Below are 230686 nucleotides of genomic sequence, written 5' to 3' on the forward strand. Positions count from 1 at the left end.
CCCCCCCTGCGCCATGGCGCAGGGGATTGGCGTGCCACTGTCTCTCCCGGGCCCTCACGCCGTATTTCGACGGTCTGCTTGTCATACCAGTTCGCAACAAGTCCGGACGGCAGGGAGGCCCCACCTGTCCCGCGCCCCATTAGACGAGCAGGTCCTCCGCCGTCAGCTCCAGCACCTGGGTGCCCGTGAGCGCCTCGGTGCGCCGCAGCCGCTGCTCGGAGAGCTCCGAGACGAGCACCAGGATCTGCGGGTGCGTGAGGATGAGCGCGTCGAAGTCCTCTCGTGGCAGGCGCAGCAGCGACGTGCGCCGGATGGCCATCACCGTCGCCGTGGCCGGCGTCTTCGACAGCAGGGAGATCTCCCCGAACAGCTCGCCCTCCCTCATCCGGGAGAGCACCTGGTCACCCTTGCGGGCCTCCACCTCGCCGGAGAGGACCACGTAGAGCCCGTCCGTCCGGTCGCCCTCGCGAACGATGATCTCGTTGCGCTTCACCTCGCGGGCGCGGAACTTCTCCACCAGCACGCGCCGATCCTTGCGCCCGAACGGCTCGAACAGCGCCGAGGTGCTCATGACGTTGGACAGCATGCGCTCGCGGCAGAACTTCTTGAGCGCCCGGGCCACCTGCGGATGCTGCCGCGACAGCTCCGCCAGCACCGGGGCTGAGATCTCCAGCAACTGCGTGTCCTCCGTCGTGCTCTCCACCGAGGCCATGCGCGGCGCTCCGGACAAGAGCGCCATCTCCCCGAAGAAGGCCCCGCTGCCCAGCGTCGCCAGCTCCTTGCGCTGCGAGCCCTCGTGCCGGAAGACGTGAACGCTGCCCTCGCAGATGACGTAGAAGGCGTTGCCGTGGCTGCCCTGCTCGAAGACGCGCTGGCCCTGCGAGAAGCGGCGCAGCGGGCAGCGCTCGAACAGCTCGATGAAGGCGTCCTGGGGCAGATCCGAGAAGAGCGGGATGTTCGGCAGCGCTCCCGCCGCGGGCGCCTCGGCGCTCACCTCTTCCGTCAGGCTGAGGATGTCCTCGTCCTCCACGTGGGTGCCGTCGGCCGAGTGCGCCGCGCGCTGTTTCACTCCGGAGATCGCCGCCGCCTCCACGGCGTGCAGCAGCGTGTCTCCTTCCGGATCCGGCTCCGTGAAGGCAGTCGACACGGGCGGTTGACTGGATGCCACTACCGCCGATCGCCCCGGTGAAGGCGTCACGGCCATGTCCGGCATTCCAGGCTCTGACGGCCGGCGCGGCCTAAGCCCGGGCGGCGCCGAGCCAGCGGGCGTTGCTGCGGCGGGAGCGGGAGCAACAGGAGTGGGCGCCGCGGGCGATGACGCAGCGGGAGGGGGCGCGCTGGAGACTGGCGCCGCAGCCACGGGAGCCGATTCCTTCGCGGCGGTAGCGACCGGGAACAGGGGCTCGCTCAGGGCAGCCCAGGCGAGCTTCTTCACCCCCCGACCCAGATCCACCTCGAGCGACGTCTCATCCGCCGACGCCACCATGTTTGCCTGAACGGGCGCTGCCTCCACGGGCGCGGGGGCGGGAGCCGCGCGCGGCGGCTCCGTCGGGACAGCGGGGACAGAGACGGAGGGACGCTGCGGGGTGCTTCGAGGAGAGAGCCCCGGGGGCCTGGCACTGACCGAGGGTGCCGGAGGTTCGGGCGCTCGAGGCGGTGGCGGGCCCTGCGTCGCGGCGGGCGTAGGATCCGGAGCCGGCGGGAAAGCTTGAACCGGCTCGCTCGCCGCTGGCTCGGACGTGACCGGCGCAGGCGGCACCTCCGGGGCCGGAGACGGTGCCGGCCGAGGGCGGACCAGAAGCTCGGTGATCGGGATGGGCACCGGATCGAGCGGAGGCGACGACACCTCGGGTGCCTGCGGCGGCGGCTGAGCCTGCACGGGCGCCGGAGCCGGGGCAGCGGGCGCCTCGGGTGGGTGCGCCATGGGCACGCCCTGAACGACGGCGAGCTCCTCGTCGGGCGGTTCCTCGACCGCCGCGGCCCGCGCTACCGGGGGAGACTCCGGAATCTCCAGCGGCGCATGGAGCGGAATCTCCATATCCTCCTCGGGCAGCTCCAGCGGCGCCACGGATGGGCCCATCGAGACGCCCATGTTCTCGGTGAAAGCAGGAAGCTCCACCCGACGCGCGGGCTTGGAAGGACGTTGAGATGCGCCGTCGTCTCCAGCGCTCTTGCGCGCGTAGAGGTCCGCCAGCATCCGCTGCACGCCCTTGTGGGCGGGATCCAGCTCGAGGATCAGCTTGCTGGCGGCGATCGCTCGCGGGAGGAAGCCCTCGCGCGCAAAGCCCGTGGCGGCGAGCTGGTAGGCCGAGACGGCGCGGTCCTTCTGGCCGGCCTTGGCCCAGGCATCCCCCATGCGCAGGCGGGCCTGGTAGTCCTTCGGCTCCGCCTTGCAGTACTCCTCGTAGATTTCCGCGGCTTTGGAGAAGCGGCCCTTGGCAAAGGCCTCGGTGGCCTTGTCCCTGAGCTTGCGCATCTCCATATCAGTGAGCCCCCTCCGCGACGGTGCCCGTCTTCGCCAGCGCGGCGCTGGCAGCCTCGCGCACCCGCCGATAATAGTCGCTCTTGAGCGCGTCGAGCGCCTCGGACTGGGCGTTGGTGCCGATCTTCTGCAGCGCCGTCACCGCGGCGGCGCGGACCTCCGGAAGGTCGTGGTACAGGTCCTTCGCCACCACCTCCGCGGCCTTGGTGTCGCCAATCTCCCCGAGCGCCAGGAGCACCTCCCGCCGAGCCACGCTCGCGGGATCATCCAGCACCTTGGAGAGCGTCTCCACCGCGTCCTTGGCCTTGATCCGGCCGAGGATGTTGGCCGCCAGCACCGCCTCCGCCCCACCCTGGCGCACCACCTCCTGCAGCGCCGACGAGGCCGAGGCAGGCGCCCCGGACTGCGCCAGCGCCTCCAGCAGCACCAGCTTCTCGCTGGAGAACTGCGGCAGCAACGACACCAGCGCGTTCTGGCCGTTCTCGCCCTGCTCCGCCAGCGCCTGGGCCAGGGCCGTCTGGAGATCCCGCTCGGCCTCGAACATGCCGCCCTTGGCGGCCTCGACACCCTCGGGCCCCATCCGCGCCAGCCCCACCAGGGCCGCGGTGCGCAGCGTCACGCTGGCGTCCCCCGCGTAGCCCTTGAGCAGCGCGAGCGCCCCCTCGGCCTTCACCGCCCCCAGCGCCCGCAGCACGGCTGCGAGCGGCTCGAGGCTCAGCGGCTCCACGTCATCGGAGAGCTCCGAGGGCACGCGCGGCTGGACCACCACCCGGCCGGCCTCGCGGGCACGCTGGGCGTTGAGCGCCCGGACGCGATCCATCAGATGGTTCTGCTTGGCGGCCCGCGCCTCCTCCTGGGCGGAGTGCGGGTGGCTCGGAGTCTCGGAAGGCGCAGAGGGATCGAACCCCGCGCCATAGGTCTGCGGCAGGGCCGTGGGAATCCAGTCCTGGCGCGGCGCCTCGATGGCCTTGAGCTCCTGCTCATACAGCTTCTGCAGCGCCGGCGCGGCCGACACATCGCCGATGGCCCCCACCGCCTCCACCGCGAGCATGCGCTGCGCGGCATCCGCCGACGCGAGCAGCGGCAGCACCCTGGGCAGCGTGGCCTTGGCCGTGGGGCCCAGGCCGATGATGGCCTGCAGGGCACCCTCGATGCCCGCCGGGCGGGAGAGCCGCTCGTTGATGGGATCCAGCGGGCACCCACCTCGCGAGCGCATGTCGCGGGCCGCAGAGATGGCCTCCCGGCGTGCGCCCTCCAAGGCGATGGCGCACAGGGCCGCGTCGGTCTCCGGCGAGCGAGGCAGCGAGGCGATGGCGTCCTTGGCCAGCCCGCTCACGACGCTCTTCTCCACCGCCACGGCCTGCAGGCGCGGGACCGCGGTCGGATCCTGAAGCTTGCGCAGCGCGTTGATGGAGGCCTCGCGCAGCTCGGGGAAGCTCTCATCGAGCAGCAGCGCGATGGCGGGCACCGCGCGCCGGTCTCCCGCATCCCCCAGGCCACGGACGGCGGCGGCGGCCATGACGACCTGGCTGTCCCGCACGAGCGGCATCAGCCGGTTGATGGCCTCCGGGCGCCCGCTCTTGCCGAGCTCCTCGGCGGCGCCGACGCGCTCCGGCAGCGTGCCCTCGTTGAGCGCGAGCAGGTTGCGCTCCCAGATGGCCTTGGACTCGGCGGCCACCACCTGGGCCATGGCGCCGGGCACGTTGGCGGACTTGAGCGCCTGGACGATGACCTGGCGCGTCTTCCGGCCTCGGCGGCCGTACTGCAGGGTGAGGTATGCCTTGGCCTTGTCGTTCTTGACCTTGGCGAGCGCCATCGCGGCGCGGCCCTGGACATCCTCCACGGGGTCCTCGAGCAGCTCGCCCAGCAGGTCCACCACCCGCGCGTCCTGGCTCTCGCCGAGCGCCGCGGCAGCCTCGCCCCGGACGATGGCGGCGACATCCTTGGCGGCGCGAGAGAAGAGGACCAGATCCTCCGCATTGCCCTGCTTCGCCAGCGCCTTCACCGCCTGGGCGCGGACCTCCGGGCGGGGGCTCTGGAGGTCAGCGAGGAGCTGATCGCGATTGCCCTGACACCCCGCCAGCAGCAGCAGGGTCAGGACGACGACAAGGGGGCGCACGCCGGTTCTCATCGCACTCCGAGAAAAGGAAGACGGTGGATGGCGAACGCTTATATCAGCCCCTCTGGAAAGAACTCAGCCGCGACGGAAGGCGGCCACCCCGCGGCGCGTCACCGGGGGCGACGCGGACCGCCAGGCTTGCGAGGGCCCCGACCTCCGCCCGGCCCTGGGCGGCGGGAGTCCCAGTCGGCGCCCGGCTCACGCCGCTTCTGCTTGCGCCAGTCGACGAAGCCTCCGCCGCCCTCTCCTTCACCCTCCGGGCGAGCGCTCCGGCGCTCCGGCCGCGCGTCTCCACCCGCTCGGGGCGTCCGGCCAAAGGCTCCGGTTCCCCGGCTGCGGGGCCCCGGCGCGGCTCCTTCTCCGCGAGGGCTCCAGGACTTCCGGGCGGGACGATCTCCGCCCTCCCCTCGGGGCTTCCACTCCTTGCGAGCCGGACGATCACCCTCGTCCCGAGGCTTCCACTCGCGACGCTCGGGACGGCCCGCCCCCTCGCCACGAGGCTTCCACTCGCGGCGCTCGGGGCGGCCTGCCCCTTCGCCACGCGGTTTCCACTCGCGGCGCTCAGGACGGGCGCCCGCCTCTCCTCGGGGCTTCCACTCCTTGCGAGCCGGACGATCACCCTCGCCACGCGGTTTCCACTCGCGGCGCTCGGGACGGTCGCCCGCCTCTCCTCGGGGCTTCCACTCCTTGCGAGCCGGACGCTCACCCTCGCCACGCGGCTTCCACTCGCGGCGCTCGGGACGCCCCGCCCCCTCGCCACGCGGCTTCCACTCACGGCGCTCGGAGCGCTCACCCTCGGCGCGAGGCTTCCACTCCTTGCGAGCAGGACGGTCGCCCCCGTCCCGGGACTTCCACTCCTTGCGGGCAGGACGCTCACCCTCGGCGCGGGGCTTCCACTCCTTGCGAGCAGGACGCTCACCCTCGGCGCGGGGCTTCCACTCCTTGCGGGCAGGACGCTCACCCTCGGCGCGGGGCTTCCACTCCCGGCGCTGGGGCCGCTCCCCGTCCTCGCCGCGCGGCTTCCACTCCTTGCGCTGCGGACGATCGCCTCCCTCCGTGCGCCCACGGCCAAAGCGCGCCAGCCCGGTGCCACCCTCGCTCCGGCCCTTGCCCGCCGCACGCGCGGGACGCCCCGCCGCGGCCGGCCGCATCCCCTCGGGAACCTCCTGCGCCCGAGGCAGCTTCACCACCACGGGCTCGGGCCGCTCGACCTCCGGCTCGAAGTCCTCGCCACCGTCATCCGCCTCCATGAAGCCGGGCGCGGACCGCCCATGGCGCCGCGGCGGCAGGCCAATCGCGCCCTCGGGCGGAGCCATCCGCGCCTCGGCCACGTCCTGCAGCAGGCGCACCTCGGAGTTCGTCAGCGGACGCAGCTCTCCGGGCCGCAGCCCGCCCACGCCCACGCCCGCATAGGCCGGGCGGTACAGGCGCACCACCGGGTGCCCCACCGCCGCGCACAGGCGCTTGATGAGGTGAGGCCGGCCCTCGGCGACGACGATCTTCAGCCACGTGTTGCGCTCGGCCTGCTCGAACACCTCCACCGAGAGCGGCGTGGCCATGCCGTCCTCGAGCCGCACGCCCCCGCGCAGCTTCTCCAGCGTGGCCGTGTCCGGCGAGCCCTTCACCTTGGCCAGGTACGTGCGCGGCACCTGGAAGCTGGGGTGCGTGAGCTTGTGGGCCAGCGCCCCATCGTCCGTGAAGAGCAGCGCGCCCTCGGCGTCGTAGTCCAGCCGGCCCACGGGGAACAGGCGCTTGCCCGCCTCCTCCACGTAGCTGGCGACCGTGGGGCGCCCCTGCGGATCCGACAGCGTCGTCACCACTCCCGCCGGCTTGTAGAGCAGGTAGTAGGACGTGTTCTCCGGCGGCGTGACGAGCTTGCCGTCCACCATCACCAGGTCCGTACCGGGCTCCACCCGGCTGCCCAGCTCCGTCACCGTCTCGTTGTTCACCTTCACCCGACCCGCGGTGATGAGCTCCTCTGCATGCCGGCGCGAAGCCACTCCCGCGCGAGCCAGGTACTTCTGAAGTCGTTCAGCAGCCATGTGATGCCTTCGTGCCCGTCACTCGGGCTTGGGTCCCGCGGCGCCCCCTTCGGGCGTCTGCGGGGGCGTGTTCGTCAACAGGCCGGCGGCGGCCTTCTGACTCTTGTCGGCGGCCGTGATGGCCTCCTCCAACTCCTCCAGCGCGGCCTCCGAGGCCGCGGCGCTCTTGTCCAGGCGCTTCTGGAAGCCTGGATCCGCCAGGGCCTCCACCGTCCCGGACACCTTGGGCGCCGCCGAGGATTCCTTCTCGACAATCTCCTGGTGCTCCTGCGTCAGCTCGTGGAACTCGCGCAGCGTGGGCAGGGAGGACAGATCCTTGAGCGCGAAGAACTCCAGGAACTCGCGCGTGGTGCCATAGAGGATGGGGCGCCCCACCTCCTCCTTCTTGCCCAGGATCTTCACCAGCTTGCGATCCATCAGCGCCTTGATGACGGCGCCGCAGTCCACGCCGCGGATCTCCTCCACCTCCGGGCGCGTCACCGGCTGGCGGTAGGCGATGATGGCCAGCGTCTCCACCGCCGCCCGGGTGAGCCGCTGCGGCTTCACGCGCAGGTAGCGCCGCACGTACTCCGCCGAGTGCGGATCCGTGCGGAACTGCCACCCGCCCGCCACCTCGTGCAGGACGATGCCGTTCACCCCGTCCCGGTGGATGCCGGAGATCTGATCGAGCGCCTTGGCGATCAGCTCGCGCTCGATGCCCGTGGACTCGAAGAGCTGATCCACCGTGAGCGGCTTGTCCGCCACGAAGAGCACGCTCTGCAGCACCGTGCGGATGCGGTCCTCGGAGAGCTTCTTGCTCTTGGCGACCAGCTTCTCGAAGGAGGTCTCCAGGTCCGGCCCGGTGTCCTCCTCGATGGCGGCGGCCTCCAGCTCGTCCAGATCGCTGTCGCCGCCCGGCCCCGTCACGGCGGCGATCTCCTCCTCGGAGAAGGGCCCCGGGCCACCGGGGGTGCCGGGAGCGGGGGCCTCGGTCGTCTCGTCGGTGGGGTTCCTACCGGTAGTCACTGTCGTCCACCTCCGTGGGGACCAGCCGCTCGAGCGCGTCCCCATTGGGCATCAGGAAGATGTCCTTGAGAGGCTCCTCCTGGAAGACGCGAATCAGGCGGCGCTTTACCATCTCCAGGATTGCCAGGAACGTAATGACGATCTCCTGGCGCGTGCTGCCCTCCGGGAACAGGCTGGCGAACGTCACCCGCTCCTGCCCTCGCACGCGCTCGACCACGCGCAGGGTGGCCTCCGAGAGCGTCAGCCGCTCGCGCACCACCTCGTGCTGCGGCTTGGGGGCCAGGCGCTCGAGCACCCGGTCCAGCGCCTCGATGAGCTTGAGGACGGAGAACTCCTGCAGCCCCACCTCCTCCTCGGGGATGGGCACCGCCTCCGCCGGCACGTTGCGGGTGAACACGTCCCGCCCGAGCAGATCCTGCTTGGCCAGCTGCTCCGCGGAGTCCTTGTACTTCTGGTACTCGAGCAGCCGCCGCACCAGCTCCGCGCGCGGATCGCCCGTCTCCTCCAGCGTCGCCTCGGTGGCCTCGACGGGGGCCGCGGCGTCCTGGCGCGGCAGCAGCATGCGGCTCTTGAGGTGCGCCAGCGTGGAGGCCATCACCAGGAACTCGCCGGCGATGTCCAGGTTCAGCTCCCGCATCTTCTGCAGGTACTCCAGGTACTTCTCGACGATGAGCGCCAGCGGGATGTCGAAGATGTCGACGCGGTGCTCGCGGATCAGGTGCAGCAGCAGATCCAGCGGGCCCTCGAAATTGGGCAGAGCAATACGGAAGGCGTCCCCTGGCGAGCGGGGCACCTCGGCATCGCTGGAGCCCTCCTCGGGCGGCGTGCGGCGGGCCTCGGTCACCGGACGTCCTTCAGGCACTTCACAGGCCTTCCCCCTTAGCAGCGCCCTCCTGGAGGGTCAAACATTCGCCGGGTCCGCCAAACCCCACTCCCGAGCGCGCGATGAGCACTTCGCGTGCGGTCAACACATGCACGCGAAGCACTTGTGCCAGACACACGTGAGAACCATTCATGAGGCCGCTGACAAGCCGTCTCGGGGACGGCGCCCGTGCCCACGAAGGTGGGCATTTCCAGCAAGCCGCTCATACCCCGGTGGCCGTCTTGTCTCAAATTCTGGAACTTTGCGACAGTCTGGCAAAAAACCAGTGAATTCAAAGGCTTGAGCATTATCAAACCTGTGATTAGCCTCCCCGGGGAGCGAGCAGGCGCCCTCAGCGGCCGGAGACATCATGGAGCACTTCAAAGGGAGCCTCACCCACTACTCGATGGACGTGGTGATCCCCGCGCTGTTGTCGCGCAAGGCGGTGGGGACGCTGCGGCTCGAGCGTGGCTCGGCCATTCGTTACTTCTTCTTCCAGGGCGGCTTCCTGGTGGGCGAGGGCTCCAACACGCCCAGCGAGCACCTGTCGCAGATGCTGGTGGATCTGGGCATCCTGGACGCGCCGCGGGCGGCGCTGGCGTACGAGGCGGCGGAGCTGGCGAACATGCCCTATGGGGCGTACCTGGTGCGCCAGCAGTTCGTGGAGATGCAGCGGATGCTGGAGGTGCTCGAGCACAAGGCGCGCGAGGCCTTCTTCGACTGCTACAACTGGGACTCGGGCGAGGTGGAGTTCAACCTGCAGCTGCCGTCGCTGGTGCACGCGGTGGAGCTGAAGCTGCCGCTGACGAGCCTGCACCGGGACGCGCTGGCGCGGCGGCGTGAGTGGAAGATGTTCCGGGACATCTTCCCGGGCATGGACACCACCTTCCGCGTCTTCCGCGAGCACGCCGTGGGGCACTTCTCCGAGGAGGAGTCCATCCTCATGAAGCGGGCGGAGGAAGGGGCCATGCTGGCCGAGCTGCTCGCCAGCGGGAAGGAGTCGCGCATCTTCGTGGCGCGGCGGCTCCTGCACCTGTACCGGCGCGGGGTGCTGGCGCCGCAGCGGGCGCGCGGCCCGTCCATGGGCGAGTCGCTGCAGGAGGCGGAGCTGCTGGAGGCCGCCCGGAACTTCCTGGACGAGGGCAAGTACGAGCACGCGATCGCGGTGGTGGAGCAGGTGCTCGAGAAGGGCCCCGTGCCGGAGGCGCACGCGCTGTACCGCGAGGCGGAGGTGAAGCTGACGCTGGCGCTGTGCGACGAGCTGTTCGCGATGGACGGGCGGCTCGTCTTCGAGCCCCTGCCCCGGCCGCTGCCCACCTCGCTGACGGCGGATGATCTCTACCTGTACTCGAAGCTGCGCGGGTCCACGACGATCCGCAAGGCGCTGAGCACGGCGGCCATGGGTGAGGCAGCCGCGGCGCGCTCGGTGCATCGGCTGCTGGCCACGGGGCTCATCCGCATTGGCCCGGTGCTGGGCGAGCTGGAGCCGGTGCGCAAGACGGATCCGTACGGCTTCCTGCCGCGCGTGCAGGCCTGAGCCGCTGCCTGCACGGCGCCGTCAGCCGTGGAGCTTCTTCAGCTCGATGCCGTCCCGCAGGGCGTGGACGTGGGGGTACGTCCGGGCGAGATCCAGCTCCACGTACACCTTGTCCTTGTCGTAGAGGGCGAAGCTGGTGGAGACGCAGAGCTGCTCGTCCCCTACCCGCTCGTAGCCCTCGCGCACCACGTCGTGGCCGTAGATGGCGATGCGGCCGCCCAGCGCGCCCAGGAAGGCGCGGGCCTGCTCGGGCCGGGCCATGCGGCTCCACAGCGTGGCGCCGATGACGGGCACGTAGAAGAACTCCTCGATGCCCATGTGGGCATAGCCCTCGAGCTGTACCTGCTCCAGATCCCCGGGCCCGTTCAGGTGCGCGGAGGGCGCGGCGTGCAGCAGCACCACGCCGTTGGGGGCCACCGCCACCAGGGGGAACTGGTTGAACAGCGTCCTCAGGGCGCCGGTGGGCCCGGGCCCCAGGCGCTCCTCGAGCACCTGGGCCTCGTCCGCATGGAACTTGGCGGTGCGCGGCCCACCCACGTGCGCGTGCTCATGGTTGCCGAGCAGGCAGTGCACCCGCCCGGGGTAGCGCTCGCGCGCCTCGAGGAACTGCCGCACCACCTCCGGGGACTCGTCGCGGTAGGGCGTGCCCAGGTAGTCCGGCCAGTTCTGCTCCGTCTCCTCGTCGGGCCCGTGGATGATGTCGCCGGTGAAGACCAGGACGGTGTCGGCGGGAGCCTCCTCGAAGAGGGCCAGCATGCGCCGGAAGTCCCCGAGGTTGCCCTGGATGTCGGTGGCGACCAGGAGCCGGCCGGAGGCCGGGAGGCGCAGGAGGCGGGAAGTCACCCCCCCAGCGTAGTGGCAGTGGCGCCTTCCTCAAGTCTCCGACCTGGGAGATTGCGGCCGCCGCTTCGGCCGAGGAGGCGGCCGGGCGACGGTGTCACTTCGCGGGTGGTGCTCGTCATACACGGCGCGCAGGCGCGCGCTGTTCACGTGCGTGTAGATCTGCGTGGTGGCCAGGTCCGCGTGGCCCAGCATGGCCTGGACGGCGCGCAGGTCCGCCCCGCGCTCCACCAGGTGGGTGGCGAAGGAGTGCCGCAGCTTGTGGGGAGAGATCGGCTTGCGGATGCCGGCCTTCAGGGCGTAGCGCTTGAGCAGCTTCCAGAAGCCCATGCGGGTGAACGGTCCGCCGCGAGGCGTCACGAAGAGGGCGCGGGACTCCTTCTTGCCCAGCAGGAACTGCCTGGGCCCGGCCAGGTACTCCTGCACCTTCTCCACCGCCATGCGCCCCACCGGGACGACGCGCTCCTTGGAGCCCTTGCCCTTGGCCACCAGGTAGCCGGCGCCCAGCTGCACGTCGTTGATGCCCAGCGAGCACAGCTCGCTCACGCGCAGGCCCGTGGCGTACAGCAGCTCCAGCATGGCCTTGTCCCGCTGGCCCGCCGGGTGGCGCTCGTCCGGCGCGGCCAGCAGCTGCTCCACCTCCTCCAGCGTGAGGAAGCTCGGCAGCTTGCGGGCGGAGCGCGGGGTGTCCAGGTCCTCGGTGGGATCCTTCTCCGCCAGCTTCTCGGCGATGAGGAACCGGTGGAAGCCGCGAATGGCCGCCAGGTGCCGCGCCTGGCTGCGCCGGGACAGGCCCCGCTGGCCCAGGCGTTTCAGGTGCTCGGACACGTCCTCCTGCTTCACCCGCTCCGCCGCCAGGACGCCGCGCGCGCGCAGATCCTCGAAGTACACCGTGAGATCGGCGGCGTAGGCGTCCACCGTCTTGCCGGACAGGCCGCGCTCGGCGCGGATGAAGGCGATGAATGCGTCGAGCAGCCCTTCCATGCCCCCAGGGTAGCGGAGCGGCGCGGCCTGGCAACCTCGCGGCCCTCACCCCTCCTTGTGGGTGTCCTCCTGCTCCCCCGCCGCGGCGGCCTCCGCCTGCGCCAGCGCCGCCAGCACCCAGGGCCAGCCCAGCAGGGCGTTGCCGGGAGACTTCAGGCACGCGTTGGCCACCTCCAGCACCTCCAGGGGCCGGGAGCGCGCCGCCAGCGCCATGTGGGCCCGCAGGAACGGGTACGGCAGATAGCTCAGGTTGTGGTGGACGACGGGGGACCACCGCAGCGTGGGCAGCCCCACCCACCGCTCCATCGCGAAGGCCCCCGCCTGGACGAGGGACTCCACCAGGAAGATGGGCAGCCGGAAGGCGGCCACCAGGTACGCCACGAGCGCGCTGGCCGCGACGGCGCCTCCGAACCGCCACTCCTTCCCGAGGCCCCAGATGACCATGGGCACCAGGCTCAGCACGATGGCGCCGATCTGCACCCGGTTGATGGACAGGCCCTTGCCCCGGGCCAGCGCGCCGATGCTCCCCGCGCACAGGCCGCCCACCAGCCCCAGACACCCGCCCGTGACGATGCCGGCCACGCCTCCCATCCGGGGCCCGAAGGCCCCGCCCACCGCCGCGTGCAGCCCCACCAGCATGGCCTGGCTCGCCAGGAAGCCCATCAGCGTCCCGGCCGCCAGCCCCGAGGACAGCGCCAGGAACAGCCCCATCAGCGAGCACAGCACCGCGCTCACCCACCACCCGGGCTCCAGCTTCAGCCCCAGGCTCGCCAGGGCCGTGCCCGCCGACACGGTCAGCAGCGGGGAGACGAGCAGGAGCAGCACCAGCATCCGCCGTGCGTAGAGCCCCGCCGCGCGGCTGCCGTCGGACTGCTCGTGCCACAGCTGCCCTACCCGCCCTCCGGGAGACTGGATGCCGGCTCCATGCAGCCGGTAGTGCAGATCCACCGGCTGCCACAGCAGCATCCACAGCAGCCGGGGAAGCCCTGGGACCTTCTCCGGAGCGTCGGGGGCGACATCATGCGAGCTCGGGAGGTCCACTGCGCTGCTCCTCTGCCTCTAGGCGTCCAGCCGGCCCTTGCCCTGCCGGAGGATCTCCAACGAGTCGCCGATCAGCGACACCACCGTGGACGGCTCCATCAGCGTCACCCCGCCGTCCAGGATCAGCTCCAACCCGTGCCCCAGCTTCTCCTTGATGTCCCGAGCGTCGATGAGCGGCTCTCCGCTCTCGTCGCTCGCCGAGGTGGTGATGATGGGCCGGCCCAACCCCGCCGCCAGCGCTCGGGCCAGCGGCGCGTCCGGCACGCGGATGCCCACCTGCTTCTGCTTGGACATCATGATCTCCGGGACGATCCGCGTCGCCTCGAGGATGAAGGTGAACGCGCCCGGCGTCAGCCCCTTCATGGTGCGGTAGGCGAAGTTGCTCACGTGCGCGTACTTCGCCACGTCCGAGAGATCCGGGCACAGGAACGACAGCGGCTTCTTCTTGTCCCGCCCCTTGAGCTTGTACAGCCGCTCGATGGCCTTCTTCGACGTCAGATCGCATCCCAGACCGTAGTAGGTGTCAGTGGGATACGCGATGAGGCCGCCACGCTCGAGCACCTCCACGGCGCGTGCGACATGCCGAGGCTGAGGGTGTTGGATGTCCACCTCGAGGATGGGGGCTGCCATTGCGGGTCTCCTGAGCGACGTAGATTACGCGGTCTGCGGGCGCTCGTCGCCTCGTGCCTCGCCGCTGCGCTCCAGGGCCTTCCGGGTGAGCACGGGCCCTACCAGCTCGTGCGTGGTGATCATCGCCACGATGAGAACCTCCACCTGGGGGCCGAAGTCCGGGAAGGTCCGGGACACCAGCGCCGCGAGCCCGAAGGTAACTCCCGCCTGTGACACCAGGCCCATCCACAGGTAGCGCCGCAGCCGGGGATCCTCCTTGGGGGCGAAGCGGCGGCAGGACTGGTGGATGGCCAGGGCGCGCACCACCACGAGCAGCAGCGCCGCCGGCCCCACCGTCACCAGCGTGGACAGCTTCAGCCCCGCCCCCGCCGCCGCGAAGAAGAGCGCGAACACGGGCAGGCCCGCCAGCTGGATGGCGTGGTGGATGCGCTGGCTCTCGCGCTCGTCCAGGTTGGCGATGAGCGCCCCGGCCGACAGGGCCACCAGCAGCGGCGACAGGTGCAGCCGCGCTCCGCCCTCGGCCGCCGCGAAGCACAGCCCCACCAGGAACAGCGGCAGCTCGCGGTTCACCCGGCGCATGTAGATGAGCATCGCCACGGCCAGCAGCGCCCCCACCGCCACCGAGCCGAACAGCTCCCAGCCCACCCCGCCCACCAGCCCCCGGAAGTCGAAGCCTCCACCGAAGCTGGCGCGCGTCACGCCCGCGGCCACCGCGAAGGCCACCATGACGAACAGATCCCCGATGATCACCAGGGCCATGAGGAACTCGGTGAACGAGCCGCGCGCGGACGTCTCCTGCACGATGGCGATCGTCACCGTGGGCGAGAAGGACACCACCACCGTGGAGACCAGCGCGCTGACGGCCATCGCCTGCGGCAGCGACATGGACACCATGAAGGGCAGGAACGGCTTGAGGGCGAAGAGCGCCGCGAAGCACACCACGAACGTCACCCCGCACACCGCGGCGCACAGCAGGGCCACCTTGGCGCCCACCCGGCGGATGAGCCCCAGGTGCAGCTCCGTGCCCGCCACCAGGGCGATGAGGCTCACCGCCAGCCCCTTCACCAGCTCCAGCCCCTTCACGCCCTCGCCCGGGAGGAAGCCCAGCGCGTAGGGCCCCACCGCCACGCCCACCAGCAGGTAGCCCGTGAGGCGCGGCAGCCCGACGCCCTTGGCCACCTTGCCGGCGAACATCCCGCACAGCAGCAGCGCGCCGGCCGCCAGCATCACCGAGTTGCCCGTGTCCGCGCGCCACAGCTGCACCCGGGAGATGCCCGCCAGCAGCGCCACCAGCAGCCCCAGGCGGATGATGGCCCCGCTCATGCCGTGCCTCCCGTGGCCGCGCGGGGCGTCTCCAGCACCTGCCGGAAGGCCCGGTTCGCCAGCACCTCGTTGACCACCGCCCCCAGGGCCACCACGTCGAAGACGTGCTGCGACAGCTCGCCGGGCACCAGCATCAGGTACTGCACCACCAGGCACACCGCGAGCCCACCCTGGGCGATGAGCGCGTAGCCCAGCTTCGGCGGCAGCTTCAGCGCGCTCGCCGCGAAGCGCTGGGCCAGCGAGCCTCCCAGCACCTTGCCCAGGAAGCGCAGCGCCACGTACCCCGGCAGCAGCATCCACGCCTCCACGTCCCGCGCCTGCAGGTGGCAGCCCGCCAGGAACACCAGCATCAGATAGGTGGGCCGCTCGAAGCGCCCGAGCGCCCGCGCCACCTGCTCCACCGCGCGGCCGCCCACCAGCGCCAGCGTCGCCCCGCAGGCCACGCCCGCCAGCAGCGAGGAGACGCGCAGGTACGCCGCCGCCCCGCTCACCAGCGCCACGCCCCCCAGCATCACCGCCGTCAGCTCCGCCGGATCCTTCAGCGCGTACGTGAGGAAGGCGATCAGCCCTCCGCAGAGGATGCCCAGCAGCAGCGCCAGGCACACCAGGCCCACGCCCTCGGCGGGGCTGGCCGCCGCGCCCAGCACCAGCGCCAGCGCCAGCACGCCCAGCCCCACGCCATCATCCAGCATGGTGAGCAGCGCCACGGCCAGCCCGCGCGAGCGCTCCATCCGCCCGCTGCGGTAGCCCAGCACCGCGAAGTGCCCCGAGGACAGGCTGGCCGCCGCGCCCAGCAGGGCCGCGCCGCCCATCGCCAGCCGCAGCGACACTCCCGTCGTGAACAGCAGCGCCCCCGTCAGGGGCACCGCCACGAAGAGGAAGGCCACCCCGGCGTGCGCCAGGGCCGCGGAGAACACCGGCCGGGGCAGCAGCCGCAGCAGCCGGGGCTCCAGGTTCAGCCCCAGGATGACACCCGCGGTGCCCAGCCCCAGGGACACCACGGGCCGCAGCCCTTGCAGGTCCGCCTCCGTCAGCACCCCGGCCAGTCCGGGCCCCAGCAGGGCGCCGAAGACGAGGAAGATGAGCCCGCTGGCCGCCAGCTGTGCCACGCCGGGCAGCCTGCTGGGATCCAGCAGTGTCCGGCTCGAGGCCAGCAGCGAGAGCGCCGCGATGGCGAGGAAGACGAGCAGCGCTTGCACGACTTGCGTGCTTACACCGGTCCGGCCGCTCCGTCACTCTCGACGGAAGATCGGCGCCGCGATCACCGGCAGGGCGATCAGCCTGCCCATGGGCGGCTCATCCGCGTCCATCTCCAGCTGGACGCGCTGCACCAGGCGCTCGACTTCCTCACTGCTGGGCTGTGGCAGCAGGCTCACCAGCAGGAGCCGATCCTCGTCCGCGCCCAGCGCCAGACTGCGCAGGCCCGCGAAGACAGGCACCTCGGCCGACAGCGCGGCCGCCGCGCTCCTTGCGCGCAGCACCAGCGGCTCCGGGATTCCAAAGTCCCGGAGCCTGCGGATGGCCCGCTCGAGCTGCTCCACCTGGTCCAGCAGTGTGATGAGGAGGAACACGGCCCCCTCTTACCGGGTCCGTGTCCCCTCGTCACTTACTCCCGCTGGGGCTCCTGGCCCTCAGGGGTCGCCGGAGGCGTCGCGCTCTGCTCCTCCTGCGTCGTCGGCTCCTGCGGCGCCATGGCCGCGCGAGCCGCGCGCTTGCCCTCCTCGATGAGCTTCTTCACCTTCTGCCCACCCTTGCGGCCGATCTCCTCGTAGAAGTTCGGCCCGCGGGTGGCCTTGACGCGGTCGCCACCCTTCTTGCCGATCTCCTCGTAGAACTTCGCGCCGCGCTCGGCCTTCACCGTCTCGCCGCCCTTGCGGCCGATCTCCTCGTAGAAGGAGCGGCCCCGCTCGGCTTTGACCGTGGCACCTCCCTTGCGGCCAATCGTCTCGTAGAACTCACGGCCTCGCTCGTTGCGGACGGTCTCTCCGCCCTTCCGCCCCGCCTCAGCCACCGTCATGCTGCCCTTGTTGTCCTTGTCCGACATGTCGCCATCTCCTCTCGTTACGTCCCGACGCCTCGCACGGTGCCCCTTGCCTGAAACCTTGGGACGGAAGCGCCCCGATGCAAGCAAGCTCCGTACACCGCCAGCCGTTCCCACCCGACAAACCACATCAGAACCCCAATGATTACGAAGGGTTGTCAGGCCTGCTCAGCGTCCTAGCCGAGCTGATGCCTGTCCGGCAGGACGCTTCTGTGTTGAGAACACGCCGCCCCACGTTGCCGATTCCCCGTCGCCCGCCCACCTTCTCGCGGAACCGTGTCAGGCAATGTCGGGGAGGTGATGGGTGGCGATGTCTCCGGGGCTGAAGAAGTGGCTGCGCGTGCTGGCACCCGTGTGTTCGTCCATTGGTGGACTGGCGCTGCTGCGGCTGCTGGGGCCGGACGTGATCGACCAGAAGCAGCTGCACGAGTTCCTCGCGCCCCTGGGGAAGACGGCCCCCTTCGCGTACATCCTGGCGCTGCTGATCCGTCCGCTCACGCTGCTGCCCGGAACGCTATTCGCCGCCGTGGGCGGCATGGTGTTCGGCACGCTGATGGGGACGATCTACGCGCTCATCGGCAGCTTCCTGGCCGCCCTGCTCATCTTCGGGATTGCTCGCAAGCTGGGCGTGCGGCCGATGAAGCGCCTGGCCGGTGAGCACTACCCGGCGCTGGCCCGCGCCGCGCGCAAGCATGACTTCCAGTTCACCTTCCTGGTCACCATCAACCCGCTGCTGCCCACGGACATGATGCTGGCGGCGGCGGCGGCCTCGGGGGCGCGCTTCTGGCCGTCGGTGGCGGGGATGCTCCTGGGCACCCTGCCGGGCACCTTCCTCATGGTGCAGTTCGGCAGCGGGCTGGCCCAGGGGCGCACGCTGATGACGGTGGTGTCCGCCGTGGGCCTGGTGCTGTCCTTCGTGCTGGGGGGCTTCCTGGGCCGCCGCGTGTACAAGGAGATGAACACCGGAGGGCCGCCGGAGTTGGAGGAGTTCCCGGCCGTACCTCTCTCCCGGCGTGAGCACCGCAAGGCTGGCAAGGACGGGCTGCCCTCTCCGTCTTGAGGGGCTGAGCCGCCTCGCGCCGGCCCGCTCAGTCCACCTTGGCCACCCGCTTGCGGTCGCCGAGGAAGTCCTCGACGCCCTGGGCGATCGCCTCGGCCACGGAGGCCTGGTACTCCTCGGAGTCCAGGCGCTGCTCCTCCTCGGGGTTGGACAGGAAGGACGTCTCCACGAGGATGGCCGGCATCTTCACGCCCAGCAGCACGTAGAAGAGCGCCTCCTTGGTGCCCCGGTCCCGGACGTTGGAGTAGTCGTGGGACAGCTGGCCGACGAGGCTCTTCTGCACCTGGGTGGCCAGCCGCGTGGACTCCCCCGTGTTCGCCTTGGTGGCCAGGTCCGCGAGGATGAACTGCAGATCGCTGATGCCCTTCTCCGTGGAGGCGTTCTCGCGCGCGGCCAGCCGGATGGAGTAGCGGTCCGCGGAGAGGTTGAGCGTGTACGTCTCTACCCCGTGCAGCTTCGGGCTGGAGGCCGAGTTGCAGTGGATGGAGATGAACAGATCCCCGCGGGACTCGTTGGCGAACTGCGCCCGGTCCTCGAGCCGGACGTAGCGATCGTCGTCCCGGGTGAGGATGACCTCCAGGCCGCGCTCGCGGAGCTCCTCGGCCAGCTTCTCGGAGATGGCCAGCGTGACGTCCTTCTCGCGGACCCCGTTCTTGCCGATGGCCCCCGTGTCATGGCCGCCGTGGCCGGGATCGATGATGACCCGGCGCACCTTGAGGCCCAGCTGCTCCACGAGCGTCAGCTCCGCGCGGCGCGACACCTTCGCGGCGGCCTTCAGGCGGGCCTCGGCGACGTGCTTGTCCAGGGCCGGGATGGTGGGCAGCGGCTCCTCGGAAGACTTCGACGGCGCCGAGGCCACGGCCAGGGCCTCCGTCCGGGCAGGCGGAGCCGCGACGGGCGCAGGCTTCGGCGGCACCGGAGTCGCGGCGGGCGCGTCGGACCGGGCGGGCGTGGAGGCAACGAGCTCCGCGGCGGGCTTCGAGGGCACGGCGGCGGGAGGCTCGGTCCGCGGCTTCGCGGGAGGCGCCTCGGCCACGGTGCTGGGAGCTGCCGCCGAGGTGGCGACCACCACCTCCGGCGAGGACTTCGCGGGGGCCGCTGGAGTCCCCTCGGACTTCAGCGGCGTGATGACGACGACGCGCGGAGCCTCGGAGGACTTGGTCGCCGAGGCGTCGGTAGCGGCCGGGGTGGCCGGCGCCGCATCGCGAGCGAGCTTGGAGATGGCATTCACCACCGAGGCACCCGGACGCTCCGGCTCGGAGGACTCGGCGACAACAGGCGCGGCCTTGCGCGGCGCCGGCGCCTTGGAGGCGGGCAGCGAGGCGAGCAGCTCCTTCAGCTCCCGGGCCCGGTCGCCCCGGCCGTTGACGGCGAGGATCTCGCTGATGACCTGGCGGGCGGACTCGGGCTGATCCAGGCGCTCCAGGTGGATGCGCGCGAGGGAGAGCGCCGCGTCGTCCGCGAGCCGGTGGCGCGGGTGGGTGTCCACCAGCTTGGAGTAGTCGGTGACGGCCGCCTGCAGATCCTCCGAGAGGAAGGAGATGCGACTGAGCTCGCTCAGCAGCTCGCCGGCGGTGAAGAGGGCATCCGGGGCGCGATTGCTCTTGGGATGATCGGTGGCCACGGCCTCGAAGCGGTGGGCCACGCTGAGCCAGTGGTGGCGCAGCTTGCGCCGCGCCGCGTCGCCCTTCAGGGCGTAGTAGGCCGTGCGCGCCTGCTGGTATGCCTCCTCGGCCGGGTCGCGCTTCGCCGCGGCGGCGACGCTCGACAGCAGCAGCAGGCAGAGGGCGAGGCGCGTGCGCATGAAGCCTCCGGACACGTGGAGCAACAGCTACAGAGGTGTGTCATGGGCTCCTTGCACTCGCAAATTTTCAGCCCTCCCCTTGCCCCCGCGGCTCACCGAATCCAGCCGAGGGTGCGGGCCAGATCCTCGTCGATGACGCGCACCCAGTCCGGCTCCCGAGGCACCACGGCGGCGAGCACCTTCTGGCCATTGCGCACCGGCGCACGGCCCGGGCGGGCACGCGCGCGGACCGAGAGCTTCACGTCCTGCCGGTAATAGGAGGCGGGGAAGACGATCTCGCGGCGCGTCTCCGGCAGCGGCCCATCCGGAGTGAGCCACACGAGCGCCCCCACGCGCAGCGGCTCCAGCTCCGCGCGGATGGTGCGGCGCAGCTCGCGCAGGAAGAAGAGGATGGCCCCCAGCGCCCCCACGCCCAGGGCCCAGGGCACCAGATCCACGGCGCCGGAGTTCGCGCGGGCGTAGCGCGCCTCCCGAGGCCTGTCCGGCTGGGTGGGATCCACCAGCAGCGTCACCTGCGCGCCGTGCCCGAGCCCCTCGGCATACTCGGCGGAGGTGCGCACGCCGCTGACGGTGTGCTGCACCCCGTCCACGTTGTAGAGCACCTCCAGCAGGGCCTCCGCGTCCACGCGCTTGTCCTTGGGCGGCAGCTTGCGGTCCGCCACCAGCCCGACGACTTCCTGGGCGCGGATGAAGAAGGAGCGCTCCTTGACGAAGAAGCGCCCGGCCAGCGCGGCCCCGGCGCCCAGACCGGCCATGAAGAGCAGCCCGAGAGCGAACGTCCGCACCAGCCGCCCCACCGCGCCCGGCACCTGGGTGAAGCGGACGCGCCGCGGCGCATGGGGAATGGCGAACTGCACGGGGGCGACCTCCTGGGCTCGCCTCCCTTTTACTTCAACTCCTTCTGGAGCCGGGCCAGGAGGTTGAGGGCCTCCAGCGGCGTGGTGGTGTCCAGGGAGGTGTTGCGCAGCGCCTCCAGCACCTTCGCGTGCGCGGGAGGCACCGCGGGCGTGGCCTGCGCCGCTCCCCCCGCCGCCTCTCCGCCGCCAAAGAGCCCGAGCTGCCCGGGAGACACTCGCGCCCCCCGGCGGACGGCGACGCGAGGCCGCCCGGACTCATCCAGCTCGCCGGACTCCAGGTTCTGGAGGATGTCCCGCGCCCGGGCCACCACCTCCTGGGGGAGCCCGGCCAGCTTCGCCACCTCGATGCCGTAGGAGCGGTTGGCCCCGCCCGCCACCAGCTTGCGCAGGAAGAGCACCTTGCCGCCCTGCTCCTTCACGGCGATGCACAGGTTGCGCACCCGGGGCTTCTCGCGCGCCAGGTCCACCAGCTCGTGGTAGTGCGTGGCGAACAGCGTCCGCGCGCCCACCTTGTCGTGGATGTGCTCGGCCACCGCCCAGGCGATGGAGAGCCCGTCGAAGGTGGAGGTGCCACGGCCGATCTCGTCGAGGATGACGAGGCTGCGGCGGGTGGCGTGGTGGAGGATGTGGCTCGTCTCGGTCATCTCCACCATGAAGGTGGACTGGCCGCGCGCCAGGTTGTCCGCGGCGCCCACGCGCGTGAAGATCCGATCGCACAGGCCGACGTGCGCCGCCTTGGCCGGGACGAAGCAGCCCGCCTGCGCCATGAGCACCGTGAGGGCCACCTGCCGCATGACGGTGCTCTTGCCGGCCATGTTGGGGCCGGTGATGACGAGGATCTGCGCGTCCGACGAGTCCATCCGCACGTCATTGGGGACGAAGGACTCGCTGGCATTCAGCACGCGCTCCACCACGGGGTGCCGGCCGGAGGTGATGGACACGAGCTCCGAGTCATCCACCACGGGCCGCGTGTAGCCGTACTCCGCGGAGCACCGGGCGAAGGACAGCAGCGCGTCCCCGGTGGCCACGGCCTCGGCGGCCGAGCGGATGCGCGGGGCGGCGGCCACCACCTGGGCGCGCAGCTCCTCGAAGAGGCGCAGCTCCAGGGCGCACCGGCGCTCCTCGGCGGTGAGGACCTTCTCCTCGTACTCCTTGAGCTCGGGGGTGATGTAGCGCTCGGCGCCCACCGTGGTCTGCTTGCGGATGTAGTCCTTGGGCACCAGGTGCTTGTTGCTGTTCGTCACCTCGATGAAGTAGCCGAAGACCTTGTTGTAGCGGACCTTCAGCGAGGAGATCTTCGTGCGCTCCCGCTCGCGCGTCTCGAGCTTCAGCAGGTAGTCCTTGCCGGAGGTGGACAGCGCCACCAGCTCGTCCAGCTCGGCGTTGAAGCCCTGGCGGATGAGGCCGCCCTCCTTGATCGTCACCGGGGGCTCGTCCACCACCGCTCGGAGGAGCAGCTCGGCCAGCTCCGGCAGGGCGCTAAGCGGACCGGCCAGGGCCTTGAGCAGCGGCGCCGAGCAGCGCGCCAGCGCGGCGGCCAGCCGGGGCAGCTGCCCGAGCGACACGCCCAGGGCGCGCAGGTCCCGCCCGTTGCCCGCGCCCAGCGAGAGCCGGCCGCACAGCCGCTCCAGATCCGCCACGTCCTTGAGGAGGGTGGTCAGCTCCTCGCGCCACACGCTGCGCTGGGACAGCTCCTCCACCGCATCCAGGCGGGCGTGGATCTCCGGCAGGGCGCACAGGGGGCGGCGAGCCACCGGGCCAGCTTCCGGCCTCCCATGCTGGTGACGGTGCGATCCAGCACGCCCAGCAGGCTGCCCTTGCGAGCCCCATCCCGGAGCGTCTTGAGGACCTCCAGGTTGGAGCGCGAGGACTCGTCCATGAGCAGGTGCCCGGCGCGCTCCAGGCGGCTGAGCCGGTCCACGTGGGCGGCGTTCGTCTTCTGGGTGTCCTTCAGGTAGCGCAGGGCCGCGCCCGCCGCGCCGGTGGCCAGGGGAGCGTCAGCCAGGCCGAAGGCCTCCAGCGAGGCCACCGCGAAGTGCCCGCGCAGATAGACGGTGGCCCGAGCCGGCTCGAAGGCTGCCTTCTCCAGCTCCGTCACCGAGGGCTCGCGAGGCAGCCGCGCACTGAGGAACGCCACCTCCGGCGCTCCGCGCTGGCCCTCGGGCACGAGCAGCTCGCGGGGCTCCACGCGGGCCAGGGCCTCCACCAGCTCCTGGGCGCTGGGCACCTCGACGGTGAAGAACTCGCCCGTGGAGGCCTCGAGCAGCGCCGCGCCGAAGCCCTTCTCGCCCCAGTGCACGGCGGCCAGGAAGTTGCTGGCCCGAGGCTCGAGCACCTCCTCATCCAGCACCATGCCGGGGGTGATGATGCGCGTCACCTCGCGCTTGACGATGCCGGGCCCGTTGCCGGGCGCCTCCATCTGGTCGCAGATGGCGACCTTCATCCCCTGCTCGATGAGCCGGGCGATGTAGCGGCGCGCCGAGTGGTAGGGCACCCCGCACATGGGCACCTTCTCGCTGCCCTTGGCACGCGCGGTGAGGGTGATCTGGAGCAGCTCCGAGGCGCGCTCGGCGTCCTCGAAGAACATCTCGTAGAAGTCGCCCAGCCGGAAGAAGAGGATCGCGTCCGGATGGAGCGCCTTGGTCTCCAGGTACTGGCGCATCATCGGCGTCAGGGAGGCGATCTCACGTGCCCCAGCGGGCTCGGCGGCGCTCTCCATACCTTCCAGGTTGGCTCCCGGAGCGGCCTCGGCGGCGGCTCCCTTGGCTGTCTTCACCTGCGTCACACCCATGACTTCCCTTCTCTCACGCCCACCGTCCCGGATCAACGCGCTCGCGTCCTACCCGCTACGTCACCTGAATCACACCTCTAACACTGCCCGCCGACATCCTGCCTCCTTTTCCCGCCGAAAACGGTTCACGCCCGGCGCCCAGGAAGGCAACCTGCCGGCCACGTATGGAGCCCCGCCCGCCCCCGCCCGTCCCCGCCCTCTTCAAGGTTGCGCTCGCGCCGCTCCAGGCCTTCTTCCGACTGGAGGCCAGCAGCGGCATCCTCCTGGCCCTGTGCGCCGTGGTGGCCATGGTGTGGGCCAACTCCCCGTGGGCCTCCAGCTACACGGGGCTGTTCGACGCGCCGCTGGCGTTGGAGGTATCCGGCTTCCGAGGCGCCTTCACCTTCCGGGAGCTCATCAACGACGGGCTGATGACGCTCTTCTTCTTCCTGGTGGGCATGGAGATCAAGCGCGAGCTGTCCGCGGGAGAGCTGCGCACGCCGGCCCGCGCGGTGCTGCCGCTCATCGCCGCGCTGGGCGGCATGGTGGTGCCTGCGGGCCTCTACCTGATCTTCAACGCGGGCACGCCGGCGGCGAGTGGCTGGGCCATCCCCATGGCCACGGACATCGCCTTCTCCATCGGGTGCCTGACGCTGGTGCGCAGCCGGGTGTCCAACGGGCTGGTGGTGTTCCTCACGGCGCTGGCCATCTTCGACGACATCGGCGGCATCATCGTCATCGCCCTGTTCTACGGCACGGGGCTGCACGTGGAGTGGCTGCTGGTGGCGGGCGGCATGGTGGTGGCGATGGCGGTGTGCAACCGCTTCTACGTGCGCAACGGCATGATCTACGTCGTACTGGGGGCGGCGCTCTGGTACGCGATGCACCACGGCGGCATCCACGCCACGCTGGCGGGTGTGGTGCTGGGTATGTTCATCCCGGCCCGGTCCGTGCGCCGGGGCCGTGAGGTGCTCACCGAGCTGTCGGCCTACATCCACCGGCTCGTGGAGGAGCCCGAGGACGAGGCGGTACGCGGCGCGCAGATCCTCCACATCGAGGAGCAGCTCGAGGACATCGAGCCGCCGCTCAACCGCTTCGTGCACCTGTGGCACGGCTGGGTGGCGTACGGCATCGTCCCGGCGTTCGCGCTGGCCAACTCGGGCATCTCGCTGGAGGGCATGTCGCTGGCGGACCTCACGAAGCCCCTGCCGCTGGGCATCATCGTGGGGCTCTTCGTGGGCAAGCAGGTAGGCATCTTCCTGTTCACCTGGGTGGCGGTGAAGCTGAAGGTGTCTCCCATGCCCGGGCAGGCGCGGACCGCCCAGCTCCACGGCGTGGCGGTGGTGGGCGGCATCGGCTTCACGGTGGCGCTCTTCGTGGCGACGCTGGCCTTCCCGGGACAGGCGGAGCTGCTGGCCGAGGCCAAGCTGGGAATCCTCCTGGGCTCGCTGCTGTCGGCGGTGGTGGGCTACCTGCTGTTGCGCTTCGGTCCGGCGCCGAAGGCGGTCCCGGCGGTCTGAACCATCGGGGGTTTTGAGCTCCAAAGGTCCCGACGTTTCCGAACAGTGAGCCGCCCGATGCGCTCCCGGTCGGGCTCGGCTGGAAGCTGACCGATTGCGGGAGTGCCGGGCCCGTGGGAAGGTGCGCGGCGCGTGATCCTCCAGGACCTCAACCGCGTCCGTCAGATCGCCGTCATCGCGGCCCGGCACGGCTTTGCCGATCTCACCGAGCGGGCCGGGCTGTGGCGGATGCTGGGCCGCAAGGAGAAGGTGGAGGTCTCTCCGGAGATGCAGCGGGCCTCGACGGCTCGACGCTTCCGGATGCTGCTCAACGATCTGGGCCCCTCCTTCGTGAAGCTGGGGCAGATCCTGTCCACCCGTGGCGACCTGCTGCCGGCCGAGTTCGTCGACGAGCTGGCGATGCTCCAGGACCAGGTGGAGCCCATCCCGCTGGAGCAGGTGCACGCGCAGATCCGCGAGTCGCTGGGCAAGGACGTGCAGGATCTGTTCGCCACCATCGATCCGACGCCCCTGGCGGCGGCGTCGATCGCGCAGGTGCACCGGGCGGTGACGAAGGCGGGAGACGAGGTGGTGGTGAAGGTGCAGCGGCCGGGGATCTCCGAGCGGATCGACTCGGATCTGACGGTGCTGCGCTCGCTGGCGCGGCTGCTGGAGGCGGTGATCGAGGAGACGGGCGTGTACACGCCCTCGGGGATCGTCGACGAGTTCGACAAGGCCATCCACGAGGAGCTGGACTTCGTGAACGAGGCCTCGAACATCCGGGCGTTCCTGGCCAACCACGTGGATCGGCCGTACCTCAAGATTCCGCGGGTGTACGACGAGCTGTCGAGCCGCAAGGTGCTGACGCTGGAGTTCATCCGCGGGGTGAAGATCAGCCAGGCGAAGCTGACCGAGGACGAGCGCAAGCAGCTGGCGAAGAACATCGTGGAGGGGAGCTTCCGGCAACTCTTCGACGACGGCCTGTTCCACGGCGATCCGCACCCGGGGAACATCCTGGTGCTGGAGGACAAGCGGCTGGCGCTGCTGGACTTCGGGGTGGTGGGTCGGCTGACGAAGCCGATGCAGGAGACGCTGGTGATGCTGTGCCTGGCGGTGGCGCTGAAGGACAGCGACTCGGTGGCGCGCATCCTCTACCGGGTGGGAGTGCCGGACGCGCGAGCGAACCTGGCGGGGTTCCGCAACGACATCGAGGGCATCCTGGGCCAGCACCTGCCGACGACGCTGGGCGAGGTGGACGCGCGGACGCTGCTGCGGGACTTGCTGGATCTGGCGGTGAAGTACCGCATCCGGATTCCGAAGGAGTACGCGCTGCTGAGCCGGGCGTCGGTGTCCACGGAGGGCATGCTGCGCAGCCTGTACCCGGAGATGAACATCCTGGAGATGGTGCTGCCGTACGCCAAGGAGCTGCTGGCGGGCCGCTACGATCCGAGCCAGCTCCAGGGCGGGCTGATGCGCACGCTGCTGCGCTTCCAGTCACTGGCGACGGATCTGCCCACGCAGCTGTCGCAGATCCTGCTGGATCTGGAGTCCGGGAAGTTCACGGTGACGGTGCGAGCCGATCAGTTCGACAAGCTGAACGAGAACCTGCGCACGGTGGCGATCATCGCATTCCTGGGGCTGTGCGCGTGCGGGTTCATCGTGGGAGCGTTCCTGTCGTTCGCGCAGAAGCCATGGATGTACCGCGAGGTGCCGGTGCTGGGCATCCTGGGGATCGCGCTGGCGGCGGCGTTCGCGGGCGGGGTGTTCACCTGGTACCTGTTCGGCAGCCGGTTCCGGAAGGTGAGCGTGAGCCGCTGGCTCAAGAAGCGCCGGTAGAGGGAGGGATGACATGCTGCGAAAGCTGGACGAGAACCTGTGGGTGGCGGAGCAGCCGCTGAAGTTCCTGGGGCTGGAGGTGGGGGCCCGTATGACGATCGTCCGGCTCGCGGATGGCGCGCTCTGGGTGCACTCGCCGCTGCGCCTCACTCCGGAGCGGCGCCAGGCCGTGGAGGCGCTCGGACCGGTTCGCTTCCTCGTGGCCCCCAACACGTTCCACCACCTGTTCATCGGCGAGTGGATGGCGGCCTGGCCCGAGGCCCGCGCGTACGCCTCCCCCAGCCTGATCGAGAAGCGCAAGGATCTGAGCTTCCATGGCGTGCTCTCCGAGAAGGCTCCCTCGGAGTGGGCGGGACAGGTGGAGGTGCTGCCCTGGAGCGGGGCTCCCTCGCTCGGCGAGATCGTCTTCTTCCACCACGCCAGCCGCACGCTCGTGCTCACCGACAGCCTCCACAACCTGGCCTCCGACGCCCCGGCCTTCACCCGCTTCTCCTTCAGGCTCTTGGGTGGCCGCACGGGCCGGCCCAGCACCTGGCTGATCGATCGCCTGATCAACCGCGATCGCAAGGCGGCCCGCCGCACCGTGGACACCATCCTCCAGTGGGACATCCAGCGCGTCATCGTCGCCCACGGCAACGTCGTGGAGCACGACGCCGCCCGGGCCTTCCGGGAGGCCTACGCCTGGCTGTAGGCCCTTCGCGTCCGAGGGCGTCACATCCACGAGCAACGCCGCTCCATCGGGGACGACGGATTCCATGAGTCCCTGCTGGAGGGAGCAGCCATGTCGAAGGCGCTGAAGTCGTTGCTGATCATGATGGTCTCGCTCGCGGTGCCGACCCTGGTGCTGGGGGTGATCAGCCTGGTGAGCGGTGGAGCGCTCGCCGCGGATGTGGCGGTGGTCATCAGCGTCGTATTTGGCCTGGGCTACGGCCTCGAGGCTGGCCTGCTGCGCAGCTACGATCTGTCCCGGGGCGTGGGCTGGCTGGAGCTCCTCGTGGACCTCACCTGGAGCCTGCCCAACACCGTGTTCGGCTTCCTCATCGGCAACGCCACCTACATCTGGTTCGGCACCCTCTCGCGCGCCCGCTCCGAGGACAAGGGCTGGATCGTCTACATGCCGCGCCCGGGCAGCTCGTTCGGTCGGGACGTCCTCCAGACGCTCGGCACGGTGAACATCGGCGGCGAGGGCCAGCACGAGAAGATGCACCTGCTCCAGGCCCGCATCTTCGGCCCGCTCTACCTGCCCTTCGTCGGCGCCTCCTACGTCATCACCTTCATCCTGCAGGTGCTGTGGACGATCACCCTCGGCGGGCTCCTGAAGCTCCTCGGCGTTCGGCAGAAGGCGTACTTCCAGCCCCCCGCCCACTCCGCCGTCGGCGGCTTCTTCGGCTGGATCTACTACGCCACGCCGATCGAGCTCTGGGCCTACGCCTCGGGCAACCCCTGAGCCGCGCCTGCTCCCCTGCCCCCGCGTGCCCGCCTGGTTCACAGCCAGCCGGGCGCGCGCTGGCGCGAGGGCTCACCGTGAGCACCGTTAGCGCTGCGACACCATCCACGGGGGGAGGAGCGGAAGATGTCGACGCTGAACGTGACGCGCGGGCCTGACTTGAGGCGGATGTCCGAAGACGTCCGAGCCTCGGCTCATGGAGGCTGGGTCGAGCGCTGTGCTCGACTCGGTTTCACGGCCCAGGGGGTCGTCTACACCCTCATCGGGACCCTGGCGCTGCAGCTCGCCCTTGGCGAGAGTGGAGGCCGCACCACCGACGCCCGTGGCGCGCTCGAGCGCATCGCGGAGCAGCCCTTCGGCGTGTTCCTGCTCGCGCTGCTCACCGTGGGCCTGGTCTCCTTCGTCGCGTGGCGCTGGGTGCAGGCGATCCTGGATCCCGAGCATGAGGGCACGGACGGCAAGGCCCTCGTGAAGCGCGCGGGCTGGTTCATCAGCGGCGCCATCTACGCCGGCCTCGCGGTCAGCGCCGTGCACCGCATCCTTGGCCGCGAGGACTCCGGCGGGCACAGCGCGCGGAGCTGGACGGCGAAGCTCCTCAGCCAGCCGCTGGGCCAGGTGCTCGTGGCCATCGTCGGGGGGATCGTCATCGGCTACGCCGTGAAGGAGCTCCACAGCGCGTACACCAAGCGCTTCAGCCGCAAGCTCGACCTCCAGCGCCTCACCACGCGGCACTCGGACACCGTCATCCAGCTCTGTCGCTTCGGGCTGGCGGCCCGCGGCGGCGTCTTCCTCCTCATGGGCGGCTTCCTCCTGAGCGCCGCGCTCCACTCCGACGCCCGCGAGGCCAAGGGGCTGGGCGAGGCGCTGGCCACCCTGGCCCGCCAGCCCCACGGCGCCGTGCTGCTGGGCATCGCCGCCGCCGGGCTACTCGCCTACGCCCTCTACCTCTTCATCGTGGCGCGCTACCTCCGCATCGGCCGCGCCACCTGACGTCAGCGCCAGCCCTCGAGCACGAGCTTGCCCACCATCTTCCCGGACTCCAGCTTCGCGTGCGCCGCGCGGAGCTGCGCCGCCGAGATGGGCGTCAGCTTCTCCGTCAGCGTCGTCTTCACGCGCCCGGCGTCGATCCACTGGGCCACCTGCGTGAGGATCCGGTGCTGCTCGTCCATGTCCGGCGTCTGGAACATGGGCCGGGTGAACATCAGCTCCCACGCGAAGCTCACGCTCTTGCGCATCAGCGCCCCCAGCTTCAGCGGCTCGTCCGTCTCGACGATGGACACGATGCGCCCGAAGGGCTTGATGACCTCCACCATCGTGTTCCAGTAGGCCGCCGTGTTCACCGTGTTGAAAATGTAGTCCACCTCCGCGCTCCCCAGCTCCTTGAGCTGCTTCGGGATGTCCTCGCGGTGGTTGATGACGTGGTCCGCCCCCATGTCGCGGCACCATTGCTGGGACTCGGGGCGCGAGGACGTGGCGATCACGCGCAGCCCCGCCAGCTTCGCCAGCTGGATCGCGATGGAGCCCACCCCACCCGCTCCGTTGATGACCAGCAGCGTGCGCCCCGCCTGCTTCCCGCCCACGTCGATGGAGAGCCTGTCGAACAGGGCCTCGTGCGCGGTGAGCGCCGTGAGCGGCAGCGCGGCCGCCTGCGCGAAGTCCAGCGAGCGCGGCTTGAGCGCGACGATCCGCTCGTCCACCAGGTGCAGCTCGCTGTCACAGCCCGGGCGGGTGAGGCTGCCCGCGTAGAAGACGGCGTCCCCTACCTTGAAGTGCTGGACCTCCGGCCCCACCGCCTCCACCACGCCCGCCGCGTCCCAGCCGAGCACTCGCGGCGAGGCCTCCGTCTTGTCCTTGGGCGAGCGCACCTTGGTGTCCGCCGGGTTCACCGACACCGCGTGGACCCGCACCAGCAGATCCTTCCCCTGGGGCTTGGGATCCGGCAGCTCCACGTCCAGCAGGGACTCCGGATCGGAGATGGGCAGGTAGCGCTTCAGGGCAACGGCCTTCATGACTCTCGCTCCTTCGGGAAAGACGGGCGCCAATACGCGCGAGGCCGCGGAACCTAGGACTCCCGATGAATCGCCACAACGCCCATCTGGGCCGGGGTGTGTTCGCCATCAGGTGAGCGGCCCCCCGTCAATATGCCGTTGGTACACCATTTGACACACCGCGTTGCCAACTTGGGTTCCCCCGTTTTCCCCAGTTGTCATAATGGGGCGGCAGAAGCACACCCGTCGGGAGTCTTCATGCTTCAGCCGTGGGTTCATGAGCCGAGGCTCGATGAAGAAGGGCGCGTCAGGGCGCTCCACCGCCACCTCCTCAATGAGGAGCCGGATCCCGAGTACGACGCCATCGTCCAGCTCGCCTCGGCGATCTGCGAGACACCCATCTCGCTGCTGACCCTGGTGGACAGGGATCGCCTGCGCTTCAAGGCCAAGGTGGGGCTGCCGAGGATCCTCCAGGACGAGCGCACCGACTCGTTCTGCAGCCACGTCATCGAGCAGGAGGAGCTCTTCCTCATCGAGGATGCGCTGGCCGATCCGCGCTTCCGGGACAACACGCGCGTGCGTGGCGAGCCCCACATCCGCTTCTACGCGGGCACGCCGCTGCGGACCGAGGAGGGGTACCGGATCGGCGTGCTGTGCGTCATCGATCATGTCCCCCGCCGGCTGAGCCCCCTGCAGCTGCGCACGCTGGAGCACCTGGGGCGGCAGATCGAGACCCACTTCCGTCTGCGCCTCCAGCTGCTCCAGGCCCAGGAGCGCAACGTGGAGCTGGAGCAGGCCCGCTCGCGGCTGCACGCGATCAACGAGAGCCTCCAGGCCGAGATCGTCGAGCGCCACCGCGTCGAGCGCGAGCTGCGCTCCCAGGGCGCGGTGCTGAGCACGGTGCTGGCCCACATGCCCCACTCGGTGTTCTGGAAGGACCGCGAGGGCACCTTCCTGGGCTGCAACAATGCGTTCGCGCAGCAGGTCGGCCGTGCCTCGCCCGCGGGCATCATCGGGCGCAAGGACCAGGACCTGGGCTTTCCGCCCGAGCAGGTGGAGGCCTACCGCCGGGATGATCGGGCGGTGATGGACAGTGGCCGCCCGATCCTCGACATCGAGGAGCCCTTCCGCGTCGGGGGCGGACCGGAGCGCTGGCTGCTGACGAGCAAGGTGCCGCTGAAGGATCTGGATGGGAAGGTGTGGTCCGTGCTGGGCATCTTCGCGGACATCACCGAGCGTCGAGAGCAGGAGGCCACGCTCCAGCAGGCCCTGAGCAAGGCCGAGCTCTACGCCGCGCGCATGGAGTCCGTGGTGTACGAGGCCCGGGCGCGCACCCGGCGGCTCATGGAGGCCTCGCTGGATGCCGTCTTCGTGCTCGACAGCGAGGGCCGCGTGCTCGAGGCCAACCCGGTGGCCCGGCGGCTGCTGGGGATGGAGGCCGAGCAGCTGCTGGGCCGCCCCTTCGACTCGTTGGCACCCGAGTCGGATCGGGCGTCGCTGAGGCGAGCGCTGGGGGAGCTGCGTCCCCAGGGGTCGGTGCGCCTGGACGATCAGTCCCTGCTCACCGCCACGGGTGGTCGCCTGGCGGTGCAGCTGCTCGGCTCGGTGCAGGATGAGGGCGAGGCGCTGCGGCTGCTCATCGTCGTGCACGATCTCACCGAGCGACGGCGCCTGGAGCAGCAGGGCATCCAGAACGATCGGCTGGCGGCCATGGGCGTGCTGGCGGCGGGCATCGCCCACGAGATCAACAACCCCACGGCCTATGTGCTCTCCAACCTCGACTACCTGCGGCAGTGGCGGGAGGAGCTGGAGCAGCACCTGGCGTCGCTGCCGGAGCTTCCGGCCTCGCTGAAGGAGGGGCTGGCCGAGACGCGCCAGCTCCTGGCCGACTGCATCGACGGGTGCGCGCGCATCCAGGACATCGTCCGCGGCATGCGGCACCTGTCGCACCAGGGCCACGCGGAGGAGCAGACGCTGGTGGACGTCCACACCACGCTGGACTCGGTGCTGAACATCTCCCAGGGAGAGCTGAAGCACACGGCGCGGCTGGAGAAGGACTACGCGCCGGATCTGCCGCTGATCCTCGGCAGCGAGGGGCGGCTCGGGCAGGTGTTCCTCAACCTGATCGTCAACGCCATCCAGGCGATGCGGCCGGGCAATGCCCGCGACAACCGGCTGCGCGTGCGCACGCGAGCGGACGAGCACCACATTCGCATCGACATCTCCGACACGGGCCACGGCATCCCCAAGGAGGCCCTGCCCCACATCTTCGATCCCTTCTTCACCACCAAGCCCGCCGGGGTTGGCACCGGCCTGGGCCTGTCCATCAGCTACGCCATCATCCAGAAGATGGGCGGAGAGATGAGGGTGGAGACCCAGGTGGGCCAGGGCACCACCTTCTCCCTGTTGCTGCCCATCCACCACGAGGCCAGCCCGGTCTGAGTCCGTGAGAGGGAGTCACAGCGAGGATCGCGAAGGCTGAACCGCTGTAGAATCCTGGGTTTCCGCCCCACCAGGAGGTCCGGCCATGCCGCTGAAGTACCTGCTGCCCGAGGAGCAGATCCCCCGCCACTGGTACAACATCATCCCGGATCTCCCCTCGCCTCCCGCTCCCGTGCTGCACCCGGGCACGCTCCAGCCCGTGAAACCGGATGACCTGGCGCCGCTGTTCCCGATGCCCCTCATCGAGCAGGAGATGAGCGGCCAGCGGGAGATCCCCATCCCGGAGGAGGTCCGCGCCGCGCTGGCTCGCTGGAGGCCCTCGCCGCTGTTCCGCGCCCAGGCGCTGGAGCAGAAGCTCGGGACGCGCTCGCACATCTATTACAAGTACGAGGGCGTCTCTCCCGCTGGCAGCCACAAGCCCAACACGGCGGTGGCCCAGGCCTTCTACAACGCGAAGGCGGGGGTGCGGCGGCTGGCCACCGAGACGGGGGCGGGCCAGTGGGGCAGCTCGCTGGCCTTCGCGGGCCAGCTCTTCGGGCTCGCCGTCACCGTGTACATGGTGAAGGTGAGCTACGAGCAGAAGCCTTATCGCCGCTCGCTCATGCGCACCTGGGGCGCCGAGGTCTTCGCCTCGCCCACGGACAAGACGAACGCTGGGCGCGGCATCCTGGGGCAGGCTCCGGAGAGCCCGGGCTCGCTGGGCATCGCCATCTCCGAGGCCGTGGAGGACGCCGCCACCCACGATGACACGAAGTACGCGCTGGGCTCGGTGCTCAACCACGTGTGCCTGCACCAGACGGTGGTCGGCCAGGAAGCCCAGGAGCAGATGAAGCTGGCCGGCGAGTACCCGGACGTCGTCATCGGCTGCCACGGGGGAGGCAGCAACTTCGCAGGCATCGCCTTCCCCTTCGCGCGGGACAAGATGCACGGCAAGCAGGTGCGGCTGGTGGCCGCGGAGCCCACGAGCTGCCCCACCCTCACCAAGGGCGTGTACACCTACGACTTCGGCGATACCGGGAAGATGACCCCGCTGATGAAGATGCACACGCTGGGGCACGACTTCATGCCACCGGGCATCCACGCGGGAGGCCTGCGCTACCACGGCGCCAGTCCGCTGGTGTCCCAGCTCGTAGACGCCGGACTGGCGGAGGCTGTCGCCTACCCGCAGCGGGCCTGCTTCGAGGCCGCCGTCCTCTTCGCGCGAGCCGAGGGCATCCTGCCGGCGCCGGAGAGCTCACACGCCATCAAGGCAGCCATCGAGGAGGCGCGGCGAGCCGACGCGGAGGGCCAGCAACGCGTCATCCTCTTCAACCTCTCCGGCCACGGGCATTTCGATCTGGGAGCCTACGATCAGTACCTCGCCGGCCAGCTCGAGGACTTCGAGTACCCACGCGAGGCCGTTGAGGCCTCAATGGCGAAGCTGCCCAAGGTGGGCTGAGCCCCCCTCGTCTCATAACCGATCGGGGCCGACTCAAAGTCACGTCGGGACAGTCTTGCGGAGGCCCCACCGTCGGCATGACAAGTAGGTTGCAGCCAAGCCTGAAGGCTGAACTACTGCGGTACATGGCAGGCGAAAATTCGGATGGACTCGACAACCAAGCCGCTCCTGAGCAAGAAGAACACTCTGAGGCTCAAGAGCCATCTCCTCAGATACTCGATACGCAAGACCTTCTGCAAAGGATCGCAGATTCATTGCGAAGTGAGTTCACGGCATTTCAAGCCATTCCTCATCGTGGAGAAGCAGGCCGCGCATTAGAAGACGCTTTGCGGCACACACTTGAAAGGCACCTCCCTGGGCGGGTTGGGTTACGGAGCGGCTTCGCTCTTGGAGTAGACCGGAGCGTGAGCCGACAGGCTGATCTTCTGTTGGTGGATGCTCTCGCGTGCCCGGCGCTTCTACAGGCCAAGTCGATGGGCATCTATCCCATTGACGGGGTGATTGGCGCCATTGAGGTCACGAGCAAAATCACCAAACGGAAGTGGCTCACGGACTGTGCCAAGCTCATGGAGTTCAGGCAATTGTTACCGTCCTCCTTTCTGCAGTCGAGCGCCCTTCCACCGGCAGGAATGATGTTCGCAGCAGACGCAGATTCCTCGCTACGGACTGTTGGCGACTGGGTTGCCACACGCTTCACCGAAGTTCGTGAGGACGAACGGCAGTATCTGCCGAATTGTGTCGTCGTTCTTGAGAAAGGGCTAGTGTGCTACCTTGAGATTGAGAATGGCGTCGTGAAGCTATCGTTCAATCCTATCAATGCCGGAATGGTGGCTGTTATCGAATCGCCACAACTCCATCTCGGTGTTTTCCTGCATCTCCTCCTGCATGAACTCCGTCGCGTATTGGCTTCGCGCATGAGGGGATATCTCCTGCACCTCCTCAAAGAAGCTCATCATCTGCCGCACCAAAAAGGTGGTCTCATTGGACTGGAGAGCGAGACTATCCAAACTACGTTTGCAATCACCCAACAGTTAGCTGACGCCGCGGCATTTTTTCCCGACTACGCCACATACTTGGGTGACGATCTGTCGGGTAAGCTTGCGGATTCGCTGCACCGCATCCCCGTCGGACCGTGAGCGGCGGAAGCACGCCAGGAAGGCAGCGAGCATCGAGGAGCGCCAACTCTGGCCGAGTAAGCACCCACGCGGGACAACGGCGGCTCGCGCCCACTGAAGAACGCCAGGAGCGAAGCCCGCAGCCTTCCGGGCTTCACCGTCGCGGCAGCAGACTGGTGGCCACCTTCACGAGACGTTGGATCCACGAGCGGTTGAGACGCCCCACTAGGCGCAACAGGCGCCGCGTGTCCGGCGTGTCCTCCAGTCCGGGGGCACCGGGCTTGCCTCGTGGGCGTGCTGCGGTGGTGGTAGCGTATCCGTCCGGCGGACGCCGCGGCGGAGTGCTTGAAGACGGAGGGGCACCGTGCTCGGTGCTACTCTCGTGGAGACGAGCCCCAAGAAGCGCGGCGAAACGATCGCGGCGACCGCGATCGAAACTTACATGGAGCGCGGGCTCAGTTGATCGGAAAACCAGGAAAGTGCCCGCGCTCGCGAGTTCTGGGGGCCTACAGCCCCCAAGCCCCCCTGTGGCGTCGACAAGCCCCTGTTTTGCGAAGGAGTGAAGACAAAACAGGGGCTTGTCGACGCGATCGTTCAGAACGCTCCTGCCAAGCATGGGTCACCCAGGGATTCGGGCGCCCGCAGTCCGAAGATCGCCAACCGACCGATGGGGCTGGATTCTGATCGAAACCAGAGGGGGCGATCCTGCGGTTGCTCGCAGTCGCCGCGATCGGAATCCCACGTTCCTCAACGATCGTTTCCAATGTCCCGAGCCGCTCAGCTCGGCAATGCCCCGCAGCACGTCGTCTGCCGGACGGATACCCCCAAACGGCGGAACAGGCTTCCAGGCGCGCGACTAACTACGCTTGGTCCATCACGCGTTTCTTGGAGCGGGCGTTCCCTGTCCTTGGAGGTAGATGCCAAGGGGTGAGTATCGGTAGCTAATCCCGATGTGCACGCCACAATAGCCGGGGGTTTGAAACGACAGGAGACCTGGGCGAAGCCGGCCATTCCGCACCCAGCGCCTGTGCTCATGGCTCATCAGAAATACGAATTCCATACCGCAGAAGTGCAGGCGGAGCCCGGCAGGATCCCCACCGCGCGGATCATCAATGGGCGTCGCCGACATGCTCGGGGCTCCGTCGGGAAACATCCAGAACCCGCCAAGGTTGAGCCACAGCCCGGCGCCACTTGGCATGGCCTCATTCAGCTTGAGGAGTGCCTCAAGCCACGGTTTCGGAGCGCACCACTGAGCACCTTTCACCTCTGCTTCCATCGCCGTGACGCCACACAGTGTTTTAAGAAACCATCGCTCAAGATCCTCACCATTGAACAATCCAGTGGCCGTACGCGCATCGTTTGCTGGCTCTCCCGTCTTCAGGAGCAATTCATAAAACCGGTCACCAATTCCGTCGTATGGCGATAGTGCTGCGTTATGAGCTGTGCACAGGACCTTCGCCTTGAGCTGAGATGGCGGAATTCTCAGCGACTTTCCAGGGGGGAGCCACGCCATCTTACTGACTTGAAGTTGACCACCGCCATAGTTGGTCATCCTCCGGAGGATAGCGTGACTCAAATAGTGCTCACCGGAAAGCTGAGGGGAGCATCCTCCTATCGGTGCCGCATAGCACCTCAAGGTTGTAGACTCAGCAGGACCGAGGCGCGGCGCCGGAATTGCTGCCGGAACCCCGCGAATACGGCCACGCTCATCAAGGCAACATTCCCGCCCCGGCTTGCTTGAACCGCACGGGCAGGCGGCATAAGGATCTGCAATCTCGACTTGGGCGGCGCTAATCATGGGATGCACCTAGCAGTTGCGTCTCATTCTAGCCTAGGGCGAGACCCAGGAGGAACCCGGGCCGCCTGCTCCCGAGTGCACCGAGCTGGAGCATCAGAACGGCCGACGCGGGGACCAATGGGCGTAGGTGCTTCACAGGGCTCTGCGTCGGGGGTCTGGTCGACTCCGAGAGGAGGGGCAGTCCATCTCCTTTGGATGATGGCACCTGCTCCTTGGTGTCGCCCTTGCAAATTGCAAACCCGGGTGAGGCACTTCCAACTGGTTTAGAGCCGTTCCACGTTCCCGCCCTGTACGGACAGTGCGCTGCACCTACTTCCATCATCGAGTTTGGAGGCCTTCTTGGCCTGTTTTTGCAGGTGGTCAGCCCGCTGCAACTCAGCCTCGGCCTGTGCCTGAGGGGAGTTCACCGAAAGCAGCCCACAGGCCGATGATAGTTTCCGGGGCTCGCCATTCACGCTGACCACCTCCGTGTCGAGCGCTTTCAGGGCTCCGCGCAGGCGCTGCCGAGCCGTCTCAAGCGGGGTTTCGGGCATGATGACCACCACCTCGTCACCGCCCTTGCGGTAGGCGTCGCCCAATCCTGCGACTGCCTTATCCACTGCATTGAAGAAGGCTTTGATGGCGATGTCGCCTGTTGCGTGATCGCCATCCTCGTTGAAGGCCTTGAGACCGTTCATGTCGAGATAAGCGAGCGAAACAGGAGCCTCGGGCCGACTGTTGAGGATGGCCACTGCTAGATCGCGTTCGACGTAACGGCCGTCAAAGAGAATGTTGAACGGTTCGCGGATTCGCGTTGCCTTCAACTGGTCTTGCAACTCGGCGAGGCGCACACGACCCGGATGACCTATCTCCAAGGACACCTCTTGACCTTTCAGGAGCGCCTCGATGAGGCTCACCGTTTCAATGCGGTCCTGGTGCTCCATGCTATCGGCAAGTTCGGCCATCTGCCAGGTAACCGAGTCTGAGTAGGAATGCGTGCGGACATCCGGTCCATTGAGCATCCCGTGACGAATGAGCCACAGGACCATCTGGCGGTCCTTAGCGCTCTCGAAAGTGTCGCTACCAGCGGGATATCTCACCTTCACCCAGCGCATCTGCTCGAACTGGGCGAGGAACTGCATTTCCCGAAATCGAGCGTCGTTCTTGTAGTTAGCCAAGCGAGTAGTCCCTTCTTTCCTGGCATCGCAGGCTGTAGTCCGCCCGTGGAAGCCAGAGCATCAGCCTAAAGGGTTTGAGGGGCATTTCGGAGGAGAATCTCCGCTAGGTCAATCGGCCAGCCATCCCTCGCTTCGGACGCAGGCCCTTCATTGCTCGTCACGTGCGAGACATAGGGTTGTCTGCCGGGGGGCCAAGGCGAAGCGGATCCGAGACGTACTCCTCCGTAGGGATCCATTTCATGTTCGTAAACCCGTGCCTCTGGACGAACTGGACGAAGCGCTCGGAGACGACGATGTCCCCCTGGAGGCCACGAGGGCGAAATACGTCCTCGCCCTGCCAGGTGCCCGGCTCCAGAGCAAAGCCGTGAATGGAGTCCACTCCTGTATTGCGGCACTCAGGGCATGTCACGGGCTTGATACGGCGCAAGCGACTGCGCGCCTCATCGACTGCCCCAGGTCCGAAACGGGCGGTGACGGCGAAGTAACGAGGCACTGTATCGGGCTTGGGACTCTTGCGCTTTCTCCGTACGCGTACCACCTCCACAGGATGGAAGCCGAGCAGCCCGGTGAGCCCCTCCGCCTGAAAAGCCTCCCTCATCCGCTCTGAGATGAGGACCTCATTGCCGGGGCCTCCCACGAAGTCGCCGAGACCCTGACCATGTGGTTCCAACTCGGCGCGGTACGGTGGCAGCCATGTCAGCATGCCGATGGTCTTTCCACACTTCGGGCATGGGGGCGGGTTGCCCCGATTGACGGGTTCGGCCTTGCTGAACCTGGTGTCGTAGGGGCCCCACACATCATCTTCGAGCACGAAGAAATGAGGATCAGGTGGCAGGTCCGAAGCCATGGGGAAACCTCTTGAGCATGTCCTCGCGTTTGTAGATCGCGTGCAGGAACGCCTCGAACTCCTTCTGCGTTGCCTCGTCGAAGCGCCTGAGCCACCGGATGACCTCCAGATCCAGGTCACGGTGCCATTTCTGGTAGCCGCAGTGGGACTCCTTGTCCTTCGCCTTGGCTACGAAGCGTTCATCCCTAGGCTCGTACAGCCCATTGAGGTTCTTGTGATCCTCCAGCGCCTTGGCAATAGGCCGAGAGATGACGTGGTGGTTCTGTCCCTGGCAGTCGGGCGGCTCGGGCGCGGCCTGTCCTTCGGCTTCGGCGGCTTCGGCGAACTCGGCGTCCTCTTTCGCTTGAGCCTCTTCCTTGAGCCTCGCCGCTCCGGGCTGCGTCGTCCCGTAGACCGTCTTCACCCGGCTGAGGACTTCGGCAATCCTCGCTGGGCTGACCATGCAGCGATTGGCAGCAGTCAGAGGATCCCTCACGATGCAGCAGCTCTCCGTATCCCAACAGGAGATTTGAGCCAGGTAGACTGGCTCGCTGGTATCGGTTGGACTGCTCGCGTCGATCGGACGGCTCGCGTTGAAGTGGGCCCCCGAGGAGCAACCCACCACGAGGCCCATCAGCGTGATGGGCACCCAGGCTTTCAGCATGCTGTTCGGGGCTTGCATAGGCTCTGTGCTCTGCGAGGAAACATCTGTCCGTCGTGAGACGAGCCTGGGGTAGTCCACCCCGGCTCAATCCCCGTCGGGAAGCGTGAACTCCTCGTCGGAGGGCTCGATGACCACAGCCTCGAGTACTCCAAGGTCGCGCTGCAAGGGGGCCAGGCTCTCCTTGCAGACGGACAGGAGCAGCCCTCCGACGCGCCAGTTGGCGAATCCCTCGGCCTTGTCTCCCTGAACGCTCCAGCGGAGCTTCTGGAAGTACTCCGAATTCCCCGCCATGCGGCTGACGACATGGTTGGCGCGGTCGACGGCCAGCTTCAGCGCCGTGGCCTTCGCAGTCTTCAGCGTGGAGGCCGCCTGGGGCGAAGGAGCCGTCTCCTTCAGCCGGAGGCGCAGCGTGCAACGGATGAACTTGCGCGCGTCTCCGTCCCCTCGATGCACCAACTGGCCCAGGCCCTCTAGTGAGAATGGAAGCCGCCGGAAAGAACTCAGCCACAGCAACGCCCGGATCAGCGAGGGTCCCCCGAGCGCCGCATAGGACGCCGCGAGCACTCCCGCCCCGAACTGGATCCCGGCCACCGTATCGAGCGCGGGAATCGGCATCAGGTCGAACGCCGGGAAGCTGGCGTACACGCCCGTGCCCAGCAGCAACCCCACCCAGGGCAGCACGGCCGGTGACAGGAACACCGGGCTGGCCATCTTGTAGAAGTCCAGCAGGGAGAGCCGGTCATCCTCGTGGCGAGCCTTCTGCTTGTCGCGATCCCTCGCCTCGCCCCGGGCCGCCTCGATCGCCTCTCGCTTCTGGCGCCCCACGGACTTCGCCGTGGTCGCCCGGGCCGCCTGGGCCTCCTGCTGGAGTCGCGCCAGGGCAGCAGGCGCATCCGGCGAGAGCGCCACGGGCGCCGCCTTCACCGGACGCGCGGGAACTCTCCCCCCGGGCTTGAGCGCGGCCAGCGCCTGCCGAGCCGCCGCCGCGCTGGAGTACCGATCCTCGGGCTTGAGCGCCGTCATCTTCCGGAGCCACGTGCTCAGGACCGGCGCTTCCAGGTGCCCCAGGTCCAGCCCGCGATCCGGATGAAAGTGGTCCGACGGAGGAGTGCCCCCCAGCAGGTGCACCAGCGAAGCCCCCAGCGCATACAGATCGCTGGTGACGTCCACCGTGCCGCCCAGCTGCTCCAGAGGCATGTAGCCAAACGTTCCCACGAGCGTGGAGCCCACCGTGGCCCCCCGCGCGGACTCCCTCGCGGAGCCGAAGTCCACCAGGACGATCGATCCGTCCGGCTGGCGGATGAGGTTGGCCGGCTTGATGTCCCGGTGGAGGATCCGCGGCTTGCGCCCGTGCAGGTAGTCCAGCAGCTCCAGCACCTGGAGGCCGATCACCTGGGCCTCTTCCTCGCTGAACGCATGGTGGGACAGCCGGTCCAGCAGGGTCTCACCCGCGACGTACTCGGCGGCCAGGTAGAGCCGTAGACCCGCCCCCTGCCCCTCCTGGAAGTGCCCCAGCAGCTTGGGGATGCGCGGATGCGAGAGCGTCTCCAGCAGCCGAGCCTCCCGCTCGAAGGCATCCAGCTGCTGGGTCCCCGGGATCTGCGCCAGCAGCAGCTCCTTGAGCGCCACCTCCTGGCCCTGGGTCCCCCGAGCCAGGTACACGCGGCTGTGCTGCGTCTGCGCGATCAGCCGCTGCACCGCGTAGCCCCCCGGATGGGCCGCCGCTCCGCACGCCGCGCAGCGAGCCTCCGTGAGCCGGGCTCCACAGATGGGACACGTGGAGGCCCCCTTGGACGGGCCATCCGACTCGACGGCGGGCGATTCTGTCAGGCTCATGTGGACACGGAGGGCTCGGGACGCGGGCCAGCCCCGCGACCCTACCCCAGCTTGATGAGGTTACCCTTCACCATCACGTTGCCGCTGTCCACGATGTTCACGTAGGTGCTCCGGTTGCCCAGCTGCACGCTCGAGTCCTGCACCTTGGCGTGCATCCCGGAGGACTTCAGGATGATGTTGCGGCCCTTCACTGTGATGATCGGATCGGACGGCGTGCCGTTGTCGCCCTTGCCGATCTTGATGCCGTCCGTCTTCACCTCGATGCAGTAGGAGCCCACCTGGATGCGGACGGCCTTGTCCGCCTTCACCTCGAAGTTCTCCTTGGCTTCCACCTTGGTGGACTTGCCGGTGTTGACCTTGAAGGTCTGCTTCGAGTCGAAGGCGATCTCCTGCAGCGCCTTCACCTTGATCTTCGTGGTGGCCAGCTGCGTCCACTTGGGATCGTGCGAGCCGATCTCGATCTCCAAGGCCTTGAGCTTGAGCTTGCCGCGCAGGCACGAGACGCCCAGCGCCACGCCCGCCTTCACGTCCGCGTAGGTGCCGCCCTCCAGCGAGGCCTTCAGGCCGCCGAAGCACTTCACGCCCTGCACCGCCATCATCGTGCTGCTCGCGGCGCTGGAGATCGTCACGCCCCAGCTGGCGAACACCTTCACGCTGTCCTCGGCCGTGAGCGACACCTTCTTGGGCGTCATGATGTTCACCCCCTCCTTCCCGTAGATGTTCACGTCCTTCTTGGGGGTGGGCGGGTCGAACTTCTTCTTCAAGTCATAGAGCTTCTTGCCCGTGGACCAGGCCGTCTCGGCCGTCTTGATCCAGCTGTTGGTGTCCTTGACGTCCAGCGGCGAGAAGAAGACGGCCGTCGCCACCAGGCTCAGCACCGACAGGCCGATGTCCCAGCCGCTGCCCACCGCCGCCAGGTGCGCCATGGCGGGCGTCAGATCATTGCCGGTGTTGGGCGACAGATCCGCGCCGTTGTTGACCCGGAGCGACGGCGCCTGCACGGAGTCCGTGGCCCCCAGGAACACCTGGCCGCCCACCACCTTCACCGCCGCGGGCGAGCTGAGCTCCATCAGGCTCGTGGAGTACTGCTGCCACAGATCCTGGGTCTGCATCAGGGTGAAGCCCTGATTCTGGATGACGATGTCCTCCTTCACGTCGATGAAGAGGTTGCCCACCGTCTGGAGCGACGCGCCGGTGTAGCCGAACGTCGGGACCCCCGCTGGGGTGCCCTTGGCGCGCTCGCCGAGCAGCAACTGCGTGTCCGGCTTGGGCACGTGCACCCGGAACCGCTGCAGCGACGACACAGGCTCCGGGGCCGCGACGACGTCGTCCGTGACGATGACGAGCTTGTTCGGCAGGTTCTTGCCGCTCTCTGGCTGGGAGTCCCCACCGTTGCGGTCGGAGCCCTGGCGATTCTGAGGCGAAGGGGAAGGCATGATCGGATTCCTCTAGAAGGCAGGGACGCTCAGGCGTCGTCCTCGAACTCGACGTGGATGCCGGCGCGGGTGCGGATGACGCTCTGGGTGGCGTTGTCCTCCACCACGGGCGTCATCGTCTCGGGGTTGGGCACCGAGCCGATGATGACGGGGCGATCCGGATCTCCATTGACGTGGCCGATGGCCACCTCGGTGCCCACGTGCAGCGGCAGGTGCATGCCGTAGTTGGCGCCGCTGCTGGCCTGCAGCATGCGGACGGCCCGCGAGGCCCGGCCCCCGGCGCGACCCACGGTGTCGATGGGCATCAGCACGTGGTAGCGCCCCTGCTCGTCCAGCGGCGCCGCGGCGCCGTTGACGGGCCCGTCCACCACTCCGTTCAGCACGCCGCTCACCAGCGGCCTGGGCGTGCGGCGCTCGGGACGGAAGGGCACGTCGGCGGGGATTCCGACCCAGGAGTTCGTGTACCCCTGCGTGCCCCGCGCGCCCTCGGTGAACTCCGAGACGGGCGTCTGATCCACCTGGTGCAGCACCTCGGTGACGAGGTAGCGCTGGTCGAACTGGCCCAGCGGGTGGCCCGTGAGGGTGAACAGGTGCCCGCTGCGCAGGGCGCGCACGCGGCTCTTGCCCACGTACACGTTGCGGCGCGCGTTGAACTCCTCGGAGCGCACCTTCGCCAGGCGCTTGCCCTCTCCCGCGTCCTTGAAGTGCTCGCCGTAGAGCACCTGGTGCCCGCGCCCCTTCTCCTGCACCGGCTGGTGCGCCAGCAGCGGCACCGTGGGCGTGCGGTAGTTGTAGTCGCGCAGCGTCACCTGCCGGGGCACCATCCGGTGGTTGCACGACATGCTCCAGATGGACTCGCCGGGATCCGTGGCGCCGTCCCGCTGCAGGTAGGCGATGCTCTCGTGCCCCTCCAGCTTGCCGAACTTGCCGTTGGCGTCCACGAAGAGGATCTTCTCGCCCTTCACCGTCTGCTCGAAGAAGAAGCTGATGCCCTCGTGCTCCAGCAGGCGGCAGCAGAAGTCGAAGTCCGTCTCCTGGTACTGCAGCACGTACTCGCGCTTGGGGTAGGTGCCCTCGAGCTTGAAGTCGAAGTGCTCCCCTTCCTTCATGCCCGCGTCCTTCAGCACCGCGGTGACGATCTCCCGCACGGTGGAGCCCTGGTACACGCGAGAGCGGCGCGTCTGCGTGGTGTACCAGAGCCTCGGCACCATCACCGCGCGGTAGAGCGGCGCCCGGCTGTCGTCGCGCGCGACGAGCTCGATCTCCTTGAGCACGCCCCAGATGGGGAACTCGAAGCCGAGCCCGAAGGCCACGCCCACGGTGCCCGCCATCACGTCCTCGATGGTGTCGGAGGCCAGGGCCACCTCGCCCTCGCCGGCCAGCCACAGCTCGAAGGAGTACAGCTCGCTGATGGCCTCGCGGCCCTTCAGGCTCAGCAGCACCAGCTCCTCCGGCCCGAGGGCCGAGGAGAGGAACGTCACGTTGTTCTCGATGAGCAGCTCAGGCATGGCGGTTCCCGATCACGGAGCGACGATGACCTTCACCTGGCTGGGGGCCACCTGGGTCCCCGGCGGTGAGTTGGCGTTCGAGCCGTTCTGCCCCACCATCTTCAGGTGGGTGACGATCTCGTTGCCCTCCACCAGCACCTTGCTCGCGGACGTCTTGTAGGCGGCCTTGTCCCCCGTCGTCTGGGACACCATGCCCTTGAGCGTGCCGGCCTGATCTCCCTGCGTGGAGGAGATCTCCGAGGCCTTGGTGAGCACCGCCTTGTTGAGGATCTTCACCTTCTTGCTGCAGGTGTCTCCGCTGGCGTTCGAGCACTGCCCGATGCTCGGGTACGGGATGGGGATGGGCGAGGGCGCCGCGGGAGTCTTGCAGACGTTGGGGAAGGCGAAGCACATCCCTCCCCCCTTGGTTGAAGCCGGAAACATGTCGCCACTCCTTGAAGATCGAACGCGTGGAGCCCAGGGGGCTCACGCCAGGTGGATCTTGTCCGCCTTGAGCTTGAGGTCTTCCTTGGCCTTGAAGAGCGTCCGCCGTCCGAAGAGGTGGAAGGTCGTCTCGGCGAACAGGCGCACGCGGCCCGCGCGCGTCTGGGCCAGCTCCTTCACGTCGCGGTAGACGTTCTCCGCGCGCTCGAGGATGCGGCCGGCCTGCACCTCCAGCACGTCCACCGCGTGGTGAGCCTTCTGGACGGTGGTGCTGAGCGCGCGAGCCGTGAGCGAGACTTCGTCCAGCTCCGCCCGGGCCGTGTCCGCGCGAGCGTCCAGCCGCGGCGTGTCCAGCCGGGTGCCGCGCGCGTCCATCGCCAGCGTGGAGGCGGGGCGATCACCGCCGGGCGTGGTGCCCAGCCGCACCGCGTGATCGGACTCCAGCCGCACCTCGCGAGCGCTGTGCACGCGCACCGCGTCCCGCGCGGAGAGCAGGATGCCGCCCTCATCCGCGCGCAGCTCGAGGTTGCCCGCGGCGTGGACGACGCTGCGGTGGGCGGCGGCGTGGTGCTCGAAGACGAGGCGACCGGTGGCGTCCCGCACGGAGAGCACCTCACCCTCGGGCCCTTCGGAGACCTCGGCGCTGGTCCCATCCCGGAGCACCAGCGGCGGCGTGGCCTCGCGCAGGGCCACCAGCACGCCCACCACGTAGCGCTCCCCGCCGGGGCCGGGCGCCACGAGGACGGAGTCCCCCACGCGCGGCGTGTACGGAGCGGGCACCGCCATCAGCGCGGACACGGGCGCCTGCCCCTCCACCTCCAGCGTGACGCGCCCGTGAGACACGGCCTTCACCGTGGCGGGGCGCAGCGTGGGCGTCGTGACTTCGAGTGAATCTTCCTGGGACGGACTGTGCTGAGGCTTCTGCATGGTCTTTTCTGGAGCTTCCTGGATTCCTCCCACGCGAAGCAACCCCGCGCGGACGAATGACCTGACGCGTCACCCCGCCGGAGCGCCGCCACCGGACCGGCCAGGTTTGAAGTCCTCGGCGGCGGCCAGAGCGGGATCCGTGCGCTCGACGTCGGTGAGCACCGCCTGGTTCCAGCGCGTGCCGGCATCGGAGATCCGGTGCAGCTTGCCACCCTTCAGGTGGGCCGAGGTGAAGTCGGCCAGCTCCAGGTGGGCGTGGGAGAAGTCGGCGCCGGGGGCGTGGATGTGAGACAGGTTCGCGCTGCGCAGGTCCGCGTGAACGAACAAGGCGTTGTCCAGCCGGCAGCGGGTGAACGAGGCCTTGAGCGCGCTGGCGTGCCGGAAGTGGGCCTGCCAGAGGTCGGCCTGGGAGAGGTCCGCTCGCTCCAGCCGCGCCCGGGAGAAGTCGGCCGAGCGCAGCTTCGCGTCGCGCAGCTTCGCCTCGGTGAGGTTGGCACCGGAGAAGTTGGCCTGCTTCGCGGAGACGGCGGACAGGTTCGCGCCGGTGAGGTCGGCCTGGGAGAGGTCCACGTCGGTGAGCTCGCAGCGGGAGAAGTCCTGCCGGGCGGCCTTGGCTCCGATCAGGCTGCAGCGGGTGAGATCCGCGCCCTGGAGCAGGACCCCCTCCAGGTTGGCGCCATCCAGATCCGCGCCCACGAGCCGCGCACCCACCAGCCGGGCCTTGGCGAGCGCCGCGCCAGCGACTTGCGCGCCCTCCAGGTTGGCCTGCTCCAGGTTTGCCTCCTGGAGATCGGCCTCCTCCAGCAGCGCGCCCATGAGCTTCGCGCCCGCGAGGTTCACCTGGGTCAGCGCTGCGCCATTGAGGACGGTCTCCTCGAGCCGCGCCCCTTCCAGCTGCGCGCCCACGAGCCGCGCGCCCGTGAGATCGGTTCCCGAGAGATCCAGGCCCCGCAGGTCCATGCCCTCCAGGTTCGCCCCCGGCAGGGCCAGCTTCGTCAGCCGGACGCCCTCCAGCTTCGCCTGGCGCAGGTCCGCTTCCTCCAGCTTGGAGCCCTCCAGCTTCGCGCCGACGAGCGTGGCGCCCTGGAACCGAGCGCCCGTCACATGAGCCCCCTCGAGCCGCGCCTGACGCAGGGAGGCCTGCTCGAAGCGCGCGCCCATGGCGCTGGCCTCGCGGAGATCCGCCCCGTCCAGGCGGGCGCCAGTCAGGTCGGTCTCGTCGAGCGTGCACCCGGAGAGATCCGCCCGCTCCAGCACGGCCTCCCGCAGATCCGAGCCGCTCAGGTCCGCGCCCGCGAGCTGAGCGTCGGCCCAGGAGACCTTGGTGAGCTTCATCTTCGCGAGCCGCGCCCGCACCAGCCGCGTGGGCAGCACGGCGGCCGTGGCGAGGGCGGTCTTCTGGAGATCGGCGCCCTCCAGATCCGCGCCGTCCATGACGGCGCCCTTCACGTTGCAGGCGGTGAGGCGGGTCTCGGCGAAGCAGGCCTTGGAGAACCGGCCCCGCTCCAGCAGGGTGCCGTGGAGCGTCGCGCCTCGGAAGTCCGCGCCCTCCGCTCGGGCCTCCACCAGCTGCGCCCCCGAGAGCTCCGCGTTCGCCAGGAAGGCCCCGGTCAGCTCGGTGCGGGTGAGATCCGCGTCCGTCAGCAGCGCCTCTTCCAGGTGCGCGCCCGCCAGGCATGCGCCGCCCAGCCGGGCCTTGCTGAGGTCCGCCTGCTCGAAGCGGGCCCCCGTCGCGTCCACCCGCAGCTCTCCGTCTCCGGAGAGATCCACGGCCTGGAGCAGCGCGCGGGTGAAGTCCGCCTCGCGCAGGTTCACGCCGCGAAACACCACCTCGATGCACTGGGCCTCGGTGAACTTCGCGCCGCTCAGGTCCACCTTCTCGAAGCGCACGCGCACGAGCGGGCGCGAGGCGAAGTCGTAGCCGCTCAGGCTCAGGCCCTGGATGAGCACCTCGCGCAGGCCCCCGAGTTCCAGCTCCCGGGAGATCTCCTCGATGGTTCGCAGCACCCTCATGAGCGATCCGCCAGCTTGGTTCGGGTGAGGATGGCCAGCTCCAGCCGCGTGGTGGCCGTCTGGGCCTTCCAGAACTCGGCGCCGAAGAGGTTGGCGCCTCGCAGATCCGCGTGGGACAGATCCGCGGCCTCGAAGAGGCCCTCGAAGACGTTGGCCTTGAGCATCGACGCGCCCACCATCCGAGCGCTCGCGAAGCGGCTGTGCGGCAGGTTGCAGCCTCCGAAGCGCGCCTTCACCAGCGAGGCGCCGCTGAAGTCCGCCCGCTCCAGCTCGGAGAAGCTGAAGTCCGCCTCGTCCAGGAACGCCCCACCCCACCGGGAGTTCGCCGCCTGCACGCGCTTAAAGGAGGCCTGGGCCATGCGCACCTTCCGCGACGCCCGGAGCTGCGTGAGGTTGGCGCCATCGAAGTTGGCGCGGCTGGCATCCACTCCCGCCAGCTCCGTGTCCTTCAGGCTCGCTCCCTCGAGGCGCGCGTCCGCCAGCAGTGCACCGGTGAGATCCGCCTCGTCCAGGCAGGCCTCGCGGAGATCGGCCTTGGGCAGACGCGCCTCCACGAGCTGCACGTGAGCGCACCTTGCCTTCTGGAAGGAGGCCTGGGAGAAGTCCCCTCCGTTGAGCGTGGCGTCCTCGAGGTTCGCCTCGTCGAAGCGAGCGGAGGCGGCCTTCACGCCGGTGAGCTCCGCGGCGGTGAGGCTGGCCTTGCTCAGGTTCGCGCCGGAGAGGTCTGCTCCCGAGAGGATCGCGCCGTCCAGCTTCGCCTCGTCCAGCCTTGCGCCTCGCAGCGATGCGTTCTGGAGGATCGCCCCGGACAGATCGACGCCGCGCAGGTCCAGCCCGGAGAGGTCCGCATCGGTCCAGTCCTCGCCGGCCACGGGCTGCTTGGCCTTCACCCGGCGCAGCAGCTGCTGGCGGAGCCCCTGCGGCCCCGTGTCCACTTCGATCTGGGTGGCCAGCTCGGTGGCTTCCTCGGGCTCATCGATCTCCGCGAGGAGCTCCTTGACCCCCTCCGCCTCCTTCAGTCCAGCGGCGGCGAAGGCCTTCTTCAGTACCTCCGCCTTCTCGTCCGGAGGCACGGCAGCCTTGGGATCCACGGTGTCCGGCGGGGGCGGGCCCAGCAGCTCCCGGATCTTCGCCTCGGTGTCGGGAGGCTCGGGGGCCTGGGGCTCGGCGCTCTCGGGCGCGGCCTCGATGAGCGGCTCGGGCGAGGGCGGCGGAGCCTCCGGCTCGAAGTCCTCGTCCTCCTTCTCCCGCTCGGCGAGCTTCTGCTGGAAGCGGGCCTGGTGCGCCTCCGGGGAGAGGGGCGCGCTCAGGGGCTCGTGGGCGAGGTAGAGGAAGTCCACCTCGTCCAGGGCCTCGGTCTTCACCTCGACCATGCCGCGCCAGAGCACGAGCGCCACGCCCGCATCCGCGTCCACGGTGATCGTGTCCAGGCGCAGGGGCACCTCGCGGAAGCCCGTGTCCTTCTCCATCAGGAAGGCGCGAGCGCGCAGGCCGGGCAGCCGCGTCCGCAGCACCGCGTGGCGAGGGTGCAGGTTCTGCAGGACGATGTCCTCGTCTCCCTTCCAGTAGCCCTCGATCCACTGATCCTGGGGCGCGGCGTTGAAGAAGCTGCCGTCGAAGTCCTCGGGGAAGAACGGCCAGCGGGTGGTCAGCCACTTCTTGTCGTAGCGCCCCGCCCGCTGCTGCCGGCTCTTCCAGTCGGGAAGGAGGGGGAAGGCGCCCGCGGGCCTGGGCTTGGACCGGGGCGAGGTGATGAGCTCGCGCGGATCCTCGATGTTGGGGACGGGGCTGCCCAGCGGGTTGGCGTCGTTGCCCGGCCCGCCGAAGCTGCGCTCGTAGCTCAGGGGCATGGAGGTGAAGGGCTTGGGCGCGCTCAGGACGCCCAGGCTCGACCAGGTGCGATCCCCGATCACCGCCAGCGTCTTGGACACCTTGCCCACCTGGAAGGCCACCGCAGAGGTCTGCGCGGGCTTGCCGCCGGGCGGATGGCAGGTGCCCGCGAGGAAGCACTCGCCCCGGATCTTCCAGACGGCGAAGTCCGTGTCCAGGCGCATGCTCTTGAGCGGATCCTCGTCATGGAAGACGGGGCCTGTGACTGGCTGCTGCTCCTCGGCGAGCGTGCACGTGCCGTCTGGCACCAGCGCGAACGTGGCCTTGGCGATGACCGTCAACGAAGGGCGCGGAGGCCGCACCTGCCAGAGCAGGTACCCCACTTCCATCACGGTGTCCTTGACGATGTCCATGGCGTTTCCGGCGGCGGAGCTTAGATGAGCCTCCCCCGAAGCAATAGCTCCGGGCCTCCCCCGTAGAGAGCGTACCGCACCTCTCCACGGAGTCCGATCATGCGCTCGATGTGCCTGCCCACCCTGGCCCTCTGCAGCCTCCTGTCCCTGCCCGCACTCGCGGAGGACTCTGGTAAACCCCAGGCATCAGCGCCCAAGCCAGCCCCGGCCCGGAACTCCGCGTCCCCTCGCGTGCAGTGCTCCGTCCACTCCAAGGATGGCAGCCGCGCCGTTCAAGGCACCAACCTGGTCATCAACGCCGGCGAGAAGACCAGGGATGCCGTGGCGGTGGATGGGGACGTCCTGATCCGGAAGGGCGCGGTGGTGGAGGACGTGGTCTCCATCCACGGCAGGATCACCATCGAGGAAGGGGCGCGGGTGAAGGGGGATGTCGTCGCGCTCGGCGGCGAGCTGCGCCTCCAGAAGAACGCCCGGGTGGAGGGGGATGCGGTGGCGCTCGGCGGCACCCTCCAGCTCGGCGAGGGGGCCACCGTGGGTGGTGACCAGGTCAGCTTCTCCCTCAACATCAATGGGGACGATCTGGCGAAGAGCTTCCTCAAGAAAGCCCTCGAGAACTCCGATTGCCAGATCACCCTCAGTGACGATGACGACGAGGATGACCACGACGACTAGGCCGCCCCTGCCTCGGCTCATGGGTCCGGAGTGAGGCTTCGGCCCCTGCCCCTCTCTCTCTTCGAGCAGCCAGGAGAGAGGGCGCAAGGGCCCTGGTCCTCCCCGCTCGGATGGCCTGGGAACTCCCAAATCCTGCTCACTTCTGGGATTGGCCTCTCGCTCCCCTGCCCTCTCGCCATGGAAGAGGCCTGACAGCCTTCGCTCGGTGGAACCTGCCGGGTTGTTCTGCCGTAGGGGTTTGCCGCCTTTTGCGGCTATCTTCCGCGCACCCCTCGGCTAGGAGGCTGTCATTCGCATCGGAGTCCCTCGAGAGATCCTCCCCGGTGAGCGGCGTGTCGCCGCGACCCCCGAGTCCATTCGCAAACTCCGTGAGCTCGGCTTCGAAGTCTCGGTCGAGCGAGGCGCGGGCACCGACTCCGGCATCGCCGACGAGGCATATGTCGCCGCGGGCGCCACGCTGGCGGAGACGGCGGATGCGCTCTGGAAGGCCGCGGACGTCATCGTGAAGGTCCGGCCTCCGACGCCGGAGGAGGCTTCACGGGCGCGCCCGGGCGCCACGCTCATCTCGCTGCTGCAGCCGGAGCGCAACCCGGAATTGCCCCCGGTCCTCCAGTCGCTGAAGCTGTCGGCCATCGCGCTGGAGCGCATCCCTCGGGTGACGCGCGCCCAGAAGATGGACGTGCTCAGCTCCATGGCGAACCTGGCGGGCTATCGCGCGGTGATCGAGGCCGCGCAGCACTACCAGGGCTTCTTCGGTCCGCAGATCACCGCCGCGGGCGCCAGTCCGCCAGCGAAGGTGCTCATCATCGGCGCCGGAGTGGCGGGCCTGGCCGCGATCGCCGCGGCGAAGTCCCTGGGCGCGGAGGTGCGCGCGTTCGACGTGCGTGCCGCGGCGCGTGAGCAGGTCGAGAGCCTGGGAGCCTCCTTCCTCCAGGTGGACATCCAGGAGAGCGGCGATGGCGGGGGCGGCTACGCCAAGACGATGAGCAAGGAGTTCATCGAGGCGGAGATGGCCCTGTTCCGCAAGCAGGCGGCGGAGGTGGACATCATCATCACCACCGCGCTCGTGCCCGGGACCCGGGCGCCGATCCTGCTGCCTCGGGACGTGGTGGAAAAGCTCAAGCCCGGCTCCGTCGTCGTGGACATGGCCGCCGAGCAGGGCGGCAACTGCGAGCTGTGCAAGCCGGGGGAGATCGTCGAGTTCAACGGCGTGAAGATCATCGGCTTCACGGATCTGGCCAGCCGCATGGCCGGCACCGCCAGCCGCTTCTTCGCCAACAACCTGGTGCACCTGATCACCGAGATGGGCCCTGGCGAGAAGTTCCGCGTCGATCTGGAGAACGACGTGGTGCGCCCGGCGCTCCTCACCCACGGGGGCGAATTGCTGCCGCCGCCTCCGCGCAAGGAGCCCTCCCCCGCCGCGGCGCCCAAGCCGGCACCGAAGCCTCCTCCGGCGGACGCGAAGCCTCAGCAGCAGGCCATCATGGCTCCCACGCGTCGGGCCTGGGGGACGACGATCGGCGGGCTGCTGATGATTGGCATCCTGTTCCTGCTGGGCCGCTTCGCTCCCGAGGACTTCCTCAAGCACTTCACGGTCTTCATCCTGGCCTGCTTCGTGGGCTGGCAGGTCATCTGGAGCGTCTCTCCGGCCCTGCACACGCCCCTGATGAGCGTCACCAACGCCATCAGCGGCATCATCATCATCGGCGGCATGCTCCAGATAGGAGGAGGCGAGGTCGATCTGGCCTCCATCCTGGGCGCGATCGCCGTCCTCGTCGCGGCGATCAACATCGCGGGTGGCTTCCTGGTGACGCAACGCATGCTGAAGATGTTCCGGAAGAATCCCGGAGGTGGCGCATGAACGGCGTGACGACTGTCGCCTACCTCCTGTCGGGGGTGCTCTTCATCCGCAGCCTGGGAGGCCTCTCCAAGCAGGAGACCGCGGCGCGCGGCAACCTGTACGGCATGCTCGGCATGGCGCTCGCCGTGGGCGTGGCCGGCTTCACGTGGCTGGTCACCCGCGAGGGCTCGTTCGGCGCGGGGCTGCCGCTGCTGGTGGGCTCGGTGCTGGTCGGCTCGGTGATCGGCTCGGTGCTCGCGAAGCGGGTGGAGATGACGGGGATGCCGGAGCTGGTCGCCATCCTCCACAGCTTCGTGGGGCTTGCGGCCGTGCTGGTGGGCATCTCGTCCTATCTGGCGCCTCGGGCGGGCTCGCACGCGACGGCGGGCGCGGCCCATGTCGTCGCCATGGTGGAAATCTGGGTGGGCGTGGCCGTGGGCGCGATCACCTTCACGGGCTCCATCATCGCGTGGGCCAAGCTGCGCGGGAGCATCTCCGGCAAGCCGTTGCTGCTGCCGGGCCGGCACCTGATCAACGCCGCGATCGCCGTGGGCATCGTGGCGCTGGCGGTGCCCTTCGTGGCGGCCAGCGGGCCGGGCATGGGGTTGATGTGGCTGCTGGTGATGACGGTGCTGGCGGGCCTGCTGGGCATCCACCTGGTGATGGCGATTGGCGGCGCGGACATGCCGGTGGTGGTGTCGCTGCTCAACAGCTACTCGGGGTGGGCGGCGGCGGCGGCGGGCTTCGTGCTGGCCAACGATCTGCTCATCGTCACCGGGGCGCTGGTGGGCGCCAGCGGCGCGATCCTGTCCATCATCATGTGCCGCGCGATGAACCGGTCGATCCTGAACGTCGTGTTCGGTGGCTTCGGCACGGGGGACGTGAAGGCGTCCGAGGGGCCTCGCTCCGGCGAGGTGCGCGAGCTGTCCGCGGACGAGACGGCGGCTCGGCTGCGCTCGGCGCGGAGCGTCATCATCGTGCCGGGCTACGGCATGGCGGTGGCGCGCGCGCAGAACGCGGTGGAGGAGCTGACGCGGGAGCTGCGCGAGCAGGGCGTGAACGTGCGCTTCGCCATCCACCCGGTGGCGGGCCGGCTGCCCGGGCACATGAACGTGCTGCTGGCCGAGGCGGGCGTGCCGTACGACATCGTCCAGGAGATGGAGCACATCAACCACGACTTCGCGAGCACGGACGTGGTGCTCGTGATTGGCGCCAACGACATCGTCAACCCGGGGGCGCTGGATGATGCGTCCAGCCCGATCTACGGGATGCCGGTGCTGGAGGTGTGGAAGTCCAAGCTGGTGGTGGTGCTCAAGCGCGGCATGGCGGCGGGCTACGCGGGAGTGGAGAACCCGCTCTTCCTGCTGGACAACACGCGCATGCTGTTCGGCGATGCGCGCAAGTCGATCGAGTCACTGCTGGCGTCTGTCAGCCGGTCCAAGGCGGCGTGAGCCTGGGGGCAGCATGGCGTGAACGGCGGATGCTGCCCTCTTCCCCGGATACGCCTCGCCCGCCACGGTCAGACGAGATGCCATGAGGCGCCCTACAGAGCGAGGAGGGCATCAGTATAGACGGCACTGTCATCCAGAAGCCTCGGCGGGTGGAGAGAGACTGAGCAGGGCCCTCAGCGAGCGCCAACCCACTCCGGGCCCTACCCCTCCGAGTCCTCCGGATCGGGGTACGACTCCAGGTCCTCCTCGTCCTCCACCTCCTCGCGCGCCGCGCCTCGCTTGGAGTGCCCACCGCGCGCCGGAGGCGCCGCTTCCGGCGTCACCACGTACCACTGCCGCCCCTGCTGCTGACGCTTGAGCAGCCCCTCCTGCTCCATCGCCTCGAGCAGCTTGGCGAAGGTCGCGAAGCCATGATCGCGCTCGTCGAAGTCCGGCTCCTTTCGGACGATCGTCTCCTTGATCAACGACGGGTTGATGGGCCCCGCCGCGCTCCCCAGCAGCCGCTTCACCACCGACCGGGCGATGTCCGGCACCTTCGGGCGCCCCTTCTGCGTGCCCCCGCCACTCTCCGCCTCCGCCGCCTTGCTCCCGTGCCCCTTGGCTCGGTGTCCGGAGCGCGAGCCGCGTGCCGGCTCCTCGGCGCTGACGTCGCTCTTGTCCTTGTCCCCGCGGGCCTGCCGGGGCCGCAGGTAGAGGAACTCGTCACACGCCTTCACGAAGAGCGGTGACGTGGAGCCCTTCACCGCCAGCCCGATGACCGTGCGGCCGTTCTCCCTCAGCTTGTACGCCAGCGGGCAGAAGTCGCTGTCCCCCGACGCAATCACGAACGTGTCGATGTGCTCGCGCGCGTAGCACAGCTCCAGCGCGTCGATGACCAGGCGCATGTCCGCGCCGTTCTTCCCCGAGCGCGTCGAGGGCGGCACGTCGAGCAGCTCCACCCCGTACTCGTGCAGCCGCGTCTTGGCGTCCGGGAAGCGGGACCAGTCGCAGTAGGCGCGGCGGAACACCACCTTGCCCTTCTCCAGCAGCCGATCGAGCGATGGCTGCAGATCGAAGTTGCCGGCGCTGATGCCGGTGTTGGTGACCAGGTTCTCGAAGTCGAGGAAGAGGGCGATGCGGTGCTCGTTCTGTCCGTTCAAGGGCCGTCTCGAAGAGGGCTGGGCGCCGTGGAGGCGCGAGCTCGGTAGGAGCTGGATGAAGCTACGGGCCCACCCTACACCCTTCCCGCCAATCGGTGTGGGTTCTCTCTCTCCTATCCGCGCCGAGCCTTCCGGTACCGCCACCCCATCCACCCGACGACCAGGAGGACGAGCGCCGCCGGCACCAGCACCTTCGCGAAGTCCATCCCCAGGGCCATGGACATGTCCCCGCCGAACGCCTCCACGTCGATCGTCAGCGGAACCTGCATCGTGGAGATGATCCGCGCCCCCACGCTCCGGGCCGCCTCCAGATCCCGCTGGTGGGCATTGAGCGAGAGGATGTCGAGCGTGTCGCGCGAAGGAATCAGGTAGACCACCGCGCTGGCGGTGTTCGCCCGGGAGTCCGCCTCCGGCAGATCCGTCGTGTACTCCCAACGCGCCACCGGAACGCCTCCCACCTTCTCGAGGGTGTACGCCGGAGCCTTGCCATCCACGAGGTGTGTCGAGGCCCCGAACTCCTGGGACAGGTTCTTCAGCGTCCCATCGACGAAGCCCTGGAGCTGCCGATCGTACATCTGGCCGATCCCCGGCCGAGGGATGCTCGCCACCGTGAGGACGAACACCCGCTCGGGCTGCCTCAGGATGACCAGCGCCCGCACGTTCTGGCCCCTCCCCTGCGGAGCCGCCACCTCCTCCCGGGGAATCCCCGCGCACGCCTGCTCATCGTAGGCCTGCTGGGGAATCAGGATGCAGGCCGTCGTCCCCTCCACCTTGAAGTCCAGGGAGAGCCGCGTCTCGGGATTGATCGTGAGGCGCTCCGCGAACACCACCGAGCCTGCGAGGAGGCTCCAGAGCCACGCGATCCCACAGGCATGGCTCCAGACGGTGCTCCTCGACACCCTGGCTGGCTGTCTCATCTGGCCAGGATAGCGCGACGGAGTGCCCCCCGTGCTCACCCTGTAGATTCTATTCGCGTCTGGTGCGTTGATGAGTCCGCGCACTCTGCAAGCCTGGAGTCTCCCAGTGTCCTACCCTGTCCGCCGCGCGGTCCTGCTCCTGCTGGCCATGGGCCTCGTCGCCTCCGGTCTGGCGATCGCCGCCACCGCCTCTCCCACCCCGAGCGCCCCAGACGCCGAACAGTCCGACTTCGACGCCGCCAACCGCTACCTCGCGGAGCAGTCGAATGCCCGTGCGTGCGAGGCGTTCCGCGGCTTCCTCCGCGAGCACCCCTCCTCCACGCTGGCCCCCGAGGCGAAGGTGAAGGCGGCTCGGACCTGCCTCTCCGTGGGGAAGGACAGCTCCAACGCCCTGCAGGAGCTCCGCGCCGCGGGAGGAGAAGGCTCGGTGGATCTGCCCCGCGCCCTGGCCAACCTCACCCTGGCCCAGCAGGGGGAGAACTGGATGAGCAAGGGCAGCCGGGATCGGCTCACCCTGGCCCTGGAGCAGCTCGAGGCCGTGGCGCGCGGCTCCGGGGGCCGCTGGGCGAAGGAGGCTCGCGGGCTGTTCTTCCACTCCGCGCTCGAGCAGATGGCGCAGCAGTCCTACAACGAGAAGCTCGTGGAGAACCTCTGCGGACGCGTGCTGGCCCTGGAGCCATCGGCCCGTGACCGCGCTCAGGCCATCCTCCTGCGGGCGCGCATGTGGTTTCAGACGGGCGCGAAGGATCGCATCGCACGCGCCGAGAAGGAGCTGCTCGAGCTGGGGCGCGGAAAGACCGAGTTCGCCGACGACGCCCTCTTCGCGCTGGCCGAGCACAAGGAGAACACCGGCCAGTACGCGTCAGCGCTCGAGCTCCATGGCCAGATCCTGTCGCGCTTCGACGGCACCACGAGCAACGTGCGTGACCAGGCGCGCTCGCGCAGCGAGGAGATCCAGCGTCCGCAGCTGACCATCACCACGTATTACATCGAGCAGCCCGGAGTGAAGCCGACGCTGCGGATCTCCTTCCGCAACCTGCCCGACGTCACCCTGGTGCTGCGCCGCGCCAGCCCGCTCCAGCAGCCCCCGGAGAAGGTGCTGGGCTCCACGCCCGTGGGCCCCGCTGGCGACGAGGTGAAGCGGTGGAGCCGGAAGCTCACCGCCCCCGCCCCCTATGCGCCCGGCTCGGCCGAGGAGGTGTTCGAGGTGCCTGGCGCCGGTGCCTGGGTCGTCGAGGCCTTCAGCGGCAAGGTGAGCGCCTCCGACTGGCTGCTCCTCACCCCGCTGGCCATGGTCGTCAAGGTGGCTCCCAAGGAGGTCGCCGTGTTCGTGGCCGACGCGACGACGGGCGCGGCCGCGAGGAACGCGGAAGTCGCCGTCTCCGTCAGGAGCTACGAGAACCAGACGCACTACACCCGGTTCCAGGGCCGCACGGACGAGACGGGCCTGGCCCGCATCCCGATGAAGTTCCCGGGTCGTCTACAGGAGCTCACCGCCTGGGCGAGCGCGGGCACCCACGTCACCTTCTCGCGCGGCTGGTCCAACGGCTACGGCTCGGAGGAGCAGCGTGACTGGCTCGCGTACGTGCTGACGGATCGGCCGCTCTACAAGCCGGGAGAGACGGTGGGGGCGAAGCTGTTCGTGCGAAGCCGCGCCAACGGCCCCTCGACGCCGGTCGCGGACCGCGCCATCCGGGTCCGGGTGTATGACGCCCAGTCCCGCGAGGTGCTCAAGAAGGAGCTCACGACGAGCGCCTTCGGCACCGCGGCGTTCGAGCTTCCGCTCGGCAAGGACGCGGCACTCGGGCAGTGGCGCTTCCACGTGGAGTCCGCCTCGGGAGAGCACCTGTCCTTCCAGCAGGCGAACCACGTCTTCCGGGTGGAGGAGTTCAAGCCCCCGGAGTTCATCGTGTCCGTGGAGCCCTCCGAGAGTCCCGCCCCGGGCAAGCCAGTCAAGGTGCGCATCTCCGCCTCGCGCTACTCCGGTGGGCCCGTGGCCAATGCGAGCGGACGGGCCGTCGTGACGGAGATGGGCTACACCCACCGATGGAGCCGCTGGGAGGACGACATCGAAGTCGGCTGGGGCGGCTACGGCTACGGCCATGGCGACGAGGAGCCCTACTACCATCCGGGCTGGCGCCCCACGTACCGGGAGACGACGCTGACCTTCAAGACGGGCGCGGATGGCCGCGCGGAGCTGGAGCTGCCCAGGCCCGAGGACGCCGGGGACCGCAGCTACCTGATCCACGTCTTCGTCACCGATGCGACCCGCCGCGAGGTGACGGGCAGCGGCACCGTCAACGTGTCCTCCACGCCCGTCTTCGTCGACGTGCGGAGCAACCGCTACCTCTACAAGCCGGGCGAGCCCATCCAGCTCAAGCTCCGCGCCGAGGACGCCAACGGGCGCAGCCAGTCTCCCGAGGTGGAGCTGCGACTCTTGCGGCTCGACCAGAATGGAGGCCAGAGCCTCATCCTGAAGCGCTCCGCGAAGCTGGTGAGCGGCCGCGGCGAGGCGGTGCTGGATGGCGACGCGGTGGGCGCTACCCGCATCGAGGTCCGCCGACCCGGCGCTCCCGACACCGAGCCCCCCTACGCCACCACCGACGTGTGGCTCACGAGCGACGTGAAGCCGTTCACGCCGCCGAACATGGGCTTCGCGCTCCTCACGGATCGCGCGCCGCTCGCCGTGGGCGGGACGGTCCGCGCGCTGGCGATCACTCCCTCCAGCGGCGGACACGTGCTCTTCACCGTCGAAGGCCACGGGCTGCATGCCGCGAAGTCGTTCCCGCTGAACGGGCGCGCGCGCTTCGTGGAGCTGCCGCTCACCGCCGCCATGACGCCCAACGCCTGGCTCCAGCTCGGCCGCTTCGAGCAGGGCAACTTCCTCCAGCACCAGGCGGTGGTGAAGGTGTCTGGCACCGACAACGCCCTCCAGGTGAACGTCTCCCATGGCGCCGAGGTGGTGGAGCCCGGCTCGCCGCAGAAGGCCCGCATCGATGTGAAGGGTGCCCAGGGAGAGGTGGAGCTCATGGTGTCTTCCGTCGACGAGGCCATCTTCGCCATCGCCCCCGATCAGAGCGATGTGCTCTCGTTCTTCGGCCGCCGTCCCCAGCAGCAGTGGGTCACCACCGGCTACACCCAGAACATGCGCTCCTTCCGGCCGATCCCTCGCAAGGAGCAGGCCCCCGAGCGACGGGACGCGAATGACAGGCCCGCCAAGGCGCCCGTTCCTCCCTCGGCCATGGCGTCCGAGGATGACGCGGCGGGGTTCGCCCAGAAGGCCTCCTCCATGGACATGGAGCGAGCGAAGAAGAGCGAGGCGCCTGCCGCGGAGCTGGCCGCGGCGGCTCCCTCCCCTGTCGAGTCCGCTCCAGCGGGCCCCAGGGGTGGCCTCGCCGAGCCTCCCGTGAAGGTCCGCACGAACTTCAGCTCGTCCGCGGGCTGGTTCCCCCAGGTGCGCGCGAGCCGGAGCACGGAGCTGGCGCTCCGCGTGCCGGACTCACTCACCCGCTTCCGCACGCTCGCCGTGGCGATGACAAACGGCGCGCAGATGGGCGTGGGCAAGGCCAGCTTCCGCACCGAGAAGCCGCTCATGGTCCGCCTCCAGTCGCCCCGCTTCTTCACCGAGCGCGACGAGGTGACGCTCTCCGCGCTCGTGTCCAGCAAGCTGGACCGGTCCGCCTCGGTGCAGGTGTCCTTCAGCGCTCCTGGCTTCGAGCCGATCGGCGCCACCCAGCGCACCGTCGAGGTGCCCGCGGGCGCGGACCGGCGCGTGGATGCGCGCTTCCGCGTCGTGAAGCCGGGCGAGGTGAAGCTCCAGGTCGTCGCCCGAGGCGGTGGCTCGCAGGACGCCATGGAGCTCACTCTGCCCGTCGTCGTCCATGGCTCGGCCCAGCGCGCCGCGTTCGCCGGACGTCTCTCGGACGCCGTGGAGCTCGAGCTGAAGCTCCCCGAGCAGCGCAACGCCAGCGCCACCCGCTTCGAGCTCACCGTCTCCCCCACCCTCGCCTCGGTGATGATGGACGCGCTGCCCTACCTGGCGCAGTACCCGTATGGCTGTGTCGAGCAGACCCTCTCCCGCTTCGTCCCGGCCTCCATCGCCGCCCGGACGGTCCGCGATCTGGGGCTCCCCAAGTCCCGCGTGCCGGCGGAACTGGACGCCATGGTCGACGCCGGCCTCAAGCGCCTCTACGGCTTCCAGCACGCGGACGGCGGCTGGGGCTGGTGGCAGTCCGACGCGACGAACCGGTGGATGAGCGCCTACGTCGTCTATGGCCTGTCGCTCGGCCGCGACGCGGGGCTGCAGGTGGACCCCAGCGTCCTGGAGCGGGGCCGCGCCTACCTCTCCAGCAACCTCGGCGCCGCGCTCGACAACTCCGAGGAGCACACGTGGATGGTCTTCGCCCTCGCGTCCACGGGCGGCGCCCCGAGGACCGCGCTCACCAAGGCCTTCGAGCGCAGGAGCCAGCTCTCCAACCGGGGCAGAGCCCTCCTCGCGCTGGCGCTGATCTCCGCGAAGGATCCGCGCGCACGCATCGCCGTGGAGAACCTGGACGACATCATCAAGGCGGCCCAGGAGCGGCGGGATGCGTCGGCTGGAGACGCCAACGACATCTGGCAGACCTCCGAGGCCATCGAGGCCACCGCCTACACGCTCATGGCCGTCTACCGGCACGACCCGGCCAGCCCATGGGTGAAGCCGCTGACCGACTTCCTCGTGATGCGCCGCAACGGCGGCAAGTGGCGCACCACCCGTGACACCGCCTTCTCGATCTACGCGCTGTCCGAGCTCGCCGCCCGTGAGAAGGCCGCGGCGAGCTCCGGCGCCTTCATCGTCCAGGTGAACGGGCGCGAGGCGGCGCGCGTGCGCTTCAGCTCGGGCGGAATGGATCTGTCCGAGCCGGTGGTCCTCCCGGACTCGGCGTTCCGCCCCGGCAAGAACACCGTGGTGCTCAAGCGCGACGGCGCCCCCGTCACCGGCTACTACGCGGCGATCTTCGACGTGTACAACCGCGACGAGAACGTGAAGGGCGTGGGCGGAGACGTGAAGGTGGCGCGCACCTACACGTTGCTCGGCAAGCCCTCCGCCGCCTCCGAGCGCGTCACCGCCCCCACCGAGTACGGCATGCCCGTGGAGTCCGGCGTCCGCGTGCGCGTGGACCTGGAGGTGAAGGCGAACAAGCCCGTCGAGTTCCTCATGGTGGAGGACCTCAAGCCCGCAGGCCTCGAGGCCGTGGCGCTCCAGAGCGGCCCGGAGCTCTGCAACTACCAGTGCGCCCACGTGGAGCTGCGCACCGACCGGGTGGCCTTCTTCCTGTCCCGGATCCCCGCCGGCGTGACGAAGCTCTCCTACGAGCTGCGCGCCGAGGCCCCTGGCCGCTTCCACGCCCTGCCCGCCCGCCTGGAGGCCATGTACGCTCCAGAGCTCCGGGCCACCTCCGACGAGATGCGGATGGAGGTCCGGGACGCACCCGAGGCGGGGGATCACGGGGTGGCGAAGGAAGGGCGCTGATGTAGGTAGACCGCGCCGAAGGCTCGTGCGTTGAAGAAGTCCTCGGATTGCAGAGGAGAGAGACCGCCGTGTACGCCCCGCAACGCCTGCTGCTGCTCACCGCCTTCCTGGTGCCCCTGCTCGCCTCGGCCCAGGGCATGCTGCTGCCCACCACGCCCAACGCCCGCCCCCTGGCCATCAAGAGCCAGCGGGTGAGCGTGGAGATCCAGGACGGCACCTCCGTCACCCGCGTCGAGCAGACGTTCCAGAACGACGGACCCTCGCAACTCGAGGCCCACTACATCTTCCCGCTGCCCAAGGGCGCCGCGCTCTCCGAGTTCTACCTCTGGATCAACGGCAAGAAGACCAAGGGAGAGATCCTCGAGAAGGAGAAGGCCACCTCCATCTACGAGGGCATCGTCCGGCGGCTCGCGGACCCGGGCCTGCTGGAGTACGTGGACTCGGACGTGTTCCGCGTCCGCGTCTTCCCCGTGCCCGCGCGCGGTGAGCAGAAGGTGGAGCTGGCCTTCAGCCAGGTGCTCAACTACTCCAGCGGCCTCTACCACTACCACTACCCGCTGGGCGCCACGGCCAAGGCGCAGCCCGCGGACTGGCGTCAGGTGGGCGGCACGGCGACGCGCGACTTCACCTTCAGCGCTCGCATCTCCAGCAAGACACCGCTGCGCAGCATCTACTCTCCCACGCACCAGGTGGACGTCTCCCGCCGGGGCGAGGCCAGCGCCGTGGTCGGTATGGAGCAGGTGGGCGGCGCGGATCTCTCCAAGGATCTGGACCTCTACTTCTCCGTCTCCGACAAGGCAGTGGGCCTGTCGCTGCTCACGTACAAGCAGGCCGACGAGCCCGGCTACTTCGTGGCCCTCATCACCCCGAAGACGGAGGTCAGCCCCAACGAGATCGGCGCCAAGCGCGTCACCTTCGTCATCGACACCTCGGGCTCCATGCAGGGCGATCGGATGAAGATCGCCAAGGACGCGCTCAGGTACTGCGTCACGCGGCTCAATGCCCAGGACACCTTCAACGTGGTGCGCTTCTCCACGGACGTGGAGCCGCTCTTCCCGGGGCTGAAGCAGGCCTCCAAGGAGAACATCCAGAAGGCCGTCTCCTTCGTGGATCAGATGGAGGCCATCGGCGGCACGGCCATCGACGAGGCGCTGGTGCGCGGGCTCCAGGACAATGACGGCAAGTCCCCCACCCCGCACCTGCTGCTCTTCATCACCGACGGCCAGCCCACCATCGGCGAGACGGACGAGAGCGTCATCGCCCAGCACTCCAAGGAGGGCCGCAAGACGAAGACGCGCGTGTTCACCTTCGGCGTCGGCGAGGATCTGAACGCGCGGCTGCTGGACCGGCTCTCCGCCGAGGGCAACGGCACCTCGGACTTCGTCCGGGACGGCAAGGAGTTCGAGACCAAGATCTCCAGCTTCTACGACAAGGTGAGCAACCCGGTGCTGGCGGACCTGGCGCTCGATCTGTCCTCCATCGACGCGTACGATCTCTACCCGCGCAAGCTGCCGGATCTCTTCAAGGGGACGCAGGTGGTGGTGATGGGCCGCTACCGCAAGCCCGGCGACGCCAAGGTCGTCCTCACTGGCTACGTGAACAGCGACAAGCGCACGTTCGACTACGGCACCACGGCGCCCCGCGAGGCCACCCGGGACGACTTCATTCCCCGGCTGTGGGCCATCCGCAAGGTGGGCTTCCTGCTCGAGGAGATCCGCCTGCGCGGCGAGCGCCCCGAATTGCGCGACGAGGTGCTCGCGCTGGGCAAGAAGTTCGGCATCGTGACGCCCTACACCAGCTACCTGGTGGTGGAGGACGAGCCCCTCGCGGTCACCGGCCAGCCGCCCCCGCCGCCCGTCATCCGCCCGTGGGAGGATCACCCGCCGCATCGTCACGAGAACCGCCCCATGCCGAAGGCGGAGGCCCGGGAAGCGGAGGACGACTTCGGCGATCTGTTCGGCGCGAGCCGTGGCCGCGCGGGAGGCGGCGCGAGCGGGGCCATGGCGCCCTCGGCCGCGGCGCCCGCTCCGGCCGAGTCCATGACGATGGCCGAGGGCAAGGGCGGCGTGGCCGTCTCCCGCGCGACGAAGAAGATGAAGGAGCAGGAGCGCGGCCCCTCGGCGAGCGATCCGGTGCGAGTGGCCGCGGGCCGGACGTTCATCTTCCGGGACGGCGGCTGGATCGACTCCGAGGCGCTCACCAGCCCAGGCAAGCAGCTCAAGGTGAAGTTCCTCTCCAAGGCCTACTTCGCGTTGCTCCAGGTGAAGCCGGAGCTGAAGGCGGCGTTCTCACTCGGAGACCGGGTGGTGGTGATGGTCTCCAAGGGGCGGAGCGTCATCGTCGGCCCGGACGGTGAGGAGGACGAGGCCAAGGCCCGCGCCTTCCTCAAGTAGTCCACCTCGAGGCCCCAGGCCCCTTCCGGGGGGCCTGGGGTTCAGGTGCCTGATGCTGCCTACCCTGCCGGTTGCGCCGAAAAAGTTCGGCCATGGCAGACTTGGGGTAGGACAGGGGGAAGGATCCAGGCCCCCCTGGGAGGCACCCGATGACGGAGAAGCGGCAGCACCGGCGATTCAAGAAGAGGTACACGGTCCGGTTCGGCACGACTGATCTGTCAAAGCAAGGCATCACCGGGGACATCTCGAAGGGCGGAGCCTTCATCCTGACGCGGGACATGGTGCCGCTGGACACGCGGGTGCACCTGCAGGTGCAGCTGGATCCGAAGAACTTCGTGCTGTTCGAGGGCATCGTGCAGCGGCACCGCAAGGTGCCCGCCGAGCTGCGGCAGGTGGATCCGGGCGGCTTCGGCGTGCGCTTCCTCTACCCGGGCGAGGTGGTGGCCGACATCGTCAACAAGGACACCACCACCTTCGAGGTGCACTACACCAACGCCGAGCAGCTCCAGGCCGCCTACGAGCGCGAGCTGCGCATGGGCGGCACGTTCATCCTCACGGAGAAGCCGCTGCGCATCCAGGACAAGGTCATCGTCTCGCTGTGCCTGGACTTCGCCAACGAGACGGTGGAGCAGGAGGCCGTGGTGGTGCACATCAGCCTGCCCCAGAGCACCACCCGGGCGGGCGTCTCCGTCATGTTCTCCGACAGGACCGCGCTGGAGGAGCAGCTCAAGCCCTTCCTGCCCCCACCCGCGAAGTAGCGGAAGGCGGCTACTGCGCCGACGCCGCGGTCAGCGTGAACGCCACACTCACCTGCTTGCCCGAGCCCACCGACACGGGCGCCGGGCTCGCCGGGTTGGTGGCGAACGTCACGCCGTCGGGGCCGACGATGGCGGCGGAGAAGTCACCGGGGATGAGGAACTTGAACTGAGCCTCGAAGGTGCCGTCGCCGTTGGCATCCGTGAAGGCCACCGTCTCGGTGGTGTTGCCAGTGTTGGTGAGGGACGCCTTGAAGTCCGCCAGGGTGATGGCCTGATCGTTCACGGTGGGCAGCGTGACGCCAGCGGCCTTCGTGAGCGTCACCGTCACGGTGCCGCTGAAGGTGATCTCCGCGGCCTTGATGACGGGGCTCATCACCCAGCGGCCCGAGTTGCCCGCCTGCCGGCCGAAGCTCTGCGCCACGTCGAAGTCCACGAGGATGACCTTCTGCTCACCCTCCACGGAGACGGGATCGGCGATCTTCACCTTGAGGCCGGACTGGCCATAGCTGGGCATGTGCAGCTCGCCCGCCACCGAGGCGCTCGCGGGCAGGCCCTGGTAGTTCGGCGAGGAGGCGTAGATCTTCGTGGAGCCGTCCTCCTCCTCCACCTCGATGAAGGCGCCCGTGATGACGAAGCGCAGCTCCTTGTAGGTGCCTTCCGGAACGACCGCGTCCTTCACCAGATCCGCGGTGTCGTTCGCCAGGGTGAGCAGATCCGTCGTCTTCGGCTCCTTGAGCAGGACGACGCGGTTGTTCTCACCCTCGCCCAGCAGCTCGACCTCGGAGATGGTGACGACGGCGCGCTTGAAGTCGCCCGGAGCGTCGGTGAGCTTGATGGTGACCTTGCTCTCCCCTCCGCAGCCGATGAGGCCGAGCGCAAGGGTGATGAGGCAAGAAGCCAGGATGTGGACGCGTTGCATGGGGTTCTCCAGGTGGTTGCTTCGAACGTCGCCCGGAAGACCAGCGAACACGCCCGTCGGCCACGCACGCGGCGCCAGTGCTCACGGCCCGCGCACGCAACCTGGAGAACTTCCACGCCCTTGTACTTTCTGTCTCCACGCCTGAGACAGCCACACCCCAACGCCTACCTCTGACGAGCAGCCCAGACGGCCATCACCCCGAGCAGCGCCAGAGGCACCCCCGAGGAGGAGGAGCAGTCGCAGCCTCCCGGAGGAGGGACATCCGCCCAGGCGGCGGAGGACAGGAGCAGCGCGGAGACGAGGAGCAGTCGTTTCATGCCCCGAGCCTACGCGATGTCTCACGCTGTTAAGAACTGGCGGCTCAGCCCTGCGCGGGATGCACCTCGTCCTCCGACCGCTTCCGGCGACGCCCGAGGAGCTGGCTCAGGCGCGTCCTGGCGCGATCCGCCACCACATAGAAGGCGGGGACCACGAGCAGGCTCAGCACGGTGGAGACGGAGAGGCCTCCGAGCACCGCGATGGCCATGGGCTGACGCGTCTCACTGCCCGCGCCCAGCGCCAGCGCCGCGGGCACCGCCGCCATCATCGTGGCGATGGACGTCATCAGGATGGGCCGCAGCCGCACCGGGCCCGCGCGCTGCATGGCCTCCACCGCGTCCGCGCCCTGCTCTCGCTGCTGCAGGGCGTAGTCCACCAGGATGATGGAGTTCTTCTTGACGATGCCCATCAGCAGCAACAGGCCGATCATGCTGAAGATGTTGAGCGTGGTGCCGGTGGCGAGCAGGGCGAACGCGGCGCCCGCCACGGACAGGGGGAGGATGGTGAGCACCGTCACCGGGTGCAGGAACGAGTTGAACTGCGAGGCGAGCACCATGTACGCCACGCCGATCCCCAGGAAGAGCGCGAACAGCAGGCTGCTCATGGAGTCGCGGAAGGCCACGCTCGCGCCGCCGAGCACCACGCGGGTGCCGCCCGGCAGCTCCTTGGCGGTCTTCTCCACGAAGGCGATGGCCTCCTCCTGGCTCGAGTTCGGGGCCACGTTGGCGAAGATGCTGATGGCGCGCTCGCGATCCCGGCGGGTGATGGCCTGCAGCGCGGGGCGCTCCTCCTGCCGCACCAGGGACGAGAGCGGGATCAGCTCGCCGTTGCCGGTGCGGACCTTGAGCCGCGTCAGATCCTCCGGCCGCGAGCGCTGATCCGCCAGCAGCCGCAGCCGCACGTCGATGCGCCGGCCGCCGGAGTTGTACTTACCCACGCGCACCCCACCCACCAGGGAGTTGATCGTGGCGGCCACCGACTCGATGGAGACGCCCAGGTCCGCCGCGCGAGCCCGGTCCGGGGTGATGCGCAGCTCCGGCATGCCCAGCTGGTAGTCCGTGTCCACGTCCACCACCCTGCCGCTGGCCTGCAGCTTGTCACGCATCTCCTGGCTGGCCACCACCAGCTTCTCCCAGTCCGAGCCGCGCACGCTGAACTCCACCGGGAAGCCACGCTGCGCCGTGAAGCCGGCCTGGGACAGGTCCTGCACCACCGCGCGCAGGCCCGGGTACGAGTTGAGCTCCTTGCGCAGCAGCTGCTGGAACTCCGACTGGGGCATGCGCTGATCGGGAGGGACGAGGGTGATCATCACCATGCCCGTGTTCACCCCCGAGCCGCCCATGCCGCCCACGACCGCGAAGGTGCGTGTCACCTCCGGGCGGCTCGCGAGGAACGCCTCCGCCCGCTTGAAGAGCTGGTTCGTCTCCTCCAGGCTGCTGCCCACCGCCGTCTGCAGGCGCACCGTGAGCCGGCTCTGATCCTGCGAGGGGACGAACTCACCCTGCAGCGCGCGGAAGGCGAACGCCGAGGCGATCAGCATCACCGCCGCTCCGGCCAGCACCCACCACGGCCGCTTCAGCCCCTTGCCCAGCACGCGCCCGTAGAAGCCCTCGAGCCGCTCGAAGCCGCGGTCCACCCACTGCCCCACCCGCCCGCGGTGCTCGCGCGAGGCCTTGAGCAGCTGCGCGCAGCGCGCCGGCGCCAGGGTGATGGCCTCCAGGTACGACAGCAGCACCGCCACGCACAGGGTGACGCCGAACTGGAGGAAGAACTTGCCGATGATCCCCTTCATGAAGATGACGGGGATGAAGATGGCCACCACCGCCAGCGTGGCGGCCAGCGCCGCGAAGGTGATCTCCGAGGTGCCCTCGCGCGCGGCGCGCACCCGTTCCTTCCCCATCTCCGCGTGCCGGTAGATGTTCTCCAGCACCATGATGGCGTCATCCACCACGATGCCCACCGCCAGCGCCAGGCCCAGCAGCGTGAAGGTGTTGAGGGTGAAGCCCAGGAAGTAGATGGCCGCCACCGTCCCCAGCAGCGACATGGGGATGGCCAGCACCACGTTGAGCGTGCTGGACAGCGAGCCCAGGAACATCCAGCACACCAGCGCCGTGAGCAGGCAGGACAGCAGGAGCTCGATCTCGATCTCGTGGACGCTCTCCTCGATGAAGCGCGTCGAGTCGAAGTTGATGCCCAGCTGCATGCCCTCGGGCAGATCCTTGTTCAGCTCGGCCAGCGCGGCCCGCACGCCCTCCGCCACGGCCACCGCGTTGGCGCCGCGCTGCTTGCGGATGCCCAGGCCCTGCGCCGGGTTGCCGTCCACGCGCGACATGCGGCGCACGTCCTCGAAGCCGTCCTCCACCAGCGCCACGTCATTCAGGTACACCGTGTCCCCGTTCTGCTCCCGGACGACGATGTTGCGCAGCGTCTCGAGGTTCAGCGCCTCGCCCATCACCCGGACGTTGACCTCGCGGCCCTCCGTCTCGATGCGGCCAGCGGGCAACTCCACGTGCTCGCGGTTCAGCGCGGCGATGACGTCCATGACGGTGAGCCCCTGGGCGTCCAGCTTCTGCGCGTCCACCCAGATGCGCACGTTGCGCTCCAGCGAGCCGCCCAGCGTCACCTCGCCCACGCCCTCTACCGTCTGCAGTTTCTCCTTGATGCGGTAGCGCGCGAAGTCGCTCAGCACCTGCGGCGCGAAGGGACCGGACAGGCCAATCCACATGATGGGCTGATCCTCCGGGTTCGTCTTGGAGATGATGGGAGGATCCACGTCCTGCGGCAGCCGCCGCTGCGCCTGGCTCACCTTCGCCGTCACATCCTGCAGCGCCAGGTCCACGTTGCGTGACAGATCCAGCTCCACGGTGATGGAGCCGCCGCCCTGGCGCGCGTTGGAGGTGAGGGACTTGACGCCCTCCACCTGCATCACCGCCTCCTCGAGCGGCTCGATCAGATCGCTCTCCACGGACTCGGGAGAGGCGCCCTCCCAGCTCACGGAGATGTTGATGGTGGGGAAGTCCACGTCCGGGAACTGGCTGATGCCGATGCGCTGCGCGGCCACCAGGCCGAAGACGATGGTGGCCGCCATCAGCATCCACGCGAAGACGGGCTTCTTGATGCAGGCCTCGGTGATGTTCATTGCCCGGCTCCCGCCGCGTTGCCGCCATCCGTGGGCCTGCGCGGCTCACCGGTGACGGCGGGCTTCTCTCCCTGCGCCACCCGCACCGCCGCGCCCTCCCGCAGCGCCTCCGCGCCTCGCACCACGAGCTGCTCGCCCGGCTTGAGCCCCTCGCGCACCTCCACCCGGCCGTCCGCCGTGCGCATGCCCAGCTCCAGCACGCGCTCGCGCGCCTTGTCCCCTTCCACCACGTAGGCCAGGAAGCCGCGCTCGCTGGGGCGCACCGCCGTCTGCGGCACCACCGGCGAGCCCTTGGACGTCTCCACTGGCACCACCACCGAGGCGAAGGCGCCGGGCCGCAGCGCCTCGCTGTCCTCCTTGGACACCTCCGCCGTCACCGACACCATGCGGCTCTGATCGTCCGCTGCCGCGGCCACGTGGGTGATCTTCGCGGTGTAGGTGCGGCTGTCCGAGCGCACCGTGAAGCGCGCGGAGAGGCCCGGCTTGATCCGCCCCACGTCCGCCTCGGGCACGCGGAAGCGCACCAGCAGCGGCTCGCGGCGCAGCAGCGTGGCCAGCACGTAGCCCGGCTGCACGTACTGTCCCGTCTGCACCGTGCGTGTCTGCAACACCCCGTCCATGGGCGCGCGCACGTAGGCGTCCCGCAGGTTCAGCTCCGCTTGCTCCAGCGCCGCCTTCGCCGCGCTCACCTCGGCCGCCGCGGTCCGGGCCCGCGTCTGGAAGGTCTCCAGCTCCTCCGCGGGTAGAAGGCCCGGGCGCTGCTCGTTCACCGCCGCGCGACGCTGGGCCCCGGCCTGGGCCTCCGACGCCGACGCCTGGGCCTTCTCCAGCGCCGCCTTCGCCGCGCTCACCGCCAGGCTGTAGCGGGTGGGCTCGATCTCCGCGAGCAACTCCCCCTTCTTCACCGTCTGTCCCTCGATGAAGCCCACGCGCTCCACGACGCCCGCCACGCGCGCGGTGATCTGCACCTGCTCGAAGGCCTCCACGGAGCCCACCGCGCTGACCGCGTACTCCACGTCCCGGATCTCGACGGGCGCCACCTCCACGGGGAACTGCATCGGTCCACGCCCGCCGCCTCCCGGACCACCGCCACCGGCCTTGCCCGGTGGAGCACCGCCGCCCCGATCTCCACCGCCTGCACCGCCCAGAGCGCCGCCCCCCTCCTTCTGGCCACACCCCACCCCCGTGGCCACCACCACGGCCACCAGGGCCACCAGTCCCATCCCGCGTCTCACGATCACGGCTCCTTCCCGAGAGGATCGAGTCCCACGGCGGCCCGGAGATCCAGCAGCGCCACACCCAGGGTGTAGCGCGCGCGAGCCACCGCCACTTCCGCCTCGAACAGGCGCAGCGAGGCGTCCGCCACCGCCAGCGCGGTGGACAGGCCCTGTCGATACAGAATCCCCGTCTCCTCCGCATTCTTGCGAGCCTGGGCAGCCGCCAGCTCGCTCTGCCGCAGGGCGGCCTGGGCGTTGCTCAGCACCACCTGGGCGCGCTGGATGTCCACGCCAACGCGGCGCGTGAGGGCCGTGGCCTCCAGCTCCGTCGCCTGGGCCAGCGCCACCTGCTCGCGGTGATCGGCATACCGCTCTCCGCCATCGAAGAGGTTCCAGGTGAGATCCAGCGAGAGGAACCCATCGCCGTTGCGGCCCGCGAAGCCGGGCTCGTTGGTGAAGCGGTATTGCCCGGTCAGCCCGAGCGTCGGGAACAGGCGCGCCAGCGGCTCCCGCGCGGAGGCCTGCTGCGCCTGCACCTTGAGCCTCGCGGAGAGGATGTCGAGCCGCCGCTCCTCCGCCCCCTGGCCGAGCGCACTGAGCGCATCTGGGGGGCGCGCGGCCTCCACGAGCACCGCCTCCGGCAGGGCGAGCGGCCCCTCCACCGGCGACACGAGCAGGAAGCCCAGCTCGATGCGGTTGGTGTCCGCGGAGCCTCGAGCCTCGGCCAGCTGCACCTCGGCGCTGGACAGCTCCAGCTCGGCGCGCGTCACGTCATTGGTGCTGGCCAGACCCGCCTCGGCCCGAGCCCTCGCGTCCTCCAGGCTCTGCCGGGCAAACTCCATCCGCCGGACGGAGGCCTCGTAGACCTGCTGGGCTCCCAGGGTCGAGAGGAAGGCATCCGCCGCCTCGAAGGCCACCAGGCGCCGGGTCTCCCGCGCGTCCAGGCCCGCTGCCTCACCCTGGAGCCGAGCAGCCCGGTACAGGGGAAAGCCCCGCGCGTCGAGCAGGGCCATCCGAGCGACGGCCGTGGCGCCCAGTGCGTTGAGCCGCTGGCTCACCACGGGCTGCCCGTCGACGGTCCGCACGGCCTCGCGCAGGCGGCGCGTGTAGGTGCCCGTAACCGTCAGCTCGGGAAAGAAGAAGGCCCGGGCCCGAGCCACGCGCGCCTCCGCGGCCTCGGCTCGCCGCTGCGCCGCCAGCGCCCGCTCGTTGCGCTCGGCCGCGAGGGCCACGGCCCGCTCGAGGGTGAGCGGCTCGCCCGTGGCCTGCTCCAGGGGCCTGGCTCCCGGCTCCGAGCTCTGCGCCGCGGCCGCCAGGGGGCTCAGGGCGAGCCAGGCACAGAGCGGCGCGGCGAGAAGAGATCGGACGGTGGACATGGAGGTGTGAAGTCGTACGCAGCGCGAAGGTCTTCTCCGCTCGCCATATAACGAAGCGTGGAGAGCAGGACCAAGGAGTTCTGGCGTGGGTGGACGTTGGCCGGCTCGACGGACTAAGGGAGACATTCAGTTCGGCCTTCCAAACGGGCGCGTGCGCCCCGGAATCCTCCTCCGATGCGTTTATTCCGATTCGGCTTGTGGTGCGTGTTGTTTGCTATCGGATGCAAGCGAGAGGAGGTCCCCACCGCGGGAGCCCTCCGCGTGGACCTCACCTATGCGACGTTCCGTCCGGGGTGCCTCACACTGAAGGCGCAGGATCAGGCGGACCCGTCCCGCTTCACGCTGCAGGAGGTGGCGCTGGGGCAGGAGCCGGCGCCCAGCAGGACCGTGAAGGTGGCCGTCTTCCGCAAGGAGGACTGGAGCCGGCGGCTCGTGCTCACGGCCACGGCGTATGAGCGCTCCTGCGCGGAGCAGAACCCGAGGCAGGTGGATGCGCAGACGCTGGAGGCGGAGGTGCCCGCGGAGGGCATCGCGCTCGTGAGCATGGCGCTGCGCGCCGAGGATCTGGACGACGACCACTACGTAAAGGTGAGCCAGGGCGGCACGGACTGCGACGACGACGATCCCGCCGTGAACCCCGGCATCCTCGATGACTGCGACGGCAAGGACGACAACTGTTCGGGGGACGAGTCCGACGCGCCGGGTGTGATCGTGTACTACGCGGACGTGGACGGAGACGGTTACGGCAACCCGGCCACACGGCAGGCCTCCTGTGTCCAGCCGACGGGCACCGCCACCAATGGCCTGGACTGCAACGACACCAATGCCGCGGTGCGTCCGAACCAGCGCGAGCTCCTGTGCAACGGCCAGGACGAGAACTGCGACAGCGTCGCGGACGACAGCTTCGATGTGAGCAGGCCGTGCACCACGGCGCTGGGCTGCTCCGGGGCGTGGGCCTGCACCCCGGACCAGCGCGCCTCGCAGTGCGTGAGCCCCGAGACGCCGAGGAACTGGTACGTGGACGAGGACGGGGATCAGCGCGCGGGCCGCTCCGTGGGTCCGGGCTGCGTGCCGCCGGTGGCCGGAGCCGTGGATCGCCAGGACGACTGCGACGACAGCTCGCCCTTCGCGTTCAGCGGAGGGACGGAGCGGTGCGACCGGCTGGACAACGACTGCAACGGCCAGGTGGACGAGGTGGGCTGCGGCTCGGTGGCCTGGAGGACGATCCCGGGCACCGGGAACACCGAGTGGCGCGCGCTGGCCGCCTACGCGGACGGCAGGGCCTGGGTGGCGAGCCCCACGGGCGCGCTGGCGCATGTGGCGGGTGGCGTCGCCACCGCGTACCCCGACTGCGCGGGCCAGTGGCTCTCCGCCTGGGCTCGTCCCAGCGATGGCCGTGTCTTCCTGGGCTCGGAAGACGGCCGGATCGCCACTCACGCGGTGACGGGAGGCGTCGACTGCTCGACCGCGGGAGAGAACACGAGCACGGGTACGAGCTCCCAGATCAATGGCCTGGTGGGCTTCGAGAATGGCGCGAGCACCACGCTCTTCGCGGTGACGAGCAACGGGCGCATCTACCGGTGGACCTATCCGGGCAATGCGCCGCCCGTGGAGCTGGCCGGGCTCGGCGCGAACCTCCGGAGCATCCACGGGACGAGCCCCACGAACCTGCTGGCCGTGGGCGTGGACAGCTCCAGCGGGGTGCCTCGGGCCTTCCGCTTCGACCCGACGGGCGGCGTCTGGGTTCAGGAGAGCCTGCCGGCCTCCCTGCCCAAGGTGTTCCTGCGCGACGTGCACATGGTGCACGGTCAGCTCGCCTACGCGGCGGGAGATCAGGGTGTGGTGCTCGAGCGCTCCAACGGGGCGTGGAAGGAGGTCACCCGGCTCGACCCGGGAGGAGGCCCCCCTCCGAACATCCACGGCCTGACCGCCTTTGGTCGCACGGCGATCTACGCCGTCACCAACGACAAGAAGGTGTACCTGTTCAACGGGAGCTGGAGCTCCGTGGAGTCCCTCTCGTGGACGCCCAGGGCCATCGACGGTGTGGGACCGCACGACGTCTGGGCCGCGGGCAGCCAGGGCACCGTCATCCGCTGGAGCCCCTGATCAGGGGACGCCGGTGATGATCAGCGGGTCGCCCTCGACCACGGGGTAGTCCATGTAGAGCTGGAACGGCGAAGTCTCGCTGCCCAGCTTCTGCTCGAGCGCGTCACACACCGCGCTGGAAGCACACGTCATCGGGGTTCCGTCGATGAGGGAGTAGCCGCTCGTCCGGGTGCCCTTGAGGTAGTTCCGGTTGACCATCAGCGTGAAGATCGCCTCCTCTGGCACGGGCTTCGACTCGATGAGTTCCTCCAGCACGTAGCGGACCGACGAGCCATCCTCGGGAGGATCCTTCACCTCGACCTTGGAGAGCCGGATCGTCTGGAGCATGCCCCAGCGGAACGTGAACCCTTCAATCCCTTCATAGAAGAGCGTTCCTTCTCCCGTGTCCTCCCGAATCCCTATCAGACAGGTCTGAGGACCCACGCCCTCGCACGTCGCCTTGAACGGGGACACCAGGTACTCCTCCCCTCCGTCCTGGCAGCCGAACAGCCCTGCGGCTCCCAACGCCAGCAGCCCCAAAGCTCGCATCCACCGCTTCATCGCGCCTCCTCGGATCGGCCGGCCCCTACCCTGATTCCCCACCCATTTCAAAAATCCGACTTCCACGCCAGCCAGGATGTCCCGGATTGGCGCGAGCGTCCTGATCCAGTGCGATCCAAAGTGGTGCACCGGGGTGCTCCACTCCCTTCTCCTCCCTGTGATTCCAGGCACTTGGCCTCTGGCATCATCCCTGCTCTTACGCCAGGACGTCAGCGGTTTACACGAAAACGTCAGCTCGGCCCGTCGGGGCGCAGGCAATCTGGAGGAGGAGCACCATGGAGGTCCGGTTCTTCGGAGTTCGGGGCAGCATCGCGGTGTCGGGCTCGCGCATCGGGGGCAACACGGCTTGCGTGGAGGTGACCAGCCAGGGCCACCGGCTCATCCTGGATGCGGGCACGGGCATCCGCACCCTCAGCGAGATCATGATGCGCGAGGGCCCGCCCCAGAAGGCGACGATGTTCTTCTCGCACCTGCACTGGGATCACGTGCAGGGCTTCCCCTTCTTCACCCCGGCGTACCTGGGCTCGACGGAGCTGACGCTCTACGGGCCGGGCGCCAACGGGGACCAGGCGCTGCAGAGCGTGCTGGCCAGGCAGATGGAGCCGCCCAACTTCCCAGTGCCGCTGTCCACGCTGCGCTCGAAGATGACGTTCGGGTCGGCGCTGCACGGGCAGCCCATCGAGGTGGGCCCGTTCAAGGTGACGCCCATCGACGTGCCGCACCCGCAGGGGTGCCTGGCCTACCGCGTGGAGGCGGACGGGCACACGTTCGTCTACGCCACGGACGTGGAGCTGTCGCGGGCGGGGCTGACCTCGGACGTGGCCCGCTACCTGGAGGGCGCGGACGCGCTGTGCCTGGATGCCCAGTACACGCCGGACGAGTACGCCGGGAAGGTGGGCATCCCGAAGAAGGGTTGGGGCCACTCGACGATGGTGGACGCGGCCCAGGTGGCCTCGGCGGTGGACGCGCGCCGGCTGCTGCTGTTCCACCACGACCCGGCGCACAACGACGACCTGGTGGAGAACATGGCCGAGGAGGCCCGCAACCACTTCTTCGCGACCGAGCCGGCGCGTGAGGGCAAGCGCCTGGTGCTGGGACAGGCCGTGAACGCGTAAGGACGGACGGCGCGATGCTCTACGAATGCTATGGTGGTGGCACGGCGTTCGTTCTTCCGCCGTTGCCCACCATGCCCCAGCCAACGGACGTCAGCCAGGTACTGCTCTCGGTGGGAGGCCTCGTCGGGCGGGAGGTCGACCTCGACGCGTTCCTCCAGACGCTGGTCGATCGCATCGCGGTGACGATGCAGGCCGACCGCGGCACGCTCTGGCTTTTGGATCCAGCGCGCGGCGAGCTGTTCTCCCGCGCGGCGCACCTGCCCGAGGTGTCGCAGATCCGGGTGAAGCTCGGGCAGGGCGTGGCGGGCCACGTGGCGAAGGTGGGCGAGCCGGTCAGCGTTCCGGATCCCCGCGGCGAGCGCCTGTTCTTCGCGGACATCGATCGGCTCACGGGCTACAAGACGACGAGCCTGCTGGCGGTGCCGTTGCGGGACTCGGAGGGCGCCATCTACGGCGTGCTGCAGGTGCTCAACCGGCGGGGCAGCGATCGCTTCACGGAAGAGGACATGGAGCGGCTGACGGTGATCGCCGCCCAGGTGGGCACGGCGCTGCAGAGCACCAGCCTCTACCAGGAGCTGAAGCGGGCGAAGGACCAGCCGCAGGCGCCGGTCGGCTACTTCTTCAACCGCATCATCGGCGAGTCTCCGCAGCTCAAGTCCATCTACCGGCTGGTGCAGAAGGCGGCGCCCACGGACGCGACGGTGCTGCTGCGCGGCGAGAGCGGCTGCGGCAAGGAGCTGTTCGCCCGGGCCATCCACGTGAACGGGCCTCGGCGGGACAAGCCGTTCGTGAAGGTGGACTGCGCGGCGCTGCCGGCGACGCTGATCGAGAACGAGCTGTTCGGCCACGAGAAGGGCGCCTTCACGGGCGCGGACCACCGGGTGCCGGGCAAGTTCGAGGCGGCGGACGGCGGCACGGTGTTCATCGACGAGATCGGCGAGCTGCCGCTGCCGGTGCAGGGCAAGCTGCTGCGAGTGCTGCAGGATCGCGAGTTCGAGCGCGTGGGCGGCACGCAGACGGTCAAGGTGGACGTGCGCATCGTCGCGGCGACGAACCGGGACCTGGCGAAGATGGTGTCCGAGGGCAAGTTCCGCGAGGACCTCTACTACCGCATCAAGGTGGTGGAGATGGTGCTGCCGCCGCTGCGGGAGCGCGGGGCGGAGGACATCGAGCGCCTGGCGCGGCACTTCGTGGCGACGGCGGCCAAGCGGCACCGGCTGAAGCAGCCGCAGCTGAGCGCCGTGGCCCTGGAGCGCCTGAGGACCTACCGCTGGCCCGGCAACGTGCGAGAGCTGGAGAACTGCATCGAGAGCGCGGTGGTGCTCTGCGAGGGAGAGATCCTCGAGGAGCACCTGCCGATGCCCACGATGGACCGGGCCGCGTCGGCGCCCTCGGGGACGGAGGCGACCACCGTGGCCACCGCGCCCGTGGGCCTGATGCCTCTGGCGGAGGTGGAGCGACAGCACATCCTGCGAGTGCTGGAGGCGGTGAAGGGCAACCGAACGGCGGCGGCGAAGGTGCTGGAGATCGGTCGCAACACCCTGGCGCGCAAGCTCAAGGAGTACGGGTTCGCGGACGAGGCCTAGCCAGCGCGGAGCCTGTCGGCTGGAACCGTTGCGAACTGGTATGACAAGCATACCAGTTGGCGGCGCTCTGGTCCGACCTGGGCCCCCCTATAATGTCGGTATGTCCCCCAACCAGGAATCACCCAACCCCACGCGTGTCCCCTACGAGGGCACCTGGCTCGATGGCTTCAGCCTGACGGCGGTAGCCGGCGGCGCCCTCCTGGCGGGCGGCTCGGAGACGCACTCGGACGGCACCCCGCCGAACACGGCCAACAGGGCGTCATTCTGGGATGCATCGAAGCAGGAATGGCTCCCGCTTCCACCCCTCCCCACCCCACGCTTCAACCACGCGGCGGTCGCCCTGGGGGACGGGCGTGTGCTGCTCATCGGCGGGCGGGACAACAGCGTCACGGAGATGGCAAGCACGCTCCTCTGGGATCCAACGACCCGGGAGTTCAAGGAGGGCCCCCCGCTCCGCGAGGCGCGCGCATACCCCGTGGCCCGTGTGCTGCCAGACGGCGCGGTGCTGGTGCTGGCCTCCGAGCTCGACGACGACCTGGAGCGCGGCACCCGGGCGGAGCTGCTGCGTCCGGGTGCCAGCGCCTGGGAGCCGGCGGGCCAGACGGTCCGCATCTTCCACGTCGGCCCCGTGTGCGTGAGCGGCGAGCGGGTGGTCATCGCGGGCGGCCGGGACAACGGCTTCGGCTTCGCCATCATCGAAGGAGTCCACTACGCCCCGCCCCTCGCCCAGAGCACGGAGATCTGGGAGCCCGGGAGCCGTACCTGGCGAACGAGCGCCGGCCCGATGCTCGAGCCCCGTGACGACGCCGCGGGAGTCACGCTCTCGGATGGGCGCATCCTCGTCGTGGGAGGCTGGCACGAGGGCACGCTCCTCAAGAGCACGGAAGTGTGGGATCCGCGCACCGAACAGTGGAGCCCGGCGGGGACGCTCTCGATTGCACGCTCCAGCCTCGCCCTGACCGCGCTGCCGGACGGCCGGGCGGCGGTCTCCGGTGGGCTGGCGGAGGGCCCGTTCGACCACACGAAGGAGGTGGAGATCTGGGAGCCCGAGCGGCGCGTCTGGACTCCGGGCAAGCCCATGGAGCAGGGCCGCGCGGGCCACCGGCTGGTCGCCGTGGGCGACGGAGCCTTCCTGGTGGTGGGAATCGCTCGCCCGTCTCAGGAGGTGGCTCCGGAGACGACCTGGGAGCTGTGGCGGCCCTTCCCGTGACGCGCGGGCCGCGCTACGTGGCCTCGTGCCCCAGGGATGCTGAGCTCGTCAGCGCACCAGCAGGTCAGGTCTGGCTCGACCTTCCATCTCGAAGGTCGGCCAGCGCGGATCCACCGTGAGGAGCTCGATCCCCTGGTTGCTCACCACCACCGTGTCCTCGATCTTCGAGCCCGGCAACGAGGGGTTCCAGGCCATCGCATTGCTCGGCTGCAGGAGCACCTTCGACCCGGGAAGCGCTACGTCATCCCGCGACAGGTAGCCGCAGGAGCCTCCCTGGTGGTGGAAGGCCTGCGCTCCCGGATGGCCACACGCCGCGTAGGCCTCGACCATCGCCGCGTAGACCTCTCCCAGCGCCACCCCCGGCCGCGAGGTCCGGAACGCCGCCGCCTCCACACGCGCTACGTCCACCGCGAGCTTGCGCTCGATCGCTGAAGGCTCACGGAAGTAGACGAACCTCGTGAGGTTGGCGAACAGCCCGTGCCGACGCGCGCAGAAGACCAGCATGGCCCGCGCTCCCAGCCGCTCCCTGCTCGCGGTGGCATGCCGGTGCAGCGGCAGACGGCGCTCCTCTCCCACCAGCGTCAACGCCGGGTGGATCCCTCGTGCCCACAGTGCCTCGGCCCCGGCTCCCGCCAGCTGCCAGCCCGTCCACTCCGGCTTCGCCGCGAGCAGTACCTCCGTCATCGCCTCCGCCGCATCCCGCCCGAGCACGCGGTACCGCTCCAGCTCCTCGGGGAGCAGCGAGTGACGCGCGTCCACCAGCTCGGCCGGTAGCGGCACCTCCTTGCCCGTGGGACGATCCGAGGCCACCTGGCCCCCTCCCCGCTTCGACTCGACGAAGGCCTCGCGCTGCTCACGCTGCGCCCACGGACTCGACCAGATCGGAAGGCCGCGGGGCACCTCCTCTTCCTCCAGCCGGGCCGCCTCGATGGCGTCCGTCAGCACCCACGCCCCCTCTCGGGTGATGAGCACCTCCGCCACCCCGACATCCGTCGTGAGCAGCACCACGTTCGAGCCACCACACGTCGCCCAGGCGAACCAGTCCACTCCCCGTAGACGCACCGCCCCCAGCTGGTGCTGCTCCAGGGTGGCCCTGACTCGGGCCAGCTTCACTTCCAGCTCCTTCACCGCAGCCTCCTGTCTCCCCTGGGGAGCGCTCACCGCGGAGATGCCACCTTCGGCTTGCGCCCGGAATCGCTCTCGCAGCCGCGGGACCACGAACTGCATGTCCTCGGGCGCCTTCACGGGCTCGAACCTCGAGCTCCTCGGGTCCTTCCTCGGCGTCTCGATGAAGGCCACGGGCAGCAGCGGGCGGCCATCCTCCTTCACCAGCGTGCTGGCCTCACCCGTCACCTGCTCGAGCTGCGGCTGTGGCTCCAGGGCGGGAGCCGCGGGAGCCTTGCGCTGGCTCTCCTCGCGAAGCCGTGTCACCAGTTGCTGGAACTGCGCCGCATCGACGCCTTCAGGCATGTCGGTCATGAGCGCGCGCGTACTTAGCCCCGAGCCTCCTCCCCGAGCAATCTCGGAAAAGAGGCTTGCGACTTCAGGCACAGGGGAGGTGTTGGCTATGCGCCTCTCAGCTACAGCGTGCGCGAGAGCACGAACGCCGCGGCCACCGAGAGCGCCCCCGCCGCCGAGAAGAACCCCCAGGCCCGGCGCGCCAGCTCGTGCCCCGTGCCCGTCCCCTCGTTGCCCAGCACCAGCATCGCCGGGCCGCCCTGCTTCCCTCGCAGCACGTAGGAGCCCGGCGCCGGCCCTCGCTGCAGCTCGCCCACCACGAGGCACGACTCCCCGAGCTTCCCGATCCGCTCGTAGGACAGCACCTCCTCCACCGGTCGGCCCTGGACCAGCTCGCCCGCCTCCGGCTCCGCGAGCCGCGGATCCGTCTGGCAGCGCATCACCCGCACCGGAGCCAGCGTCGTGGACGGCGCGAAGCTCACCGCCGCCTCCGCCCGCTCGCCGCGGACCGTGATGAGCAGCGCGTACGCCCGATCCTGCGAGATCAACGCGCCCTTGCGGCCCTGCTCGCCCGCGGCGCGCAGCTCCGCGTCATAGAAGGCGCACACCACGCCTCCCGGAGAAGTCACCGGCTCGCTCGCTCCCAGCCGTCCCTGGTACACGCCCCACGCGGGCTCCCGGCCAGCTCTCAGCTCCGCCACGGCCTCATCGATGCTCCGGGGGGCAGACCCACGCAGCGCATCCGCGCGCAGCCTCGCCTTCGAGCCCAGCAACGCCAGCCCCGCCGCCAGCCCCAGCAGCGCGAACCCCACGCCCCGGCCCGCGACATCCAGCGACACCCGCAGCGCCGTCGGCACATGGTCCGTCACCAGCGCCAGCGACACCGCCGCCAGCAGCCCGAACCACGCCAATGGCCACCTCGGCATGAACGAGCCCGAGTCCTTGCGGCCAAACGCAAACGCCAGGATCACCAGCCCGCTCAGACCCGCCGCATAGAGCGGCGCCAGCATCATCCGGACATCCATCCCATCCCCCGCGGCTGATGGAGCGCGGCCTCAGCCACACGCCACGCCTGTCGAGGGTGGGGATGCTGCAATGCCCGTGCAAGGGCACCCGGACCGGGGGGCCACCCACGTCAGCCACTGGACCCTTCCGCGGCGGACGTCCGTTCACTCCTGGGCGCTGCCTGCCACCTTCCGCTTCGGGCGCTCACCCGGAATTCCCTGCACCGTCAGGTGGCTGAAGCTGCACGACAGGTTGCGGCACCCGAGGGCCACCTTGCCCACGCGCCCCTCCAACCCCGGCAGCATCTTGTACGCGAAGCGCACGTTGTTCACGAACGCCTCCGCCATCACGCCGTTCTTCTTGCGCTTGAGCTGCAGCCGCACCTTGAACGGGCCCTTCGTCGGCACCGGCATCTCGTCCGCCGTGAGGTTCTCCAGATCCTGCGAGCTGTTGCCCACCACCTCCTCGCCATCCTCCTGGAGGTAGCGCCACGACAGCCGCATGCCCACGTCCGGAATGGCGAACGCCGACACCTGCAGATCCTTGATCCGGAACGTCAGCTCGCCGAAGTGCTGCGCATCCGGCTCGTCCAGGTACTCGGCGCCCAGCTTCTTCACGTCCATCTCCACCTCGGCCGTGAAGTCGTCGCTCGAGAAGTACCGGTGCGCCACGTATGCGCGCGGCAGGAAGCGCCCCTTCGGGCCCACCTCGCTCCCGCCCTGGATCACCTTGAGCTTCCCGTTCTCCATGCGCCACGAGCCGGACCAGGCGTTCATCTCCTCCTCGCCCGGCGCGAACTCGAGCGTCAGGCGCGAGACGCCGTCCGGCTGCTTCGGCCCCTCCAGGTGGGACGTGATGAACAGCTCGCCGTCCGTGTTCGGCGGCCACGGCTTCTTGCCGTGCTTCACCGCGATGCCCGACGTGCCGATCACCACGCCCTTGTCGCCACCCACGTGCAGATCCACAGGGCCGATCACCGCGCGCACCACGTACGCCAGCACGATCAGCCCGCCCACCACGGACAGCCCCGTGCGCACGCTCCGCCAGCCCACGTGCAGCTGCTTCGCCACGGAGCGCGCCCTGGACGGACGCGCCGGCTGGGTGGCCACCGAGGAGCCCACCGCGAGCGCTGGCCCCGAGCCCGAGCCGATCAGCCCCTCGAGCACCGCGCACACCTCGCCCGCCGTCGCGTAGCGCGCGTCCGGCTCGTTCTCCAGCAGCCGCGCCACCACCTCGTCCACGCGCGGGTCCAGCCCGGGCACCCGCTCGGACGGCATCCGGAAGCGCCCCACGGGCAGCTCTCCGGTGAGCACCTCGTAGATCACCACGCCCAGCGAGAACAGATCCGCCCGCCCATCCACGCTGCGCGCGTCCCGCCGCTGCTCCGGAGCCATGTAGTTGAGCGTCCCCATGGCCACCGCCGTGCCCGTGAGGTTCAGCCGCGAGTCCGGCCGCCGGATGCCCGCCAGCCCGAAGTCCGCCACCTTCGCGTGGCCCTTCACATCCACCAGGATGTTCTCGGGCTTCAGGTCGCGGTGGATGATGCCCTTCTCGTGCGCGTACTCGATGGCGCGCGCCACCTGGAGCAGGATCCGCAGGCCCTGCTGCGGCGACAGCCGGTTCACCCCCAGCATGTCTCGCAGGGAGCGCCCCTCCACGTACTCCATCGCGAAGTAGTAGTGCTCCCCCGCCACCCCGCGATCGATGATCTGGATGATGTTGGGGTGGTTGAGCGCCGCCAGCGCCGTGGCTTCCTTCTCGAAGCGCGTGACGAACTCGGGATCCTTCGCCAGCCGGGGCGGCAGCAGCTTCACCGCCACCGTGCGCGCCAGCGACTGCTGCCGCGCCAGCCACACCTCGCCCATGCCCCCCTGCCCCAGCAGCTCCAGCAGCTCGTAGCCCGGCAGCTCCGCCTTGCCTCGGGAGACGAACGTCTTGTTCGGCCCGCCGTCTTCTTCCGGCGCCGCCTGCTCCGCCACCTGCGAGCCCCGCACCACCGTGGCCGAGCTCACGTCCAGATCCACCATCAGCGGCTGCGCCGGCGGCGCCACGCCTCCACCGGGCACCGTCGGGAGCGCCGCCTGGGGAGAGGGCACCACGCCGCTCGCGCTGGCCTGCACCGCGGGCATCTCACCGACGGTCGGCCGCGTGCCCACCGTGGAGGCCACGTTGCGACGCACCTCGAAGCGGATGCCGCAGCGGCACAGCAGGCGCTGGCCGCTCACGTACACGCTGATGTCGTGCGTGCGCTCGCAGTTGGGGCAGGACTGGGTGATCATGCGTCCCGAACGACTGTGCGCTCCGAGCCGGTCACCCGGAACGTCTGGACACCCTTCTCCCGGCCCTTCACCTGCAGGACGGGGAGCTCATCCGCGAAGAACCCCGGCCCCGCCTTCTGGATCGTCGTCCCCGTGGCCAGCACCTCGCCGCCCTTGGCCAGCCCACACAGCCGGGACGCGGTGTTCACCGTGTCGCCGATCGCCGTGAACTCGTGGCGCTCCACGCTGCCCATGTAGCCGACGACCGCCTGGCCGGTGTTGACGCCGATGCCCACCTCGATGGGCTTGCGTCCCTGGGACTTGCGCTTCTCGTTCAGCTCGTCCACCGCGTCCATCATCTCCAGCGCCGCCTGCAGCGCGCGCGCCGGATCGTCCGGGTGCGACAGCGGCGGGCCCCACACCGCCATCACGCAGTCGCCGATGAACTTGTCCAGGTTGCCCTCGTGGCGGAACACCACGTTGGCCATGGCGGTGAAGAACTCGTTGAGCATCTCCACCACCTCTTGCGGAGAGTCGTTCTCCGCCAGCGTGGTGAAGCCGCGGATGTCCGCGAACAGGCACGTCACCTCGGCCAGCCGGCTCTGCGCCAGGTCCTCCGTCTCGCCCTTGATCACCGCGTCCGCCACCGCCTTGGACAGGAAGCGGCTGAGCTCGGCGCGGGTGATGGCCTCGGCGCGGATCTGCTCGGCCAGCGCCGCGTTCTCCAGCGCGATGCCCGCCTGCGCGGCGATGCCCGTGAGGATCGTCAGATCGTTCTCGGAGAAGGCGTTGATGCGCTGGCGGCTGTCCAGGAACAGCACCGCCTTGATGGAGCCGTTCACCGTCAGCGGCACCGCCATGGCCGAGCGGATGCCCTGCGCCACGATGCTCTCGGCCGCCGAGAAGCGCTCGTCGATGATGGCGTCCGCGGTGAGCACCGCCTTGCCCGTCTCCACCACGCGCCGCAGCACCGTGTCCGACAGCATCACGTTCATAGGCTTGCCCTGCCGGTGGTGCACCGCCACCGGATCGAACTCGCCGTTGGGCGCCATCGTCAGGATGACGCCGTTGTCCGCGGGCAGCAGCTGGAACGCCACGCGGATGATCTGATCGAACAGCTCCTGCTGCGTGCCCGCCAGGCTCACCTGGCGGTGGAACTCGTAGGCGATGCGCAGCTTCTCGTAGTCGCGGCGCAGCGCCTCCATGTCGCCCAGCTCGTCCGCCGGGCGGAAGTTCTGCGGCCCCTGGTCCATCTGCGCCAGGAACGCCGGCACCGAGCGCGGGTTGGCCACCACCGTCACGCCCGCCGGCGCCGACGGCACCGAGGGCGCGTCCCCCGCATGGAAGGTGAACTTCGAGCTGCCCAGGGAGATCTCGTCCCCGTCCCGCAGCCGCATCTCCTTCACCCGGCGTCCGTTCACGAACGTGCCGTTGGAGGAGTTCAGGTCCTTGAGGATGAAGTCACGCCCCGCCTGCTCGATGACGGCGTGCTCCTTGGACACCTCGCGGTCCACCAGACGCAGCGTGTTGGCCGGGTGGCGGCCCAGCGTCGTCTTCGGACCGAGCGGAAACTCCCCGAGCGTGCCGTCGGCGAACATGCCGGTCAGGCGCGGTCCCCGCATCGTCTTCGGCTGGGCTTGGGAAGGGGCGGAAGCTTGGGTCACTCGACAGACCTCACCGGTGGGACACTAGCAGACGCACTCCCCCTGGGGGAACGGCCGTGGGTGGATCTCCACCCCGCCCCCCACCGGCCTGGCAGGCGTCCCGTATTCCCGAGTTATCAGGGAGTGCCGCTGGCATCAATCGCCGAGGGAGCCTGCGCAGCCGGCCGCTGGGGCGCCAGGTTGCGCACAGCGATGCCGACGGCCGGATAGAAGGTGGCGCCCCCCAGGTTGCGCTGCACGCCAAAGAGCTCGGGCTTGCAGAAGGTATAGCCGCCGGTGATCTCGGCGAAGACGTGGACGTACTTGTAGCCCAGCGAGACGCCCATGGTCGTGCCGACGAACTCGCTCTTCACCTTGGCCGGCAGGCTCACGTCGAAGCCCGTCACGTCCTTGCCCTGCGCGGCGAAGTCGACGAACCGCTCGTCCAGGCTGGTGCGGCTGTAGATGTACTTGGGCGCCGCGTACAGCCGGAGGATGTCGCCGACATCCGCGCTCATGTAGAGCGGCACCTCCACGTCATAGCGGGAGAACTCATCGAGCTGGATGATCTTCATCAGATCGAACACCGGGCTCTTGAAGGAGTGGCGAGCCCCCGCGAGCCCGAGCGCCACGTCGAAGGACTTGCGCTTGTTCTCCGGCACGTCCTCGCCGTCCCCGGCGTGGAGGACGCGGAACTTGGTGTCCAGGCGCCAGGAGATGCCGCTGTAGCGCAGGCCCACGTCGAGGTCGTCGAACAGGCCCGCGCGAATCATCACCTCGTTGACGACGCCCGGGGGCGCCACGGCCAGGGCGACGCCGGAGGTGAGCAGGCGCTGCTGCTCCTCCTCGGTGAGGCGCACGGGCTGGTCGCCGTCGATGGCGTCCTTGAGCTCCTGGCCCTTGTTGATGCCCAGATCCACCACCTCGGCCAGCTGCCCCACCGGGATGAAGGCGCCCGCCCCCAGGGAGACCTGGAACTGCCCCCGGGCCAGCGGCTTCGCCGTCTGCAGGGTAGAGATGTTGGAGGCACAGCCCGTCGCCAGAGCGAGAAGGAGCAGTGAGGGAAGGTATCTCATGGCCCGAAGGTTATTTGCTTCTGGGCAGTGCTGTCAGGGCTTCTTCAACTCGCGCCTTCTTTCCGCGGGCCCACGCTGCTAAGGGGGCTCCCGTGCGAATCAAGCAAAAACCCGAGGACTTCTCCGTCAAGGAGTCCTTCCGTTTCGATGAAGTGGCCAGTGGGCGCTTCCGCGTCTACCTCATGGACAAGCAGAAGCTGTCCACCTTCGAGGCGGTGGATCGCCTCCGGGACGCCTTCGGCCTCAAGCCGGGCTCCATCAGCTTCTGCGGCCTGAAGGACAAGCAGGGCCGCACCGAGCAGCTCATCGCCGTGGAAGGCGCGGACGTGGAGATGCAGGAGCCCAACCTGCGCCTGAAGTACCTGGGGCGCACGGACAAGCCCCTGTCCGCGGCCAACATCACCTCCAACCGCTTCGCCGTCACCGTGCGCGCGCTGGAGGAGGCCGCGCTGGGCCCGCTCAACGTGGCCGCCGCCGAGGTCAACCGCCTGGGCGTGGTGAACTACTTCGACAGCCAGCGCTTCGGCTCGCTCAAGCACGGCCAGGGCTTCATCGCCAAGGATCTCATCCGCGGCGACTTCGAGGCCGCGCTGAAGAACTACTTCGCCAAGCCCTCGGAGCTGGACCGGACCGAGGACGCCAAGGTGAAGCAGTTCTGGCGCGAGAACTGGGGCCGCTGGGACGCGCGCGTCCCGTTCGAGGGCAGCAAGAAGTACCACCGCATCCTGCGGTCGCTGCGCGAGCACCCCACCGACTACGTGCGCGCCTTCCTGCAGATCGACGCGGACTACCGCGCGATGCTGCTCTTCACCTACCAGAGCTATCTGTGGAACGAGGGCGTGCGGCGCTACCTCCAGCTACTGCTGCCGCGCGAGCACCTGTTCCCCCTGCGCTACCAGGCCGGCACCCTCCTGTTCCACCGCGAGGCCAGCCCCGAGGTGCTCCGCACGCTCCGGGAGACGTCCTTCCCGCTGCTCGGGCCGGACACCACCTTCATGGATCCGAAGATCGAGGAGGCCGTCCAGTGGACGCTCGGGCGCGAGAAGATCACGCTCAAGGACCTGGTCATCCAGGAGGCCCGCAAGCTGCTCTTCTTCAAGAGCGAGGGGCGCCCGGTGCTCTCCTTCCCGCACAAGCTGGTGCTGGGACGTCCGCAGGCGGACGAGCTCAACCGCGGCTCCATGAAGGTCAACGTCGCCTTCACCCTGCCGCCGGGCGCCTACGCCACCCTGGTGGTGAAGCGCCTGTTCCACTTCTCCTGGCGCGAGGACACTCCCGACGAGATCCGCGCCTCCCAGCGCCCCCGGCTCGCCGAGCAGGAGCGCCAGGAGTCCTTCGAGACCCGCCCCCGGCGCCCTCGCGACGGCTCCGAGTCGGCGGCCCCGGCCGGGCGCTCGAGAGGAGCCCCCGAGCGCGCCTTCGCTGGACGTGCCCGGAGCTCCGAGGCTCCCCGGACGCCTCGTGAGCCTCCCCTCGCCCGACCGGCTCCCGAGCCGGCCCCCGAGCCTCGCGAGCCGGCTCCCGGTTTCCGCGAGCGGCAGCGGCAGAAGAAGGAGGCCAAGGAGCGCGCCCGGGCCGACATGGCGTCCAAGCCCGCGAGATCACAGAAGAAAAAGTAGGACACCCGGGGCCGTGAGAGTAGTCTCGCGCACAGGCGCAATGGGGGGCCCCATGGTGCGTACAGCAGGGCGTGAACGCACTCACACTCAATCCTCTTGGGGACATCGCTCAGGCCATCGGGTCGCTGATGGCTGAGGAGGCCCCCTCGCTCCCCTGGAAGGCGGACGTGCAGGCCGCCCGCCGCGGGGACCCCAACGCCTTCGAGGCCCTGGTGCGCAGCGTCCAGCGCGCCGTGTACGGCCTGGCGCTGCGGCTGCTCAACAGCGAGGCGGAGGCGGCCGAGGTGTCCCAGGAGGCCTTCCTGCGGGCCTACCAGAACCTGCACCGCTACGATGAGTCGCGGCCCTTTGATCTGTGGGTGATGGCCATCACCCGCAACCTCTGCCTGGACATGCTCCGCCGGCGCACCAAGGTGCGCACCGAGGAGCTGGAGCCCATGAAGGAGGTGCTCCCCAGTGGCGAGGCCTCGCTGGAGGAGGGAGCGATCGCCCGCCAGGAGCGCCAGTCGCTCGAGGAGGCCATGGCCACCTTGTCCGTGGATGACCGCGAGGTCCTTGCGCTCTACTACGTGCAGAAGCGGACGACGAAGGAGATTGCCCAGATCCTGGGCTGCGCGCCGGGCACCATCATGGCGCGCCTGTTCCGTGCGCGGGAGAAGCTGCGCAAGAAGATGACGATGGAGGAGCCCACATGACTCCCACCCAGTGTCCCGATCTCGAGGTGCTGTTCACCGAGCTGGATGCCGGCGAGGGCCCCGCGCTCGATCACGCCGCCGAGTGCCCCCTGTGCACCGCGATGCTCGAGGAGCACCGCCAGCTCGAGAAGGATCTCTACCGCCTGGCCGATCCCCTGCCGCCGCCCACGCTGGTGGCCAACGTCATGGCTCGGGTGGCCACCGAGCCCACGCCCCTGCGGCGCGAGCTGTGGTCCGGCGTGCCCATCCTGCTCGCCTCCCTGGCGGTGGGGCTGGGCCTGCTGATCTCCAATGATCGCGCGCTGTCCCGGCTGGGGGCGGCGCTCGCCTCGCTGTTCACGGACGGCAAGGCGCTGCTGCAGGGGCTCGCCAGCGGAGCCAACGCCCTCTGGGCCACCGCGGCCGGTCCGGTCGCCATCCTCCTCGTCCTGTTGCTCATCGTCTCGTTGACGGGCCTCAAGCGTCTCGTCGGCACCGGCCCCAACCCTTCCGAAGCGTGAGTGTTCCCATGAAGATCGCCACTCGCATCCTCCTGCCGACCCTTCTGCTGGGCGCTCCGCTGGCCCTGGCGGAGGCTCCCAGCCCCGCGGCCGCCGAGGCTCCGGCCGCGAAGACCATCGACGTGAACTTCCGCGGCACGCTCCAGGACGCGCTCAAGCGCATCGCCGAGGAAGGCGGCCTCAACGTGGTGGCCACCGGCGCGCTGGAGACCACCGTCGAGGTGCACCTCAAGGGAGTCACCGCCGAGCAGGCCCTGCGCACGATCGCGCGCACCTACTCGCTGCGCCTGGATCAGGACGGCGCCATCTTCACGATGCGGCCCATGACGCACGACGAGAAGGAGAGCGCCCAGGAGAGCGCGAAGGCGGCTGCCGGTTCGCAGGCCGTCCCGTCCATGCCGTCGATGCCTTCCATGCCGGCCCTCCCCTCCATGCCGCCCGTCCCGCCCATGCCTCCGATGCCCCCGGGCATCGCCGAGAGCGCGGAGGACGAGATCGATCCGAGTGAGATCCGGGAGCGGGTCCGCGACGAGGTGCGCAAGGCCCAGCGCCGCCGCAAGGGCGAGCGGGATGTCGTGGCGCGCGGCCACCCGTTGGAGGTGAGGAAGGACGACTCGGTGGACAACGCCGTGGTCTACGGCAGCAACCTGGTGGTGCGCGGGCACGTCGAGGAGGACGTGGTGGCCTTCGGCGGCAACGTGGACATCTACGGCTCGGTGGAGGGAGACGCGAACGCCTTCGGCGGCAACATCACCCTGCACCCGGGCGCCGTCGTGGATGGAGACGTGTCCGCCATTGGCGGCAACGTCATCCGCGAGGAGGGCGCCCACGTGAATGGCAGCACCGAGTCCTTCGGTGGCAGCAATGTCGGCGCCCTGGTGGCTGGCGAGGTGAAGAAGAGCCTCAAGAAGGAGTTCCGGAACAAGGATGCCGCCGCGGAGGATGAGGACGATGACCACGGCGGAGGCGGGCTGCCGTGGTTCATCATCAAGTTCGCGGCGCTCTTCGGGCTGGGGTTCCTGGGGCAGCTGTTCTTCCCCGCGCGGATGAAGGACCTGTCCACGGAGATCCGGACGCAGCCCATCAAGAGCACGATGGTGGGCGTGCTGGGCGCCGTGGCGCTGTTCCCCATCTCGCTGGTGCTGACGATCACCATCATCGGCGCTCCGGTGGCGGCCGCGCTGTGGCTGATGGCCATGCTGGTGACGGTGCTGGGCTTCACGGCGGTGGCGAGCGAGATCGGCCTGCGGGTGCCCATCATGCGCGGCCGGAAGACGCAGGCGGTGGTGCTGGCCCTGGGGCTGGTGATCCTCCTGGCGATGACGTCCATCCCCGTGCTGGGCTGGTTCGTGCTGTTCGCGGCCTGCTTCATGGGCTTCGGCGCCGCCCTGCTCACCCGGTTCGGCCACCGGCTGCGCGGCATCCCCGAGCCGCTGTCTCGCACGCCCACCAGCATCTGAGTTCGTTGCAGCTCGTAGCATCCCGTGGGGGTCGACCTTCACCGGTCGGCCCCCTTCGTGTTTTTCGCAGGGAGCCACCGCTCTTGACGCGCCGCACCACCCTGCTCGCGTAGCTGCCGTGTGGCCTGCCATCACCCCGGCTGGTGTTCACGGGTGACACCCCTCCCGGCGCCCTTTGACTGCCTGGGGCCAGTGGGCGAAGTTGCGCCCACCCATGCGCCGCCTCCCTGATGCCTCCCCCCGTGGTCGGGCCATCACCGTGGACCTCGAGGGCGAGCCCGTTCCCGCCGTCGAGGGCGAACCCGTAGCGTGCTCGCTCATCGCCGCCGGAGAGGACGTCCTCGCCCGCTCCATCAAGTACCACCGCCCCCGCGGCGCGTACTGCTTCGCCGCCGCCTGCTCGCACTGCCTCATGCGCGTGGACGGGCTGCCCAACGTCTACACCTGCCGCACTCCCGCTCGCGCCGGCATGCGCCTGGAGCGCCAGAACGCCTTCCCCTCCGCCAAGGTGGACCTCTTCGGGACCATCGACTGGTTCTTCCCTCGCGGGCTGGACCACCACGAGATGTTCGCGGGCGTCCCCGTCGCCGAGAAGGTGATGGCCAAGGTGGCCCGCCAGCTCGCGGGGCTCGGCCTGCTGCCCGAGCAGGAAGCTCCTCCCCGGCTGCCGGCTCGCATCCTGCGCACCCGCGTGGCCGTGGTGGGCGCAGGCCCGGCGGGGCTCGCGGCCGCGAAGGTGCTGGCCGATCGCGGCGTCCCCTTCCTCCTCATCGAGCGAGAGGAGCGCGTGGGAGGTCGGCTGACCCGAGGCGCTCCCCTGGCGGACGATCCCTCTGTCCCCGAGCTCTCCTCCTTCCCCAAGGGCAGCGTCCTCACCCGCGCCCACGCCATCGGCCTCTACGATGACGAGGGCGGCCGCTTCCTGGCCGTCACCGCCCAGGAGCCCGAGGGCCTGCGCCTGCTCCTCGTCCACGCGGACCGCTTCCTGCTCGCGCCGGGCGGCCACCCGGGCATCCTCCCCTTCGAGAACAACGATCTGCCCGGCGTCTACGCGGGCCGTGCCGCCAGCATGCTCCTGCGCGAGCACGGCGTGGCGCCCGAGTCGGCGGCGCTCGTCGGCTGGGGCCCGGAGCTCCATGCCCTGGCCCGGCTCCTGGAAGCCCACGGCACCCGCGTGGTGGCGGTGGTGGATCTCCGAGGCCCCCTGCCCGCTTCCCCGCATCCCACCGCCTGCCTCGGCAGCGAGCCCAAGGCCCACGGGCTCAAGAAGGTGGGCGCCTTCAGCTTCGTGCGCCAGGGCGGTGGAAAGAAGAAGGTGGACTGCGACGCGGTCCTCATCTCCATCCCCACCAGCCCCAGCTTCGAGCTGGCTCGCCAGGGTGGCGCCAACGTGAGCTTCGACGCCGAGCGCGGCTTCTTCGTGGCGGAGGCCCAGCCCAACGGGAGCACGGCCGCTCCGGACCTCTTCGTCGCGGGAGACATCACCGGCGGCGGCACCGCCAGCGAGGCCGCCGCAGCGGGAGCCCGGGCCGCCGAGGCGCTCATCGGAGGACTGTCATGAGCAAGGCGCTGATCTGCTCTTGTGAGGATGTCACCGTCGGCGACGTGCGCCACGCGCTCTCCCGCGGTTACTGCGACGTGGAGTCCGTCAAGCGCTACACCGGCTTCGGCACCGGCATCTGCCAGGGCAAGAGCTGCCTGGCCGCCGTGGCCGCGCTGATCGCCAAGGAGGGCCCCCTCAAGCCCCAGGGCATCCAGCCCTTCACGCCTCGGCCTCCGGTCTACCCCACCGAGCTGTCCCTGTTCGGCAGCGCTCCGGTGGACGAGTCCCGGCCTCCCGTGGGCGGCGTGCCCGAGGAGCTCGGCGTCTTCCCACCCGCGCTGCGCCCGAATACGCCCCTGCCCGCCAAGGCCAAGGTCGTCATCATCGGCGGCGGAGTGATGGGGCTGGCGCTGGCCTACAACCTCAGCCTGCGCGGCGAGACGGACGTGGTGGTGCTCGAGCGCGGCTACCTCTGCGCGGGTGCCTCCGGCCGCAACGGTGGCGGCGTTCGCATGCAGTGGGGCACCGCCGCCAACATCGAGCTGGCCAAGCGCTCCATCGATCTGATGAAGCAGTTCGCCCGCGATCTCGGCATCAACATCTGGCTGCGCCAGGGCGGCTACCTCTTCCTCGCGAAGACAGAGGCCGTCGCCAGGCGCCTGGAGCGCAACGCCGCGCTCCACAACAAGCACGGCGTCCCCACCCGCATCATCACCGCCGACGCCGCGCGCGAGATCGTCCCCGGCCTGACGATGAAGGGCGTGCTCACCGCCTCGTTCAACCCGGAGGATGGCGTCATCTTCCCCTGGCCCTTCATGTGGGGCTACGCCCAGCACTGCCTCAAGAAGGGCATCAAGGTCGAGACCTTCACCCACGTCACCGGCTTCGACATCTCCAACGGCCAGGTCCGCAAGGTGAAGACCGATCGGGGCGACATCGCCTGCGACACCGTGGTGCTGGCCGCCGGCGCCTGGAGCCCGGAGATCGCGAAGCTCGCCGACGTGAAGCTCCCCAACGAGCCCCACCGCCACGAGATCCTCAGCACCGAGCCCCTCAAGCCCTTCCTCGGGCCGCTGGTGTCAGTGCTCGACTCGGGCCTGTACTTCAGCCAGTCCATGCGCGGAGAGATCGTCGGCGGCATGGGCGACCCCAAGGAGCCCGCGGGGCTCAACATGGGCTCCACCCTGCGCTTCGTGGCCCGCTTCTCCCAGGGACTCATGGAGCAGCTGCCCAACGTGGGCCACGTGAAGGTGCTGCGCCAGTGGGCTGGCTGCTACGACGTGACGCCCGACAACAACCCCGTGCTCGGGCGCACGCCCGGCCTGGACAACCTCCTGCAGATGTCCGGCTTCGTCGGCCACGGCTTCATGATGGCCCCCGCCGTCGCCGAGCGGATGGCCGCCTGGATGGCCACCGATGAGCACGACGATCTCTTCCACCGCTTCAACCTGCGCCGCTTCTCCTCCGGCCGCCTGGAGCGCGAGGACATGATCATCGGCTGACAGGTACGGGGTTCCCCTGTGCCGGACCCGGACACTCCCCTCTCTGGACTGTCCGGGAAGACGACAACGAGATGTGCTCCGGCAAGGCCCGGAAGCTGCTGGGAAACCTCTCCCAGACTGTACAGGCTCTTTACAGTCGGGGGTCGAGGACCGGTGCTACATCACTCCATGACACATTGTGGCATAAATCGCCTTTCCTAGGGAATTCAGGCAATTGCATGTCCGGCATGGCAAGTGCTTATCCATGAGTGCAGATACCTTCAACCTGGGCATAACTGCCATCCGCTGGCAGGCCGCCTGGAGCGAAGGGATCGCGGAATCCCCTCCGCTCCTCCGGGAGCGGTCCGCGCGGTGGACGGTGTGAATCCCCCCCACTCTGTCCCGCCCAGGCGGCAGCCCCCCCAGGCTGCCGCCTTTTTTTTCCCTCGAGCCCGGGCCTCAGGCCAGCGACGGCCCCGCCTCCAGCGGTCCACGGGAGCCCTCGGGCAGCACGGGCGTCTCGGCTCCGGCGGGCGGGTGGAGCGCTCTGGCCACGCGCCTTCCCAGCACCCGCCGCACCGCTCGCGGCAGTCTCGGCAGCAGCGTCATCACCCAGCGGTGGCCTCGGCCCGGGTACACCAGCGGCACTCCCCGCTCGAAGCCCGCCAGCGCCTCCCGAGCGCACTGCGCCGCGGACACCTCGAAGAAGGGCCTCGTGCCCTGGAGCCCTCCCACCGCCCGAGCCCGCGTGTCATCCACCGGCCCTGGCGCCACCTGGGTGACGCAGATGGGGGTGCCCTCCAGCTCCAGGCGGAGCGACTCGATGAAGCCGTCCAGGCAGCGCCGGGTGGCAGCGTAGGTCGCGGCGCCCGGGAGGAAGAGCTGGCCCGCTCCCGAGCTGACATAGAGCAGCCCGCCGCGCCCTCGCGCCAGCATCGGCCCCAGCAGCCGACGGGCGAGCAGCAGCGGCGCCACCACGTTGGCCATCAGCATCCGCTCGATGCACCCCCAGCGCTGCTCCGCGAAGAGACCCGGCTCGGCCACGCTGGCGGCGCTCACCAGCACATCCACCGAGAGGAAGTGCCGCGACAGCTCCGCGAGCATGTCCCCCACCTCTCCCGGCCGGGACATGTCACAGGCCAGCAGCACCACACCCAGAGTGGGGTTGCTCAGCTGCAACTCGTCTCGCAGGGCCTCCAGCCGCTCCACCGTCTGGGACACGAGCACCAGCGTCCGCGCACGGTGGGCGAGCTGCCGGGCGAGCTCCCGGCCAATCCCGGAGCAGGCTCCGGTGATGAGCACGGTGCCGGAGTCGATGGGGGGACGCATGACGCAAAGCTAAGTCCCCTCTTCCGAGGCGCATTCTCGGCTCCTCCGCGAGCGAGGAGGAAGGACGGAGGTGGAGCCGCTCGCCTCCGTGGACGCAGAACGTGCACCCGTCCCCGCGAGCCACGAAAAGTTTGCGTCCGGACAGGCCCCTCCTCAGGGAGATGACTGGCACACTTCTTCCAGAGAGCGGGGTGGTTTCACGCACCAGGAGTGCACAGAGCATCTCCGAACAGGAGGAACAGCCTCATGCCCGCACCGTCTCGAATTCTCGTCCCGGTGGATCTCTCGGAAGGCTCTCGAGCCCTCATCGACTACGCGATCCAGATCGCCAGGCCCTTCAACGCGGAGATCGAGATCATCCACGCCTGGGAGCCGCCCCAGTACGTGGCGCCGGATCTGCTCGTGGCCGCGCCCGGCTGGAACTCGCAGTCGCTCGAGCAGGTCGCCGTCGACGCCGCCACCAAGGAGCTGACCGCGCTGGCGACGGCCGTACAGGGCGCTCCCCGCCCGATCAAGCACCGGGTCGTCGTGGGCGAGGCGGCCTCCACCGTCCTGCGCGTGGCCGAGGAGGGCAAGCACGATCTGGTCATCATGGGCACCCACGGCCGCCGCGGTCTGCCGCGCCTGCTGCTCGGGAGCGTGGCCCAGAAGATCGTCGCGCGGGCCCACTGCCCGGTCCTCACCGTGCACCTCTACGACGCGGCGAAGTAGCCGGCCCCGAAGGGCTGGCCTCACTGCCTCCCGGTGGGAGAGATCGACGGGAGGGCCTGTGCCGCCTTCGCCCGGCGTGCCTTCAATATCGTGGGCACGCTGAGCACCAGCATCGCGACCATCACCAGCAGGGCTCCGACGAGCTCGCGCCCGCTCACGCCCCGCTGCCCCAGCCAGAGCGAGAGTGCCCCGGTGGCCAGCACGCCCGCGAGGATGCTCGAGGCCCGGTTCACCGGCACGGTGAAGGCATTCTCCCGGTGATCGAGCAGGATGAGGCCGCCGAAGACCCCCGTCCCCTGGGACAGCAGCCCCACGCTCAGCTCCTCGAGCATGTGCCCCCGCGCGAAGAACCCCGTGAAGCCCTCGCGGATCTCCAGCATCGTCTGCCCCTCGCCCACCAGGGCCAGGATGCCGAGCGTGAAGAAGATGGCGGGCGAGGCCACCATCATCTCCTCCACGAAGTAGCGGGTGCTCGCCGCCTGATCCTCCGACTTGGCCAGGTTGCTCATGGCCCGCAGCCGGATGAAGTAGGCCAGCAGGTACACCGCGAGATCGATGATCGCCGCGATCGACATCCGCAGGTCCGCGCCCGGGCCCGTGGCGACGATCACCGCGCCCAGGCTCAGCCCCAGCGCCACCCAGGACGGCCACCGCACCTGGCGCTTGCTCACCGCGTCCACGATGGGGGCGAGCATCAGCACGCCGCCGCGCATCATCAGCATCATGAAGACGATGGAGGTGCCATCGAAGGTGTACGCCAGGGTCGTCGTCCCGATGATGGCCGCCGAGCACAGCCCGGACAGGAACGTCCACATCCCGGGAACCGGGATGCTCACCCCCCACACCGTGCGGTGGTGCGCGTACCGCCACCAGCCCTTCACGGAGAGGAAGACGATCATCCCCATGAAGGAGGCGAACGTGGAGGCCGGCAGCAGCGCGAACCCAGCGATGCCGTCCTCCATCCCCTCCAGCAACCCGCTCGAGAGCGCCTTCGTCAGCGCGCTGTAGGGCGCGTAGCAGGCGAAGTAGCCGAAGGCATATCCCCAGATGGCGAGGTCACGTCGGTTCGAGATCGCGTCCAGGGCAGCCTCCAGGTGGTTCCGCCAGTATCGCGCAAACCCGGCTCCCATGACCAAGGGGGGGGCCGTTCTCCCAGCGGCCAGCCGAGCGGAGGCTCAGGGCCGCCACACGACGCGGTACGTCACCTCGTCGCCCTGTCTGGAGGACTGCGTCACCTCGAGCTCCGGCACCCCGGAGTGAAACAGGGTCTGGTAGACGAGGCCCCGGTAGTAGCCGGGGCGGCTCACGAAGTTGAACCAGAGCTCGAAGGTCGCGGGCCCCAGCTGCAGCAGCCGCGTCTCCGTGAAGTTGTTCGCCGTCCGGAAGGTGCGGTTCATGCGCTCCAGGGCGCGGTGCGGACCGATGGTCTTCACCAGCCCCTTGATGGCTCGCCCCATCTGGGTCTGCGTGTAGATGTCGATGAAGGCCCTGCCCGCCTCGAACTGCCCTTCTTCCGGGGGCAGCTCCGGCCACCGCTGCCGCACCACGAAGTCGATCAGCGCGGCGTGGGTCTCCACCGAGTAGGCCGGTAGCAGAGGCTTGCTCAGGTCGATCCCCAGCGCATCCAGCCCGGCGATCTGCTCGGGAGGAATGGGGCGCTCCAGCACCTGGAGCACGCTCTCCATCGTGTTCTCGAAGACGACCTTCTCAGCCACGAGATTGGCGTATCATGTTTCACGGAGCCTGGTAGCGCAGATCCTCCACCACCACCGGCGACAGGGGCCGGGAGACGCACGCGAGCACATGGCCCAGAGGGCGCTCCTCGGGCCACAGGCCGTTGGGCTCCGCCCCTCCGGAGGCGGGAATCTGGCGGTCGGCCTGTCTCCGCCGACGGGCGGACGACTAGACTGCGTGCGTGTCCACCGCGCGCCTCGTGCTCTGCCTCACCGTGCTGACCTCGAGCCTGGGCTTCGCCCAGACGCCCGAGGAGAGCCCTTCGCCCACCTCCCCGGCCCCGCTTCCGCCCCCACCTCTCGTCCCCGCGCCCGAGAAGAGCGAGCCTGCCGAGCTGGAGCCGCCTCCCCCGGGAGAGTCGATCCCGTACACCTACCGCCCCTCGACCCAGGAACGGTCCTCCGCGAAGCGGCTCCTGTTCCAGACGCTGGCCGGGGCCGGAACTGGCGCCCTGGCCGGCATCGCGGGCGTCTTCACCGGGTTCCTCCTCGTCGGCAATGACTGCTCCGATGCCGAGTGCGCCATCCCCGTGCTGGGCTCCATGAGCCTGGGCATCCTGCTGGGCACTCCGCTGGGGGTCTACGGGGTCGGCCGAGCCATGGATGGCCACGGGAAGTACTGGGCCTCCCTGGCGGGGACGACGCTCGGCTCACTCGCGGGGATCACGCTGGCCGTCGTCTCCGCGTCGGCCGACAGCGATGGGCTCGTCCTGCTCAGCCTCATGTTGGGCCCCATCGTCGGCGCGGTCCTCGGCTACGAGCTCTCCAACACCAGCGAGCCGCCCCTGCCCGGCCCCGCCGTGAGCGCCTCCTCGTCCCGCGCTGGCTTCCAGTGCCTCCCCGTGTTCAGCGTCACCCGCTCGGGTGGCATCCTCGGAGGCTTCGCGGGGCGGTTCTGACGCCGCCTGCTCCGAGGTGGCGAGCCCTCAGCGCGACTTGCGCCTGGCGGGGCGCTGCTTCTGGACGACGCGCGGTGGCGGCGCGGGCTCCTCGGCATGCGCGCCGAGCCAGGCGTCGATCTCCGCCGCCTCCTTGGGCTTCTCCAGCTTCACGTACAGGGCACGCGCCTTCCGGGCCTCCTCGCGCGCGGGCTCTGGGGACTTCGCCCCATCCCACAGCGCCTTGGCCAGCGCGAACCCCGTCTGCGCCAGCCCCTCGGGCTCGGTGTCCTCGTAGGACAGCGCCTTGCGCAGCGGCTCGATGGCCTCGGCGGCATTGCCCTTCGCCAGCAGCGCCTGACCGACGCCGTCGTACGAGTACGAGAGGTCCGGGTGGTCCTCGCCCAACACCTTGCGCTTGATCTCCAGGGCCTCGCCGAACGTCTTCACCGCCTCGTCGTAGCGCTTCAGCGCGATGAAGCTCATGCCCAGCTCGTCCAGCGTGTCGGCCACGGCGGGATGCTCCGGCCCCTGCGTGGCCCGGCGCACCTCGAGCGCCTGCCGCACGTGCGCCAGCGCCTTCTCCAGATCGCCGCTCTCGCGGTACGCGGTGGCGAGCATGGTGTGGCGCGTGGCCACCTCCGGGTGCTGCTTGCCCTTGGCCGTCTCCGTCTGCCGGAGCGACTCGCTCAGCAGCGCGATGGCGCGCGGGTAGTCCGCCATGCGCAGCGCGGCCAGGCCCAGCCCGTGGCTCACCTTCGCCCGCTTCGGATCCTCGGGCCCCAGCGTGGACTCCGCCAGCGCGCGGGCCTTCTCGAAGTAGTCGCGGGACTCCTGGTAGCGGCCCTGCAGCAGCGCCACGTAGCCCAGGTTCCCCATCAGATCGAGCGCCAGCGGCGGCTCGCTGCCCACGCGGCCGAGCACCGCCTGCGCCACCTGGCCCCACCGCTTCGCCTCCTCGGGGTGGCCGTTGTTGGCGAAGACGTAGACGAGCTTGGTGAGCACCTCCAGCCGCACGCGATCGGACCGGCCGGACTCCGCGCTGTCGAAGGCCTGCTCGAGCTGGCGGATGCTGTCCTCCGCCTCGCCAGCCTGCTGGAGCAGCCAGCCCAGGTGGTAGCGAAGCTCGGCCTCGAGCGGGCGGTACGCGGTGGCGACCACCTCGGGCTCCAGCTTCCGGGCCAGCTCCACGCCGGCCTTGTACCGGCCCGCGTCGTGGAGCGCCTTCACCTGGGAGAGCTGATCGCCCAGCTTCTCGACGCTGGCGCGCAACGCCGCGTCCGCAGGCAGCGGAGGCTGCTCGGCCAGCGAGGCGATGTCCTGGCAGGGCTGGAGCGAGGGCAGCGCCGCGGCGGCATCCACCGCGCGCTCCACCACCTTGGCGTCCGCCTCGGCCAGCAGGCCCGTCAGCGCCGCGAGATCCTTGCGGCGCCGATCCAGGCACACCATGCGCATGGAGAGCAGCTCCTCGGTCTGCTCTCCGCGCACGCGGGTGGCCTCGCAGGCCTCGGTGTGCATGCTCGACCAGGCGCCCGCGTAGCCATCCAGGGCGCGCACCACCTTGAGGGCCGTCTCCGCCGCGAAGGGCTTGCCGGTGGCCGCGAAGGCCGCCTCCAGCTTCTGCCGCGTCTCCGGGCTCCACGCGGAGGCCACCAGCGCCTGCGAGCCCGCGCACACCCGGCTCTGCTGGTACATGAACCCGCCCACGCCGAGCGAGGCCAGCGCCATGGCGCCCACCGCCGCCAGCGCACCCCGCCGCTGCACGCTGCGCTGCTGCTGCGCGAGCGCCTCCAGCAGCGCCTCCATGGAGGGGAAGCGATCCTCGGGGTTCAGCGACAGCCCGCGCATCACCGCGCGGCGGACCGAGGAGGGGATCTTCGCGTTCGCGGGCGGCTCCTTGGCGGCGGTGGAGTGCGGCAGCTGGCGCCACACCTCACCCGTGCCGGCCGAGGCCCTCGAGGTCTGCGCCGCCGTCCGGGCCACCTGCCGCGGCTCGAAGGGCCGCTTGCGGTACAGCGCCCAGTACAGCGAGGCGCAGAAGCTGAACTGGTCCGCGCGCCCGTCCACGCCCTCGCCCAGGTACTGCTCGGGAGGCATGTACTGGGGGGTGCCCATGATGACGTTGCTGTCGGGCAGCTCCAGCGCCACCGGCTCGCCGGAGCGCTCCTCGCGCGCCTCGAGCTCGCCCGCCAGGCTCTGCTCCTCGGCCTCGGCCAGCTCGGCGAGCCGGGCCAGGCCGAAGTCCAGCACGCACACGCGCCCGGTCTCGCCGACGAGCACGTTGGCCGGCTTGAAGTCCCGGTGCACCAGGCCCGCCTTGTGCGCCGCCATCAGCCCGCGGCCCGCCTCCAGGAAGACGCGGAGGACCTCCTGCCAGGTGTGCTGCTCCTTGCGGATCCACGTGCTGAGGGTGCGGCCCTGGATGAACTCCATGGCCACGAAGACCTGGTTGTAGAAGGTCCCCACGTCGTAGACGGAGATGACGTTGGGGTGGGAGATGCGGGCCATGGCCTGGGCTTCCCGCAGCATCCAGGCGCGCGCCGTGTGCCCGTCGGGCGTCTGCTTGTCGGGGCGCAGCAGCTTGAGCGCCACCTTGCGATCCAGGTCGGGATCGTAGGCCGAGTACACCACGCCCATGCCGCCCTGCCCCAGGGGCTTGAGCAGCACGTAGCGCTCGATGCGCGTGCCGCGTGGCAGCTCGTAGTTCTCCTCCGGGCCCTCGATCGAGGGCTGGGACGCGGAGGCGGAAGACATCCCGGGCCGGGAGCGCGCGGACGGCGGCCGCTCCTCGCGGGTCGGCATGTCGGCGTCAGCCTCGGGCCCGGGGCGAGGCCGGGGCTCGGTCTTGGAATCCTCCATGGGCCCGGCATCCTAGGACATGGGGCAAGGCCCCTACGCCCTAGAATCCATCCCCCCACATCTTCTTGCCGACACCCGGATCCTTCTTGTCCATCCGCTCGATCAGCTCCAGCACGCGGCGATCGCGGGGGGAGTCGCTCTTCTCGAGCTTCTCTAGGGTCTCGTAGGCGCTCAGGTCTCCGCGCGCCTTGCCCTGACGCAGCTCGCGAGCGAACTCCTCCACGTCCTTGTCCTTCGGCGTCACGGACTCGGTCTTGTCGGAGCGCCGCGGGCCGTGCCTGTCCCCGTAGCGGACGTCCAGGTGGTAGTTGTTGCGCCGCTCGTTGGCCTCCATCTTGGAGTTCTGCTGCTCCGTCGTCGGCTCCTTGAACTCGGTGTCGACGCCCTCGAACAGCTCGTCCGTGGCCGTGAAGGCATCGGGGTTGGGGTTCTCCAGGGCGGCGGCGGTGGCGGCAGCCTCCTTCGTGGTGGTGGCTACGAACTCGGCCAGGGAGACCGTCTTGTCGGCCGCCGCAGCCACCGTCGCCTTCTCGTCCACCGTGGGCTTCTTCTCGGGCGCCAGCGTCACAGCGGGCATCTCCACCGCCGTGGGCCTCTTCTCAGGCGCCAGCGTCAGCGCGGGCCGCTCCCCTGTCGCGGGCCTCTTCTCGAGCGTCGGGGTCGCCGGCAGCTCCGTGAGCGAGGGCTTGCGGGCCAGCGTCGGACCGATGACGGGCATCTCCGAGCGGGTCGGCGTCCGGGGCGCCACCGCCGGCAGCTCCGTGAGCGAGGGCTTGCGGGCCAGCGTCGGACCGATGACAGGCATCTCCGAGCGGGTCGGCGTCCGGGGTGCCACCGCCGGCAGCTCCGTGAGCGAGGGCTTGCGCGCCAGCGTCGGGCCGATGACGGGCATGTCCGACTGGGTCGGCGTCCGGGGCGCCACCGCCGGCAGCTCCTGCGTGGTGGGCGTCCTGGCCAGCGTGGGGCTGATGACGGGCATGCCCTCCTGGGACAGCGTCCGAGGCGCCACGGCGCCCTCCGCGCTGACGGGAGACGAGACCGACTCGGAGCCCTTGCCCTCGGAAGCGGCCGCGGCGACGGCGCCGACGGCGGCGGCAATGGACGCCTTGGCTCCCAGGAGCTTGCTGGACTCCGACGGGCTGGCGACCGGGATCAGCATGCCCCCATCCGGCGGGGCGCGGAGAACGGCCTCCTGAAGCTGCTTGGGAGACACCGCATACGGCCGGTTGTGCAGCGGATCGGAGATGATGTAGTCGCCGTTCCGCGTCATCCCCTGGATCAGCACGTAGTGCGCGCTGTCCTGGCGCGCCCTCGGATCTCTCGTGCGGACCTGGGCGATGACCATGTGGCCCTGGTTCAGGTGCTGCTTCAGCTCCGCATCGCTGTAGTTGGCGCCCAGCGCGTCGCCGGCCAGGGGCACATTCACGCGCTCGAGCATCTTCGTCACGCCCTCGGGGTCGGTCCCGTTGCGGGTGACGATGTCATGGCCGAGCTGGCTGATGAGCTGGGCGTCGGTGAGGTCCCCCATGCTCCCGTGCCCCCGCGCCACCATGGCCACCACGGCCGGAGCGCAGTTGTAGGCACCGTTCACATAGTCCTTGTCGGCCCCTCGGGGATGGAGCTGATTGACCTGGGGAATGGGCTTCCACCCCTTGGCGGCAGCTTCTGCGCCCAGGGGTGCGGAGGAAGCTCGCGATACATCGGTCCGGAAACGGAGGTGGAAGGACATAGTTCAGAGGCCTTCGGTCGATCGGATGCGCCAATCCTCCTTTTCGTACTTGCAGGACAAAAGTTTCCTGCCCCCCCTGCGATTTCTCCGGATCAGGCCGGCCGGGCCCCGGCGTCTGCGTCCGGAGCGGCGCCCGTCAGGGGGAGCAGCTTCGCCCGGAGGGCCAGGATCTGTTCACGAGCCAACTGCTTGAGCCGCTCCACGTCCGCCAGCGTCATCCCCTGGGTGGAGATGGGGGTCCCCACCGTCACCAGTCCTCGGGAGGTAGCGAACCGCCAGGAGTGCTTGGGCAGTGCCCGCCGCGTGCCGCTCACCGCCAGCGGCAGCACGTCCGCGCCCGTCTCGATGGCCAGGCGGAACGCCCCGTCCTTGAAGGGCAACAGCTCATCGGTCTTCGAGCGGGTGCCCTCGGGGAAGATCATCACCGGCATCCCCTTGGCGAGCCACCTGGCGCACTGCGCCATGGCGCCCTTGGCGGACCCCTGGTCTCCGCGCGTCACGGGGATGTCCCCGGCCAGCCACATGCTCCAGCCGACGGCGGGGATCTTGAAGAGGCTGGCCTTGCCCAGCCACTTCATCTCCCAGGGCAGATAGGAGATGAGGAAGGGGTCCGCGTTGGACTCGTGGTTGCTGACCACCACCGTGCGCGGCGACAGGCGCTTGGGCACGGGGCCATGGACGCCAAAGCGCCAGAAGGGCGTCAGCTTCGAGGCCGTCACTCCGATCAGCCGGAAGCACCGCCCGGCGATCACCTTGCGGCGATCGAAGGGCCAGGTGACGACGGCGACCACGAACTGGACGAAGAAGCCCACCAGGGCGACGAGGCCAATCTCCAGCCACGTATAGATCGAGAGCAGAGCATTCATGGATGGCCGGAGCAGTTACCGGATCTTCGGATCCAGATCCACGCTCACCGGACAGTGATCGGAACCAAACACCTCGGGGTGGATGGCCGCGCGCTTCACGAAGGGCATGGCGCCGTGCGAGGCCAGCACGTAGTCCAGCCGCCAGCCGATGTTGCGCGCCCGCGCATCCAGCCGCTGCGTCCACCAGGAGTAGTGCCCGCCGCCCTTGTTGAAGAAGCGGAAGGTGTCCACCCAGCCGGCGCGGATCCACCGGTCGAACTCCTCGCGCTCCTCGGGGCGGAAGCCGCTCGTCTCGCGGTTGTCCTTGGGGCGGGCCAGGTCGATCTCCTGATGCGCCGTGTTGAAGTCGCCCACGACGAGGATGCGCTCGCCATCCCGGCGCGCCTTCTCCAGCCGATCGAAGAGCCGGCGGTAGAAGTCCAGCTTGAAGGGGATGCGGCTGTTGTCCCGGTTCTTGCCGTTGCCGTTGGGGAAGTAGGCGTTGACGATCGTCAGCCGGCCGAAGCGCGCCACCTGCAGGCGCCCCTCCACGTCCACCTCCTTCAAGCCCAGCTTCGTCTCCACGTCATCCGGCGCGTCCCGAGCGAACAGGCCCACGCCGCTGTAGCCGGGGCGCTCGGCGGAGACGAAGTGCGTGCGCCAGCGCTTCAGGGCCCGCAGCTCCTCGGGGATCTGCTCTTCTCGGGCGCGGACCTCCTGCACCGCCACCACGTTGGCCCGCGCCCCGGTGAGCCAGCGCTCGAACCCCTTCTTGTGGACCGACCTCAGCCCATTGACGTTCCAGGAGACGACTCGCACGCGGTGCTTATGGCGTGTGGGCCCCTGGCCGGTCCAGTCGAAATCACGGCGCCATGGAGGCCGGCTCGATCCCCTGCTCCACCAGGAAGGACCGGACGGCGTCGGCGATCTCGCTGCCGGCCTCCACCAGCCCCGCGTGCCCCGCGTCCCTCACCAGCAGCCAGCGCGCCTGGGGCAGCACCTGGCGCATCTGCAGCATGTCGCTGAGCGGGACGATGAAGTCGTTCTCGGCCGCGATGATCTGCGTGGGTACCTGCACCCGGGCCAGCACGTCCCAGGCGTGGCCCTCGAAGAGGCCCTGGAACGTCTTCCAGAAGGCCTCGGGGCTCATCCGGTGCACGGCGGCGAAGAACTCGTCGAGGTCCGCGCGCGGAGCCCGGGCTCGTAGCGTCCCCGTCAGGCGGCCGGCCGGGTAGGCGAGTCGGCTGGTCAGGAAGGCACGCACCAGGGGGGAGGCCCAGGGCACCAGCGGCGTGGACGCACCCACGGCCTGCCGCACCGTGCTCAGCCCGATTCGCGCCCACCGCTCCTGCCTCCAGGCCCACATCACCCCGGGAGCCCCCGCGATCAGCGTCAGCGCGGGGAACAGCTCCGGCCGCCGGCGGTACAGCTCCAGGACGACGCGCACGCCCATGGAGAAGGCGATGTGGTGCGGCGGCCGCCCGTCTCCCCGCCGCATCATGTCCTCGATGACACGCTCCAGATCGTCCACGTGGGTGGCGACGGAGTAGTCCCCATTCCGGGACTCCTCGCTGTGCCCGTGGCCCCGGTAGTTCCAGTGCACCACCCGGTGGTCCTGCTCGAGGTTGGCGACGATGTAGCGCCAGAAGTTCTCCGAGGTGCCGATGCCGTTGGTCAGCAGCACCGGAGGCCGGGAGGCCATCTCCCGCTCCGAGTCCTCCTCGGGCAGATCGCCGCAGTGCGTGTGGTACGCGACCCGGGTGCCATCCGGGGCGGAGACGAAGCGGGTGACGCGGCGGTAGGGCATGGGCCTGGGAATAGATGGGGAGGCACTCCCCAGGGTGCAAGCACCCCTGGCTGCCCACCAGCCCTCCTCGCGACGCTGGACGTCGTGCCCCGGGGCGCCGAGAGTGTGCTCATGAGCACTTCCGATGCCCGGCTGGCTCCCTGGCTTGCTCCCCGCCCCACCGGGGAGTCCCGTCCGCCCGTGCTGTCCCTGGGGACGATGAACTTCGGCAAGCGCACCCCTGCCCCCGAGGCCAGGCGCATCGTCGACCGGGCCCTGGAGCGGGGCGTACGGTTCTTCGACACGGCCAACGTGTATGGCAACGGAGAGTCGGAGCGCATCCTGGGACAGGCGCTCCGGGGCCGGCGCGCCGAGGTGGGGATCGCGACGAAGGTGGGCCTCCTGCGGATGCAGGGGCGTCCGGAGGGGCTGTCCGCCGCGCGCGTGGAGCGGGCCCTGGAGGAGAGCCTGGAGCGGCTGGGCACCGACTACGTGGACCTCTTCTATCTGCACCAGCCGGATCCAGCCACGCCCATCGAGGAGACGCTGGAGGCCGTGGGCCGCGTGCTCCGGGCGGGCAAGGCGCGCCACTGGGGCGTGTCCAACTTCGGCGCGTGGCGGATCCTGGAGCTGGACACGCTCTGTGATGCGCGAGGCCTGCCCCGCCCCGCCGTCTCCCAGGTGCTCTACAACCTGCTCGTGCGCCAGATCGAGCTGGAGTACCTGCCCTTCACCCGCCGCTACCCGGTGCACACCACCGTCTACAACCCGCTCGCGGGCGGAGTGCTCGTGGGCCGCTACACCCCCGGCGCTCCCCCGCCCCCGGACTCCCGGCTCAGCTCCAACCGGATGTACCAGGGCCGCTACGGCTCGGATCGGCTGCTCGAGCAGGTGGAGCCCCTGCGCGAGGTGGCCCAGGCCGAGGGCATGGATCTGGTGACGCTGGCCTACGCGTGGCTCGCGAACCGCCCGGGGGTGGACTCCATCCTGGTGGGCCCTGGCTCCGTGGAGCACCTGGACGCCGCGCTGGAGGCCTGCGCCCGCTCCGTGTCCCCGGCGGGGCTGACGCGGCTCGACGCGCTCCACCAGGCCTTCGTGGGCACGGATGCCCGCTACGCGAGATGAGCATGCTGAGCGTGGATCCCAGCGGCTTCGATGTGGCCTCGGCGCTCGCGCACTACGCCGAGCACGGCTACGCCCGGCTGGGCAAGGTGCTGGACGACACGGGCCTGGAAGCCCTGCGGGAGCGCGCGGACGATCTGATGCTGGGTCGCGTGGCGTACCCGGGCCTCTTCTTCCAGATGGACGCGCCCTCCGGCCGCTACGAGGACGCGCCGCTGGGGCTGGGCTGGCAGGGGCCGTCGCTCGACTACCGCAAGCTGGAGAAGCTGGAGCTGGATCCACGCTTCCGGGCGTGGCTGGAGAACCCCCTCTTCGAGCGCATCGCCCGCGCCGTCATCCCGGACGACATCGTCCTGTACCGTGCCATCCTCTTCCACAAGGGCCAGGCCGGCGGCAGCAACCTGCCCTGGCACCAGGATGGGGGCCGGCTCTGGGGCATCTCCCAGGAGCCCGAGCTGCAGATCTGGACCGCCCTGGACGACGCGCCCGTGGATGGCGGCTGCCTGGAGGTGGTGCCCGGGACCCACCGCGGCGGGCTCGTCACCCCGCTGGGTGGCGTCATCCCTCCGGACCGCGTGGCAGCCGCTGACGCCGAGGCCCGCCGGCTGCTCCTGCCCGTCCAGGCAGGCGAGGTGCTGCTCATCCACAACCACATCTGGCACCGCTCCGGGCCGAGCCGCACCGGGCAGCGCCGCCGCGCCTTCTCCACCTGCTACATGAGCGCGAAGACGCGGTGTGTGCGGAAGAAGAAGGCCCCGCGCGTCTTCCCTCCCGTCTTCCGCCGCGAGCCGGGAGACACGCCACCTGGAAGGTAGGGCAAGAGGGCTGACCTGGCCGACCGCCACCATCGAAGGCCCCTATGCCTTCTATGACAAGATGGCGAGCGGTTTCGCCCGGGAACACGCCAACAGGCTCCTGGCCGCCTGGAGCAACTAACATCCTCGCGGTGGCATCAGGCCCGGAACTCAGCGCGGAATCGCGCGCCCGCCGATCTCCGGGAAGCGCTCATACGCGCGGATGAGCGCCTCCAGGTGAGAGGGGTTGTCGAGATCGAGCGGCGTATCCGTGAGCCGAACGACCCACCCGCCGCTCTCGGTACGCCGCGCCCGAGAGAGGAGTTCTGCATCGAGGGCAGGCTCCGGGAACCCGATGGCTTGTGCGGCAGCGGCAGACCAGTAGTTCAGCCACCCGAGGTGATGGGGAATCGCTGGCGAGCGAATGTGCTTGGGGAGGTTCAGTGCTGGGAGCCCCCGGGGAGGAACATGCGGCTGATCCATCGAGTGGCGAACCTGTTTCGCCATCTCCGGCGCCACGCCGTCCGGCAACACGCGCCCCCAGAATGCGCGGGCGCCTTCCGCCACGCCCTCGAGTACACCCGGCGCTGCCGCGATCATGGCCTCGCCCAGCGGCACCTTTGCATGGACTTCAAATTGTGACTGGCCGCCCGCACTGAGGCCCGCAGGTCTTCCCCAACCCGAAACCGTTACGGGGTAACTCTCGTCGCCGTTACACAGCAGTGGGAACTCCCCGCGCGCCGCCGCCTCAGCGAGCCACCCATCGCGCTGCGGCAACGCGATGAGCCGCCCCTCCTCGGACACTTCCCACTCCAAGCTCACACCGGGGAGCGCCCGTTCGATTCCGTGGACGACTGCGAGCGTGCGACCGTCGTTGCCCACAAGCGCAGGTGCGTAGACGATAAGGTTAAGGGTTCGCCGCCTGGTCATCGCTTGCACCCCGTGACGACAACATTGAGGGTGATATCCGCCTCAAGCAACGCGTCTTTGTGCGCTTGAGTGCTCACCCCAACGACGAACTCATAGCCGCATGCCTCCGCGGTGTAGCGCTCTTCCTGCAACAATGGCAGTTGCTTCAGGATCGTCCGCTCCCGGATAAAGTCAGGGTACGTGTCAAAGCGATGGGTCTTGATCTCCCACAGTACACGCACGCCGACTTGCAGCGCATCAAAGCGCACACCGCCGACGCGCACGTCCATTCCAGGGTAGCGGTTCGGCGGGAACTTATCGGCACACTCGTCATGCGGGTCATCCTCGCCAGCGTGAGGCACCGGGATGGGGTCGCACTCCAGGCGGCGCTCCGCCGTCTCAGGGGCAGGCGGGTCCCTCCTGTTCGCGTTGGACGTGTCCGGTTTGGGGTTCGCCTCCGGCTCCTGCGAGGCCCAAGGAGCGTCTGCGGCCCAAAGGCCCGGCTCTCGGGTGGGCGGCAACACGCGCTTGTGAGGGCTCCGCGGCAGGGGCTGGGGGCGAACCTGCCCTGGCTGCCCACGGGTGGGTAGGCCCGTGCCGGGCGTAGCGGGTGGGCGCACTGGCGCCCAGGCGTAGGTCTCAGGCTCCCCTTGAGAGGTGGCGCACCCAGCGACGACGACGGCAACGGCAACGGCTTGGCGGAGTGCGCTGCAAGTTCGGAAGTGCATTCCACGTCCTTTCAGCGACGAGGGGAACGGTGCCAGCAGCGCTCGCGGCAGGAACGTGCGCCGCCGCGAGCACGGGAGCGCGGGCAGGCAGAGGCGGGGAGCAGCCGTGAGCGCCTATCAGCTGGCGCGCGGGCCCGCGCTGGAGGACGCGGGGACGGCCGCAGCCCCCTCCCTGGGCTCCACCCGCACCGCTGGCGTGGAGCAGGACTCCCGGAAGCCTCGGGCCGAAGGGAAGATGAGCCGGAACGTCGTCCCCTGCCCGACCTGGCTCTCCACGGAGATCTCCCCGCCGAAGCGGGTGATGATGCCCTGGCACACGAACAGCCCCAGCCCCGTGCCCACCCCCACCGGCTTGCTGGTGAAGAACGGATCGAAGATGCGCGAGCGCATCTCCGGCGGAATCCCGGCGCCCGTGTCGCTCACCTCGACGATCACGTGGCCCTGCACCGCGCGCAGCTTCACGCGGATCTCGTTGCGGTCCGGGTGCCCCTCCGGAATGGCCTGCGCGGCGTTGATCAACAGGTTGAGGAAGACCTGCCCGAAGCGGCTCTCGCTGCCCTCCACCGGGGGCACATCCGCGTAGTCGCGCACGACCCTCGCGCGATTGCGCAGCTCCGCCCGGGCGATCGTCAGCGCCGACTCGAGCACATTCTGCAGGTTGACGACGGTGGGCGCGTCCTCCTCCGCGCGGGAGAACGTCTTCAGGTCGGCGACGATGTGCTTCACCTTGTTGGCGCCCATCTCCGCCTCGCGAAGCACCTCCTCCGCCTCCGCCAGCCGCCCCGGGGGCAGCTCGCCCGCCAGCGCCCGCACCTCGCCGGCCAGGAAGGCCAGGTTGGAGATGACGAAGGTCAGCGGCTGGTTGATCTCGTGCGCCACGCCCGCCGCCAGCGTGCCCATGGCCGCCAGCCTGTCCGACAGCACCAGGCGCGACTGCATCTGCTTGCGCTCGGTGAGATCGCGCGCGCTCACCACCGTGGCCGGCTCGCCGTCGAAGACGAGCGTCATCCGGCTCACCTCCGCCGTCATCACCCGCCCGCCCCGCCGCAGGAAGCGCAGCTCGCTCGTCCCCGAGCGCACCTGCGCGGGGGCCACGTCCAGCATTCCCGTGGCCTGCGCCCGATCGTCGGGGTGCACGAACTGGAGCACCGACATGCCCACCACCTCCGGGCGCGACAGCCCCAGGAAGCTGAGCGCGGACGGGTTGACGTAGACGAGCGGCCCGCCCCGGTGCACGAAGATGGCCTCCGGCGAGCCCTCGATGAGCGCGCGGAAGCTCTCCTCGGAGCGCCGCATCGCCGCCTCCATCCGCTTGCGCTCGGTGATGTCCAGCGACACCGCGGCCAGGAAGCGCCGGCCCGCCCCATCCCGCACGATGAAGCGGTAGGTGAGCCAGCAATGCTCTCTCCCGTCCGGCGCGAACACCTGCGCCTCGGTGGTCGAGGGCTGCCCGGACTCGAGCACCTCGCGATCCTTCTGACGCAGGTGCTCCACCGCCTCGTCCGGCATCAGCGGGCGCTCGGCGGACGCCGGCTGCTGCGCCGACTCCAGGCGGAAGAAGCGTCGGTAGGGCTCGTTGGCCCACACGCGCCGCCCCTCGGAGTCCTTCATGTAGGCCAGCGCCGGGCTGTTGTTCATGAAGGAGGAGAACAGCTCCTGCGACTCCTGCAGCGCGGAGAGCGCGGCGGCGCGCTCGGAGGCCAGCGCCTGCTTGGCCTCGAACTCGGTGGCGTTGGCCAGGGCGGCGCCCAGCATCACCGCCAGCAGCTCCATGGTCCGCGTCTCCTGCTCCGTGAAGGCATGCGGCCGCAGGGACAGGATGTTGAGGCCTCCCACCACCCGATCGCCATGCCGCAGCGGCACGGCGATCATGGAACGGATGCCGATCTTGCGCGTCGCCTCCACGTTCACGCGCGGATCCCGCTCGGTGTCCGCCGAGTACAGCACCTCGCCTCCCAGCAGGGAGGCGCCCGTCAGGCTCTCGTGCACCGGCAGCCGGAAGCCCTGGAAGGCCGCCACGCAGCCCACGGTGATCCGGTAGACGAGCGTGTTGCCTTCCAGCATCCCCACCGCCGCGCCATCCGCCCGGCACATGGAGCGTGCATGCTCGCAGATGCGCTGCATCACCAGCTGCAGCTCCAGCCCGGCGTGCAGCAGCTCGCTCTGGAGCTGGACGATGTCCGCCAGCCTCGCCACCTCGCCCCGGCCGCGCTCGCGCAGGGACTGATCGGACGCGGCGCGCCGCTGGGCCAGCAGCGTCAGCCGGCCTCGCACGTCCGCGGGCGGGAACGGCGCGACCAGGAACTCATCCACGCCCGCCGTCAGCAGGGGCGACAGCTCCTCCTCGTCCAGCGACGCGGCCAGGCCCAGCACCAGCAGCCCGTGCGGTGAGGCGGCGCGCAGCGACTCGAGCCACCGCGCGCCCGTGGTCAGCCGCGAGGCCTCCACCGCCACCACGTCCATCGACTCGCGCGCGAGGATGCGTCCCGCCGCCACCAGGTCGGACTCGACCAGGGTGTCGTGACCCAACCGCCGCATCTCCTCGAGGAGGGACGGGTGTGGGTCCGCTGTGACGAGCAGAATCCTCATTTCTCAGAGCCTTGGAATACCTATCGTTAGGAATCGAACCAATCATTTCGACCATGGCTGAAAGAGTCCAGAGCGAATGGGCTTCTGGGGCGGAAGATGTCGGGTGATATGCTCCCAGTCGTGTCTGCAACTCCGGGAGTCCTGGTCGCCGAGCAACCTCACTACCTGCCCTGGCTGGACTTCTACGAGCAGGTGGCTCGGGCGAGCACGCTGCTGATCCTGGACAACGTGCAGTGGCTGAGGCGGGGCTGGCAGCGGCGGACGCGGGTGGCGCTGCCGCACCACGTGCCCACTCCGTCGCCCAGCGAGCCGGGCTTCCAGTGGCTCTCCATCCCCCTGGAGGGAGCACACCGGGACACCCTGCTGTCGGAGCTGGCGGTGGATGCCAGCCAGCCCTGGGCGCGCAAGCACCTGCAGGCCATCACCCTGCTCTACGGCAAGCGGCCATACTTCCGCGCGCAGGTGCTGCCACGGCTGGAGGCCTTCTACGCGAAGGTGGCGCAGGCGCGAGGGCCCGGCTCGCTGCTGAGCACGCTGCTGGAGAGCATGGCGGCGTTCTACGAGCCGCTGGGCCTCGGCCCGAGCGTTCGGCTGGCCTCCACGCTGGAGCGCTCGCACCCGGACAAGACGGGGCGGCTGGCCTCGTACTGCGTGCAGCTGGGGGCGGACACGTACTACTCGGGCACGGGCTCGACGCTGTACCTGCAGCCTGGGGCGTTCCGGGACGTGGGGGTGCGGCTGCTGTGGCAGCGCTTCCGCTACCCGGCCTACCCGCAGGGCCGGGAGGGCCGCTTCGTGCAGGGCCTGTCCATCGTGGACGTGCTGTCGAACGTCCCGGTGGAAGAGGTGCGCAAGTGGCTCGAGCCCTCGCCGTGGGGGCCCTTCGCGCCGCCAGCGGGCTGAGCTCGCGGGTGGCTACTGCGTCTCGTCGCTCGGCGGTGGAGGCGGCGGTGCGCGCGGCGCGGAGCCCGACTTGTCGAAGCGGACGAAGTAGCTGCGCACGGCGCGATCCAGGAGCACGGGGTTGAGCTGCGGCGGGATGCCCAGGTAGTTGGCCATGTCGATCACCTGATCGAGCAGATCGCGTGGCTGGCAGGCGGCGAAGGGGCGGCCCACGGCGCGGTAGTGCTTGTCGATCAGGTACTCCACCATCTCCGGATCGAACGGCACGTTGCGCTTGTGGCAGATGGCCTCGAAGATCTCGAAGAACTGCTCCTCGTCGGGGCGCTGCACCTCGAGCTTGTAGCGCACGCGGCGCAGGAAGGCGTCGTCCACCAGGTCCGAGGGCTCCAGGTTGGTGGAGAAGGCGGTGAAGACGTCGAAGGGCACCTGCACCTTCTTGCCCGTGTGCAGGGTGATGTTGTCCACGTCGCTCTCGAGCGGGACGATCCACCGGTTGAGCAGGTCCGTCGGGGAGACCTTCTGCCGCCCGAAGTCGTCGATGAGCAGCATCCCGTTCATGGCCTTCATCTGGAACGGGGCCTCGTAGTACTTCACCTCGGGCGAGTAGACGAGATCGAGCATCTCCAGCGTCAGCTCGCCGCCCACGACGACGAGGGGGCGCTTGATGCGAACCCAGCGCCTGTCGTACGGCTGGGAGCCGGGCTCATCCTCGACGGCGGTGTGGAGGATGCCATCGTAGAGACGGACGATGAAGTCGTCGATCATGATGGCGTGGGGGATGAAGATCTCCCCCTCGAAGCAGTTGACCATGCACTGGCAGATGGCCGTCTTGCCGTTGCCGGGCGGGCCGTAGAAGAAGATGGCGCGCCCGGAGTTCATCGCGGGGCCGATGCCGTCGAAGATGTAGTCGCGGATGCTGAGGTCGCCGAACTTGTCCTCCATGCGGGCGCGGGTGATGCGGTTGCCGCGGACGGTCTGCTTCTTCACGGCGTAGACCCAGTCCTGGATGGGGACGGGCGCCGGGCCGTTGTAGCGGTTGCGATCGAGGATCTGCCGCATCAGCTCGGTGGCGTACGAGGTGAGCTGGTAGATCATCGTCGACTTGCCCACGCCGGAGGCGCCGCCGCCGCGGATGTCCAGGTACTTCTGGCGGCGCAGGCCCTCGATGACTTCATCCACGATGGCGGAGGGCAGCTTGAGGCGGTTGGAGATGTCCATGCCCCGCATCTCGCCGGCGAAGAAGACGGCCTTGAGGATGAGCTCCTCCACCATGGCGACGTTGAGGCCCGCCTCCTCGATGGTGCGAGGCTGCTGGGGAAAGAACCCCTTGGGGGGTGGCGCGGAGGGATCGATGGCGCGGCGCTGGGCGGTGCCGCCCATGCGACGGTCGGGGCTGGAATACGGAGCGGCCGAGGCACGGCGCTCGGGGCCCGGAGGGGGAGCCGAGACGGTACGGCGCTCGGGGCCGGCATAGCCGCCCGGGTTGGGCGCACGGCTCTGGGTCAGGTTCTCCTGGGGCGGCGGCGGTGGCGGCCCCGGGAGGGCGGGCATGGCGTTGGTGCCCCCCTTGGGACGGGGCGGCGAGGCCAGCGGCGCGGCGGGGACCCTGGGTGTCTCGATGGGGGTGACGGTGCGGGTCAGGTCGGTGGTGATTTCGGGAGGCTCGAAACCCGGGGGAGTGCCTGGCCGCTTGAACTCGGGCATGGGCCCTAGCCTACCCCATCTCCTGGAATTCTCCGCTTCCACCCTGGGAGACCCGAGGGGCGGAGGGGGTACGGAAGGGCACGTCAGCCCACCGGAGGTGGTGCTAGTTTTGGGGGTATGAGCTTCTTCCAGGAACCGCCCCGCCTCGGCAACCAGTACGATGATGATGCGCTGCTGCAGTCCTACCTCGCCCGCCAGCTCCCCGAGGAGCTGCGGCGCTCCGTGACGGAGGAGCTGCGGGAGCTGGGCGAGCTGAGCGGGAAGTACTTCTACGAGTTCCAGCTTCGGGATCGGCTGAACGAGCCGGTGCTGACGCAGTGGGACGCGTGGGGGCAGCGGGTGGATCGGATCGAGCTGACGCCGCTGTGGAAGGAGGCGGAGGCCCTCACGGCGAAGCGGGGCCTGGTGGCGGTGGCGTACGAGCAGAAGAGCGGCGCGCTGAGCCGGCTCCACCAGTTCGCGCTGAACTACGTGATCCAGCCGTCGCTGGACGTGTACTCGTGCCCGCTGGCGATGACGGACGGTGCGGCGCGGACGCTGCTGCAGCTGGGCAACCAGGAGCTGATTTCTCGCGCCCTGCCCCACCTGGCGTCGAGGGATCCGGCGACGTTCTGGACGTCGGGCCAGTGGATGACGGAGCGCACGGGTGGCTCGGACGTAGGGCTGACGCAGACGGTGGCCAGGCAGACGCCGGAGGGCTGGCGGCTGTACGGGACGAAGTGGTTCACGTCGGCGACGACGTCGCAGATGGCGCTGACGCTGGCCCGGCCGGAGGGTAATGGGCCGGGCGGCAAGGGGCTGGCGCTGTTCTTCGTGGAGACGCGCAACGCGGACGGGCGGCTGAATGGCATCTTGATCAACCGGCTGAAGGACAAGCTGGGGACGAAGAAGGTGCCGACGGCGGAGCTGACGCTGGACGGGACGCTGGCGGTGCCGGTGGCGGGGCTGACGGACGGCATCCGGAACATGGCGTGGATGCTGAACGTGACGCGCACGTGGAACGCGATGGGCAGCGCATGGGCGATGCGGCGGGCGATGGCGCTGTCGAAGGACTACGCGACGCGGCGGGTGCAGTTCGGGGCGAAGCTGGCGGAGAAGCCGCTGCACGTGGACACGCTGGCGGGGATGGAGGCGGAGACGCACGGGGCGTTCCTGATGGCGTTCCGGGCGGCGGAGCTGCTGGGGCGGATGGAGGCGAAGGTGGCGACCGAGGAGGAGCTGCTGCTGCAGCGCCTGGTGACGCCGCTGGCGAAGCTGACGACGGGCAAGCAGGTGGTGGCGACGACGTCCGAGGCGGTGGAGGGCTTCGGCGGGGCGGGCTACGTGGAGGACACGTACCTGCCGCGGCTGCTGGCGGACGCGCAGGTGCTGAGCATCTGGGAGGGCACGACGAACGTGCTGTCGCTGGATGCGCTGCGGGCGCTGGCGAAGGAAGGGACGCTGGACGTGTTCCACGCGGACGTGGAGCGGCGGCTGGCGACGGCGAAGGACTCGGGGCTGAAGCCGTGCGTGAGGGCGGCGGAGGATGCGCTGGAGCACGCGCGGAGCTGGGTGTCGGGCGCGCTGGCGAACCCGATGGGGCTGGAGGCGGGGGCGCGGCGGTTCTCGCTGACGCTGGGGCGGACGCTGGAGCTGGCGATGCTGGTGGAGCACGCGCAGTGGTGCCTGGACAACGGCCACGGGCCGCGGGTGCTGGCGGCGGCACGGCGGTTCACGCGGCACGGCGTGGACCTGATCTCGGACATGGATCTGGATGACTCACGGCTGTTGGCATAGGTCGCCCTCTTGAAGCGGCACAGGCCCTCCAAGAAGAGCCTCGACCCAGCGGAAGCCAAGAAGGAGGTGGAAGAAGTCTTTTCCACCTACCGAAGTTCCCTGGCCAGCGCCCGAGACAACGAAGCAACGACTCGGATAACGCTGGTGGACAGGATTCTGGCTGCCGTCGGCTGGCAGCCAGAAGAGATTGATCGCGAAGTCCCCTCGGGAGTGGGGACATTTCTCGACTACGAGCTATGGGACAACGAGCGCCCGTGGATGCTGATTGAGTCCAAGCGTGCGGGAGATCCGTTCAAGCTCGAATCCAGCGCCAGGTCGTCAACCACGACCGAGTTTCATGACATCGGCAGATTACTCCGAAGTGGAGGGCGCGATTTAAAGGAGGCATTCACCCAGGCCGCCGAGTACTGCAACAACTGTGGAATCCCCCTGGCTTGCATCACCAATGGGGTGCAGTGGCTCTTCTTCCGGGGACTCTCATCGCCTGATCGGCCCTGGCATCACGGCGTCGCGCTGACCTTCGCGACGATGGATGAGGTCATCAACCGGTTCGACACCTTCTTCATGTCCATCGGGCGGACGTCCGCCGGGACCCAGCATCTCCTCCAGCATCTGGATCGCCCCTCTCCCGCGGCACCGCCCACCGCCTTCGTTCCCAACGAGTACCTGAAAACGCGCAAGCCCGATCCCAACTCGCAGACGACACCTCATCTGCGCGCCGTTTGTGACTTCCTGCTAGGTGAGATTCACGGTGCCAATCGTCAGGAGATGATGCGGCATTGCTATATCGAGCCTGGCGTCGAGGCAGAGTTCGAGAAGAGCGTTCAGCGTCTGCTGCGTGACACCGCCCAGACGCTCGAGAGCACTCACGACACCATTGCCCACGTGGACTCGAGACGCTTCGTCGAAGAGGTCTCCATCCAAGAGAGCTTGGCCAAAGCCCAGGACCCGATCGTCGTCGTCGGCCATGTCGGAGCCGGGAAGACCACCTTCCTCCATAAGTCCATTGCGCGATTCAGGGAGGATCACTCCGCCTTCTGTTCCATCATCAACCTTGAAGGTCATGGGCATGGAGGCAACCTCAACGCCGCCGAAGAAGAGAAGCGAGTTGCCGCCCAGATCCTGAAAGAGCTCCCTACGGCGGCCCGCGCCGTCCTCGCGCAGCGAGAGGATGTTTCCAGCGCCGAGAGAGAGCAGGCAGATCCCTTTCATGGCGAGACCCTGAAGAATCTCTTTCAAGAAGAGCTCGCGATAGAGCGGAGGCTGGGAGCCAAGGTCTGGGCTTCGAACCCAGCCGCATGGGATCAGAAGGAGTACGAGATCCTGGCGGCGTCTCGTCAGAATGTCGGTGAGCTGCTGTTTCGCTTCTTGCGTTATCTGCAGGAGCGTTTCCAGGACGCGGCCCAGCGCAAGTACCCGATCCTGGTGATGCTGGACAACCTCGATCAAGCCACTGACGAATATCAGCGATGTATCTACGGATTCGCGCAGCGGCTCTCCAGGGATACTCCCGCGGTCATCGTCATCTGCTTGCGCGAGGACACGTACGCACGAGGCAAGGAACCTGGGGGCTTCTTGACGTCCAGTTCCCTCCCCTTCGTCTTCCACGTGCCGGCTCCACCGCTGGACAAGATGCTCCGTCAGCGCGTGGAGTTTGGAGAGTACGCCTTGAGGCAGCGGCTGCTCCCGATGCCTTGGATGTACCAGCCGCCTGGAGTCCAGGAGGTCTGCAGGCTCCTGCGCACCGTGTTTCTCTCGTCAGGTTCCGAAGCACTGGAACTGCTGGCATGCCTCTGCGGCAACAGTATTCGCCAGGGACTCTCCCTCGTCCGGTCGGTGGTCCACGGGTCCACTGCCACGCGGGAGCAGCCCCACAGCGGAGCCGCCTATGCTCTCGAGTGCCTCTTATCGAGCCTTGGTCAGGAAGAGCTCAAACCGCTCCTGTTCAACTGCTTCGATGCCGATCCAGCAACTCCCCCGTATCACGCCCTGCGCGTTCGGATCCTCGGCTACTGCTCCTGGGCCTCCGCTTCCGTCAACGAGCGCCCATTGCTCGAGGCAACAGATCAGATCCAGGGCCGGTTTGCCGAATGGGGCTACCCCGTAGCGATGGTGTACTCCGCCATCGATGCCCTGCTGACGGGCGGCATGCTAAAGCCCTTCGCTGAATCCGAGCGGGGCAAGTTCCGCAAGGGGGATCGGCTCCCCAGGCGGATAACCCTCACGGCTGCAGGCCATGCCCACATCTCCCGATTGCTCAGTCTGCCTGCATACAGGGCAGCCATGGCATGCATCACGCGCTGGTATGACGAAGACATGGGGAAGCACTTCGTGAAGCGCTCACAAAGAGGTGTGTCATCTGAGGGGGAACCTACTGTTGGCGACATCGTTGCATCGGGCGCGCTGGAGATCTTCGATGCTTATCTGAACCAGTTCGTTGCCCGGGAGGATCACCAGCTTGCGGCCCCTATCAAGACCCATACCTGGGCCATTGAGACCCTTTCTCGAGCCGCTCGCGTTGTCGCCAATCCCATTCATGACGTATCTCCAGGACACGTTGAAGTTACCGTGGAGCAGTCGGGCACGACTCGTGCCGATGCCAGGCAAATGAATCTGGCGTTGAACCTGGATGAGCCCTCAGAACGCTCGGCTCTTCCCCGGCTTGGCGCGGGGATAGACTACAAAGGAAGCCAATACATTCCACGCATCCTGTGGGCGCTCGAATGGGCGCACCTGCATAAGGCCGGGCGGCTGTCGGCTGTTGGTATCGCCAAGGTGCTCAAGACCCATTGCGACCTGGACGAGACTCCCTCCGGCGTCTCGAAAGCATTGAGCCTGCTCAAGGGGGATTCACGAGCCGTGGACTTCTGGGCCATGCTGGGACGCAGTTACGAGATAACGGCGGCTGGCCGTAAGGTTCTTCACGGGATCCTCGCCGCTCACTCCCGCTCGTCCCGACCCAGGACCTGACATATACCGAACCGACGGTGAAGCCACCCCGCCTCATGGGTTGGACGCATGGGGGCCAATCTGGCTCGTCATCGAGACGGACGAGCCGGTGGATTCCGTGGTCAGGAGCTGGCCCCCGAAGCTGCTCGGCCGAGTGGCCGACGAAGTGGTCGAGCACGAGCGCGTGCGCGCGTTGTTGCACCGAGGGTTTATCTCGATGGATGTCTCTGGCGAGGACATGCCGGAGGCTTTGGTCACCACGGAGGAGCGCGTCGCGGTTCTGCTCGGGGTGGAGTCGAAGGGAATCGTGCCAGCGATTCCCGCAGCCCCAGCCTCATGCATGCACCTCCAGGTCGACTCCCACCCTACAGGGACTCAGCCTCGGGTCCCGTCGGAGTTCCCGGCAAACCTGTCCTACAAGCATACCGGTTCGGCAAGCGGCACTGCCGGGGGGCTGGCGTGGGTTCAGCCAGGGCTCACCGCTAGAGGTCACCGCGGTCCTGTTCCGGTCCCGGCGGGCGCACGTGCGCTCCAGCTCGCTTCCGCGCTGTCCAGGTGCTCCAGGAGCAGGGCGTTGATGCGGTCTGGATGATGCAGGGTGACACCATGGGAACCGTCGGGAATCTCCACGTATCGCGCCCCGGGAATGCCCTCCGCCAGCGCCTTACCCCCGTGCGGAGGCGCAATTCGATCGTGCGCGCCGCTTACGACCAGGGGCGGCCCCTCTCCGCCGGCGAGCCAGCTCAGCGTGCAGCCACGATGCGAGGTGGTCTGTCGAACGGGCGAGGGGGTCATGCGCGCTCTCTTAAAGTGTCCCGTGCCCGAGACGCAGAGTAACGGTGCTTGATGGTCCCGAAGAGAGACTTTCCTGTGCAGGCCCCGCATCTCCGATGCCACCATCTGCGGGAGAAGAATGGCCTCCCGTCACTCCTCCATCGCTTGTCTGCTGGAATGTTCGCACTACCCGGACACGATGCAGCCCGACGCACCTTCCCTCGAATGACATGAGCGACAGTTCGGCCTCAATACACTCGGGCCCCAAGCCACCCAGTTCTCTGGCGAAGAGTGGGAAGCGTATCGTGCTCCCATACCAGTATCCCGGCTCGAGAATGAGGAGATCCTCCTCCCGGCCGCGAGGAGGGAACGCGTCCATGATGATGAACGGAACATTCTGGCGCGTTTGACAGTCGATGACCGAGTTCACATTCACGTCGATGTTCGAAAACAGCCGCTTGTCCAGGCGCAGGCGCTCCCCTTCGGCCCCAACCAGGAAGCGCCCGGAGAGGTACTCGCCGTCGTAATGAATCTCTTGAAGGTCCATCCTGGCGTGTGGCGGTCGTTGTCCGCAGTCGGCAAGGCGCTCCTGCTGCTTTGAAGGTGTGGTCGTACATGCCAGGAGCAGGGCCAGAACAGCGATTCCGTACTGGAGGCAGAGAACCGGAGCGCGTCGCTGAGCCCTCATGCCTTGCGGCCCGTCATTCGCCGACTGAGCAGCACCTGCGCCAGTAGCAGCACCATCCCCAAGATCAGCGCCGTGGGACCGAACCAGTCTCCCCACGCCACCATCAACGTGCCGATGGGCGCCGTCGGCGGGATCGTCACCACCACTCCCGCTCGCTGGCCGGTCTGCACCTCCCGGACGATCTCTCCCGTCGGAGTGATGTAAGCCGAGATACCTGAGTTCGTCGCCCGCACCTGCGGCAGCCGCGTCTCGATGCTCCGGAACGCCGCCAGCGTCAGGTGCAGCTTCGGCCCCGCGGACGTCCCGAACCATGAGTCGTTCGAGAGCGTCACGATCAGCTCCGCGCCCTTACGCACCGCCGCCGCTACGTAGTCCGGGAAGATGGCCTCGTAGCAGATGAGCGGCACCACCTTCAGCACCCTGCCTCCCCTTAAAGGGAAGCCGAACGATTGCGGCCCAGGCCCCCGCTTCCAGGTCCCCAGCCACGGCAGCATCCCGCGCACCCACGGCTTGTCCAGCGACTCCGGCACCCACTCCGTCAGCGGGAAGAGCTTCGTCTTGCGATAGACGCCGAGCTCCAGCCGCTTCTCCTCTGGAGTCCCCACCGGGCCCAGGAACATCGCCGCGTTGTACTCGCGATCCTGCTCCAGATCGTACGCCCCGAAGATCAGCGGCATCTGGCGCTCGCCCACGAACTGCGACAGATCCTGATCGAACTCCGCCCCTTCCTCGCTCTTCGGCGAGCCGAACGTCGTCGGGTACACCGTCTCCGGCCACACGATCAGATCCGGCTTCGTGTCCTTCATCAGCTCGTCGGAGAGCTGGTAGTGCGTGTCCAGGATCATCCGCAGCGCGTCGTACGTCCCCATCTCCGCCGCCAGCCGGCCGTACTGCGTGATGTTCGACTGCACCACGCCTACCGTGAGCCCCGGTCCCGTCCCCACCTGCTCGCTCACCTGTCGATACCGGATGGCTCCGTAGCCGGTGAGCACCACCACCAGCGCCACCAGCACCGCCGCGGGAGTTCGCAGCTCCCTCGCGCCAGGCCACTTCCATCCCCGAGCCGAGAACGCCTTCACCGCCGCCAGCACGCACTCGTTGCCCAGGATGAGCGCCACCGTGAGGCCATGCGCCCCCGCGATGTCCGCGCCCTGCCGCAGCCAGACGGAGCTGTAGAGCCCCTGCCCCAGCGTGTCCGCGAAGAGCTTGGGCCACGCCCACTCCGTGCCCACGTACACCAGCGCTCCCGTCAGCCCCACGCGCAGGAACGCTCCCTCCGGCGCCATCCGCCGCGCCAGGTGTCGGGCCAGCGCCGCGAAGATGAACTGCGGCTGCATGAACGGCCCGAACGACAGCAGCACGAGCCAGAACATCCACAGGTCCGAGGACTGGGCATACGCCCCCAGCGCATCCGCGAACCACCCGAAGATCACTCCCGTGAAGACGACGCTGAGAACCAGCCCTGCCGCCAGCGTCTGCCACACCGTCCGAGCCCGATCGAGCACCGCCAGCCACGGCACCAGCGCCACCCAACCCAACCAGACCCAAGCCGCCTCGATCCGCCCGAACAGCCACACCCCCAACGAGGTCGCCACGGCCGCGAGGAACATCTCCCCGAACCGCCGCCCCGCCGACAGCTCCACGCTCATGGACTCGGCTCCGCCCCGCTCGGATGCTCTGGATCCAGCATCTGGATGGGCATCCCCGGCGGCGCCATCTCCGGCGGGACGATGCCGTTCTCCGTCACCTTCATGGGCTGCCCGTTCGCGTCCAGCGGCGGGCCATCCGGGCTGAACATCAGGATCGCCGGCAGCCGCTCGCCCTCATCCGTCGTCTGGTAGTGGCGCACGTAGCCGGGTGGCAGCTCGAAGTCCTCCGGCACGACGATCCCCTTCTTCAGCGGATCCGTCCCTGGGGGCGGAAACACCATCAACCCCGTGGGTTCCTCTCCTGGCTTCGGCATCTCAAAGAGACCCTCGGGGAGCTGCTCGAGCACCTCCTCCGGCACCGCGGCCACCTGCTCCTGCAGGTGCTTGGGCAGGGGCTTCGTCGCGGGCCGGGCCGGTGCCGGGCGCGCGGGCGCCGGAGACGTCGGGGGCACCGGCTGCTGCACCGGAGGCGGCTCCGTCCGCGCGAACACGGGCGGGCTCTCCACCTCCGGCTCGTCGAAGACCAGCCACAGGCTCAGCGCCAGGCCCACGCACGTGAGGGCCACGCCGATCCCGAGCACCCACGCGACGCCACCGCCCGCGCGTCGTTGCTCGACCCGGACGATGCCATCGCTGTCGACGTGCCGCTGTGGGGCCGGGGGCTGCGCCGCCATGCTCGCTCAGGACCTCCAGGCTCCGTATAGTATCGGCCCCTCCTACCGAGGCCAACCAACCCCCTCGCCTCCTGCCTCCCGAGCCCCATGCACGCCGCAGCCGAGCCCGTCCCGCCCCCCTCCCCTGGCGCTGACGCCGCTCCCCGCTTCCAGGTCCACGCCTGGCGGCCGGCCCTCCGGTTCCTCACGCTGGCCGCTCAGGTGCTCGTCGCCGGCAACCTGCTCTATCTCGTGGCCCTCACCCTCCAGGGCTCCCTCGAGGGCCTGGAGCCCCTGGTTCCACGGGGGCTGATCGTCCGGCTGGTGCTCCAGCTCGTGGCGCTCCTGCTCCTGCCCCGCGTGCTCGTGTGGCTGCTGCGGCACTTCACCTCGGCCACTCTCGTCGTGGAGCCCTCGCGGCTCGTGCTCCAGCTCCGTGGTGTGCGCTTCGAGATCCCCCTCGAGTCCATCACCGGCCTCGAGCCCTGGAAGCTCCCGATGCCCGGCCCTGGCCTGGCTCTGCGGCTGAAGTCAGGGCGCCGCTTCCAGTACCAGCTCGAGGCGGCCGATCCCGCCGCGCTCCTCTCCGCGCTGAGCTCCGCGCTGCCCTCGGCGACCCAGGCGGCGGAGCACCCAGCCACGCGGTTCGGACAGGCCCGGCGTGACTTCCGGCGGCGGTTCTTCGACAAGCCGGCCTTCAAGCTCGGCCTGTTCCCCCTGCTGCCCACCACCATCATGTTCCGGGCGCACCAGTACATCACCTTCGGCGGAGCCTTCGGTGAGTACGACATGCTGGGGCTCGGCTCGTACCTGAAGACCTACGCGGCCTTCTGGCACACCTTCGCCATCGGCCTGCTGCTGTTCGCCGGCTTCTGGCGCATCGCCGCCGAGCTCCTGGCCTTCGCCCTGACCTGGGTGCTGCCCTCGCGCGCACGCGGCATCCGGCTGGCCGCGGAGTGGCTGTGCCGGCTCGTCTACTACGTGGGCGCTCCCGCGATCATGGCGCAGCCCTTCCTGTAGCGCCCACCAAAGCAGAACGCGCCCCCGCATCAGCTGGCGGAGGCGCGTCCGAACTTCCGCCACGCCCGAGAGCGTGGCTTCACCCGTTCAGCCGACTACGGCGCGGCCGGGTTGTACGTGGAGATGGACCAGCCGGAGCGCTCGTGGCCGGACTTGTTCCACTCGGTGTTCTTGCCACCGACGATCTGCGCATCCGTGAAGTCCGGAGCGGCCGAGCCCGAGCCCGTGCCGATGGTGGACTTGTAGTAGGTCGGGTGCGTGTCGTCCGACTGCAGGTAGTCGAAGCTGGTGGTGGAGTTCACGTAGTGCGTGTTGGAGTCACGCAGCGTGCCCTTCAGCGAGACGATGCGGGCAACGTAGGCCGCCTCGCTCTCGCCAGCGCGCCAGCGGATCGCGTCCACGTCGATCTGGCCGTCGCCGTTGGAGTCGTAGTCGCTGGCCATCATCTCCGCGAAGGAGTCCGCGCACTTGAAGCCGTACGTCGCCGCCAGGTTACAGGCGCGCCAGTTGCTCTTGGCCAGGTACGGCAGGAACTTGTCGCGGCGGTTCACCGAGGCGCCCGTGGACGCGTCCTTGCAGCTCGTCTGGACGTTGTCCGCGTTGTAGCCCGGGTAGTAGATGTTCATGATGATCTTGGCCTTGGCCGCCGTCGCGTACTGGTTGATGGCCTGCATGCCACGCTCCATGTACGTGGTGCAGTTGGCCAGCGCCGTGTCCAGGCCGGAGTAGTTGCAGGTGCCCGTCTGGTCCTTGAACGCGCTGCGCGCCTGCAGATAGTCATTGCCGCACATCTCGAACATCACCACGCGCGTGTTCGCAGACTGCATGTACGAGCGCTCGGCGACGATCTTGTTGTTGTAGATGTCGTCGGCCTTGGCGCCCGACTTGGTGCGGCGCACCACCTCGATGTTGGCGTTCCACTTGTTGCCCAGGTACTCGCCCGCGGCGTAGGGGCCCGCGCGACGCGCCACGCTGAAGAGGCTGCCGTTGTAGCCGGCGAAGATCGAGTCACCGTAGGCCACCACGCGATAGGTGCTCGTCGCACCGCTGCGGTTGATGGTCCACGAGGTGTTCTGGTTGATGGTGCTGGCGAACGCAGCGCTGCTCACGACGGTGGTGGCCAGCGCGCACGCCGCGGTAGCGCCACGCAGATTGAAACGAAGGGACATGGACTGCCTCCTAGGCTCCCGGGGGATTTGGGAGGCCGGCAGGGTACAGACAGCCCACCGCGCATTTCCAGGGAAAACAGTGCAAATTCCAATAAACCGCAAGTGACGCAATGCACCAACAAATAGTTAGCCCAGTGACAGAGCCTCTCAGCCGAGGAGCCCCTCCAGCGCCATGACGCGCTGTGTCTTCACGTTGATCACCTTGCCGGTCCGCTCCAGGACGCCCTCGCCGATGATGAAGAGCGCGCCGTGGATGTCTCGGCGGCAGCGCTCGTAGACGTCCGGCGGCACCACCAGGTTGGCGATCCCCGTCTCGTCCTCCAGGGAGATGAAGCACATGCCCTTGGCCGTGGGAGGCCGCTGCCGGGTGATCAGCATCCCGCCCACCGCCACGCGCCGCCCCGACGTCACCCGCTTGAGCCCCTCGGCGGGCACCGCGCCCAGCTTGCGCAGCGCCGGCCGCAAGAGCTCCAGCGGGTGCTTCTCCAGCGAGAGCCCCACCGTCTCGAAGTCCGCCTCCACGCGCTCGGCCACGCTCATGGGCGGCAGCTCCACCTGCGTGCTGTCCATGGGCAGCCCGAAGAACAGATCGTCCTCGTCCAAGGGCCCCAGGGCCTGGATCTCCCAGAGCGCCTGGCGCCTCGAGCCGCACAGGGAGGCCAGCGCTCCGGCCAGCGCCAGCCGCGTCAGCTCGTGCCGGGGAATGCGGCCCCGCCGTGCCAATTCCCCCACGCTCTCGTAGCCCTTGCCTCGCGATGCCGCCACGCGCCGACCGGCAGACTCGTTCAGCCCACGCACCATGCGCAGGCCCAGCCGCAGCCCCCCGCCCTCCTCCAGCGTGCAGTCCCAGTCCGAGTGGCGCACGTCCACCGGCCGCACCTGCACGCCGTGCCGCTTCGCGTCCGCCACCAGCGTGTGCGGCGCGTAGAAGCCCATGGGCTGCGAGTTCAACAGCGCCGCGCAGAAGGCCTGCGGGTAGTGGTACTTGAGCCACGAGGACGCATAGGCGATCAGCGCGAAGGACGCCGAGTGGGACTCCGGGAAGCCGTAGTGCGCGAAGCCCCGGAACTGCTCGAACAGCTCCTCCATGTACTCGCGCGTGTAGCCGCGCTTCACGCCGCCGTCCACGAAGCGGATGCGGTAGGGCTCCAGCAACTGCTCGGCGCGCTTGTGCCCCAGCGCCCGCCTCAGCCCGTCCGCCTCGCCCGCGGTGAAGCCTCCGGCCACCATGGCCAGCTTCATCGCCTGCTCCTGGAAGAGCGGCACGCCCAGCGTCTTCTCGAGGATGGCTCGCACCTCGGGCGTCGGGTACGTGGCCACCTCCTTGCCCTCCCGGCGCCGCAGGAAGGGGTGCACCATGTTCCCGATGATGGGCCCGGGGCGGATGATGGCGATCTCGATCACCAGATCGTAGAAGGTGCGCGGCTTGAGCCTGGGCAGCATGCTCATCTGCGCCCGGCTCTCGATCTGGAACACGCCCACCGAGTCCGCCTCGCAGAGCATGTCGTAGACCTTGGGGTCCTCCGGCGGGATGGTCGCCAGCGACAGCTCCCGGCCGAAGTGCTGGCGGATGAGCGCGAAGCACTTGGCCACCGCCGTGAGCATGCCCAGGGCCAGCAGATCCACCTTCAGCACGCCCAGCGCGTTGATGTCGTCCTTCTCCCACTGGATGACGGTGCGGCCCTTCATCGCCGCGTTCTCCACGGGGATGAGGTCCACCAGCGGCTCGCGGGTGATGACGAAGCCGCCCACGTGGATGGAGAGGTGGCGCGGGAAGCCCTCGATGTCCTGCGCCAGCGTGAGCGTCTGCCGCACCCGGCTATCGAAGGCGGACAGCCCCGCCTCGGCCAGCACCTCCGGGGTGACGTCGAAGCCGTACGCCGCCGACACCTTCGAGAGCCGGTCCACCTGGTCCAGCGACAGGCCCATCGCCTTGCCCACCTCGCGCAGCGCCAGCCGCCCCCGGTAGCAGATCACCTCGCAGACCATGCCCGCGCGGTGCCGGCCGTGCTTCTCGTAGACGTACTGGAGCACCTCCTCGCGGCGCTCGTGCTCGAAGTCCACGTCGATGTCGGGCGGCTCCTTGCGCTCCATGCTCAGGAAGCGCTCGAAGAGCAGCCCCATGCGCACCGGATCGATGGCGGTGATCTGCAGCGCGTAGCAGACCGCCGAGTTCGCCGCGCTGCCGCGCCCCTGGCAGAGGATGCCGCGCGAGCGCGCGAAGTGGACGATGTCCCAGAGCGCCAGGAAGTAGCCCGGGAAGTCCAGCGCCTCGATGAGCCGGTGCTCGTGGTCGATCTGCTTGCGGACGTCGGCCGGCACGCCGCCCGGGTAGCGGATGGCGAGCCCCTCCTCGGTGAGCACGCGCAGGTGCTGCATCGCCGTGCGTCCGGGCGGCAGATCCTCCTCGGAGAAGTGGTAGCGCAGCTCATCCAGCGAGGCGTTGCAGCGGCTGGCGATCTCCAGCGTGCGCTCCAGCGCCTCGGGGCGGTCTCGGAACAGTCGGGCCATCTCCTCGGGGGACTTCAGGGTGCGCTCGGCGTTGGGCTGGAGCCGGGTGCCCGCCTTGTCCACCGTCGTCTTGTGGCGGATGGCCGTGAGCACGTCCTGCAGCGGCTGGCGGCGGCGGTGGTGGGTGTGCACGTCGTTGTGCGCGACCAGGGGCACCCCGAGCGAGCCAGCCAGCGCCTCCGCCTGGGCCTCGCGCGCCTTGTCCCCCGCGGACAGCGTGCGGCACAGCCCCACGTGGAAGCGCTGGGGGAAGGCCTCGGCCAGGGGCGCCACCCGCTCGGCGGGAGCGGGGTTCGGCAGCAGCGCGATCAGCCCCTCGGAGCGCTCGGCCACCTCGCGCCAGGGCAGCCCGGCCTCGCCCTTGGGGTGGCTCATCCGGCTGGCCGACACCAGCCGGCACATGTTGGCGTACCCGGTCGAGTCCATGGCGTAGATGACCACCGGGGGCCCGTCCGTCAGCGTCAGCTCCGTGCCGAGGATCACCTTGAGGCCATGCTCCTTGGCCGCCAGGTGCGCCTTCACCACGCCATACAGCCCGTCCGCGTCCGTCAGGGCCAGGGCCTGCACCCCCAGCCGCGCGGCCGTGGCGACCAGCTCCTCCGGGTGCGAGGCGCCCCGAAGGAAGGAGAAGTTGGAGCGGCAGACCAGCTCGGCGTACACGGCACATAGGATACTGGACGTGCGTTCATCCCGCCGCCAGGAAACCTCGCCCCCTGTCGGATCCACGGGTGGCTGCCGGTACGTCCGATTCCTGGACCGGTTTGCGGGACAGGATTCGAGGCGGCGCGTATCTAAAGGATGGCGGCGGCCGGAGGGGTTTGACAGGACGGCGAGCCCGCTGCCAAAGAGGAGCCCGATATGGATCTGACTCCCGTCGACTGGCAGATGTGGATCGTCGCGGCGCTGGTGCTCGGCGCCCTGGAGATCAAGCTCTCCGGCTTCGTGACGCTCTGGTTCGCGATCGGCGCACTGGTGTCGGCGCTCGCGGCGGCCGTGGGGCTGGGCATCAACGGGCAGCTGCTGCTCTTCATCGCGGTGTCCACGGCCTTGTTCGCGGCGTCTCGGACGATCTTCAAGGAAGCGTTCATGCGCACGGCCAGCCCCTTGAAGATGGGGGTGGAGGCCATGGTGGGCCAGGAGGCCGTGGTGACCGAGGCCCTGGCGGACCCCCACGGCGGCACGGTGCGTATCAACGGAGAGCTGTGGACGGCGCGCTCGCTGTCGGGCCCGGTGGCCGAGGGTGAGCGCGTCACCGTCGAGCAGGTGGATGGACTGAAGCTATGGGTGCGGCGCCCCTCCGCGTCGCTCGAGATTCCCGCGCACAAGAAGAAGGAGAACGCGTAATGACCTTCATGACGGTATTGCTCATCGTCGCGGCGCTGGTGGTGGGCTTTGCCCTCATCACCGGCATCCGCATCGTCCCGCAGGCCAAGGTGATGGTGGTCGAGCGGCTGGGGAAGTTCCACAGCGTGGCGCACAGCGGGCTGAACATCCTGATCCCGTTCCTGGACAGCCCACGGCACTTCGAGATGCGCACGGGCAACCGCTTCATGCGCAGCCCCCTGGTGGATCTGCGCGAGCAGGTCATGGGCTTCGAGACCGTGCAGGTCATCACCCATGACAACGTGAACATGGAGGTGGGCTCGGTCATCTACTACCAGATCGTCGATCCGGCGAAGGCGCTCTACGCGGTGGAGAACCTGGCGCTGGCCATCGAGCAGCTGACGATGACGAACCTGCGCAACATCATGGGCGGGCTGACGCTGGACCAGACGCTGACCAGCCGCGAGACGGTGAACACCAAGCTGCGCATGGTGCTGGACGACGCCACGGAGAAGTGGGGCGTGAAGGTGACGCGGGTGGAGCTGCGCGAGATCGAGCCGCCGCAGGCCATCAAGGAGGCGATGGCCAAGCAGATGACGGCCGAGCGCGAGCGGCGCGCCGAGGTGACGAAGGCCGAGGGCGACAAGTCGGCGGCGATCCTCAAGGCGGAGGGCGAGAAGATCTCGCGGATCCTGCGCGCCGAGGCGGAGCGCGACGCGGAGGTGGCTCGCGCCGAGGGCCACAAGCGCGCGGTGGTGCTGGAGGCGGAGGCGAAGGCGGAGGCCACGCGGCTGGTGTTCGAGGCGGTGCACTCGGGCCGGGCGACGCCGGAGGTGCTGGCGCTGCGCTACATGGAGACGCTGCAGGAGCTGGGCAAGGGCACCAACAAGGTGTTCGTCCCCTACGAGGCCACCGCGGCGCTGGGCAGCGTGGGCATGCTCAAGGAGCTGTTCGCCAAGGAGGGTGACGCGACGCCCCCGGTCACCAAGGCCGCGCAGGCGCTGGGCACCCAGACCGTGACGCGCTCGCCGCAGCCGGCCCCGCTGCCCGTGCGCCGCGGCCCGCCGACGTTCCCGCAGGACGAGTAGCACCGCCGACTCCGCTCGGTGAGGTGCCGCATGGACAGGGATGACCGGGAATCCCACCCGGTCGTCTACGATGCGGCCCATGCTCCCTCTCCTGCTCCTGCTTGTGGTTGGCCAGGCCCCTGCCCTCCCAGGCGAAACCACCCTGGTGTCCTTCTGCAAGCAGCGCAGGATGAGCGCGTGCGAAGCCCTGCAGCAGACAGACCCCAAGCGCGCTGCCGAAATCGAGGCGGAAGCCGCGAAGAACGCCCTGAGACTGGAGGCACTGAAGGTCGCGGAGGAATCTCGCGACCAAGAGGATTCCAAGGCCGACGAGTCCTCCGAAGCAGCATCTGGCGAGCCACCAGATTGCAAGGGCCAGAATCACCACGTCATCTCCCGTCGGATCGCAGAGGAACTGGAGAGGCATGAAACCCTCGCAGGGCTCTACAAACCTCGGGATGAGCGATTCAAGACACGCGCGAAGGACGAGGCATCGCACTGTGGCTACCAGGACTGGCACCGCAAGGTGGATGCGGAAGTCATCAAGTGGCTCAGGGACCACGTGGACGCTACGCCCGAACAGTTCATGAAGATGCTGCGCGAGATCTACAAGCGCCCGGATCTCCTGGATCGATTCCCTCATGGCTTCTGACTCGTTCCCGAGCCCGCGCTTCTTCGTCCTCGAGGAGGACCTGTTCGGGCGTCATGACACCCGGTTCCGCACGGTCGAGCCTGTCAACCTCGGGAAGGCTCCTCGCTGCCCGCGATGTGATGCTCCCCTGGGCATGCGCACGTGGCTGCCACCCTACCGCGTCGAGTTGGAATTGTATGGGCAGGAGCCTGGTGACTTCGTCGATGGGCCTGGCGGCAACAGCTTTCTCATCTCCGAGCGCATGACCGGGTTCTTTCGAGCAGAAGGACTGACCGGGCTGCTCGGCCTTCACCCCGTTGAGGTGGTCCGCGCGCGTAGAAAGCGTCAGGGGGCGAAGCCCGACGCCGTGCCCCGCTACTTCGCGGTCACCCCCTGCCAGAGCCGCGCCGCCGTGGACGTGGCGCGCAGCCGCCTGCGCTATGACAAGCCGGTGACCTGCCCGGAGTGTCGATCCGCTGGGCTGGACTCCATCCATGGCTTCGTTCTCGAGCCGGGAACCTGGCAAGGCGAGGATGTGTTCCGCGCTCGGGGAAGTGCCGGCCGAGTCATCGTCTCGGAACGTTTCGCCGAGTTCGTCAGGCGACATGGGCTGACGAACATGAAGCTGGTTCCCTCCGAAGAGTGTGTCTCGGACCCGCTCAACCTTGGTCCCCCGGCAGCGCCGCCCGAAGCTCCCACCTGATGCTTCAAAGTGAGGAGGCGGCCAAGAAAGGAGGCGGCGGCCAGGAAAGAAGGCAAGGGACTGGAGGGTTGACGCATGATGCCGCCCATGTCCCCACCGCCTTCACCGCCGGCCCCTGCTCCGGCCCCTGCTCCGGGCGAGCTCGTCCGCACCCAGCAGCGTGCGGGCCGCTCCGTCCTGGTGGGCCTGGTGCTGCTCGGCGTGGCCACCGTGGCCAGCCCCCTGCTCGCCTACCGAGAGGACCTGGAGAACGCCCGCGCCGAGGCGATCGACCACCTCTCCGTCCAGGCCCAGGTGCAGGCCGAAGCCCTGGGCTTCCACCTGGGGCTGCTGGAGGCGGAGCTGCATCGCCTCGCCACGCACCCGAAGCTCTCCCTCGGTGATGGCCCCTACGGCCCCGAGGTGACCGTGCTGGACAACGCCCTGCACCACACCCAGCTCTTCTCGGAGGGCGTGGCCCTGCTGTCCGCCTCGGGGCGCCGCGTGTGGAGCGATCCTCCCGACATGCCGCTGGGGGACTCGCCGCTCGACAGCCGCCCCTGGTTCCGCCGGGTGCTCCGCGAGGGTGTCTCGGACATCAGCCTGCTGGAGCGGGATGACGGACCGCTGGTGGTGGTGGTGCCCGTCATCCGCTCCGTCCAGGTGGTGGGCCTGCTCGTGGGCGAGCTGCGCTCGGAGGCTCGCCCGCTGCCGGGCGTCCGCGCGAAGGAGACTGACTTCTCACTGCTCATGGGCCGGAACGGGAAGCTGCTGCTGCCCGTTCCGCCGCAGACCTTCAAGTGGAACCCGGAGCTCGCCTCGCGCGTGCTCTCCCTGGTCGAGGCCCCAGGCCCCCTCGTGCTGGGAGGCACCCACATGCTCGGCGCGGCCGCTCCCGTGCCGACGCCGACGGGCGTCAGCGGCATGCTGCTGGCCGTGCTCGAGGACGAGGAGCGCAACACCGGGCCCCTGCGGCGCCGCTTCCTCGGACAGCTCCTCTTCCACAGCGCCCTGCTGGGCGGCACCCTCCTGCTCTTCACCTTCCTGCTGCGGCGCTCCTACCGCTCGCTGCTCGCCGCGGAGGATCGGCTGCGGCACCAGGAGACGATGGCCGCCCTGGGCGCGGCCAGCCAGCTCATCGCCCACGAGGTGAAGAACGCCCTCAACGGCATCCAGGCCGCCCTCTCCCTGCTGCGGCCCGCCACCTCCAGCGGAGAGCTCGCCCTGCCCGCCCTGCGCGCGCAGATCCACCGGCTGGGGCACCTGGCGCGCTCGCTGCTCTCCTTCGGCGCGCCGCGCGCCGCCCTGCGTCGCTCCTGCGAGCTGCGCCTGCTGCTGGACGAGGCCCTCCAGTCCGTGCGCCTGCTGCCCGAGGCCGAGGACGTCCCCATCGGCGTGACGATGATGGAGGGACTCCCCGTGCACGTCGATCCCGCGCTGGTGGTGTCCGCCATCGACAACCTGCTGCGCAACGCGGTAGAGGCCGGCGCCGTGGCGCGTGATACGGGGCTGCGGCCCACACCCTGGGTCCAGGTGAGCCTCGCACGCGATGGCAAGGAGGCCATCCTGGTCGTGGAGGACAACGCTGGCGGTGTGGATCCGGCCCTGGAGCCGCGACTCTGGGAGCCGTTCGCCACCGCTCGGGCCAAGGGGGTGGGCTTGGGGCTTCCCATGGCTCGGGCCGCCGTGGAGATTCACGGCGGCAGCCTCACCTATACTCGCCTCCCCGAGGGCAGCCGCTTCAGCCTTCGACTGCCGCTGGAGGGCGCCGCATGAGCACCTCTCTGCTCCTGGTGGACGACGATCGCACCTTCAGCTCGCTCGCCTCCTCCGTGCTCAAGGCGGAGGGCTTCCTGGTGCGCACGGCCCGCTCGCTCCACGAGACGCGCGCGGCCCTGGCTCGCGAGTCTCCGGACCTCGTCATCCTCGACCGCCGGCTGCCGGATGGCGATGGGCTCTCCTTCCTGCCCGAATTGCGCGCCCAGCTTCCCGGCACCGTGGTGCTGATGGTGACGGCGCACGGAGACATCGCCAGCGCGGTGGAGGCCATCAAGCAGGGGGCGCTCGACTACCTCTCCAAGCCGGTGGAGCTGGATGACCTGGTGCTGCGAGCGCGCCGCGCCGCCCAGGACGTGCAGCTGTACGAGCGCCTGCGTCAGGCCGAGAGCGCGCTGGAGGGCCGCCGACGCCTGCTGGCGCCCCGCTCGCCGCTCATGCAGCAGACCATACAGATGCTCGAGCGCATCGCCACCTCTCCGCGCAGCCCCGTGCTCCTGCTGGGCGAGACGGGCGTGGGCAAGGAGGTGATCGCTCGTCACCTGCACGTGCTGCGCAAGGAGCAGGGGCCCTTCGTCCACGTCAACTGCGCGGCCCTGCCGGACGCGCTGGTGGAGAGCGAGCTGTTCGGCCACGAGCGAGGCTCCTTCACCGACGCGCGCACGGCGAAGCGTGGGCTGGTGGAGGTGGCCGACGGCGGCCTGCTCTTCCTGGACGAGGTGGGCGAGCTGCCGCTGGCGCTCCAGGCCAAGCTGCTCACCTTCCTGGACAAGGGCGCCTTCCGGCGGATCGGCGGCAGCAGCGAGCTGACCAGCAGCGCGCGCGTGGTGGCCGCCACCAACCGCGATCTCACCCAGGAGGTGGCCGCCGGCCGCTTCCGCGAGGATCTCTACTTCCGCCTGAGCGTCTTCAAGGTGGAGGTACCCCCGCTCCGAGCGCGGCGCGAGGACGTGCTGCCGCTGGCCGAGTCCCTGGTGGCCGAGCTGTGCGCGGAGCTGGGCCGCCGCCCGGTGGTGTTCTCCGCCGCCGCGCGCGAGCGGCTCGAGCGCTACCCCTTCCCCGGCAACGTGCGCGAGCTGCGCAACATCCTCGAGCGCTCGCTGGTGCTCGAGACAGGCTCCACGCTGGAGCTGGAGGCGCTCGCCACCGGCCCGCGCAACGCCTCCTCCGCGCCCGATCCCACCGCCTTCGTCGTCTCGGGCCCTCCGCGCCCCCTGGAGGAGGTGGAGCGGCTGTACGTCCGGCACGTACTCGAGCTGATGGAGGGGCGCCGGATGGATGCCGCCCGGGTGCTGGGGATCTCCTATCCCACCTTTCTGCGCAGGCTCGGGGAGGAGTGAGCCAGCGTGGTAGAGCCTGCCTCCTGGCTTGCCTGTCTGCCGGGTTGCTCTGGACTTCAAGGTTCTTTCATCGGGGCCGGGGCCAACTTCAAAATTCTTTAAGTCCTTCTTGAAGTCCCTCAGCGCCTCCCGAGGGAAGCCGGCCTCCTGATGGCTGGCACGCTCGTTGCGAAGGCCCAGAACCGAACTGCGCCGGCCCTCTCCCCCTGAGGCTCGGTGCCTGGCTCGGTCTGGAGGCTGAGAGATGAAGTCTGGTGAGACGAAGGCGAGCTCGGGCGGCACGCTTCGTGAGGTGCTGACGAGCGATGTGCCCGCCTCCCTGGTGGTCTTCCTGGTGGCGGTCCCCCTGTGCATGGGCATCGCGCTGGCTTCGGGCGCTCCCATCATGTCAGGCCTCATCGCCGGTGTGGTGGGCGGCCTGGTGGTGGGACTGTTCGGAGGTGCGCCGCTGCTGGTGAGTGGCCCGGCGGCGGGCCTGGCGGTGATGGTGTTCGGCTTCATCACGGAGCTGGGCTTCGCCGTCACCTGCGCCGCGGTGGCCGCCGCGGGCGTGATTCAGATGGCGCTCGGTGGCTTGAAGGTGGCGCGCAGCGCGCTGGCCATCTCGCCGGCCGTCATCCACGGCATGCTGGCGGGCATCGGCATCCTCATCGCGCTGAGCCAGCTGCACATCGTGCTGGGCGGCGCGCCGCAGTCCAACGCCTGGAAGAACCTGGGCGAGCTGCCGCGGCAGATCGCCGACCTGCATGGCCCCGCCACGATCCTGGGCCTGATCACCATCGGCCTGCTGGTTCTGTGGCAGGTGATGCCGAAGAGCCCCCTCAAGAAGGTGCCCGGGCCGCTGGTGGCGGTGATGGGCGCGACGGTGGTCTCGGTGGTGTGGGGCGCGGACGTGAAGAAGGTGGAGCTGGCGGGCGACTTCTTCAGCAGCCTGCAGCTGCCCTCGCTGCCCCAGGGCAACTGGGGCCCCTTCGTGGTGGCGGTGCTCTCGCTGGCCCTGGTGGCCAGCGCCGAGTCGCTGCTGAGCGCGGTGGCCACCGACAAGATGCACACCGGCCCGCGCGCCAACCTGGACCGCGAGCTGTTCGCGCAGGGCATGGCGAACACCGTCTCCGGCCTGGCGGGCGGCCTGCCCATCACCGGCGTCATCGTCCGCAGCGCCGCGAACATCTCCGCGGGAGCCAAGACGCGCGCCTCCGCCGTGATGCACGGCGTGTGGATGCTGGTGTGCATCACCACGCTGGCCTCGCTGCTGGGGCTGGTTCCCCTGACGGTGCTGGCGGGCCTGCTCGTGTTCGTGGGCGTGAAGCTGGTGAACGCGGCGCACATCAAGGAGCTGCGCCGCCGCGGCGAGCTGTCCGTGTACCTGGTGACGGTGGCCGGCGTGGTGGGCATCAACCTGCTGGCGGGCATCGCGCTGGGCCTGGCGCTGGCGGTGGCGCGGCTGCTGTGGCGGCTGGGCCGGGTGCGCGTGCACGTGCGGCAGGCCGGTGACATCCACCACGTGCGCGTGGACGGCGCCCTCACCTTCGTGGGCGTGCCCAAGCTGTCGGCGGAGCTGGCCCGGGTGCCCATGGGCGCCGAGGTCAAGCTGGATCTCGCGGTGGAGACGCTGGACCACTCTGGCTACGAGGCGCTGGAGAGCTGGTCCGAGACGCACCGCAAGACGGGCGGAAAGGTGTGGATGGAGCCGCTCGAGGACATCTGGCTGCACAAGGGAGGCGGCTCTCGGTCTCCCGCTCCATCCATCACCCCTGCTTCTCCTCCTTCCCCTTCTCTCACCACCGAGGGTGCACGATGAAAAAGCTGATCAACGGTCTGTTGGACTTCCAGCGGCACAGCCTTCCTCCGTACCGCGCCACCTTCGCGCGGCTGGCCAAGGGGCAGACGCCAGACTGCCTCTTCATCACCTGCGCCGACAGCCGCGTGGTGCCCAACCTCCTGGTGTCCATGGATCCGGGCGACCTCTTCGTCATGCGCAACGTGGGCAACATGGTCCCGCCGGCGGATGATCACGGCACCTCCGTGGGAGACCACTCGGAGGCGGCGGGGCTGGAGTTCTCCCTGCTGCACCTGCCGGTGGTGGATGTGGTGGTGTGCGGACACTCTTCCTGCGGCGCCATGAAGGCGCTGCTGGCGGGCCAGGTCGACCAGCGCGCCCCCAACCTCAGCGACTGGCTGAGCCTGGGCCGCTCCGCGCTGCAGACCATGGAGAAGCCCGGGCTGGTGGGTCAGGGCCTGTCCCCGGCCGATCAGCTCAGCCAGCTCAACGTGCTCCAGCAGATCAAGCACCTGAAGACCTATCCGCTGGTGCGCGAGCGCCTGGCGGCGGGCACCCTGCGGCTGCACGGCTGGTGGTTCGACATCGGCAACGCCCAGGTGCACGCCTACCGTCCGGGTCGCGAGGCCTTCGTCCCCATCGACGAGAACGAGGGCGAGCAGATGCTCGCGGAGCTGGAAGGCAACGGGCATCCCTCCGCCTCCATCGCCTGACGGTTCCGCCTGAAGGATCGTCTCGACAGGCTCCCGCGGAGCTCATCGCGGGAGCCTCGTGACGAGGCCCGAACAGCGCCTCGCTGCCAGCCCGAGCCGGAGATAGTCTCCCCTCCGGAGGGAATCGATGGTCGACTGGCAGGCACTGCTGCAGGGCCGAAACGATGGGTTCAGTACGCCCATCATGGGAGCGCGGGTTGGATCAGCCCCGACCACCATCCCGCGCGCCATCATCACCCAGCTCGAGCCGAGCTCCTCTGGGGCGAGGACTGATTCCCGCCTCTCCGGTCCCAGTCTTTGATAGTCCTACGGATCGGGCGGGCCTCCAGGCCCGTGGCGGGGTGCTCCATGAAGAAGCTGATCAACCGTCCGCAGGACGTGGTGACCGATGCGCTGCGCGGCATGGCCGCCGCCCATGGCGATCTGGTCCGGGTGAACTTCGAACCGAACTACCTGGTCCGTGCTGACGCGCCGGTGCGCGGCAAGGTGGGCATCGTCTCGGGCGGAGGCTCCGGGCATGAACCCATGCACGGAGGGTTCGTGGGCATGGGCATGCTGGATGCGGCCTGCCCCGGAGCGGTGTTCACCTCCCCCACTCCCGACCAGATGCTCGCTGCCTCCCAGGCCGTCAACGGCGGCATGGGCGTGCTGCACATCGTGAAGAACTACACGGGTGACTGCCTGAACTTCGAGATGGCCGCGGAGCTGGCTCGCGCGGAAGGCATCCAGGTGGAGCAGGTCATCACCAACGACGATGTCGCCGTGCAGGACAGCCTCTACACCGCGGGGCGGCGCGGCGTGGGGGTGACGGTCCTGGTGGAGAAGCTGGCCGGCGCGGCCGCGGAGCAGCGGCGCTCCCTCCAGGAGGTGGCCGACCTCGCGCGCAAGGTGAATGCCCAGGGCCGCAGCATGGGCATGGCGCTCACCTCCTGCACCGTGCCGCACGCGGGCAAGCCCACCTTCCAGCTGGGCGAGGACGAGGTGGAGCTGGGCATCGGCATCCACGGCGAGCCCGGCCGCAAGCGCATCAAGCTGGCCCCGGCCTCCGAGGTGGCCGCGATGCTGGTGGAGCCCATCCTGGCCGATCTGCCCTTCAAGTCCGGCGACTCGGTGCTGGCCTTCGTCAATGGCATGGGCGGCACGCCGCTGATCGAGCTCTACATCCTGTACGCCGAGGTGACGCGGATCCTGGAGGCCAAGGGGATCAAGATCGCTCGCAACCTGGTGGGCTCGTACATCACGTCCCTGGAGATGGCGGGGTGCTCGATCACCCTGCTACGGCTCGATGAGGAGCTCACGCGCCTGTGGGACGCGCCGGTGAAGACGCCGGCCCTGCGCTGGGGAGTCTGACGGCCATGCCCATCACCCGAGATGCCGTCGCGCGGTGGATCCAGGCGTACGCGGCCGTCCTCGCCGAGCAGAAGGATCAGCTCACCCAGCTCGACATGGACATTGGGGACGGCGACCACGGGGAGAACATGAACCGGGGCTTCCAGGCCGTGCTGGCCAAGCTGCCGGGCGTGGCGGACAAGGACATCAGCACCCTGTTCAAGACGGTGGCCATGACGCTGATCTCCACCGTGGGCGGAGCGAGCGGACCGCTCTATGGCACGCTGTTCCTGCAGATGGCGGCGCGGACTGCCGGCAAGCAGGAGCTGACGCCCTCCGAGCTGGCCGAGGCCCTGAAGGCGGGCGTCGACGGCGTCATGTCCCGAGGCAAGGCGGTGGCCGGGGACAAGACGATGGTCGATGCGCTCCAGCCGGCGCTCGAGGCGCTCCAGCAGGCGCTCGGGCAGGGCGTGGAGCTGGCGGAGGCGCTGAACCGGGCGGCCACCGCGGCCGATCAGGGCCGCCAGGCCACCATCCCCTGGGTCGCGAAGAAGGGCCGCGCCAGCTATCTGGGAGAGCGCAGCGCGGGCCACGCGGATCCTGGAGCGACTTCGTCTCACCTGCTGATCCAGTGCGCCGCCAGGACGCTGGGGTGAGCCCTCCCGCTCCGAGGCCCGCGCCATGGTAGGACTCGTCATCGTCTCGCACAGCCGGCTCCTCGCCGAGGGCGTGGCGGAGCTGGCGCGGGAGATGGCCGGCCCCGAGGCTCGCATCGCCACCGCCGGAGGGCTGGAGGGGCCGGACTCGCCTCTGGGCACCGACGCCACGCGGGTGGTGCAGGCGATCGAGAGCGTGTACTCGGACGCGGGCGTCCTGGTCCTCATGGACCTGGGGAGCGCCGTGCTGAATGCGGAGCTGGCCCTGGACCTGCTCCCGCCCGAGTACCGTGAGCGCGTGCGGCTCTGTGGCGCCCCCCTCGTGGAGGGCGCGGTCGCCGCGGCGGCGCTGGCGCGCACGGGAGCACCCTTGCAACGGGTGGCGGAGGAAGCCCGCTCGGCCCTGAGGGCCAAGCAGGAACAGCTCGTGGAGCCCGCGACGGTCCCCTCCCCGCCCCAGCCGCGACCCACCGGCGGGCCCGAGCACGTCCTGCGCGTCACCGTGCCCAATGCTCACGGGCTGCATGTGCGGCCGGCGGCGCGCCTGGTGCAGACCGTCCTGCGGTTCCCGGCGGACGTCCGGCTGCGCAACGTCACCACCCAGAGCGAACGAGTGGATGCACGGAGCATCAACTCGGTGATGACGCTGGGCGTGCGGCAGGGCCACGAGCTCGAGTTCATCGCGACGGGTCCGGAGGCGGCACCGGCGCTGGAGGCCGTGCGCCTGCTGGCCGAGGCGCACTTCGGTGACGACCACCCCGATCAGGCCGCGCCAGCCTCCGCGCAGGCTTCCCGCTCACGTGACGAGGAGGCCGCCGGGCCATGGCTGACGGGCATCACGGCCTCCCCGGGCATTGCCATCGGCGCCGCGGTCGTGCTGCGGCAGGCGGATGACCCGGGGACCCCGGAGGCAGTGGGTACACCCCAGGAAGAGTGGGCACGGCTGCAGCGGGCGCTCGAAGGCGTGCGGGGAGAGCTGGGGGCCATGCGCGCCGCCATGGCCCTGCGGTCCGGCAGCCAGACCGCTGGGATCTTCGAGGGACATCTCCTGCTGCTCGGAGATGACGAGCTGCTCCGGATGGCTCACGAGGGCATCCATCGCGGAACCAGAGGAGCCCTGGTGGCGTGGCGGGCCGCGGTGGAGACGATGGCCCTGCGCTACGAGGCGATGAAGGACGAGCTCCTGAGCTCCCGGGCCGTGGATGTCCGCGACGTGGGCCGCCAGGTGGAATCGGCCCTGCGGGGCCCTTCCCGCTCCGCCGAGTCCCACCCGTCCTCGGGCATCGTGCTCGCCCGCGACTTCGCACCCTCGGACGTGGCCCGGCTGGGAGCACGCGGCATCCAGGGGCTGTGCGCGGCGCGCGGCGCGGCCACCAGCCACGCGGCCATCCTGGCGCGGTCGCTCGGCATTCCCGCCGTGTTCGGCGTGGGGGATGCGCTCTTGCGCGTGGCGGACGGCACTCCCCTGATCGTGGATGCCACCGCGGCGCGGGTCTGCATCCAGCCCTCGGAGGAGCTGCTGGCGCGGTATCAGGAGCGGGTGAAGGAGGAGGAACGCACCCGGCGGACAGCGCACCGGCTGCGCGCCCAGCCAGCCCTGACGCGGGATGGCCGCCGGGTGGAGGTGGCTGCCAACATCGGCACCGTGGCCGAGGCTCGGGCCGCCCTCGAGGCCGGCGCGGAGGGCGTGGGCCTCTTCCGCACGGAGTTCCTCTTCCTGCAGCGTGCGGCGGCCCCGGATGAGGACGAGCAGTACCAGGCCTATCGCGACGCCGCCCAGGCGCTGGGTGGCCACACGCTCCTCATCCGCACGCTGGACATCGGGGGCGACAAGCCCCTGCCCTATCTCGACATGGGGAGCGAAGCGAATCCCTTCCTCGGCCTGCGGGGGCTGCGCTTCTGTCTGGCGCACCGCGAGCTCTTCACCCGCCAGCTACGAGCCATTGCGCGTGCCGCCGCCGAGCACCCCATTCGCGTCATGTTCCCCATGGTGACGACGCTGGAGGAATGGCGGGAGGCTCGGGCCCTCTGGAATGAAGCGGCACGCCCCTTTCCCGCGGCGGCACGCGCGGAGGTCGGGCTCATGCTCGAGGTCCCCTCCGCGGCGCTCCTGGCACCGCACCTGGCGGAGGAGGCCAGCTTCTTCTCCCTCGGGACCAACGATCTGACGCAGTACCTCTTCGCCGCGGAGCGCGGCAACGCCACCGTGGCGCACCTGGCCGACGCGCTGCACCCGGCGCTGCTGCAGATGGTGGCGCGGGTGAGCGAGGCGGCACACGCTCGGGGCCGGTGGGTGGGCGTCTGCGGCGAGCTGGCCGGAGATGCGCTGGCCGTGCCGCTGCTCGTTGGACTCGGGGTGGACGAGCTGAGCATGAGCGCGCCAGCGATTGCCCCCGTGAAGCAGGCCCTGCGCGCCTGCCACGCGGGTGAGGCTCGGGCGCTGGCGCAACGAGCGCTCGCCTGCGCCAGCGCCGCGGAGGTGCGACGGTTGCTGTCGGGAGAGCGCTGAGCCCACGCCTGCTCGCCTCCTGCTCTTCCAGGAGACGGAGCGCCCGCATGGAGGCGAGCATCAAAGCCAGCCCGGGGAGGAGTCACGGCACATCGGCGTGCCTACCCTCCCCGCAGCGGGAGGCTGGTGCGGCCACGGTCGCGGGGCCTCCGACTCAATTGGGGGGAGCGCCCATGAAGAAGATGCTGCTGCACGAGCTGCACCCGGCCGTGGTTCATGCCCCGCTGGCCTTGCTGCCCACGGCCACGGCGGCCGACATGATCGCGGTGCTGAGCGGAGATCGGGCCTGGGCCAAGGTAGGCCGGAGGCTCTGGGTGGCCGGCACGGCGAGCGCCCTGTTCTCGGGGCTGGCCGGACTGGCCGCCTCGCAGGAGGTGAAGCTCGACCAGCCACGCGCGCGGGACATGGTGTTCCTGCATGGCCTGGGCAACGCCGTCATCACCGTCGGCGCGGTCGGCGTGACGCTCTGGAGGCTGCGCCACCCTCCCTCGCTCGGCCAGAGTCTGATCGGAGTCGTGGCCAACGCGCTGGCGGTCTACACCGCCACGCTGGGCGGCAAGATGGTCTACGAGCTGGGCGTGGGCATCAACTCGATGCCGCCGGATGCAGCGGTGGGGACGCTGAAGGGTCCGCCACTGCTGTCCCGTGCCGCGCCAGTGGCTCTCGTACGCGATGCGGTCCAGGGCGTGCGCTGGCTTTTCGGCCGCGCGAGGGAGCTCTTCACCGGGCGGCACCCGCTGGCCCCGGGCGCCAACGGCATCGACGAGGGCCACGATCTACCAGCCTCGGTGCCGAGCGAGCTGGTGGCTCAGGACTCCTGGGTGGCTGCCACGGAGCGCCCAGGCATCTGAACGAGGCCTCCGGAGCGAATGACGCGCTGCCCCATCCCTGCACGTGGGCAGCCCTCCGCTTGGGCGCGGCTCACGGGCCGCAGCCCCGCCGGACTCCGAAGGATCTCCGGCGGTTACACGGCCGGCGAGGACTGGTCCGCGGGCTGCAATGAGCCTGGGGCATGAGCTCCAGCCTCCTGCCCCGAAGCCTCGTCCTCTCCACCTTCTCCGCCCTTCTGCTGCTCACCGCCCTTCCCGCGCGAGCAGACCTCCCCATCGAGACGATCTACCTCTCCCGCGCGGAGATCTCGGACGAGTCCCTGCGCGGGGTCATCGGCATCGCCGTCATCCAGTCGATGAGGGGCGAGGATCAGCAGCCCGGCGGTGAGCTCCCGCGCTTCCTGCCGGACGGAGAGTCCTTCAAGCAGGACGGAGCCGTCGTCCTGAAGGAGCTCGTCGCGATCAGCGGCTCGGACTACGACGTCTCGGTCCGCAAGCTCCCCGTGGTCGAGCGGCGCGGCCACTACGTCCATGTCGTCATCAACGCTCGCACCAACGAGCGCGCCTGGCTCAGCGAGATCCAGGAGGACGGAGAGGGCCCCGAGCTCCACTTCCTCTCGTTCGACTCGAAGGAGTGGGAGTGGAGCGGCGTCGAGCTCTACCACTTCGCGCCCAAGGGCGAGTCCCGCCTCTACCTGGCTCCGAAGTCCGACGCCCGCTCCTATCGCCTGTCACCGGACTACCCTCCGCGCATCAACGGCGAGTACGCGGATCAGCGCATCATCAAGGCGCGGGGGAACTTCCTGCAGCTCGGGGCCTGGGTCAGCATGGACGAGCCCCTGGCGCCGCTGGGCTGGGTGCCCATCTCCGACGAGAACGGCCTGCTCCTCATCTGGCCGGTGTACGCCCCGATGTGCTGATGGGCGGAGAGCATCCTTGGGAACCTGATTCCGGCCTCGGTGTCTGAGCCTCCGAACACCGCAGTTGGGAGGGACCACCATGTCGGACTTCTTCGTTGCAGGGGGCTGGGGGATGTACCCCACGTTGCTGGCCGGACTGGCGCTGTTGGCGACGAGCATCCTGTACTCGCGCCGTCCCGAGCGCCGCTACGTGCCGCTGATGCTGACGCTCGGGGTGTTCACGCAGCTGGCGGGGAGCCTCGGCTTCGTCACGGGGCTGATGGTGTGCCTGCGCTACTACGCGAGCCCCGCGGGAGGCCATGACTCCAACGTCATCGCCCTGGGCCTCGAGGAGTCGCTGCACAACATCGCGTTCGCGCTGCTGCTGACCATGATCTCGGCGCTCTTCGCGTCCGTGGGAGCGTGGCGCCTGTCGCGCCAGGTGCAGCCGGCCCCCTCCATGTGAGAGCGCCGGAATCACCGGAGACGGCTGGGGGTTGCATGCGGGACGGCATGCGCCTATATCTTGGCCGTCTCCTGCGCGAGGTCCTGCAACGCCAATGAAGCTGAACGCCTGAAATCCGCGGCCCCGAGCCTTCCAACGTCGAGCCCTGCTGCTCGACCGGATTCAGGAGTTCCTTCATGTCATCCCTTCGCGCGCACGGCGTGTCCTTCGCCTTCTCTGACGCTGTCTCCCTCCTCAACGACGTAGAGTTCCACCTGTCGCCTGGCTGGACGGGGCTCGTGGGTGCCAACGGCGCCGGCAAGTCCACCCTGCTGCGGCTGCTGGCCGGTGAGCTGAAGCCCGGGGAGGGCCACTTCCAGTACGAGCCTCGCGAGCCCGTCATCCGCCTCTGCCCCCAGAGCGTGGAGGTGCTCACGCCCGAGATCACCGCGTTCGCGGACGCGTGGGACTCCCTGTCACGGCGGGTGCTCGGCCAGCTCGGGCTGGACCCCGGAGCGCTGGAGCGCTGGCCCACGCTGTCTCCGGGTGAGCGCAAGCGCTGGCAGATCGGCGCGGCGCTCGCGAGCGAGCCGGACGTGCTGCTGCTGGACGAGCCCACCAACCACCTGGACGCCGAGGCGCGCGGGTGGCTCATCTCCGCCCTGCGGCGGTTCCGAGGCGTGGGGATCGTCGTCTCCCACGATCGGACGGTGCTGGAGGAGCTGACCACCTCCACGCTGCGTGTCCACGCGGGCGAGGCCCGGCTGTGGCCCGGGGCCTACTCGGCCGCCAGGGAGTGCTGGGAGGCCGAGCGCGAGGGGCAGATCGCCAACCGGCAGCAGGCCCAGGAGAAGCACCGCCGGCTGGCGCGGCAGCTCGATCAGGCCCGCCGCGAGCAACAGGCCGCCACGCTCCAGATCAGCACCGGCCGCCGGATGAAGAACAAGTACGACAGCGACGCGCGCGGGATGATGGCCACCACGCTCGCGGGCTGGGCGGAGGCGCGGCTCGGGCACCAGGTGGGAGTGCTGCGGCGCGAAACGGAGAAGGCCGCCGACGCCATCGGCGAGTTCCAGGTGGACAAGACGGTGGGGCGCTCGGTCTTCGTGGACTACGTGCGCTCGCCCAACCCGTGGCTGTTCACCCTGGAGCAGGAGGCGATCCGCGCCGGGGAGGTGGAGCTCATCGCGCCCGTGACGCTGTCGGTGGGCAGAGAGAGCCGCATCCGCATCGAGGGTCCGAATGGCGCCGGAAAGACGACGCTCCTGCGTGCCCTGCTCTCCCACGCGCGGGTGCCGCTGGAGCGGATCCTCTACCTGCCGCAGGACGTCGCCGCGGAGGAGGCCGCCGCCGCGCTGGAGACCGTCCGGACGCTCCCACCCGAGCAGCGAGGCCGCGTGCTGTCCCTGGTGGCCGCGCTAGGCGTCGATCCGGAGCGGCTGCTGGCCTCGGAGCAGCCCTCGCCGGGAGAGACGCGCAAGCTGCTGATCGCCCAGGGCCTGGGGCAGCATGCCTGGGCGCTGGTGCTGGACGAGCCCACCAACCACCTGGATCTGCCCTCCATCGAGCGCCTGGAGGCCGCGCTGCGGGACTACCCGGGCGCGCTGATCCTCGTGACGCACGACGCTCACTTCGCGCGCCAGTGCACCACCGAGCGGTGGCTCGTGTCCGGAGGAACGCTCACCCGCACCTCGGACTGACTCGGACGGAGGTCCTCCCCTGCTCCTACGGGAGGACCTCGGTCGCCCCGGGCTCCAGCAGCTGCGTCCACACCGAGGGCCGGTCCACCGACATCCGGCTCTGGTTCACCTGGATCAGCCGCTCGTCCTGGGCCTTGCGGAACAGCCGCGCCGGAGACGACGGCTGCCTCGGATCGCTGTCCTTGGCGGCGATCTGCTCCGCCACGCGGATGCCATCCGGCGCCACCGTCAGCGCCGCGGTGAACTCATACTTGCGCACCCACTTGCTGGACAGCGTCTGCGTCCCGTTGCGGCTCAGGGCGATGTTCGCCGGCTGCATGCACTTGCCGTCCGTGGAGACGAGCGGCTCGGCGACGAACCGGTTGCCGCGCAGCGGCATGATCCGCACCATCCGCTGGCACGTCTTCGGATCATCGTTCCCCCAGCACCGCTCCCCATCCACCAGCAGCACCTCGATGCCGCCGATGCGCTCCAGCCGCAGACGCGCGCTCTTGGGCAGCGCCTTCAGCGTCCCCAGCGCTCGCACCGCCAGCCCGCGCGGAGTGGCCTCCACCAGCGCCACCGGGCCAATGGCCTCCCCGTTCGAGTACCTCCGGACGATCGCCCAGACCAGCTTCAGGTCCAGCCTCATCTCGGTGATGATCATCTCCTCCACGGTGAGCGGCTGGATGGGCAGCGGCGCGCTCTCGGGCTCCGTCACGGCGCACTCGCCGGGCGCCGGGTCCTGCCAGAGGATGGGCGTGCCCATGCAGTCGGTGGGCGGCAGGGGCACCCGCCCCGTGGCCGGATCGTACCCGTTGATGAGCAGCTGGAAGAGCGCCTCGGGCTTCCACACCGCCGGAGACACCACCCGCATCGAGGAAGGCAGCTCCGAGAAGCACAACGCCCGCACCACGGGCTCTCGCACCGGCGCCTCGTGCTTGCAGCTCAGCCCCGCGACCCCCAGCGCCACCAGCAACCACCGCAGGGCATGGGCCCCACGAAACCCCTTCGACGTCATGACTCCTCCTCGACCGCTCCGCCGTCCTCGTCTTCCCCGGGGCCACCCTTCGCCGCGTCACCCACGATGGCCAGGTACGCCTTGGCGAACTCGGGACCGAACAGGACAGCGGTCAGCTCCCGCTCCTCCTCCAGGAAGGCCCGGTGCTGCTCCGAGTACTTCTCCCACCGCTTCGAGAGGTTGAAGGGCCAGATGCCGCCCATGCCCTTGCTCAGGTTCTCCGGGCTCAGCCGCTGCAGCAGCCCCTTCACGCCCTCGCGCATGCCGTTGAGCAGCGCGATCTGGTGGATCATCACGTCCACGAAGCCGCCCATCAGCTCCTGCACCCGGCCCGAGCCGTCCGCCACCTTGAAGTCCAGCAGGTAGCGGAGGATCTCCCGCGTGCCGCGCATGCGCGTGAGCGGGTTCTGATCGTTGGTGACGGGCACCGCCATCTGCTGGCCGAACTGATCGTGCCCCTGGCGCAGCTCGATGAAGGCGCGCCCGAACGTCTCCAGCACCTCCGCCAGGTGCTCCAGGAAGCCCTCGATGTCCTCCTCCGACTGCAGCCCCCGGTTCTCCGGCAGGTACGAGCGCACGAACCGGTTCAGCAGCTCCCGCGCCGCCACGTCCAGCCGGTTGCCCGAACCGCCCGAGGTGGAGCTCTGCGCCCCTCCGGTGAGCGGCTCCGGCTGCACCGGGCGCCCCACGTTCTTGGCGATCTCCTGGAACATGGGCTCCTGCGCCATCTCCGGCATGCGGCGCTGGAGCTGGGCGATGAGCTGTCCCCGATCGTTCTCCGGCAGCGTGTCCACGCCGCGCGCCAGCCCCTGGTGCAGCATCTTCCAGGAGGTGCGGTACGCGTTGTAGAGCGGCACGAGCTGCTGGATGGTGTTCTGCAGCGCCGCCGCCCCGCCCGGAGCCTGGGGCAGCACCTGGACGCTGCTCATCGTCCGCTTGCGCACCATCGCGGGAGGCGGAATGGGCGCCGCGGGCCTCTTGCGCTGCGGCTCCTCCTCCTCGGTCACCGTGCGCAGATCCAGGTTGGTGGCCTCCTCGCTGGTGTCCGAGTCCTGCATCGCCGGGGAGATGATCGTCCGCGGGCTCTTCCCGGTGACTTCCTCCTGCTCCAGCAGGCTGTCGAGGCTGGGCAGCAGCGAGGTGCGCTGCTCCGGCTTGCGCTCCTGGATGGGGGTGGGCTTGAAGCTGAGCGCCTCCCCCTTCCCGGGCGCCTCGTTCATGATGTCCGCCAGCGCACGGAACTGCGTGAGCCGGCCCCCGGGGTCCTTCACTGCCTTTGAGTCTCGCGAGAACTCGAAGTGAACCGAGCCGATGGAGACTTCCATCCCGGGTGTAATGCGGGCCGGGACGTTCTTCTCGATGCGCTTGCCGGCGACGACCACCCCGTTGGTGGACCCCAGGTCCACGATGGAGATGGAGCCCTTGTCGAAGCGCACCAGCGCGTGGAACAGCGACACGAAGGGGCGCGACAGGGAGATGTCGTTGAGCTGGTTGCGGCCGATACGCACCGGGGACGTGGTGAAGACGTACTGCTTCTCCAGCGGCGGCTTGGACTCGACGTCCTTGATGCGGATCACCAGGGGAAGCATGGCCTTCTCCTATGCCGAATGGCCGAGGCAGCCAAGGGGGTGCCCCGCGAAGAGGAAGCAGGAACGCGGAAGGGGGCCTCCGGTCTCCCCCGGGGCCCCCTTTTTACGCGTCCTGGAAGGCGCTGTCCCCCCTTTTATCAGGCGTGGGAGAAGGCCAGATCCCAGTCCCCGGCGGGGCTGAGGCCCACATGCAGGTGGGTCGGCGTCGTCCCGCCCGCCAGGTGCTCGAGCAGCTCACGCGACAGCTGGGGCATGAGCGAGGCGCGCAGCACGTGGTCCACGTTGCGGGCGCCCGAGTCCATGTCCGTGCACCGGCGGGCGAACTCCTCGAGCACCTCCGGGGCGAACTCCGTCTTGATGCGGTGGGAGGTGTGCAGGCGGCCCGCCAGCGAGTTGAGCTTCATGGCCGCGATGTCCTTGAGGATGTCCTTGGCGATGGGGACGTAGGGCACCACGGACATGCGCGCCAGCAGCGCCGGCTTGAAGTGCTTGGTGAGCGCCGGCTTGATGGCCTCGCGCACCGCCTCGATGGTCGGCGGCTCGGGGGCCTGGAACATCTGCGTAATGACGTCCGTGGCCAGGTTGCTGGTGAGGATGACGATGGTGTTCTTGAAGTCCACCGTGCGGCCCTCGCCGTCGTTGAGCACGCCCTTGTCGAACACCTGGTAGAAGAGGTTGAGGACCTCGGGGTCCGCCTTCTCGCACTCGTCCAGCAGCACCACGGAGTACGGGCGCTGGCGCACCGCCTCCGTCAGCATGCCGCCCTCGCCGTAGCCCACGTAGCCCGGCGGCGAGCCGATCAGGCGCGACACCGTGTGCTTCTCCTGGAACTCGGACATGTTGATCGTCGTGAGGAAGCGCTCGCCGCCGTAGAGGGCGTCGGCCAGCGCCAGCGCCGTCTCCGTCTTGCCCACGCCGCTGGTGCCCACGAAGAGCAGCACGCCGATGGGCGTGTTCGGGTTGCGGATGCCCGCGGTGGAGGCGCGCACCGTCTCCGCCACCGTGCGCAGCGCCATGTCCTGGCCGCGCACGCGGCCCCGGAGCGTCTCCTCCAGGTTGAGCACCGCGGTGAGCGAGCTGGAGCGCATCTTCCCCACGGGGATGCCCGTCCACCCGGCCACCACGCGGGCCACCACGTCCGCGTCCACGTCCGCGTGCACCATGGGAGACTCGCCGCCCAGGCGCTGGAGCGCCTCGCGCGCCTCGGCCACCTTGGCCTTGAGCTTGTCCTTGTCGGCCGGCTCCTTGGCGGTGTTCAGCTCGGCCAGGGCCTTGCTCAGCGCCTCCACCGCGTTGCGCTGCTCCTCCCAGCGCCCGCGCAGCGTGGCCACCTGATCCTGCACGGCCTTGAGCCGCTCCTCCACCGGCGTGCCATCCTCCGGCGGCGGCTTCTGCCCGGCGGCCAGCTCGCGATCGCGGGCGGCCTTCTCGCTCTCCAGCGAGGCCAGCTTCGCCTCCAGCTCCACCAACTCGTCCGGCCGGGCGCTCTGCTCCAGCTTCACGCGCGCGGCGGCCGTGTCCAGCAGGTCCACCGCCTTGTCCGGCAGCAGGCGGCCGGAGATGTAGCGGTGCGACAGCTCCACCGCCGCCACCACCGCCTCCTCGCGGATGGTGACGTTGTGGGCCTTCTCGTAGACGGCGCGCAGGCCGCGGATCATCAGCACCGCGTCATGCTCCGAGGGCTCGTCCACCTTCACCGGCTGGAAGCGCCGCTCGAGCGCCGGATCCTTCTCGAAGTATTTCTTGTACTCGGACCAGGTGGTGGCGGCCACGGTGCGCAGCTCGCCGCGCGCCAGCTCCGGCTTGAGCAGGTTCGCCGCGTCTCCGCCGCCCTGCGGCCCGCCCGCGCCGATCAGCGTGTGCGCCTCGTCGATGAAGAGGATGATCGGCTTGGGCGAGGCCTTCACCTCGTTGATGACGGCCTTGAGCCGGTTCTCGAACTCGCCCTTCACGCCCGCGCCGGCCTGCAGCAGGCCGAGATCCAGCCCGAGCAGCTCGACGTTCTTCAGGGACTCGGGCACGTCACCCTTGACGATGGCGAGCGCCAGGCCCTCCACGAGCGCCGTCTTGCCGACGCCCGGCTCGCCCACGATGATGGGGTTGTTCTTCCGGCGCCGGGACAGCACGTCGATCACCTGCCGGATCTCCCGGTCGCGGCCGAAGATGGGATCGATCTTCCCGTCACGCGCCTTCGCGGTGAACGAGGTGGTGAAGCGCGAGAGCGCATCCTCGCCCTTGGCCGGCGAGGCCCCACCCGCGGGAGCCGCCGCCGTCCCCGCCGCCGCCACGTCCGCCGCTTCCTTGGAGGCGCCCACCACCTCCTCGAAGGCCTTCTTGAGGCCCTCCTTGGGTACGCCATCCAGCTCCGGGTAGTTCTCCGCCGCGTACCGGGTGTAGCCGAGGATCCACTGCAGCATCAGCGCGCCGGAGCGCAGCCGCAGGGCGCCATACTCCAGCGAGGACACCACCCACGCGTCCTCGAACCACTGGAACAGGTCCGCGGAGAACTTCGGCTTGTCCGCGTTGCCGGTGCGCAGCCCGCGCAGGGTGTCCTCGATGCGGGCGATCACCTTGGCCCGGTCCACCTGGAAGTGGCGGAGGATCAGCGAGCTCTCGCTCGCCTCGTCATCCAGCATCGCCCTGAGCATGTGCTCCGGGATGATCTCGTAGCAGCGGGCGGTGTTGGCCCGGGAGACGGCTCCCTCCAGCATGCGCGTGGCGCTGGAGGTGAGACGCCGCACGAGGGTTTTCGGTTCGACGTGCATCAGATGACTCCTCTACGGGTACGAGAAAGGTCCTGCGGAACTCTATGGAGCGGCCGAGGCCGCGGTGCCCCCGCCCGACGGTAGCGGAACGATCCGCGTCCTCAAGCGAGGAGCCGCGCCCTGACGTCCGCCCAGATAGGTATTGCGTCCGAGCCTGGCCGGGCGCTTCGTCCCCAGCTTGAAGGCGCCCAGCACCTCATCGCTCACGCCCAGCTCCAGGGCGCACTCGAGCGGATCGCGCACCACCAGCGCCACCACCTCGCGCACCAGCGGGCTCAAGTCCCCCTCCGGCAGCAGGCGGTGGTAGGTGGAGCCGTCCAGCGGGGCGATGCCGATGATGAACTTGCCGGCGCGGTCGAACAGCCGCCCGCCGAGCATGACGTTGCGGCCGAGCTGGTAGTTGAGCTTGCCCAGCTTCGTGCGCTGCTCCTCCTCCACGTCCACCCAGCTGCCGGCGAACTGGCGGACGGTGACGCGGGCCTCGCCCAGCTCGTTGCGCAGCACGTCCGTGAGCCCCAGCTCCAGCGTCCGGGCCGTGCGCGCGCGCGTCGCCAGCAACGGGGCCAGCCGCAGCAGTTGGGCCACGGACAGGCCCACCGAGGGGCCGCGCTCGTACGTGTCCAGGCCCGCCAGCGCCAGCACCCGGCGGGACCACACGTCATCGCCCGCGCGCGTGGCCTCGCCCTCGGGCATGTAGCGCGACAGCGCCCGGTACAAGAGCGACAGCAGCCGGTGGTGGAACAGATCCAGGAAGTGTCGCCGCAGGGGCCGGTCCGGATCCTCCTGGGCGATCTCCTCGATCATGTACCCCGGCAGCGGAGACGACGCGCCGGTGAGCCCCAGGAAGGTGGTGACCACCTCGAAGACGTGCTTGGGGCCGCCCTGCGCCTCGCCCCACTCCGACACGCGCGGCACCAGCCGCACCTGGCTCACGTCACCCGAGCTGAAGGTCAGCGAGGGATCATGCCGGAAGCGGATGGCCTCCTCGGCCGGGGGCCCGTCTCCGCCCACGCGCACCGCGCTGGACGTCAGCCGCTCCAGCAGCGCCACCAGCGGGAGGAACCGCACGTCACCGGCCGCGAACTGGAGCGCCGCGTCCAGCCGGAAGCGGATCGTCTGATCGCCGCCCGCCTGGGCGCGCACCTGCATCGCGCCGGACGTCAGCCGCTCGAGCCGGGAGGCCAGCGACAGCGTCGCCAGCTCTCCGGACTCCTCGTCCGGCGTCTCCTCCCCGGTCAGACGATCGGCTGACGGCCGTTGCGTGGGGGCCACCGGTACTCCACCTGTGAGGGTTGGATGCGCAGGTGCAGCTCGCTGAAGGCGTTGAGGCTCACGTAGGACGCGAACATCTCGTCCAGCACGCTGCCGAAGAGGAAGGCATCCCCCAGTCCGGTGAAGCCCGCCTCCTCCACGTCGATCGTCACCTGGGAGCCACGCACGGGCGCCCCCTGCAGGAAGCGCGTGGCGGGCCTGGCCGTCACGCCGCGCAGCGACTCCACGCGCAATTGGTTGGCGCGCGCCGCCGGCTGATCCGCCGTCGCCTGGAAGTTGTACAGCTCCAGCAGCGCCTTCAGCGTGCCCGGATCCAGCAGCGAGCGCTGGTTCAGCGCCAGGTGCGACAAGAGCCGCCAGTGCAGCTCCGAGCCCAGCGGCGGCCGCACCGGCTTGGTCACCGCGATGATGTTGCGGAACTTCGCCGTCGTGGGAGACGCCGGCGTGGGCATGCTCAAGTCCCCCACCTGCAGCCGCGAGGGCAGCGAGCGGTTGGTGCACGTCAGATCGATGGAGAGCGTCTCCTCGGCCGCCGTGGGCATGGCATCCCGCGGGCTGCCCAGCGACAGGAACGTGTCGATGCCGTCATTGAGCGGCGACTGCGAGCGGCGCAGCCGGAAGAAGCGCGCGTTGTCCCCGGTGTTGTGCGCGAAGTCGAAGAAGGGCCGGTAGTCGAGCCGATCCGTGCGCCCGGCCTGCAGGCCGGTGACGGTGTCCACGGAGTAGACCTCCATGTGCTCGGGATCCAGCCCCGCGGCGCGCAGCAGGTGCTCGTGCCCCATCGTCCCCACGCGGATCGGATCCGAGGACGTGGTGAACAGGTTCACCACCGGCGCGCAGTGCAGCTTGAAGATGTCCTTGGGCACGCGCCCGGGCAGGGGCGGCGGGCGCTCGAACTCGAAGGCCAGCTCCAGCCGCTGGCCGGTGATGGACGCGGCCGCCTGCAGGCCCCGCACCTCCACGAAGAGGAACTTCTGCGGCAGCGTGAAGTACTCCTGCAGCAGCCGGTAGCCCTCGGGGGCCCGCGCCGGCCATGGCAGCAGCTGATCCTCGGGCGTGAAGCCCACCGCGCGCAGACACGTGGGCGGCAGCCGCACCGGCTCGCTCCCGGCCGCGCCGCGCACCAGCACCGCCTTGCAGTGCCGCATCAGCCACACCAGCAGCGTGGAGCTCACCGCCGGCTCGCCGTGGATGAAGAGCGAGAAGCCCTCCTCCTGGAACACCTCGCTGCGCCCCTGCTCGGCCACCTGGAACTGCACGCGCAGCACCGGCGCCAGCTGCGTGGACTGATCCAGCACCGTGTCCACCAGCGTCAGCGGCAGCAGATCCACCGCGCGCGTGGTGCGGAACACGCACGTCGTCCCGTCCACCGGCTTGGAGCCCACCTCCGCGCCCGCCGGAATCCTCGAGCGCCCGCGCAACAGCCGCGCGTGGGGGCTGAACTCCACCACCGAGCAGGACGGCATCACACGCAGGTAGTGCGGCAGCAGCAGGTCCACCAGGCCGTGGACCACCTCGGGCACCGCGTCGTCGATGCGCTCGCGGATGCGAGCCGTCAGGAACGCGAAGCCCTCCAGCAGCCGCTCGACGTCCGGATCGCCGCCGCGCTCCACCAGCATGCCGGCCAGCGCGGGATTGGCGCTGCCGAACGCCTTCCCCATCTCACGAAGATATGCGAGCTCGCTCTGGTAGTACTTGCTGAACACCCGTGGCTCCCACCTGTCACCGGCACGCTCACCACACTTCGACCTTCCCGCCCGGGGTCATCTGCGTCCGGAACCGCAGCACGCCTCGGGAACTCTTGTCCGCCGGCTGCGCGGTGATCTCGAACCGCAGCACCAGCGGATCCTCGTCCGGCACATGGCGGACGCTCACGTTGCGCAGGCGCGGCTCGTACTCCAGCACCGTGGCGCGAATGGTCGCCTGCAACGTCTGCACGGCCGTCGGGAACGAGTGGACCAGGTCCGTGAAGTCCACCACCCCGAAGTTCGGCACGGTCACCGCATCGCCCTTGCGCGTGTTGAGCAACACCCGCAGGTGCTCGACGATGGAAGTGGAGACGTCCATGTTGCGCGAGGACGTCCCCTCTTCCGACTCGATTCGTGACAGAAGCCCGCGCCCCGCCACTGTCGTGTCCTCTCCGGCTTCCGCCCGCGTGCGCCCGCTTCAGCCGGACGCACGCCGAGCGGACGCAATCAGCGCTGCTGATCCCAGGTGTCCTCGTGCGTCACGCCACCGTTGGTGTACGTCCACCCGATGGTGTGGAACACGAACGTGACCTCCTCGACCGGAGGCAGGGTGGAGGCGGCCGGCTCGAAGGCGTCCGGCAGCACCTGCTTGATGCTGGCGATGCGGCCCTTCTTGAAGTTCACCGTGTAGAACTGCTCGGTGGTGCCGTCGCCAGTGGGGTTCGGGCGGAAGAACTTGAAGGTGGCCTCGATGGCCTGGTTCTCCGTGAGCGCCTTCATCAGCAGCGGAGAGGACTTGTCGATGCGCTTACGGATGAGCAGCGGCTGGTACTGGCGCCGGCCGGTGGCGATGCCGGAGCCGGCCTCGCGCGCGGTGATGACGCTCTGCTCGTAGTAGACGCACTCGATGGAATCCTGGCGACCGAGGCTCACCTGGGTGCTCTCACCCTTGATGTCCGCGCCGTTCGCCTTCAGGTACAGGTGTACTGTCTCAGCCATTGGCTCTTCTCCTTCTTCCTTCTGCTGCTTCGTTGAGAGCTGCTTGGGGCCCCCCCTCCCTGGAGAGACCGGAACCGCGAGTGTAGCCGCCGGATCCCACACCTCCGGCGACCACGAGCGCCATCAGGGTTTTCCCCTAGATGCCGCTATTCCTTGTCCAGCTTGCCCACGAGGGACAGCGTGAAGGAGGCGCCCATGTACTTGAAGTGGGGGCGCACCTGGAGGTTGCAGCGGTACCAGCCGGGCTGGCCCTCCACGTCCTCCACCTTGATCCTCGCCGAGCGCAGCGGGCGCTTGGAGCGCACCGAGGGGGCCGGATCATCCATGTCCGCCACGTACTGGCCGATCCACTGGTTGAGCTCGCGCTCGAGGTCCGCGCGCTCCTTCCAGCTGCCGATCTGCTCGCGCTGCAGCACCTTCAGGTAGTGCGACAGGCGGGACATGATGAACATGTACGGCAGCTGCGTGCCCAGGCGGTAGTTCGTCTCGGCCGCCTTGCCCTCCGGGCTGTTGCCGAAGAACTTGGGCTTCTGCACGGAGTTGGCCGAGAAGAAGGCGGCGTTGTCCGACTCCTTGCGGAACACCATGCCGATGAAGCCCTCCTCGCTCAGCTCGTACTCGCGCCGCTCGGTGAGGAGCACCTCGGTGGGGATCTTCGTCTGGATCTCCCCCATGGCCTCGTACTGGTGCAGCGGCAGGCTCTCCACCGCGCCACCCGACTGCGGGCCGATGATGTTGGGGCACCAGCGGTACTTGGCGAACGAGTCGGCGATGCGGCTGGTCAGCGCGATGGAGGCGTGACCCCACAGGTAGCGATCGTGGTTGCCGATGACGTCCTCGTTGAAGTTGAAGGACTTCACCGAGATGGTCTTCTCGCCGTAGGGCAGCCGCAGCAGGAAGCGCGGCATGGCCAGCCCCACGTAGCGGGCGTCCTCGCTCTCGCGGAAGCTGTGCCAGCGCGCGTACTGGGGACCCTCGAACAGCGACTTCAGGTCCTTGAGGCCCGGCAGCTTCAGGAAGGACGTCTCCCCGAAGAACTCCGGCGACGCGTTGGCGATGAACGGGGTGTGCGCCATGGCCGCCACCGCCGCGCACTTCTGCAGCAGGGCGATGTCCTCCGGGCCCGGCCCGAAGTCGAAGTTGGCGCAGATGGTGCCGTAGGGCTTGCCACCGAAGACGCCGTACTCGTTGGAGTACACCAGCCGGTAGAGGCCGGACTTCACCGTCTCCGGAGCGTCCTCGAAGTCCGTGAGCAGGTCTTCCTTGGTGGCGTTCAGCATCTCCACCTTGATGTTCTCGCGGAAGTCCGTGCGATCGATCAGGAACTTCAGCCCGCGCCAGGCGGACTCGAGCGCCTGGAGCTTGGGGTGGTGGAGGATCTCGTTGACCTGCGCGCTGAGCCGCAGATCCACCTCGGCGATCATCGCGTCCACCAGCGCCTTGTCCACGCGCTCCGCGGAGCGGCCCGGGGCCAGCATCTCCGCGATGAAGGCCTGGACTCCCTTCCGGGCGACGTCATAGCCGTCGTCGCTCGGCTTCATCTTGGTCTCGGCAAGGATCTCGTCGAGCAGGGAGTTCTGGCTCTCGACAGTCGTTGCTGCGGCGGTATCCGCCTTGGCTTCAGTGCTCATCCGTGTTCAAGCCTCTCTATGCCTGGTGGCGGTGGCTACTTCTTGTCGCCCAGCCCGAGCTCCGCCATCAGCTTCTGGCGGCCCTCGGTGTCTCCGAGCAGCGCCTGGATCTTCTTGCGGAAGGCCGGCACGTTGCCCAGGGGGCCCTTGAGGGCGTTGAGGGCGGCGCGCAGCTCGAGCAGCTGCTTGAGCTGGGGCACCTGGTTGACGATGCCCTCGGGGGTGAAGTCGGCGAGGGTCGAGAACTTCAGCGACACCGCCATCTCCGCGCCCTTCTCGTTGGAGAGCTTGTCGGCGACGTTGATGTCCAGCCCGAGGTTCTGCTTGGTCATCACCTCGTTGAAGTTGGACTTGTCGATGTTGATGGGCGCCCGCTCCTCGACGGGGCGATCATCCTTGCGGCCGGTGTAATCCCCCACCATGAGGATCTTCAGCGGCAGCTCGACCTCGGCCTGCGCGCCTCCGGTCTCGGACTTGTAGACGATGTTGACGCGCTCTTTCGGCGCGACAGATCCTTCCTTGCTCACCTCGTGACCTCCTGGTTGGGAACGACGTTATCCCGCGCGGACTCACCGTAAGAGGCCCCCCCTCTCACAGAGACACCCTCAGGGCAGCGCTGGGATCGATCAGGCAGAGACGATGATACCGGGCGTTGAACTCCGACACCAGTCCTTCACCCGCCTTGGGCTGGGGGCGCGAGACGGCCAGCAGCCCCTCGAGACACTCCGCGATGAGCGCCGGCTCCCACACATCCAACCCCCGCTCGACCGCCTCGCGATCGAGCGCCTCGTACAGCGCTCGCGCCATGTTGGGCTGACCGCTGGCAGCGCAAAGTTTCGCGAGCGCCAGCCTGGCCTTGAAGCGCTTGCGGCTGGAGGTGGCCTCCTGCACGCGCTTCTGGAGCAGGGCGATCGCCTCGGGGGCCTTGCCGCCGCCCAGCAGCTTGCGCGCCTCGGCGAGCGCCGCCGCCTCGTCATCCCCCTGCCCCGCCTCGGCCTGCGAGGACGGAGCCGCGCCGCCGGAGGCCGCGGGTGGGGCCAGCTCCGACTCGAGCCACGCGCGCGTCTCGCCGTTGGCCACGGGCGAGCCATCGCCGAACAGGAACCTGGGCACGGCGGGCATGCGCTTGAGCCACGCGCCCAGCTCTACCAGCAGCGACTGACGCGCGGGCCCGAAGGTGGGCCCCAGCTCGGCCAGCGCGCGGGCGCTCAGGTAGTGCAGATCCACCCAGAAGCGGTGCTGCATGAGCGCGGACTCGGCCTCCTCGAGCACCTCGGCCCACTTGCCGTTGGCCGCCATCTTCTCGAGCTGCGTGCGCAGCGCCGGGGGCGGCGCGGGGATAGACGTCTTCCCGGAGGCGTCCGAGGGCGGCGGCTGCACCAGGTGCAGGTACAGGCCGACGCGCAGCATCCGGTAGGACTGCGGATCGGTGGCCACCGCGCGCCGCAGCGTGCCCGCCGCGCTCGCCAGCGCCGAGCCCGTCTGGCGCAGGAAGTCGGTGACGCCCTCGGCGCCGGACATCGTCGCCACGGGCGGCGTGCTGACGGCCGGGGGAGGAGGCGCCGCGGCCACGGGAGCCGTGACGGGCGCAATGGACGGCGGCGGCGGAACGGAGGTGGTGGGCCTGGCCTCGACGGGAGGCGGCGGCGGAGGCGGCGGGGCCTCCGCGGGCAGCGAGGCCTTGAGGCGCTGGACGCTCTCGAGCAGCGGGCGGACGGCGGGGCCGTTGGCCTCGAACTTCTGGCGCGACACCTCGGCCAGGCGCGCGGCGGCCACATCGAGCGCCTCGACGCGCTCGCGGGCGCCCGCGTCCACCGGCGTGTCGGCCAGCGTCTTGGAGGTGCGCTCGATCAGCCAGCCCAGGGCGTTGACGCGGCCACGCAGGCGCGCCAGCTCCGGGAAGAGGCCCGGCCAGTACCGGTCCATGATCTCGGAGACGACGGTGAGGCCCGTGGCGAGCCCGTCGAGCCCCTGCGTCTGGTACAGGCCATAGGCCAGGTACGTGGCGATGCGCAGATCCTTGGAGACGGTCTGGAGCACCTTGCCGCTGGAGTCCAGCACCATGCCCCAGTCCACCGCGCCGCCCGTCACGGCCTCGAGCTTGGCCATCTCGGCGACGACGGCCTCGTACTGAGCATTCGTCTTCGCGGCCGCGCCCGCGGGAGCCGCCGCGGAGCAGGGCTCGATCCAGCTCTTCGCCTTCTCCCGGAGTTGTTCGATCGAGACTGCCATGACGCCTCTCCCCTTGAGACTTCCCTCAGCCGCCGAATGCCAGGACCAACGACTCCGCCGTGGAGCCCGCGTCATCCAGCGCCTGACGCTGCTTCGAGTTGAGCGCCTGCTTCGCCGTCTCGATGGCGCCGGTGGCCTTGGTGCGCAGGGGCCACAGCTTCATGCTGGAGTGCTCGGGCCTGGCCAGGTGCAGCAGCAGCGTCGAGGACGGCGGCCCGAGCGACAGGAGCAGCCGCGGGGTCGGCCCCAGGTGCCAGAAGAGCGCCGGCGTCGTCCCCCGCCACTGCAGGAGCCGCCGCGCCATCTCCACCCAAGGATAGGGCCCGGTGGCCTCCGGGAAGGGACAGTCCAGCGTGACGCCGGGCTTGATGGGCTCCTTCCCGCGCTCGGCGGCGCACGCCATCATGAAGGTGCGGAAGGCGTAGTACTGCGCGCCCGCGGGGGCACCCTCCCCGGTGAACTGCCCCACCAGCGCGGAGGCGGGAGCGGCCAGCGCCCGGCGCCGGTACGTGTCGGCGGCGGCCGAGTCTCCGGAGGCGTCGGCGCCCAGCGCATCCACGCGCTTGCCCAGCTCGTCCGCGGACAGCGTGGCCGCGTCCGCCAGGAGCTTGCGCGCCCCGGCGAAGAAGGCCTGGTGCGAGCCCTGCAGCGTGGCGGAGTTGCCGGACACCGGCCCCATGTCCACGGGCACGTAGACGGCGAGCGGGAACTGGCGCCCCACCTTGTCACTGCTGGGGGCCATCATCCCCACCAGCGCCTGACGGCCGCCGGCCGCGGTGTAGACGAAGCAGATGGGCTCGGCGGGCAGCGTGAGGTTGGCGCGGCGGACGGCCTCGTGCCCCTCCTCCAGCCACCGGTGGAACTGCACCGAGACGGGATCCGTCGCGTTCCAACGGATGAAGTCTCCCTGGCATGGCGCCTTGCCGAGCAGCGCCACGGCGTTGGCTTTTACCCCGAGCATCCGGCCCCCCTTCCGATCGTTCTCGGAGGATTGACGCCCGGTGCGCGGAACGGCTGGAGCATCCCGGTACCGGGGCCCGGAGATGTTCCAAAGAACGGCGTGGCGGTGCGCGCGGGGCGGAAGTCGATCACCACGTCCGCGCCCACCGAGGGCATCTTCCACGTCACGGAGAACACGCGCGCGCCCTTGTCCACCTGCGGCACGCCGGCCTCCATGAGGCGGAACAGGCCCCACTCCCCTTCCTGATCGAGCGTCTCCACCTGGCCGCGGTTGTTGCGGACCTTGATGAAGGCACCGGACTTCTTTCCATCCCCCGGCCAGGCGAACGAGTGCCACTCCTCGGGGCCGTTCTTGTACTCCACCGTCTTGCCGTCCACGGAGAAGCTGATGGAGGCCAGCTGCGGCGAGGGCCGGATGTGGATGGTGAAGTTCATGCCGGGCTCGGCGCCCTTGGAGGCGAACAGCGAGGTGGTGATGGCGTCGGCGCGCTCCAGGAAGCTGAACAGGGCCGCGCCGAAGGAGACGCCGCCCACGCCGCGCACCGGCTTCCACTTGGCGCCCACCTTGCGCACGTTCTCCTTGAGCGAGGCGTTGTAGAAGCCCCACACCGTGCCGGCCTCGGGCCGGTAGAAGTCCGCCACGTCCTGCAGCGCCGCGTCGTGGCCCGTCTTGTTGAACGGGTAGCGGCCGGCCAGGTTGCGCTTGAAGGTGTCGGACACCTCGCTGCACCAGCCCTGGTTGAGCTCTCCGCCCACCGCGCCGCTGACGGCGCTGGAGGCCACCTCGAGCGGCGGCATCAGCAGCCGGTTGAGGAAGGGCCGGATGTTGGGATCCTCCTGGCCGTTGATGAGCGACTGGGCGGACACCTTGGCGGTGGACAGGCGCGCCACCAGCGCCTTGTTCTCGGAGGGGTTCTCCACGAACTGGCGGAGCGCGTCGCGCACGAACACCAATTGCTCCTGGTACAGATCCAGCTGGGTGGACTCGGGCGGCGCGTCCTCCGTGGCGGGCTTGGGCGGCACGCCGAACTTCACCAGCGAGTCGAAGGCCGCCTGCACGTGCAGCGCGGTGTACTGGATCTCGCCCGTCTCCTCGCCGCCGGGGACGAACTTGGCGCCGATGGCCATGGCATCCTTCTGATCCTTGGAGGCCTTCTTCTCGAGCTTCTGCTTGAGCTTGCCGAGGATGTCCTCGCCGGCCTCCTCCACGGCGCTCTTGTTGGGCAGCTTGCCGTTGTAGGCGATGGACTGGAACAGGCGCGCCAGCGGGGGCGGCTTGCCGCGCGTGAACTCCTCCAGCTCCGCGAGCACCTCCGCCTGCCCGTTGGGGCGCATCACCTCGATGGAGTCCAGGAACGTCTGCCACTCGGTGATGTACGTCTCGAAGTAGCGCGACTCGAGCTTCTTGATCTGGCGCTCGATCTCCGCGTCCGTGAGGTTCTTGGTGTCGCGGCTGAGCACCCACAGGTCCGCGTTCTGCAGCGGCGACTCGAGCCGCTCGCGCACCAGCTTGTCCCAGCCCCGGCGGGTGAAGGCGCTGCGCACCAGGCCCTTGGACTTGATGTTGGAGGCGGTGCCTCCCAGGATGCTCGACAGCTTCAGATCGAACTCACGGCCCGCGTCCGCGATGATCTGGTTGAGCAGCAGCTGCTCGAAGGGCAGCTTGCTCAGCGCCGCGCGCGTGTCGCCGATGATCTTGTCGTTGCGCGTGAAGGCCAGCGACTTATCGGCGGCCAGCAGCTTCAGGTAGAGGTCCAGGTGCTCGCCGAGCATGCGCTGGCGCTCGGCGCTCTCCGCGAAGCCGGAGCGGTTGCTCCAGCGCTCCCCCAGCTGGCCCACCAGCCAGGCCCGCTCGGACTCGCCGATGGCCGGCTCCGCCTCCGTGCGCGGCCCGGTGAGGAACAGGTTCAGCTTGAGCAGGTTGAAGAAGCGCGCGTACTCGCGCTCGTCCGGGCGCGTGCCCTCCTCGCCCTCGTGCCGCTTGGCGAAGCCGGCCAGGTCCTTCATGTCCTGGACCAGCACGGGCTCCACGAAGGTGCGCCGGACGGCGGTGCCGTAGAAGCGGCTCAGCGGATCGAAGAGCGCGTCGCCCCGGTACATGCCGAACCGCATGCCCGTGGGAGGCCCCTCCTCCTTGTTCTTGCGCAGCTCGTCGATGCGCTCGCGCAGCACCTTCAGGTCCTCCACCGCGATGGAGGCGGTGGACGCCGTGGCGCCGGTGGCCTGCTGCGCCATGAAGAGGCGGCGGGTGTCCTGGATCAGCTCCCGGTTCTTGAAGAAGGCGATGGTCGGGAACAGGAGGATGAGCACCGCGACGAACAGCGCGCCGCCCGCGTAGGCGTACTGGAGCTGGCGCTGGCGCCGGTCCTCGGCGGTGCTCTGCACCGCCAGGTCCTGGTCCGGGAAGATGACGTTGGCGAAGACGTCCCGCAGGAAGTAGCTGCGCGCCTCCACCGTGGACTTGGAGCTGGTGGGCAGCGAGCGCCGGATGCCGAAGGCGTCCGCCATCGCGTTCATCACGCGATCGATGGGGCTGCCCTCCTGCGTGCCGCTGGTGAAGTAGACGCCGCGCATCACCGGCGTGTCCGCGTACACGTTCTCCGCGAACAGCGTCTGCACCATGGCGGCGATGTTCTCGCGCAGGCCCTCGAACTGCTGCGGGAAGCGGTAGATGCGCTCGCGCGTCTCCGGGTGCCGCTCGGCGCCCAGCCGCTCGGTGCTGCGCTGCTCCACCACCTCGGCCAGCTCGTCGAAGCGCTCGCGGAACAGCGCCGCCAGATCCTCACCCTTCTCCATCACCGGGACGGTGGCGCCCCAGATCTGCCCGCGGTCCGTCTTGGACAGATCGCCGAACACGTCCACGAAGCCGGCCAGCAGGTCGCACTTGGTGAACATGAGGTAGACGGGGACGATCATCTTCAATCGCTCCATCACCTCGTCCACGCGCTCGCGCAGCCGCTGCGCCAGCTGGATCGTCTCCTCCTCGTCGATGCCGATGATGTCGCCCACGCTCACCGCGACGATGAGGCCGTTGACCGGCTTCTTCGGGCGGTTGCGCTTGAGCATGTCCAGGAAGCTGAACCACTCGTCGCGGTCATCGTCCTCGGTGGTGTAGCGGCCGGCGGTGTCGAGGATGACGGCCTCGTTGGTGAGCCACCACTCGCAGTTGCGCGTACCGCCCACGCCCTTCACGCCGCCGCCGCGCGAGGACAGGTACGGGAACTTGATGCCCGAGTTGCGCAGCGCCGTGCTCTTACCGGAGCCCGGCGGGCCGATGATCATGTACCAGGGCAGGACGGAGAGGGCCTCCTTGCCGCCCCGGCCCCGCGCCAGCTTGGACGTCTTCAGCGCGGCGATCGCCTTGGCGAACTCCGCCTGCATCTGCTGGACCTCTTCCTGCAGGTCCGGCCGGGCGTTGGCGGCGTGGGCGTCCGCCTGGGCCGCCAGCGCCTTCTCGATGTCACCCGCGGCCTTGGCCGCCTTGATGTGGCGGATCGCGACGAGCGCGATCAGCCCCAGGACGATGAGCGTGGTGACGGCGATGGCGATCCAGATCGGCAGCTGGAACACCACCACCACCGCCCAGATTGTCGCGGCCGCCAGCGCGGCGAAAATGTACTTGAGCATCGGCTGGGTCCGTCAGGGCTTGGCAGCCGCGGTAGGAGGAGAGGAAGGAGTGGAGGCCGCCTCGATCTCCTCGACGAGCGAGGAGACGCTGCTGCTCAGGCTGAGGCGCAGCCCGCCGTACACCAGCAGCGCGAAGACGACGACGCCCCCGGAGATGGCCAGCAGCGGCAGGGTGCGCTTGGCCGCCTTGGCGCCGCCGTCGGGCCGCTCGCCCTTGGGCGACAGCGTCTCCGTGTCGAACTTGAAGGAGGGCGCCAGATCCCGCTGGAGCTGCTCGATGAGCTGCATCAGCTCCAGCTCGCCGCCGCGCACGCGGTAGCGGCCCTGGAAGCCGAAGATGAGGCACAGGTAGTAGGCGCGCAGCGCCTCCGTGCGGCGCGGATCCTTGCGGATCTCCTGGAGCTTGGTGAAGAAGCCCTCGCCGGCGCGGTTCTCCTTGAAGTACTGGAACTGCAAGAGGTTGGTGAGCCAGTACTCGCGGAACTCGTCGGACTTGCTCAGCGCCAGCTCGTCGGCGAGCGCGACGATGCCGTAGGCGATGTCGTCCACGTCCTGCTGGGGCAGCCCCTCGTCGCGGGCGTTGCGCATCATGTTGCTGACGAAGGAGCGCAGGCGCTCCTGGACCTGCTCCGGGGCGGGCAGCGAGCCAGGCTCGGCCTGACGGATCTGCAGCAGCGCGCCGAAGCAGTCCTTGGTGATGACGTTGAGCCTGTCCATGTGTCAGCGCCCCCTGCTGCCTTCCTTCTTGCCCGGCACGCCCATCAGCTCCAGCTTCGTCCGCGCGGGATCGAAGGGCTGGGGCAGATAGATGGCGAGCGTCTGGTCCTTGATGGCGTCCTTCCAGTAGCGATCCGTGGTGTCGAGCGAGAAGTAGACGACCTTCGGCTTGACGGGGACCTCGGGCGGAGGCCGGAACGTCACCTGGAGCGGCACGCCGGGCGTGGCGGCCTGGATGATGTTGTGGATCTCGTCCCAGCTGGCGATCTTCGCCAGGGCCGGGAGCTGATCGGCGGTCTGCTGCTCGAGCAGATGGTCCGCCTTCACCGCGAGGATGAACTGGGTGCAGCGCGCCAGCCGCTCGTCCTCGAGCCGGCCCAGGTGCATTCCGTCCTTGCGCGACTCGAGCGCGATGGCGACCGACTGCTCCAGGGCCACCGAGCGCAGCAGCCCGTCCAGGCGCTGGAAGAGCCCCTCGAAGGTGACGCGCAGGTTGGTGTACTGGAACTTGGGCAGGTTGGCCGGATCCGAGTCGGCGGAGAACGTGGAGAGCTGGCCGGCGGCCTGGCACAGCAGCAGGTAGAGGAACTGCGGCGACATGTCCGCCGCCTCCACCGCGTGGGCCACCTGGGGGATGAGCCCGTTGAGCGTGCTGAGCTGGAGGAACTTCGTCACGTCCGCGCCGGTGAACTCCAGCGAGGCCTCGTCCCGGTGGCGGCGCGTGTCGGACAGCTCGCGCTGCTTGCCGTGCATGGACTTCAGCAGCTGCCGCAGGTTCGCCAGGATGTAGGGCGAGGCGGAGATGCGCAGGCACGGCGGGATGTACGAGGGCGAGAGCACCGCGGCGCCCGTCTTGTCCCGGATCAGCTCGCCGATCTTGATGACCTCGTAGTCCTCGCGAGGCTCGGTGCCGAAGAGGAAGCGGATGTTGCGCTGGGCGAAGGCCACGGAGGACGTGGACTCGGTGGTGATGAGGTCCGCCACCGAGCGGCTCACCACGCTGAAGCGGGGCGCGGTGGTGGAGCCGTTCACGTCGCCATAGCTGGCCACGCCGTCGCGCTCGCGGGCCACGCCCAGGTACACGTCCAGCGACTTCTTCGAGGCGCCGAAGTGCTCCTCGATGGGCCGGGCGGGAGGCTCCTCGGGCTGACCGCGCTCGAAGGTGACGGGCAGGCCGTCCGGGAGGATGCCGAAGAAGCGCAGCAGCTGGAGCTGGCCGGCCGCCATGGCCTTGTCGTCCACCTCCATCTCCACCACGCCCCAGTCATAGGGCGTCATGGCGCCCAGCCGGGCCGACAGCAGGGCCTCGTGGTAGAGGTCCGCCTGCTGCAGGTGGTGGGGATTCATGAACATCCCCTCGGACCAAACGACGCGCTGAGGAATCTTCATCCTCGCCCCTCCGCCCTGCCCCGGGCCTCGACCCGGTAGTCCTCGAGATAGAAGTAAAGCGGAGGCGGCTTGGCCCCCGGCTTCTTCACGGCGTCACAGAGCTCGGGAGTGACCTCTGGCAGCCGCTGGATGGAGCGCCACACCTGGCCGGCGGGCCGGCGGAAGACGCCCAGAACGACGATGTAGTTCGACTTCGGATCGCGCGAGAGCTGCCGCGTCAACGTCTGGCCCGGCTCGAGCGTCAGCTCGTCCGTGGCGATCAGATCGTCCTCCAGGACTTCCTTGGGACGCTGCCACACGTCCTGGAACTCGGACGCCTCCAGGCGCCGGATGTCCTTGAGCTGGAGCACCTGGACGATCGTGGAGAGAGAGCTCCCCCGGTCATCCGGATTGAGGCGCTCGCTCGCCTCGAGGAGGACGGCGATCGGAGGCGGCTCCTTGCACGGCTCGGACGGAGCAGCCGCGCGGGGACAGCCCGCCAGCCACACCGCGAACCCGAGCATGAGCGCCGCCCGCCACCTGGATCCCCCCCAGCTGCCCCAGACCTGCTGCCACCACCCGGCCAGCATGCAAACCCCTATAAGAACACGTGGAAAGCCGGTGCACGCTGCCACACCAAAACGTTCAGTTCAAGGCAGCGACCCAATTCAGGCAGCCCCCCCAGGCAGGCCCTCCACCCAGGTGGCCTCTGTCTGGAGCGTCGTGAGGACCTGGTGCGTCACCTGCCCTTCGCGGGCAGGGCCGCCTCATGGGCACGGATCGCCTCGGCGGTCTGGCCCTCGGCCACGGGCACGAAGGCCAGCAGCGCCACGTCCTTCGCGTCCGCCGGGGCGGGCCGGAAGGCCGCCATCAGCCGCTGCCCTACCTGAATGGTCGCGGCGCCTCCGAAGGACCAGAAGCCGGACTGCCGGGGAAGCGAGCCGCGAAGCACCTGCTCCAGCTCGAACTCCACACGGATCCGGGAACCTCGCGTCCCCGTGTTGGAGGCCTTCACCTCGCGCACCTTCACGAGCGCGACGCTGCCCCCCATTTCCACACACTCCCGCAACAACTGCGCATCGAGGGTCTCGGGCTGCGTCGGCATGCGTGACTCCTGGGAGGGGGAAGGGGGCGTGGGGGGAGCGGGGCTCGGAGGGCTGGCGGGCCCGGCCGAGCACGCGAAGACGAGCGACAGCGTGCACAGGGCGCCCAGGCGCGGGTTCATCGCCATGAGGGGCTCTCGTCCACGGTGTGCCAGTTGCGGTGGAGGGAGAAGACGCGGCCGAGCGCGCCGTTCACCAGGACCTGGATGTAGTCGCGCTCGACGCGGATGCCGTCGACGACGTGGGCCCAGCGCGCCACGAAGATCTCCTCGCCCGCCTGCGTCTCGTAGTCGGCCACCTCGAGCACCGCGTCCTTGGGAGGGTTGGCGGCCTCGGTGGCAACCTGGAGCGCCTGCTCCTTGGAGAGCCCTCGCGCGCACCGCTCGGCGAAGCCCGCGAAGAGCCAGGAGCGCTGCTCTCCGGTGACAGGGCTGTAGCGCGCCGAGTACTCGGAGATCCGCTGGTACATGCCGAAGCTCACCCGCTTGTAGGGCCCCTTGCGCTCCACCTTCTCCGGGAGGGCCTGGACATAGTGCTTGAGCATGAGGACGGCCTCGGGCGTCCCCTGGCGCTCCAGATCGCGCTCGATGACGCGGAAGACGGCCTCCTCGGCGCGCGTGATGGAGCCTCGATCCTCGGGCGTTGTCTCGTCTGCCATGGCTCTTCGTTTCCTCCCCTCTTCCCGGTCCAGGCGCTAGCGCGAGCGCCGGACGCGCACCACCTCGGCCGTCGCGTCCTGGACGGCCAGCTCCACCCAGCGCCCTCCGGCGAACACGTAGCGCACGAGCCAGACGAGCACGTCCCGCACCACGGAGGGCTTCTCCGCGGGCCCCTCGCCGAGCTCGATGTACTGGCGCTCGGCCGAGGCGAACCGGGCCTCCGCGGGAACCTCCTGGGCCTCGCGGGCGGCATTCGCGGCCGCCACGGCCTGCTCGCGTGTCACGGGGCCTCCACATCCGCGGGCAGGACGGAGATGACGGCCCGCCGCACGGGGTTGATGCGCACCGTCAGGCCCGGCGCGGCATTCGGGCCAGGCTCCTCGAACCGCAGCTCCAGGCAGTCGCCCTCCCCCTTGCGGGACTCGACCAGCCGGAGCCCAAGGCGCAGCAGGCCACTGCTCCTGGCGATCGTCAGGGCCTCGCCGTCGGACAGCGGCTCCCAGCGACACTTCTCCCACTTGTCGTGATCGACGTAGCCCACCACGCGATCGTCGGCATCGAGCACCACCTCGAACTGGCTGTAGCGCCGGTAGAGGATCGCGGTCTGATCGACGACATAGCGCAGCTCGACGGAATCCCAGGACAGGGCGTCCTCGGGAGCCACGAGGACAGGCTCGGCGCGGAACTCACCGGACAGGTGCTGCTCGGCGAACGCGAGACAGTCCTCGAGGGCCTTCTTCTGGAGCGTGTCGAGATCGACCATGGGCGTCGTCGGAGCCTCGCCGCGAGGCTACTTCAGAAGCGAGGCCACGCTGGTGACGAATCCGGAGATGGCCCGGCCCAGCGCGGTGAAGGGCTGGAGGAAGGGGTGGGCGATGGCGCCGCCGCCCGCGCCCATCAGCACGGGACGCATGCTGTGGTAGTACGGCGCGCCCGTGTCGAAGAAGACGGCGGGGATCTTGTTGGGGTTGAACGAATAGGAGTTCCCCCACTTCTGATAGAAGTTGCGCGCCATGGCGCGCGCGTCCCCATCAGGGATGTAGCATCGGAAGGCCAGGTAGTTGCGGGTGCCCCGGGCGATGAAGGCCTCGCCGAGGCTGCGCTCCCAGGCGGCCACGCAGGTGTCCATGTACACGAGGTAGCGCGGCACGCTGGGCACGGCCTTCTTGGTCCGCGTCTCCGTATCACCGAAGTCCGTGCTGCCCAGGACGACCACGCTGCGCCAGTTGCCTCCGGGCTGGGGATCCGGCGGGTTCTTGTTCGTCGGATCGTTGAGCCAGTTGGCGGGGTTGTTCCGGTCCACCACGTTGCCGTGGCTGGCGTGGTGGTAGGCGTAGGTGTTGCGGATGACGGAGCCCCAGTTGCGCAGGGGCACGTTGGCCGCGTTGGAGGCCCAGGTGCCCACCTTGTGGTGAGGCTTGGCGCGCAGCAGCCCGGCGATCTCGTTCATCTCCGCCTGGGTGGTCAGCCCGCCGCCCGCGGGGGTGTCCGCCACCGCGTCGCTGACCACCGCGTGCCAGTACTCCACCCGCAGCGTCTTCGCCTTGTCCTTGCTGAGATCGAGCGGGCTGTTCCCGGTGAGCGCCTTGTGGGACAGCTTCACGCGGAAATAGAAGTACGGGCTGTTCCAGGGATCCCACGGCAGGCTCTTGGCCTCGAAGACCCAGACGGGCGGCCTGCCCGTCTTCTTGGCCACCAGCTTGCCGCCCTTGACGATCAGATCCTTCAGGGTGCCCACGCGCGCGCCGGTGACGCAGTGGTGGATCGAGATCAACCCCCGAGCCCCATCCGGCACGTTCTCGGTCTCCACCTGGGGGATGACCTTGGCGTCCGCGGGGATGGCACCGCCCGGCGGCGCGCCGCTGTTGTGGTTGGGGAGGATCTTGTTCTTCTCCCATCTGGCCGTCTTGATGCTGGGAACGGGCTCCTTCTTCGGCTCCTTGGGCGCCTTGGCCTTCTTGCGCTTGAGGCTCTTCTGCGAGCCGGCGGGCACGTGCTTGACCTCGGCGCCCTTGAGCTTCGTCTGGCTGCCGTCGACGGTGACGGTGCTGCCCGTCCACTTCATCTCGCCGGACTGCTCGACGGTGAGCACCACCTTGCCTCCCACGGAGAGGGTGAGCTTGTCCGCCTTCCACTCGAACTCCTTGGCCAGCCAGGAGAGGCCGCCCGTGACGGTGTAGAGCGCGTCTCCCTTCACCGTCTCGGTGTGGTCCTTGTGCGTCTCCACCTTGAGGCTCTCGGGCGTCTCCGTCTTGAGCTCCCCCACGATCTTCGTGGAGCGGTTGCCGCCGACGCGCTCCTCGCGGCTGCCCTGGATGAGCTCCGTGGAGGAGCGCCCGATCTGCTCGGCCCTCACCCCGACGATCGCCTCGTTCATCGCCGCGCCGACGGCGATCGAGTAGGCGCCTCCCACCGTCAGCGCCTTGGCCGCGCCCACCGTCTCGGAGGAGGCCATCGCCACCTCCACGTTGCGCGCCATGGCCACCTTGATGCTCTGGAGGGCGGTGACCTCCTCGACGTGGTCCTTGTCGATCTCCACGTCGCGGTTGCCCATCACCTGGAGCGTCTGGTTGCCCTGGACGGAGGTGGTGTCCTGGCGCTGCACGGTGAGGAACTGGTTGCCGTCGACGCTCTGGGTGCGGTTGCCCGTCACCTTCAGGGACTCGTGGGAGCCCACGCGCTGCGTCTTGTCGTTCTCCACCTGGATGCGCCAGTCCTTCTGGCCATGCAGGTGGATCAGCTCCTGCGCCGCCGCGTCCTCGAACAGCAGCTCGTTGAAGCCGTTGTTGCCGGGGCTGGAGCTGGAGCGCAGCGTGCTCTTCGTCTTCTCGTCCGGCAGCGCCACCGGCGTGGGGTGCTCGCCGTTGTAGACCGAGCCCACCACGAGCGGGCGATCCGGATCGCCCTCCAGGAAGCGGACCACCACCTCCTGGCCCACACGCGGCAGGTACAGCGCGCCCCAGCCCGCTCCGGCCCAGGCCTGGCTGACGCGGATCCAGCACGAGCTCCTGTCGTCTCCCGGCGCCTCGCGATCCCAGTGGAAGCGGACCTTGATGCGGCCGTGCTCGTCGGTGTGGATCTCCTCGCCCGAGGGCCCCACCACGATCGCCGTCTGCGCGCCCGCGATCGTGGGCACCGGGGTGAGGCGCGGCGGACGGAACGGCACCGCCGCGGGGATGGCGTGGAAGCGGCTCTGGTAGGCCTCGTGCCCGCCCGAGTGCTCCACCGAGATCAGCAGGAACTCACCCTCGAAGGAGTGATCCGGGTGCTCCGTCAGCGTGAAGGTGCGGCCGGGCGCCAGGCGCACGCTCGAGCACTCGCCCTGGCAGCGCTCGACGTCGTGGCGCAGCTCCTCCAGCCGCACCTTCGCCGTGCCTCGACCCGCGCCGGGCGCCACGTAGCCTCCCGGTGAGTCGTACACCTCCAGCTCGGAGTTCGCATTCGCCGCCTGGCTGTCCACCGTCAGATCCAGGGACGGGCGCACGAAGTCGAAGTCCCGCAGGACCACCGCCCCGGGCCGGACCCAGGCCGCGCGCTCCACGCCGAGCACGTGCTCCCCGGAGGTCTCCGCGCCCGTGGCGCCCCGGAACGGCAGCCGGGCATCTCCCGGGAGCGGCGAGTGCGCGTTCGGTCCGTCGCCCAGCACCAGGACGTGGGAGTCCTGGGTGTGTTCGAAGGCGTAGCAGATGCCCTCGGCCTCGAGCAGGCGCGAGACGAAGTCGAAGTCGGACTCGCGGTACTGCACGCAGTAGTCCCGCGCCGGGTAGCTGCCCTCCAGGTTGCTGCCGTGAGCGATGCCGGCCTCGTCGAGCACCTGCTGGACGATCTCCGGCACGGACTTCTGCTGGAAGATGCGGCTGCGGCGCACGTGGCGCAGCTTCCAGAACTCGGGGACCAGCTGCACCCGGTAGCGCAGCCGCCCCTGCCGCTCGCCCAGCGCCTCCACGCGGGAGACCAGGCCGTGCACGAACCGGGAGGCGCCGCTCACGTGATCCAGGAGCGAGAGCAGCCCCTTCTTGCCCAGCAGCTCCCTGGGCTGGATCACCGTCTCGCCCGTGGAGGCCAGCTCCACCGTGAAGGCGAACGCGCGGGACAGCTCCTCGCGCCCGGTGAACGCGGTGACGGCGAGATCGTGCGAGGTGTAGGCCCCCGCCTCGAACTCGAATGCGATGCGGCGAGTCTCTGGTCCTGAGGGCACATCCGCTCCTGCTGCGACGAACCGCGGGCCAACACGTTATCATGAACGACCACCGCGGATGGACGCTGGCCGAGAGGCACGTCTATCGTCCGCGGGCCGCGCAGCCGAGGAGTTTCCGGTGAGACCAGCCAGTGCCATGACCGCCAGCGAGCCCGAGTTCGAGTTCGAAGCGGGCCCCTTCTCCCAGGGAGAGCTCGCCGTCCTGGAGTTCGAGGCCCGGGAGAGCATGTCCGGACCCTACCGGGTGGAGATCGTCTTCACCGCGGCCCTGGACATCATCGTGGAGGCCGCCGATCTGCTCGGCCAGCCCGCCGCGCTGGTCATCCACCAGGGGGAGGACATCCGCTACCTGCACGGGATCCTCTCGGAGCTGAGCCGGTGGAACACGGGAGAGGGTCCCCAGCGCAACCGCTACCGGGCCGTGCTCGAGCCGCGCTTCCACCAGCTACGCCACACCCGGCGCAGCCGCATCTTCCAGCAGAAGTCCGTGCCGGAGATCATCCAGCAGGTTCTGGACGAGGGGCAGGTGGCGTACGCCCTGGAGCTGCAGGGCTCCTACTCGCCCCGGGACTACTGCGTGCAGTACCGCGAGTCCGACTTCGACTTCGTCTCGCGGCTGATGGAGGAGGTGGGCATCTCCTACTTCTTCCGCCACGAGCAGGGCTCTCACGAGATGGTCATGGGGGATTCCCCCAATATGCACACGCCCATCCTGGGAGATCCCATCCTGCCCTTCCGGGATCCCGCGGGCATGGCGGCGGATGAGGAGTGCGTCTACGCCTTCAGCGGGAAGCTCGAGGTGGTCCCCGGGAAGGTGGCGCTGCGGGACTTCGACTTCGTGCGGCCGTCGCTGGACATGACGGTGGACAGCGAGGCCTCGGAGGGAGACGCGGCGCTCGAGGTGTACGACTACCCGGGCAAGTACGAGGATCCGAGCCCCGGCCGTGACGTGGCGAAGGTGCGGCTGGAGGAACTGCGCGCTCCGGAGCAGGTGGCCTGGGGCCAGTGCCAGAGCCGACGCATGTCTCCCGGGAGCAGGTTCTCGCTGTCGGGCCACGCGGAGCCGGAGCTCAACCAGGAGTACCTGCTGCTGTCGGTGTCGCACGAGGGCCACCAGCCGGAGGGGCTGCTGTTCGAGCAGCAGAACGCGGGCCACGCCGGCCGCAAGCCGTACCAGTGCACCTTCCACTGCATGCCCGCGGCAGTGCCCTATCGCCCGCCGCGGCGCACCCCGCGCCCGGTGATCCCCGGGCCCCAGACGGCGATCGTGGTGGGGCCCTCGGGCGAGGAGATCCACACCGACGAGCACGGCCGGGTGAAGGTGAAGTTCCACTGGGATCGCGAGGCGCCCGGGGACGACAGGAGCTCGTGCTGGATCCGCGTCAGCCAGGCCTGGGCGGGGCCGGGCTGGGGCGCGCTGTACCTGCCGCGTGTGGGCCAGGAGGTGGTGGTGGACTTCCTGGAGGGCGATCCGGATCGCCCGCTGATCACCGGCCGCGTGTACAACGGGCACCAGCCTCCCCCGGCGGATCTGCCCGGCAAGCGGACCCAGAGCACGCTGCGCTCGGACTCCAGCCCGGGCGGCGGCGGCTTCAACGAGTTCCGCTTCGAGGATGCCGCGGGAGAGGAGGAGATCTACCTCCACGCCCAGAAGGACATGGACATCGTCATCGAGAACGACAAGACCCAGTCCGTCGGAGGGAACGAGTCGCTCACGGTGGCCAAGGAGCGCCGGCGCGAGGTGGGCGGAAACCAGTCCCTGAGCGTGGGCGGCAATGACGAGACGCGCGTCACCGGCAACCAGTCGCTGGAGGTGAAGGCGAGCCGGACGACGACGGTGGCGGGCACGCACTCGGAGACGATCGGCGGCTCGCAGAACATCGAGGTGGGCGGCGCGCAGAGCGTGCTGGTGGGGCTGGCCTCCACGGAGACGGTGGGCCTGGCCCGCGCGCTCAACGTGGGCGGAGCCTACGCCGTCACCGTGGGCGCCGCGATGAACGTGGCCGTGGCGGGCGTGAAGGCCGAGGAGGTGGGCGGCTCCAAGACGGAGATCATCGGCGCGCAGAAGACGGAGAAGATCGCCGGCTCCCGGTCGCTCAACGTGGCCAAGGAGATGACCGAGACGGTGGGAGAGAACCGCAAGCTGGACGTGGGCAAGGATCTGGTCGTGAACGTGGGAGGCATCCTCCAGCAGGCCACCACGAAGGCGCACAAGATCTCGGCCAAGGAGATCTCCATCACCGCCGAGGAGAACTTCACCATCACGGTGGGCTCGGCGTCCGTCACGTTCAAGAAGAGCGGGGACATCGTCATCAAGGGCGGCAAGATCGAGGTGACGGCCAGCGGTGAAGTGGTGATCAAGGGCAGCAAGACCACCGACAACTGAGCGCCGCGGCGCTCGGGCTCACCCGGCGAAGAGCCGGTCGAACGGGCGCAGGAGCTGCTCCGAGCGCAGTCCCGCCGCCGCCCGCATCTGCTGCCGCTGGGCGTGCGTCCACGTCCGGGGCTCCACCTGGCAGGAGCCCTTGCTCCGGATGGCCAGCTCCCACGCGAGGATGGCGCGACGGTTGAGGGGCTCCGCCTCCAGCGCGGCGCGGATCACCTCCACTGAGAGAGGCTGGCCCCGGAGGTAGCGGCCCGAGGGCTCGAAGCGCTTGCGCTCCGCGGCCCACCACCGCTCCACGCGCTCCGGGAGCACCTTGCCTGGGAGCACCTCGGGGCCGGGGAGCAGCTCGGGGCTGGAGGGCGCCTCCCCTCCTTCTTCGTCGTCCTCGTCCTCGAGGTTGTCGGCTTCGGCCTCCTCCGCAGCGAACTCGGCTTCGAAGGTCTCCTCCTCGGCGGTCTTCTCCTCCTCCTCGATGAAAGGGGGTGCCAGGGGAAGGCCGGTGATGGCCGCGAAGGACTCGGCGGCGAGCCGATCTCCCGTGGCCTGGAGCGCCTGGAAAGCCGCATCCGCCGCCGCGAGGCGTCCACTGAAGCCGAGCGCCCAGAGGGCCTCGTCCCGCAGCGAGGGATCCTCCAGGGCGGCCACGAGCAGCTCCAGCTCCCGGGCCTCGCCGCTCAGCGCGAGCGCGAGCAGCGCGATCCGGGGCACCTCGCCTCCCGCCTCCACGAGCTGACGGCAGCGCGCCCAGGCCTGGCGATGGCCCACCACCAGCCCGGCCTCCAGCGCGGCGTCAAGGACCTGAGGCTCCGGCTCCGAGAGCCCCAGGCGGATCAGCTCGTCGGCCATGGAGCGGGAGGCGAACCGGGCGGCGCGGACGGCCACGGTCCGGAGGGCGGTGTCCTCGCCGAGCTTCATGGCCCGGAGCGCCGGCGTGACATCCGCCTGGCGGAAGCGCAGGGCGGCGAGCGCGCGGATCTGATCATCGAGCTGGCCGTTCGGCAGCGCGCTCAGGAGCGCCGGGGTGATGTCCTCGCGCGGGCACAGCTCCACGGCGCGGCGGATGCCCTCTCCCACCTCTTCGGCACCTTCGGCCAGCCACTCGAAGACCTTCTCTCGCCAGTCCGCGTCCTCGGCGTTCAGCAGCGCCAGGGCGGCGACGCTGACGGGCACCACCTCCTCGCCCTCCAGCGCGGGGAGCAGGAGCCGCTCGGCCACCGGACGACCACCCAGGACGAGCGCATCGAGATGCGCCAGCAGGCGCCGCTCCTCGCCCTGCTCCACCTCCGCCAGCACATAGTCAGGAGCCCAGAGGACCTGCTCCCACCGGGACCAGAGGAAGGTGGCTTCCTCGAAATGCACCTCCATCAGCTCCCAGGGGATGGGAGGGCGGCGGAAGGCGCGAGGGGGACGAGGCTTCGACGGCACGGACACGGGGCGCATCCTAACCCGCCTCGCATGGGGCGGAGCCCTTCCAGTGCTGGCCCGTCCTCGGGGGCTATGGAACAATCCGCCGGGCACATGTTGGGACAGGTGAAAGCGATGGGGTTGGCCTCGTCCCTGGGGCCGCTGATCCCCGCGAGCGCGGCCTTCCGGGCCGGCGTGGCGCGGCCCTCTCCCGCGCCCGACTTCGAGCACTTCGTCCAGGGCGAGGAGGAGCCCGGCACCGTGGCGATCCACGCGCTGCCGGTGGCGACCTTCGGCTTCTCGGGCGTGGGGCGCATGATCGCCTTGCTCACGGAGGCGCTGGCCGATCTGGCGACACGTGAGGATCTGGCGGGGCTGGAGCCGGAGACGGGGCTCTACGTGGCGCTGCCCGATCCCCAGGAGCGGGGCTTCACCACGGGCAAGGACACCTTCCACGAGGATCCGGACACGGCCGCCGCGCGCGTGGAGGCGCTGGGAGCGCGGGTGGTCCGGGGCGCCTTCGAGACGCTGCGGATTGCCTGGCGGGGGGCACCGGCGCGCTTCTTCCAGGGAGGCAACGCGGCGTTCGCCCTGGCGCTGGCGGCGGCGGGAGAGGAGCTGCGCTCCCGGCGGATTCGAAGTGCACTGGTGTGCGCGGTGGACAGCCTCGGCTCGTCGACGACGTTGAACCTGCTGCGCGAGCAGGGGCGCCTGAAGACGCAGGACAACCCGACGGGCCTCATCCCGGGAGAGGCGGCGGTGGCGCTGCTGCTGACGGCGCCTGCTCGAAGACAGGGAGAGGCGAAGGAGCCGGCGGTGTTCCTGCGCGCCGTGGCGCTCGGGAAGGATTCGCATCCGCCCGAGGGAGACAGCCCCACGGATGCGAGGCCCCTGGCCCAGTGCCTCATCACGGCGCTGGGGCCCCTGCCGGCCCAGGCTCCCGTGCCAGTGCTGCTCACGGACCATGATGGTCAGCACCACCGGGCGTACGAGTTTGGAATGCTCCAGTTCCAGCTCACGAGCACCGAGCAGCGGCTGGGTATGGCTCCGGCCTGGGTGCCTGCGCTGAGCTTCGGGAACACGGGCGCGGCCTCGGGAGGCATGGGAGCGGCGATCGCGTTCCGGGCGCTGCAGCGGGGCTACGCGCCCTCACCTTCCCTGCTCGTGCTCTCCTCGTCGGACTCGGGAGAGCGGGCGGCGATCCACATCTCGAGCGACGACGGAGCCGCTGCCTCCGGACGCGCCCGGTAGGACCGCGTCAGAGCTCGAGCCCGTTCCAGCCCTCGGCCTTGTAGACCTTGAAGCCGCTCAACCCCGCCTTCTTGAACTCCTCGAGGACATCCTCGCGAATCAGGACCAGACGGCGTTGCTTGGAGCATCGGAACATCTTCATCCCAGGACGAATGCCCTTCTCATTGATGGCGAGCTTCTTGATACGCCCGACCTGCTCCTTCTCCATGCTGTTCATCTTGTAGACGGACTTCTCCATGTCGATGGCCTCCTCGCCCCCCAACAGGTTGAGGAAGGAGTAGTCCTTGCCTACCACCTGGCCCTTGTGGTCCTTGATGTCCACCGGCAGGTATTCGGCGTTGGTGATCTCCAGCGACTCGAGGAGTTTCCGCGTCCGCTCCGAGATGATGAAGGCACTCAGGGTGTTCGTCTGGAAGTCGTAGAGCTTCCGGTTGTCCGGGAAGTTGTCCGAGAACTGAACCGCCGCCCCTTTGGGGAACTCGCGGATCAGGCTCTCGCCTTCGTCAAAACGCCACTCGGTCGGGCTCTTGGGCGGATACATCTCGATGAGCCCACCGTCCGGGGCATTCGTCTTGAGTACGAAGTAGTTCATGCGTTCTCCGCTGTGGCTGAATTAGTAGAGCGCTCCCCAGTCATAGGTGCTCGTTCCTTGCTGGGGCGCGTAGCGTACGTGTGGATGGACGAACGTCTGCCCCTCGGTGATGGCGTCCACCAAGGAGCGGCTCAGATCCACGAGGTAATCCCAGAAATACTCTTCGAGATCCTTCAGTCGCTCGAAGACATCCTCAACCAATGCTTTGTGGGGTTCCTTCTTGTCGATCTTCTTCTGGAGTTCCTTGGAGATCTCCCGGAGTTTCTCCATCACGAGTTGCGTGTAGTTCGGGTGATCGCCCGGATGTTGGATGAGCGCATGCACGGGCACGGCCCAGGCCTCATCCGGGAGGTTGATGATGTTGTGACCGTGGTTGATGTTGTAGTCACACTGAAGGATGAGGCGATACTGCTGGTACGTGAAGACATGCTCCTCCTTCCCGTTGACCTTGTTGACGTAATAGAAGGCCGAGCCGGGGAGCATGTGGTGCGCCTCCCAGGCGTAGGGCCACTTCTGCCCCGCGTCGTTGCCCGCGGCGTCCTTGGCGCTCGGATCGAAGTTCTGCGCGGGCCCACCCGGAAACTCCGCGGTCTTGCGGACCAGATCCCGGATCTCGTCCAGGTACTTGTGGCTGAAGTTCCGGTACACGTCCCGGCCATCCTTGGAGCGCAGGTAGTCGGACCCGTTCTGGGCATAGCCCTTGACCTTCCCGAGCACGCCCTTCGGCACGGAGTTGGCGTCCACGTGATCGCCGGTGGCGGAGGCGTCCGTTGTCTTCTTCTTGTTCTTCTTGGGCTTCACGAAGGCCGCGTACCGGCGCTTGGCGCTCCGCTCGAGGATGTCCCCGAGCTTCTGCGCCAGGTCCGTGTTCATCTCGCCCTTGGACACGAACGTCATCTGAGCACCCGCCTGAAGAGGGGCCTGTCACCGCGCCCGCTTGCTGCCCCAACCTGCCTTCAATGCTGCCCCCCTGTCCACTCCTGGCCTAGGCTGCTGCCCTGTTCCCCACCTGCCCCGTCCTGGAGCCCTCATGGCCAACCTGATGTCCCTGCGCTCGGATGCCGCCGCGGAGCTCGGCAAGCTCTTCCAGCGCTTCCAGCCGGGCGCGGACCGGGACACCCTGCTGTCCCAGTTCGACATTCTCATCCGGGACTTCCACATCATCGCCGTCGCCACCCTGCTCGTGGACGGCAACGCCCAGGGCTTCTTCCTCAACCTCTGCCGCGCCGCCGAGAACTGGCGCCGCCTGCTCGCCCTGCTGCGCTCCCGGAAGCTCGCGCCCCCGCCCGCCACGAAGACGACGCCCCTGCTGGCCGCGCTCGCCGCCGGCCACTTCGAGCTGGCTGACGCCCTCGCCAGCGCTCCCTCCGCCGAGCGGATCGAGGGCGAGGAGTACGAGGATGAGTACCTGTGGGCCTCCATCTTCCGGCACCTCGCCCGACACAGCCCCTCGCCCGTCGCCACCGTGAAGCCCCTGGTGGCGCGGCTCTTGAAGGCCAACAAGAAGGAGTACGCCAGCCGCTGCGACATGGCCCTGGCCCTGCTCACCCAGGACGCGGAGGGCTTCACGAAGGCCTTCGAGCAGGCCCGGCTCGACTACGAGCTGCAGACCGAGAAGAAGGCGGCGAACTTCGCCACGCCCGTCACCGCGTTCGCGCCCCACCGCTTCCTCTGGCTGGAGGGGCTCGCCCTGCTCCGGCTGGCCGAGCGCGCCGGCTTCGCGCTCGAGGCCACCGACTACAAGTACTGCCCCCCGCTGGCCCGCGTGCCGATGACCGCGAAGTACGCGGGCGACTGGACCATCCCCGCCGTCAAGGAGCCGTGAGCCCCTCGCGCGCGCTCAGAGCTCCTTCTCGCAGATGAGGCACTTGGACTTCTCGCCCATCTTGCCCATGGAGATGACGGGCCCCTGGAGCACGGGAAAGGGCGGCGTGTTCTTGTCGTTGTGCAGCATCAGGTCGAAGGAGCGCGCCACGCCCTTGCCCTCGAAGCTGACGTCGAAGGAGTAGTTGACGAACTCGGCCTTGCCCTTCGTCTTGCTTGAGGCCACGCCGCCGCCCGCGGTGCCGGCCTCGTCTCCCGTGCTCGTCTTGAAGTTCGAGTCCGCGATGCACGCGGGCTTGCCGTCCACCTTCACCTTCTTGGTGCCTTTGTCGGTGTCCGAGGACTGGGCGATGTTGGGGTACGGGATGGGGATGGGGCCGCCGGGGCTCGGCGTCTTGCACACGTCCGGGAAGGCGATGGTCGTCCCGTTCGTGTCCTGAGTCACCACCGACAGCATGTTCACGCCCACACTGGTGCTCATCCGGGACTCCCTGTGCTGCCGCTCGGCTCGCGCGTGGCTGGCATTCTACCGCTGCTTTCCGAGGATTGCTTGCGGCGCCCAACGTTCGGAGCCTGGACTCTCGACGCGGATCGCCTCCACCTCGGTCGGCTCCCGGACGAGCTTGAGCAGCCCCCTCCAGAGCAGGGAGAGCTTCATCTCGTCGGTGTCGATGATGACGGTGTCCAGGCGCAGCTCGAGCTCCTCGTCCGAGCCTCGCTTGCGCCACACCTGGACGCGCGGCGGAGCAAGCCCGGGGAGGCTGAAGGCGAGCCGACCCTCGGGGGTGGCGTTGGCGATGACCACGGGCTCGTTGCCTTGGAGGTAGCCGGGGGCGATGAGTCCAGGCGAGGCGGCGTTGAGGAAGCGCCGATCGAAGTCGCGCGGCAGCAGGGGCTTGCGGGACTTCTCCCAGGCCGCGTCATAGGTGCCCGCGAAGGAGGCGCGGGGCTGCCAGCTCGGGCCGAGGAAGCCGAAGCCCGCGGGCGGAGGGCTGTCGCCCCAGTCCCTCAGGAGCTGGGAGGGATCCTCCAGGTTGGGCAGCCGCACGTCCTCCTCGAAGCGGCTCCCCTTGGGCCGGAACCCCGTGCCCACCGGGTTGCGCGGCTCGAGCGGGCCGCCCAGGGCCCGCTCGTAGCGGAGGGGAATGCGCTCGAAGGGCGCGGGCTTCGTCATGGCGATGCTACCCATGCTCTTGAACCAGAGCCGATCCCCGATGACCTTCACGCCCTTCTGCAGCGCTCCGACCTTCAGCGCGACCAGCAGCTCGCGCGTGCCACGCTCCTTCGCGTGGGCGTGTCCCACGAGGACCACGTCCGTGGCCGGCTTGAAGAAGGCGCCCTCGGGCTCATAGCGATCGCTGGACGCGTCCGCGTCGTCCCACTTCCTCCCGGCCAGCTCGAGCGGCTCCTGCTCCTCGGCCAGGGTCAGACGGCCCTGGGGGCTGATCCAGAAGGTGGCCTTCACCACCGGGACGAGCAACGGCCGCATCTCCTCATCGGTGAGGAAGAGCGGCTCGAAGGTGAAGGGCGTGAGGTTCTCGGTGCTGGGATGCCCCATGGGCTCCTTGTAGCAGCAACGGCTCCCGCTCCACAGGGCGGAGGCGAACGGGCGGCGAGTCCGGAGAGGGACGGATCCAGCGCTTGGGGGCGAGCCCGTCCGGCTCCCGGGCGAGATCCACCTCGGGCTCGAGGAAGATCTCCGAGGAGCGCCCGTTCAGGGACACGCGCGCGTCGGCGTGGACCTCCACGGGTCCCCTGCCCTGCGCCTCGAAGTCACGGGCGATCCGGTGGGCCAGCTGCAGGATGAGATCGGGCTGCACGGACATCTCCCGCTCCTGCAGCCGCGTGAGGTACTGGCTGGGGGGCACGTGCCACTCGCGGCCCGTGGCGGGGTTGCGGACCACGAACGTCACGCTGCCATTCTTCTCCCGCGCCATCACCCGCCACGAGAAGCGCAGGCCCTGCTCGTGCCAGAGCACGTTGCCACCATAGAGGTGGGTCCTCAGGGGCATGAGCAGCTGGATGCAGCCGTAGGCCACGGCCACGCCCAGCGCCAGCCAGGCCTTCCGACTGGGAGGCCCCCAGGCCGGCACCGCGCGAGGCGCTGGCGGGCTGGACGGACGCGCCTGCCTCCCGAGCCGACCGCGCAGCCACGCTCCGAGACGTCGCGGCCAGGAGGGCTCGAAGAAGACCCACACGGCGGTGACCATGATGACGGGGAACATCCCGATGGGGAACAGCGCCGAGGTCCCCGCGTGGAACGCCAGGACGGCCACATAGGCGAACGGGCGCAGCCTGCGCGTCAGGAGGAAGAGGACGATGGTCGTGTCGAAGAGGAACCCCGACCAGGCCGCCACGTACGCCACCCAGCGCTCATCCAGGAACGGCCCCAGCAGCGGGAGGCTCGTGCGCGCCGTGAGCCAGATCTGCAGCGGCTGCGCGTGGATGAGCCAGTCCGACGTGAGCTTGGCCAGCCCGGCGAACACGTAGACGACGGCCACCTGGAAGCGCAGCAGGTACGTGCACCACGCGGGCAGCCAGTCCTGTCGCAGCTCCGGCTTGCGCCACGCGTCGATGGAGAAGGCCCGGTGCGCCGGGATGAAGCACAGGAGCCCCGCCAGCAGGCTCACCAGGTAGTAGTGGTTGAGGTAGGTGGTGACGTCCACGAGCTGGACGTAGGAGAAGGCGACGAAGAGCAGCGCGATCGCCACGCGGTAGCAGAAGCCCGCCGCCACGCAGAGCCCCAGCACCACCAGCGCCCCGAAGACGACGTGGATCCACGGCGCCGGGAGCGCCGGCACCCAGCCGAAGCCCCAGTACGTGAAGTGGAACCTGGGCCGGACGAAGAACTCGTCCACCCAGCCATAGGCCAGGAAGCGCGTGGCCGACACCGCCACCAGCAGCCCGAAGACGATCCGGAACGCCACCAGCGCCGCGATGTCCTTCGGGGCGAGCAGGCGCTCCCAGAGGCGGCTCACGCCGCCCCGCCCGGTCTCCGCGGACTCAGTCATTGTCCCCTTCCACCGACTGCGGCAGCTCGAGGTCGAGCGTGGTGACGAACTCCGTCTTGATCAGATCCGTCCCAGCCTTGAGCGCGTCGTAGAAGGCGCGGACCGAGGCCTTGTCCTGGGTGAGCGCCTGATCGAGATCCGGCTCGTTGATGGCCTCGAGCGCCGCCTGCGCGGCGATCAGGTTCGTGCGCAGCTTGCCCGCCAGCGTATCGGCGCCGACGGAGACGAGCAGATCGTCGAACCCGGGCCCGCTGAAGTCCTGGCCGCAGCCCTCGCTCAGCTTGCGGAAGCCCACCAGGTTGGAGCGGAGGTTCGCCTTCGAGCGCGAAGCGTAGCGAGACTCCAGGAACTCCGGGCAGACATCCGAGGTGCACTCGCGCAGGCCCAGCGGCCGGGCCAGCTTCAGATCCTTGACGTCATGCTCCACATAGAAGAGCGCGTCGCTCAGGGAGTTCAGCGCCGCCTGGGTCGTCGGGTACACCGTGTTGCCCGCGCCCGCCGTCTCGAGCGTCTGCGCGAAGCCGCCCTCCCACGCCTGCACGAGCCGCTCCGCGTGGCGACGCACCTCCTTGGCCGCCGCCAGCGCGTACGCCCGCTTGCGGGAGTCGCGCTCCTCGGCGGACAGCGCCGCCCACGTGCCCTGGGACACGATGGGCGAGCTCGCCGCGCATGCGGTGTCACTGCCCTCGTAGAACAGCAGGTACTCCATGGCGTTGAGCCCGCGCCGGCTCACCAGCGTCGTCGGGAAGCTGGCCGACTCGTAGCCGCGAGCGACGATCTGCTCCTCGACGGCGCACCGGTTGACGAGCGGCCAGGAGTAGATGTTGTCGCGGATCTCCGCGCCGCCCGGCTGGAGCGTCGTCGCCGCGGGGCCGATCTGCAGCACCTCGAGCACCTGCCACACGTCCATGGCCCGGTGGAACGCCTCGCGCGCGGCCTGGCGCGTGCTCGCCTCGGGGCCGGACACCAGCGCCGACGTCGCCGTCTCCAGCGCCGCCGCCGCCGTCTGGAATTCCCTCGCGTGGGTGAGCACGCAGGTGCCCGCGGCGCTCAGCACGTTCTTGCGGACATCCTCCGTGCCAGGCCCCGGCCCGCCATCAGGCTTGTCATTCTTCTCCTTGCAGGCGCACAGACACACGAGCGCGGCGAGCGAGATCACCCTCGCGCCCTGGAGCTTCCCAAAACGAATTCGTGGCATGCGCGCTGCCCTAGCAGACGATTCTGGAAATGACAACCATTCTCAAAAACCAGCCACGACACTTCTTGACAGTTCACGCGCTCCCACGATACCTGCGGGCCACTTCGATTAATGAAAACGATAATCGTTTTCATTTTCTGCTCTCAATTCATCGGTTTTCTGGAGGGGTCGATACATGAAGAACGAGACGGAGCGTCCTGGCACCTGGGCCACGCTGGCGAGCGCCGCTCTGCTGGTGTGTGCCCTGGCTTTCGCGGGTGGCTGCGGTGATGACGAGGATCCGCCGAACGAGCCCGCGCCGGACGGTGGCACGCAGACCCCGGATGGCGGCAACCAGACTCCGGACGGCGGCAACCAGACTCCGGACGGCGGCACCACGGATGGAGGCACGCAGTCCACGGACACCGAGTTCGCGGCGGTGCGCTTCAACACGGACGGCACCGTGGACACCACCTTCGGCACCAACGGCATCGCCAAGGTGGACGTGGGCCCGGCTTCGGGGACCACGCGTGAGATCCTCTGGGACATGAAGGCCGACAGCTCGAACCGGCTCGTCCTGTTCGGCGGCAAGAAGGGCGACAACCGGACGGATCTGGACCGCGTCGTCGTGCGACTGACGGCGGATGGCGCGCTCGACACCACGTTCGCCACCAGCGGCGTGCAGACCCTCAACCTGGGCGGCCTGGGCGACAACGCGCGTGGCGGCCTCATCCAGTCGGACGGGAAGATCCTCGCCTCGGGCTACACCACCATGCCCACGGGCGTGGGCTCGCAGTCGTCCCAGCGGGTGGTGCTGCAGCGGCTGAACACGGATGGCTCGGCGGACAACACGTTCGGCTCGAAGGGCGTGCTGACCTCGATGCCGTTCCTGCCCGCCGACCCGGCCAACACGGAGTGGGGCGCGGCCGAGGCGTACGCCGTGGGCCGGCAGTCGACCGGCAACTACGTCACCGCGGGCTATGGCCGCCTGGGCGCCTCGGGCACCGTGGACATGCTCTCCTTCCGCTACACGAGCACGGGCGCGCTGGACACCACGTGGGGCAACAACGGCACCGTCCTGCTGAACGTGCAGAACCAGGACGATCGCGGCCGCAACCTGGTCGTGCTGCCGGATGATCGCGTGTTCGTGGTGGGCAGCGCCGTGGCTACCACGAACAACGTGGACGCCATGGTGGCGTTCCTCCAGGCGAACAACGGGGCGCTGGACACCTCCTTCACCCCGGACGGCTACAAGCTCTACTCCTTCGGCCGCCCGGATGACTCGTTCTTCGGGGCCGCGGTCTCCCCCGCCGGGGACCGGGTCGCCGCGGCGGGCTACCGCGCCGGTGGCAGCGAGAACGAGGACTCCACGCTGCTCCTGCTGCCCATCGGTGGCGGCGGCGGCGCCGAGTTCGCCCAGCCCGTGCCGACCTCCACGACGGCGAACGATCGCTTCTGGGCCGTCACCTTCGACGCGACGGGCAAGGCCTATGCCGCGGGCTTCGTCGCCGAGGGCACGGACACCCAGATGGTCGTGGCGCGCTTCAACTCGGACGGCACCCGGGACACGGCCTTCGGCCAGGGCGGCATCGCGAAGATCAACGTCGTCACTGCCGGTAATCTCGAGACTGCACGCGCAGTCGTCGTCCAGTCCAACGGCAAGGTGGTAGTGGCGGGCATCGTCGAGAAGCAGTAGTCCCCTGCCCGAAGTCGTAGCGAGCCCCTGAAGGAGAAGTGTCGATGCATGCACGGATGTGGGTGGTCGCGGCGGTCTTCCTCGTCGCCGCGACGAGGGCGAAGGCTCAGTCGTCCGAGCCTGGGATCGCCGTGCCGCCTGGCGAGGGAGCGTCCGCCCCGCCGGCTTCCCAGCCACCGGCTGCTCCTTCAGAGGCCAGTACTCCCCCGGCGCCCGAGCTTGAGGCGCCTCCGTCGCCGGCACCGGGAACCCCGCCGGGCGATGCACCGCTCGCACCCTCCCCCGAGGGAACGAGCCCCGCGTCCGACGAGGCCTCCGCTCCGACGGCGCCTGATCTGACGCCTCCGGTGGCGGGCCCCGCTCCCGAGGCTCCGCCGGAGTCCACCGAGCCGGCGCAGAAGAAGTTCGAGAGCGTGGTCGTCGGCACCTCGGAGGCGCGGACGAGCGGCTCGGTGCACGTCGTCAAGTCGAGCAAGCTGCAGCGCTTCGAGCTGGATGATCCGCAGGCCGTCTTCCAGTCCGTCCCTGGCGTCTACGCCCGAGGCGAGGATGGCTTCGGGCTCCGGCCGAACGTGGGCCTGCGCGGGGTGAACCCCGATCGCAGCAAGAAGGTGACGCTGCTGGAGGACGGGGTGCTCTTCGGTCCAGCGCCCTACTCCGCTCCGGCGGCCTACTTCTTCCCGCTGATCACCCGCATGCAGGCGGTGCGCATCCTCAAGGGGCCCGCGGCCATCCAGCATGGCCCGCAGACGGTGGGCGGCTCCGTGGAGCTCATCACCCGGGACATCCCCGCCGAGGAGGACTACGGGGTGGACCTGGCCGGAGGCGTGAACCTCTACGGCAAGTTCCACGGCCACTACGGCGCGAGCACCGAGCGCTCCGGGTTCGTGGTGGAGGGGGTGCACCTGCGCAACAACGGCTTCAAGGAGCTCGACGGAGGAGGCCACACGGGCTTCCGCCGCAACGAGTGGATGCTGAAGGCCCGCCACCTGCTGGATGGAACGGGCGAGTCCCGGCAGAGCCTGCAGCTCAAGCTGGGCTACTCCGACGAGGCCTCCAACGAGACATATCTGGGCCTGAGCGACGAGGACTTCCGCGCCAACCCCCTGCGCCGCTACGCCGCCAGCCGCCAGGATCGCATGGAGAACCAGCGCACCCAGGTGGTCCTCAGCCATCAGTTCGAGGCCGGCGGGCTGGCGGTGACGAGCACCGCGTACCGGCACGACTACCACCGCATCTGGCGGAAGGTGAACCACTTCCAGGGCACGGACATCGCCAGCGTGCTCGCGGATCCCACCAGCGCGCGCAAGGCCATCTACTACGCCGTGCTCACCGGGCAGATCGACAGCTCGACGCCCGAGGAGACGCTCTTCATCGGTCCCAATGATCGCCAGTTCGTCTCGCAGGGAATCCAGAGCGTGGCCCGGTGGAGCACCACCACGGGCCCCCTGAGCCACAACCTGGAGGCCGGCGTGCGCTATCACTTCGACAGCGTCGTTCGGCTCCACACGGAGGATGGCTTCCGGATGGTGGCCGGCGAGCTCGTCTCGGACGGCGCGCCCACGAGGACCACCGCGAACAACCGGGACGCGACGAACGCCCTGGCGCTCCACGTGGCGGACGCGGTGTCCTGGGGGCCGCTGGTGCTGACGCCCGGTGTCCGCATGGAGATCGTGCGCTCGCGGTCCCTGGATCGCCTCACCGGGGACCGTCAGAGCGGAGCGCTCGAGGTGGTGCTGCCGGGCCTGGGTGTCTATGGCGCGCTCACCCGCTCCCTGGGACTGTTCGCCGGAGCGTACCGGGGCTTCTCGCCTCCGGCGCCGGGCCAGCCGTCCGCGGTGCTGCCCGAGACGAGCATCAACTTCGAGTCCGGTGCCCGCTGGACGCGCAGCGGCGAGCGCTTCGAGGTGGTGGGCTTCCTCAACGCCTACGAGAACCTGACGGACGTCTGCACCTTCTCCAACGGGTGTCTGACCGACAACCTGGATCGCCAGGTGGACGCCGGCAGGGCCCGGATCATGGGCATCGAGGTCTTCGCGGAGAAGACGTTCCGGCCCGGCGGCGGAGTGACGTTCCCCACGTCGCTGGCCTACACGTTCACGCAGACCGAGCTGCTCGAGTCCTTCCGCTCCTCGGATCCGCAGTACGGCGTGGTGAACGCCGGTGACGAGATGCCGTACGTGCCGAAGCACCAGCTCTTCGCCTCGGCGGGCGTGGAGTCGGCGTTCGGAGGTGTCCACCTGAGCAGCACCTTCGTGGACTCCATGCGCGAGGAGGCGGGCCAGGGCGAGCCGGCGCCGGGGAAGAAGACGGATGTCCTGCTGACGTTCGATCTGAACGCGAGCTGGCACTTCGCGAAGGACGCGGATGTGTACTTCAGCGCGCGCAACCTGCTGGACAAGCAGGTCATCGTGGGACGCCTGCCCTATGGCGCTCGGCCGAACGCTCCCCGGACGATGCTGGTGGGCCTGAAATACTCGTTCTGAAGTCCGCGGTCTTCCTCGCGAATTAACCTCGAGACGGCTCCGGGGTTCTCTCCACAGAGACCGCCGGAGCCGCCGGGGTTCCGACGCTCGAAGTCACACCCGAGGAGACCCACTTCATGCGTATCAAGACCGCCGTGCTGTCCACTGCCCTCGCCTCGCTCCTGTTCGCCACCTCCACGCTCGCCGCCGAGAGCCCCGCGCCGCAGGGCAAGGAGTTCCGCTCGGGCGACTGCCACGGCGGCAGGGAAGAGAAGATGTTCCGCAAGATGGCGCGCATGGAGCACCGGCTGGACCGCGCCGTCGAGAAGGGCCGCCTCACCTCGGCCCAGGCGGAGCAGTTCAAGGCCGAGGCCCGCCAGCTGCGCGAGGAGTTCCAGAGCCAGCGCCAGGCCAACGGTGGCCAGCTCACCGACGCGCAGAAGCAGCAGTTCCATCAGCGCAAGCAGGAGCTGCGCGCGAAGGTGAAGGCGGCGCTGAAGGCCACCGCGCCCCAGGGCGTGTGAGGCTCGGGGCTCAGTCGAAGAGGCCCTGGAGGTAGAAGCGGCCGTCCTGCGCATCCCGAAAGACCCAGGCGGGGCCGAGCCCCTCGAAGTGGACGCGGTAGTAGTCCCGACTGAAGGGTGACTGCGCCCACCACTCCCCGCCCAGGCGCTCGGGGCCGGCCATGGCCACCACCCGGCGCCGCTTGCCCAGCAGCCACGCCGCGAGCAGCTCGCCGGACTCCGTCACCTCGGCATCCAGCGTGGCGGGCTGCTCCAGCAGCCGGGAGGGGCGCTCCTTCAGCGCCTCATCCACCGGCACCTCCACCTCTTCCTCCGGCAGCAGCTCTCCCGCCATGCCTCGCGTGGAGGCCGGAGGATGGAAGGCCCGAGCCACGTAGGCCTGCTCGGGGCGGTGGACGGCCTCCAGCGAGGCGGAGAACAGCGCCTCCTCGCCCAGCGTCGTGGCCAGCCGCGACAGCACCACCTCCAGCGCCGCATCTCCTTCTGGCGTGTCTCCGAGCGCGAGCTGCTGGCCGCGATCCTCGCTGTGCTCTTCCACGCGCACGGAGAGCGTCGCCACCGGGTTCTCCAGCCGCAGATCGGACAGCTGGTGGCGGGCCAGATCCAGCAGCAGCTTCGCGCGCGCCGTGGGCCGAGCCAGCGTGAGCGGCAGCTCCACCAGCCCGGAGGGATCCAGCTTCAGCACGAAGCTCAGCCGCACCGCCGCCCGGCGCCGTCCGGCCAGTCGCGCGCAGAGCCGATCCAGCACCGTCTTGAGGGCGAACTGCAGGGGCTCGAAGGACTCGGCGGGCCACTCCAGCGTCATCCGCTCCTCGAGCACTTCCTCCAGCACGGCAGCGACGAAGGGAGTGTCATCCCCTCCTCCGCAGAGCGTGTGCGCTTGCAGGCCCGCGGCGCCACCTCGAGCCGCCACCGCGCCCGCGGGCAACGCCGCCACCTCTCCCAGCGTGCTCAGCCCGAGCGCGGCGAAGGCCTCGCGCTCCCGGCCCTCCAGCGCGGTGAGCGGCAGGGGCGCCAGCGCGCGCGCACTGCCACCCTCGGGAACCACCAGCACGGGCCGGGTGCCAAGACGGGCCAGCACCCGGGCGGTGAACAGCTCCGAGGCCACCACGGCCTTGCCCCGGTAGCCATGGCCCGAGCAGACCTCCAGCGCTCGCAGGCACAGCCCCTCCTCGCCACCGAAGAGGTGCGCGGCGCTCGCGTCGAACCACATCCCGTCCGGCGCGGAGAGCTGGAAGCCGGGCGCGACGCACATCAGCGCTTCGCCCAGGGACATCAACGCGCGGGCCTCTTCCCCGGCCCGGTAGGGGAAGTGCTGGAGCGAGGGCTCCAGGGCCGTGGCGGCGGTCAGCGTCATCCCCGTCCGGACGCCGGCCTTCAGCGCGCTCGACGAGGCGAAGGCCACCCGTCGCTGGCCTCGAACCTCCTCCTCCAGCACGAAGGGCTTGCCCGCCAGCGAGGGCATCTCGATGACCCTGCGCTGCGCTGGGAAGCGCGAGAGGTGCAGATAGCCGAGCCGCATGAGCCCCTCCCGCCCCTCTCAGCGCGCCGCGGTGCCCGTTCCGAGCTTGGAACGGAAGGACGGCATCGGCGCATCACGCCCCGGACGCTGCCCCAGGATCCCACAGCCGTTGCGCTGCTCCCACGAGCGCCCCCGATGGAAGTCCGGCACGAGATCCTCACCGGTCGGCATCTCTCCGGCGAGCAGGAGAGCCTCCTCGCTCTCGGACTCCAGCGCGGGATAGAGGGACTGCCACGGCATCACGGCTCGTGTCCCCAGCCCACCCTGCCGGCTGCGCACGACTTCCACCGAGAGCCCCTCGGGCCCCATGGCCTCGGTCCGCATGCGCGTCACTCCGTCGGCGGGGGCGTTCGGCGAGGACAGCAGCAGCAGCAGGCTTCCGCCACGGAAGGCCGCATCCGCCAGCTTCTTGCCCTCGGCGAGCGAGAGCCGCACGCCGGAGGACCTGCCTCCCGCGAGGCCCTGCGTGAGATCCAGCACCACGCACGCGAACGCGCCGCTCCGGGCGAGCTGGACCGCGGTCCACGCGAGCTGGGAAGGCTCCTTGGGGCGTACGATGAGCAGCCGGGCCAGATCGACCCCCATGGCAGCGGCAGCCGGGGGATAAAGCTCCTTGGGACCATCCACCCAGGCGCACAGGCGATGCTCGCGGTGGGCCGAAGCCACGGCACGCAGCGCGAGGCTGGTGCGCCCGGAGGCCGCCTCGCCGCAGAGCTCCAGGGCCTGGCCCAGGGGGAAGCCGCCCGAGGGCAGCAGCGCATCCACTTCCGCGACCCCGGTGCGCAGCGTGGCCAGATAGCTCCGGGGCGCGGCCTGCAGCTGGCGGATCCGCTCGCGCAGCTGTTCGACCACTGCTCCCGATCGCTGTTCCGCCGTCGCGCTCATCACATCTTCTCCGGGCCGAGCAGATCTACACGCTCGTTCAGTATGCTCACGGATCTGACTGGCGGCACGAAGGACCCACTGCGGTGGACGAGTTCGAGCGGAGGAGGATCGCGCGATCCCTGCGTGATCACGAGCGAGCCCCCCACCAACCCAACCTCACAGGCCGGATCGCGCCGAGCAACGGCCCGGCGCCAGATCGATTGGACCCCGGATAACCGAGGCGGGACAAGCGCGCTGCCTGCGGAGCGCCGTGTTTCTTCCTCCTCCCTGTGCCAAGACGGGTATTCTCGCGGACACGACTGCTTCAAGGAGGGTGAGCCATCTCCGGGTTGATGATGTTTCTAGCCTGGGTGGCGTGCGTGGTGGTGGCGTCGACGCTCTACGTGGTGATCTACAACTTCATCGGCGCCTGGCCGACCCAGACGTGGCCGAAGCCGAAGCGCCTACGCTGCCCGGAATGCGGAGGCAAGTACCAGCCTGGCATCACCCACCTGTGGCAGTCGCCCTCGGAACTGGGCTCATCCCAGAAGCCTCCCCGACGAGGACCCTCGGCATGGCAGGTGACGTGTGCCGCCTGCGGACTCCACGTCATCTATGGGAGGTGGAGCAAGGTCCTGCGAACCTTGCGAGATCCTACTGCTGGAGGGTGACCGCGGATCGCGCATCCAGGAACGTGGGCCCGTGCTCCAGAACCGTGTCCCGGCGCCTACCCCGCGCAGAACACCTTCACCTCGATGCCCTGATCATCCTGCCTGCGCAGACAGTCCCCGAGGAAGAAGATGCGCGCCGGCCGCTCCTCGCCGGACGCGTCGTAGCGAAGGTCGCCCCCGGCGACGCTGCACGTCTGCACCGTGCCGTCCGCGCGAGTCACCCGCACCTGGGCCAGCCGCGGATCCGGCAGGTTCATCACCTCGATGCTCTGCGAGATGGCGGCCAGCGACGCGATGGTGATCAGCGTGTCGCGGTAGCTCGGCTTGCAGATGGAGTCCAGGTTCTCGCGATTGCTGTTGAAGCGCTCCGCCATGGCGCGGTGACGGAAGCCTGGCCCGTAGGAGGTCGGGCACTCCACGTTGCGCACGAAGATGCCCTGCGGCGTCGTGTCCTTCACCACTCCCACGCTCTTGTCGGTCAGCCCCACCGGGCCGATGGTGGCCCACAGCACCTCGCGAGCGCCCCCCTTGCTGTCCCGTAGCCCCTGGAAGAGCTGGAAGTAGTCATCCACCGAGTCGAGCTTCGCCGCCTCCTCCGAGCAGATGTCCCGGGAGGTGTCATCCGTGAGGGCCACCGGCGGTGGCCGCTGCCGGGAGCTGCAGTCCTCCTCGTCCGTGACGACCACCACCAGCAGCCGGGCCCCATCCCGCAGGAACCCCCCGTTGCCACCCTGCGCCAGGGGGGTGGTGGCCAGCGAGGAGGCTACCGCCAGCCGAACCGCCTCGAACGGCGCCTCCTGCCCGCTGCCGCTCGTCCCCTGCACCACCACCCGGCGGAACTTCTCCAGCAGCGCAGGGTCCGAGCCCTCGATGAAGCGCTCCGCGCTCGGCTCCCCGCTCGCAGTGGGAACGGGCCTCAGCCGCCCGGACTCTTCCGGGTACTCCCGATTGGTCTCCCGGTTATTGACGATGGCGCGCTGATAGACGGACGTCGTGATGACGCCCACCCGGAAGTCCTGCGCCACCCCGCCCCCCTGGCGCAGCTCGGCCAGGAAGGCGGGCAGCTCCGTGGCAATGCCCGCCTGCTCCTCCGCCATCGAGCCGGAGTTGTCGATGACGAAGAGGACGTCGGTCTTCTGGGCCGTGATCACCGGAGCATCCGCCTGGCACTTCCCAGGCACGGTGGACCCCGGCTCATCCACCGGAGAACTGCACGCCGCTACCCACCCCAGGGCAGCGGCCAAGAACATGGAACGAGCAGGCTTTCGGGCCCTCATCGGGGTTCCCTCCAGATCAGCGCGAGCGACGCGCATGGACGCGCCGCATCAGATTAGAAGAAGCAGGTGTCCAGCATGCCCCACCCGCCACCGCCCCGCGATAATCGTCCGGCAGGTGAACTCCCATCTGGAAAAATGCACGTTGCGTTTGCCATGGGCGTTTTGGTTGCTACGTTGGGTCAACTGGCACAGAAGAACAGTGTGTAATCAACAGCCCGACACCCAGCCGGGCGCTTAGAGGGTCGAAACCACATGTCTGACGAGAAGAAGAAAGGCTCCGCCGCCAGCGCCATGCCGACGGCCATGGCTCCTCCGGGCCTTATCAACAAGGAGGACATCCCGCAGGTGCTGCCCATCCTGCCGCTGCGGAACTCCGTGTTCTTCCCGGGCGGCGTGCTCCCTCTGGCGGTCGGCCGCCAGAAGACCATCGCCCTCATCAAGGATGCGGTCCGCGACGACCAGGTCATCGGCGTCGTCACCCAGCGCCGGGCCGAGGAAGAGGACCCGGGCTCCACGGACCTGTACACCATGGGGACCGTGGCCCGCATCGTGAAGCTCCTGAAGATGGGCGAGGACAACTACTCGCTCGTCGTCCAGGGTCTGGCCCGCTTCCGCGTGCTGGAGCTGGTCCAGGAGGCCCCCTACCTCAAGGCCCGCGTGGACGCCGTCGAGGACAAGACCTCCGCGGAGAACGTCGAGGTCGAGGCGCTCGGCATCAACCTGAAGAAGCTCGCCCGTGAGGTGATCGAGCTCATGCCGGAGCTGCCCGCGGCGGCCACCGAGCTGGTCGAGTCCATCACCCACCCGGGTCACCTGGCCGACCTCATCGCCGCCAACGTGGACGTGCCCATCGAGGAGAAGCAGGCCGTCCTCGAGACGGTGGACCTCAAGGCGCGCATGAAGCTCGTGCTCGAGCTGCTCAACCGCAAGCGCGAGATCCTCAAGCTCTCCAACAAGATCGACTCCGCCGTGAAGGGCGAGATGTCGAAGACCCAGCGCGAGTACTACCTGCGCCAGCAGCTCAAGGCGATCAAGGAAGAGCTCGGCGAGATGGGCGAGGAGGAGGAGGAGCTCGACGAGCTGCAGGAGCGCCTGAAGAAGGCCGGCCTGCCGCCCGACGTGGAGAAGGTCGCCCAGAAGGAGCTCAACCGCCTCAAGACGATCCCGGCGGCCTCCAGCGAGTACACCGTCGCGCGCACCTACCTCGACTGGATCGCGGATCTGCCGTGGGCCAAGCTGTCCGAGGACAACCTGGACATCGAGAACGCTCGCCAGGTCCTCGACAAGGACCACTACGGCATCAAGAAGGTGAAGAAGCGCATCCTCGAGTACCTGGCCGTGCGCAAGCTGAAGAACGACATGCGTGGCCCCATCCTCTGCCTGGTGGGCCCGCCGGGTGTCGGTAAGACGTCGCTCGGCCAGAGCGTGGCCAAGGCCACCGGCCGCAAGTTCGTCCGCCTGTCGCTGGGCGGCGTGCGCGACGAGGCCGAGATCCGTGGCCACCGCCGCACCTACGTCGGCGCCCTGCCCGGCCGCTTCATCCAGAGCATGAAGAAGGCCGGCACCAAGAACCCGGTCATGATGCTCGACGAGATCGACAAGCTGGGTGCGGACTTCAGGGGCGACCCGAGCGCGGCGCTCCTCGAGGTGCTGGACCCCGAGCAGAACAACACGTTCAGCGACCACTACCTGGACGTGCCGTTCGATCTGTCCAAGGTGATGTTCATCGCCACGGCGAACCAGCTGGATCCCATCCCTGGGCCGCTCCGTGACCGTATGGAGATCATCGAGCTGTCCGGCTACACCTTCGAGGAGAAGCAGAGCATCGCTCGCATCCACCTGGTGCCCAAGCAGCTCAAGGAGCACGGCCTGAGCGGCGACCACATCGAGGTCACCGACGAGGCGCTGCTGACGCTGACCACCTCGTACACCCGCGAGGCCGGCGTGCGTAACCTCGAGCGCCGCATCGCGGACATCTGCCGCGCGGTGGCGGTGGAGGTGGCCGGCGGGAAGACCGAGAAGCAGGTCATCAACGGCGAGCGCGTCAAGGAGATCCTCGGGCCCGAGACGTTCTACTCCGAGGTGGCCGAGCGCACCGAGGTTCCGGGCGTGGCCACGGGTCTGGCGTGGACGGCGGCCGGCGGCGATCTGCTCTTCATCGAGGCGACGAAGATGGCGGGCAAGGGCGGCATGACGCTCACCGGCCAGCTCGGCGACGTGATGAAGGAGAGCGCCACGGCGGCCCTCAGCTACCTGCGCAGCAAGGCGGAGGCGCTGGGCATCAACCCGAACTTCCTCGAGAAGACGGACCTGCACCTGCACTTCCCCGCGGGCTCCATCCCGAAGGACGGCCCCTCGGCCGGCGTCACCATCCTCACCGCGCTCACCAGCCTGCTGACGGGCATCCGGGTGCGCAGCGACACGGCGATGACGGGCGAGGCCACCCTCCGCGGCCTGGTGCTGCCGGTGGGCGGCATCAAGGAGAAGGTGCTCGCGGCTCACCGCGCCGGCATCAAGCGCGTCATCCTGCCCGAGCGCTGCCGCAAGGATCTGGTGGACGTGCCGGATCAGGCGAAGAAGGAGCTGGAGTTCATCTTCGCCACCAAGATGGACGAGGTGCTGATGGCGGCGCTGGAGAGCACGCCCTTCAAGACGCCGGCGGGCCCGCCCGCCGGTGGCGAGCAGCCGCAGACGCCGCTGCCGGGGGCCAGCACGGACGCCTCTCCGGAGATCCGGGCCGAGGCCGTGGGGGCCCGGAACTAACGTTCCGCCCTCGCAGTCCGTAGTCCCATGAGACGGGCGGGTTCCTTCCGAGGAGCCCGCCCGTTTTCTTTTGGGTCCGGGGGATGTAGTCGGGCCGGCTCAGAGCCCCGCGGTGGAGGAGCTCACCCCGAGAGACTCCCGCGCCAGCGCATCGGACAGGAGGGTGTCGAGCCGGAAGGCGAGCCGCGCCTCCTGCACCACCTCGCGCATGGCTTCGGCGGAGAGCGGGAGGCTGTCCAGGCTCCGATTCGCCCGGAGGCGCAGGGCCTCCAGCGACTCGGCCGTCGTCGCCTGGTAGAAGGCCGTCCCATCCCCTTCGCTCAAGTCGAAGGCCCGCGCCACCTGCTCGCCCAGGAGCGGGCCGGAGAGGATGTCCCGGGTGTAGCGCACGTAGGCATGCGCCACGAGCAGGTGCGGAGACACCAGGGCGATCTGGCGGATCCGCTCCACGTGAAGGCTCGAGAGGTGCTCGGGCCGAGGGGCCTCGATCCAGGACGGCCCCAGGAAGCAGCGCAGATCGGCCTCGAGGGACTGGGAGCGCCAGAGCTCCGGCAGGAGGAACCCGCCCACCACGGGGTGGGAGCAGAGGGCCTCCAGCGACACCTCCAGCGCCCCGTACACCTCCAGGAGACACTGGAGATAGGTGACGTAGTGGCGCCCGCGCACGAGCTGCCCGTACACGCTGGTGCCCCACGTCCCCCGGAAGAGGCTGCGCAGGAACGGGGTCTGCTCCGTCTCACGGCGCGTGGCCGCGGTCCCCTCCTCCAGGCGCACCGACAGCGGGATCCGATCCCGGGGCGACGCGAGGCTCACGACTGCGGCAGCGGGCATGATGACCTCTCCATTCAATCGATAACGATTCTCAAAATCAAATTCATGGTGCCTGGAGACTGCCCGAAACGTCAAGGCCTTTGGTGGGTGCCTGTCATCGGGTGAGAGAATGCGGGAACGCCGCGAGTCCCCCGGGCGTCGGAATGGCCATGTCGAGAGTCCTCACGCTGCTGCTGGGCCCCCTCGTGCTGCTGGGAAGTGTCCAGGCGGCCCGAGCGCAGGTCCCCTCGGTGCCCCACCCAGCGGGCGTGCTCTCCTGGCCCGCGCCGGGTGCTCCGCTGAAGGTGCAGCCGCTTCAGGCGCCCAAGGACTTCCGCAAGAAGCGCATCTACCTGGACGCGGGCCATGGCTACCGCGGCAACCGGGGCAACTCGTCCGTCACGTGCGAGGACGAGGCGGACTTCACGCTGCGCGTCGCCGAGGAGCTGGCGCGGCGGCTGGAGGCCACGGGGCGCTTCCGGGTGCGCCTCAGCCACAAGGCGGGGCAGGACGTGGCCTATCGCGCCCGCATCGCCGACGCGGAGGCCTGGAAGGCGGATGCGTTCGTGAGCCTCCACTCGGATGCGCGTGGCATGGCCACCTGGTGGGAGGGGGCTCCGGGCAGGCAGTGCCTGCGCCAGGACGCGACGCCCGGCTTCAGCGTGCTCTGGGCCGATGACACCTCCGAGCCCATGAAGGTTCGCCGCGTGACGCTGGCCCGGGCGCTGGCCCGGAACATGGCCCAGGCGGGCTTCCTGCCCTACGACGGCGTGGACTACGTCAACCTGTACGCCGGAGACCCCGAGCACCCGGGCGTCTTCGTGGACCGGCACGAGCAGGGTCAGCGCATCATGATGCTGCGCCGTCCGAAGGTCCCCTCGGTCATCATCGAGACGCACCACGCGCTCGACTTCGAGGAGGCCGCCCGCTGGAAGGAGGCCCGGACCCTGGAGTCCTTCTCCGCGGCGGTGGCGCAGGGCCTGGTGGACGCGCTCGCTGCTCCCACCTCCCCTGCCCCTCCCGTGGCGACGACCGGAGTCGCCGCGCAGAAGTAAGACGCACCTCCGCTCGCGCGCGCCTCACTTCTCCTTGGCGAGCTCATCCACCTGCTTCTGGAGCTCATCCGCCTCCTGGAAGAACTCGTCCATCGAGGAGGCCGGAACCAGCCGGAAGGAGGCCGGCAGCATCGAGCGCGGGAACTGCAGCGCCGTGCTGAACTCCTCGTTGCCCAGCAGCTCCTGCGCCTGGACCAACGTGCCGAAGCCCAGGACGATCGCGGTGACCATCGCGCCCAGCCGCCTCGACTCCCAGCGCGTCACGTAGCGCAGGTGCCAGAACAAGCCCCAGCCGACCAGCATCAGGTAGAGGCTCAGCCCGAGCAGCGGGTGCGTCGAGTCCCACGCCAGGGTGAAGCTCAGGATCATCAAGAAGCCCGGGATGCCGATGAACCCCAGCAGCACCAGGCTGCCGATGGCCCCGTGGGCGCGGAAGTGGAACTGCCGGCGCGCGATCCGGCTCGCGATGGACCAGCCACCGGCCCAGGCCAGCGTGAGCGCCGTCGGCAGCAGCATGGAGAACAGCAGCTCGCCCCAGTCCGGCTTGTCGTAGCTCGTCAGGTAGCTGGCCAGGAGCGAGGCCAGCATCGCCGCTCCCAGCGCGGCCAGGAAGGTCCGCGGACGCTCGAAGAGGCGCTGCCGGGGCCCCACGGGCGCCTCGGCCTCCAGCGCCTCCGGCACCGCGTAGCCACGCCCCCGGAAGCGCAGCACCGTGTCGCCCACCATCACCCGCGCGTCCTGTACGAGCACCATCTCGGCCAGCCGCGCCCACGGCTCCAGCCGGAAGGTGCCGTTGCGGCTGCCCAGATCGCGCACCACCAGCCCGCCCTCCTCGGTGCGCTCGATGCGCAGGTGCACCGGGGAGACCTTGGGATCGTCCAGGATGACGTCGTTGGAGTAGCCGCGCCCCACCGTGACGGGGAAGCGCTCCAGCCGGTGGCGTGCGTGGACTCCGTCCCCCTCCAGCACCTCCAGGAAGATCACTTCGTCCACGACAGCGCCTCCAGATAGTGGCGGGCCAGCTTCTGGGCGTTCTCCCGCGAGAACCCCGCCAGGGTGAGGCTGGTGTCCACCCCCTGGTTGTTCGTGGGCAGCGCGGCGGCGCGGAGCACCAGATCGTACAGCCCCGGGAACCGCTTGTAGGCGCGCAGGCACAGCGCGGCACGCAGCGTCAGCCCTCCCGTGCTCACGAACTCCGAGTGGCACCGGAAGTTCGTCACGTCCTCGCGGGTGGCCTCCACCACCGACGGATCCGACGCGAAGAAGGCGCTGTAGAGCGCCGAGAAGCGCAGCGCCCCCAGCTTCGTGGAGGACAGGTGCTGGTGGCTGTAGGCCACCGCCCCGGTGCGGTGCTCCGAGGACAGGAACACGTCCTCCTCGGAGGAGCACTGGTAGTTGGTCACCGTGTACTGCGCCTCCGGATCATGCGGCGTGTCGCCCCAGCACTTGAGGAACGGGAGCCACCGGCCGGGCACCCGGTAGGGCCCCAGGGACTGCTGCGGCAGGGGCGTGGCCAGCATGCGCTCGGTGGTGCGCTGCTGGTGATCGAGCAGCTGCGTGCGCACCGAGGCCAGCAGCGCGGCGGGCTCGGAGTCCTCCGGCTTCGCCGCGAGCGCGCGCATCAGCAGCGCCCGGGCGTGCTCCACCGGCACGAGGAAGCCCACCTGGTTGCCCATGGTGGCCACGTTGACGCCCACCACGCGGCCCTCGCCGGTGAGCGTGGGGCCGCCGCTCATGCCCGGGTTGATCGCGCCGCTGAAGTGGACCCGATCGTACAGCGCGTCCTGGATGAGCCCGTTGTAGGTGCCCTCGACGATGGTGGTACCCAGATCGCGCGGGTTGCCCATGGCGAACAGGCGCGTGCCCTGCGGCGGCGGCTTCTCCAGCAGCTGGAAGAAGTCCGCCACCGGCTGCTCCATCCGGATGACGGCCAGATCGTCCACCACGTCCACGTCGAGCAGCTTCACCGGCACCGGCTCCTGCCCGTCGCGCATCAGCTCGGCGGTGTAGTCCTCCGGGTGGACCACCAGATCCGACACGACGTGGTAGTTGGTGATCGCATGCCCGTCCGCCGTCACGAAGAAGGCCGAGCCAATCGAGGACTTGGTCCCCGAGCGGCGCTCGATGATGCGCACCTGGGCCACCCGGCGCTTGATGCGCTCGAACAGCTCGTGGGTGGCGGGCGGCAGCGTGGCCACGGGGAGCTGCGGCACGGCCGCCGGCTCATCCGAGCCTGGAGGGAGCGGCTCCTCCGGGCCCGGAGCGGGCGCGGGAGGCTGCGCGGGCACCGGAGCCTGGGTGAGGAGGGTGAGGACGAGAAGAGCAACCATGAGAGCCACACACTAATCGTGATCCGGGTCTTCTCCTGAGCTTGAATGCGCCCCCTGACTGGAGGATGCCACCCATGAACCTGCTCCTGCCCTCTCTCGGTCTCTGTGCCCTCCTCGTCGCCCTGCCCGCCCAGGCGGCCCCCGAGGATCCCCTGGCGAAGGGCACGGAGAATCACGAGGCCCAGGTCCTCGGCTGGTCCGCGGACGGCAAGCGCTTCGTCGTGCGCCTCTACCAGCTCGACCCCTTCACTCCGCGTCCGGCCCTCGGTGAGAAACCGCTCTGCCCGGGCTACGTGAGCCACGAGGGCAACGCCTTCCAGGGCGGGCTCGTCTGGCTCGTGTACGAGCGGAGCCGCCTGATCTCCGCCCTGCCCATCCTCGACGTGAAGACGTGCACCCCGGAGCAGGAGGCCCAGAAGCGCACCGAGGCCGCGAAGAAGAAGCTGGGCTCGCTGGGCATCCAGCTGGACGCCCCGGGCCGGGAGATCCTCGCCCACGTCAACACCTCCAGCATCGACGTGAGCCAGGGCGCCCAGGCGCCCTACACGCTCGAGTACGAGGAGCGTGCCACCCCTCAGGCCTCGAAGGCCCCGTCCGAGATGCAGCGGGGCGCCCTGGAGCAGCAACTGTACGTCCGCAAGGGCGAGGCTCGGCAGAGGGTGCTCGGCCGCAAGTCCTCCTTCGAGTACTCGACGGCCATGGCCGGGTACCTGAGGACGGGCCTGGACCGGGTGTGGCTGTCGCCCTCGGGTTCAACCGTCGTCGTGCTGGCCTACGAGCGCGTGGGCAACATGAGCGGGGGCCGCAAGTCGCTGCGGCTGCTCGGCGTGCTGGGCTGGTCCGGCGCCGCGCTCAAGCCACTCTGAGGCCTCACCTCAGCCGATGGAGATCGAACATGTCGCTGCCGAACTATGAGACGGTGGATGGCTCGACGCCGGAGATCACCCCGCTGGGCGCGGAGCACGGGCGGCGGCTGCCGCTGTCCGCCTTCACCCTGCTGGCCGGGGGAGACGCCTTCGAGTCCCGCGGCGGCAAGCCTCCTGCGGACGGCCCCGCCCGCGCTCGCGCGTACCTCAAGGCCAAGGTGACGCTGGTGCCCCATGGCGCGCCAGCCGAGCAGCTCCAGCGCGTGGAGGCGGACATCGTCCGGCAGCTCTCCGGGAACCTCCAGCTCATCGGGCGCATGGAGGCCTCCCGACCGGTGACGATCGATCTCATCCCTGCCGGTCAGCCCATGGCGAAGTACGGCTACCCGCGCTCCGTCTCGCCGCTGGCGGCGGGCCTGTTCTGGGATCACCCGGACTGGGAGCGGGCACGCATCGCGCTGCGCCAGGACAAGCTGGGCTCCGAGCCGCACCTGGTCTTCCACGAGATGGCGCACGCCATCCAGGGCCTGGCCTTCACCCAGGAGGAGAACGATCTCGTCTACCGCGTCATGCTGCGCACCTACCGCCAGCGCGCCATGGTGGACGAGGTGTTCGCGCTCTACAGCGAGCGCGAGTTCGTCCCCAACGTCACCTCGCACGATCTGCGCGCCCCCGGCGTCTACGGCATGGCGCGCCAGCGCTGGAACGAGGAGCACCTCTTCACCCGCTTCGTGCGCAACCTCTACTTCCCCTACAAGCCGCTGGCCGGCCCCGGCACCGGCGGCATGGGCTCCTCCTTCGAGGGCTGATCCCACCGTCCGGAACCGGGCGGAGCGCACGGCGGCCGCCCGCCCGGCGCCCCTTGACAGTGTATCCGCTATAGCGGATATATAGATCATCCGCTTTCACGGACGACTGTCCGGTAACAAAGAGGGATGTTCCATGAGCGCTGCCGTGATCGACCTGCAGGACTTCCGCAAGAAGCGAGAGGCCGAGCAGTGTCAGATGGCGGCACGTCCCGCACCGGTCCGGCCTTGGCTGCCGGTATGGGTGTGGGTAATGGTCTGGCCCGCATGAAGTCCGTACGGGAGAACTCCGGGCGTAAGGGTCGAGGGGCTGCTCAGCGCCGAAAGGAGGCGGAGCCCGTCCCGAAGGCCGTGGCGCCCGTGCCTCCCCCTGAGAGCGAGCCACCAGACGATCCATCCCCCGCTGCCTCTCCTCCCAAGGGAGAAGAGGCATGGACGTACGAGGTGGCGCACCCGGATGCCGATCAGGATCTCGCCCCCATCGTGGGGCGGAACCTGCGGCGGCTGCGCGTGCAGCGCGGGCTGTCGCTCGAGCGGATGTCCAAGGCCTCGGGCGTGAGCCGGGCCATGCTGGGGCAGATCGAGCTGGGGCAGAGCGCGCCCACCATCAACGTGCTGTGGAAGATCGCCCGAGCGCTGGATCTGCCGTTCTCGGCGCTGATCAGCACCACGGGCGGCGCCGGGACACGGCTGATGCGCGCCTCGCAGGCCAAGCGGCTGACGTCGCACGACGGGAGCTTCGCGTCGCGAGCGCTCTTCCCGTTCGACGAGCCACGGCGGGTGGAGTTCTACGAGCTGCACCTCAAGGGCCACAGCGAGGAGAAGGCCGAGCCTCACCCGCCGGGCACGCTGGAGAACCTCATCGTCACGCGGGGCACCATCGAGATGGAGGTGGGCACCGAGCGCCACCTGCTGGCCACCGGTGACGCCATCCTCTTCGAGGCCGACAAGCCCCACGTCTACCGCAACGTGGGGCCCGAGGACGTCACCATGTACCTGGTGATGACGTACGCCGAAGAGGTGGGCTGAGCCGGCGTTACTTCGCCATGCCCATCATCATGGGCATGCCGTTGCACATCATCATCACCGGCGCGCCCATGGCCATCATGGAGTTCATGGCGTCGCAGCACTCCTTCATCATCGCCATGTCCTGGCCGTCCATCGGCATCATCTTGCACATCATGCCGTCCTTGCCCATCTCGCACGTCATGCGGGCCATCATCGGCGCCATCTGACGCATCATCATGGGCATCATCATCGGCATGCCCATGCCCATGGGCATCATCATGGGGTTCATGCCCATGCCCATGTTCATCATCGGGTTCATGGGCATCATGCCGCCCATCATCATGGGGTTCATGCCCATGCCCATGTTCATCATCGGGTTCATGCCCATCATCGGCATGCCCATGTTCATCATCGGGTTCATGCCCATCATCGGCATCTGCTGCTGGGGCATGTTCATGGGCATGGCGTTCGCGGTCATCATGGCTCGGCTCGGCTCCTCCCGGTCTCCCGGGACGTGAAGGAACGCCGTGGGGATAGGACATCCCCCACCGGGCCGCGACTGCCCGGCGAGGCAACCCCGCGCTTTCCTCCGAAGCAACGGAGAGGTGGACCAGGGCAGCGGAGGTGTTGCCGGCTCGCGCGGATGGCCATCTGCTGGCGCGGACAAGGACGTCACCGGCTGGACGGATGCCTGCTGTCAGGGAGCACACACGGCAGGCACCCGCCGCGCCGCGGGCTCAGTCCTCCGCGTCGGCTTCCTGGCCCTTGTGGGCCTGCTCCAGCAGGGCCCACAGGAGCTTCACGCCCAGGGCGGGCTGCTGCCGGGAGAGCTTCACGAGCGAGGCCCGGCTGAAGCGCAGCGCCTCGCCCTCGGAGACGGCCCGACAGGACAGGGGCGCGGGGACGGTGCTCACCAGCGCGCGATCTCCGAAGAAGGTGGACGGGCCCTGCTCGATGCTGCTGCCGTCCTTGGTGACCTCGACGCGGCCGGTGACGACCACCCAGAATGCGTCGAGGGGATCTCCCTGCTTGAGCAGCTGCTCCCCGTCCTGGAAGGGGTGCCGCTCACCGGCCTGGAACAGCTGCTTGAGCTCCGTGCCGTTCAGCTGCCCGAACAGGGAGGAGGCCTTCAGCGCCTCCATGCCCTCCATCATGTAGAGCGGATTGACCGCCAGTTCCGTGCGCTCGTTGTCGTTGCTCTGTCCCACATGCCCCTCCCGGCTTGCGTCGTGCCCCAGACGCTAGAGGCAAAGCCTCGGGAGGGGCAACGGCTGGCGCCATCCCGCGCAGACTTTTCGTGGGCCTCGGCGGAAGCGCAAATCGTTCGGCCCCAGGCCCGCGCCGAACCCGCGCCCAGCCGGGCACAGTGCTTGCTCCGAGGCTGGGAATGTCTTCCCCAGAGCCTGTCTCGGCTGAGTCCCCCGCGACCCCTGAAGAAGCACCGCGGGACACCACGCCCGTGGAGCCCGGCGGTGATGATGCCCTGTGCTTCGCCGCGGGCATGACGGGAACCCCCTTCGGAGCGGGCGTCATCCACGCCTATCTCACCGCCGACAGGCCTCCTCCCCAGGCCGTCGCGGGCATCTCCACCGGAGCGCTGACCGCCGCCGTCATGTGGCTGAGCTACCGCGAGACGCAGGCGCACGCGCGCTTCGCCAGGGGCGAGCCTCGGCGCTGGTCCCGTCTGAGGCAGTACGTGACGCTGCTCAGCGAGGACCCCTACCGCGTCCTCTGGAACGCCCTGCCGAACCAGTCCGACTTCTTCATCGATCTGCCTCCCCTGGAGGATCGCACGGTGCCGAAGCGGCTGCGGCAGGACGAGCGCCGGGCCGCGCGAAGCCGCCACCACCATGTGCTGCTCGGCCGCTGGCTGGCGGGGCTGCCGCTGCGCGGGGATCACCTGGCGGACCTGATGGAGGGCTACGTCCACCTGAAGGAGCAGAAGGCGCCGTCACGGCTCGCGCAGCTCCGCTGGTCGCTGCGCTGCATCCGGGACGTGCTGCCCGTCCTCTTCTACGCGGCCTTCCACCCCATGCGCTTCCCGGCGGACGCGACGCTGTGGACCTCCTCGGCGGAGGCCTCAGGCCCCCCACCCTCCCCGGCCGACGCGAGCCCACCCGCTCCCCGCCGGCCGCCCCTCATCGGCTGGCTGCCCTATCTGGCGATCTCGCTCGTGGTGGCGCTGATCGCCGCGGGGCTGTTCGGCGTGGCCTCGGGGGTGCTCCTGGGCGTGGCGGCGGGGGCCTTCCACCAGCCCTGGGCCTCGCCCGGACTCGCGGGCGGGCTGCTCATCGGGGGCACGTCCCTGCTGGGGATCCTGCTCCTGGGCTCCACCCTGCTGCTGCGCGGGCTCGCCTTCGGCCCCTCCTCGAAGGAGGAGTCCGGGCCCAGCCCCTTCCTCAACTCCTTCCTCGAGGGCTCCAACCTCACCCGGAGCCTGCTCGACGACTTCCACCTGCGCCTGGCGCTGCACCGCCTCTTCACCGAGCCGGAGCGGGAGGACGAGGTGCCGGACGTGCAGCTCACGCACGCCCCGCGGCCGCTGCTCGTGGCGGCGCCGCTCCAGACGCTGAAGCGCAGCGCCACCTCCCGCTCGCTGGTCGCCCAGCAGCTCTGGGCGACGCAGGGCCCCATCGTCGATGCCTTGCGCGCGGCGCTCGCCAGCCCGCCGCTCTTCGCGCCGGTTCGCCTCGAGTCCGATGATCTCAAGGCGCACTGGCTGGACAAGGGCGCCACCCCGGACAACGGCGGCCCGCTCGATCTGGTGGATGGCTCGGTGATCCGGCAGAACCCGCTGCCGGCGCTGCTCAAGTTCATCCAGCGCAACCCGGAGACGCGCTCCCCCCTCTCGACGAGCAGCGAGCGGCCCGGCATCCATGTCGTCTACTCCGTCCCGATCGAGTCGGCGGACGGCACCAACGCGAGGCCCGTCGACGATCAGACGGACAACATCGTGGACGTGGGGCTCCTCAGCCTGCGCCTCGCGCAGCGGCTGGACACGCGCCTGGAGGTGGGGCTCACCAACTTCATCAGCAACCTGGAGACGCTCATCCCGCCCTCGAGCGAGCCCTCGCGCGGGACCGTCCCGGTGTTCGTGGACGAGATCGCCCCGGCGCCCCAGCACATCACCTTCGAGAATCCCCTGAGCCCGAGCAAGCCGGAGGTCCTCCAGGCCATCGCGGGGGGATGCCAGCGCACCCTGGAGACGCTCTACTCGCGGGAGCTCCGCGAGCAGGTGGGCGCCGCCTCCGCCATCCCCTGCAATGCCTTCCTCGGCACGCTGAAGACCCGGCGCGACCTGGGCAGCGTGGATCCGGCGGCCCCGGGCCTCCCGGAGGTCTGCGGGCGCTGCACGCGGATGCTGCGGCCACGCGATCGCACGGAGCCGCTCGGCATCCCGGAGCCGGTGACACCGAGCGTGGCGGCTGCCGCCCCGAGCCCCCAGCCTCCCGCTCCTCCCGCGGCGCTCGTCCCCGCGGCCGAGTCCTCGGGCGAGTGGAAGCCCCGGATCGTCTTCGTGGCCAGCGGCGGCGTGTTCCGGGGGGCCTTCCACATCGGCATGGCGGCGGCGCTCACGGAGGTGCGCATCAAGCCCGACATCATCGTCGGGGCGTCGGTGGGCTCGCTCATCGGCGCCGCGCTGGCCAAGATGTTCTACAACCAGCACAAGGGCGATGACGCCGCCGTCACCCGGCTTCTGGGGGACATGGTGGGCCTGTTCCTGCGCGTGGACGAGCGCGTGGCGCTCACCCAGCCGCTGCTGTCCACGGTGCGCGAGGTGAAGAGCCGCCTGGCGCGGGTGAAGCTGTCGCCCGCCCGGATCACCCACCTGGTGCGGCAGGGCATCCGCTCGGACCTGGGGTACACCATCCTCGGGGCTCCGCCGCAGCTCATCGAGGCCATCTCCAACGTCTTCCTGCTGCCGCACCAGGACACGCGGGACATCGCCGCGGAGTTCCTGGCCGGGCACGTCACGGAGTCGGTGGACCTGCTGGCGCGCAAGGTGCGCAAGGAGACGCTCGTTCGCCTGGGCATCTCCCACGCGGTGATGGGCGCGTCGCTGCTGGAGCGAGCGGTGCGTGACATCCTCTCCGGGCAGGGCTGGCCCATCGCCCTGGATCAGCGCCAGCCCTTCCTCGAGGCGGGCATCGAGTTCTACTGCACGGCCACGGACCTCAGCACCTACGAGTCCCTCATCCTGGGGACCGAGCAGAAGTACGCGGGCCGGCCCTATGACTTCGTGGAGGCGTGCCTGGCCTCGAGCGCCTTCCCGAGCGTCTTCGCGCCGCGCCGGGAGAGCGATGTCTTCCCGGGCTCGGGACGGCGCGAGGTGCGGCTGGCGGATGGCGGGCTGTTCGACAACCTGCCCTTCTCCCACGGCATCAACGTCCTGGAGCGGAAGCAGCGCGCCTGGCGCCAGGCGCACCCCGAGACGACTCCCCTGGCGTTCCTCGAGAAGCGCTCGAAGGCCCGGCACCTCTTCCTGGTGGGGGCTCTCAACGTCAACCCCGAGGCCAGCTCCTTCCCTGAGCATGGCAAGGACCACCTGCTGGCCACCTCGAGCCGCGCCGGCTCGCTCAAGGACAACGTGAAGATCCGCGCCTTCGAGGGCGCGAGCCTGCGCGTGCGTGGGCAGGTGGGGCGGCTGCTGAAGGCTCCACCCCGCGAGCTCTCGGCGGGCCAGCAGGACTTCATCGACGAGATCGTGGATCCGCTCGTGCTGCCGGTGTTCCCGGCGAGTCACGCGCACCTGAACGGCACCTTCGCGTTCTCCCGCTCGATGGGCCTGGAAGGGGATCGCGTCAGGCGCTCCATCGCCGATGGCTGCTTCCAGACGCTGCGGCAGGTCGCCAGTCCCCAGAATGTCCTCGATGACGGGACCCAGGCCAACCTGGCGGATCTCCAGCGCACCGGGCGCATCCCCGAGATCGTCCGCAAGCCCCAGCCGCGCCCGGCCGGAGCGGAGTCCGCCTCGCTCTGTCCCTTCTTCAAGAAGGGACACGAGGACATCGTCTGTCCGTTCGCCCGGAAGGCGGCGGGCACGGACCTGTCCCAGGTGATGGGGATCTGCAGGAAGGACCCGCAGCACCGGGCGGCGCTCGGCTGAGGCCGCGTCGCGTCGCGAGCCTCGCACCGAGCGCCCATGGGAAGGGCCCGCGAGTGCTCATCCCACGGCACGCAGGATCGGGAGGATCCGGCGGAGGCCCCGGCTCGCGCTGCGCAGCCCCGGTGTTCGGTGCCGCGCCCGGAGCACCGTGCCGAGCACCAGCAGTCCGACGGCCGCGACGATCTGCCCGCCAAGAATGATGCGGTTCACGTCGATGGCGGGCCTCCACTCGACATCGCCCTGCCGGATGACGAAGGCGCCCACGGGCCGGGCCGACAGGCCGAACCCGCTGCCTGCTCCACTCCCCTGCTCCGAGGGCCCCTTGCCCTCGCCTCCTCCCGCGCCCCCGCTCACCCGGGCAGCCGGGATGATGATGGCATCGCCCTGCAGGACGGGCTCACCAAACACGCGCCTGGGGTTGATCTCTCCGCGGGTCTTGTCGAGCAGCTCGCTCACATCCATGGCGTCCTCCCCTCGTGGGATTCACTGCCGCACAGGTATGCACGCGCGCGGCTCCAGGGAGGAAGGAGGGAGCCAGGCACTTCCTCCGATGGATGCGCGCTCCGACAGGCGAGCAGCGAGCCCGGAGGGCTCCTGGGGTTTTCCCCTGGTGCTCCCAGGGTTCCCCTTTGGCCAGGATGCGGCAGGCGAGCGGGTGCAGGCTCCTCGTCGGGTGCTATCAGCGGGCTGGGGAGAAGAGATTCACCCCAGCCACTCGTTCCGAACAGGGAGGCCTCACCATGCCTCATGTCCCTCCCGACATCCCTGGACAGCTCGCGTCGAAGGGCCCGATGGGCTCGCTCGAGACGTCTCGCGCCTGGCTTCTGCGGCGGCTCGACGGGCTGCTCTCGGAGTCGCTCCGGCGAGCACCCCTCTCGGCGCTGACTCGCGCCCGGGTGCTGGCCGCCGCCACCTGTGTCCTGCTCCTGCTCAATGTGCTGTACACCCTCTCGCTCCAGCCGCCTTCGGACGAGTGGATCTGGAGAGCCCCAGGAGGTTTCGGCTCCCTGGGAATGCTCGGGGCGCTGCTGCTGCTGCGTCGCGTCAGGTCGACCACCGCTCCGGCGCTCCTGCTCTGCGCGAGCATGCTGTGGGGGATTGGCTTCACCCTGGTCCTCTATTGGAACTCCTACATCAGCACGCACGCCACGCTCATGCTGCTGCCCGCGTTCGGCGTGTATCTGCTGGGCCCGCGCAAGGGCCTGCTCCTGACGCTGCTGACCATCCTGCTGATGGGCATCGTGGCGCCGTTCCTCCACCTCCACTTCGGGCTCACCGCCCCGCCAACGAGCCCCGCGTTCCTGAGGATGCTGCACGTCGCGTCCTCGATGGCCTTGCTGAGCATCTGGCTGCTGGGCGCGCTGCACAGCACCGCGCAGAGCGGGGCGCAGGAAGCGCTGGAGCGGACCCTGAAGGAGCTCCGCGACACCGAGCGCAAGCTCACCAGCCTCTTCGAGAACACGGACGACATGCTGTGCTCGCTGGACGCGGAGGGGCGCCTGCTCATCGCCAACACGGCCATGAAGCAGGCCTTCGCCCAGCGCTTCGGCCAGGAGCCCGTCATCGGCCAGCGGCTCTTCGCGCCCGCGCCCCCCGCCACCCAGGAGCTGTGGGCCGCGCGCTTCCGACAGGTGCTCCAGGGCGAGCGCCTGAAGCTGGAGGTGGAGTATCGCGAGGGAGAGACGCGGGTCGTGCTGGAGACGTCGCTGAGCCCCATCCGCGGAGAGGACGGCGTCCCCCAGGGCATCGTCCTGCTCGGGAGGGACATCACCGCGCGGAAGGAGGCGGAGACCCGGCTGGGCGAGATGCACCGCACGCTGGTGGATGTCTCCCGCCAGGCCGGCATGGCGGAGATCGCCACCGGGGTGCTCCACAACGTGGGCAACACGCTCAACAGCGTGAACATCTCGGCCCATCTCATCTCGGACGGGCTGCGCAAGCTGCGGCTGTCGGGCATCGGCCGGACCACCAGGCTGCTCCATGAGCACTCCCGCGAGCTGGGGCCTTTCTTCACCCAGGATCCACGAGGCCAGCAGCTGCTGCCCTACCTCCAGGCCCTCTCGCGCGAGCTGCGCGAGGAGCAGGAGGCGCTCATGAAGGAGACGGTCTCGCTCACGGAGGGCATCGATCACATCAAGGCCATCATCAACATGCAGCAGAAGCATGCGCGGACCGTCGGGGCCATGGAGACGGTGTCGGTGCCCCAGCTCATCGACGAGGCGCTGCGCCTGCACGCCGTCTCGTTCGAGCGAATGAGCATCCGCATCGAGCGCGACTTCGCCGCCGTGCCGCTCATCGTCACGGATCGCCACAGGCTGCTGCAGATCCTGCTGAACCTGCTGAACAACGCGCGGCAGGCGCTGGCGGGCAGTGAGCCGAAGGACAAGCGCCTGCGCCTGCGGGTGGGGCTGGCCGAGGCAGGCGGGCAGCTCTTCATCGAGGTGAGCGACAACGGCCAGGGCATTGCCCCGGAGCACCTGCCGCGCCTGTTCACCCAGGGCTTCACCACGAAGAAGGAGGGGCACGGGTTCGGCCTGCACGTCAGCGCCCTGTCCGCGGCGGAGATGAACGGGCGGCTCACCTGCGCCAGCCCCGGGGTTGGACAGGGCGCTACTTTCACCCTGATGCTGCCGCTCGCGCCGGCGGAGGCCCCGGCGGAGAGCTCCGGGGGGATGTCGGCATCGATCCGTTGATGGCCCCCTCCGATAGGATTGTCGTCCGGGGGCACATCCTGCTCAACTCACGTCATGCACTTGCTGCGAGGGGGAACACCATGAACCCGGACAGGCGTCCGCTCACTCCGTGGCGAGCTCCGTGGTTGTGGGTGATGGGAGTGCTGCTGGTGGCTCCTGGGAGCCAGGCGGCGGACGCTCCTCCCATCGTCACCATCATCCCCCGCTACCCGGCCCAGGAACCGGCCACCATGGAGGTGCCAGGCCCGGAGGCCCAGGGCAGCGTGGGTTCGTTGACCGACCGACAGTTGCCAGCCAGCCAGGAGTTCTTCCTGCGCTACCCGGCCTCCAGCGACGTGGAGCAGGGCGTCGGCTCGCTGGAGGTGTGGCCCGAGGCGGAGGATGCCAGCGGGGACGCCGTCGCGGCGGAGGCGGAGCTGGCCACCACGCGTGACGTCCAGCTGGGAGGTGCCCGGTGCACCCAGCCCCGGGTGGACGGCAAGCAGACGTACCTGCTCGGCATGGTGCTGAAGGAGGACGGGGGCAGGAAGTTCCTCGAGGCCAAGGTCCCCGCGCTTCAGGTGGGACAGAAGTTCTGCTTCCGGGTGACGCCCAGCTTCTCGCTGACGAGCTCGCAGGCGCAGGCGCTGGCGGTGGCCGCGACGATGGAGCTCGTCACCGCCTTCATGGCCTCGCCCGGCCAGCGGGTGAGCTGCGACGGGCGGGATGATGCGCCCTTCCAGGCGGCGCTGGTGAGCGCGCTGAAGTCACAGAAGTACCAGGGCAACGTCTTCAACGTGACGCAGGCGGCGCAGCTGGCCCAGCGCCGCTACCTCACGGCGCTGCAGCAGGCGGGCGCCCCCGGTCAGGCCAACCCGTGCAGCGAGTTCACCAGCGCCCTGAACACCGAGCCCTCGGGACTGGAGATGGCCAGGGCCCAGCAACGCGTGCTGGCCGCGGAGCAGCAGCTCTCGAAGCTTCCCCCGCAGCTGCCAGCCCTGCGCTCTCCCCTGGTGAGGCTCCCGTCCGGGGTGATCGTCGAAGCCCGGACGATCGCCACGAGCGGCAAGCAGGCGGACATCGAGGCCGCCGCGACCCAGCTCGACGCCCGGCAGAACGAGTTCGCGGAGTGGACCGCCACGCTGAGCGCCTGGGCCACGGCGTTCGGGACGGTGGCCGCCGCGCAGGACAAGACCCAGGCCACGGCGCAGCTCCAGCAGCAGCTCTCCGGCGGGCAGCTCCCCAGGCCCCCGGCCTTCGAGGTGTGGAGCGGGCGGGGCTTCGTGCCGACGGCGCAGTTCGTGAAGGAGCCCGGCACGGAGCTGGAGGCCACCCTCGCCTCGCTGCAGCTGCTCCCGGCCAGCGCCGAGCGCAACCAGTGGATCGCCGCGGTGACGGAGCTGCGCGCCGCCCGCCAGAACCGGGACGCCGCGCAGAAGGCCCCAGCGGACTACCAGGCCCGGCTGGCCACGCAGACCAAGGCGCTGCGAGAGCTCGTGCTCCAGGCCTTCTCACAGGAGGACGTCCGCAGGGCGCTCGTGGTGAGCGGCACCCGGAGCGTCCTGACTCCGAAGTCGGGCATCGGCGAGACGCCCTCCAAGGCGAGCTTCGCCGCGCTGGACATCGGCGCGGTGTTCGCCTTCCCGGGGTTCGACACCTGGGTGCTGCCGTACGTGGGGCTGAACGTGTACTCCGTGCCGGTGGATCGGACGATCGCTCCGGGAGAGCTGACCGGCAGCACGCTGGATCAGGTCCGGCAGCGCATCTCGTTGACGATTGGCGCCACGCTCACGGCGCCCTCGAGCGCGGGCCGAGCGCTCGAGGCTCCGTTCATGGGGCGCTATCCGCTGCTGGCGGTGGGCTTCCGCGTCGGTGGGTACACGCGGCTGGTGGCGGGCAGCGTCTTCTACAACGTGAACGACCCGAACCCCGCCTCCGCGGACAAGCGGCTGCACGCGGCGCCGTTCGCTGGAGCCTCACTGGATGCCGATCTCGTCGACATCCTCACCAAGAAGCTCTGATCCGAGGAGCGCGCATCATGGGGACGTTGCAGATCTTCCTCTCCGAGCCCATCCACACCGGACAAGCGGAGTCCGCCGCCGTGAAGGTGGAAGGCGCCACTCCCGGTGGCCAGGTGGATGTCACCCTGACGCAGGTCCAGGGCAAGCAGCCGTTCTGGGGGCCGCAGACCCTGAAGGGCACGGTGGACACGACGGGAGTGGCCTTCGTCACGTTCCAGATGACCTTCGCGGGCCCCAGCCCCATGGCGTGCCTCAAGGCGACGGCTCGGGACACGACGGGCACGTATTACGAGCCGGACGCTCACAGCTTCGAGGTGCTCCCATGAGAGGCGCGTGGCTGTTGGGAGTCCTGGGGCTGGGGACGCTGGCGGGCTGCGGGACGGAGCTGGCCTTCGTGCCTCCGGAGGAGGTGCTCGTGCTCTCCGCCTGCCCCGAGGGTTCGCGCTGCGAGCGGGTGGCGGATGGGCGCTCCCGCATCACGGTGGAGGCGTGCGTACCGGAGAGTGTGCGCACGCCGAGGGCCGACGCCCAGGTGACCCTGACGCTGTCGGCCGGGAGCTGGGAGGGGCTGGATGGCGCGACGCGAACGGTGAGCGCGTCGATCAGGACGGACCCGTGTTTCCGGCCGACGCTGGTGACGAGCACGGAGCTGAGGACGCTCCGAGTGGACGCGGAGCTGAAGGGCGTGCGGCGGTTCCTCGAGATTCCCCTGCAGCCGGCGGCGCTCGAGGCGGTGGAGCTGATCCCCGGGCCGCTGCAGCCGCGGGGGGGACAGGAGTCACAGCTGCAGGTGCAGGTGCGCGCCACGAACGAGGGCCTGCCGACGCAAGGCACACGGGTGGTGTTCCAGGTGGAGGGCATCGAGCCCGCCAGGGCGCAGGTCGCCCTCTGGCCGGATCAGACCGAGCTCGACGCTCAGGGCCGGGTTGTCGCCCGGCTCCTGCCGTCCCAGGAGGTGACGCAGGTGACCCTCCGGGTGCAGGCCATCCCGCCGGGCACCTCCACCTCGGTGCCACCGATCGAGCGGACGTTCACCCTCAATGTGACGCCTCCGTAGCCAGATGCCTCGTCCTCCTTGGTGGCCGTGGCTGCTGCTGCCGCTGAGCCTGGTGATGAGCTGCGGCGGATGTTGGGGCAACCGCCTCGAAGCACCCCAGCCCCCTTCTCAGCCACAAGGTACCGAGAAGAAAGCCGAGACGACGGAGGGATCCATAACGGACTTCGACACCTTTCCTCGGGACGAGCGCATGCTGCCCGGTGACGGGCTGGGAGATTCGACGAATCGATATTCCTCGACAGTGATGGTTAATGCCTCGACGGCCGCGGGGAAGTCGAAGTGCAACGGAGTCATCCTTGCTCCTCGGCTGGTCCTGACCGCGGGCCATTGCGTCTGCCGCAGCAGGGACTGTGCCGAGAACGCCACCGTGACCACCGTCACCTATCCACCCGCGAGAGGCTCACTCGATCTGGTCATGGGCGCTCGCTACGAAGAACGCAGAGGTACGGTTCGTCCTCATCCCAGCCTCGAGCTTCGGCACGGCGACAACGCGGCATCCAGCTCGACCCGCGCGGACCTCGCGCTCATCTTCCTGAACCAGCCGTTAGGCTCCACCTTTCCGGCGGTTCCGTTGGCGAATGCGGAGGCCAGAGCAGGTGAATCCATCACCTTGGTGGGCTACGGCCGGCAGGATGCCTCCGACCGGGTTCTGGGAGTTCGCCGCTTCGGCGTGAAGAAAATCACGAGCGTGCGTGAAGGAGGGGGCTTCCTCGAGCCACATGGCTTGATCGCGCTGAACAGCGGCAGCGGAGAGCCCTGCCTACGCCAGGAAGGGGCGCAGGAAGTCCTGGTAGGCATCGCCAACAGCCACTCGGGAGACAAGCCGACCTTCACCAGCGTGTACCCGCATAGGGAGTGGCTGCTCTCCGAAATCCACCGGGCAACCCACGTGGGTGCCGAGGAGTCCAGCCCATGACTGGAACGCGGACGTCACCCGCCTCGTACGCACTCGTGATGGCGCTGCTGCTGGTAGGGAGTGGATGCGTTGGGAGTTCCCGCCTCCATGAGGATTCGCTCTCCACGCAGAGCCTTCCCGAGATGGAATCCTCGGACGAAGTCTTCAATGTCTCCAACGGCAGCAAGGACTTCGGCAATCGCTACGCCTCCGTCGTCCTGGTTGCGATTGGAGGCGTTCCAGAGTGCAGTGGCGTGATCATCCATCCTCGACTCGTCCTCACGGCAGGTCACTGCGTATGTCGAGGACGCGAGGATCAGAACACCATCACCCTGGACAGCTCAGCCTGTGAGAAGACCGCAACGGCCATCGCCGTTGCCTATGATGCATCCACCGGACGTCCCAACTTCAGGCGCTACACAGGCACGGTCCGTCCCCACCGCGGCTTCAGAGCCGTCCTCAAGAAGAAGCGGCTGTCCGTACCTGCCGCCGTGGGATCGCAGGGCAACCAATCCGATGCCGGAACACCCTATGTGGTCGTGAACACCGTGTCGGAGAGCAAGGCGGACCTCGCCCTGATCCTTCTCGACTCAGCCGCCGAGGGCCTTTTCCCCCCTGTCCCCCTGGCAAGAACCCACCCCACGGCCCACGCTCCCGTCGTCGTGGTCGGCTACGGAGCAGACGCCGTCGAGAACGGTCTCGCTGCATTCAACGACGAGCAGCCGACCCGTCGCTTCGGCAAGAACTTCATTGCCCAACCTGGCGATGAGCGGTTCATGATCGAGCCACCGGGCTCGCTGGCGCTGCCAGGTGACAGCGGAGGACCTTGTTTCCGCGAGCAGCCCGAGGGCCTGTCGCTCGTCGGCATCAACTCGAGGTCAGCCCCTGGAAAGAGAGCGACCTTCACGAGCACCTACCACTATCTGGACTGGCTGGACGCGGAGATCCGGCGAACGAACCAGATGTAGAGGCACGTACCGGGGAGAGCTACGGACTTCCCCCCCGCCGCTGCCGCCGCCACGCCGCGTAGGAGGCCACCAGCGCCCCCGCCAGCGCCCCCGCCAGCGCTCCCGCGGCCCGGCGTGACAGGCCTCCGTGCGTCGGCGCCTCCATCCGGAACGTCTCCAGCGAGGCCTCCACCTTCGGCGCCAGCGCCTCCCACCGGACCGCCGGCGCGCTGACCATCACCACCGCGTGCCGCCCCTCGGACGCCAGCCCCGCCACCAGCACCGTCCTCACCTGCCCCGCCTCCTTCAACGTCCCCAGCACCTCCACCCTCGGCACCGGGCCGCCGAGCCGCTCCACCCGCTCCGGCACCAGCGTCAGCCCCAGCTCCCGCTCGAAGTGCCGCACCACCGCCGCCCCGAAGTCGTCCCGCTCCGAAGGGCTCGCGGAGAACGTCCCCTCCACCACCGCCACCAGCAGCATCGCCGCCTCGGGCCCCTCCCCCTCCGACAGCGCCGCCGACAATGTCCGCGTCGCCCCCGGGTCCAGCGCCACCGCGCCCGCTCGCGTCCCCGCATAGGGCTCCTGCCGCACCATCCGGAACCCCGCGGGCGGACGGAAGCTGTAGCCGTCCTTGCGCAGCTCGGAGCCGAGCGCGCCCTGGGCCAGCCACAGGCTGAGTGTGAGCGAGGAGAGAAGCATGGGCCTGGACGAGGATAACCCCGTGCGTGACGTGGGCCCCGCACGTTAACCTGCCGCCGCGATGACCCCTGAAGCCCGGGCCGAGATGCAGGCGCGCGCCGAACGTGCCCTGCGGCGCGGAGAACTGGCCGAGGCGGTGGGCCTCTACGAGACGCTCGTCCAGCACTTCCCCCAGGACGAGGCGCTGTCCCAGAAGCTCTCCCTCCTCCGCGAGTCCCTCCAGCCCATGGAGCTCCAGGCCACCAAGGCTCGTCCCCCCGCCATCCCCGAGCCCGTCCCCCAAGGCCCCTCCTCCCCCGTCCAGGAGGGCGAGCGCCTCTTCGCCCTCGGCGACTATCCCGGCGCCGCCGCCGCCTACCGCCGCGCCCTCCAGGAGCGCCCCGACAACGAGCTCATCCAGGAGCGCCTCGTCGAGCTCTACCGCCTGGCTACCACCACCCCCCACCACTCCCCCACCGACCGGGCGCTCCCCAAGGAGCCCGAGCACCGCCTCCAGGCCCTGCTCGACCGCCTGGCCGCCAGGCGCCGCCTCAAGCGCGGTTGACCTGTCATACCCCCGCATCCTTATAAGGACTGGAAGTTCCGGGTCCCCAGCCGACGCACCGCGCGATTCGTGCGTTGCACCCCCGGGGGGTGGGTCCTACAATCCCGCCCAGACGCCGCTGTCATAGGCGCTCCCCTGGTCCCTGACACCCGCGTCCGACTTTCTATGCCCAGACCCCTGCGACTCGGAGTCCTCACCGGCGGCGGTGACTGCCCCGGCCTCAACGCCCTCATCCGAGGGCTGGTCAAGCGTGGCATCCACGAGTTTGGCCACGAGTTCGTGGGCATCGAGAACGGCTACATGGGGCTCGTCGAGCCCGAGCTCACCCGCCCCCTCACCGAAGAGGACACCCGCGGCATCCTCCCCAAGGGTGGCACCATCCTCGGCACCTCCAACAAGGCCAACCCCTTCCAGTACGCCGTCCGCGAGGGCGACACGTGGGTGGAGAAGGACGTCTCCGACATCGCCCTGCGCCGCGCCGAGGAGCTCAAGCTGGATGGAATCATCGCCATCGGCGGCGACGGCACGCTGACGATCGGCCACAAGTTCACCGAGAAGGGGCTGCGCGTGGTCGGCTGCCCGAAGACGATCGACAACGATCTGTCCGGCACCGACCAGACCTTCGGCTTCGACACCGCGCGCGCCATCTGCACGGAGGCCATCGACCGGCTGCACTCCACCGCCGAGGCGCATGACCGCGTCATGGTGGTGGAGATCATGGGTCGCAACTCCGGCTTCCTCACCCTGGACAGCGGCATCGCCGGGGGCGCGGACGTCATCCTCATCCCGGAGATCCCCTACCGAGTGGAGGCCATCGTCGAGAAGATCCGCCGCCGGGGCCGCCGCAAGCGCAGCTTCTCCATCATCGCCATCGCCGAGGGCGCCTACCCGGAGGGCGGCACCCTGGCCGTGCTCGACAAGGCCAGCGACATCCCCGGCCGCGGCGTGGTCCGCCTGGGCGGCGCGGGCAAGGTGTGCGCCGACCTGCTGGCGCGCCACATCGAGGCGGAGATCCGCGTCACCGTGCTCGGCCACCTGCAGCGCGGCGGCACTCCCACCGCGGCCGACCGGGTGCTCGCCACCATGTACGGCTGCAAGGCGCTCGACCTGGTGCGCGACGGGCAGTGGGACTCCATGGTCGCGCTGCGCAATGGGAAGATCGTCACCGCGCCGCTGAGCGAGTCTCGCAAGGAGCGGCGCGTGGATCCGAACGGCGAGCCCGTCCGCTTCGCCAAGAGCATGGGCATCAGCTTCGGGGACTGAGGGCCGGGAGGGCTTTGGACACGATGACGCTCGTTGGCCGCCAGATCGGTCGCTATCGCATCCTCGAGCAGCTCGGCTCGGGGGGCATGAGCGTCGTGTACAAGGGGCTCGACACCGCGCTGGACCGCGAGGTGGCGGTGAAGGTGCTCCACCCGCACCTGGCCGGCAAGGACGAGTCCCGCCGCCGGCTGGCTCGCGAGGCCAGGGCCGTGGCGCGGCTGCACCACCCCAACATCCTCGAGGTGTTCGACTTCTCCGCGGCCGACTCGCAGAACGCGTACATCGTCACCGAGTACATCCGCGGCCGCACGCTGCGGCAGTACCTGGACGAGGGCGGCATCGATCCGCCCGAGATCGCCGCGATGATCATCCACGAGCTGGCCGCGGCGCTCGCCCACGCGCACGAGGAAGGCGTCATCCACCGCGACCTCAAGCCAGAGAACGTCATGGTCCGCGAGGACGGCGTGCTCAAGCTGATGGACTTCGGGATCGCCAAGCTCCTGGAGACCGAGGAGCGGATGACGCTCACCGGCGCGCTGGTGGGCTCGCCCGCGCACATGGCCCCGGAGATCATCGAAGGCCTGGAGGCCGGCCCCGAGGCGGACGTCTTCTCGCTGGGCATCATGCTCTACGCCTTCGTCACCGGCCGGCTGCCCTTCACCGCGTCCAACACGACGGCCACCCTCAAGCGCATCCTCGACGGCTCCTACGAGGACCCGCGCCGGCGCGTGGGCGCGCTCTCGGACGAGCTGGCGGACATCATCACCCGGTGCCTGCAGCGCGACCGGCACCACCGCTACCCGAACGCCGCCGGGCTACGCGACGCGCTGGCCGACTACCTCACCGGCCTGGGCTTCCCTCGCGTGAACGAGGAGCTGGCCTCCTTCTTCACGGATCCGGACTCCTACAAGAAGACCGCCCGCCAGCGCATCGTCGCCACCCTGCTGGAGCGCAGCGAGCGCTTCCTGGCCGAGAAGCGCACCCCGCGCGCCCTGGCCAGCCTGAACCAGGTGCTCGCCCTGGACGGGCAGAACACCCGCGCCCTGGCGATGCTCGACGGGCTCAACCGGGCCAGGCGTCGCCGGCTGTGGCTGAAGCGCGGCGCCCAGGCGGGCGTGGCGCTCGTCATCCTCACGGTGCTCGGCGCGGGAGGGTACTTCCTCCTGCGCTCGCCCCCCACGACGGGTTCGCCTCCCGGCACGGACACGCCACCCCCCGGCACCGTCACGAAGCCGGCCGAGCCCGCCCCGACCAGGCCCGCCGAGCCGCCCACCCAGGCCCAGCCGACGGAGCCGGGCCTCAACGCACCGCTCCAGCCGCCCACCCCGCTGCCCATCCCACCGGGAGAGGCCCAGGGCGAGGAGCCGGCCAGCGCGAAGAAGCCCCCCACGCGCCCCGAGCCGTCCAAGCCCGACACCGCCCGCCCGGCCAGGGTGCGCGTCTCCATCCTGGTGCGCCCCTACGGCGCCATCCAGGTCGACGACGAGGCGCCCAGCCCCCAGCCGCTGGCCCAGCACGATCTGCAGCTCGCGCCCGGGCGCCACACCATCACGGTGCGGTGCGAGTGGTGCGAGGACGCTGTGGAGACCATCGACGTGGCCGCGGGCGCGGAGAACGTCTTCCGGCTGCGCGCCTCGCTCAAGCCCTCGCGGCTCTCGTTCGACTACGCGCCCGCCGAGGCGCAGGTGCGCGTGGGCAAGGAGTCCCGCACCGCGCGCGAGAGCCTGGAGCACCCGTTCGACATCACCTCGCCGCGCGGGCCGGCCATCTTCAAGCACCGCGTGGAGTACGAGGTGAGCCACCCGGGCTATCGGACGGAGAAGCGCGAGGTGCTTGTGGAGCCGGGCAAGCCCCTCACCCTGCGCGGGAGCCTCGTCGCCGAATGAGTGTCCGCCTGACGCTCCTGTTCTGCCTGCTGTCAGCGCTGCTGGCACCGGTGGCGGCGCGCGCTCAGGACGCGGACACGGAGCTGGCCGGCATCCGCGCCGCCTTCGAGTACGGCAAGTATGCCGAGGTCCTCGAGCGCTCGGGCACGCGGATCGATCGCGGCGGGCTGAGCGACGAGCAGCTCGTGGATCTGCACGAGCTGTCGGGCCTGGCCGCCTTCAACCTCCAGCGCATGAGCGACGCGGAGCGCCACTTCAGCGCGCTGCTCCGGCTGGAGCCGGACCACAGCCTGGATCCCTTCGTGGTGCCGCCTCCCGCCGTGGCGTACTTCGACAGGCTCAAGCAGCGCATGGACTCGGAGCTGGACTTCCTGCGCCAGGAGCGCCGCCTGCGCCAGGAGCGCGCCCGCGTGGAGGCCGAGCGCCGCGAGCGAGAGCGCCTGGCCGCCGAGGAGCAGCGCCGCCGCGTCGAGTCGCTCGCCCGCCAGGTGACGATCCGCACGGTGGAGAAGCGCAACTTCCTGGTGAACTTCGTCCCCTTCGGCGCGGGCCAGTTCCAGCAGGGCCGCACCAGCCTCGGCGTCGTCTTCGCCGCCTCCGAGGGAGCGCTCGCGGTGACGAGCATCATCGCCTACTTCGCCTACGAGGCCCTCTTCGAGACGGACACCGTCGAGATCGAGGACGTGCTCACCGAGACGGGCAAGGCCACCCTCACCGTGCGCTACATCCCCACCAGCCGCTCGAGACAGGCGGACGCGTGGCGGCTGCTCAAGATTGGCTCGGCGGCGGGCTTCTACACCGTGTATGCGCTGGGTGTGTCCGACGCGCTCTACCATCATGAGGACCAGGTGGTGACGACCACCATCGAGGAGCGCCCCGCTCCGCCTCCGAGCACCGCTCCGACGCGCAGCGGCGCCCCCTCGGCCCACCTCAGGCTGTTTCCCACCTCCGGCGGGCTCGGCGCCGGACTCACCCTCACCTTCTAGCTCCGCATCCCCCTGGAGCCTCCATGGCCAGCCTCAGCGTCCGCACCCCTGATGGAAAGGTCCGATCGGTCCCGCTGCTCAAGCGCATCACCAGCATCGGGCGTGGGCCGGACAACGACGTGCAGCTCGACGATCCGGGCGTGCCGGACAGCGCCATCCACGTGCTCTTCGACGGCAGCCGCTACCAGGTGGGCAGCCTGGGGGCCACGTTCCAGATCAACGGCAAGAAGCGCGACTCGCACGTGCTGGCCTCCAGCGACGTCATCCGCGTGGGCGGCACCGAGCTGACCTTCGCCCGCGAGGACGCCCCGGCCCCGCGCGGCCCGCCGCCGCCCTCACACACCCCCTCGCCGGACGGGGGCATCTCGGACGAGTCCCACACCGCCGAGATCCCCGGCGTGCCCGGCCGCGAGCTGGCGATGCTGCGCCGGCTCACCACCTTCAGCGAGCGGCTGCTGGGCAGCTACGATCTGGACAAGCTCCTCGAGAGCCTCATGGACGAGGTGATCGAGGTGACGCGCGCGGACAAGGGCTTCCTCATCCTCATGGAGAGCAACGAGCCCCGGGTGAAGGTGGCGCGCAACCTCTCGCGGGAGAACATCGAGGACGCGGTGGAGAAGCTGTCGGACTCCATCATCTCCAAGGTGGTCAAGGACCAGAAGCCCATCATCATCGCGGACGCCATCGACGCGCCCGAGTTCAAGGCCAGCGAGTCGGTGGTGAACCTCAAGGTCCACTCCGTCATGTGCGTGCCGCTCATGCACAAGGGCGAGCTGTTCGGCCTCATCTACGTGGGCAACGACAGGCTGGTGAACCGCTTCGAGCCCAAGAGCCTGGACATGCTCACCATCTTCGCGGCGCAGGCCTCGCTCATCCTGCACAACGCGCTGCTGGTGAACGAGCTCAAGCTGGACAACACCGAGCTGCGCAAGAAGCTGGAGGACCAGCGCTACGGCGACATCGTCGGCGCCTGCCAGGGCATGAAGGACGTGTACAAGCGCATCGACAAGATCGCGCTCACGGACATCTCCGTGCTCATTACCGGCGAGACGGGCACCGGCAAGGAGCTGATCGCCCGGGAGATCCACCGGCACTCGCCGCGCGCCAAGGGCCCCTTCATCACCATCAACTGCGGCGCCATCCCGGAGAACCTGCTGGAGAGCGAGCTGTTCGGCCACGTGAAGGGCGCCTTCACCGGCGCCGTCGTCACCCGGCCCGGCAAGTTCCAGGCGGCCATCGGCGGCACGCTCTTCCTGGACGAGATCGGCGAGATGCCGCTCCAGCTCCAGGTGAAGCTGTTGCGCGCGCTCCAGGAGAAGGTCGTCTACAAGGTCGGCGACAACCGCGGCGAGGCGGTGGACATCCGCGTGGTGGCCGCCACCAACAAGATCCTCGAGGAGGAGGTGAAGAAGAACACCTTCCGCGAGGACCTGTACTACCGGCTCAACGTCGTCACCCTGAAGCTGCCCCCGCTGCGCGAGCGCGGCGAGGACGTCATCGTCCTGGGCCGCTTCTTCCTCCAGAAGTACGCCAAGGAGTTCGGCTCCAAGGTGAAGGGCTTCACGCCGGCGGCCACCGTGGCCATGAAAAAGTACGCCTGGCCGGGCAACATCCGCGAGCTGGAGAACCGCCTCAAGAAGGCCGTGGTGCTGGCCGACAAGCCGCTGCTGGGCGCCGACGATCTGGATCTCAAGCCCGAGAACCTGGATCCGATCATGCCCCTGCTCCAGGCCAAGGAGGAGTTCCAGAAGCGCTACATCAACGAGGTGCTCGCCCGGAACAACGGCAACCGCACCAAGACGGCCAAGGATCTCGGCGTGGACCCGCGCACCATCTTCCGCCACCTGGAGAAGATGGAGGCCGAGAAGACAGGCAAGCCCTTGCCTCCCGAGGAGGAGGAGCTGCTCTAGCCTCCGTGCGACGCGACTGTCGTGGTCGGCGCGCGCGCACGGCCTCGGTCCTCTGCTAAATCCCCATCCTTCCTATGGAATCCTCTCCTCCGCCTATGGCCAAGGGATTGCTTGCGCTTCCGCTGTGGTGGCTGGGGCTGGCGTGGGTGGCGGGCATGGCGGGCGGGTGCCTCGTTCCCCAGGACGACACGCTCCTGGAGAGCATCCCCCAGCGCCGCAATCGCCCCCCTCGCATCGTGGAGACGCAGGTGCAGCCCCCCAACCCCATCATCCAGGACTTTGGCGCGGGAGGCCTGTGCGAGCTGGACTTCTCGGTCCTCGTGGAGGACCCGGACGTGGATGATCTCCTCACGGTGCGCTGGTACCTGGACTACGACAACCAGAACCCCACCGGCTTCTTCCGGGAGTTCAAGCTGGCCAACAATGGCGAGCCCCAGCGCGGAGATCGGGCCACGCTGCGCATCAACCTGCGCGCGGCCAACAGCGCGCTGAGCACCCCCGGCGTGCACCTGGTGGAGGCGCTGGTGAGCGACACGCGCCTGACGGGCCGCGAGCCCGAGCCGGTGAGCACCGTCACCCTGGACGGGGGCACCGTCATCGTCAACCCTGGCTACGCGGTGACCCAGGCCTGGTTCGTCACCACGGTGCGCGGAGACTGCCTATGAGAACCCTGCGCGCGGCCCTGCTGGCGCTGGCCCTGACGAGCGCCGGGTGCGCCTACCTGCCGGACGATCCCGGGGAGAGCACGCTCGTCTGCCGCAACGACTCCGAGTGCGCCGAGGGCGAGGTGTGCTTCCTGGACGGCTGCGGCGATCCGGGCGAGCACATCATCGTGGAGGTGACGCCCAACCCGAAGACGGGCCTGCACGCCCAGGACTTCCCGGTGGAGAACCTGCGGCCCCAGCAGCAGCTGGAGCTCTTCGGGCCCGCCTCGCTCGCGGGCCAGGTGCTCCGCGAGACGCTGCAGTCCAGCCCCAGCACCACCGCCTACTTCAGGCCCGTCTCCCTGCGCGTGACGGGCGAGAGCCTGCTCATCCCCGGCCTGACGCGCCGCTACGACAGCTCGCTCGTGCCCGACAATGGCCAGTACGCGCTCTACGTGGGCTCGGGCAGCTACAGCATCACCCTGCTCGCCGAGGATCCCGAGGTGCCACCGCTGACGGAGACGCGCGTGGTGGAGCCCGGCAGGACGGTGCCGCTCGACTTCCTGCTGCCCGCGTCCGCCGCCGTCACCCGCCTGTCCGGCCAGGTGGTGCGCCAGGGGAGCACGCGGGTGGACGCGGACCTGGAGGTGCAGGCCCTGGACGAGAGCCTGCGCCCCCTGTCCCAGCGCGTCCCCGTGTCGCGCGCCACGGGCGGCTTCCAGCTCGCGCTGCCTCCGTCCGCCGCGAAGCTGGAGCACGTGCTCGTGCAGGTGACCGTGCCGCGTGGCGATCCGCTGGTGCCGCAGAAGACGTTCACCGTGGATCCGCGCCCGGGCCTCACCCCGCCGCTGGAGCTGGGCGACTACGGCGAGCCGGTGACGGTGAAGGGCCGCGTGGTGAGCCTGGAGGGCCAGCCCGTGGCGAACGCCTCCGTCTACCTCCAGGGCAAGGTGGGCGGCGGAGGCCAGTTCCGCAGCCGCGCCGTCACCACCGGCACCGACGGGCGCTTCGAGCTGCTCTCCCTGCCCAGCCACCCGGACACGCCGCTGACGCTCTACGCCGTGCCGCCCCCGAGCTCCACCGCCGGCCTCACCCTGCAGGCCACCGCCATTCCGCGCGGCGGCGTCACGCTGAAGGACGTCACCTGCCCGGACAAGGTCGTCATCCAGGGCTCGCTGCTGCGCCCCGAGGGGCTCCCGGCCGCCGGAGTGCGCGTGATCGCCGAGCCCGTGGGAGAGGTGACGGGCTGGCCCCGGCCCGCGGTGGGCACCGAGGCGGAGGCCACCGACGAGGACGGCATCTACCGCCTCCGGCTGGATCCCGGCGAGTACCGCTTCGACTTCATCCCCGCGGAGAACCTGCCGCGCGTCAGCCGCTTCGTCACGGTTCTGCCCTCGACGAACGCGGAGCTGGCGCCCTTCACGCTCTCCAAGGGCCGCCGCATCAACGGGACGGTGACGCTCGCCGAGCCGGCGTACGACAGCCCCATCCCGGGCGTCGCCTACGCCTCCATCCGCTTCTTCCGCGTGGTGAACGTGGAGGGCAGACCCACCTCGGTGCTGCTGGCCGAGACGGTGTCCGACAGCACCGGCCACTACGCCGCCAGCCTGCCCACGCGCTGAGGCCTGGGCGGGCCGCGGGGCCTCTTGCCGACTCAGCGCTGGGTGCGGCGGATCAGCTCGTTGAGCGGCGCGCTGTGGCTGAGCATGTTGCGCGCGCTCTCGGCGCCCAGCACCGGCAGCTTCGGATCATTGAGCAGCCCCGCCTGGCGCATGATCGTCGCGCTGTCCCAGTAGAGGTTCTCCGCCGAGATCCGATCGCCCTCGGTGTAGACGACCACCACCATCGCGAACTCGATGCGCTTGCCCGTCGGAGGAATGCCGGGCAGCACCCAGTCCATCTGCACGGTGTGCGTGAACCGGATGACCAGCTCGTCCACCACCCGGGAGACGCCCACGGTGCGCGACACCTGCACCACCTCGATGTCCGGCGGGAGCTGGTTGAGGAAGTGCCGGGCGTAGAAGTTCTCGAGCTCCTCGGTCCCCCTGCCTCCGATCATCGTCGGCACGATGGTGACGCGCGGGTTGCTCGTCATCGTCGCCAGCGCTTCGGCGGGACTCTTGTGGGCGAACTCCGCCTCCAGGTGCTTGTCCCAGAGACCCGTCATCGCCTTTTCCGCAGCCGCCACGGAGGTACTCATGCATCACGCCTTTCTCGAGCAAACAATATTGGTTTCTTGGAACCTGCGACGCGCGGGGGGGAGAGCGCCAGCAGGTTCCAAGCAAAAGGTTAGCAACCTCTCTCCGCGCTCAACCAGCAGCCCTGAGAGCACCGCACCTCCGTCCGGTAGGAGCGAAAGTTTTTCGCGAGGCTTGAGTCGCTCCGCACACGCGCCGCCAGCACCCGACACGCTCCAAGGTGGTCAGGGGAGGAGCAGCGGCGGGCGGATCAGGGTGCCTGGTCGGAGGCCGGGCTTCTGCGCGCGGCGTCAAAGGCGGCCTGGAGCGCGTCCACGGCCCCGCCCACCTCGCCGGCGTACTGCACGGCGTGGATGGTGTAGAGGTCCGACACCTCCTCGAGCCGCAGGAAGAGCGTGCGCAGCTCCGGGCTCTTGGGGCACCGGCTCTCGCGCTCGCGCAGGCGCTCCAGCCAGGCGGTGCGGAAGCGCATCCACTCTTGATCCACGCTGCGCGCGGGCGCCTTGCGCACCAGGCCCTCGCGCTGGCTCTCCAGCTCGGTCCACAGCGACTGGGCGCCGTCCACGCACTCGCGGAAGGAGACGCCGGGGTCGCCCATGGCGCGCGTCCGCTTCTCCGGCGTCATCGCCGCCACGGAGCGGCTCACGTTGACGATGAGCCACAGGCAGAAGAGGGTGGAGACGAGGATGTGGACCCCGTAGGCGGCGGCTCGGAACGAGCGGAAGCGGGGGTCTTTCCGGGGATCGACGTCGGACACGGAGCCCCGTCTTACGACCGAGCCCCCCGTGTGGCAATGACGGACTGATGCCCTGGGTAGGACGGCCCGGGTATCCGTCCCCTACCCGACCTCCTCGCGCCGAAGTGATTCACGCGGAAGTGACACTCCGGGCGTGAGGGTAGTTCTCGCTATACGTGTGCCCCGCCCCTACACTGCGCGTTCCACGTACTTCACGTGGTGTCCGACTCATCGGGGAATTCAATGGCATTTCGTAGTGGATCTAGTGGCCGTGCATGCGCACTGGTCGCGGTGGCGTTCCTGGCGCTCCTGCCGGGGATGAGCGCCGCGGCGACTCCGCGCCTTCTTCTCACCTCCTCGCATCCGGAGGCCTCCACCGGGAGGCTGTACGTGTATGGCGAGGGCTTTGGTACGACGGCTCCCTCGGCGACCTTCGCGGGTCTGCCCGTCACGGTCATCGCGAATACGGATACGACCGCGACGCTCTCCATCCCCTACGGTCTGCTCAACAATCCGGGGACCTATCTCGTCACGCTGTCCCGGGGACCGAATCCGGAGGACAACTCCACGCTGGGCGTGGCGGTGGGCCAGCAAGGCCCCAAGGGCGACAAGGGTGACACGGGGCCGGCCGGTCCTCAGGGCATCCAGGGCCCACAGGGCCCCAAGGGCGACACGGGCGCCCGAGGAGCACGAGGTCTCACGGGCGACACGGGGCCGCAGGGCCCGCAGGGCCCCAAGGGCGACACAGGCGCCACGGGTCCGGCCGGTCCTCAAGGCCTCCAGGGTCCTGCGGGTCCCAAGGGCGACACGGGAGACACAGGGCCCATCGGTCCTCAGGGCATCAAGGGTGACAAGGGCGACACAGGCGCCACGGGTCCGGCCGGTCCTCAAGGCCTCCAGGGCATCCAGGGTCCCAAGGGTGACACGGGGGCCACAGGGCCCATCGGTCCTCAGGGCGACAAGGGCGACAAGGGCGACAAGGGCGACAAGGGCGATCCCGGCCCGGTGGGTCCCGCGGCTCCGTCGAGCGCCAATTGCGCCTTGCAGGAGTCGACCGGGTATAGCCAGGAAGGCGCCGTCTTCGGCCCAACCCCTGCGACTGGAGGTCCCGTCACCGTTCCGGCGATGGTGCACAATCAAGTGATTGTCATTCGATGGTCCGTCACCCGGGGAGGAAGCGCCAAGTTCCTCGTGCAGTGCCGCAACGGCACCTCGTATGTGCTGGATGTCTACGACTACCGGAACTACTAGCGCGGCAACAGGCAAAGCTCCTGGCGCCCACGTTGTAGCCAGGTAGCGCGGGAGCATCCGTCAGGCGGGGGTTCGAGAGGGCCCCCGCCTGAGGTTCCCACGGAGGTCAGTTCACCTCGGCGGTGGCGAGGAAGACGTTGTCGGCGCCCTCTCCGCCCACCACGAGCAGCCTGCCCCCCGGGAGCAAGGTGGTCGTGTGATACCGGCGGGCTTGCGTGAGCGAACCGCTGGCGGTCCACATGCCGGTGGCCGGGGTATACACCTCGCTGCTGGCCAGCGAGACGGTGGCGCTCCTCCCGCCGACCACGAGCACCCGACCATCCGGCAGCACCGTCGCCGTGTGGAGGTAGCGGGCCTCGAGCAGCGCGCCCGAGGCGATCCAGGCGGCGCCATTGACGGAGAGCTCGGAACTCCGGAAGGGGCCTCCGGTCCCCGTCCCTCCGGCCACGAGGATCCTCCCTCCCGACACCAGCGTGGCGCTATGGGACTGGCGGGCCTGCACGCTCGTTCCCGTGGATCTCCAGGCAATGCCTCCCATGGGGGAGAACTCGCCGCTGGTGACGGCCGCGCCGCTGGTGCCGACACCGCCCACCACCATGATGCGGCCATCGGGCATCAGCGTCGCCGTGTGGGACTGGCGAGCCCACGCGAGCGAGCCACCGGCGGTCCAGGTCCCCGTGGCCGGGTCATACAGCTGGGTGGTGGCCAGGGCCCCGCTGGCGCCCGAGCCGCCCACCACGAGCACCTTGCCATCGGGCTGCCGCGTCGCCGTATGGAAGTAGCGGGCCCCCGCGAGCGAGCCTGTCGCCGTCCAGGTGCCGGTCGTCGGGTCATACAGCTGGGCGGTGGCCAGCCGGCCGCTGGCGTTGGTCCCACCGGCGACCAGCACGCGGCCATCCGCCAGCAGCGTCGCCGTGTGATGGCTCCGCGCCGTCCCGAGCGATCCCGTCGGCGTCCAGGTGCCGGTAGCCGGATCATAGAGCTCGGCTGTCGCGAGGTAGCCGCTGGAGCCCTGTCCGCCCGCCACGAGCACCCGGCCATCGGCCAACAGCGTCGCCGTGTGGAGGCGCCGCGCCTGAGCCATCGAGCCGGTGCGGCTCCAGAGCGCCGCGGGGAGCTCGTAAACCTCCGACTGGGAGAGGACGATGCTGGAGGTCTTGTCGAGGTTGCGACTGGAGCCGCCCGTGACGAGCACCTTGCCCGTGGGCAGCAGCGTCGCCGTGTGGTCGTGGCGAGCGATCCCGATCGATGGCGCGGTGGCCCAGACCCCGGTGGGGGTATAGATCTCCACGCTGGCCAGGTGGGGAGCGCTGCTATCGAGCAACCCTGCCAGCACGAGCACCCGGCCATCGGCCAGCAGAACGGCCGAGTGTCCGGAGCGGCCCTGCGTCATCGAGCCTGTAGCGGACCAGGCGCCGGTGGTCGGGTCATACAGCTCGGCGGTCTTCAGGGCGAAAGTGCCAACCCATCCCCCCGCGACGAGCACCTTGCCATTGGGAAGCAGCGTCGCCGTGTGGGAGCCGCGGCCCTCCGCTGGTGAAGCCGTCGCGGACCAGGTGTCGGTGGTCGGGTCATAAACCTCGGCGCTCTGCAAGGCGCTCCCGACGAAAGCCCCACCTACGACGAGCACCTTGCCATCGGGCAGCAGCGTCGCCGTGTGAGCATAGCGGTGCTCTGTCATGGAGCCGGCGGGAGTCCAGGCGCCGGTGGCCGGATCGTACAGCTCGGCGCTCATCAGGGCGAAAGAGCCGGCCCATCCCCCCGCGACGAGCACCTTGCCATCAGGCATCAGTGTCGCCGTGTGGAACTGGCGGGCCTCCGTCATGGAGCCGGTGGGAGTCCAGGTGCCGGTGGCCGGATCGTACAGCTCGGCGGTGGCCGTGAGATCGAGGGAGGTCCACCCGCCCACGACGAGCACCCGGCCATCGGCCAGTCGCGTCGCCGTGTGGCGGATGCGGCCCAGCGCGAGCGAACCGGTGGGGGTCCAACCCCCGGTGGCCGGGTCATAGAGCTCGGCGCTGGCTTCGTATTGGGTGGACACGGAGGTGGTGTATCCGCCCGTGACGAGCACCTTGCCATCTGCCAGCAGCGTCGCCGTGTGGAAGGCGCGGCCCTGCCAGAGGGTCGAGCCCCAGGAGGCATTGGCCGGGTCATACACCTCGGAGGACTGAAGGATGCCGGTGGCACCGTACCCGCCGGTGACGAGCACGCGCCCATCGAGGAGCGCCGTGGCCGTATGTCCGGAGCGAATCAGGGAGAGCGAGCCGGTGGTGAGGGCACCGGAGGTCGGCCCGTATTCCAGGGCGCTGGAGAGGTTGGTGCTGACGTCGCTCCCTCCGGCGAGGAGCACCCTGCCGTTGGACAGCAGCGTCGCCGTATGGCCCCGGCGGACCGAGCCGATCGAGGAGGCAGCGGCCCAGGTGCCGGTGGCCGGGTTGTACGTCACGGCCGTGGCGAGGGCGCCGGTGCCGGTGGAGCCTCCGGTGACGAGCACCTTGCCATCGGGCATCACCGTGGCCGGATGGCTGGCGCGGACCTGAGGCATCGAGCCGGTGGCGGCCCAGGTGCCAGTGGCCGGGTTGTAGAGCTGGGCCGTGGCGAGGATGCCCGATCCACTCCCGCCGGCCACGAGCACCTTGCCGGTGGCCAGCAGCGTCGCCGAGTGGGAATAGCGGGCCTGCGCCATCGAGCCGGTGGTGGCCCAGGTGCCGGTGGCCGGATCATACAGCTCCGCGGTGGCCAGGGTTGCGCTGGTGCCCACCCCGCCGGCGACGAGCACCTTGCCGTTGGGAAGGAGCGTCGCCGTGTGGATGAAGCGGGCGTTCGCCATCGAGCCGGCGGGAGACCAGGTGCCGGTGCCTGGGTCATACAGCTCCGCGGTGGCGACGCGGACGAGGTCGGCGGTTTGACCGCCCACGACGAGCACCCGGCCATCGGGCATCAGCGTCGCCGTGTGACTGTGGCGTGCCTGGGCAAGCGAACCGGTGGGGGACCAGGCACCGGTGGCCGGGTCATACACCTCGGCGCTGGCGAGCGGCACGGCGCCGCCGGTGTTGGTGGTGGTGTTGCCGCCCACCACGAGCACCCGGCCATCGGCCAGCCGTGTCGCCGTGTGGTTGCCCCGAGCGGTGGTCATCATCGCCACCCCGCCCCTCACCGGAGGGCCCACGGCCAGGGCGTGCTCCTCGGCGCCCGGGTCGAGGCCGGACCAGCTCGCCCCCTCCAGGTCTGGACCGCACGCGGCGAGTACGAGGGCGAGAACTACTGTCAGCTGTGCCTTGAACGACATCCATGTCTCCTATGGAGGGCTCATCACCTCGAGCACTGCGGGAGGGACACGTGTCGCCGTGGGACCGTCGCAATAAAAAATTCCAGGGTATATAGGGGCCGTCGATGCGCACGCGGACACCTGTGCCGTGCTTCCTCCTGACGTCGAGAACACGCCTGGGCTGAGGCAACCGCTCAGTACCCGAACCAGAGGGCCGAGGAGATCTTGTCCCCGAAGCTCCAGTTGTTGAGGTTGACGGACACGGGCGAGCCCGTGCCGATCAGATCCTTGCTCGTGCCGAGGTAGTTCGAGTCCTGGAAGAGCCGCAGGCGGTACCCCGGAGGGATGCAGTACCGGACGGACGAGATCTTGTCGTTGAGCCCATCCACGGAGGCGAAGCTGGCCCAGTTCTTCAGCGAGCGATCCGGGTAGTCGTAGATGAAGCCCCGATCGGTGAAGTTGGAGTCATCGTAGAAGTCCACGAAGGCCTCGTTGATGTCGCTGCCGCAGCGCGTGTTGGGAAAGACGCTGCGGAACTCCATCAGCTTCACCGAGCCGCTGGGGCCATCGTCGGCGTGCTCGACGGAGTAGAGGAGCAGGTGGCGCTCGCTGTCGACGAAGACGCCGCCCGCGGCCCTGAAGTTGCACTGCCGGTCGCCATCGTTGCTGCAGTAGAAGTGCTTGGACGCGACGTGCTGGATGGCGACGTTGCCGGTGAGCGACACCTCGTACAGGTGGGCGTGGTCCTCGTCTCCCCCGCCCCAGCGCAGCCCGCCGAGCATCGTGCCGACCAGGTAGAGGCGTCCATCCGAGCAGTCGGTGAGGAAGTTGATGTTCTGGAACGCGCCCCATTCGCCCGAGGCGATCTCCGAGTCGGACCACTGATCATACGGAGTCCAGCCCGTGGTGCTGATGTCGGTGCCGGTCGAGAGGAAGAACTCGAGCTTCCTGGCATCCCACTGCCCGAGCACGAGCATGAACCGGCCATCCGCCAGCTTCGTCAGGGAGGCGGTGCCCGCGTTGCTGCTGGTGCCGTAGACGGTGCTCAGCTTGATGGGAGCGGTGGGCGCGCTGAAGTCATAGAGGACGATCTTGCCGTTGCCAGCGCCCTCCTCCATGGGGATGGCGACGATGTTCCCGGAGGCCTGCATCCCTCCTCCATGGTTGTACCCATCGTCGACGGGGAGCGCGCCCACCGCCCGATCCATGAAGTGGGGAGTCGTGTCCTCCGGCTCGGAGATGGTGGTCGCCAGACGGTTGGAGCGGAAGCGCAGCCCCGAGGTGTTGCGCGACTCCATGGCCACGGTGTGGGCGACGTTGGCGCCGGAGTCACGGCCGTCCCGCTTGGAGACCACGAAGTAGCGGGCGGAGCCGCTCGTCAGCCGCTGGATGCCCTGCCAGTGGTCGCTGCTCGGATACCCGACGTTGAAGTTGTACCCGCCGGTGTTGAACCCCAGCACCTCGCCATGATCGCGCAGGCTGTTGAACGCCGAGACGACGCCCGAGACACAGAGGTTGCAGTCCAGACTCCCCCAGGCGCAGCCCGTGGCGCCCGTGAGCCCCAGAGGCAGGAGCGAGCGCTCCCGCTGCTGGAGCGTGGGCGCCTCCGTCGTGGGCTCCGCCGACTCCTCACCACTGCAGGCGGACATACACAGGAGCGCGCCGAGTCCTGCCGCGGCCACTCCGATCCACCGTCCTGCTCCTTGCCTCTGCTCCACGGGTCACCTCCGGTGCGAAACCAAGATAACCCGTAATACAAGAACAAAAGGCCCCGGATCCACGCGATGGCCCACCTGGTGACGGCACTCCCTCTCCTGGTGACTGCTGTCTCCCCCCGAAACCACCGTGGCCGATGAGCGCAGTCACCAGCGGGCGCGCCACCGAGCCACCTGGTCCGCGCAAACCCGCGAGAACACATCCTCCTCCTGAGTCGCACAGGATGGCACATGCGGTGCAGTAGAGCCTTCCCGTCACGGCAGCCTCCCTCCCTCACTCTTCCTCTCAGGAGTTACTCCCATGAAGCTCGGCGGACTCGGCGGTCTCAAGAACCTTGGCAACGGCTTC

173 protein-coding genes and 1 pseudogene (1 of these 174 cut by a window edge) are annotated in these 230686 nt (G+C 69.3%); 76 read left to right on the forward strand and 98 right to left on the reverse strand.

Going from position 1 to position 230686, the window contains the following annotated elements:
* Nucleotides 1-139: 139 nt before the first annotated feature.
* The 5 genes from KY572_RS03645 to KY572_RS03665 all read right to left on the reverse strand — a co-directional run bounded on the left by KY572_RS03645 (nt 140) and on the right by KY572_RS03665 (nt 8492).
* Nucleotides 140-2482: a cyclic nucleotide-binding domain-containing protein gene (locus tag KY572_RS03645; protein WP_224240757.1), complete on the reverse strand. Its 2343-nt coding sequence runs from the start codon at nt 2480-2482 to the stop codon at nt 140-142.
* A gap of 1 nt (nt 2483) precedes the next feature.
* Complete coding sequence (locus KY572_RS03650; RefSeq protein WP_224240758.1) at nt 2484-4613, reverse strand: HEAT repeat domain-containing protein; 2130 nt, start codon at nt 4611-4613, stop codon at nt 2484-2486.
* 98 nt (nt 4614-4711) lie between these two features.
* The gene (locus tag KY572_RS03655) at nt 4712-6643 is read right to left on the reverse strand and encodes a pseudouridine synthase (RefSeq protein WP_224240759.1); all 1932 of its coding nucleotides are present in this window, start codon (nt 6641-6643) and stop codon (nt 4712-4714) included.
* A gap of 18 nt (nt 6644-6661) precedes the next feature.
* Nucleotides 6662-7648, reverse strand: coding sequence for an SMC-Scp complex subunit ScpB (gene scpB / locus KY572_RS03660; RefSeq protein WP_224240760.1), 987 nt, complete (start codon nt 7646-7648; stop codon nt 6662-6664).
* Nucleotides 7635-8492 (reverse strand): segregation and condensation protein A, encoded by an 858-nt coding sequence (locus KY572_RS03665; RefSeq protein ID WP_224241487.1) that lies wholly within the window; start codon nt 8490-8492, stop codon nt 7635-7637. The genes scpB and KY572_RS03665 overlap by 14 nt, the downstream gene beginning before the upstream one ends.
* Nucleotides 8493-8880: 388 nt before the next feature.
* Here KY572_RS03665 and KY572_RS03670 point away from each other — a divergent pair, with 388 nt between their 5' ends.
* Entirely contained in the window at nt 8881-10047 is a 1167-nt protein-coding gene (locus KY572_RS03670) for a DUF4388 domain-containing protein (RefSeq protein WP_224240761.1), read from the forward strand.
* A 21-nt stretch (nt 10048-10068) separates the two neighbouring features.
* On the opposite strand, the gene KY572_RS03675 is transcribed toward KY572_RS03670, so the two are convergent.
* From KY572_RS03675 to KY572_RS03710, 8 genes are read right to left on the reverse strand one after another with little or no spacing between them, the layout of a single operon-like run.
* On the reverse strand, nt 10069-10890 hold the full coding sequence (locus KY572_RS03675; RefSeq protein WP_224240762.1) for a metallophosphoesterase: 822 nt from the start codon (nt 10888-10890) through the stop codon (nt 10069-10071).
* 30 nt (nt 10891-10920) lie between these two features.
* A complete protein-coding gene (xerD, locus tag KY572_RS03680) occupies nt 10921-11871 on the reverse strand; it encodes a site-specific tyrosine recombinase XerD (protein ID WP_224240763.1) in 951 nt (316 codons plus the stop codon).
* A 45-nt stretch (nt 11872-11916) separates the two neighbouring features.
* On the reverse strand, nt 11917-12912 hold the full coding sequence (locus tag KY572_RS03685) for a hypothetical protein (RefSeq protein WP_224240764.1): 996 nt from the start codon (nt 12910-12912) through the stop codon (nt 11917-11919).
* Between the two features lie 18 nt (nt 12913-12930).
* Entirely contained in the window at nt 12931-13542 is a 612-nt protein-coding gene (locus tag KY572_RS03690; RefSeq protein WP_224240765.1) for an L-threonylcarbamoyladenylate synthase, read from the reverse strand.
* 24 nt (nt 13543-13566) lie between these two features.
* Nucleotides 13567-14865 (reverse strand): cation:proton antiporter, encoded by a 1299-nt coding sequence (locus tag KY572_RS03695; RefSeq protein WP_224240766.1) that lies wholly within the window; start codon nt 14863-14865, stop codon nt 13567-13569.
* Nucleotides 14862-16064 (reverse strand): sodium:proton exchanger, encoded by a 1203-nt coding sequence (locus KY572_RS03700; protein WP_224240767.1) that lies wholly within the window; start codon nt 16062-16064, stop codon nt 14862-14864. The genes KY572_RS03695 and KY572_RS03700 overlap by 4 nt, the downstream gene beginning before the upstream one ends.
* 33 nt (nt 16065-16097) lie before the next feature.
* Entirely contained in the window at nt 16098-16436 is a 339-nt protein-coding gene (locus tag KY572_RS03705) for a hypothetical protein (RefSeq protein ID WP_224240768.1), read from the reverse strand.
* A gap of 35 nt (nt 16437-16471) precedes the next feature.
* Nucleotides 16472-16909 carry a general stress protein gene (locus tag KY572_RS03710; RefSeq protein ID WP_224240769.1) on the reverse strand — a complete coding sequence of 146 codons (438 nt, stop codon included), beginning with the start codon at nt 16907-16909 and terminating at the stop codon, nt 16472-16474.
* A gap of 307 nt (nt 16910-17216) precedes the next feature.
* On the opposite strand from KY572_RS03710, the gene KY572_RS03715 reads away from it, so the two are divergent.
* Nucleotides 17217-17966 (forward strand): TVP38/TMEM64 family protein, encoded by a 750-nt coding sequence (locus tag KY572_RS03715; protein ID WP_224241488.1) that lies wholly within the window; start codon nt 17217-17219, stop codon nt 17964-17966.
* Between the two features lie 28 nt (nt 17967-17994).
* Here the strand turns inward: KY572_RS03715 and KY572_RS03720 are convergent, their stop codons facing one another.
* From KY572_RS03720 to mutS, 3 genes and pseudogenes are all read right to left on the reverse strand, one after another.
* On the reverse strand, nt 17995-19770 hold the full coding sequence (locus tag KY572_RS03720; RefSeq protein WP_224240770.1) for an N-acetylmuramoyl-L-alanine amidase: 1776 nt from the start codon (nt 19768-19770) through the stop codon (nt 17995-17997).
* A gap of 92 nt (nt 19771-19862) precedes the next feature.
* Nucleotides 19863-20627, reverse strand: coding sequence for a DUF3592 domain-containing protein (locus KY572_RS03725; protein ID WP_224240771.1), 765 nt, complete (start codon nt 20625-20627; stop codon nt 19863-19865).
* A gap of 29 nt (nt 20628-20656) precedes the next feature.
* A pseudogene (gene mutS / locus KY572_RS03730) lies at nt 20657-23346 on the reverse strand (DNA mismatch repair protein MutS).
* A gap of 236 nt (nt 23347-23582) precedes the next feature.
* Here mutS and nhaA point away from each other — a divergent pair.
* From nhaA to KY572_RS03755, 5 genes are all read left to right on the forward strand, one after another.
* On the forward strand, nt 23583-24917 hold the full coding sequence (gene nhaA / locus KY572_RS03735; protein ID WP_224240772.1) for a Na+/H+ antiporter NhaA: 1335 nt from the start codon (nt 23583-23585) through the stop codon (nt 24915-24917).
* Between the two features lie 132 nt (nt 24918-25049).
* On the forward strand, nt 25050-26732 hold the full coding sequence (locus KY572_RS03740) for an ABC1 kinase family protein (RefSeq protein ID WP_224240773.1): 1683 nt from the start codon (nt 25050-25052) through the stop codon (nt 26730-26732).
* A gap of 13 nt (nt 26733-26745) precedes the next feature.
* Entirely contained in the window at nt 26746-27423 is a 678-nt protein-coding gene (locus tag KY572_RS03745) for a DUF4336 domain-containing protein (RefSeq protein WP_224240774.1), read from the forward strand.
* 90 nt (nt 27424-27513) lie between these two features.
* On the forward strand, nt 27514-28179 hold the full coding sequence (locus KY572_RS03750) for a hypothetical protein (RefSeq protein ID WP_224240775.1): 666 nt from the start codon (nt 27514-27516) through the stop codon (nt 28177-28179).
* Nucleotides 28180-28305: 126 nt separating this feature from the next.
* A complete protein-coding gene (locus tag KY572_RS03755; RefSeq protein WP_224240776.1) occupies nt 28306-29169 on the forward strand; it encodes a DUF1206 domain-containing protein in 864 nt (287 codons plus the stop codon).
* Between the two features lie 2 nt (nt 29170-29171).
* On the opposite strand, the gene KY572_RS03760 is transcribed toward KY572_RS03755, so the two are convergent.
* Nucleotides 29172-30188 carry a zinc-binding alcohol dehydrogenase family protein gene (locus KY572_RS03760; protein WP_224240777.1) on the reverse strand — a complete coding sequence of 339 codons (1017 nt, stop codon included), beginning with the start codon at nt 30186-30188 and terminating at the stop codon, nt 29172-29174.
* A 237-nt stretch (nt 30189-30425) separates the two neighbouring features.
* Here KY572_RS03760 and KY572_RS03765 point away from each other — a divergent pair, with 237 nt between their 5' ends.
* From KY572_RS03765 to KY572_RS03775, 3 genes are all read left to right on the forward strand, one after another.
* A complete protein-coding gene (locus tag KY572_RS03765; RefSeq protein ID WP_224240778.1) occupies nt 30426-32609 on the forward strand; it encodes a PAS domain-containing protein in 2184 nt (727 codons plus the stop codon).
* 85 nt (nt 32610-32694) lie between these two features.
* Nucleotides 32695-34047: a TrpB-like pyridoxal phosphate-dependent enzyme gene (locus KY572_RS03770; protein ID WP_224240779.1), complete on the forward strand. Its 1353-nt coding sequence runs from the start codon at nt 32695-32697 to the stop codon at nt 34045-34047.
* Between the two features lie 125 nt (nt 34048-34172).
* The gene (locus KY572_RS03775; protein ID WP_317987804.1) at nt 34173-35183 is read left to right on the forward strand and encodes a DUF6602 domain-containing protein; all 1011 of its coding nucleotides are present in this window, start codon (nt 34173-34175) and stop codon (nt 35181-35183) included.
* A gap of 853 nt (nt 35184-36036) precedes the next feature.
* Here the strand turns inward: KY572_RS03775 and KY572_RS03780 are convergent.
* From KY572_RS03780 to KY572_RS03830, 11 genes are all read right to left on the reverse strand, one after another.
* Complete coding sequence (locus KY572_RS03780; RefSeq protein ID WP_224240781.1) at nt 36037-36714, reverse strand: hypothetical protein; 678 nt, start codon at nt 36712-36714, stop codon at nt 36037-36039.
* 509 nt (nt 36715-37223) lie between these two features.
* Nucleotides 37224-38117 carry a GGDEF domain-containing protein gene (locus KY572_RS03785; RefSeq protein WP_224240782.1) on the reverse strand — a complete coding sequence of 298 codons (894 nt, stop codon included), beginning with the start codon at nt 38115-38117 and terminating at the stop codon, nt 37224-37226.
* Nucleotides 38118-38274: 157 nt separating this feature from the next.
* The gene (locus KY572_RS03790; protein ID WP_224240783.1) at nt 38275-38964 is read right to left on the reverse strand and encodes an imm11 family protein; all 690 of its coding nucleotides are present in this window, start codon (nt 38962-38964) and stop codon (nt 38275-38277) included.
* Nucleotides 38942-39607, reverse strand: a complete 666-nt coding sequence (locus tag KY572_RS03795; RefSeq protein ID WP_224240784.1) for a Wall-associated protein precursor — start codon at nt 39605-39607, stop codon at nt 38942-38944. Before KY572_RS03795 ends, KY572_RS03790 begins: the two co-directional genes overlap by 23 nt.
* Before the next feature lie 84 nt (nt 39608-39691).
* Nucleotides 39692-41443, reverse strand: a complete 1752-nt coding sequence (locus KY572_RS03800; protein ID WP_224240785.1) for a serine/threonine protein kinase — start codon at nt 41441-41443, stop codon at nt 39692-39694.
* 41 nt (nt 41444-41484) lie between these two features.
* A complete protein-coding gene (locus KY572_RS03805) occupies nt 41485-42879 on the reverse strand; it encodes a hypothetical protein (RefSeq protein WP_224240786.1) in 1395 nt (464 codons plus the stop codon).
* A gap of 29 nt (nt 42880-42908) precedes the next feature.
* Entirely contained in the window at nt 42909-44387 is a 1479-nt protein-coding gene (locus KY572_RS03810; RefSeq protein ID WP_224240787.1) for a type VI secretion system Vgr family protein, read from the reverse strand.
* A gap of 12 nt (nt 44388-44399) precedes the next feature.
* Nucleotides 44400-44810 carry a PAAR-like domain-containing protein gene (locus tag KY572_RS03815; RefSeq protein WP_224240788.1) on the reverse strand — a complete coding sequence of 137 codons (411 nt, stop codon included), beginning with the start codon at nt 44808-44810 and terminating at the stop codon, nt 44400-44402.
* A gap of 42 nt (nt 44811-44852) precedes the next feature.
* Complete coding sequence (locus tag KY572_RS03820) at nt 44853-45737, reverse strand: DUF3540 domain-containing protein (RefSeq protein WP_224240789.1); 885 nt, start codon at nt 45735-45737, stop codon at nt 44853-44855.
* Between the two features lie 69 nt (nt 45738-45806).
* Complete coding sequence (locus KY572_RS03825) at nt 45807-47750, reverse strand: pentapeptide repeat-containing protein (RefSeq protein ID WP_224240790.1); 1944 nt, start codon at nt 47748-47750, stop codon at nt 45807-45809.
* Nucleotides 47747-49993 carry a DUF2169 family type VI secretion system accessory protein gene (locus KY572_RS03830; protein WP_224240791.1) on the reverse strand — a complete coding sequence of 749 codons (2247 nt, stop codon included), beginning with the start codon at nt 49991-49993 and terminating at the stop codon, nt 47747-47749. Before KY572_RS03830 ends, KY572_RS03825 begins: the two co-directional genes overlap by 4 nt.
* A 99-nt stretch (nt 49994-50092) precedes the next feature.
* On the opposite strand from KY572_RS03830, the gene KY572_RS03835 reads away from it, so the two are divergent.
* The 3 genes from KY572_RS03835 (at nt 50093) to KY572_RS03845 (ending at nt 53956) form a co-directional block, all read left to right on the forward strand.
* Nucleotides 50093-50665: a bactofilin family protein gene (locus tag KY572_RS03835; protein ID WP_224240792.1), complete on the forward strand. Its 573-nt coding sequence runs from the start codon at nt 50093-50095 to the stop codon at nt 50663-50665.
* 295 nt (nt 50666-50960) lie between these two features.
* Nucleotides 50961-52526, forward strand: a complete 1566-nt coding sequence (locus tag KY572_RS03840; RefSeq protein ID WP_224241490.1) for a Re/Si-specific NAD(P)(+) transhydrogenase subunit alpha — start codon at nt 50961-50963, stop codon at nt 52524-52526.
* On the forward strand, nt 52523-53956 hold the full coding sequence (locus KY572_RS03845) for an NAD(P)(+) transhydrogenase (Re/Si-specific) subunit beta (RefSeq protein ID WP_224240793.1): 1434 nt from the start codon (nt 52523-52525) through the stop codon (nt 53954-53956). The genes KY572_RS03840 and KY572_RS03845 overlap by 4 nt, the downstream gene beginning before the upstream one ends.
* 200 nt (nt 53957-54156) lie before the next feature.
* On the opposite strand, the gene KY572_RS03850 is transcribed toward KY572_RS03845, so the two are convergent.
* Both KY572_RS03850 and KY572_RS03855 read right to left on the reverse strand, forming a co-directional pair.
* Complete coding sequence (locus KY572_RS03850) at nt 54157-55095, reverse strand: NYN domain-containing protein (protein ID WP_224240794.1); 939 nt, start codon at nt 55093-55095, stop codon at nt 54157-54159.
* A 113-nt stretch (nt 55096-55208) separates the two neighbouring features.
* Entirely contained in the window at nt 55209-55994 is a 786-nt protein-coding gene (locus tag KY572_RS03855) for a hypothetical protein (RefSeq protein WP_224240795.1), read from the reverse strand.
* A gap of 124 nt (nt 55995-56118) precedes the next feature.
* On the opposite strand from KY572_RS03855, the gene KY572_RS03860 reads away from it, so the two are divergent.
* The 3 genes from KY572_RS03860 (at nt 56119) to KY572_RS03870 (ending at nt 64675) form a co-directional block, all read left to right on the forward strand.
* Nucleotides 56119-61524 carry an alpha-2-macroglobulin family protein gene (locus KY572_RS03860; protein ID WP_317987806.1) on the forward strand — a complete coding sequence of 1802 codons (5406 nt, stop codon included), beginning with the start codon at nt 56119-56121 and terminating at the stop codon, nt 61522-61524.
* Nucleotides 61525-61592: 68 nt separating this feature from the next.
* The gene (locus KY572_RS03865; protein WP_224240796.1) at nt 61593-63917 is read left to right on the forward strand and encodes a VIT and vWA domain-containing protein; all 2325 of its coding nucleotides are present in this window, start codon (nt 61593-61595) and stop codon (nt 63915-63917) included.
* Nucleotides 63918-64066: 149 nt separating this feature from the next.
* The gene (locus KY572_RS03870; RefSeq protein WP_224240797.1) at nt 64067-64675 is read left to right on the forward strand and encodes a PilZ domain-containing protein; all 609 of its coding nucleotides are present in this window, start codon (nt 64067-64069) and stop codon (nt 64673-64675) included.
* A 10-nt stretch (nt 64676-64685) separates the two neighbouring features.
* Here the strand turns inward: KY572_RS03870 and KY572_RS03875 are convergent, their stop codons facing one another.
* The 5 genes from KY572_RS03875 to KY572_RS03895 all read right to left on the reverse strand — a co-directional run bounded on the left by KY572_RS03875 (nt 64686) and on the right by KY572_RS03895 (nt 71644).
* Nucleotides 64686-65594, reverse strand: a complete 909-nt coding sequence (locus KY572_RS03875) for a DUF4382 domain-containing protein (RefSeq protein WP_224240798.1) — start codon at nt 65592-65594, stop codon at nt 64686-64688.
* Nucleotides 65595-65758: 164 nt separating this feature from the next.
* A complete protein-coding gene (locus tag KY572_RS03880; RefSeq protein ID WP_224240799.1) occupies nt 65759-65911 on the reverse strand; it encodes an MYXO-CTERM sorting domain-containing protein in 153 nt (50 codons plus the stop codon).
* Nucleotides 65912-65955: 44 nt separating this feature from the next.
* Nucleotides 65956-69051: an efflux RND transporter permease subunit gene (locus tag KY572_RS03885; protein ID WP_224240800.1), complete on the reverse strand. Its 3096-nt coding sequence runs from the start codon at nt 69049-69051 to the stop codon at nt 65956-65958.
* Entirely contained in the window at nt 69048-70274 is a 1227-nt protein-coding gene (locus KY572_RS03890) for an efflux RND transporter periplasmic adaptor subunit (protein WP_224241493.1), read from the reverse strand. The genes KY572_RS03885 and KY572_RS03890 overlap by 4 nt, the downstream gene beginning before the upstream one ends.
* 14 nt (nt 70275-70288) lie before the next feature.
* Nucleotides 70289-71644 carry a TolC family protein gene (locus tag KY572_RS03895; protein WP_224240801.1) on the reverse strand — a complete coding sequence of 452 codons (1356 nt, stop codon included), beginning with the start codon at nt 71642-71644 and terminating at the stop codon, nt 70289-70291.
* 261 nt (nt 71645-71905) lie between these two features.
* On the opposite strand from KY572_RS03895, the gene KY572_RS03900 reads away from it, so the two are divergent.
* Nucleotides 71906-73750, forward strand: a complete 1845-nt coding sequence (locus tag KY572_RS03900) for a MopE-related protein (RefSeq protein WP_224240802.1) — start codon at nt 71906-71908, stop codon at nt 73748-73750.
* Here the strand turns inward: KY572_RS03900 and KY572_RS03905 are convergent, their stop codons facing one another.
* The gene (locus KY572_RS03905) at nt 73751-74290 is read right to left on the reverse strand and encodes a DUF4377 domain-containing protein (protein ID WP_224240803.1); all 540 of its coding nucleotides are present in this window, start codon (nt 74288-74290) and stop codon (nt 73751-73753) included.
* Between the two features lie 275 nt (nt 74291-74565).
* On the opposite strand from KY572_RS03905, the gene KY572_RS03910 reads away from it, so the two are divergent.
* The 3 genes from KY572_RS03910 (at nt 74566) to KY572_RS03920 (ending at nt 78201) form a co-directional block, all read left to right on the forward strand.
* Nucleotides 74566-75405: an MBL fold metallo-hydrolase gene (locus KY572_RS03910; RefSeq protein ID WP_224240804.1), complete on the forward strand. Its 840-nt coding sequence runs from the start codon at nt 74566-74568 to the stop codon at nt 75403-75405.
* Between the two features lie 14 nt (nt 75406-75419).
* On the forward strand, nt 75420-76991 hold the full coding sequence (locus tag KY572_RS03915) for a sigma-54-dependent Fis family transcriptional regulator (RefSeq protein WP_224240805.1): 1572 nt from the start codon (nt 75420-75422) through the stop codon (nt 76989-76991).
* Nucleotides 76992-77091: 100 nt separating this feature from the next.
* Nucleotides 77092-78201 (forward strand): Kelch repeat-containing protein, encoded by a 1110-nt coding sequence (locus tag KY572_RS03920; protein WP_224240806.1) that lies wholly within the window; start codon nt 77092-77094, stop codon nt 78199-78201.
* Between the two features lie 48 nt (nt 78202-78249).
* On the opposite strand, the gene KY572_RS03925 is transcribed toward KY572_RS03920, so the two are convergent.
* From KY572_RS03925 to KY572_RS03945, 5 genes are all read right to left on the reverse strand, one after another.
* Nucleotides 78250-79680, reverse strand: coding sequence for a M24 family metallopeptidase (locus KY572_RS03925; RefSeq protein ID WP_224240807.1), 1431 nt, complete (start codon nt 79678-79680; stop codon nt 78250-78252).
* Nucleotides 79681-79781: 101 nt separating this feature from the next.
* Nucleotides 79782-80672 (reverse strand): hypothetical protein, encoded by an 891-nt coding sequence (locus KY572_RS03930; protein WP_224240808.1) that lies wholly within the window; start codon nt 80670-80672, stop codon nt 79782-79784.
* 156 nt (nt 80673-80828) lie between these two features.
* Nucleotides 80829-82943: a serine/threonine-protein kinase gene (locus KY572_RS03935; RefSeq protein WP_224240809.1), complete on the reverse strand. Its 2115-nt coding sequence runs from the start codon at nt 82941-82943 to the stop codon at nt 80829-80831.
* Complete coding sequence (locus KY572_RS03940) at nt 82940-84544, reverse strand: adenylate/guanylate cyclase domain-containing protein (RefSeq protein WP_224240810.1); 1605 nt, start codon at nt 84542-84544, stop codon at nt 82940-82942. The genes KY572_RS03935 and KY572_RS03940 overlap by 4 nt, the downstream gene beginning before the upstream one ends.
* A 158-nt stretch (nt 84545-84702) precedes the next feature.
* Nucleotides 84703-85641, reverse strand: coding sequence for a hypothetical protein (locus tag KY572_RS03945; protein WP_224240811.1), 939 nt, complete (start codon nt 85639-85641; stop codon nt 84703-84705).
* On the opposite strand from KY572_RS03945, the gene truD reads away from it, so the two are divergent.
* The 6 genes from truD (at nt 85623) to KY572_RS03975 (ending at nt 92960) form a co-directional block, all read left to right on the forward strand.
* Nucleotides 85623-87260 (forward strand): tRNA pseudouridine(13) synthase TruD, encoded by a 1638-nt coding sequence (gene truD, locus KY572_RS03950; RefSeq protein ID WP_317987807.1) that lies wholly within the window; start codon nt 85623-85625, stop codon nt 87258-87260. The genes KY572_RS03945 and truD overlap by 19 nt on opposite strands.
* A gap of 128 nt (nt 87261-87388) precedes the next feature.
* The gene (locus tag KY572_RS03955) at nt 87389-87955 is read left to right on the forward strand and encodes an RNA polymerase sigma factor (RefSeq protein WP_224241494.1); all 567 of its coding nucleotides are present in this window, start codon (nt 87389-87391) and stop codon (nt 87953-87955) included.
* Nucleotides 87952-88455, forward strand: coding sequence for an anti-sigma factor (locus KY572_RS03960; protein WP_224240813.1), 504 nt, complete (start codon nt 87952-87954; stop codon nt 88453-88455). Before KY572_RS03955 ends, KY572_RS03960 begins: the two co-directional genes overlap by 4 nt.
* Before the next feature lie 8 nt (nt 88456-88463).
* A complete protein-coding gene (locus tag KY572_RS03965) occupies nt 88464-89915 on the forward strand; it encodes a bactofilin family protein (RefSeq protein WP_224240814.1) in 1452 nt (483 codons plus the stop codon).
* A 214-nt stretch (nt 89916-90129) separates the two neighbouring features.
* A complete protein-coding gene (locus KY572_RS03970) occupies nt 90130-91476 on the forward strand; it encodes a 2Fe-2S iron-sulfur cluster-binding protein (protein ID WP_224240815.1) in 1347 nt (448 codons plus the stop codon).
* Nucleotides 91473-92960: an FAD-dependent oxidoreductase gene (locus KY572_RS03975; RefSeq protein ID WP_224240816.1), complete on the forward strand. Its 1488-nt coding sequence runs from the start codon at nt 91473-91475 to the stop codon at nt 92958-92960. The genes KY572_RS03970 and KY572_RS03975 overlap by 4 nt, the downstream gene beginning before the upstream one ends.
* 438 nt (nt 92961-93398) lie before the next feature.
* Here KY572_RS03975 and KY572_RS03980 read toward each other — a convergent pair whose 3' ends face one another.
* Entirely contained in the window at nt 93399-94268 is an 870-nt protein-coding gene (locus KY572_RS03980) for an SDR family NAD(P)-dependent oxidoreductase (protein ID WP_224240817.1), read from the reverse strand.
* A gap of 246 nt (nt 94269-94514) precedes the next feature.
* Here KY572_RS03980 and KY572_RS03985 point away from each other — a divergent pair, with 246 nt between their 5' ends.
* Nucleotides 94515-94979, forward strand: a complete 465-nt coding sequence (locus KY572_RS03985) for a universal stress protein (protein ID WP_224240818.1) — start codon at nt 94515-94517, stop codon at nt 94977-94979.
* A gap of 20 nt (nt 94980-94999) precedes the next feature.
* Here KY572_RS03985 and KY572_RS03990 read toward each other — a convergent pair whose 3' ends face one another.
* Both KY572_RS03990 and KY572_RS03995 read right to left on the reverse strand, forming a co-directional pair.
* The gene (locus KY572_RS03990; protein ID WP_224241496.1) at nt 95000-96109 is read right to left on the reverse strand and encodes a hypothetical protein; all 1110 of its coding nucleotides are present in this window, start codon (nt 96107-96109) and stop codon (nt 95000-95002) included.
* A 45-nt stretch (nt 96110-96154) separates the two neighbouring features.
* The gene (locus KY572_RS03995; protein WP_224240819.1) at nt 96155-96694 is read right to left on the reverse strand and encodes a DUF2378 family protein; all 540 of its coding nucleotides are present in this window, start codon (nt 96692-96694) and stop codon (nt 96155-96157) included.
* A gap of 200 nt (nt 96695-96894) precedes the next feature.
* On the opposite strand from KY572_RS03995, the gene KY572_RS04000 reads away from it, so the two are divergent.
* Nucleotides 96895-97611: a hypothetical protein gene (locus KY572_RS04000; RefSeq protein ID WP_224240820.1), complete on the forward strand. Its 717-nt coding sequence runs from the start codon at nt 96895-96897 to the stop codon at nt 97609-97611.
* Nucleotides 97612-97638: 27 nt separating this feature from the next.
* On the opposite strand, the gene KY572_RS04005 is transcribed toward KY572_RS04000, so the two are convergent.
* The 5 genes from KY572_RS04005 to KY572_RS04025 form a co-directional block, all read right to left on the reverse strand.
* Nucleotides 97639-100449 (reverse strand): serine/threonine-protein kinase, encoded by a 2811-nt coding sequence (locus tag KY572_RS04005; RefSeq protein WP_224240821.1) that lies wholly within the window; start codon nt 100447-100449, stop codon nt 97639-97641.
* A 40-nt stretch (nt 100450-100489) separates the two neighbouring features.
* Entirely contained in the window at nt 100490-102178 is a 1689-nt protein-coding gene (locus tag KY572_RS04010) for a C39 family peptidase (protein WP_224240822.1), read from the reverse strand.
* Between the two features lie 92 nt (nt 102179-102270).
* The gene (locus KY572_RS04015) at nt 102271-103044 is read right to left on the reverse strand and encodes a lysophospholipid acyltransferase family protein (RefSeq protein ID WP_224240823.1); all 774 of its coding nucleotides are present in this window, start codon (nt 103042-103044) and stop codon (nt 102271-102273) included.
* A 15-nt stretch (nt 103045-103059) separates the two neighbouring features.
* The gene (locus KY572_RS04020; protein ID WP_224240824.1) at nt 103060-103842 is read right to left on the reverse strand and encodes an exodeoxyribonuclease III; all 783 of its coding nucleotides are present in this window, start codon (nt 103840-103842) and stop codon (nt 103060-103062) included.
* A gap of 43 nt (nt 103843-103885) precedes the next feature.
* Nucleotides 103886-104830, reverse strand: coding sequence for an alpha/beta fold hydrolase (locus KY572_RS04025; RefSeq protein ID WP_224240825.1), 945 nt, complete (start codon nt 104828-104830; stop codon nt 103886-103888).
* A 111-nt stretch (nt 104831-104941) separates the two neighbouring features.
* Here KY572_RS04025 and KY572_RS04030 point away from each other — a divergent pair, with 111 nt between their 5' ends.
* Both KY572_RS04030 and KY572_RS04035 read left to right on the forward strand, forming a co-directional pair.
* Nucleotides 104942-105934, forward strand: a complete 993-nt coding sequence (locus tag KY572_RS04030) for an aldo/keto reductase (protein ID WP_224240826.1) — start codon at nt 104942-104944, stop codon at nt 105932-105934.
* A gap of 2 nt (nt 105935-105936) precedes the next feature.
* Entirely contained in the window at nt 105937-106746 is an 810-nt protein-coding gene (locus KY572_RS04035; protein ID WP_224241497.1) for a phytanoyl-CoA dioxygenase family protein, read from the forward strand.
* A 150-nt stretch (nt 106747-106896) separates the two neighbouring features.
* Here the strand turns inward: KY572_RS04035 and KY572_RS04040 are convergent, their stop codons facing one another.
* The 3 genes from KY572_RS04040 to KY572_RS04050 all read right to left on the reverse strand — a co-directional run bounded on the left by KY572_RS04040 (nt 106897) and on the right by KY572_RS04050 (nt 110900).
* Entirely contained in the window at nt 106897-107655 is a 759-nt protein-coding gene (locus tag KY572_RS04040; RefSeq protein WP_224240827.1) for a DUF5953 family protein, read from the reverse strand.
* Nucleotides 107652-108362 (reverse strand): DUF6310 domain-containing protein, encoded by a 711-nt coding sequence (locus tag KY572_RS04045; RefSeq protein ID WP_224240828.1) that lies wholly within the window; start codon nt 108360-108362, stop codon nt 107652-107654. The genes KY572_RS04040 and KY572_RS04045 overlap by 4 nt, the downstream gene beginning before the upstream one ends.
* Before the next feature lie 117 nt (nt 108363-108479).
* Nucleotides 108480-110900, reverse strand: coding sequence for a PAS domain S-box protein (locus KY572_RS04050; RefSeq protein WP_224240829.1), 2421 nt, complete (start codon nt 110898-110900; stop codon nt 108480-108482).
* A gap of 159 nt (nt 110901-111059) precedes the next feature.
* On the opposite strand from KY572_RS04050, the gene KY572_RS04055 reads away from it, so the two are divergent.
* Nucleotides 111060-111854, forward strand: a complete 795-nt coding sequence (locus KY572_RS04055) for a WbqC family protein (RefSeq protein ID WP_224240830.1) — start codon at nt 111060-111062, stop codon at nt 111852-111854.
* A gap of 12 nt (nt 111855-111866) precedes the next feature.
* Here KY572_RS04055 and KY572_RS04060 read toward each other — a convergent pair whose 3' ends face one another.
* Nucleotides 111867-113558: an ATPase gene (locus KY572_RS04060; protein ID WP_224240831.1), complete on the reverse strand. Its 1692-nt coding sequence runs from the start codon at nt 113556-113558 to the stop codon at nt 111867-111869.
* 117 nt (nt 113559-113675) lie between these two features.
* On the opposite strand from KY572_RS04060, the gene KY572_RS04065 reads away from it, so the two are divergent.
* Nucleotides 113676-115334 carry an acyl-CoA dehydrogenase family protein gene (locus tag KY572_RS04065; RefSeq protein ID WP_224240832.1) on the forward strand — a complete coding sequence of 553 codons (1659 nt, stop codon included), beginning with the start codon at nt 113676-113678 and terminating at the stop codon, nt 115332-115334.
* A gap of 9 nt (nt 115335-115343) precedes the next feature.
* Nucleotides 115344-118304 (forward strand): ATP-binding protein, encoded by a 2961-nt coding sequence (locus KY572_RS04070; RefSeq protein ID WP_224240833.1) that lies wholly within the window; start codon nt 115344-115346, stop codon nt 118302-118304.
* Between the two features lie 1437 nt (nt 118305-119741).
* On the opposite strand, the gene lnt is transcribed toward KY572_RS04070, so the two are convergent.
* Nucleotides 119742-121394, reverse strand: coding sequence for an apolipoprotein N-acyltransferase (lnt, locus tag KY572_RS04080; protein ID WP_224240835.1), 1653 nt, complete (start codon nt 121392-121394; stop codon nt 119742-119744).
* Nucleotides 121391-122068 carry a hypothetical protein gene (locus KY572_RS04085; RefSeq protein WP_224240836.1) on the reverse strand — a complete coding sequence of 226 codons (678 nt, stop codon included), beginning with the start codon at nt 122066-122068 and terminating at the stop codon, nt 121391-121393. Before KY572_RS04085 ends, lnt begins: the two co-directional genes overlap by 4 nt.
* A gap of 87 nt (nt 122069-122155) precedes the next feature.
* Between KY572_RS04085 and KY572_RS47015 the strand changes: the two genes are divergently transcribed.
* Nucleotides 122156-123067: a hypothetical protein gene (locus KY572_RS47015; RefSeq protein ID WP_263451362.1), complete on the forward strand. Its 912-nt coding sequence runs from the start codon at nt 122156-122158 to the stop codon at nt 123065-123067.
* 95 nt (nt 123068-123162) lie between these two features.
* Here KY572_RS47015 and KY572_RS04095 read toward each other — a convergent pair whose 3' ends face one another.
* On the reverse strand, nt 123163-124236 hold the full coding sequence (locus tag KY572_RS04095; RefSeq protein WP_224240837.1) for an SGNH/GDSL hydrolase family protein: 1074 nt from the start codon (nt 124234-124236) through the stop codon (nt 123163-123165).
* 147 nt (nt 124237-124383) lie between these two features.
* Complete coding sequence (locus tag KY572_RS04100) at nt 124384-127407, reverse strand: error-prone DNA polymerase (protein ID WP_224240838.1); 3024 nt, start codon at nt 127405-127407, stop codon at nt 124384-124386.
* Nucleotides 127408-127605: 198 nt separating this feature from the next.
* On the opposite strand from KY572_RS04100, the gene KY572_RS04105 reads away from it, so the two are divergent.
* From KY572_RS04105 to KY572_RS04175, 15 genes are all read left to right on the forward strand, one after another.
* On the forward strand, nt 127606-128091 hold the full coding sequence (locus tag KY572_RS04105; protein ID WP_224240839.1) for an NfeD family protein: 486 nt from the start codon (nt 127606-127608) through the stop codon (nt 128089-128091).
* Entirely contained in the window at nt 128091-129158 is a 1068-nt protein-coding gene (locus KY572_RS04110) for an SPFH domain-containing protein (protein ID WP_224240840.1), read from the forward strand. The genes KY572_RS04105 and KY572_RS04110 overlap by 1 nt, the downstream gene beginning before the upstream one ends.
* 79 nt (nt 129159-129237) lie before the next feature.
* A complete protein-coding gene (locus tag KY572_RS04115) occupies nt 129238-129789 on the forward strand; it encodes a Wall-associated protein precursor (protein WP_224240841.1) in 552 nt (183 codons plus the stop codon).
* A 133-nt stretch (nt 129790-129922) separates the two neighbouring features.
* Nucleotides 129923-130471 carry an imm11 family protein gene (locus KY572_RS04120; RefSeq protein WP_224240842.1) on the forward strand — a complete coding sequence of 183 codons (549 nt, stop codon included), beginning with the start codon at nt 129923-129925 and terminating at the stop codon, nt 130469-130471.
* Nucleotides 130472-130546: 75 nt separating this feature from the next.
* On the forward strand, nt 130547-132226 hold the full coding sequence (locus tag KY572_RS04125; protein ID WP_224240843.1) for a sensor histidine kinase: 1680 nt from the start codon (nt 130547-130549) through the stop codon (nt 132224-132226).
* Nucleotides 132223-133566 (forward strand): sigma-54-dependent transcriptional regulator, encoded by a 1344-nt coding sequence (locus tag KY572_RS04130; RefSeq protein WP_224240844.1) that lies wholly within the window; start codon nt 132223-132225, stop codon nt 133564-133566. Before KY572_RS04125 ends, KY572_RS04130 begins: the two co-directional genes overlap by 4 nt.
* A 244-nt stretch (nt 133567-133810) precedes the next feature.
* Nucleotides 133811-135367: a SulP family inorganic anion transporter gene (locus tag KY572_RS04135; protein ID WP_224240845.1), complete on the forward strand. Its 1557-nt coding sequence runs from the start codon at nt 133811-133813 to the stop codon at nt 135365-135367.
* Nucleotides 135364-136059, forward strand: a complete 696-nt coding sequence (locus tag KY572_RS04140) for a carbonic anhydrase (protein WP_224240846.1) — start codon at nt 135364-135366, stop codon at nt 136057-136059. Before KY572_RS04135 ends, KY572_RS04140 begins: the two co-directional genes overlap by 4 nt.
* A gap of 348 nt (nt 136060-136407) precedes the next feature.
* A complete protein-coding gene (dhaK, locus tag KY572_RS04145; RefSeq protein ID WP_224240847.1) occupies nt 136408-137409 on the forward strand; it encodes a dihydroxyacetone kinase subunit DhaK in 1002 nt (333 codons plus the stop codon).
* Between the two features lie 5 nt (nt 137410-137414).
* The gene (gene dhaL / locus KY572_RS04150) at nt 137415-138044 is read left to right on the forward strand and encodes a dihydroxyacetone kinase subunit DhaL (RefSeq protein ID WP_224240848.1); all 630 of its coding nucleotides are present in this window, start codon (nt 137415-137417) and stop codon (nt 138042-138044) included.
* 25 nt (nt 138045-138069) lie between these two features.
* Nucleotides 138070-140553 carry a phosphoenolpyruvate--protein phosphotransferase gene (ptsP, locus tag KY572_RS04155; RefSeq protein ID WP_224240849.1) on the forward strand — a complete coding sequence of 828 codons (2484 nt, stop codon included), beginning with the start codon at nt 138070-138072 and terminating at the stop codon, nt 140551-140553.
* A gap of 173 nt (nt 140554-140726) precedes the next feature.
* Nucleotides 140727-141404, forward strand: a complete 678-nt coding sequence (locus tag KY572_RS04160; protein ID WP_224240850.1) for a DUF2231 domain-containing protein — start codon at nt 140727-140729, stop codon at nt 141402-141404.
* A 161-nt stretch (nt 141405-141565) separates the two neighbouring features.
* Entirely contained in the window at nt 141566-142303 is a 738-nt protein-coding gene (locus tag KY572_RS04165) for a hypothetical protein (protein ID WP_224240851.1), read from the forward strand.
* 79 nt (nt 142304-142382) lie between these two features.
* On the forward strand, nt 142383-142748 hold the full coding sequence (locus tag KY572_RS04170) for a hypothetical protein (RefSeq protein WP_224240852.1): 366 nt from the start codon (nt 142383-142385) through the stop codon (nt 142746-142748).
* Nucleotides 142749-142924: 176 nt separating this feature from the next.
* Nucleotides 142925-144427, forward strand: a complete 1503-nt coding sequence (locus tag KY572_RS04175) for an ATP-binding cassette domain-containing protein (RefSeq protein WP_224240853.1) — start codon at nt 142925-142927, stop codon at nt 144425-144427.
* A 25-nt stretch (nt 144428-144452) separates the two neighbouring features.
* On the opposite strand, the gene KY572_RS04180 is transcribed toward KY572_RS04175, so the two are convergent.
* The 20 genes from KY572_RS04180 to KY572_RS04275 form a co-directional block, all read right to left on the reverse strand.
* On the reverse strand, nt 144453-145427 hold the full coding sequence (locus tag KY572_RS04180; protein WP_224240854.1) for a hypothetical protein: 975 nt from the start codon (nt 145425-145427) through the stop codon (nt 144453-144455).
* Nucleotides 145424-147016, reverse strand: coding sequence for a type VI secretion system-associated FHA domain protein (locus tag KY572_RS04185; RefSeq protein ID WP_224240855.1), 1593 nt, complete (start codon nt 147014-147016; stop codon nt 145424-145426). Before KY572_RS04185 ends, KY572_RS04180 begins: the two co-directional genes overlap by 4 nt.
* A gap of 137 nt (nt 147017-147153) precedes the next feature.
* A complete protein-coding gene (gene tssH, locus KY572_RS04190; protein ID WP_224240856.1) occupies nt 147154-149781 on the reverse strand; it encodes a type VI secretion system ATPase TssH in 2628 nt (875 codons plus the stop codon).
* A 42-nt stretch (nt 149782-149823) separates the two neighbouring features.
* Nucleotides 149824-151053, reverse strand: a complete 1230-nt coding sequence (gene tssG / locus KY572_RS04195) for a type VI secretion system baseplate subunit TssG (RefSeq protein ID WP_224240857.1) — start codon at nt 151051-151053, stop codon at nt 149824-149826.
* Nucleotides 151017-152759 (reverse strand): type VI secretion system baseplate subunit TssF, encoded by a 1743-nt coding sequence (gene tssF, locus KY572_RS04200; RefSeq protein ID WP_224240858.1) that lies wholly within the window; start codon nt 152757-152759, stop codon nt 151017-151019. The genes tssG and tssF overlap by 37 nt, the downstream gene beginning before the upstream one ends.
* 28 nt (nt 152760-152787) lie before the next feature.
* A complete protein-coding gene (tssE, locus tag KY572_RS04205; RefSeq protein ID WP_224240859.1) occupies nt 152788-153180 on the reverse strand; it encodes a type VI secretion system baseplate subunit TssE in 393 nt (130 codons plus the stop codon).
* A 68-nt stretch (nt 153181-153248) separates the two neighbouring features.
* Nucleotides 153249-153740, reverse strand: a complete 492-nt coding sequence (gene tssD / locus KY572_RS04210; RefSeq protein WP_224240860.1) for a type VI secretion system tube protein TssD — start codon at nt 153738-153740, stop codon at nt 153249-153251.
* 146 nt (nt 153741-153886) lie between these two features.
* Entirely contained in the window at nt 153887-155371 is a 1485-nt protein-coding gene (tssC, locus tag KY572_RS04215) for a type VI secretion system contractile sheath large subunit (protein WP_224240861.1), read from the reverse strand.
* 35 nt (nt 155372-155406) lie between these two features.
* Entirely contained in the window at nt 155407-155898 is a 492-nt protein-coding gene (gene tssB / locus KY572_RS04220) for a type VI secretion system contractile sheath small subunit (protein WP_224240862.1), read from the reverse strand.
* 64 nt (nt 155899-155962) lie between these two features.
* Nucleotides 155963-157603 (reverse strand): type VI secretion system protein TssA, encoded by a 1641-nt coding sequence (tssA, locus tag KY572_RS04225; protein WP_224240863.1) that lies wholly within the window; start codon nt 157601-157603, stop codon nt 155963-155965.
* 25 nt (nt 157604-157628) lie between these two features.
* Nucleotides 157629-158564, reverse strand: coding sequence for a type VI secretion system-associated protein TagF (gene tagF, locus KY572_RS04230; protein ID WP_224240864.1), 936 nt, complete (start codon nt 158562-158564; stop codon nt 157629-157631).
* The gene (tssM, locus tag KY572_RS04235; RefSeq protein ID WP_224240865.1) at nt 158552-162190 is read right to left on the reverse strand and encodes a type VI secretion system membrane subunit TssM; all 3639 of its coding nucleotides are present in this window, start codon (nt 162188-162190) and stop codon (nt 158552-158554) included. The genes tagF and tssM overlap by 13 nt, the downstream gene beginning before the upstream one ends.
* Nucleotides 162191-162202: 12 nt before the next feature.
* Nucleotides 162203-162907, reverse strand: coding sequence for a DotU family type IV/VI secretion system protein (locus tag KY572_RS04240; RefSeq protein WP_224240866.1), 705 nt, complete (start codon nt 162905-162907; stop codon nt 162203-162205).
* A 3-nt stretch (nt 162908-162910) separates the two neighbouring features.
* Nucleotides 162911-164296 (reverse strand): type VI secretion system baseplate subunit TssK, encoded by a 1386-nt coding sequence (gene tssK / locus KY572_RS04245; protein WP_224240867.1) that lies wholly within the window; start codon nt 164294-164296, stop codon nt 162911-162913.
* Nucleotides 164293-164799, reverse strand: a complete 507-nt coding sequence (gene tssJ / locus KY572_RS04250; RefSeq protein ID WP_263451363.1) for a type VI secretion system lipoprotein TssJ — start codon at nt 164797-164799, stop codon at nt 164293-164295. The genes tssK and tssJ overlap by 4 nt, the downstream gene beginning before the upstream one ends.
* A 215-nt stretch (nt 164800-165014) precedes the next feature.
* The gene (locus tag KY572_RS04255) at nt 165015-165506 is read right to left on the reverse strand and encodes a hypothetical protein (protein ID WP_224240869.1); all 492 of its coding nucleotides are present in this window, start codon (nt 165504-165506) and stop codon (nt 165015-165017) included.
* Nucleotides 165497-166036, reverse strand: coding sequence for a hypothetical protein (locus KY572_RS04260; RefSeq protein WP_224240870.1), 540 nt, complete (start codon nt 166034-166036; stop codon nt 165497-165499). Before KY572_RS04260 ends, KY572_RS04255 begins: the two co-directional genes overlap by 10 nt.
* A 36-nt stretch (nt 166037-166072) precedes the next feature.
* Nucleotides 166073-166321: a hypothetical protein gene (locus KY572_RS04265; protein WP_224240871.1), complete on the reverse strand. Its 249-nt coding sequence runs from the start codon at nt 166319-166321 to the stop codon at nt 166073-166075.
* Nucleotides 166318-166800, reverse strand: a complete 483-nt coding sequence (locus KY572_RS04270) for a hypothetical protein (RefSeq protein ID WP_224240872.1) — start codon at nt 166798-166800, stop codon at nt 166318-166320. The genes KY572_RS04265 and KY572_RS04270 overlap by 4 nt, the downstream gene beginning before the upstream one ends.
* Nucleotides 166801-166827: 27 nt before the next feature.
* Nucleotides 166828-170235, reverse strand: coding sequence for a type VI secretion system Vgr family protein (locus tag KY572_RS04275; protein WP_224240873.1), 3408 nt, complete (start codon nt 170233-170235; stop codon nt 166828-166830).
* Nucleotides 170236-170353: 118 nt separating this feature from the next.
* Here KY572_RS04275 and KY572_RS04280 point away from each other — a divergent pair, with 118 nt between their 5' ends.
* Nucleotides 170354-172621, forward strand: coding sequence for a type VI secretion system Vgr family protein (locus KY572_RS04280; protein ID WP_224240874.1), 2268 nt, complete (start codon nt 170354-170356; stop codon nt 172619-172621).
* A gap of 18 nt (nt 172622-172639) precedes the next feature.
* On the opposite strand, the gene KY572_RS04285 is transcribed toward KY572_RS04280, so the two are convergent.
* The gene (locus KY572_RS04285) at nt 172640-174052 is read right to left on the reverse strand and encodes a TIGR02270 family protein (protein ID WP_224240875.1); all 1413 of its coding nucleotides are present in this window, start codon (nt 174050-174052) and stop codon (nt 172640-172642) included.
* Nucleotides 174053-174160: 108 nt separating this feature from the next.
* Between KY572_RS04285 and KY572_RS04290 the strand changes: the two genes are divergently transcribed.
* Entirely contained in the window at nt 174161-175276 is a 1116-nt protein-coding gene (locus KY572_RS04290; RefSeq protein WP_224240876.1) for a hypothetical protein, read from the forward strand.
* Nucleotides 175277-175283: 7 nt separating this feature from the next.
* On the opposite strand, the gene KY572_RS04295 is transcribed toward KY572_RS04290, so the two are convergent.
* Complete coding sequence (locus KY572_RS04295) at nt 175284-175868, reverse strand: imm11 family protein (RefSeq protein ID WP_224240877.1); 585 nt, start codon at nt 175866-175868, stop codon at nt 175284-175286.
* A 21-nt stretch (nt 175869-175889) separates the two neighbouring features.
* On the reverse strand, nt 175890-176765 hold the full coding sequence (locus KY572_RS04300; RefSeq protein WP_224240878.1) for an AHH domain-containing protein: 876 nt from the start codon (nt 176763-176765) through the stop codon (nt 175890-175892).
* 133 nt (nt 176766-176898) lie between these two features.
* Here KY572_RS04300 and KY572_RS04305 point away from each other — a divergent pair, with 133 nt between their 5' ends.
* On the forward strand, nt 176899-177693 hold the full coding sequence (locus tag KY572_RS04305; RefSeq protein WP_224240879.1) for an immunity 49 family protein: 795 nt from the start codon (nt 176899-176901) through the stop codon (nt 177691-177693).
* Nucleotides 177694-177708: 15 nt separating this feature from the next.
* Here the strand turns inward: KY572_RS04305 and KY572_RS04310 are convergent, their stop codons facing one another.
* Genes KY572_RS04310 through KY572_RS04325 form a run of 4 tightly spaced genes read right to left on the reverse strand, consistent with a single transcriptional unit; the run spans nt 177709 to nt 181901 of the window.
* A complete protein-coding gene (locus KY572_RS04310; RefSeq protein WP_224240880.1) occupies nt 177709-178173 on the reverse strand; it encodes a DUF4150 domain-containing protein in 465 nt (154 codons plus the stop codon).
* 45 nt (nt 178174-178218) lie between these two features.
* Entirely contained in the window at nt 178219-179250 is a 1032-nt protein-coding gene (locus tag KY572_RS04315) for a DUF2169 family type VI secretion system accessory protein (protein ID WP_224240881.1), read from the reverse strand.
* A complete protein-coding gene (locus KY572_RS04320; protein WP_224240882.1) occupies nt 179186-180703 on the reverse strand; it encodes an HTTM domain-containing protein in 1518 nt (505 codons plus the stop codon). The genes KY572_RS04315 and KY572_RS04320 overlap by 65 nt, the downstream gene beginning before the upstream one ends.
* The gene (locus tag KY572_RS04325) at nt 180696-181901 is read right to left on the reverse strand and encodes an imelysin family protein (RefSeq protein ID WP_224240883.1); all 1206 of its coding nucleotides are present in this window, start codon (nt 181899-181901) and stop codon (nt 180696-180698) included. Before KY572_RS04325 ends, KY572_RS04320 begins: the two co-directional genes overlap by 8 nt.
* Nucleotides 181902-182076: 175 nt before the next feature.
* Here KY572_RS04325 and KY572_RS04330 point away from each other — a divergent pair, with 175 nt between their 5' ends.
* The 3 genes from KY572_RS04330 to KY572_RS04340 all read left to right on the forward strand — a co-directional run bounded on the left by KY572_RS04330 (nt 182077) and on the right by KY572_RS04340 (nt 186565).
* Nucleotides 182077-183576 (forward strand): hypothetical protein, encoded by a 1500-nt coding sequence (locus KY572_RS04330; RefSeq protein ID WP_224240884.1) that lies wholly within the window; start codon nt 182077-182079, stop codon nt 183574-183576.
* A gap of 44 nt (nt 183577-183620) precedes the next feature.
* Nucleotides 183621-186062: a TonB-dependent receptor family protein gene (locus tag KY572_RS04335; RefSeq protein WP_224240885.1), complete on the forward strand. Its 2442-nt coding sequence runs from the start codon at nt 183621-183623 to the stop codon at nt 186060-186062.
* 116 nt (nt 186063-186178) lie between these two features.
* Nucleotides 186179-186565 carry a hypothetical protein gene (locus KY572_RS04340; protein ID WP_224240886.1) on the forward strand — a complete coding sequence of 129 codons (387 nt, stop codon included), beginning with the start codon at nt 186179-186181 and terminating at the stop codon, nt 186563-186565.
* 10 nt (nt 186566-186575) lie between these two features.
* On the opposite strand, the gene KY572_RS04345 is transcribed toward KY572_RS04340, so the two are convergent.
* The 3 genes from KY572_RS04345 to KY572_RS04355 all read right to left on the reverse strand — a co-directional run bounded on the left by KY572_RS04345 (nt 186576) and on the right by KY572_RS04355 (nt 190899).
* A complete protein-coding gene (locus KY572_RS04345) occupies nt 186576-188087 on the reverse strand; it encodes a Y-family DNA polymerase (protein WP_224240887.1) in 1512 nt (503 codons plus the stop codon).
* A gap of 18 nt (nt 188088-188105) precedes the next feature.
* Nucleotides 188106-188972, reverse strand: coding sequence for an ImuA family protein (locus KY572_RS04350; RefSeq protein WP_224240888.1), 867 nt, complete (start codon nt 188970-188972; stop codon nt 188106-188108).
* Between the two features lie 706 nt (nt 188973-189678).
* On the reverse strand, nt 189679-190899 hold the full coding sequence (locus tag KY572_RS04355; protein ID WP_263451364.1) for a vWA domain-containing protein: 1221 nt from the start codon (nt 190897-190899) through the stop codon (nt 189679-189681).
* A 252-nt stretch (nt 190900-191151) separates the two neighbouring features.
* Here KY572_RS04355 and lon point away from each other — a divergent pair, with 252 nt between their 5' ends.
* Nucleotides 191152-193662, forward strand: coding sequence for an endopeptidase La (gene lon, locus KY572_RS04360; RefSeq protein WP_224240890.1), 2511 nt, complete (start codon nt 191152-191154; stop codon nt 193660-193662).
* Between the two features lie 99 nt (nt 193663-193761).
* Here lon and KY572_RS04365 read toward each other — a convergent pair whose 3' ends face one another.
* Complete coding sequence (locus KY572_RS04365) at nt 193762-194493, reverse strand: biliverdin-producing heme oxygenase (RefSeq protein ID WP_224240891.1); 732 nt, start codon at nt 194491-194493, stop codon at nt 193762-193764.
* Nucleotides 194494-194642: 149 nt separating this feature from the next.
* Here KY572_RS04365 and KY572_RS04370 point away from each other — a divergent pair, with 149 nt between their 5' ends.
* Nucleotides 194643-195527 (forward strand): N-acetylmuramoyl-L-alanine amidase family protein, encoded by an 885-nt coding sequence (locus KY572_RS04370; protein WP_224240892.1) that lies wholly within the window; start codon nt 194643-194645, stop codon nt 195525-195527.
* 24 nt (nt 195528-195551) lie between these two features.
* Here KY572_RS04370 and KY572_RS04375 read toward each other — a convergent pair whose 3' ends face one another.
* Both KY572_RS04375 and KY572_RS04380 read right to left on the reverse strand, forming a co-directional pair.
* The gene (locus KY572_RS04375) at nt 195552-196520 is read right to left on the reverse strand and encodes an FHA domain-containing protein (protein ID WP_224240893.1); all 969 of its coding nucleotides are present in this window, start codon (nt 196518-196520) and stop codon (nt 195552-195554) included.
* Entirely contained in the window at nt 196508-197857 is a 1350-nt protein-coding gene (locus tag KY572_RS04380; protein WP_224240894.1) for a S1 family peptidase, read from the reverse strand. Before KY572_RS04380 ends, KY572_RS04375 begins: the two co-directional genes overlap by 13 nt.
* A gap of 74 nt (nt 197858-197931) precedes the next feature.
* Here KY572_RS04380 and KY572_RS04385 point away from each other — a divergent pair, with 74 nt between their 5' ends.
* The 3 genes from KY572_RS04385 (at nt 197932) to KY572_RS04395 (ending at nt 200558) form a co-directional block, all read left to right on the forward strand.
* Nucleotides 197932-198723, forward strand: coding sequence for a hypothetical protein (locus KY572_RS04385; protein WP_224240895.1), 792 nt, complete (start codon nt 197932-197934; stop codon nt 198721-198723).
* Nucleotides 198724-198752: 29 nt separating this feature from the next.
* A complete protein-coding gene (locus tag KY572_RS04390; protein WP_224240896.1) occupies nt 198753-199532 on the forward strand; it encodes a hypothetical protein in 780 nt (259 codons plus the stop codon).
* A 357-nt stretch (nt 199533-199889) separates the two neighbouring features.
* Nucleotides 199890-200558 (forward strand): helix-turn-helix domain-containing protein, encoded by a 669-nt coding sequence (locus KY572_RS04395; RefSeq protein ID WP_317987809.1) that lies wholly within the window; start codon nt 199890-199892, stop codon nt 200556-200558.
* 7 nt (nt 200559-200565) lie between these two features.
* On the opposite strand, the gene KY572_RS04400 is transcribed toward KY572_RS04395, so the two are convergent.
* Nucleotides 200566-201018 carry a hypothetical protein gene (locus KY572_RS04400; RefSeq protein WP_224240898.1) on the reverse strand — a complete coding sequence of 151 codons (453 nt, stop codon included), beginning with the start codon at nt 201016-201018 and terminating at the stop codon, nt 200566-200568.
* Nucleotides 201019-201274: 256 nt separating this feature from the next.
* A complete protein-coding gene (locus KY572_RS04405; protein ID WP_224240899.1) occupies nt 201275-201745 on the reverse strand; it encodes a cyclic nucleotide-binding domain-containing protein in 471 nt (156 codons plus the stop codon).
* Nucleotides 201746-201924: 179 nt separating this feature from the next.
* Here KY572_RS04405 and KY572_RS04410 point away from each other — a divergent pair, with 179 nt between their 5' ends.
* Entirely contained in the window at nt 201925-205644 is a 3720-nt protein-coding gene (locus tag KY572_RS04410) for a patatin-like phospholipase family protein (protein WP_224240900.1), read from the forward strand.
* A 57-nt stretch (nt 205645-205701) separates the two neighbouring features.
* Here the strand turns inward: KY572_RS04410 and KY572_RS04415 are convergent, their stop codons facing one another.
* Nucleotides 205702-206106 (reverse strand): GerW family sporulation protein, encoded by a 405-nt coding sequence (locus tag KY572_RS04415; RefSeq protein WP_224240901.1) that lies wholly within the window; start codon nt 206104-206106, stop codon nt 205702-205704.
* Between the two features lie 278 nt (nt 206107-206384).
* On the opposite strand from KY572_RS04415, the gene KY572_RS04420 reads away from it, so the two are divergent.
* The 6 genes from KY572_RS04420 (at nt 206385) to KY572_RS04445 (ending at nt 213257) form a co-directional block, all read left to right on the forward strand.
* Nucleotides 206385-208337 carry an ATP-binding protein gene (locus KY572_RS04420; RefSeq protein WP_224240902.1) on the forward strand — a complete coding sequence of 651 codons (1953 nt, stop codon included), beginning with the start codon at nt 206385-206387 and terminating at the stop codon, nt 208335-208337.
* 80 nt (nt 208338-208417) lie between these two features.
* Nucleotides 208418-210337: a hypothetical protein gene (locus KY572_RS04425; protein WP_224240903.1), complete on the forward strand. Its 1920-nt coding sequence runs from the start codon at nt 208418-208420 to the stop codon at nt 210335-210337.
* Nucleotides 210338-210354: 17 nt separating this feature from the next.
* Nucleotides 210355-210663 carry a hypothetical protein gene (locus tag KY572_RS04430; RefSeq protein WP_224240904.1) on the forward strand — a complete coding sequence of 103 codons (309 nt, stop codon included), beginning with the start codon at nt 210355-210357 and terminating at the stop codon, nt 210661-210663.
* On the forward strand, nt 210660-211394 hold the full coding sequence (locus KY572_RS04435; protein WP_224240905.1) for a hypothetical protein: 735 nt from the start codon (nt 210660-210662) through the stop codon (nt 211392-211394). Before KY572_RS04430 ends, KY572_RS04435 begins: the two co-directional genes overlap by 4 nt.
* 190 nt (nt 211395-211584) lie before the next feature.
* Complete coding sequence (locus KY572_RS04440) at nt 211585-212310, forward strand: trypsin-like serine protease (RefSeq protein ID WP_224241499.1); 726 nt, start codon at nt 211585-211587, stop codon at nt 212308-212310.
* Nucleotides 212311-212432: 122 nt separating this feature from the next.
* Nucleotides 212433-213257, forward strand: a complete 825-nt coding sequence (locus tag KY572_RS04445) for a trypsin-like serine peptidase (RefSeq protein ID WP_224240906.1) — start codon at nt 212433-212435, stop codon at nt 213255-213257.
* A 19-nt stretch (nt 213258-213276) separates the two neighbouring features.
* Here the strand turns inward: KY572_RS04445 and KY572_RS04450 are convergent, their stop codons facing one another.
* Nucleotides 213277-213936, reverse strand: coding sequence for a hypothetical protein (locus KY572_RS04450; protein ID WP_224240907.1), 660 nt, complete (start codon nt 213934-213936; stop codon nt 213277-213279).
* Nucleotides 213937-213997: 61 nt separating this feature from the next.
* On the opposite strand from KY572_RS04450, the gene KY572_RS04455 reads away from it, so the two are divergent.
* From KY572_RS04455 to KY572_RS04485, 7 genes are all read left to right on the forward strand, one after another.
* Nucleotides 213998-214480 (forward strand): tetratricopeptide repeat protein, encoded by a 483-nt coding sequence (locus KY572_RS04455; RefSeq protein ID WP_224240908.1) that lies wholly within the window; start codon nt 213998-214000, stop codon nt 214478-214480.
* 165 nt (nt 214481-214645) lie between these two features.
* Nucleotides 214646-215743: a 6-phosphofructokinase gene (locus tag KY572_RS04460; protein ID WP_224240909.1), complete on the forward strand. Its 1098-nt coding sequence runs from the start codon at nt 214646-214648 to the stop codon at nt 215741-215743.
* A 23-nt stretch (nt 215744-215766) separates the two neighbouring features.
* Complete coding sequence (locus tag KY572_RS04465) at nt 215767-217629, forward strand: serine/threonine-protein kinase (protein ID WP_224240910.1); 1863 nt, start codon at nt 215767-215769, stop codon at nt 217627-217629.
* A complete protein-coding gene (locus KY572_RS04470; RefSeq protein ID WP_224240911.1) occupies nt 217626-218615 on the forward strand; it encodes a hypothetical protein in 990 nt (329 codons plus the stop codon). The genes KY572_RS04465 and KY572_RS04470 overlap by 4 nt, the downstream gene beginning before the upstream one ends.
* A gap of 23 nt (nt 218616-218638) precedes the next feature.
* Nucleotides 218639-220525: a sigma 54-interacting transcriptional regulator gene (locus KY572_RS04475; RefSeq protein ID WP_224240912.1), complete on the forward strand. Its 1887-nt coding sequence runs from the start codon at nt 218639-218641 to the stop codon at nt 220523-220525.
* Between the two features lie 95 nt (nt 220526-220620).
* Nucleotides 220621-221190 carry a hypothetical protein gene (locus tag KY572_RS04480; protein ID WP_224240913.1) on the forward strand — a complete coding sequence of 190 codons (570 nt, stop codon included), beginning with the start codon at nt 220621-220623 and terminating at the stop codon, nt 221188-221190.
* Complete coding sequence (locus KY572_RS04485; RefSeq protein WP_224240914.1) at nt 221187-222791, forward strand: carboxypeptidase-like regulatory domain-containing protein; 1605 nt, start codon at nt 221187-221189, stop codon at nt 222789-222791. The genes KY572_RS04480 and KY572_RS04485 overlap by 4 nt, the downstream gene beginning before the upstream one ends.
* A 32-nt stretch (nt 222792-222823) precedes the next feature.
* Here the strand turns inward: KY572_RS04485 and KY572_RS04490 are convergent, their stop codons facing one another.
* Together KY572_RS04490 and KY572_RS04495 are read right to left on the reverse strand one after the other, a co-directional pair.
* On the reverse strand, nt 222824-223336 hold the full coding sequence (locus KY572_RS04490; RefSeq protein ID WP_224240915.1) for an ester cyclase: 513 nt from the start codon (nt 223334-223336) through the stop codon (nt 222824-222826).
* A gap of 281 nt (nt 223337-223617) precedes the next feature.
* Nucleotides 223618-224124, reverse strand: coding sequence for a hypothetical protein (locus tag KY572_RS04495; protein ID WP_224240916.1), 507 nt, complete (start codon nt 224122-224124; stop codon nt 223618-223620).
* A 297-nt stretch (nt 224125-224421) separates the two neighbouring features.
* Between KY572_RS04495 and KY572_RS47695 the strand changes: the two genes are divergently transcribed.
* Nucleotides 224422-225354: a collagen-like domain-containing protein gene (locus tag KY572_RS47695; protein ID WP_317987811.1), complete on the forward strand. Its 933-nt coding sequence runs from the start codon at nt 224422-224424 to the stop codon at nt 225352-225354.
* 106 nt (nt 225355-225460) lie between these two features.
* Here KY572_RS47695 and KY572_RS04505 read toward each other — a convergent pair whose 3' ends face one another.
* Together KY572_RS04505 and KY572_RS04510 are read right to left on the reverse strand one after the other, a co-directional pair.
* Nucleotides 225461-228643 (reverse strand): kelch repeat-containing protein, encoded by a 3183-nt coding sequence (locus KY572_RS04505; RefSeq protein ID WP_224240917.1) that lies wholly within the window; start codon nt 228641-228643, stop codon nt 225461-225463.
* A 173-nt stretch (nt 228644-228816) separates the two neighbouring features.
* The gene (locus KY572_RS04510; RefSeq protein WP_224240918.1) at nt 228817-230271 is read right to left on the reverse strand and encodes a hypothetical protein; all 1455 of its coding nucleotides are present in this window, start codon (nt 230269-230271) and stop codon (nt 228817-228819) included.
* A gap of 367 nt (nt 230272-230638) precedes the next feature.
* On the opposite strand from KY572_RS04510, the gene KY572_RS04515 reads away from it, so the two are divergent.
* Nucleotides 230639-230686: the 5' portion of a hypothetical protein gene (locus KY572_RS04515; protein WP_224241521.1), read on the forward strand. It continues 849 nt past the right edge of the window; 48 of the gene's 897 nt are visible here — the first part of the coding sequence; its start codon is at nt 230639-230641; its stop codon lies beyond the right edge, outside the window.

Origin of the sequence: Hyalangium gracile, from assembly GCF_020103725.1 — a bacterium.
GTDB classification, from domain to species: Bacteria; Myxococcota; Myxococcia; order Myxococcales; family Myxococcaceae; genus Hyalangium; species Hyalangium gracile.

Excerpts from the sequence above, each read along its gene's own strand:
- KY572_RS03745 (WP_224240774.1), top strand. The coding sequence starts at position 26,746 with ATGCTGCGAAAGCTGGACGAGAACCTGTGGGTGGCGGAGCAGCCGCTG.
- KY572_RS04430 (WP_224240904.1), top strand. The coding sequence starts at position 210,355 with ATGGGGACGTTGCAGATCTTCCTCTCCGAGCCCATCCACACCGGACAA.
- KY572_RS04095 (WP_224240837.1), bottom strand. The coding sequence starts at position 124,236 with ATGTCCCTTCGTTTCAATCTGCGTGGCGCTACCGCGGCGTGCGCGCTG.
- KY572_RS04505 (WP_224240917.1), bottom strand. The coding sequence starts at position 228,643 with ATGTCGTTCAAGGCACAGCTGACAGTAGTTCTCGCCCTCGTACTCGCC.
- KY572_RS04240 (WP_224240866.1), bottom strand. The coding sequence starts at position 162,907 with ATGGACAGGCTCAACGTCATCACCAAGGACTGCTTCGGCGCGCTGCTG.
- KY572_RS04490 (WP_224240915.1), bottom strand. The coding sequence starts at position 223,336 with ATGACGGGTCTCTGGGACAAGCACCTGGAGGCGGAGTTCGCCCACAAG.
- tssM (WP_224240865.1), bottom strand. The coding sequence starts at position 162,190 with ATGCTCAAGTACATTTTCGCCGCGCTGGCGGCCGCGACAATCTGGGCG.
- KY572_RS04160 (WP_224240850.1), top strand. The coding sequence starts at position 140,727 with ATGAAGAAGATGCTGCTGCACGAGCTGCACCCGGCCGTGGTTCATGCC.
- KY572_RS03695 (WP_224240766.1), bottom strand. The coding sequence starts at position 14,865 with ATGAGCGGGGCCATCATCCGCCTGGGGCTGCTGGTGGCGCTGCTGGCG.
- KY572_RS04040 (WP_224240827.1), bottom strand. The coding sequence starts at position 107,655 with ATGACCAGGCGGCGAACCCTTAACCTTATCGTCTACGCACCTGCGCTT.
- KY572_RS04320 (WP_224240882.1), bottom strand. The coding sequence starts at position 180,703 with ATGACTGAGTCCGCGGAGACCGGGCGGGGCGGCGTGAGCCGCCTCTGG.
- KY572_RS04130 (WP_224240844.1), top strand. The coding sequence starts at position 132,223 with ATGAGCACCTCTCTGCTCCTGGTGGACGACGATCGCACCTTCAGCTCG.
- KY572_RS04125 (WP_224240843.1), top strand. The coding sequence starts at position 130,547 with ATGATGCCGCCCATGTCCCCACCGCCTTCACCGCCGGCCCCTGCTCCG.
- KY572_RS03985 (WP_224240818.1), top strand. The coding sequence starts at position 94,515 with ATGCCCGCACCGTCTCGAATTCTCGTCCCGGTGGATCTCTCGGAAGGC.
- xerD (WP_224240763.1), bottom strand. The coding sequence starts at position 11,871 with ATGGAAGGGCTGCTCGACGCATTCATCGCCTTCATCCGCGCCGAGCGC.
- KY572_RS04365 (WP_224240891.1), bottom strand. The coding sequence starts at position 194,493 with ATGCCCGCTGCCGCAGTCGTGAGCCTCGCGTCGCCCCGGGATCGGATC.
- KY572_RS04350 (WP_224240888.1), bottom strand. The coding sequence starts at position 188,972 with ATGAGCGCGACGGCGGAACAGCGATCGGGAGCAGTGGTCGAACAGCTG.
- KY572_RS04450 (WP_224240907.1), bottom strand. The coding sequence starts at position 213,936 with ATGCTTCTCTCCTCGCTCACACTCAGCCTGTGGCTGGCCCAGGGCGCG.
- KY572_RS03765 (WP_224240778.1), top strand. The coding sequence starts at position 30,426 with ATGCTTCAGCCGTGGGTTCATGAGCCGAGGCTCGATGAAGAAGGGCGC.
- KY572_RS04115 (WP_224240841.1), top strand. The coding sequence starts at position 129,238 with ATGCTCCCTCTCCTGCTCCTGCTTGTGGTTGGCCAGGCCCCTGCCCTC.
- KY572_RS03750 (WP_224240775.1), top strand. The coding sequence starts at position 27,514 with ATGTCGAAGGCGCTGAAGTCGTTGCTGATCATGATGGTCTCGCTCGCG.
- KY572_RS03870 (WP_224240797.1), top strand. The coding sequence starts at position 64,067 with ATGACGGAGAAGCGGCAGCACCGGCGATTCAAGAAGAGGTACACGGTC.
- KY572_RS03965 (WP_224240814.1), top strand. The coding sequence starts at position 88,464 with ATGAAGATCGCCACTCGCATCCTCCTGCCGACCCTTCTGCTGGGCGCT.
- KY572_RS04420 (WP_224240902.1), top strand. The coding sequence starts at position 206,385 with ATGCCTCATGTCCCTCCCGACATCCCTGGACAGCTCGCGTCGAAGGGC.
- KY572_RS04005 (WP_224240821.1), bottom strand. The coding sequence starts at position 100,449 with ATGGAGGATTCCAAGACCGAGCCCCGGCCTCGCCCCGGGCCCGAGGCT.
- KY572_RS03670 (WP_224240761.1), top strand. The coding sequence starts at position 8,881 with ATGGAGCACTTCAAAGGGAGCCTCACCCACTACTCGATGGACGTGGTG.
- KY572_RS04445 (WP_224240906.1), top strand. The coding sequence starts at position 212,433 with ATGGAATCCTCGGACGAAGTCTTCAATGTCTCCAACGGCAGCAAGGAC.
- KY572_RS03975 (WP_224240816.1), top strand. The coding sequence starts at position 91,473 with ATGAGCAAGGCGCTGATCTGCTCTTGTGAGGATGTCACCGTCGGCGAC.
- KY572_RS03815 (WP_224240788.1), bottom strand. The coding sequence starts at position 44,810 with ATGTTTCCGGCTTCAACCAAGGGGGGAGGGATGTGCTTCGCCTTCCCC.
- KY572_RS47695 (WP_317987811.1), top strand. The coding sequence starts at position 224,422 with ATGAGCGCCGCGGCGACTCCGCGCCTTCTTCTCACCTCCTCGCATCCG.
- dhaL (WP_224240848.1), top strand. The coding sequence starts at position 137,415 with ATGCCCATCACCCGAGATGCCGTCGCGCGGTGGATCCAGGCGTACGCG.
- ptsP (WP_224240849.1), top strand. The coding sequence starts at position 138,070 with ATGGTAGGACTCGTCATCGTCTCGCACAGCCGGCTCCTCGCCGAGGGC.
- KY572_RS04165 (WP_224240851.1), top strand. The coding sequence starts at position 141,566 with ATGAGCTCCAGCCTCCTGCCCCGAAGCCTCGTCCTCTCCACCTTCTCC.
- KY572_RS03755 (WP_224240776.1), top strand. The coding sequence starts at position 28,306 with ATGTCGACGCTGAACGTGACGCGCGGGCCTGACTTGAGGCGGATGTCC.
- KY572_RS04330 (WP_224240884.1), top strand. The coding sequence starts at position 182,077 with ATGAAGAACGAGACGGAGCGTCCTGGCACCTGGGCCACGCTGGCGAGC.
- KY572_RS04135 (WP_224240845.1), top strand. The coding sequence starts at position 133,811 with ATGAAGTCTGGTGAGACGAAGGCGAGCTCGGGCGGCACGCTTCGTGAG.
- KY572_RS03835 (WP_224240792.1), top strand. The coding sequence starts at position 50,093 with ATGCGCTCGATGTGCCTGCCCACCCTGGCCCTCTGCAGCCTCCTGTCC.
- KY572_RS04110 (WP_224240840.1), top strand. The coding sequence starts at position 128,091 with ATGACCTTCATGACGGTATTGCTCATCGTCGCGGCGCTGGTGGTGGGC.
- KY572_RS03880 (WP_224240799.1), bottom strand. The coding sequence starts at position 65,911 with ATGAAACGACTGCTCCTCGTCTCCGCGCTGCTCCTGTCCTCCGCCGCC.
- KY572_RS04295 (WP_224240877.1), bottom strand. The coding sequence starts at position 175,868 with ATGAACTACTTCGTACTCAAGACGAATGCCCCGGACGGTGGGCTCATC.
- KY572_RS03990 (WP_224241496.1), bottom strand. The coding sequence starts at position 96,109 with ATGGGAGCCGGGTTTGCGCGATACTGGCGGAACCACCTGGAGGCTGCC.
- KY572_RS04325 (WP_224240883.1), bottom strand. The coding sequence starts at position 181,901 with ATGCCACGAATTCGTTTTGGGAAGCTCCAGGGCGCGAGGGTGATCTCG.
- KY572_RS03650 (WP_224240758.1), bottom strand. The coding sequence starts at position 4,613 with ATGAGAACCGGCGTGCGCCCCCTTGTCGTCGTCCTGACCCTGCTGCTG.
- KY572_RS03655 (WP_224240759.1), bottom strand. The coding sequence starts at position 6,643 with ATGGCTGCTGAACGACTTCAGAAGTACCTGGCTCGCGCGGGAGTGGCT.
- KY572_RS04015 (WP_224240823.1), bottom strand. The coding sequence starts at position 103,044 with ATGAATGCTCTGCTCTCGATCTATACGTGGCTGGAGATTGGCCTCGTC.
- KY572_RS03935 (WP_224240809.1), bottom strand. The coding sequence starts at position 82,943 with ATGATCACCCAGTCCTGCCCCAACTGCGAGCGCACGCACGACATCAGC.
- KY572_RS03825 (WP_224240790.1), bottom strand. The coding sequence starts at position 47,750 with ATGAGGGTGCTGCGAACCATCGAGGAGATCTCCCGGGAGCTGGAACTC.
- KY572_RS03770 (WP_224240779.1), top strand. The coding sequence starts at position 32,695 with ATGCCGCTGAAGTACCTGCTGCCCGAGGAGCAGATCCCCCGCCACTGG.
- KY572_RS03940 (WP_224240810.1), bottom strand. The coding sequence starts at position 84,544 with ATGCGGGGACCGCGCCTGACCGGCATGTTCGCCGACGGCACGCTCGGG.
- KY572_RS03775 (WP_317987804.1), top strand. The coding sequence starts at position 34,173 with ATGGCAGGCGAAAATTCGGATGGACTCGACAACCAAGCCGCTCCTGAG.
- KY572_RS03690 (WP_224240765.1), bottom strand. The coding sequence starts at position 13,542 with ATGGCAGCCCCCATCCTCGAGGTGGACATCCAACACCCTCAGCCTCGG.
- KY572_RS04480 (WP_224240913.1), top strand. The coding sequence starts at position 220,621 with ATGGCCAAGGGATTGCTTGCGCTTCCGCTGTGGTGGCTGGGGCTGGCG.
- KY572_RS03915 (WP_224240805.1), top strand. The coding sequence starts at position 75,420 with ATGCTCTACGAATGCTATGGTGGTGGCACGGCGTTCGTTCTTCCGCCG.
- KY572_RS03830 (WP_224240791.1), bottom strand. The coding sequence starts at position 49,993 with ATGGACATCGTCAAGGACACCGTGATGGAAGTGGGGTACCTGCTCTGG.
- KY572_RS04255 (WP_224240869.1), bottom strand. The coding sequence starts at position 165,506 with ATGGCGATGAACCCGCGCCTGGGCGCCCTGTGCACGCTGTCGCTCGTC.
- KY572_RS04045 (WP_224240828.1), bottom strand. The coding sequence starts at position 108,362 with ATGCACTTCCGAACTTGCAGCGCACTCCGCCAAGCCGTTGCCGTTGCC.
- tssC (WP_224240861.1), bottom strand. The coding sequence starts at position 155,371 with ATGAGCACTGAAGCCAAGGCGGATACCGCCGCAGCAACGACTGTCGAG.
- KY572_RS04055 (WP_224240830.1), top strand. The coding sequence starts at position 111,060 with ATGCTCCCAGTCGTGTCTGCAACTCCGGGAGTCCTGGTCGCCGAGCAA.
- KY572_RS03720 (WP_224240770.1), bottom strand. The coding sequence starts at position 19,770 with ATGCGCACGCGCCTCGCCCTCTGCCTGCTGCTGCTGTCGAGCGTCGCC.
- tssA (WP_224240863.1), bottom strand. The coding sequence starts at position 157,603 with ATGGCAGTCTCGATCGAACAACTCCGGGAGAAGGCGAAGAGCTGGATC.
- KY572_RS03980 (WP_224240817.1), bottom strand. The coding sequence starts at position 94,268 with ATGCGTCCCCCCATCGACTCCGGCACCGTGCTCATCACCGGAGCCTGC.
- KY572_RS04455 (WP_224240908.1), top strand. The coding sequence starts at position 213,998 with ATGACCCCTGAAGCCCGGGCCGAGATGCAGGCGCGCGCCGAACGTGCC.
- KY572_RS04050 (WP_224240829.1), bottom strand. The coding sequence starts at position 110,900 with ATGCGGCGGTTGGGTCACGACACCCTGGTCGAGTCCGACCTGGTGGCG.
- KY572_RS04175 (WP_224240853.1), top strand. The coding sequence starts at position 142,925 with ATGTCATCCCTTCGCGCGCACGGCGTGTCCTTCGCCTTCTCTGACGCT.
- KY572_RS03805 (WP_224240786.1), bottom strand. The coding sequence starts at position 42,879 with ATGCCTTCCCCTTCGCCTCAGAATCGCCAGGGCTCCGACCGCAACGGT.
- KY572_RS04180 (WP_224240854.1), bottom strand. The coding sequence starts at position 145,427 with ATGACGTCGAAGGGGTTTCGTGGGGCCCATGCCCTGCGGTGGTTGCTG.
- tssJ (WP_263451363.1), bottom strand. The coding sequence starts at position 164,799 with ATGCTCGGGTTCGCGGTGTGGCTGGCGGGCTGTCCCCGCGCGGCTGCT.
- KY572_RS04460 (WP_224240909.1), top strand. The coding sequence starts at position 214,646 with ATGCCCAGACCCCTGCGACTCGGAGTCCTCACCGGCGGCGGTGACTGC.
- KY572_RS04085 (WP_224240836.1), bottom strand. The coding sequence starts at position 122,068 with ATGGCGGCGCAGCCCCCGGCCCCACAGCGGCACGTCGACAGCGATGGC.
- KY572_RS03780 (WP_224240781.1), bottom strand. The coding sequence starts at position 36,714 with ATGACCAACTATGGCGGTGGTCAACTTCAAGTCAGTAAGATGGCGTGG.
- KY572_RS04355 (WP_263451364.1), bottom strand. The coding sequence starts at position 190,899 with ATGAGGGCCCGAAAGCCTGCTCGTTCCATGTTCTTGGCCGCTGCCCTG.
- KY572_RS04290 (WP_224240876.1), top strand. The coding sequence starts at position 174,161 with ATGGGGTTGGCCTCGTCCCTGGGGCCGCTGATCCCCGCGAGCGCGGCC.
- lnt (WP_224240835.1), bottom strand. The coding sequence starts at position 121,394 with ATGAGCGTGGAGCTGTCGGCGGGGCGGCGGTTCGGGGAGATGTTCCTC.
- KY572_RS04300 (WP_224240878.1), bottom strand. The coding sequence starts at position 176,765 with ATGACGTTCGTGTCCAAGGGCGAGATGAACACGGACCTGGCGCAGAAG.
- KY572_RS04475 (WP_224240912.1), top strand. The coding sequence starts at position 218,639 with ATGGCCAGCCTCAGCGTCCGCACCCCTGATGGAAAGGTCCGATCGGTC.
- KY572_RS03925 (WP_224240807.1), bottom strand. The coding sequence starts at position 79,680 with ATGACCGACATGCCTGAAGGCGTCGATGCGGCGCAGTTCCAGCAACTG.
- KY572_RS04260 (WP_224240870.1), bottom strand. The coding sequence starts at position 166,036 with ATGGCAGACGAGACAACGCCCGAGGATCGAGGCTCCATCACGCGCGCC.
- KY572_RS04435 (WP_224240905.1), top strand. The coding sequence starts at position 210,660 with ATGAGAGGCGCGTGGCTGTTGGGAGTCCTGGGGCTGGGGACGCTGGCG.
- KY572_RS03890 (WP_224241493.1), bottom strand. The coding sequence starts at position 70,274 with ATGGGACTGGTGGCCCTGGTGGCCGTGGTGGTGGCCACGGGGGTGGGG.
- KY572_RS04415 (WP_224240901.1), bottom strand. The coding sequence starts at position 206,106 with ATGGATGTGAGCGAGCTGCTCGACAAGACCCGCGGAGAGATCAACCCC.
- KY572_RS04465 (WP_224240910.1), top strand. The coding sequence starts at position 215,767 with ATGACGCTCGTTGGCCGCCAGATCGGTCGCTATCGCATCCTCGAGCAG.
- KY572_RS03910 (WP_224240804.1), top strand. The coding sequence starts at position 74,566 with ATGGAGGTCCGGTTCTTCGGAGTTCGGGGCAGCATCGCGGTGTCGGGC.
- KY572_RS03800 (WP_224240785.1), bottom strand. The coding sequence starts at position 41,443 with ATGAGCCTGACAGAATCGCCCGCCGTCGAGTCGGATGGCCCGTCCAAG.
- KY572_RS03930 (WP_224240808.1), bottom strand. The coding sequence starts at position 80,672 with ATGATGCTGGCGCCGCTCTATGCGGCGGGTCTGAGCGGGCTGGTGATC.
- KY572_RS03810 (WP_224240787.1), bottom strand. The coding sequence starts at position 44,387 with ATGCCTGAGCTGCTCATCGAGAACAACGTGACGTTCCTCTCCTCGGCC.
- KY572_RS04060 (WP_224240831.1), bottom strand. The coding sequence starts at position 113,558 with ATGCCCGAGTTCAAGCGGCCAGGCACTCCCCCGGGTTTCGAGCCTCCC.
- KY572_RS04035 (WP_224241497.1), top strand. The coding sequence starts at position 105,937 with ATGCTGAGCGTGGATCCCAGCGGCTTCGATGTGGCCTCGGCGCTCGCG.
- nhaA (WP_224240772.1), top strand. The coding sequence starts at position 23,583 with ATGGAGCCCCGCCCGCCCCCGCCCGTCCCCGCCCTCTTCAAGGTTGCG.
- KY572_RS04470 (WP_224240911.1), top strand. The coding sequence starts at position 217,626 with ATGAGTGTCCGCCTGACGCTCCTGTTCTGCCTGCTGTCAGCGCTGCTG.
- tssD (WP_224240860.1), bottom strand. The coding sequence starts at position 153,740 with ATGGCTGAGACAGTACACCTGTACCTGAAGGCGAACGGCGCGGACATC.
- KY572_RS04335 (WP_224240885.1), top strand. The coding sequence starts at position 183,621 with ATGCATGCACGGATGTGGGTGGTCGCGGCGGTCTTCCTCGTCGCCGCG.
- KY572_RS03845 (WP_224240793.1), top strand. The coding sequence starts at position 52,523 with ATGAACGGCGTGACGACTGTCGCCTACCTCCTGTCGGGGGTGCTCTTC.
- KY572_RS04120 (WP_224240842.1), top strand. The coding sequence starts at position 129,923 with ATGCGCACGTGGCTGCCACCCTACCGCGTCGAGTTGGAATTGTATGGG.
- KY572_RS04485 (WP_224240914.1), top strand. The coding sequence starts at position 221,187 with ATGAGAACCCTGCGCGCGGCCCTGCTGGCGCTGGCCCTGACGAGCGCC.
- KY572_RS04010 (WP_224240822.1), bottom strand. The coding sequence starts at position 102,178 with ATGTCCTTCCACCTCCGTTTCCGGACCGATGTATCGCGAGCTTCCTCC.
- KY572_RS03875 (WP_224240798.1), bottom strand. The coding sequence starts at position 65,594 with ATGCAACGCGTCCACATCCTGGCTTCTTGCCTCATCACCCTTGCGCTC.
- KY572_RS03645 (WP_224240757.1), bottom strand. The coding sequence starts at position 2,482 with ATGGAGATGCGCAAGCTCAGGGACAAGGCCACCGAGGCCTTTGCCAAG.
- KY572_RS04400 (WP_224240898.1), bottom strand. The coding sequence starts at position 201,018 with ATGATGACCGCGAACGCCATGCCCATGAACATGCCCCAGCAGCAGATG.
- KY572_RS04185 (WP_224240855.1), bottom strand. The coding sequence starts at position 147,016 with ATGCTTCCCCTGGTGATCCGCATCAAGGACGTCGAGTCCAAGCCGCCG.
- KY572_RS04030 (WP_224240826.1), top strand. The coding sequence starts at position 104,942 with ATGAGCACTTCCGATGCCCGGCTGGCTCCCTGGCTTGCTCCCCGCCCC.
- KY572_RS04345 (WP_224240887.1), bottom strand. The coding sequence starts at position 188,087 with ATGCGGCTCGGCTATCTGCACCTCTCGCGCTTCCCAGCGCAGCGCAGG.
- KY572_RS03920 (WP_224240806.1), top strand. The coding sequence starts at position 77,092 with ATGTCCCCCAACCAGGAATCACCCAACCCCACGCGTGTCCCCTACGAG.
- KY572_RS03970 (WP_224240815.1), top strand. The coding sequence starts at position 90,130 with ATGCGCCGCCTCCCTGATGCCTCCCCCCGTGGTCGGGCCATCACCGTG.
- KY572_RS03715 (WP_224241488.1), top strand. The coding sequence starts at position 17,217 with ATGTCTCCGGGGCTGAAGAAGTGGCTGCGCGTGCTGGCACCCGTGTGT.
- KY572_RS04385 (WP_224240895.1), top strand. The coding sequence starts at position 197,932 with ATGAACCTGCTCCTGCCCTCTCTCGGTCTCTGTGCCCTCCTCGTCGCC.
- KY572_RS03820 (WP_224240789.1), bottom strand. The coding sequence starts at position 45,737 with ATGCAGAAGCCTCAGCACAGTCCGTCCCAGGAAGATTCACTCGAAGTC.
- KY572_RS04510 (WP_224240918.1), bottom strand. The coding sequence starts at position 230,271 with ATGTCCGCCTGCAGTGGTGAGGAGTCGGCGGAGCCCACGACGGAGGCG.
- KY572_RS04410 (WP_224240900.1), top strand. The coding sequence starts at position 201,925 with ATGTCTTCCCCAGAGCCTGTCTCGGCTGAGTCCCCCGCGACCCCTGAA.
- KY572_RS03885 (WP_224240800.1), bottom strand. The coding sequence starts at position 69,051 with ATGAACATCACCGAGGCCTGCATCAAGAAGCCCGTCTTCGCGTGGATG.
- KY572_RS03945 (WP_224240811.1), bottom strand. The coding sequence starts at position 85,641 with ATGAGATACCTTCCCTCACTGCTCCTTCTCGCTCTGGCGACGGGCTGT.
- KY572_RS47015 (WP_263451362.1), top strand. The coding sequence starts at position 122,156 with ATGCACGCCGCAGCCGAGCCCGTCCCGCCCCCCTCCCCTGGCGCTGAC.
- KY572_RS04340 (WP_224240886.1), top strand. The coding sequence starts at position 186,179 with ATGCGTATCAAGACCGCCGTGCTGTCCACTGCCCTCGCCTCGCTCCTG.
- KY572_RS04425 (WP_224240903.1), top strand. The coding sequence starts at position 208,418 with ATGAACCCGGACAGGCGTCCGCTCACTCCGTGGCGAGCTCCGTGGTTG.
- KY572_RS03955 (WP_224241494.1), top strand. The coding sequence starts at position 87,389 with ATGGCTGAGGAGGCCCCCTCGCTCCCCTGGAAGGCGGACGTGCAGGCC.
- KY572_RS03795 (WP_224240784.1), bottom strand. The coding sequence starts at position 39,607 with ATGCTGAAAGCCTGGGTGCCCATCACGCTGATGGGCCTCGTGGTGGGT.
- KY572_RS03895 (WP_224240801.1), bottom strand. The coding sequence starts at position 71,644 with ATGTCCACCGTCCGATCTCTTCTCGCCGCGCCGCTCTGTGCCTGGCTC.
- dhaK (WP_224240847.1), top strand. The coding sequence starts at position 136,408 with ATGAAGAAGCTGATCAACCGTCCGCAGGACGTGGTGACCGATGCGCTG.
- KY572_RS04140 (WP_224240846.1), top strand. The coding sequence starts at position 135,364 with ATGAAAAAGCTGATCAACGGTCTGTTGGACTTCCAGCGGCACAGCCTT.
- KY572_RS04310 (WP_224240880.1), bottom strand. The coding sequence starts at position 178,173 with ATGAGCACCAGTGTGGGCGTGAACATGCTGTCGGTGGTGACTCAGGAC.
- KY572_RS03905 (WP_224240803.1), bottom strand. The coding sequence starts at position 74,290 with ATGAAGCGGTGGATGCGAGCTTTGGGGCTGCTGGCGTTGGGAGCCGCA.
- KY572_RS04065 (WP_224240832.1), top strand. The coding sequence starts at position 113,676 with ATGAGCTTCTTCCAGGAACCGCCCCGCCTCGGCAACCAGTACGATGAT.
- tssK (WP_224240867.1), bottom strand. The coding sequence starts at position 164,296 with ATGAAGATTCCTCAGCGCGTCGTTTGGTCCGAGGGGATGTTCATGAAT.
- KY572_RS04170 (WP_224240852.1), top strand. The coding sequence starts at position 142,383 with ATGTCGGACTTCTTCGTTGCAGGGGGCTGGGGGATGTACCCCACGTTG.
- KY572_RS04380 (WP_224240894.1), bottom strand. The coding sequence starts at position 197,857 with ATGGTTGCTCTTCTCGTCCTCACCCTCCTCACCCAGGCTCCGGTGCCC.
- KY572_RS04315 (WP_224240881.1), bottom strand. The coding sequence starts at position 179,250 with ATGGGGCATCCCAGCACCGAGAACCTCACGCCCTTCACCTTCGAGCCG.
- KY572_RS03760 (WP_224240777.1), bottom strand. The coding sequence starts at position 30,188 with ATGAAGGCCGTTGCCCTGAAGCGCTACCTGCCCATCTCCGATCCGGAG.
- tssH (WP_224240856.1), bottom strand. The coding sequence starts at position 149,781 with ATGCACGTCGAACCGAAAACCCTCGTGCGGCGTCTCACCTCCAGCGCC.
- KY572_RS04390 (WP_224240896.1), top strand. The coding sequence starts at position 198,753 with ATGTCGCTGCCGAACTATGAGACGGTGGATGGCTCGACGCCGGAGATC.
- KY572_RS04105 (WP_224240839.1), top strand. The coding sequence starts at position 127,606 with ATGGATCTGACTCCCGTCGACTGGCAGATGTGGATCGTCGCGGCGCTG.
- KY572_RS03710 (WP_224240769.1), bottom strand. The coding sequence starts at position 16,909 with ATGTCGGACAAGGACAACAAGGGCAGCATGACGGTGGCTGAGGCGGGG.
- KY572_RS04305 (WP_224240879.1), top strand. The coding sequence starts at position 176,899 with ATGGCCAACCTGATGTCCCTGCGCTCGGATGCCGCCGCGGAGCTCGGC.
- KY572_RS03960 (WP_224240813.1), top strand. The coding sequence starts at position 87,952 with ATGACTCCCACCCAGTGTCCCGATCTCGAGGTGCTGTTCACCGAGCTG.
- KY572_RS04440 (WP_224241499.1), top strand. The coding sequence starts at position 211,585 with ATGCTGCCCGGTGACGGGCTGGGAGATTCGACGAATCGATATTCCTCG.
- lon (WP_224240890.1), top strand. The coding sequence starts at position 191,152 with ATGTCTGACGAGAAGAAGAAAGGCTCCGCCGCCAGCGCCATGCCGACG.
- KY572_RS04370 (WP_224240892.1), top strand. The coding sequence starts at position 194,643 with ATGTCGAGAGTCCTCACGCTGCTGCTGGGCCCCCTCGTGCTGCTGGGA.
- KY572_RS03790 (WP_224240783.1), bottom strand. The coding sequence starts at position 38,964 with ATGGCTTCGGACCTGCCACCTGATCCTCATTTCTTCGTGCTCGAAGAT.
- KY572_RS04270 (WP_224240872.1), bottom strand. The coding sequence starts at position 166,800 with ATGGTCGATCTCGACACGCTCCAGAAGAAGGCCCTCGAGGACTGTCTC.
- tagF (WP_224240864.1), bottom strand. The coding sequence starts at position 158,564 with ATGCTCGGGGTAAAAGCCAACGCCGTGGCGCTGCTCGGCAAGGCGCCA.
- KY572_RS04025 (WP_224240825.1), bottom strand. The coding sequence starts at position 104,830 with ATGCCCTACCGCCGCGTCACCCGCTTCGTCTCCGCCCCGGATGGCACC.